Annotated in this window: 207 protein-coding genes, 5 tRNA genes, 1 pseudogene and 1 riboswitch; of the genes and pseudogenes, 90 read left to right on the top strand and 123 right to left on the bottom strand. The window is 60.6% G+C overall.

Features of this window, described 5'->3' with window-relative positions; translation table 11 throughout:
• The first annotated feature begins 278 nt into the window (after nt 1-278).
• The 3 genes from fdhD to ACOWVD_RS01055 are packed head-to-tail and all read left to right on the top strand — an operon-like array spanning nt 279 to nt 3,094.
• Nucleotides 279-1,121 (top strand): formate dehydrogenase accessory sulfurtransferase FdhD, encoded by an 843-nt coding sequence (fdhD, locus tag ACOWVD_RS01065; RefSeq protein ID WP_049240679.1) that lies wholly within the window; start codon nt 279-281, stop codon nt 1,119-1,121.
• A 58-nt stretch (nt 1,122-1,179) separates the two neighbouring features.
• The gene (locus tag ACOWVD_RS01060) at nt 1,180-2,097 is read left to right on the top strand and encodes a bestrophin family protein (protein WP_004935069.1); all 918 of its coding nucleotides are present in this window, start codon (nt 1,180-1,182) and stop codon (nt 2,095-2,097) included.
• Between the two features lie 34 nt (nt 2,098-2,131).
• Nucleotides 2,132-3,094, top strand: a complete 963-nt coding sequence (locus ACOWVD_RS01055) for a Dyp-type peroxidase (RefSeq protein WP_421105380.1) — start codon at nt 2,132-2,134, stop codon at nt 3,092-3,094.
• 10 nt (nt 3,095-3,104) lie between these two features.
• Here ACOWVD_RS01055 and ACOWVD_RS01050 read toward each other — a convergent pair whose 3' ends face one another.
• Entirely contained in the window at nt 3,105-3,938 is an 834-nt protein-coding gene (locus ACOWVD_RS01050) for an IclR family transcriptional regulator domain-containing protein (protein WP_033632708.1), read from the bottom strand.
• Between the two features lie 243 nt (nt 3,939-4,181).
• On the opposite strand from ACOWVD_RS01050, the gene ACOWVD_RS01045 reads away from it, so the two are divergent.
• The 11 genes from ACOWVD_RS01045 (at nt 4,182) to benD (ending at nt 13,741) form a co-directional block, all read left to right on the top strand.
• Nucleotides 4,182-4,868, top strand: coding sequence for a 3-oxoacid CoA-transferase subunit A (locus ACOWVD_RS01045; RefSeq protein ID WP_421105379.1), 687 nt, complete (start codon nt 4,182-4,184; stop codon nt 4,866-4,868).
• Between the two features lie 10 nt (nt 4,869-4,878).
• A complete protein-coding gene (locus tag ACOWVD_RS01040; protein WP_033632707.1) occupies nt 4,879-5,559 on the top strand; it encodes a 3-oxoacid CoA-transferase subunit B in 681 nt (226 codons plus the stop codon).
• On the top strand, nt 5,537-6,739 hold the full coding sequence (gene pcaF / locus ACOWVD_RS01035) for a 3-oxoadipyl-CoA thiolase (RefSeq protein ID WP_049240683.1): 1,203 nt from the start codon (nt 5,537-5,539) through the stop codon (nt 6,737-6,739). The genes ACOWVD_RS01040 and pcaF (ACOWVD_RS01035) overlap by 23 nt, the downstream gene beginning before the upstream one ends.
• Nucleotides 6,740-6,747: 8 nt before the next feature.
• Nucleotides 6,748-7,509 carry a 3-oxoadipate enol-lactonase gene (gene pcaD / locus ACOWVD_RS01030; protein ID WP_197799713.1) on the top strand — a complete coding sequence of 254 codons (762 nt, stop codon included), beginning with the start codon at nt 6,748-6,750 and terminating at the stop codon, nt 7,507-7,509.
• A gap of 3 nt (nt 7,510-7,512) precedes the next feature.
• Nucleotides 7,513-8,628, top strand: a complete 1,116-nt coding sequence (locus tag ACOWVD_RS01025; protein WP_420286538.1) for a muconate cycloisomerase family protein — start codon at nt 7,513-7,515, stop codon at nt 8,626-8,628.
• 17 nt (nt 8,629-8,645) lie between these two features.
• Nucleotides 8,646-8,936 carry a muconolactone Delta-isomerase gene (catC, locus tag ACOWVD_RS01020; protein WP_015378320.1) on the top strand — a complete coding sequence of 97 codons (291 nt, stop codon included), beginning with the start codon at nt 8,646-8,648 and terminating at the stop codon, nt 8,934-8,936.
• A gap of 83 nt (nt 8,937-9,019) precedes the next feature.
• Nucleotides 9,020-9,949, top strand: a complete 930-nt coding sequence (gene catA, locus ACOWVD_RS01015) for a catechol 1,2-dioxygenase (protein WP_021505768.1) — start codon at nt 9,020-9,022, stop codon at nt 9,947-9,949.
• Nucleotides 9,950-10,044: 95 nt separating this feature from the next.
• Nucleotides 10,045-11,421 carry a Rieske 2Fe-2S domain-containing protein gene (locus ACOWVD_RS01010; protein WP_033632704.1) on the top strand — a complete coding sequence of 459 codons (1,377 nt, stop codon included), beginning with the start codon at nt 10,045-10,047 and terminating at the stop codon, nt 11,419-11,421.
• Nucleotides 11,418-11,915 carry a benzoate 1,2-dioxygenase small subunit gene (benB, locus tag ACOWVD_RS01005; protein ID WP_021505770.1) on the top strand — a complete coding sequence of 166 codons (498 nt, stop codon included), beginning with the start codon at nt 11,418-11,420 and terminating at the stop codon, nt 11,913-11,915. The genes ACOWVD_RS01010 and benB overlap by 4 nt, the downstream gene beginning before the upstream one ends.
• A gap of 15 nt (nt 11,916-11,930) precedes the next feature.
• Nucleotides 11,931-12,956, top strand: a complete 1,026-nt coding sequence (gene benC, locus ACOWVD_RS01000) for a benzoate 1,2-dioxygenase electron transfer component BenC (protein ID WP_031300652.1) — start codon at nt 11,931-11,933, stop codon at nt 12,954-12,956.
• Between the two features lie 2 nt (nt 12,957-12,958).
• On the top strand, nt 12,959-13,741 hold the full coding sequence (benD, locus tag ACOWVD_RS00995) for a benzoate diol dehydrogenase BenD (protein WP_118891916.1): 783 nt from the start codon (nt 12,959-12,961) through the stop codon (nt 13,739-13,741).
• A 22-nt stretch (nt 13,742-13,763) separates the two neighbouring features.
• Here benD and arsC read toward each other — a convergent pair whose 3' ends face one another.
• The 3 genes from arsC to ACOWVD_RS00980 form a co-directional block, all read right to left on the bottom strand.
• Complete coding sequence (gene arsC, locus ACOWVD_RS00990; protein ID WP_421105378.1) at nt 13,764-14,195, bottom strand: glutaredoxin-dependent arsenate reductase; 432 nt, start codon at nt 14,193-14,195, stop codon at nt 13,764-13,766.
• 14 nt (nt 14,196-14,209) lie between these two features.
• Entirely contained in the window at nt 14,210-15,499 is a 1,290-nt protein-coding gene (locus ACOWVD_RS00985; RefSeq protein WP_015378327.1) for an arsenic transporter, read from the bottom strand.
• 69 nt (nt 15,500-15,568) lie between these two features.
• Entirely contained in the window at nt 15,569-15,895 is a 327-nt protein-coding gene (locus tag ACOWVD_RS00980) for a metalloregulator ArsR/SmtB family transcription factor (RefSeq protein WP_004935082.1), read from the bottom strand.
• Nucleotides 15,896-16,049: 154 nt separating this feature from the next.
• Here ACOWVD_RS00980 and ACOWVD_RS00975 point away from each other — a divergent pair, with 154 nt between their 5' ends.
• The 4 genes from ACOWVD_RS00975 (at nt 16,050) to ACOWVD_RS00960 (ending at nt 19,019) form a co-directional block, all read left to right on the top strand.
• Nucleotides 16,050-17,159, top strand: a complete 1,110-nt coding sequence (locus tag ACOWVD_RS00975) for a YbdK family carboxylate-amine ligase (protein ID WP_049240689.1) — start codon at nt 16,050-16,052, stop codon at nt 17,157-17,159.
• A gap of 95 nt (nt 17,160-17,254) precedes the next feature.
• Nucleotides 17,255-17,434: a hypothetical protein gene (locus ACOWVD_RS00970; RefSeq protein ID WP_004935085.1), complete on the top strand. Its 180-nt coding sequence runs from the start codon at nt 17,255-17,257 to the stop codon at nt 17,432-17,434.
• A gap of 212 nt (nt 17,435-17,646) precedes the next feature.
• Nucleotides 17,647-18,243 (top strand): hypothetical protein, encoded by a 597-nt coding sequence (locus ACOWVD_RS00965; protein WP_049240690.1) that lies wholly within the window; start codon nt 17,647-17,649, stop codon nt 18,241-18,243.
• Between the two features lie 2 nt (nt 18,244-18,245).
• Nucleotides 18,246-19,019, top strand: coding sequence for a DUF3307 domain-containing protein (locus tag ACOWVD_RS00960; protein ID WP_004935091.1), 774 nt, complete (start codon nt 18,246-18,248; stop codon nt 19,017-19,019).
• Nucleotides 19,020-19,067: 48 nt separating this feature from the next.
• On the opposite strand, the gene mgtA is transcribed toward ACOWVD_RS00960, so the two are convergent.
• The gene (gene mgtA, locus ACOWVD_RS00955; protein WP_049240691.1) at nt 19,068-21,767 is read right to left on the bottom strand and encodes a magnesium-translocating P-type ATPase; all 2,700 of its coding nucleotides are present in this window, start codon (nt 21,765-21,767) and stop codon (nt 19,068-19,070) included.
• A gap of 244 nt (nt 21,768-22,011) precedes the next feature.
• Nucleotides 22,012-22,710, bottom strand: a complete 699-nt coding sequence (locus tag ACOWVD_RS00950; protein WP_004935097.1) for an MgtC family protein — start codon at nt 22,708-22,710, stop codon at nt 22,012-22,014.
• 435 nt (nt 22,711-23,145) lie between these two features.
• Between ACOWVD_RS00950 and ACOWVD_RS00945 the strand changes: the two genes are divergently transcribed.
• On the top strand, nt 23,146-23,307 hold the full coding sequence (locus tag ACOWVD_RS00945; RefSeq protein WP_021505778.1) for a hypothetical protein: 162 nt from the start codon (nt 23,146-23,148) through the stop codon (nt 23,305-23,307).
• A 61-nt stretch (nt 23,308-23,368) separates the two neighbouring features.
• Nucleotides 23,369-24,754, top strand: coding sequence for a CoA transferase (locus tag ACOWVD_RS00940; protein WP_197763450.1), 1,386 nt, complete (start codon nt 23,369-23,371; stop codon nt 24,752-24,754).
• Here ACOWVD_RS00940 and ACOWVD_RS00935 read toward each other — a convergent pair.
• Nucleotides 24,751-25,626 carry a LysR substrate-binding domain-containing protein gene (locus ACOWVD_RS00935; protein ID WP_421105377.1) on the bottom strand — a complete coding sequence of 292 codons (876 nt, stop codon included), beginning with the start codon at nt 25,624-25,626 and terminating at the stop codon, nt 24,751-24,753. The genes ACOWVD_RS00940 and ACOWVD_RS00935 overlap by 4 nt on opposite strands.
• A gap of 101 nt (nt 25,627-25,727) precedes the next feature.
• Here ACOWVD_RS00935 and ACOWVD_RS00930 point away from each other — a divergent pair, with 101 nt between their 5' ends.
• Complete coding sequence (locus ACOWVD_RS00930; RefSeq protein WP_049240798.1) at nt 25,728-27,143, top strand: pyridoxal phosphate-dependent decarboxylase family protein; 1,416 nt, start codon at nt 25,728-25,730, stop codon at nt 27,141-27,143.
• 13 nt (nt 27,144-27,156) lie between these two features.
• Here the strand turns inward: ACOWVD_RS00930 and ACOWVD_RS00925 are convergent, their stop codons facing one another.
• Nucleotides 27,157-27,798 (bottom strand): GNAT family N-acetyltransferase, encoded by a 642-nt coding sequence (locus tag ACOWVD_RS00925; protein WP_080356230.1) that lies wholly within the window; start codon nt 27,796-27,798, stop codon nt 27,157-27,159.
• A gap of 797 nt (nt 27,799-28,595) precedes the next feature.
• On the opposite strand from ACOWVD_RS00925, the gene rcsA reads away from it, so the two are divergent.
• Nucleotides 28,596-29,225 carry a transcriptional regulator RcsA gene (rcsA, locus tag ACOWVD_RS00920; protein WP_049240697.1) on the top strand — a complete coding sequence of 210 codons (630 nt, stop codon included), beginning with the start codon at nt 28,596-28,598 and terminating at the stop codon, nt 29,223-29,225.
• 216 nt (nt 29,226-29,441) lie between these two features.
• On the opposite strand, the gene dsrB is transcribed toward rcsA, so the two are convergent.
• Together dsrB and cspE are read right to left on the bottom strand one after the other, a co-directional pair.
• Nucleotides 29,442-29,642 (bottom strand): protein DsrB, encoded by a 201-nt coding sequence (gene dsrB, locus ACOWVD_RS00915; protein ID WP_004935117.1) that lies wholly within the window; start codon nt 29,640-29,642, stop codon nt 29,442-29,444.
• Between the two features lie 321 nt (nt 29,643-29,963).
• Nucleotides 29,964-30,176, bottom strand: a complete 213-nt coding sequence (cspE, locus tag ACOWVD_RS00910) for a transcription antiterminator/RNA stability regulator CspE (protein WP_004935122.1) — start codon at nt 30,174-30,176, stop codon at nt 29,964-29,966.
• Nucleotides 30,177-30,553: 377 nt separating this feature from the next.
• Here cspE and ACOWVD_RS00905 point away from each other — a divergent pair, with 377 nt between their 5' ends.
• The 3 genes from ACOWVD_RS00905 (at nt 30,554) to ACOWVD_RS00895 (ending at nt 32,820) form a co-directional block, all read left to right on the top strand.
• Nucleotides 30,554-30,931 (top strand): hypothetical protein, encoded by a 378-nt coding sequence (locus ACOWVD_RS00905; RefSeq protein WP_004935125.1) that lies wholly within the window; start codon nt 30,554-30,556, stop codon nt 30,929-30,931.
• A 518-nt stretch (nt 30,932-31,449) separates the two neighbouring features.
• Nucleotides 31,450-31,659, top strand: coding sequence for a hypothetical protein (locus ACOWVD_RS00900; protein ID WP_004935132.1), 210 nt, complete (start codon nt 31,450-31,452; stop codon nt 31,657-31,659).
• A gap of 153 nt (nt 31,660-31,812) precedes the next feature.
• Nucleotides 31,813-32,820 carry an NAD(P)H-quinone oxidoreductase gene (locus tag ACOWVD_RS00895; protein WP_044030943.1) on the top strand — a complete coding sequence of 336 codons (1,008 nt, stop codon included), beginning with the start codon at nt 31,813-31,815 and terminating at the stop codon, nt 32,818-32,820.
• Between the two features lie 44 nt (nt 32,821-32,864).
• On the opposite strand, the pseudogene ACOWVD_RS00890 reads toward ACOWVD_RS00895, so the two are convergent.
• Nucleotides 32,865-33,916, bottom strand: a pseudogene (locus ACOWVD_RS00890) (SDR family oxidoreductase).
• A gap of 110 nt (nt 33,917-34,026) precedes the next feature.
• On the opposite strand from ACOWVD_RS00890, the gene ACOWVD_RS00885 reads away from it, so the two are divergent.
• Nucleotides 34,027-34,926, top strand: a complete 900-nt coding sequence (locus ACOWVD_RS00885; RefSeq protein ID WP_197842699.1) for a LysR family transcriptional regulator — start codon at nt 34,027-34,029, stop codon at nt 34,924-34,926.
• A 36-nt stretch (nt 34,927-34,962) separates the two neighbouring features.
• Here ACOWVD_RS00885 and ACOWVD_RS00880 read toward each other — a convergent pair whose 3' ends face one another.
• The 3 genes from ACOWVD_RS00880 to ACOWVD_RS00870 all read right to left on the bottom strand — a co-directional run bounded on the left by ACOWVD_RS00880 (nt 34,963) and on the right by ACOWVD_RS00870 (nt 35,911).
• A complete protein-coding gene (locus ACOWVD_RS00880; protein WP_004935144.1) occupies nt 34,963-35,355 on the bottom strand; it encodes a YidB family protein in 393 nt (130 codons plus the stop codon).
• 95 nt (nt 35,356-35,450) lie between these two features.
• Nucleotides 35,451-35,699, bottom strand: coding sequence for a GlsB/YeaQ/YmgE family stress response membrane protein (locus ACOWVD_RS00875; RefSeq protein ID WP_004935146.1), 249 nt, complete (start codon nt 35,697-35,699; stop codon nt 35,451-35,453).
• A 14-nt stretch (nt 35,700-35,713) separates the two neighbouring features.
• The gene (locus ACOWVD_RS00870; RefSeq protein WP_004935148.1) at nt 35,714-35,911 is read right to left on the bottom strand and encodes a glycine zipper domain-containing protein; all 198 of its coding nucleotides are present in this window, start codon (nt 35,909-35,911) and stop codon (nt 35,714-35,716) included.
• Between the two features lie 629 nt (nt 35,912-36,540).
• Between ACOWVD_RS00870 and ACOWVD_RS00865 the strand changes: the two genes are divergently transcribed.
• Together ACOWVD_RS00865 and yjdN are read left to right on the top strand one after the other, a co-directional pair.
• The gene (locus ACOWVD_RS00865) at nt 36,541-37,461 is read left to right on the top strand and encodes a Kdo(2)-lipid IV(A) acyltransferase (protein ID WP_049240704.1); all 921 of its coding nucleotides are present in this window, start codon (nt 36,541-36,543) and stop codon (nt 37,459-37,461) included.
• A gap of 176 nt (nt 37,462-37,637) precedes the next feature.
• Nucleotides 37,638-38,057 (top strand): VOC family metalloprotein YjdN, encoded by a 420-nt coding sequence (yjdN, locus tag ACOWVD_RS00860; RefSeq protein ID WP_021505787.1) that lies wholly within the window; start codon nt 37,638-37,640, stop codon nt 38,055-38,057.
• Nucleotides 38,058-38,072: 15 nt separating this feature from the next.
• On the opposite strand, the gene ACOWVD_RS00855 is transcribed toward yjdN, so the two are convergent.
• Nucleotides 38,073-38,267, bottom strand: coding sequence for a hypothetical protein (locus tag ACOWVD_RS00855; RefSeq protein ID WP_049240706.1), 195 nt, complete (start codon nt 38,265-38,267; stop codon nt 38,073-38,075).
• Between the two features lie 160 nt (nt 38,268-38,427).
• Between ACOWVD_RS00855 and ACOWVD_RS00850 the strand changes: the two genes are divergently transcribed.
• Both ACOWVD_RS00850 and ACOWVD_RS00845 read left to right on the top strand, forming a co-directional pair.
• The gene (locus ACOWVD_RS00850; RefSeq protein WP_049240708.1) at nt 38,428-39,981 is read left to right on the top strand and encodes a sensor domain-containing diguanylate cyclase; all 1,554 of its coding nucleotides are present in this window, start codon (nt 38,428-38,430) and stop codon (nt 39,979-39,981) included.
• 479 nt (nt 39,982-40,460) lie between these two features.
• Nucleotides 40,461-41,354, top strand: coding sequence for a Kdo hydroxylase family protein (locus ACOWVD_RS00845; protein ID WP_049240709.1), 894 nt, complete (start codon nt 40,461-40,463; stop codon nt 41,352-41,354).
• Between the two features lie 43 nt (nt 41,355-41,397).
• Here the strand turns inward: ACOWVD_RS00845 and paaZ are convergent, their stop codons facing one another.
• On the bottom strand, nt 41,398-43,464 hold the full coding sequence (paaZ, locus tag ACOWVD_RS00840; protein WP_197799118.1) for a phenylacetic acid degradation bifunctional protein PaaZ: 2,067 nt from the start codon (nt 43,462-43,464) through the stop codon (nt 41,398-41,400).
• 316 nt (nt 43,465-43,780) lie between these two features.
• Between paaZ and paaA the strand changes: the two genes are divergently transcribed.
• The 13 genes from paaA (at nt 43,781) to paaY (ending at nt 55,074) form a co-directional block, all read left to right on the top strand.
• Complete coding sequence (gene paaA, locus ACOWVD_RS00835; protein ID WP_164095710.1) at nt 43,781-44,719, top strand: 1,2-phenylacetyl-CoA epoxidase subunit PaaA; 939 nt, start codon at nt 43,781-43,783, stop codon at nt 44,717-44,719.
• Between the two features lie 21 nt (nt 44,720-44,740).
• Entirely contained in the window at nt 44,741-45,028 is a 288-nt protein-coding gene (gene paaB, locus ACOWVD_RS00830; RefSeq protein WP_004935173.1) for a 1,2-phenylacetyl-CoA epoxidase subunit PaaB, read from the top strand.
• An 8-nt stretch (nt 45,029-45,036) separates the two neighbouring features.
• Nucleotides 45,037-45,795 carry a 1,2-phenylacetyl-CoA epoxidase subunit PaaC gene (gene paaC, locus ACOWVD_RS00825; protein WP_164095709.1) on the top strand — a complete coding sequence of 253 codons (759 nt, stop codon included), beginning with the start codon at nt 45,037-45,039 and terminating at the stop codon, nt 45,793-45,795.
• 9 nt (nt 45,796-45,804) lie between these two features.
• The gene (gene paaD, locus ACOWVD_RS00820) at nt 45,805-46,302 is read left to right on the top strand and encodes a 1,2-phenylacetyl-CoA epoxidase subunit PaaD (protein WP_015378350.1); all 498 of its coding nucleotides are present in this window, start codon (nt 45,805-45,807) and stop codon (nt 46,300-46,302) included.
• A 13-nt stretch (nt 46,303-46,315) separates the two neighbouring features.
• Complete coding sequence (gene paaE / locus ACOWVD_RS00815) at nt 46,316-47,374, top strand: 1,2-phenylacetyl-CoA epoxidase subunit PaaE (protein ID WP_197763445.1); 1,059 nt, start codon at nt 46,316-46,318, stop codon at nt 47,372-47,374.
• Nucleotides 47,375-47,382: 8 nt separating this feature from the next.
• Complete coding sequence (gene paaF / locus ACOWVD_RS00810) at nt 47,383-48,156, top strand: 2,3-dehydroadipyl-CoA hydratase PaaF (protein WP_197763444.1); 774 nt, start codon at nt 47,383-47,385, stop codon at nt 48,154-48,156.
• Between the two features lie 3 nt (nt 48,157-48,159).
• Nucleotides 48,160-48,951, top strand: coding sequence for a 2-(1,2-epoxy-1,2-dihydrophenyl)acetyl-CoA isomerase PaaG (gene paaG, locus ACOWVD_RS00805; protein WP_171454301.1), 792 nt, complete (start codon nt 48,160-48,162; stop codon nt 48,949-48,951).
• 2 nt (nt 48,952-48,953) lie between these two features.
• Nucleotides 48,954-50,486 (top strand): 3-hydroxyacyl-CoA dehydrogenase, encoded by a 1,533-nt coding sequence (locus tag ACOWVD_RS00800; protein ID WP_421079965.1) that lies wholly within the window; start codon nt 48,954-48,956, stop codon nt 50,484-50,486.
• Complete coding sequence (paaI, locus tag ACOWVD_RS00795) at nt 50,483-50,923, top strand: hydroxyphenylacetyl-CoA thioesterase PaaI (protein WP_033639965.1); 441 nt, start codon at nt 50,483-50,485, stop codon at nt 50,921-50,923. The genes ACOWVD_RS00800 and paaI overlap by 4 nt, the downstream gene beginning before the upstream one ends.
• Entirely contained in the window at nt 50,920-52,125 is a 1,206-nt protein-coding gene (gene pcaF, locus ACOWVD_RS00790; RefSeq protein WP_164095705.1) for a 3-oxoadipyl-CoA thiolase, read from the top strand. The genes paaI and pcaF (ACOWVD_RS00790) overlap by 4 nt, the downstream gene beginning before the upstream one ends.
• A gap of 15 nt (nt 52,126-52,140) precedes the next feature.
• The gene (gene paaK / locus ACOWVD_RS00785; protein WP_004935199.1) at nt 52,141-53,448 is read left to right on the top strand and encodes a phenylacetate--CoA ligase PaaK; all 1,308 of its coding nucleotides are present in this window, start codon (nt 52,141-52,143) and stop codon (nt 53,446-53,448) included.
• Nucleotides 53,449-53,526: 78 nt separating this feature from the next.
• Complete coding sequence (gene paaX, locus ACOWVD_RS00780; RefSeq protein WP_049240727.1) at nt 53,527-54,465, top strand: phenylacetic acid degradation operon negative regulatory protein PaaX; 939 nt, start codon at nt 53,527-53,529, stop codon at nt 54,463-54,465.
• A 12-nt stretch (nt 54,466-54,477) separates the two neighbouring features.
• A complete protein-coding gene (gene paaY / locus ACOWVD_RS00775) occupies nt 54,478-55,074 on the top strand; it encodes a phenylacetic acid degradation protein PaaY (protein ID WP_004935205.1) in 597 nt (198 codons plus the stop codon).
• Nucleotides 55,075-55,111: 37 nt separating this feature from the next.
• Here paaY and ACOWVD_RS00770 read toward each other — a convergent pair whose 3' ends face one another.
• The 5 genes from ACOWVD_RS00770 to ACOWVD_RS00750 all read right to left on the bottom strand — a co-directional run bounded on the left by ACOWVD_RS00770 (nt 55,112) and on the right by ACOWVD_RS00750 (nt 60,005).
• A complete protein-coding gene (locus ACOWVD_RS00770) occupies nt 55,112-56,509 on the bottom strand; it encodes an amino acid permease (RefSeq protein WP_021505795.1) in 1,398 nt (465 codons plus the stop codon).
• A gap of 20 nt (nt 56,510-56,529) precedes the next feature.
• Nucleotides 56,530-57,717: an aromatic amino acid transaminase gene (locus tag ACOWVD_RS00765; RefSeq protein WP_049240728.1), complete on the bottom strand. Its 1,188-nt coding sequence runs from the start codon at nt 57,715-57,717 to the stop codon at nt 56,530-56,532.
• 58 nt (nt 57,718-57,775) lie between these two features.
• Nucleotides 57,776-58,147, bottom strand: coding sequence for a RidA family protein (locus tag ACOWVD_RS00760; protein ID WP_021505797.1), 372 nt, complete (start codon nt 58,145-58,147; stop codon nt 57,776-57,778).
• Nucleotide 58,148: 1 nt separating this feature from the next.
• Complete coding sequence (locus ACOWVD_RS00755; RefSeq protein ID WP_406887426.1) at nt 58,149-58,946, bottom strand: alpha/beta hydrolase; 798 nt, start codon at nt 58,944-58,946, stop codon at nt 58,149-58,151.
• Between the two features lie 147 nt (nt 58,947-59,093).
• On the bottom strand, nt 59,094-60,005 hold the full coding sequence (locus tag ACOWVD_RS00750) for a LysR family transcriptional regulator (RefSeq protein ID WP_049240732.1): 912 nt from the start codon (nt 60,003-60,005) through the stop codon (nt 59,094-59,096).
• A gap of 98 nt (nt 60,006-60,103) precedes the next feature.
• On the opposite strand from ACOWVD_RS00750, the gene ACOWVD_RS00745 reads away from it, so the two are divergent.
• Nucleotides 60,104-60,721, top strand: a complete 618-nt coding sequence (locus ACOWVD_RS00745) for a glutathione S-transferase family protein (RefSeq protein WP_049240733.1) — start codon at nt 60,104-60,106, stop codon at nt 60,719-60,721.
• A gap of 4 nt (nt 60,722-60,725) precedes the next feature.
• The gene (locus ACOWVD_RS00740) at nt 60,726-61,640 is read left to right on the top strand and encodes a pyridoxamine 5'-phosphate oxidase family protein (RefSeq protein WP_421105376.1); all 915 of its coding nucleotides are present in this window, start codon (nt 60,726-60,728) and stop codon (nt 61,638-61,640) included.
• 37 nt (nt 61,641-61,677) lie between these two features.
• Here the strand turns inward: ACOWVD_RS00740 and ACOWVD_RS00735 are convergent, their stop codons facing one another.
• Nucleotides 61,678-61,893: a glycogen synthase gene (locus tag ACOWVD_RS00735; protein ID WP_004935234.1), complete on the bottom strand. Its 216-nt coding sequence runs from the start codon at nt 61,891-61,893 to the stop codon at nt 61,678-61,680.
• 211 nt (nt 61,894-62,104) lie between these two features.
• On the opposite strand from ACOWVD_RS00735, the gene gabD reads away from it, so the two are divergent.
• The 3 genes from gabD to ACOWVD_RS00720 all read left to right on the top strand — a co-directional run bounded on the left by gabD (nt 62,105) and on the right by ACOWVD_RS00720 (nt 64,475).
• Nucleotides 62,105-63,580 (top strand): NADP-dependent succinate-semialdehyde dehydrogenase, encoded by a 1,476-nt coding sequence (gene gabD / locus ACOWVD_RS00730; RefSeq protein WP_015378365.1) that lies wholly within the window; start codon nt 62,105-62,107, stop codon nt 63,578-63,580.
• Nucleotides 63,581-63,670: 90 nt separating this feature from the next.
• Entirely contained in the window at nt 63,671-64,084 is a 414-nt protein-coding gene (locus ACOWVD_RS00725; protein WP_016927177.1) for a GyrI-like domain-containing protein, read from the top strand.
• A 22-nt stretch (nt 64,085-64,106) separates the two neighbouring features.
• Nucleotides 64,107-64,475, top strand: a complete 369-nt coding sequence (locus tag ACOWVD_RS00720) for a glyoxalase/bleomycin resistance/extradiol dioxygenase family protein (protein WP_025159860.1) — start codon at nt 64,107-64,109, stop codon at nt 64,473-64,475.
• Between the two features lie 6 nt (nt 64,476-64,481).
• Here ACOWVD_RS00720 and ACOWVD_RS00715 read toward each other — a convergent pair whose 3' ends face one another.
• Nucleotides 64,482-64,877, bottom strand: coding sequence for a (R)-mandelonitrile lyase (locus ACOWVD_RS00715; protein WP_016927176.1), 396 nt, complete (start codon nt 64,875-64,877; stop codon nt 64,482-64,484).
• Between the two features lie 173 nt (nt 64,878-65,050).
• Here ACOWVD_RS00715 and ACOWVD_RS00710 point away from each other — a divergent pair, with 173 nt between their 5' ends.
• A complete protein-coding gene (locus tag ACOWVD_RS00710; protein WP_016927175.1) occupies nt 65,051-65,944 on the top strand; it encodes a LysR family transcriptional regulator in 894 nt (297 codons plus the stop codon).
• On the opposite strand, the gene ACOWVD_RS00705 is transcribed toward ACOWVD_RS00710, so the two are convergent.
• Entirely contained in the window at nt 65,941-66,930 is a 990-nt protein-coding gene (locus tag ACOWVD_RS00705; protein WP_421105375.1) for an aldo/keto reductase, read from the bottom strand. The genes ACOWVD_RS00710 and ACOWVD_RS00705 overlap by 4 nt on opposite strands.
• 305 nt (nt 66,931-67,235) lie before the next feature.
• Between ACOWVD_RS00705 and pqqU the strand changes: the two genes are divergently transcribed.
• The 4 genes from pqqU to ACOWVD_RS00685 all read left to right on the top strand — a co-directional run bounded on the left by pqqU (nt 67,236) and on the right by ACOWVD_RS00685 (nt 72,481).
• A complete protein-coding gene (pqqU, locus tag ACOWVD_RS00700) occupies nt 67,236-69,374 on the top strand; it encodes a TonB-dependent receptor PqqU (protein WP_421079963.1) in 2,139 nt (712 codons plus the stop codon).
• 147 nt (nt 69,375-69,521) lie between these two features.
• Nucleotides 69,522-71,894 carry a glucose/quinate/shikimate family membrane-bound PQQ-dependent dehydrogenase gene (locus ACOWVD_RS00695; RefSeq protein ID WP_044030922.1) on the top strand — a complete coding sequence of 791 codons (2,373 nt, stop codon included), beginning with the start codon at nt 69,522-69,524 and terminating at the stop codon, nt 71,892-71,894.
• A gap of 225 nt (nt 71,895-72,119) precedes the next feature.
• Nucleotides 72,120-72,305, top strand: a complete 186-nt coding sequence (locus ACOWVD_RS00690) for a hypothetical protein (protein ID WP_049240746.1) — start codon at nt 72,120-72,122, stop codon at nt 72,303-72,305.
• Nucleotides 72,302-72,481, top strand: a complete 180-nt coding sequence (locus ACOWVD_RS00685) for a hypothetical protein (RefSeq protein WP_015378373.1) — start codon at nt 72,302-72,304, stop codon at nt 72,479-72,481. Before ACOWVD_RS00690 ends, ACOWVD_RS00685 begins: the two co-directional genes overlap by 4 nt.
• Nucleotides 72,482-72,511: 30 nt before the next feature.
• On the opposite strand, the gene ACOWVD_RS00680 is transcribed toward ACOWVD_RS00685, so the two are convergent.
• The 18 genes from ACOWVD_RS00680 to ACOWVD_RS00595 all read right to left on the bottom strand — a co-directional run bounded on the left by ACOWVD_RS00680 (nt 72,512) and on the right by ACOWVD_RS00595 (nt 95,986).
• Nucleotides 72,512-73,945 carry an EmmdR/YeeO family multidrug/toxin efflux MATE transporter gene (locus tag ACOWVD_RS00680; protein ID WP_004935263.1) on the bottom strand — a complete coding sequence of 478 codons (1,434 nt, stop codon included), beginning with the start codon at nt 73,943-73,945 and terminating at the stop codon, nt 72,512-72,514.
• A gap of 114 nt (nt 73,946-74,059) precedes the next feature.
• Nucleotides 74,060-74,458 carry a type II secretion system pilot lipoprotein GspS gene (gene gspS, locus ACOWVD_RS00675; RefSeq protein WP_049188282.1) on the bottom strand — a complete coding sequence of 133 codons (399 nt, stop codon included), beginning with the start codon at nt 74,456-74,458 and terminating at the stop codon, nt 74,060-74,062.
• Between the two features lie 76 nt (nt 74,459-74,534).
• Nucleotides 74,535-74,735: a hypothetical protein gene (locus ACOWVD_RS00670; protein WP_015378375.1), complete on the bottom strand. Its 201-nt coding sequence runs from the start codon at nt 74,733-74,735 to the stop codon at nt 74,535-74,537.
• Between the two features lie 116 nt (nt 74,736-74,851).
• Nucleotides 74,852-76,987: a peptidase domain-containing ABC transporter gene (locus ACOWVD_RS00665; protein WP_004935271.1), complete on the bottom strand. Its 2,136-nt coding sequence runs from the start codon at nt 76,985-76,987 to the stop codon at nt 74,852-74,854.
• The gene (locus tag ACOWVD_RS00660; protein WP_049240749.1) at nt 76,974-78,269 is read right to left on the bottom strand and encodes an HlyD family secretion protein; all 1,296 of its coding nucleotides are present in this window, start codon (nt 78,267-78,269) and stop codon (nt 76,974-76,976) included. Before ACOWVD_RS00660 ends, ACOWVD_RS00665 begins: the two co-directional genes overlap by 14 nt.
• Nucleotides 78,270-78,327: 58 nt before the next feature.
• The gene (locus tag ACOWVD_RS00655; RefSeq protein WP_049240751.1) at nt 78,328-78,687 is read right to left on the bottom strand and encodes a hypothetical protein; all 360 of its coding nucleotides are present in this window, start codon (nt 78,685-78,687) and stop codon (nt 78,328-78,330) included.
• 137 nt (nt 78,688-78,824) lie between these two features.
• Complete coding sequence (locus tag ACOWVD_RS00650; RefSeq protein ID WP_049240753.1) at nt 78,825-79,766, bottom strand: fimbrial protein; 942 nt, start codon at nt 79,764-79,766, stop codon at nt 78,825-78,827.
• A 42-nt stretch (nt 79,767-79,808) separates the two neighbouring features.
• Entirely contained in the window at nt 79,809-82,385 is a 2,577-nt protein-coding gene (locus ACOWVD_RS00645; protein WP_197842700.1) for a fimbria/pilus outer membrane usher protein, read from the bottom strand.
• Nucleotides 82,386-82,439: 54 nt separating this feature from the next.
• On the bottom strand, nt 82,440-83,123 hold the full coding sequence (locus ACOWVD_RS00640) for a fimbrial biogenesis chaperone (protein ID WP_049240755.1): 684 nt from the start codon (nt 83,121-83,123) through the stop codon (nt 82,440-82,442).
• 56 nt (nt 83,124-83,179) lie between these two features.
• Nucleotides 83,180-83,719: a fimbrial protein gene (locus ACOWVD_RS00635; protein WP_075201887.1), complete on the bottom strand. Its 540-nt coding sequence runs from the start codon at nt 83,717-83,719 to the stop codon at nt 83,180-83,182.
• A gap of 639 nt (nt 83,720-84,358) precedes the next feature.
• Complete coding sequence (locus ACOWVD_RS00630) at nt 84,359-85,867, bottom strand: PhoPQ-activated protein PqaA family protein (RefSeq protein ID WP_049240757.1); 1,509 nt, start codon at nt 85,865-85,867, stop codon at nt 84,359-84,361.
• Between the two features lie 70 nt (nt 85,868-85,937).
• Nucleotides 85,938-86,336: a hypothetical protein gene (locus ACOWVD_RS00625; RefSeq protein ID WP_004935300.1), complete on the bottom strand. Its 399-nt coding sequence runs from the start codon at nt 86,334-86,336 to the stop codon at nt 85,938-85,940.
• Nucleotides 86,337-86,420: 84 nt separating this feature from the next.
• A complete protein-coding gene (locus tag ACOWVD_RS00620) occupies nt 86,421-86,654 on the bottom strand; it encodes a hypothetical protein (protein WP_004935304.1) in 234 nt (77 codons plus the stop codon).
• 131 nt (nt 86,655-86,785) lie between these two features.
• Nucleotides 86,786-87,613, bottom strand: coding sequence for an HAD family hydrolase (locus ACOWVD_RS00615; protein WP_049240761.1), 828 nt, complete (start codon nt 87,611-87,613; stop codon nt 86,786-86,788).
• Nucleotide 87,614: 1 nt separating this feature from the next.
• Nucleotides 87,615-93,401 carry an amino acid adenylation domain-containing protein gene (locus tag ACOWVD_RS00610; RefSeq protein WP_421105373.1) on the bottom strand — a complete coding sequence of 1,929 codons (5,787 nt, stop codon included), beginning with the start codon at nt 93,399-93,401 and terminating at the stop codon, nt 87,615-87,617.
• 34 nt (nt 93,402-93,435) lie between these two features.
• Entirely contained in the window at nt 93,436-94,305 is an 870-nt protein-coding gene (locus ACOWVD_RS00605) for a hypothetical protein (protein WP_015378383.1), read from the bottom strand.
• Between the two features lie 108 nt (nt 94,306-94,413).
• Nucleotides 94,414-94,989, bottom strand: coding sequence for a helix-turn-helix transcriptional regulator (locus ACOWVD_RS00600; protein ID WP_004935315.1), 576 nt, complete (start codon nt 94,987-94,989; stop codon nt 94,414-94,416).
• A 706-nt stretch (nt 94,990-95,695) separates the two neighbouring features.
• On the bottom strand, nt 95,696-95,986 hold the full coding sequence (locus tag ACOWVD_RS00595; RefSeq protein WP_421105372.1) for a hypothetical protein: 291 nt from the start codon (nt 95,984-95,986) through the stop codon (nt 95,696-95,698).
• Between the two features lie 245 nt (nt 95,987-96,231).
• On the opposite strand from ACOWVD_RS00595, the gene ACOWVD_RS00590 reads away from it, so the two are divergent.
• Nucleotides 96,232-96,459, top strand: a complete 228-nt coding sequence (locus tag ACOWVD_RS00590) for a hypothetical protein (protein WP_004935320.1) — start codon at nt 96,232-96,234, stop codon at nt 96,457-96,459.
• Nucleotides 96,460-96,725: 266 nt separating this feature from the next.
• On the opposite strand, the gene ACOWVD_RS00585 is transcribed toward ACOWVD_RS00590, so the two are convergent.
• The 18 genes from ACOWVD_RS00585 to ACOWVD_RS00500 all read right to left on the bottom strand — a co-directional run bounded on the left by ACOWVD_RS00585 (nt 96,726) and on the right by ACOWVD_RS00500 (nt 120,521).
• Nucleotides 96,726-97,079, bottom strand: coding sequence for a DUF6277 family protein (locus tag ACOWVD_RS00585; RefSeq protein WP_004935323.1), 354 nt, complete (start codon nt 97,077-97,079; stop codon nt 96,726-96,728).
• A 25-nt stretch (nt 97,080-97,104) separates the two neighbouring features.
• Nucleotides 97,105-100,584: a type VI secretion system membrane subunit TssM gene (gene tssM, locus ACOWVD_RS00580; protein ID WP_031300672.1), complete on the bottom strand. Its 3,480-nt coding sequence runs from the start codon at nt 100,582-100,584 to the stop codon at nt 97,105-97,107.
• Nucleotides 100,585-100,619: 35 nt separating this feature from the next.
• Complete coding sequence (gene icmH / locus ACOWVD_RS00575; RefSeq protein ID WP_021505815.1) at nt 100,620-102,131, bottom strand: type IVB secretion system protein IcmH/DotU; 1,512 nt, start codon at nt 102,129-102,131, stop codon at nt 100,620-100,622.
• Nucleotides 102,128-103,486 (bottom strand): type VI secretion system baseplate subunit TssK, encoded by a 1,359-nt coding sequence (gene tssK, locus ACOWVD_RS00570; RefSeq protein WP_021505816.1) that lies wholly within the window; start codon nt 103,484-103,486, stop codon nt 102,128-102,130. The genes icmH and tssK overlap by 4 nt, the downstream gene beginning before the upstream one ends.
• Nucleotide 103,487: 1 nt before the next feature.
• On the bottom strand, nt 103,488-103,973 hold the full coding sequence (locus ACOWVD_RS00565) for a type VI secretion lipoprotein TssJ (RefSeq protein ID WP_232095014.1): 486 nt from the start codon (nt 103,971-103,973) through the stop codon (nt 103,488-103,490).
• 30 nt (nt 103,974-104,003) lie between these two features.
• Entirely contained in the window at nt 104,004-104,369 is a 366-nt protein-coding gene (locus tag ACOWVD_RS00560) for a PAAR-like domain-containing protein (protein WP_031300673.1), read from the bottom strand.
• Nucleotides 104,370-104,375: 6 nt separating this feature from the next.
• A complete protein-coding gene (locus ACOWVD_RS00555) occupies nt 104,376-104,990 on the bottom strand; it encodes a DUF3540 domain-containing protein (RefSeq protein WP_004935341.1) in 615 nt (204 codons plus the stop codon).
• Entirely contained in the window at nt 104,983-106,137 is a 1,155-nt protein-coding gene (locus ACOWVD_RS00550) for a pentapeptide repeat-containing protein (RefSeq protein ID WP_421105371.1), read from the bottom strand. The genes ACOWVD_RS00555 and ACOWVD_RS00550 overlap by 8 nt, the downstream gene beginning before the upstream one ends.
• Nucleotides 106,127-108,352 (bottom strand): DUF2169 domain-containing protein, encoded by a 2,226-nt coding sequence (locus ACOWVD_RS00545; RefSeq protein ID WP_421105370.1) that lies wholly within the window; start codon nt 108,350-108,352, stop codon nt 106,127-106,129. The genes ACOWVD_RS00550 and ACOWVD_RS00545 overlap by 11 nt, the downstream gene beginning before the upstream one ends.
• Nucleotides 108,353-108,364: 12 nt before the next feature.
• Nucleotides 108,365-110,626 (bottom strand): type VI secretion system tip protein VgrG, encoded by a 2,262-nt coding sequence (vgrG, locus tag ACOWVD_RS00540; protein WP_004935351.1) that lies wholly within the window; start codon nt 110,624-110,626, stop codon nt 108,365-108,367.
• 64 nt (nt 110,627-110,690) lie between these two features.
• Nucleotides 110,691-113,276: a type VI secretion system ATPase TssH gene (gene tssH, locus ACOWVD_RS00535; protein ID WP_421105369.1), complete on the bottom strand. Its 2,586-nt coding sequence runs from the start codon at nt 113,274-113,276 to the stop codon at nt 110,691-110,693.
• Nucleotides 113,277-113,292: 16 nt separating this feature from the next.
• Nucleotides 113,293-114,321, bottom strand: a complete 1,029-nt coding sequence (gene tssG, locus ACOWVD_RS00530; protein ID WP_004935359.1) for a type VI secretion system baseplate subunit TssG — start codon at nt 114,319-114,321, stop codon at nt 113,293-113,295.
• Entirely contained in the window at nt 114,314-116,155 is a 1,842-nt protein-coding gene (gene tssF / locus ACOWVD_RS00525; protein ID WP_421105368.1) for a type VI secretion system baseplate subunit TssF, read from the bottom strand. Before tssF ends, tssG begins: the two co-directional genes overlap by 8 nt.
• A gap of 11 nt (nt 116,156-116,166) precedes the next feature.
• Complete coding sequence (locus tag ACOWVD_RS00520) at nt 116,167-116,613, bottom strand: type VI secretion system baseplate subunit TssE (RefSeq protein ID WP_015378391.1); 447 nt, start codon at nt 116,611-116,613, stop codon at nt 116,167-116,169.
• A gap of 81 nt (nt 116,614-116,694) precedes the next feature.
• Nucleotides 116,695-117,219 (bottom strand): Hcp family type VI secretion system effector, encoded by a 525-nt coding sequence (locus ACOWVD_RS00515; RefSeq protein ID WP_004935369.1) that lies wholly within the window; start codon nt 117,217-117,219, stop codon nt 116,695-116,697.
• Between the two features lie 231 nt (nt 117,220-117,450).
• Nucleotides 117,451-118,977, bottom strand: coding sequence for a type VI secretion system contractile sheath large subunit (gene tssC, locus ACOWVD_RS00510; protein ID WP_004935371.1), 1,527 nt, complete (start codon nt 118,975-118,977; stop codon nt 117,451-117,453).
• Nucleotides 118,974-119,531, bottom strand: coding sequence for a type VI secretion system contractile sheath small subunit (tssB, locus tag ACOWVD_RS00505; protein ID WP_004935376.1), 558 nt, complete (start codon nt 119,529-119,531; stop codon nt 118,974-118,976). Before tssB ends, tssC begins: the two co-directional genes overlap by 4 nt.
• A 24-nt stretch (nt 119,532-119,555) precedes the next feature.
• Nucleotides 119,556-120,521 (bottom strand): ImpA family type VI secretion system protein, encoded by a 966-nt coding sequence (locus ACOWVD_RS00500; RefSeq protein WP_164095692.1) that lies wholly within the window; start codon nt 120,519-120,521, stop codon nt 119,556-119,558.
• A 1,610-nt stretch (nt 120,522-122,131) separates the two neighbouring features.
• Between ACOWVD_RS00500 and ACOWVD_RS00495 the strand changes: the two genes are divergently transcribed.
• Nucleotides 122,132-122,566, top strand: coding sequence for a DoxX family protein (locus ACOWVD_RS00495; RefSeq protein ID WP_015378393.1), 435 nt, complete (start codon nt 122,132-122,134; stop codon nt 122,564-122,566).
• A gap of 57 nt (nt 122,567-122,623) precedes the next feature.
• Here the strand turns inward: ACOWVD_RS00495 and ACOWVD_RS00490 are convergent, their stop codons facing one another.
• From ACOWVD_RS00490 to ACOWVD_RS00470, 5 genes are all read right to left on the bottom strand, one after another.
• Entirely contained in the window at nt 122,624-123,256 is a 633-nt protein-coding gene (locus ACOWVD_RS00490) for a helix-turn-helix domain-containing protein (RefSeq protein ID WP_049240774.1), read from the bottom strand.
• Between the two features lie 162 nt (nt 123,257-123,418).
• Nucleotides 123,419-125,035 (bottom strand): cyclic peptide export ABC transporter, encoded by a 1,617-nt coding sequence (locus ACOWVD_RS00485; protein WP_421105367.1) that lies wholly within the window; start codon nt 125,033-125,035, stop codon nt 123,419-123,421.
• Nucleotides 125,036-125,064: 29 nt separating this feature from the next.
• Nucleotides 125,065-127,050 carry a Fe(3+)-hydroxamate ABC transporter permease FhuB gene (gene fhuB, locus ACOWVD_RS00480; protein ID WP_049240778.1) on the bottom strand — a complete coding sequence of 662 codons (1,986 nt, stop codon included), beginning with the start codon at nt 127,048-127,050 and terminating at the stop codon, nt 125,065-125,067.
• A complete protein-coding gene (locus ACOWVD_RS00475) occupies nt 127,043-127,882 on the bottom strand; it encodes an iron-siderophore ABC transporter substrate-binding protein (protein ID WP_239504338.1) in 840 nt (279 codons plus the stop codon). The genes fhuB and ACOWVD_RS00475 overlap by 8 nt, the downstream gene beginning before the upstream one ends.
• Nucleotides 127,883-127,903: 21 nt before the next feature.
• Nucleotides 127,904-130,027: a TonB-dependent siderophore receptor gene (locus ACOWVD_RS00470; RefSeq protein WP_421105366.1), complete on the bottom strand. Its 2,124-nt coding sequence runs from the start codon at nt 130,025-130,027 to the stop codon at nt 127,904-127,906.
• A gap of 186 nt (nt 130,028-130,213) precedes the next feature.
• Here ACOWVD_RS00470 and ACOWVD_RS00465 point away from each other — a divergent pair, with 186 nt between their 5' ends.
• Nucleotides 130,214-130,963: an AraC family transcriptional regulator gene (locus tag ACOWVD_RS00465; RefSeq protein WP_049240784.1), complete on the top strand. Its 750-nt coding sequence runs from the start codon at nt 130,214-130,216 to the stop codon at nt 130,961-130,963.
• A 159-nt stretch (nt 130,964-131,122) separates the two neighbouring features.
• Here ACOWVD_RS00465 and ACOWVD_RS00460 read toward each other — a convergent pair.
• Nucleotides 131,123-131,212, bottom strand: a tRNA-Ser gene (locus tag ACOWVD_RS00460).
• Nucleotides 131,213-131,304: 92 nt separating this feature from the next.
• On the opposite strand from ACOWVD_RS00460, the gene mtfA reads away from it, so the two are divergent.
• Complete coding sequence (mtfA, locus tag ACOWVD_RS00455) at nt 131,305-132,105, top strand: DgsA anti-repressor MtfA (protein WP_004935401.1); 801 nt, start codon at nt 131,305-131,307, stop codon at nt 132,103-132,105.
• Nucleotides 132,106-132,204: 99 nt separating this feature from the next.
• A tRNA-Asn gene (locus ACOWVD_RS00450) sits at nt 132,205-132,280 on the top strand.
• A gap of 54 nt (nt 132,281-132,334) precedes the next feature.
• On the opposite strand, the gene gap is transcribed toward ACOWVD_RS00450, so the two are convergent.
• The 4 genes from gap to ACOWVD_RS00430 all read right to left on the bottom strand — a co-directional run bounded on the left by gap (nt 132,335) and on the right by ACOWVD_RS00430 (nt 136,295).
• Nucleotides 132,335-133,345, bottom strand: coding sequence for a type I glyceraldehyde-3-phosphate dehydrogenase (gene gap, locus ACOWVD_RS00445; RefSeq protein ID WP_015378397.1), 1,011 nt, complete (start codon nt 133,343-133,345; stop codon nt 132,335-132,337).
• A 78-nt stretch (nt 133,346-133,423) separates the two neighbouring features.
• Nucleotides 133,424-134,398, bottom strand: coding sequence for a GlxA family transcriptional regulator (locus ACOWVD_RS00440; RefSeq protein WP_049242561.1), 975 nt, complete (start codon nt 134,396-134,398; stop codon nt 133,424-133,426).
• A gap of 126 nt (nt 134,399-134,524) precedes the next feature.
• Nucleotides 134,525-135,259 carry an SDR family NAD(P)-dependent oxidoreductase gene (locus ACOWVD_RS00435; protein WP_197799097.1) on the bottom strand — a complete coding sequence of 245 codons (735 nt, stop codon included), beginning with the start codon at nt 135,257-135,259 and terminating at the stop codon, nt 134,525-134,527.
• Nucleotides 135,260-135,272: 13 nt separating this feature from the next.
• Nucleotides 135,273-136,295 (bottom strand): LLM class flavin-dependent oxidoreductase, encoded by a 1,023-nt coding sequence (locus tag ACOWVD_RS00430; RefSeq protein WP_015378399.1) that lies wholly within the window; start codon nt 136,293-136,295, stop codon nt 135,273-135,275.
• A gap of 150 nt (nt 136,296-136,445) precedes the next feature.
• Nucleotides 136,446-136,548, top strand: a riboswitch (TPP riboswitch).
• Between the two features lie 62 nt (nt 136,549-136,610).
• Between ACOWVD_RS00430 and tenA the strand changes: the two genes are divergently transcribed.
• The 7 genes from tenA to ACOWVD_RS00395 all read left to right on the top strand — a co-directional run bounded on the left by tenA (nt 136,611) and on the right by ACOWVD_RS00395 (nt 142,220).
• A complete protein-coding gene (tenA, locus tag ACOWVD_RS00425) occupies nt 136,611-137,294 on the top strand; it encodes a thiaminase II (RefSeq protein WP_197799742.1) in 684 nt (227 codons plus the stop codon).
• A complete protein-coding gene (locus ACOWVD_RS00420; protein WP_049242362.1) occupies nt 137,291-138,031 on the top strand; it encodes an ABC transporter ATP-binding protein in 741 nt (246 codons plus the stop codon). Before tenA ends, ACOWVD_RS00420 begins: the two co-directional genes overlap by 4 nt.
• Complete coding sequence (locus tag ACOWVD_RS00415) at nt 138,028-138,795, top strand: ABC transporter permease (RefSeq protein ID WP_015378402.1); 768 nt, start codon at nt 138,028-138,030, stop codon at nt 138,793-138,795. The genes ACOWVD_RS00420 and ACOWVD_RS00415 overlap by 4 nt, the downstream gene beginning before the upstream one ends.
• A 35-nt stretch (nt 138,796-138,830) precedes the next feature.
• Nucleotides 138,831-139,766, top strand: a complete 936-nt coding sequence (locus ACOWVD_RS00410; protein WP_164095689.1) for an ABC transporter substrate-binding protein — start codon at nt 138,831-138,833, stop codon at nt 139,764-139,766.
• Nucleotides 139,767-139,875: 109 nt separating this feature from the next.
• A complete protein-coding gene (locus ACOWVD_RS00405) occupies nt 139,876-140,787 on the top strand; it encodes a LysR family transcriptional regulator (RefSeq protein ID WP_049242366.1) in 912 nt (303 codons plus the stop codon).
• Nucleotides 140,788-140,991: 204 nt separating this feature from the next.
• On the top strand, nt 140,992-141,390 hold the full coding sequence (locus tag ACOWVD_RS00400; protein WP_049242564.1) for a cupin domain-containing protein: 399 nt from the start codon (nt 140,992-140,994) through the stop codon (nt 141,388-141,390).
• Nucleotides 141,391-141,395: 5 nt separating this feature from the next.
• Entirely contained in the window at nt 141,396-142,220 is an 825-nt protein-coding gene (locus ACOWVD_RS00395; protein WP_049242565.1) for an aldo/keto reductase, read from the top strand.
• Here the strand turns inward: ACOWVD_RS00395 and ACOWVD_RS00390 are convergent.
• On the bottom strand, nt 142,213-142,956 hold the full coding sequence (locus ACOWVD_RS00390; protein WP_197763426.1) for a transporter substrate-binding domain-containing protein: 744 nt from the start codon (nt 142,954-142,956) through the stop codon (nt 142,213-142,215). The genes ACOWVD_RS00395 and ACOWVD_RS00390 overlap by 8 nt on opposite strands.
• Before the next feature lie 286 nt (nt 142,957-143,242).
• Between ACOWVD_RS00390 and opgB the strand changes: the two genes are divergently transcribed.
• Complete coding sequence (opgB, locus tag ACOWVD_RS00385) at nt 143,243-145,546, top strand: phosphatidylglycerol--membrane-oligosaccharide glycerophosphotransferase (protein WP_421105365.1); 2,304 nt, start codon at nt 143,243-143,245, stop codon at nt 145,544-145,546.
• A gap of 137 nt (nt 145,547-145,683) precedes the next feature.
• Nucleotides 145,684-147,147 (top strand): AMP nucleosidase, encoded by a 1,464-nt coding sequence (locus ACOWVD_RS00380; RefSeq protein WP_049188250.1) that lies wholly within the window; start codon nt 145,684-145,686, stop codon nt 147,145-147,147.
• A 35-nt stretch (nt 147,148-147,182) separates the two neighbouring features.
• On the opposite strand, the gene nac is transcribed toward ACOWVD_RS00380, so the two are convergent.
• Nucleotides 147,183-148,106: a nitrogen assimilation transcriptional regulator NAC gene (nac, locus tag ACOWVD_RS00375; protein ID WP_049242371.1), complete on the bottom strand. Its 924-nt coding sequence runs from the start codon at nt 148,104-148,106 to the stop codon at nt 147,183-147,185.
• Nucleotides 148,107-148,444: 338 nt separating this feature from the next.
• On the opposite strand from nac, the gene ACOWVD_RS00370 reads away from it, so the two are divergent.
• Nucleotides 148,445-148,520, top strand: a tRNA-Asn gene (locus ACOWVD_RS00370).
• 57 nt (nt 148,521-148,577) lie between these two features.
• Here ACOWVD_RS00370 and ACOWVD_RS00365 read toward each other — a convergent pair.
• Together ACOWVD_RS00365 and ACOWVD_RS00360 are read right to left on the bottom strand one after the other, a co-directional pair.
• A complete protein-coding gene (locus ACOWVD_RS00365; RefSeq protein WP_015378408.1) occupies nt 148,578-149,018 on the bottom strand; it encodes a DMT family transporter in 441 nt (146 codons plus the stop codon).
• Between the two features lie 17 nt (nt 149,019-149,035).
• A complete protein-coding gene (locus ACOWVD_RS00360) occupies nt 149,036-149,554 on the bottom strand; it encodes a GNAT family N-acetyltransferase (RefSeq protein ID WP_164095686.1) in 519 nt (172 codons plus the stop codon).
• Between the two features lie 38 nt (nt 149,555-149,592).
• On the opposite strand from ACOWVD_RS00360, the gene ACOWVD_RS00355 reads away from it, so the two are divergent.
• The gene (locus ACOWVD_RS00355; protein ID WP_015378410.1) at nt 149,593-150,162 is read left to right on the top strand and encodes a helix-turn-helix domain-containing protein; all 570 of its coding nucleotides are present in this window, start codon (nt 149,593-149,595) and stop codon (nt 150,160-150,162) included.
• A 13-nt stretch (nt 150,163-150,175) separates the two neighbouring features.
• Here the strand turns inward: ACOWVD_RS00355 and ACOWVD_RS00350 are convergent, their stop codons facing one another.
• The 3 genes from ACOWVD_RS00350 to ACOWVD_RS00340 form a co-directional block, all read right to left on the bottom strand.
• Entirely contained in the window at nt 150,176-150,469 is a 294-nt protein-coding gene (locus tag ACOWVD_RS00350) for a DUF2623 family protein (RefSeq protein WP_421105364.1), read from the bottom strand.
• Nucleotides 150,470-150,599: 130 nt separating this feature from the next.
• Nucleotides 150,600-151,187, bottom strand: a complete 588-nt coding sequence (locus ACOWVD_RS00345; protein WP_015378412.1) for a nitroreductase family protein — start codon at nt 151,185-151,187, stop codon at nt 150,600-150,602.
• Between the two features lie 69 nt (nt 151,188-151,256).
• Nucleotides 151,257-152,153 carry a LysR substrate-binding domain-containing protein gene (locus ACOWVD_RS00340; protein WP_286093428.1) on the bottom strand — a complete coding sequence of 299 codons (897 nt, stop codon included), beginning with the start codon at nt 152,151-152,153 and terminating at the stop codon, nt 151,257-151,259.
• A 115-nt stretch (nt 152,154-152,268) separates the two neighbouring features.
• Here ACOWVD_RS00340 and ACOWVD_RS00335 point away from each other — a divergent pair, with 115 nt between their 5' ends.
• Nucleotides 152,269-152,904: a flavodoxin family protein gene (locus ACOWVD_RS00335; protein WP_075685225.1), complete on the top strand. Its 636-nt coding sequence runs from the start codon at nt 152,269-152,271 to the stop codon at nt 152,902-152,904.
• Nucleotides 152,905-152,912: 8 nt separating this feature from the next.
• Here ACOWVD_RS00335 and ACOWVD_RS00330 read toward each other — a convergent pair whose 3' ends face one another.
• From ACOWVD_RS00330 to ssuD, 8 genes are all read right to left on the bottom strand, one after another.
• On the bottom strand, nt 152,913-154,130 hold the full coding sequence (locus tag ACOWVD_RS00330) for an acyl-CoA dehydrogenase family protein (protein WP_015378415.1): 1,218 nt from the start codon (nt 154,128-154,130) through the stop codon (nt 152,913-152,915).
• A 17-nt stretch (nt 154,131-154,147) separates the two neighbouring features.
• A complete protein-coding gene (locus ACOWVD_RS00325; protein WP_021505838.1) occupies nt 154,148-155,578 on the bottom strand; it encodes an MFS transporter in 1,431 nt (476 codons plus the stop codon).
• 183 nt (nt 155,579-155,761) lie between these two features.
• Nucleotides 155,762-156,637, bottom strand: a complete 876-nt coding sequence (locus ACOWVD_RS00320; protein ID WP_015378417.1) for a MetQ/NlpA family ABC transporter substrate-binding protein — start codon at nt 156,635-156,637, stop codon at nt 155,762-155,764.
• 2 nt (nt 156,638-156,639) lie between these two features.
• The gene (locus tag ACOWVD_RS00315; protein ID WP_004940850.1) at nt 156,640-157,344 is read right to left on the bottom strand and encodes a methionine ABC transporter permease; all 705 of its coding nucleotides are present in this window, start codon (nt 157,342-157,344) and stop codon (nt 156,640-156,642) included.
• Nucleotides 157,341-158,360: a methionine ABC transporter ATP-binding protein gene (locus ACOWVD_RS00310; protein WP_021505840.1), complete on the bottom strand. Its 1,020-nt coding sequence runs from the start codon at nt 158,358-158,360 to the stop codon at nt 157,341-157,343. Before ACOWVD_RS00310 ends, ACOWVD_RS00315 begins: the two co-directional genes overlap by 4 nt.
• A 7-nt stretch (nt 158,361-158,367) precedes the next feature.
• Nucleotides 158,368-159,774: an LLM class flavin-dependent oxidoreductase gene (locus ACOWVD_RS00305; RefSeq protein ID WP_004940847.1), complete on the bottom strand. Its 1,407-nt coding sequence runs from the start codon at nt 159,772-159,774 to the stop codon at nt 158,368-158,370.
• Between the two features lie 84 nt (nt 159,775-159,858).
• Nucleotides 159,859-161,238 (bottom strand): FAD/NAD(P)-binding protein, encoded by a 1,380-nt coding sequence (locus ACOWVD_RS00300; protein ID WP_075685221.1) that lies wholly within the window; start codon nt 161,236-161,238, stop codon nt 159,859-159,861.
• Nucleotides 161,238-162,410, bottom strand: coding sequence for an FMNH2-dependent alkanesulfonate monooxygenase (gene ssuD / locus ACOWVD_RS00295; RefSeq protein WP_075685219.1), 1,173 nt, complete (start codon nt 162,408-162,410; stop codon nt 161,238-161,240). Before ssuD ends, ACOWVD_RS00300 begins: the two co-directional genes overlap by 1 nt.
• Nucleotides 162,411-162,689: 279 nt before the next feature.
• Between ssuD and ACOWVD_RS00290 the strand changes: the two genes are divergently transcribed.
• Entirely contained in the window at nt 162,690-164,603 is a 1,914-nt protein-coding gene (locus ACOWVD_RS00290; protein ID WP_049242386.1) for a sigma-54-dependent Fis family transcriptional regulator, read from the top strand.
• Between the two features lie 84 nt (nt 164,604-164,687).
• On the opposite strand, the gene ACOWVD_RS00285 is transcribed toward ACOWVD_RS00290, so the two are convergent.
• From ACOWVD_RS00285 to ACOWVD_RS00260, 6 genes are read right to left on the bottom strand one after another with little or no spacing between them, the layout of a single operon-like run.
• Nucleotides 164,688-165,800, bottom strand: coding sequence for an alkylhydroperoxidase domain protein (locus ACOWVD_RS00285; RefSeq protein WP_015378422.1), 1,113 nt, complete (start codon nt 165,798-165,800; stop codon nt 164,688-164,690).
• Nucleotides 165,797-166,840, bottom strand: coding sequence for a putative FMN-dependent luciferase-like monooxygenase (locus ACOWVD_RS00280; protein ID WP_075685215.1), 1,044 nt, complete (start codon nt 166,838-166,840; stop codon nt 165,797-165,799). The genes ACOWVD_RS00285 and ACOWVD_RS00280 overlap by 4 nt, the downstream gene beginning before the upstream one ends.
• Entirely contained in the window at nt 166,837-168,495 is a 1,659-nt protein-coding gene (locus tag ACOWVD_RS00275; protein WP_421105363.1) for a dipeptide ABC transporter ATP-binding protein, read from the bottom strand. The genes ACOWVD_RS00280 and ACOWVD_RS00275 overlap by 4 nt, the downstream gene beginning before the upstream one ends.
• The gene (locus ACOWVD_RS00270) at nt 168,492-169,382 is read right to left on the bottom strand and encodes an ABC transporter permease (RefSeq protein ID WP_049242395.1); all 891 of its coding nucleotides are present in this window, start codon (nt 169,380-169,382) and stop codon (nt 168,492-168,494) included. Before ACOWVD_RS00270 ends, ACOWVD_RS00275 begins: the two co-directional genes overlap by 4 nt.
• Nucleotides 169,379-170,323, bottom strand: coding sequence for an ABC transporter permease (locus ACOWVD_RS00265; RefSeq protein WP_049242396.1), 945 nt, complete (start codon nt 170,321-170,323; stop codon nt 169,379-169,381). The genes ACOWVD_RS00270 and ACOWVD_RS00265 overlap by 4 nt, the downstream gene beginning before the upstream one ends.
• Nucleotides 170,324-170,332: 9 nt before the next feature.
• Complete coding sequence (locus ACOWVD_RS00260) at nt 170,333-171,892, bottom strand: TIGR04028 family ABC transporter substrate-binding protein (RefSeq protein ID WP_228009830.1); 1,560 nt, start codon at nt 171,890-171,892, stop codon at nt 170,333-170,335.
• Nucleotides 171,893-172,133: 241 nt separating this feature from the next.
• On the opposite strand from ACOWVD_RS00260, the gene ACOWVD_RS00255 reads away from it, so the two are divergent.
• On the top strand, nt 172,134-172,376 hold the full coding sequence (locus ACOWVD_RS00255) for a hypothetical protein (RefSeq protein WP_004940831.1): 243 nt from the start codon (nt 172,134-172,136) through the stop codon (nt 172,374-172,376).
• 13 nt (nt 172,377-172,389) lie between these two features.
• Here the strand turns inward: ACOWVD_RS00255 and ACOWVD_RS00250 are convergent, their stop codons facing one another.
• Nucleotides 172,390-173,019, bottom strand: a complete 630-nt coding sequence (locus tag ACOWVD_RS00250) for a serine-tRNA(Ala) deacylase AlaX (protein ID WP_044032028.1) — start codon at nt 173,017-173,019, stop codon at nt 172,390-172,392.
• A gap of 86 nt (nt 173,020-173,105) precedes the next feature.
• Here ACOWVD_RS00250 and ACOWVD_RS00245 point away from each other — a divergent pair, with 86 nt between their 5' ends.
• Nucleotides 173,106-174,041, top strand: coding sequence for a LysR family transcriptional regulator (locus ACOWVD_RS00245; RefSeq protein WP_421105362.1), 936 nt, complete (start codon nt 173,106-173,108; stop codon nt 174,039-174,041).
• Here ACOWVD_RS00245 and alkB read toward each other — a convergent pair.
• Nucleotides 174,024-174,671, bottom strand: coding sequence for a DNA oxidative demethylase AlkB (gene alkB, locus ACOWVD_RS00240; protein ID WP_197763416.1), 648 nt, complete (start codon nt 174,669-174,671; stop codon nt 174,024-174,026). The two genes, ACOWVD_RS00245 and alkB, sit on opposite strands and share 18 nt — an antisense overlap.
• A gap of 139 nt (nt 174,672-174,810) precedes the next feature.
• Here alkB and rarD point away from each other — a divergent pair, with 139 nt between their 5' ends.
• Nucleotides 174,811-175,689: an EamA family transporter RarD gene (rarD, locus tag ACOWVD_RS00235; protein ID WP_197799986.1), complete on the top strand. Its 879-nt coding sequence runs from the start codon at nt 174,811-174,813 to the stop codon at nt 175,687-175,689.
• Between the two features lies 1 nt (nt 175,690).
• On the opposite strand, the gene dhbA is transcribed toward rarD, so the two are convergent.
• From dhbA to citC, 13 genes are all read right to left on the bottom strand, one after another.
• Nucleotides 175,691-176,449 (bottom strand): 2,3-dihydro-2,3-dihydroxybenzoate dehydrogenase, encoded by a 759-nt coding sequence (gene dhbA, locus ACOWVD_RS00230; protein ID WP_421105361.1) that lies wholly within the window; start codon nt 176,447-176,449, stop codon nt 175,691-175,693.
• Nucleotides 176,450-176,549: 100 nt separating this feature from the next.
• On the bottom strand, nt 176,550-177,740 hold the full coding sequence (locus ACOWVD_RS00225) for an isochorismate synthase (protein WP_164095679.1): 1,191 nt from the start codon (nt 177,738-177,740) through the stop codon (nt 176,550-176,552).
• 189 nt (nt 177,741-177,929) lie between these two features.
• Nucleotides 177,930-178,664, bottom strand: coding sequence for a 4'-phosphopantetheinyl transferase family protein (locus ACOWVD_RS00220; protein ID WP_197842715.1), 735 nt, complete (start codon nt 178,662-178,664; stop codon nt 177,930-177,932).
• Nucleotides 178,657-179,028, bottom strand: coding sequence for a DUF86 domain-containing protein (locus ACOWVD_RS00215; RefSeq protein WP_049242408.1), 372 nt, complete (start codon nt 179,026-179,028; stop codon nt 178,657-178,659). Before ACOWVD_RS00215 ends, ACOWVD_RS00220 begins: the two co-directional genes overlap by 8 nt.
• Nucleotides 179,025-179,315 (bottom strand): nucleotidyltransferase family protein, encoded by a 291-nt coding sequence (locus ACOWVD_RS00210; protein ID WP_049242409.1) that lies wholly within the window; start codon nt 179,313-179,315, stop codon nt 179,025-179,027. The genes ACOWVD_RS00215 and ACOWVD_RS00210 overlap by 4 nt, the downstream gene beginning before the upstream one ends.
• Nucleotides 179,316-179,434: 119 nt before the next feature.
• Entirely contained in the window at nt 179,435-180,664 is a 1,230-nt protein-coding gene (gene agp, locus ACOWVD_RS00205) for a bifunctional glucose-1-phosphatase/inositol phosphatase (RefSeq protein WP_176062935.1), read from the bottom strand.
• 146 nt (nt 180,665-180,810) lie between these two features.
• Nucleotides 180,811-182,274: an anion permease gene (locus tag ACOWVD_RS00200; protein WP_004940821.1), complete on the bottom strand. Its 1,464-nt coding sequence runs from the start codon at nt 182,272-182,274 to the stop codon at nt 180,811-180,813.
• Between the two features lie 25 nt (nt 182,275-182,299).
• Complete coding sequence (citG, locus tag ACOWVD_RS00195) at nt 182,300-183,184, bottom strand: triphosphoribosyl-dephospho-CoA synthase CitG (RefSeq protein WP_049242413.1); 885 nt, start codon at nt 183,182-183,184, stop codon at nt 182,300-182,302.
• Nucleotides 183,165-183,713: a citrate lyase holo-[acyl-carrier protein] synthase gene (citX, locus tag ACOWVD_RS00190; RefSeq protein WP_421105360.1), complete on the bottom strand. Its 549-nt coding sequence runs from the start codon at nt 183,711-183,713 to the stop codon at nt 183,165-183,167. Before citX ends, citG begins: the two co-directional genes overlap by 20 nt.
• 3 nt (nt 183,714-183,716) lie before the next feature.
• Entirely contained in the window at nt 183,717-185,222 is a 1,506-nt protein-coding gene (citF, locus tag ACOWVD_RS00185) for a citrate lyase subunit alpha (protein WP_076740670.1), read from the bottom strand.
• Nucleotides 185,222-186,142, bottom strand: coding sequence for a citrate (pro-3S)-lyase subunit beta (gene citE / locus ACOWVD_RS00180; RefSeq protein WP_049242419.1), 921 nt, complete (start codon nt 186,140-186,142; stop codon nt 185,222-185,224). The genes citF and citE overlap by 1 nt, the downstream gene beginning before the upstream one ends.
• Nucleotides 186,126-186,434: a citrate lyase acyl carrier protein gene (gene citD, locus ACOWVD_RS00175; RefSeq protein ID WP_004940811.1), complete on the bottom strand. Its 309-nt coding sequence runs from the start codon at nt 186,432-186,434 to the stop codon at nt 186,126-186,128. Before citD ends, citE begins: the two co-directional genes overlap by 17 nt.
• Entirely contained in the window at nt 186,434-187,504 is a 1,071-nt protein-coding gene (gene citC, locus ACOWVD_RS00170) for a [citrate (pro-3S)-lyase] ligase (protein WP_028127715.1), read from the bottom strand. Before citC ends, citD begins: the two co-directional genes overlap by 1 nt.
• Nucleotides 187,505-187,817: 313 nt before the next feature.
• Here citC and dpiA point away from each other — a divergent pair, with 313 nt between their 5' ends.
• From dpiA to ACOWVD_RS00155, 3 genes are all read left to right on the top strand, one after another.
• The gene (dpiA, locus tag ACOWVD_RS00165) at nt 187,818-188,504 is read left to right on the top strand and encodes a two-component response regulator DpiA (RefSeq protein ID WP_004940807.1); all 687 of its coding nucleotides are present in this window, start codon (nt 187,818-187,820) and stop codon (nt 188,502-188,504) included.
• A 102-nt stretch (nt 188,505-188,606) separates the two neighbouring features.
• The gene (locus ACOWVD_RS00160) at nt 188,607-191,696 is read left to right on the top strand and encodes a beta-galactosidase (protein WP_164095676.1); all 3,090 of its coding nucleotides are present in this window, start codon (nt 188,607-188,609) and stop codon (nt 191,694-191,696) included.
• A gap of 114 nt (nt 191,697-191,810) precedes the next feature.
• Nucleotides 191,811-191,886, top strand: a tRNA-Asn gene (locus ACOWVD_RS00155).
• Nucleotides 191,887-192,031: 145 nt separating this feature from the next.
• Here the strand turns inward: ACOWVD_RS00155 and ACOWVD_RS00150 are convergent.
• Complete coding sequence (locus tag ACOWVD_RS00150) at nt 192,032-192,922, bottom strand: oxidoreductase (RefSeq protein WP_273874372.1); 891 nt, start codon at nt 192,920-192,922, stop codon at nt 192,032-192,034.
• A 453-nt stretch (nt 192,923-193,375) separates the two neighbouring features.
• Between ACOWVD_RS00150 and ACOWVD_RS00145 the strand changes: the two genes are divergently transcribed.
• Nucleotides 193,376-195,082 carry a hemolysin gene (locus tag ACOWVD_RS00145; protein ID WP_421105359.1) on the top strand — a complete coding sequence of 569 codons (1,707 nt, stop codon included), beginning with the start codon at nt 193,376-193,378 and terminating at the stop codon, nt 195,080-195,082.
• Between the two features lie 50 nt (nt 195,083-195,132).
• Here ACOWVD_RS00145 and ACOWVD_RS00140 read toward each other — a convergent pair whose 3' ends face one another.
• Nucleotides 195,133-195,705: a hypothetical protein gene (locus tag ACOWVD_RS00140; protein WP_049242427.1), complete on the bottom strand. Its 573-nt coding sequence runs from the start codon at nt 195,703-195,705 to the stop codon at nt 195,133-195,135.
• A gap of 128 nt (nt 195,706-195,833) precedes the next feature.
• On the opposite strand from ACOWVD_RS00140, the gene ACOWVD_RS00135 reads away from it, so the two are divergent.
• Entirely contained in the window at nt 195,834-196,724 is an 891-nt protein-coding gene (locus ACOWVD_RS00135) for a LysR substrate-binding domain-containing protein (protein ID WP_049242430.1), read from the top strand.
• Here ACOWVD_RS00135 and ACOWVD_RS00130 read toward each other — a convergent pair.
• The 3 genes from ACOWVD_RS00130 to ACOWVD_RS00120 all read right to left on the bottom strand — a co-directional run bounded on the left by ACOWVD_RS00130 (nt 196,721) and on the right by ACOWVD_RS00120 (nt 199,271).
• The gene (locus ACOWVD_RS00130; RefSeq protein ID WP_049242433.1) at nt 196,721-197,449 is read right to left on the bottom strand and encodes a PA1136 family autoinducer-binding transcriptional regulator; all 729 of its coding nucleotides are present in this window, start codon (nt 197,447-197,449) and stop codon (nt 196,721-196,723) included. The genes ACOWVD_RS00135 and ACOWVD_RS00130 overlap by 4 nt on opposite strands.
• Entirely contained in the window at nt 197,446-198,321 is an 876-nt protein-coding gene (hchA, locus tag ACOWVD_RS00125) for a glyoxalase III HchA (protein WP_049242435.1), read from the bottom strand. The genes ACOWVD_RS00130 and hchA overlap by 4 nt, the downstream gene beginning before the upstream one ends.
• A 119-nt stretch (nt 198,322-198,440) precedes the next feature.
• Nucleotides 198,441-199,271 carry an alpha/beta fold hydrolase gene (locus tag ACOWVD_RS00120; RefSeq protein WP_049242437.1) on the bottom strand — a complete coding sequence of 277 codons (831 nt, stop codon included), beginning with the start codon at nt 199,269-199,271 and terminating at the stop codon, nt 198,441-198,443.
• Between the two features lie 199 nt (nt 199,272-199,470).
• Between ACOWVD_RS00120 and ACOWVD_RS00115 the strand changes: the two genes are divergently transcribed.
• The 8 genes from ACOWVD_RS00115 to ACOWVD_RS00080 all read left to right on the top strand — a co-directional run bounded on the left by ACOWVD_RS00115 (nt 199,471) and on the right by ACOWVD_RS00080 (nt 212,121).
• Nucleotides 199,471-200,895, top strand: coding sequence for a coniferyl aldehyde dehydrogenase (locus ACOWVD_RS00115; RefSeq protein WP_239504336.1), 1,425 nt, complete (start codon nt 199,471-199,473; stop codon nt 200,893-200,895).
• A gap of 259 nt (nt 200,896-201,154) precedes the next feature.
• Nucleotides 201,155-203,350 carry a catalase/peroxidase HPI gene (katG, locus tag ACOWVD_RS00110; RefSeq protein ID WP_049242443.1) on the top strand — a complete coding sequence of 732 codons (2,196 nt, stop codon included), beginning with the start codon at nt 201,155-201,157 and terminating at the stop codon, nt 203,348-203,350.
• Between the two features lie 524 nt (nt 203,351-203,874).
• On the top strand, nt 203,875-204,774 hold the full coding sequence (locus ACOWVD_RS00105) for a VOC family protein (protein ID WP_049242444.1): 900 nt from the start codon (nt 203,875-203,877) through the stop codon (nt 204,772-204,774).
• 41 nt (nt 204,775-204,815) lie between these two features.
• Nucleotides 204,816-206,105, top strand: a complete 1,290-nt coding sequence (locus ACOWVD_RS00100; RefSeq protein WP_049242447.1) for an alginate export family protein — start codon at nt 204,816-204,818, stop codon at nt 206,103-206,105.
• Between the two features lie 501 nt (nt 206,106-206,606).
• Nucleotides 206,607-207,989: a serralysin family metalloprotease gene (locus ACOWVD_RS00095; RefSeq protein WP_075685862.1), complete on the top strand. Its 1,383-nt coding sequence runs from the start codon at nt 206,607-206,609 to the stop codon at nt 207,987-207,989.
• A gap of 424 nt (nt 207,990-208,413) precedes the next feature.
• Nucleotides 208,414-209,556, top strand: coding sequence for a tail fiber domain-containing protein (locus ACOWVD_RS00090; protein WP_049242452.1), 1,143 nt, complete (start codon nt 208,414-208,416; stop codon nt 209,554-209,556).
• Between the two features lie 243 nt (nt 209,557-209,799).
• Nucleotides 209,800-211,830 carry an S-type pyocin domain-containing protein gene (locus ACOWVD_RS00085; RefSeq protein WP_239504334.1) on the top strand — a complete coding sequence of 677 codons (2,031 nt, stop codon included), beginning with the start codon at nt 209,800-209,802 and terminating at the stop codon, nt 211,828-211,830.
• Between the two features lie 15 nt (nt 211,831-211,845).
• Nucleotides 211,846-212,121 (top strand): hypothetical protein, encoded by a 276-nt coding sequence (locus ACOWVD_RS00080; protein ID WP_072265420.1) that lies wholly within the window; start codon nt 211,846-211,848, stop codon nt 212,119-212,121.
• 167 nt (nt 212,122-212,288) lie between these two features.
• On the opposite strand, the gene ACOWVD_RS00075 is transcribed toward ACOWVD_RS00080, so the two are convergent.
• The 6 genes from ACOWVD_RS00075 to ACOWVD_RS00050 form a co-directional block, all read right to left on the bottom strand.
• Nucleotides 212,289-213,341 carry an NAD(P)H-dependent flavin oxidoreductase gene (locus tag ACOWVD_RS00075; RefSeq protein ID WP_332069953.1) on the bottom strand — a complete coding sequence of 351 codons (1,053 nt, stop codon included), beginning with the start codon at nt 213,339-213,341 and terminating at the stop codon, nt 212,289-212,291.
• 96 nt (nt 213,342-213,437) lie between these two features.
• On the bottom strand, nt 213,438-215,048 hold the full coding sequence (locus ACOWVD_RS00070) for an MFS transporter (protein ID WP_197798983.1): 1,611 nt from the start codon (nt 215,046-215,048) through the stop codon (nt 213,438-213,440).
• The gene (locus ACOWVD_RS00065) at nt 215,041-215,466 is read right to left on the bottom strand and encodes a DoxX family protein (RefSeq protein WP_413713434.1); all 426 of its coding nucleotides are present in this window, start codon (nt 215,464-215,466) and stop codon (nt 215,041-215,043) included. Before ACOWVD_RS00065 ends, ACOWVD_RS00070 begins: the two co-directional genes overlap by 8 nt.
• Nucleotides 215,467-215,475: 9 nt before the next feature.
• Entirely contained in the window at nt 215,476-216,306 is an 831-nt protein-coding gene (locus tag ACOWVD_RS00060) for an alpha/beta fold hydrolase (protein WP_015378462.1), read from the bottom strand.
• 142 nt (nt 216,307-216,448) lie between these two features.
• Nucleotides 216,449-217,846: an MFS transporter gene (locus ACOWVD_RS00055; protein WP_004928618.1), complete on the bottom strand. Its 1,398-nt coding sequence runs from the start codon at nt 217,844-217,846 to the stop codon at nt 216,449-216,451.
• Nucleotides 217,847-218,017: 171 nt separating this feature from the next.
• Nucleotides 218,018-219,208 carry a sugar transporter gene (locus ACOWVD_RS00050; RefSeq protein ID WP_004928615.1) on the bottom strand — a complete coding sequence of 397 codons (1,191 nt, stop codon included), beginning with the start codon at nt 219,206-219,208 and terminating at the stop codon, nt 218,018-218,020.
• A gap of 260 nt (nt 219,209-219,468) precedes the next feature.
• Here ACOWVD_RS00050 and ACOWVD_RS00045 point away from each other — a divergent pair, with 260 nt between their 5' ends.
• A complete protein-coding gene (locus tag ACOWVD_RS00045) occupies nt 219,469-220,155 on the top strand; it encodes an aspartyl/asparaginyl beta-hydroxylase domain-containing protein (protein ID WP_049242571.1) in 687 nt (228 codons plus the stop codon).
• A gap of 17 nt (nt 220,156-220,172) precedes the next feature.
• On the opposite strand, the gene ACOWVD_RS00040 is transcribed toward ACOWVD_RS00045, so the two are convergent.
• A complete protein-coding gene (locus ACOWVD_RS00040) occupies nt 220,173-221,105 on the bottom strand; it encodes an aromatic alcohol reductase (RefSeq protein ID WP_075686305.1) in 933 nt (310 codons plus the stop codon).
• 86 nt (nt 221,106-221,191) lie between these two features.
• Between ACOWVD_RS00040 and ACOWVD_RS00035 the strand changes: the two genes are divergently transcribed.
• A complete protein-coding gene (locus tag ACOWVD_RS00035; RefSeq protein ID WP_049242462.1) occupies nt 221,192-221,614 on the top strand; it encodes a winged helix-turn-helix transcriptional regulator in 423 nt (140 codons plus the stop codon).
• Nucleotides 221,615-221,644: 30 nt separating this feature from the next.
• Here the strand turns inward: ACOWVD_RS00035 and ACOWVD_RS00030 are convergent, their stop codons facing one another.
• The 5 genes from ACOWVD_RS00030 to ACOWVD_RS00010 all read right to left on the bottom strand — a co-directional run bounded on the left by ACOWVD_RS00030 (nt 221,645) and on the right by ACOWVD_RS00010 (nt 226,684).
• Nucleotides 221,645-222,361: an ABC transporter ATP-binding protein gene (locus tag ACOWVD_RS00030; protein ID WP_004928599.1), complete on the bottom strand. Its 717-nt coding sequence runs from the start codon at nt 222,359-222,361 to the stop codon at nt 221,645-221,647.
• Entirely contained in the window at nt 222,358-223,233 is an 876-nt protein-coding gene (locus ACOWVD_RS00025) for an ABC transporter ATP-binding protein (RefSeq protein ID WP_004928596.1), read from the bottom strand. Before ACOWVD_RS00025 ends, ACOWVD_RS00030 begins: the two co-directional genes overlap by 4 nt.
• Nucleotides 223,230-224,516, bottom strand: coding sequence for a high-affinity branched-chain amino acid ABC transporter permease LivM (livM, locus tag ACOWVD_RS00020; RefSeq protein WP_049187882.1), 1,287 nt, complete (start codon nt 224,514-224,516; stop codon nt 223,230-223,232). The genes ACOWVD_RS00025 and livM overlap by 4 nt, the downstream gene beginning before the upstream one ends.
• A gap of 10 nt (nt 224,517-224,526) precedes the next feature.
• Nucleotides 224,527-225,441 carry an ABC transporter permease subunit gene (locus tag ACOWVD_RS00015; protein WP_004928592.1) on the bottom strand — a complete coding sequence of 305 codons (915 nt, stop codon included), beginning with the start codon at nt 225,439-225,441 and terminating at the stop codon, nt 224,527-224,529.
• Between the two features lie 124 nt (nt 225,442-225,565).
• Nucleotides 225,566-226,684 carry a branched-chain amino acid ABC transporter substrate-binding protein gene (locus tag ACOWVD_RS00010; RefSeq protein WP_033632602.1) on the bottom strand — a complete coding sequence of 373 codons (1,119 nt, stop codon included), beginning with the start codon at nt 226,682-226,684 and terminating at the stop codon, nt 225,566-225,568.
• 433 nt (nt 226,685-227,117) lie between these two features.
• On the opposite strand from ACOWVD_RS00010, the gene ACOWVD_RS00005 reads away from it, so the two are divergent.
• Nucleotides 227,118-227,193 (top strand) — tRNA-Asn (locus tag ACOWVD_RS00005).
• Nucleotides 227,194-227,542: the final 349 nt, after the last annotated feature.

Below are 227,542 nucleotides of genomic sequence, written 5' to 3'. Positions count from 1 at the left end.
TCACCTTTGGGGCAATACCAATCGGGTTAAGGATCGATTGAGCAATCCTTATTTAAGGCGCAATAACCGCGCCACGGCATAGAGCCATTTTCTTATTCCTCCCACCAATACTCCGTTTGGTTTCAGCGAGATCTACAGATTCCCCCCTCTGATCAGCCGCCTGATTAACGTCGCCCCGTTTCACCCTGTTCAAGCACGCCATCTATGATAAAATCGGCTATCACTCATCAGACTCTATCTGACGCCGGCGCTGTATCCGCCGGCGCCGCGAAACCATCATGAACAAGCATTTGATTCTCGACGAACCCGGCGATGCAGACTCGGCCTGCCTGTCTCGCCATGCGGTCTGGCAGCGCACCGATCTGGCTCAGGCGCAACAAGATTGGCTGGCGGAAGAAGTGCCGGTTGCCCTGGTGTACAACGGCATTTCCCACGTGGTGATGATGGCGACGCCGAAAGACCTGGCGGCCTTCGCCATCGGTTTTTCGCTGTCCGAAGGCATCATCGCCTCCCCCGACGATATCTACGACATCCGCCAGCAACCGGCCTGCAATGGCATTGAAGTGCATGTGGAACTCTCGAGCCGCCGCTTTATGCAGCTGAAAGAGAAGCGCCGCAGCCTGGCCGGCCGCACCGGCTGCGGCGTCTGCGGGGTCGAGCAACTGCAGGAGGTCGCTCAGCCCATCGCGCCGCTGCCTTTCACGCAGCGTTTCGATTTGGCGCTGCTCGATCGGGCGTTGGCGCAGCTGCAGGAAGTGCAAACGGTGGGGAAACTGACCGGCTGCACCCACGCGGCGGCCTGGATCCAGCCGGACGGCGCGCTCAGCGGCGGATGTGAAGACGTCGGCCGACATGTGGCGCTCGACAAACTGCTCGGTTATCGCAGCCAACAGGCGTGGTTGCAAGGGGCGGCGCTGGTGTCGAGCCGCGCCAGCTATGAAATGGTGCAAAAATCCGCCATGTGCGGCGTCGAGATCCTGTTCGCCGTTTCCGCCGCCACCCGCCTGGCGGTGGAGGTGGCCGAGCGCAGCAACCTTACGCTGGTGGGCTTCAGCAAGCCGGGGCGCGCCACCGTCTATACGCACCCGCAGCGGCTCTGGCAATCGACAACGGCGGCCTAACGCCGCCGGATAAGAATCGACTATTCTCAATAGCAGGACACCAGGAAGCGCCCACGTTATGATAATCCGCCCGCACCAGAACTGGTTTTTTCGCCTGTTCGCCTGGCACGGATCCGTGCTGTCAAAAATTACCTTTCGCCTGTCGCTGAACGTGCTGATGTCGATAGTGGCGGTGATCAGCTACCAATGGTACGAACAGCTCGGCGTGCATTTGACTATCGCGCCGTTCAGCCTGCTGGGCATCGCCATCGCGATTTTTCTCGGCTTTCGCAATAATGCCGGCTACAGCCGCTTTGTCGAGGCGCGCAACCTGTGGGGCTCGCTGCTGATTACCGAGCGATCCCTGCTGCGCCAGATCAAAAGCCTGCTGCCGGACGAACCGGCGGTGCAGCAAAAGGTCGCCAAGCTGCTGATCGCCTTCAGCTGGAGCCTGAAGCATCAGCTGCGCGCCACCGATCCCACCGCCGATCTGTACCACAATCTCAGCAGCAAAGAGCTGGCCGAAGTGATCGCCAGCCCGATGCCGACCAACCGCATCCTGCTGATGCTGGGCCAGGAGATCGGCAAGCTGCGCCGACGGGGGCTATTGAGCGACATCACTTTCGAGCTGCTCGACAACAAGCTGAGCGAGCTGTCCCACGCCCTCGGCGGCTGCGAACGGCTCGCCAGCACCCCGGTGCCGTTCGCCTATACCCTGATCCTGCAGCGCACCGTTTACCTGTTCTGCAGCCTGTTGCCCTTTGCCCTGGTGACCGATCTGCATTACATGACACCGTTTGTTTCGGTGTTCATTTCCTATACCTTCTTATCCTGGGACTCACTGGCCGAAGAGCTGGAGGATCCATTCGGCGTGTCGGCCAACCATCTGCCGTTAAACGCCATTTGCAACACCATTGAGCGCAACCTGCTGGAAATGAATGACCAAAGCCCGCTGCCACCGCCGATGAAACCCGACGAGCACTTTAATTTGATCTGAGCTATTTCACCCGAACACACTGGAGCCGAATGCAATGAATGCAAATACCCCCCTGCCGCAAGCCGTATTCACGCCGGTGACGCGCCATGCCATCTTTATCGTCGCCACCCTGTCGCCCGTTCCCGCCCATCTGGCGGCGGTGCGCGCCTGGTGCGGCGACATCGCCGCCGTGGTGCGTTCGGTCGGCAAACGCGCGCCGGCGGGTAACCTCACCTGCGTCTGCGGCTTCGGCTCCGAGGCCTGGGATACGCTGTTCGGCGCGCCGCGCCCTCGCCAGCTGCATCCATTCAGCCCGATCGGCAGCGGGGAACGCGTCGCCGTCGCCACGCCCGGCGATATCCTGCTGCATATCCGCGCCGATGAAATGGATCTGTGTTTTGAACTGGCCTCTCAGCTGATCGGCAAGCTCGGCGACGCCGTGACGGTGATCGAGGAGGTGCACGGCTTCCGTTACTTCGATCAGCGCGCCATGATCGGCTTCGTCGACGGTACGGAGAACCCGGAAGGACATGAAGCCTTCGATTACACGGTGATCGGCGACGAAGACGCGGCGTTCAGCGGCGGCAGCTATGTGCTGGTGCAGAAATACCTGCACGACATGCAGGGCTGGAATTCGCTCAGCGTGGAAACGCAGGAGAAAATCATCGGCCGCCATAAGCAGTCCAACATCGAGCTGGATGAAGCGGTCAAACCGTCGTCGTCGCACAGTTCGCTGACCACCATCACCGACGAGCAAGGCAACGAGGTGAAAATTCTGCGCGATAACATGCCGTTCGGCCGCCCCGGCCTGCGCGAGTTCGGCACCTACTTTATCGGCTATTCGCGCTCCCCGCAGCCGATCGAGCAGATGCTGGAAAACATGTTTATCGGCCGCCCGGCCGGCAACTACGATCGGCTGCTCGATTTTAGCCACGCGGTGACCGGCACCCTGTTCTTCGTGCCTTCCGCCCCGCTGCTGGAAGCGCTGGCCGATCGCAGCGGCGCCGAACTGCATTAATCCGTTCTCCCTACAGCAGCAGCGCCAGCTCCATCGCCGTGCGCTGCAGCTGCGGCAGCACTCGTTCGCGCAGCTCCGCCGCCGAGATCTGCGACGCATTGACGCCAACGTTCATTGCCGCCACAACCCCGCCTTTGCGTGAATGCATCGGCACCGCAATGGAACGCAGGCCGATCTCTAACTGTTGATCGTTGATGGCATACCCCTGTCTGCGAACTCTGGCTAACTGTTCCTGCAGCTGCTCCGCACAGGTGACGGTAAACTCGGTCAGCGGTTCGAAAGTGACCCGCGACAGATAATCCTCCAGCTCTCCCTCGTCCAGCGCGCTGAGCAACACCAGCCCCATCGATGTCGCATAGGCCGGCAGACGGCTGCCGCGCCCCAGATCGATAGTCATGATGCGTTTAACCGAGGCCCGGGCGATATACAAAATGTTATCGCCATCCAGCGTCGCCACCGAGCAGGATTCATTAAGCAATTTGCTGAGATAGTCCAGCGAGTTTTGCGCCGCCTTCGCCAGCTCGGAAGAGGAAAGATAAGCGTGACCGATAGTTAGCACACGCGGCAGCAAGCGATAGTGGCGCCCATCGGGACAATGCACGAATCCCAGCGCTCGTAGGGTATACAAACAACGGCGCACCGCTGCGCGCGGAATGCCGGTTTGTTGACTGATCTCTGACACCGACATCTGCGAATACTGTGGCTTGAAGGCCTGTAACACCTCCAGCCCTCTGGCCAACGAGGCCATAAAATTAGGATCGCCCTTGTACTGGTCGTTGCTTAAATCACCGATCTCCTGCAGCCGACGCAGTTCTTCGGTGCCAAATTCAGGAACTTCACTCATTCAGGCCTCCCATTAGTATCTGCTCTCAATTTACACGCTCAATACGGCAGCAAAGCCCTGCGTATCACATCCGATGCCAATTTAGCCGCCTGCATCACAAAATGCAGACCTAAAACCTCAATGCACCGATAATCGCACAATGTTCTGATATTCGCACTTGCTGATGCTTTTTTCATCCTCTAGGTTAATTTCAAACCCGCTGGTTGTTGGCGCAACGTCCTAACCGAGCCTTGAGGAGAACTGATGATCGATAAAAGCATGGCGTCCGCAGACGCCGCCGTCGCAGATATTCCGGATGGCGCCACCCTTATGGTTGGGGGATTCGGCCCGGCCGGGCAGCCCTACGCACTGCTGGATGCGCTGATCCGTCGCCGGCCACGCGCGCTTACGCTGATCAGCAACAATGCCGGTAACGGCGATTTTGGCCTGGCGGCTCTGCTGAAAGCCGGCTGTGTGCGCAAAGTGGTGTGTTCTTTTCCGCGGCAGGCAGATTCTTGGGTGTTTGACGACCTCTACCGCCGCGGCGAGTTGGAACTGGAGCTGGTTCCGCAAGGCAATCTGGCGGCGCGCATCCAGGCCACCGGCGCCGGGATCGGCGGTTTTTATACCCCGACCGGCTATGGCACCCAATTGGCGGAAGGAAAGGAAACCCGCGAGATCGACGGCCGCCGATACGTTTTCGAACTGCCGCTGAAGGCCGACTTCGCGCTGATCAAGGCTGAACAAGCCGACCGTTGGGGCAACCTCCGCTATGACAAAACCGGGCGCAACTTCGGGCCGATTATGGCGATGGCCGCCAACTGCACCATCGTCGAAGTCAACCATATGGTGCCGTTGGGCGAACTGGATCCGGAAAACATCATCACGCCCGGCATCTTCGTGCAGCGTCTGGTGCCCTCTTCTCCCCGTGCAGCCCAGCTTTCGGCTTAAGGAACGCATCATGAGCAAACTGACCCATCAACAGCTGGCTGAGCGCATCGCGCGCGATATTCCTGAAGGCGCCTACGTCAATCTCGGTATCGGCATTCCAACCCAGATCGCCAACTATCTGCCGGCCGATAAAGAGATCTTCCTGCACAGCGAAAACGGCATTCTCGGCATGGGCCCGGCGCCAACGCCGGGCGAAGAGGACCCGGAATTGATCAATGCCGGCAAACAACCGGTTACGCTGCTGAAAGGCGGCTGCTTTTTCCACCACGGCGACTCTTTCGCCATGATGCGCGGCGGCCACCTGGATATTTGCGTGCTGGGCGCCTATCAGGTCTCCGAACGCGGCGATTTGGCGAACTGGAGCACTGGCGCACCGGGGGCGATTCCGGCGGTCGGCGGCGCGATGGATCTGGCGATCGGCGCACGTCAGGTGTTTGTGATGACCGAACACCTGACCAAAACGGGTGAATGCAAAATCGTCCGCCAATGCAGCTATCCGTTGACCGGCGTCGGCTGCATTGACCGCATCTACAGCGATCTGGCGGTGATGGATGTCACCCCCCAGGGACTGGTGGTGCGCGAAATATTTGCCGGCCTGACCCCGCAACAACTGCAGGACGTCACCCCGGTCGAACTGACTTTCACCCTTCAACACGGGGAACCGCGCCATGAATCCAGCTTATCTGTGTGACGCCGTCCGTACGCCCTTCGGTCGCCTCAATGGGAGCCTGGCCGGCATACGCGCCGACGACTTGGCCGCCCTGCCGTTGAAAGCGCTGCAGGCACGCCATCCGACGCTCGACTGGAGCCAGGTGGACGACGTGTTGTTCGGCTGCGCCAATCAGGCGGGGGAAGACAACCGCAATGTCGCACGCATGGCGCTGCTGCTCGCCGGCCTGCCGGTGCAGGTGCCCGGCTGCACCATCAATCGCCTGTGCGGATCCAGCCTGGATGCGGTAGCAGCTGCGGCGCGCGCCATCAGAACCGGCGAGAGCGAGCTGATGATCGCCGGCGGCGTGGAAAGCATGTCGCGGGCGCCTTATGTGATGGGCAAGGCGGAAAGCGCCTTCAGCCGCACGATGAAGATTGAAGACACCACCATGGGCTGGCGTTTTATCAACCCACAGATGCAGGCGCTGTACGGCGTGGACACGATGCCGCAGACCGCCGAAAACGTGGCGTCGCAATTCGGTATCAGCCGTCGCGATCAGGACGCCTTCGCCCTGCGCAGCCAGCAACGCACCGCCGCCGCGCAGGAAAGCGGTTTTTACAGCGACCAACTGATCGAGATGCTTATCCCGCAGAAGAAAGGCGAGCCGCTGACCTTCAACCAGGACGAACATCCGCGCGCCACCACCTTAGCCGCACTGGAAAAACTCAGGCCGGTGGTCGCCCCGCAGGGCAGCATTACGGCCGGCAACGCATCCGGCCTGAACGACGGCGCCTGCGCGCTGCTGCTGGCCGGCGAGCGCAGCGTGGCTCGCCATGGCCTGCGGCCAATGGCACGCATCGTTGCCAGCGCCGTCACCGGCATCGAACCGGCGATCATGGGCTTTGCACCGGCGGCGGCGGTGCGCAAAGTGTTGCATATTGCCGGCCTGACCCTCGAACAGATGGACGTGATCGAACTGAACGAAGCCTTCGCCGCGCAAGCGCTGGCGGTGACCCGCGAGCTGGGACTGCGCGACGATGCGCCGCAGGTGAACCCGAACGGCGGCGCGATTGCGCTCGGCCATCCTCTGGGCGCCTCCGGTGGCCGGCTGGTGATGAACGCCGCCTGGCAACTGCGAAAAACGCGCGGGCGCTACGGGCTGTGCGCCATGTGCATCGGCGTCGGCCAGGGCATTGCACTGATTATCGAACGGGTATGAGGTCAATCATGGATATTGAATATCGTCTCGACGGCCCGGCCGACGCACCGCTGCTGGTGCTGTCCAACTCGTTGGGTACCACTTTCGAGATGTGGCAACCGCAATTGGCGACGCTGACCGAACGCTTTCGCCTATTGCGTTACAACCAGCGCGGCCACGGAGCCACCCCGTTGGCGAAAGCGCCACTGCAACTGCAGCAGTTGGCTGAAGACGTCATCACCTTGCTCGACCATTTGGATGCGCCGAACGCCCATTTTTGCGGCATTTCGATGGGCGGATTGACCGGGCTCTGGCTCAGTCGTTATCACCCCGAGCGCATCGGACGGCTGGTGGTCGCCAATACCGCCGCCCGCATCGGCGGCGCCGAAGGCTGGCGACAACGCGCGCAGCAGGTACGGGAACACGGGTTGGCGCCGATCGCCGCCGCCTCCCCCGCGCGCTGGTTCTGCGCGGCATTCGCGCAGCGCCACCCCGAGCAGGTGGCGGCGCTGGTGGCAGCGCTGGCGGCCGGTAATCCACAGGGATACGCCGCCTGCTGCGAGGCACTGGCGCGGGCCGACCTGCGCGCCGAGGTTGCCTCGATGACGCGGCCGATGCGGGTGGTTGCCGGTGAGCAAGATCCGGTCACGACGGTGGCGGACGCCGAGTTTTTAGTCGCCAATGCGCCACTCGCCGATCTGCGGCGGTTGCCGACATCGCATATTTCCAACATCGCCTGTCCGGATCTCTTCAACCGCTGCGTTGTCGAGTTTCTTACTGAAAAGGAATAAAGCATGGAACTTCGCATTGAACGCATCGACAGCTGGCTGGTGGATATTCCCACTATTCGGCCACACAAATTGTCGATGGCCACGATGGGCTGCCAAACGCTGACGCTGGTGCGCATGACCTGCGCCGACGGCCTGATCGGCTGGGGGGAAGCCACCACCATCGGCGGGCTGAGCTACGGCCCGCAAAGCCCGGAGGGGATCAAGTCGGCGATCGACGGCTACCTCGCGCCGCTGCTGAGCGGCAAAAGCTTCAGCGGTCTGGCGCCGTTGGTTGCGTTGATGAATGGCCAGATCCAGGGCAATACCTTTGCCAAGTCGGCGCTGGAAACCGCCTTTCTCGATGCCCAGGGCAAACGCCTCGGCCTGCCGGTCAGCACCCTGCTCGGCGGCGCGCTCAGCAACACCCTGCCGGTACTGTGGACGTTGGCCAGCGGCGATACGCAGCAAGACATCATCGAAGGGCAACGCCTGTTGGCGGAAGACCGTCATCGCGCCTTCAAGTTGAAGATCGGCGCCCGGCCACTGGAGGAAGATCTGCGCCACACCCAGGCTATCAAGCAAGCGCTGGGGCCGGAGATCAGCATTCGCGTCGATGTTAACCAGGCCTGGGATGCCGCCACCGCCGTACGCGGAATGGCGGCGCTGCAGCAGATCGGCATCGATCTGGTCGAACAGCCGGTGCCGCAATGGGATCGCACGGCGTTAATCCGGCTCAGTCAGCGCTTCACTCTGCCGATCCTGGCCGACGAAGCGGTGGCCGACGCTCACGACGGTTATGCATTGGCTGCGGGCGGCTTTACCGGCGCCTACGCGCTGAAGATAGCCAAGGCCGGCGGCCCGGCGCAGGCGCTGAAACTGGCGCAGGTCGCACAGGCCGCCGGAGTCGGCGTCTATGGCGGCACCATGCTGGAAGGCACGCTGGGCACCGTCGCCTCGCTGCACGCCTGGTCGACGCTGAAGCTGGACTGGGGCAGCGAGATGTTCGGCCCGCTGTTGCTGAAAGACGACGTGGTCACCACGCCGCTGCGTTTCGCCAACGGTCACGTCAGTCTGCCGTCAGGCCCGGGCCTGGGGGTCGATATCGATGAAGACAAACTGCGCTTTTATCGACGCAAATAACTACGAGGGACTACGCCATGCTATTCAAAGTTGAAATGGTCGTGAAATTACCGCTCGATATGCCTAAAGCGCTCGCCGACGAAATAAAAACGCGCGAAAAAGCATATTCGCAAACCCTGCAGGCGAGCGGAAAATGGCGACATCTTTGGCGCGTAGCCGGTAGCTACGCCAATGTCAGCATTTTCGATGTGGAAAGCAATGCCGAGCTGCACGAGCTGTTATTCGCCCTGCCGCTTTACCCTTATATGAAAATTCGCGTAACGGCGTTATGCCGACACCCGTCATCGATCCGCGACGATGACAAATAAAATACCGGGATAATAACCCGCAAGGTTAGCTGTTAATTCCTGTTCTCTGTATAACCTACATTATAAGCAATGAGGAATTCGCAATGTCTATATCCTTCAATCAACGTCAAGACATTATCAAATTGCTGGAAATCAGCAGCGGTTTTACTAATGATAACGGAGATCCGCGTTTCAAAAAAATCATGCATCATCTGCTGGGCGATATTTGTCAGCTCATCGATCGCTATGATATTTCCCCTGAAGAATTCTGGCAGGCGATCAACTATCTGCACGTCTTGGGCGAACGTCAAGAGGCGGCGCTCCTGGCCGCCGGCTTGGGGCTGGAACACTACCTCGATCTGCGCGACGACGAGCGCGAGCGCCAACAGGGGCTGAGCGGCGGTACGCCACGCACCATCGAGGGGCCGCTGTATGTGGCCAATGCGCCAGTGAGCGCCGGCTTCGCGCGGATGGATGACGGCGACGACGACGGCGAGGTGATGTGGCTGCACGGCCAGGTCAAAGGCGCCGACGGCAAGCCGCTGGCGGGGGCGGTGGTTGATATTTGGCACGCCAACACGTTGGGCAACTACTCTTTCTTCGATAAATCGCAGAGCGGCTTCAACCTGCGCCGGCGGATAACCACCGACGCCGATGGCCGCTACGCGGCGCGCAGCATCGTGCCGTCGGGCTACGGCTGTCCACCCGACGGGCCCACCCAGGCTTTGCTCAATCGACTGGGGCGCCACGGCAACCGTCCGGCGCATATTCATTTCTTCGTCTCCGCACCGGCGCATAAACACCTGACGACGCAAATCAATCTCAATGGCGACCGTTATCTGTGGGATGACTTCGCTTTCGCTACCCGCGATGAGCTGATCGCCAACCCGGTGAAAATCACCGATCCGGCGCTGGCGGCAAAACGCGATCTGCCCGGCCCGCATACCGAAGTGCAGTTTGATTTTACGCTTTATGCCGCGGCGGACCGCATCGAGCAGAACAGAATAAATCGCCCTCGCGCGCTGCAAGATTAATATTTTTCGCACAAAAGAATAGCGACGCTAATAACGGGCAATCGGTTATTGATTGCCCACTGCCCCGTCTATCCATTTTCTATGAGGCCATGAACATGCATTCATTATTGAATCCGACAATATCTAAGCTGAAAGAAAAAATAAATCACGCTTTAATTATTGATAAAGAAAATGGCATATATCAGTGCAATCGCGGTATTTTTACCGATGAGGCGCTGTTTGAACTCGAAATGAAAGCCATTTTCGAAGGTAATTGGATTTATCTGGCGCATGAAAGCCAAATCGCCAACTCAGGCGATTATTACACGCTCACCATTGGGCGTCAGCCGGTGATCATCACGCGCGACAAAGACATGCGGCTGCATGCCATGATCAACAGTTGCTCGCACCGTGGCGCGATGTTGGCCAGCCGCAAGGCCGGCAATAAAAGTACCTTCACCTGCCCCTTCCACGGCTGGACCTTCAATAACGCCGGCCACCTGCTGAAAGCCAAGGACGAGAAAACCGGCGCTTATCCTCCCTGTTTCAAGCAGGACGGCTCACATGATGTGAAGCAACTGCCGCGTTTTGAGTCTTATCGCGGATTTCTGTTCGGCAGCCTGAGTGATGAGGTGCAACCGCTGGAGGACTATTTGGGCGAAACGCGGCAGATCCTCGATCTCATCATCGATCAGGCTGAGAGCGGGCTGGAAGTTCTGCGCGGCTCATCCTCCTACACCTTCGACGGCAACTGGAAACTGCAGATGGAGAACGGTGCGGACGGTTACCACGTCAGCGTGGTGCACTGGAACTATGTCTCCACCATGGCGCATCGGGATGCCGCCAGCGGCACCCAAACCATGGACGCCAACTGCTGGTCGTCAAAAAACGACGGCGGAGCCTACGGCTTCAAGAATGGTCATCTGCTGTTGTGGACCCGGGTGCTGAACCCGGAATCGCGCCCCATTTATCGGCACTTCACCCGTTTGAACGATGCGTTCGGCGCACACCGTGCCGACCTGATGGTGAACCAAACCCGCAACCTGTGCCTTTACCCCAATCTGTACATCATGGACCAGCTTTCCAGCCAGTTGCGCGTAGTGCGCCCGATTGCCGTCAATAAAACCGAAGTGACCGTATTCTGCTTTGCGCCGAAGGGCGAAAACGCCGACGAGCGAGCCTTGCGCATTCGTCAGTATGAGGATTTCTTCAACGTCAGCGGCATGGGTACGCCGGACGACCTGGAGGAATTCCGCGCCTGCCAGCTGGGGTTCAACGCCGGCAACATGCCCTGGAGCGATCTGAGCCGCGGCGCTACCCGCTGGCTGGAGGGCCAGGCTGACGACAACGCCAAAGCGCTGGGGATCGTACCTGACATGACCGGCCCCCGCCCAGAAGATGAAGCCCTGTATCTCAGTCAGCATCATCATTGGCAAAACATTCTGCTGCGCCAGCTGGAGCGCCAGCAACGAAACGACGAGGTGGCGCAATGAGTACATGTAACCTGCAACAGCGGCTGGAACAATTTCTGTACCGCGAAGCACGCCTGCTGGATGACCGGCAGTGGGATGACTGGCTGGCCTGCTACCATCCGCAGGTCGAATATTGGATGCCGGCCTGGGCTGACGACGATCGCCAGACGACGGATCCCCACAGCGAGATTTCGCTGATTTATTACGCCAATCGCGAAGGCCTGGAAGATCGCGTTTATCGCATAAAAACCGAACGCTCAGCCGCCAGCAGCATGCCGGAGCCGCGTACGGTGCATCTTATCAGCAACGTGGAGCTGTTATCGTCCGGCGCGGAACAGGCCGAGGTGAACTACCACTGGGCCACCTTCTATCACCGCTACAACCACACGGACACTTATTTCGGCTCAACCCGTTTGTGGATAGATCTTACCGGGGATGCGCTGCAAATTAAGCGCAAAAAAATTCGTCTGGATAATGACTATATCAATCATGTTATTGATATTTATCATCTTTAATGCAGGAGGTGAGGTATGTCTTTTACCGTTGCCCTTAATTTTGAAGACGGTGTCAGCCGCTTTATTCAATGCAATCCGAATGAAAGAGTACTCGACGCCGCCTACCGACAAAAGATCAACCTGCCGATGGACTGCTCGGACGGCGTATGCGGCACCTGTAAATGCCACTGTGAGCAAGGAGAGTATCAGTTGGGCGATGACTACCTGGAAGAGGCGCTGTCAGAGCAGGAAGCCGCACAGCGGCGGGTATTGACCTGTCAGATGGTGCCGCTCTCGGACTGCGTCATTGAGGTGCCGATGCCCTCGACGATGTGTAAAACCGCCAGCGAAATGTTTACCGCCACCGTCACCTCCGCCACCGCCCTGTCGGACAGCGCCATCGAGTTCTGCCTGACGCTGGATGATGAGCGGGGCATCGCGTTCCTGCCGGGACAATATGTGAATATCGACGTTCCCGGTAGCGTGGTCAGCCGCGCCTATTCGTTCAGTTCGCCGCCCGGCAGCCGGCAACTCTCTTTTCTGCTGCGTAACGTGCCCGGCGGCATAATGAGCCGTTATCTGACTGAACAGGCGAGACCCGGCGACGCGATCCGTCTGCGCGGCCCGCAGGGCAGTTTCTATTTGCGCACGCCGGTGCGGCCAATGTTATTTCTGGCCGGCGGCACCGGGCTGGCGCCGTTCCTTTCCATGCTGGAACATCTGGCGCTCGGCGGCAGCAAACAGCCGGTGCATCTGATCTACGGCGTCACCCATGACCACGATCTGGTCAAGCTGGAACAGCTGGAGACATATCGCCGGCGCCTGCCGAATTTCAGCTATCTGAGCTGTGTAGCCAGTGAGGTGTCGCTGTCACCGCATAAAGGCTATGTCACCCAGCATCTCGACGAAAGCCTGCTCAATAAGGGTGACCTGGACGTGTACCTGTGCGGGCCGCCGCCGATGGTGGAAGCGGTGCTTGGCGATTTCCAGCGACGCGCCTTTATCCCGAATAGCTTCCATTATGAGAAGTTCGCCCCCAGCCAGGCCGATCAGAGGAGTTGACCATGGATAAGTCACGTTTCAGCGGCCAGGTAATGGCGATAACCGGTGCCGCTCAAGGCATCGGCAAAGCGGTGGCCGAACGCGCGGCTCGGGAAGGGGCGAGTTTGGCGCTGATCGACCGCTCCCCCTATCTGGAGGAGGTCGTAGCCGTTTTACGCGAGCGCGGCACCGATATCATCGCCCTGCAGGCCGATTTGGAGCACTGGGAGGAAGCACGCGAGGCGCTGGATCAGGTGCAACAGCACTTTGGGCGCGTGGATATTATGGTGAACAATGTGGGCGGCACCATCTGGGCGCGACCATTTGCCGACTATGCGCCGCAACAGATTGAGGCGGAGATTCGGCGTTCGCTGTTCCCGACGCTATGGGGTTGCCGCGCCGCGTTGCCGCATATGCTGGCGCAGGGGAGCGGAGTGATCGTCAACGTTTCTTCGGTCGCCACGCGCGGCGTCAATCGCGTTCCCTACTCCGCAGCCAAAGGCGGCGTCAATGCCCTGACCCAGTCACTGGCCTTTGAATACGCTGGAGCCGGCATTCGCATCAACGCGACGGCGCCGGGCGGCACCGAAGCACCGCCGCGGCTGACGCCACGCAACCGCGAATCCCCGACGCAGCAGGAAGAAAGTTGGTATCGACAGGTGGTTGAGCAGACTCTCGACAGCAGTCTGATGCACCGCTACGGCAGCGTCGATGAACAAGCCGCCGCTATTCTGTTCCTCGCCAGCGCCGAAGCCAGTTACATTAACGGAACGGTGCTGCCGGTCGCCGGCGGCGATTTGGGATAAAACAGGCGCAGGGCCGCAGCGATCAGCCTTTGGTTATCCTGCGGCCCTGCGCGTCGATCACCGGCTCGCCGTCCTCTTTGCTGAAGGCGCCGCGCTGCGGATCCGGCAGAATCTCCAACACCGCCTCCGACGGACGGCACAGGCGCGTGCCAAGCGGCGTCACCACGATGGGGCGATTGATCAGGATCGGCTGTTGCACCATGAAGTCGATCAGTTGATCGTCGCTCCAGGCGCAGTCGTCCAGCAGCAGCTCGGCGTAAGGCTCGACGTTTTTACGCAACAACGCGCGCGGCGTCATGTTCATGTCGGCCAGCAACGCAATCAACCGTTCGCGGCTGGGGGGCGTTTCCAGATACAGAATCACCTCCGGCTCAGCGCCGCTGTTGCGGATCAGCGCCAACGTATTGCGCGACGTGCCGCAGGCCGGGTTGTGATAAATTTTGATGTCGCTCATGTCAGTTGCTCCGGTTATGGCAAAACGGACAGCCGCAGCGCCAGCGCGGCCAGGGTGACGAACAGAATTGGCAGCGTCATCACCAGTCCCACGCGGAAATAATAGCCCCAGGTAATGACGATGTTTTTCCTTGCCAACACATGCAGCCACAGCAACGTGGCCAGGCTGCCGATCGGGGTGATTTTGGGGCCGAGATCGCTGCCGATGACGTTAGCGTAAATCATCGCCTGCCTGATGACGCCTTCCGCGCTGCTGCCGTCGATCGACAGCGCCCCTACCAACACCGTCGGCATGTTATTCATGACGGAAGAGAGAAACGCGCTCAGGAAGCCGGTGCCGAGCGTCGCCGCCCACAGCCCCTGCCGCGCCAGCGCATCCAGCACGCCGGACAGCAGATCGGTCAAGCCGGCATTGCGCAGCCCATAGACCACCAGATACATGCCCAGCGAGAAAATCACGATCTGCCAGGGCGCCCCGCGCAGCACTTTGCCGGTATCGATCGCCCGCCCGCGTTTCGCTACCGCCAGCAGCACCAGCGCGCCGCAGGCGGCGACCAAACTCACCGGCACGCCGAGCGGTTCCAGGGCGAAAAAGCCGATCAGCAACAGCGCCAATACCGCCCAACCGGCTCGAAACGTCGCGCGATCGCGGATCGCTTCCCGCGGTACCGGTAAACGCGTCAACGCGTAGCCCGGCGGAATATCCTTGCGGAAGAACAAATGCAACATCACCAGCGTCGCCGCCACGGCGACGAGGTTGACCGGCACCATCACCGCCGCATACTCCGTAAAGCCCAAGTGGAAGAAATCCGCCGAAACGATATTCACCAGGTTGGACACCACCAGCGGCAGGCTGGCGGTATCGGCGATAAAGCCCGCCGCCATGACGAAAGCCAGCACCGCCGCAGGACGAAAACCGAGCGCCGACAGCATGGCGATCACGATCGGTGTGAGGATTAACGCGGCGCCGTCATTGGCGAACAGCGCCGCCACCGCCGCGCCCAACAGGAGCATATAGGTAAACAGCCAGCGGCCCTTGCCGTTGCCCCAGCGCGCGACGTGCAAGGCGGCCCAGGCAAAAAAGCCGCTTTCATCCAGCAACAGGCTGATGATGATGACGGCGATAAAGGTCGCAGTCGCATTCCAGACTATCTGCCATACCACGGGGATGTCGCCGACGTGCACCACGCCGCTCAATAATGCCAATCCCGCCCCGATCGACGCACTCCAGCCAATACCCAGCCCCTTCGGTTGCCAGATGACCAAGATCAACGTCAGAATAAAGATCGCCCCTGCCACTATCATCGCTGTCCTTCCGCCCCTTTAAGTTTACATATTCGATTTTTCATATGTGTTTGCGTAAATTTTTTACCGTTACGGGCAACCTTTCGCCACGCGTTGCGCTAACTCCGTCATCTGTTCTGGCCGGCACTGATAAGCCTGCTCAATAATCGCCGCCGCCCAGGCCGGCATATGCGGCGACAGGCGATAATGTATCCATTTACCCTCGCGCCGATCGAGCAGCAGCCCGCTTTCACGCAGCATCGCCAGATGCCTTGAAATCTTGGGTTGCGGCAGCGCCAGTGCGCCCGACAGCTCGCACACGCACAGTTCACCGGCGTGGCGCAACAGCAGCACCAAGGTCAGACGCGTCTCGTCAGACAGGTTTTTAAACAGCTTCAGCGGCGTCAATGACGGCATGTCACACTCCCGTTAACCTTTCTCTTCACCACAACTCGCTCGTGAAGATACCAGCTTCACATGCGAAAAAACAAATATAAAATGCAAAACGTTGCCCTCCTCACCGAGACATATACTTATCTTTATGCCGTTCTTGCAGGAAGGAGGAGGTACCATGCCGCTCACATTCAAACGTTCGGAAAGGCTCTCCATCGGCACCGAAATAGAGTTACAGCTGGTCGATGCCGAGCACTACGATCTTACGGATCGAGCCGATCGGGTGGTCAGCGCGGTCGGCGACCGCCGGCGCGTCAAGCATGAGCTCACCAAATCGATGGTGGAGCTGAACAGCTCGGTGCACCGCGATCTCGATGAGCTGCACACCGAGCTGCGCGCCCTGACCCATACCGTCCGGCGCAGCGCGCAGCGCCTGGGCTGTGACGTCTGCGGCGGTGGCCGCCACTTGAGCAACGACTGGCGCAAGCAGGTCATCAGCGACAACGCGCGCTACAGGCAGCTGGCCAGCCGTTTTGGCTATCTCTCCAAGCTGGCCTGCGTGTTCGGCCAACACATTCACCTCGGCGTCAACGACGGGGACGAAGCGATGTACCTGTGCCATGCGCTGACGCCCTACTTTCCGCAGTTGATCGCGCTCAGCGCCTCGTCGCCGCTGTATCAGGGGGTCGACACGCGCTTTGCCAGTTCCCGCTTCAGCGCCCAGAACTCCTTCCCCAACTACGGATGCCTGGAACACATCTACAGCTGGCATGAATTCAACGCCTACTACGAACGGTTGAATGCCGCAGGCGTGATTGAAAGCGTCAAGGATATTTACTGGGATGCGCGGCCAAAACCGGAGCTGGGCACGGTAGAGATCCGCATCTGCGATACGCCGCTGCGCCTCACCCACGCCGTGCTGCTGGTCGGTTACTGCCGCCTGCTGGCCGATTTTCTGTTGCAGCACCGCTCACCGATCGCGCCGGAATACGATGCCTTCACCAATTACAACAAGATCAACGCCTATCGCAGCGGCTTTGCCGCCGAATACGTCGATCCCGCGACGCTGCGCCGCAGCAGCCTGACCGCCCACATCCTGCACACTCTCGAAGCGCTGAGCGGTTTTGCCGAGCGACGGGAGGATCGTGCCCTGCTGCAGGCCGTCGAGTGCCATGTCCGCCAGGGCATCAGCGATTCGGAGCATATCCGCCAGATGTTGCACAACGGCCTGCCGCAAGCTCAGGTGATCAAGCGCCTGTGCGATGAGCTGTTGCAGCCTGCAAGTTAAGTTTCGGCTATCGATTCCATACGCCAAAGCCGCTGTTCATTATGTGCTCTTTCGCTACAATCGTGAGCACTGACATTCACCGTATCGAGGACACCATGTACAACTTCTCCCGCTATCAGGCAAAAGAACTGGCGCTGGCTTACATGAGCGGCAAAAAACACGATCTGTCGCCGCAGGAATTTTTGCAGCAGCTGAAAAGCAGCGAGCGATCGTTTGAGCATCTGCTGAAACACGGCAGCGAAATGCCGCGTGACGTGCTGGTTAAAAGCTTCTGAACAGCCGGTTGCCGGCCATTTTCCCTCTACGCCGCCGGTGGCGAGCCTGGCAGGCCCGCGCATTCCCGGCCGTTCATCCCACGTTCCTCATCCTGCCCGTTTCGCCCTCACAGGCGAAAACCCCACAGATTCGCACCTAGAGGCGAATTATTGACATATTCGTATCCAGGTGCGAATTTATAATCATCCCTCCGCAAATAATGGAACACGCCATGCCGACGCCAATCAGCGTAATCAGCGGCGATCTGGTCGATTCCCGCCGATCAGACACCGTCAACTACCTCAATGGGCTGCATAACCTGCTCGATCGGCTGCGGCGTGACGGGCGGCTGCATCAGGTGGAAATCTTTCGCGGCGATGCCTTCCAGGCGCAGGCCGCCCCGGAGGAGGGGCTGTTGCTGGCGGTGTACATACGCCTCGCGCTGCGGGCGATGGGCGCCGCGCACTGGGATGCGCGCATCGCCGTCGGGCTGGGTAGCCAACGGCCCGACGCCGCCGGTTACGGCAGCGCCTTTATCAACTCCGGCAGCGCGCTGGACGCCATGGCAAAAAATTGCCGGCTGGCTCTGAAAACCGACAACGATCGGACAAACGCCATTGTCAGCGATCTGTTGCCGATGTTAGATCATGTGATTGGCCGCCTGTCACAGGCCGAAGCGCGCATCGTTCAGGCGAGAATGTTCGCCGACAGCGGCGCCGCCGTGGCGGACCAGCTGCAAAAAGCCGCCTCCACGGTCTCCGCCGCGCTGAAACGCGCGGCCTACGAGGAAATCATGCGGTTTATTCACGCCATTAACAGGATCGTCTGACCATGGATCTGACCTATGCGCCTTTGCTGGCCTGGCTGTTGCTCGTCCATCTGCTGGCGGATTTTCCGCTGCAGCCGCTGAGTTGGGTGGAAGATAAAATCCAACATCGCGCGCGTTCGCGTTTTCTGCTGTTGCACGCGTTGCTGCACGGGGTGCTGGCCGCTTGGGCGGTGGCCGGTTTCGGCCTGCTGCACGGCGGGCTTTCTTCACTGCAGGTGCTGGCCAGCCTGCTGGCCATCGCCGTCAGCCACTACCTGATCGATTTGCTGAAAGTCACTGCGATGAACCGCCTGAGCCCGGCCCGCAGCTTTCTGCTCGATCAGGGATTGCATCTGGCGGTGATCGCCTTGCTGTGGTTGGGGCTGACGCCGAATGCCGGTGAACTGCTCGCCGCGCTGGGGCGGCAGCTGGGACGTTGGCAAACCGGCCTGGTGCTGGTGGCCTACAGCCTGATTTATCTGCCGATGAGCCTGCTGATCGGGCAACTGCTGGCGCACTGGACGCCGCAAATGCCGCCTTCGGCCAAGGCCGACAACGACTCGCTGCTGCGCGCGGGCAAACAGATTGGCTACCTGGAAAGAACGCTGATCCTGACCTTCGTGCTGCTGGGGCAAATTCCGGCGATCGGTTTTTTACTGGCGGCCAAATCTATCTTCCGTTTCGGCGATCTGCGCCAGAGCGACGATAAGATGCGTACCGAGTATGTGCTGCTCGGCACGCTGTTTTCCTTCACGCTGACCATCATGCTCGGCCTGCTGGTCAACAAACTGCTGTAGCGGTGCGGGGGCGACGAATTTCGCCCCCGAAGTGAACGCCGAGGCGGCTTACAGCCACTCGCCGAAGCGGCGGATATAGAAACGCTTCATCAACTGCGCGACCACGCAGTAGCTGACCAGCGTTGCGGCCAACCACGGGAAGTATTCCCACGGCAGCGGCTGCAGGCCAACCAGGGCGCCGAGCGGCGAGAACGGAATGTAGATGCCGAGCGCCATCACCAACCCGGTGGTCAGCAACACCGGCAGCGCCGCGGTGCTCTGAATAAACGGGATCTTCTGGGTGCGCAGCATATGCACCACCAGCGTTTGCGACAGCAGCCCCTCAATGAACCAGCCGGACTGGAACAGCGCCTGGTGTTCTACGCTGTTGGCGGCGAACACGTACCACATCAGCGCATAGGTCGTAATATCGAAGATCGACGAGGTCGGCCCAATCCACAGCATAAAGCGCCCGATGTTTTTGGAATCCCACTTGCGCGGCTTGCGCAGGAACTCTTTGTCCATCTTGTCCCACGGCAGCGACAGCTGGGAAATGTCGTACATCAGATTTTGAATCAACAGGTGGATCGCCAGCATCGGCAGGAACGGGATGAAGGCGCTGGCCACCAGCACCGAAAACACGTTGCCGAAGTTGGAGCTGGCGGTCATGTTCAGGTACTTGATGATATTGCCGAAGGTCTCGCGCCCTTTGATCACCCCCTCTTCCAGCACCATCAGATTCTTTTCCAACAGGATGATGTCCGCCGACTCCTTGGCGATGTCGGTGCCGGTGTCGACCGAAATGCCGACGTCGGCATCGCGCAGCGCCGGCGCATCGTTGATGCCGTCGCCGAGGAAGCCGACGGTATGGCCGTTGGCCTGCAGCATTTTCAGCACCCGCGATTTTTGCAGCGGCGTCAGCTTGGTGAAGACCGTGCGTTGTTCCACTTCGCGCGCCAGCTCTTCGTCATCCATCTGTTCAATCTGCAGCCCGGAGAGCGGCTCACCCGGCTCCAGCCCGACGTCCCGGCAAATCTTGCAGGTGATCACCGGGTTGTCGCCGGTCAACACCTTCACCGTCACGCCGTTTTCCTGCAGTGCGGCGATCGCCTGCTGCGCGCTCTCCTTTGGCGGATCGAGGAAAGTCAGCAGCCCTTGCACCACCATGTCGCGCTCGTCGGCCACGCTCAACGGTTCGGTTGGGCGCTTCGCATCCAGCTCGCGCGTCGCCAGCACCAGCACGCGGAAACCGTCTTCGTTATACTCGCGGGCCAGCGCCTGCAGCGCCGCACGGCGCGCGTCGTCCAGTTCCAGCGTTTTGTCGCCTTCACGCACGTGGGTGGCGATCTCGAGCATCTCCTCTACCGCGCCCTTACAGATCAGCTGCTGCTTGCCATTTTCGTCCGCCACCACGATCGACAAACGGCGGCGCACGAAATCGAACGGCAGCTCATCCACCTTGCTGAAACGGCCCAGGGCTTCGATCCCCGGTTTGCCGCGCCCGAAACGGATCACCGCCTGGTCCATCAGGTTCTTCATGCCGCTCTGATGGAAGCTGTTCAGCCAGGCCAGGTGCAACACCTCGTTATCCCTGGCGCCAGTGACGTCGATGTGGTGCTCGAGAATGATGCGATCCTGGGTCAGGGTGCCGGTCTTGTCGGTGCAGAGCACGTCCATGGCGCCGAAGTTCTGAATGGCGTTCAGGCGCTTCACCACCACCTTGCGGCGTGACATGGCGATCGCCCCTTTCGCCAGGTTGGAGCTGACGATCATCGGCAGCATTTCCGGCGTCAGGCCGACCGCCACCGCCAGTGCGAACAGCGCCGCCTCGCTCCAGTCGCCTTTGGTGAAGCCGTTGATCAGCAACACCACCGGCACCATCACCAGCATGAAGCGAATCAGCAGCCAGCTGACGCTGTTCACCCCGCGATCGAACGCGGTTTGCGCCCGCGAACCGACGATCGACTTGGCCAGCGAGCCGAAGTAAGTGCGCCCGCCGGTTGCCACCACCACCGCCGTGGCGGTGCCGCTGGCGACGTTGGTGCCCATCAGGCAGATATTGGACAGCTCAAGCAGCGCGTTCTCGCTGGACACTTCCCCTTCGCTCGACTTCTGCGCCACGTTGCCCATGGCATCGTATTTCTCGATCGGGATCGCTTCGCCGGTCAAAATCGCCTGGCTGATGAACAGATCGCGCGAGGCGATAAGACGCACGTCGGCCGGCACCATGTCACCGGCGGAGAGCTGAATGATATCCCCCGGCACCAGTTCGCGGATCGGCACTTCCAGCGTCAGCGGATGCGCGCTGTAGCTGCTGCGGCGCAGCACAGTAGCGGTGGTGCGCACCATCGACTTCAACGCTTCCGCCGCTTTGTTGGTGCGGTATTCCTGCCAAAACCGCAGCAGCCCGCTCAACGTGACCATGGTCAGAATGATAATGACGCCGGTGAGTTCAGTTTCTTCACCGCTCTGGAGCGGCAGCCAATAATCGGTAAAGAAACTGATCGCAGCCAGCACCATCAGCACGAAGATAAACGGGTTGTTAAAGGCCTTGATCAACTGAATCAAGGCATGCGGTGCCTTGTCGTGGGCGACCTGGTTGGCGCCGAACTGCTCCAGCCGCTCATCGGCATCGTCCTGGGTCAAGCCGTTGCGGTTGCACTTCAGGTTCGCCAGCGTTTGGGCGATGCTGTTGGTCGCCTCTTGCGCAATGGCGTAGGTCACCGCGTCTTTATCACGGCGACGCATTCTTTCATTAATCTGAGTCATAACGCTATTCTCTTATTTTCGTTCTGCGCACAGGGAGATCCCGCCCGATAAACAGGTGACTCTGCGCAGAGTGGAATTTTTTAATTAGCGTGACTGAATAGCGTGATTACCCTGTCAGCCACGCAAGAATCATTTCCCTTCCGGGGTCATCGTCCATAACGCCTCCTTAATGCTCCGCGTTATTCAAGGCACTCATGAATAAAACCGAACATATAATCAAGTTAATCAATATTTATATTATTACTCAGACCGGTAATTCGGACGCGACGCGCCAACGCACGGCACTCACGCTTTTTTCCAGACTGACGCGGCAAACAATACCCTCAATTTCTTTTTGCGCGGCCGGCGTAGCGGTAATTTCCGCGCACACTTCCAATTGCCCCGGGCTGGCAATATCGGCGCTGCGCAAGGATTGCAGCCGCAAGGCGACGCCGTTCAGTGCCTGCAGAATCAGGGTGCGCACCAGAATTTCATCCTGCTCGCCGCAGGTCACCTGAATGCGATAGCACAGTTCCAGATCGGTCGCCTGCTGGTGCGGCTGCAGGTTGATGCGCTGCGCGGCCTCGCGCAGCAGGATATTGGCGCACAGGATCACCAGCGTGGCGACCACCGCATCCCAATGCTGGCCCAAGCCGCACAGGACGCCGATCCCCGCCGAACACCACAGCGTGGCGGCGGTGTTGAGGCCGCGAATGTTCAGCCCTTCACGCATGATTACGCCGGCGCCGAGGAAACCGATACCCGAGACGATCTGCGCGGCCACCCGGCCGGCGCTGGCCGGATCGGTGGACATGGAGCTGAGAATGAAGACCGCCGCACCGGTCGCCACCAGCGCATTGGTGCGCAGGCCGGCCATGCGTTGGCGCCACTGGCGCTCGGCGCCAATCACCGCGCCCAGGCACATCGCCAGCAATAAATTTAAAACGAAAGGAGTCATAGCCATGACTTTCCCCTTAATTAATCACAGGAGATAAAATCATGTGCTGTTTAGCACACGCGAAAACGCGCTGAAAATAAATCAGCGAATCAGCGTGTCATGCCTGGAGGGAAAAGGCTGTGGCTGCAGAATACCATAATAACGTCCAACTCAATTCGCCTGAAGCCACCTGGCATCAGGAAACGTTTTCTTATTCGGGTATGCACAGCTCAGAAATAACTGGAGAGGGGTGCTGCCCGCCGATAACGGCAAGCAACAAATCAGAAGAGAATTGGTCAGCTTGCCTTATTTATTTTATTACAACTACAACTGTCCAATTGGGTTTCTCCACCGAAATTTTGGCTGAGTATAGTGACGTCGGGTAATGAAGTAAAGGCTAATTTATTAAACGAAAAATAAACTGGAATACCCGCAATGATATTCCAATGTCACAAATAGAAGATGGCGACATTGGGCGCCGACGCCGCCTTCCGGCCGCTGCATCAGGCCCTGTGGGACAAAGCGCTGACCGCCAACTTCAGCGCGCAGCCATTCGCCGGCGTAGCGGCCCGCAGCCTGCGCGCCAAACTGGCCGATAGCCGCACGTTCGACGTTGCACCTTAGCAAGGTCGCCGGCGGTGGGCTACGCTAGGCTATATTTCCGACGACCCGCAAGGAGTGGCCGATGACGCCTCTGATCCACACTCTGCTCGACGAAATTTGGCAAAGCCTGGGGCAGCGCCCCGCCCCCGCCGACCGGTTAACCGTAAGCGGCACCGGCGCATTGCCTTCGGCTTTTCCCGTAACCGAATTGGCTACCGCCGCCTGGAGCGCCGCCGGTTTGGCCTGCGCCGAGTTGCTTCGCCGCGAGGCAGCCGACGCGCCGCAGGTCTGGATCGATCAACGCCTGGCCTCGCTCTGGTTCGGCTGGACGCTGCGTCCGCTGGGGTGGACGCTGCCTGCGGCCTGGGACGCGCTGGCCGGCGACTATGCGACGACGGATGGCTGGATACGCCTGCATACCAATGCGCCGCACCATCGGCGAGCGGTGGAGCAAGTGCTGGGTTCGGCATCGGATAAAGGCACGCTGGCGGAACGCGTGCTGGGCTGGAAAAAAAGCGAGCTGGAGGAAGCGGTGATCGAAGCCGGCGGCTGCGCGGCCCAAATGCGCTCGGCGGCCGCGTGGCGACAACATATTCAGGGCAAAAGCGTAGCGCTCGAACCGCTGATCCACGCCTCGCTGCAGCCGGAAGCGCCACCGCCGGGCTGGGCGCTTCCCGTCGCCCGGCCGCTGCACGGCGTACGGGTGCTGGATCTGACGCGCATTCTCGCCGGGCCGATCGCCACGCGTTTTCTTGCCGGTTTGGGTGCCGACGTGCTGCGCATCGATCCCTACGGTTGGGATGAGCCCGGCGTTGAACACGAAGTCATGCTGGGCAAGCGCAGCGCGCGCCTCAACCTGACCAATGCGCACGATCGCCATACGTTTGAACATCTGCTGAGAAACACCGACGTGATCGTGCACGGCTACCGTGCCGGTGCGCTGGAGAAGTTGGGTTATGGCGCGGAGGAAAGGCGCGCGCTGGCGCCGGGCCTGATAGACGTCTGCCTGAATGCCTACGGTTGGAGCGGGCCGTGGCGCACCCGGCGCGGTTTCGACAGCCTGGTACAGATGAGCTGCGGGTTGGCGGAGGCGGGCATGGTTTGGCGTAGCGCCAGTTTGCCGGTGCCGTTGCCGGTACAGGCTCTGGATCACGCCACCGGCTATTTGATGGCGGCGGCGGTGCTGACCGGTATGGCGCAGCGCCTGAGCCGCGGCACCGGCTACCACGCTCGGCTGTCGCTGGCGCGCACGGCGCAGCTGCTGCTGGGGCATCCCTGTTCGGCAGATTATCGGCCAGAACCGCTGGCGCCGGCCGGCCCCGCCGACGAGAACCCGGAAACGGAATTGACTTACTGGGGGGCCGCGCAACGCCTGCGCGCCCCGTTAAGCCTGCAGGGCACGGCGCTGCAATGGGCGCTGCCGGCGACTACGCTCGGCACCTCGCAACCGGAATGGCTACGCCGCTAAATCGCCGCCAACTGTTGCTGCAGCCACTGCAGCAAGCGGGTGACCGCCGGCGTCAACCCGGCGGTCTGCGGCCACACCAGATAAACGTCGTCATCGCTCAGGCGACGGGGCGCGGCCAACGCCACCAGTCTCCCGGCGTCGAGGGCATCCTGCACCAGCAGCTTTTTCGCCAACGCGATGCCAAACCCTTGCTCCGCCGCGCGAATCAACAATCCGGCATCGTTGAATAACGCCTGTTGCCGCCCGCATAACGGCCGCCCCTGCGCGTTGAACCAGTCGCGCCAGGGACTGACGTCGTGCTCGAGCAACGGAATATCGCCACCGTTCTCGAACGCCGCCCCCCATTCTCGCGCCATATCCGGCGAAGCGACCGGCAGCACGTCACCCGACGCGATGCGCTGCGCCTGCAGCCCCACCCACTGGCCGCTGCCGATGCGGATCGCCGCATCAAACCCACGCTGCGACAGATCCTGCAGCGTCAGCGACGCATCGATATCCAGCGCAATATCGGCGCAGGCTTCATGGAATGCCGACAGACGCGGCAACAGCCAATAGTGGGCAAAAGACGGCAACACGCTGATGCGCAGCGTCTGGCTTGTCGCCGCACGCCGGGCGTGGGCGACGCCCTGCTGCAGCGCCTGCAGCGCCGGCTCTACCGCCGCCAGCATCTCTTTCCCGGCCGCATTCAGGCGCACACCGCGCCCGCACCGTTCAAACAGCGGATAGCCGACCGCCTGCTCCAGCAACTGAATTTGCTGGCTGACCGCACCGTGCGTCAAATGCACCTGCTGCGCCGTGGCGCGCAAATTTTCCAACCTGGCGGCGATCGCAAAGGTCGGCAAGACATGCAGGGGAATGCGTTCATTCATCATTGGTTAACCAGGCTATCCAAAAAGGTTATTTTTCATCGATTTTGACCGGCAGGCAAATGTTCTATGTTTACCCCATCATCCCTGACGCTTTCGGAGCCGCCATGCACCCACGTTTACAACAAGACCTCGCACAGTTTCCGCAGATCCTCGACCACACTCGCCAGTTGGCGGAAGATTTTCTGACCGGGCTGCAGCAACGCTCGGTCTGCCCACCGCGCGATCAACAGCAGCTGCATCCGGGAGACGATCGGCTGGCGGAAAACGGCGAAGGCGCCCTGGCGGCGCTGGATAACTTTTGGCAACGCTATCAGGCCGGCATTTCCGCCAGCGCCGGCCCGCGTTATTTCGGCTTCGTCACCGGCGGCGGAACCCCGGCAGCGGTAGCGGCGGACTGGCTGGTTAGCGTGACAGACCAAAATAGCCTGCTCAGCCATGATACCATCGCAGCCACGATCGAGCTGGCGGCCGTGACACAGTTGAAATCCCTGTTGGGCCTGCCGGAAACGTTCAGCGGCAGCCTGGTCAGCGGCGCGACCATGGCCAATTTCACCGGGCTGGCCATTGGCCGGCAGTGGCTGGGACAACAGCACGGCGTGGATATCGCCCAACAGGGCCTGACGGCGCTGGGTTCCATCCGGGTATTGTCGGCCAATCCACATTCCAGCAGCGTGAAGGCGCTCAGCATGCTCGGTATCGGCCGCGAGGCGCTGACGACCGTCGCCAGCCTGCCGGACTCGGAAGCCATGGATATGGAAGCACTGGAACGGCAGCTCGCCGCCGGCGCCGGCCAGCCAACGTTGGTGCTGGCCAGCGCCGGTACGGTCAACACCGTCGCGTTCGACGACCTGCCGCGTCTGCTGACGTTGCGGGAGCGTTATCCGTTTTGGCTGCATGTCGATGCGGCATTTGGCGGCGTGGCGGCCTGCTCACCGCTATACGCTCCAAGGCTTGAGGGTTGGCAGCATGCCGATTCCATCACTGTCGACGCACACAAATGGCTGAACGTGCCTTATGACAGCGCGATCCAATTTACCCGCCATTTGGATCTGCAAATGCAGGTATTTCAGAACCATTCGGCCTACCTGGAAGCACCGACATTGCGGCCAGACAACTATCTGCATCTGACGCCGGAGAATTCGCGCCGCTTCCGCGCCCTGCCGCTCTGGCTGACGCTGAAAGCCTATGGCCGCAGCGGCATACGGGATATCGTCGAGCGCAACGTCCGATTGGCGCAGGCGCTGGGGGCGGCGCTGGCAGCCGATGAGGGTTTCCAGCTGCTGGCGCCGGTGAATTTGAACGTGGTCTGCTTCGCACTCAGCCATCCACAGGGCGACAGCGAGGCGGCGCGCGATCGTTTTCTCGAGCGCCTGAGCCGGCACGGCGTGGTGTGCTGCACCCCTACGCGTTATAACGGTCAGCCGGGGATCCGCGCCGCACTGGTCAACTGGATGACGGAGGAACAGGACATCCGGCTGGCGTTGGACTCGCTGCGCCATTGCCTGGCGGAAACGGCCTAACGCGCGCGGCGCATTACCCGAGTTGGAAGGCCTGCAAACGCCGTTCTTGCCGCCCGTCATCGCCGATATTATCCGGCGACAGCCAGGCGGCAAACGCCGCGCGCCGCGCCGGCCATTCCCCGTCGACGATCGACAGCCAGTCGGTGTCGCGCGTGCGTCCTTTGACGACGACGGCCTGGCGGAAGGTGCCTTCATAGCGGAAACCCAAGCGCTCGGCGGCCTGGCGTGAAGGAAGATTGAGGCTATCGCATTTCCATTCGCATCGCCGGTAGCCAAGATCGTCGAACAGATGCCGCAGCATCAGGAAAATCGCCTCGCTGCCCAGCGCGCTGCGCTTCATCAGCGGCGACCAGTTGATGGTGCCCAGTTCGGCCACGCCGTTGGCAGGATCGATGCGCAAAAAAGCGCAGCTTCCCACCGCACGCCCGTTTGACTGATCGATCACTACCATCGTGTTTCTGTCAGCGCTGGACGCCTGAGCCTGAAGATAACGCTGGAAATCTGCGTGCGACTGCGGCCGTTCCCAAAACAGATAAGTCCAGTCGCGATCGTCCTCGGCGGATTGATAAGCCTGATAAAGCGCCTCCCCCCAGCGCTCGAGGTTAAGCGGTTCGAGGCGGCAAAACCGCCCTTGCAGTGGCGAGTGTCCGGGCATGCCTGCCGGCTGCCAATGAGGGAGGGCTTCGCCTATCGGCTGCCCATACTGATTCCGTCTCACCGCGACATCCTGTTTTTGAAAGGTGGAGAGGCAAGTTAAAACCAACGCGGGCCAGAGACAACTCCGACCTGCCATTCCTCCCCTGCGGATCGGGCAGCAGGATGATAGTTTAGAAAAATCACTCAATCATCGTTCAACATTCACGAAAACTATTTCACGTGAAATAAATACCCATATAACTCATTGTAAAACGGTGATTTACAGCAACAATTAAGCTACACATTCCGGCCATAATGTTAACTTTTGTTTGTTGTTATGATAAAAAAAGAAGTGCTTATCATTAGCATGGAGAGCAAAAAAATAAATTAATCTTTTGATTTTTATATATAAAAAATCAACAACCTCAGACTGAACGCTTTTTGATCACTCAAAAAATGCGCTGAAAGACATCAAAAAAACGACACATGAATTTTTTTTAAGACTTTTCCTAGCAAACTAAAATTTTGTTTCGTGACAAGATGAGCAGATTCGCGGCAAGTAATGCAGACACGCACTGGCGCCAAGCGCAAATCAGGCTCAACATGCCTAAGCGGGACGAGCAGCAGATCGCCCTGACTTAAGCCAAACTTATAGATTCATGCAATTAATAAGTTTAGTATGAAAATATCATTGAGTGCCGTCGTGTTTATTGATAGAACACTGGCTACACTGAATTATTGTTCCATTTTGCCTTTCGGCTTTTTAGGCTTTTTCTCATATTACCGCAGTAAAACGGATTTAAGTGGGGGTGCGATATGCCAACGATTATCATGGATTCATGTAGCTATACCAGATTGGGGTTAACCGACTATCTGACTTCGCATGGCGTGAAGAGGCGCCATATTAATGCCATCGAGGACATTGACAGCCTGCATGAAAAATGCAGCAAGTTGAATCCGAGCCTGGTGTTTATTAACGAGGACTGCTTCATCCATGAAGCAAACGCCACCGAGCGAATAAAACGGGTGATTTCACTGCACCCGGATACGTTATTCTTCATCTTCATGGCCATTACCAACGTACATTTCGACGATTATTTATATGTTCGCAAGAACGTCATCATATCGTCAAAATCCATCAAACCAGAGACTATGAATCAGCTACTTAGTCACTATCTCGAGAGAACGTCCCTCCGTACGGAGAAATTTTCTCTGGATCAAACGCCGGTAACGCTGAGCCAGACTGAATCGAACATGTTACGCATGTGGATGTCCGGTCAAGGCACCATCCAGATATCAGACCAGATGCAAATAAAGGCCAAAACGGTCTCTTCCCACAAGGGAAACATCAAGCGGAAAATAAAAACGCACAACAAGCAGATCATTTATCACGTTGTTCGTTTGACCGATACATTGACCAGTGGAATATTCGTCAATAGCCGCTAAACCACAGAGAACGCCCCCGCTCTGTTTTACCAGCCGTTAAACACCCGGTGATAATGTCATCTGGATAACAACCGCTGGGACCACAAAAAATACCTGCTGCGTTATCCCCCGCTAGCGCAACGGGTATTTTTTTGCCGTCGATAAAAAAAATCTTACCGCAACGAAATAATCTCAAAATGGACAATTTCATTAGCAAATTAATGAGATTAGCCTAAGTTACTGCCCGTGTTCGCGACAGGGCTCCACAAACGTGCCGTCACGGCTGTCGATCTCATTAAAAAACCATACGCCCGCCGGGTAGTCGTCAAGAGAAACCAGATACATGGTGCCTTCGTTGAATACCTCTACGGCAAGAATGACACCTTCACGCCGCGGGCCGCCGTCTGTTTTTACCGTCACTCGATCGTTAACCTGCATACCGTTCCCCCTTATTTGCGATTGCCGTCAGTGTATTACAAAACCGGAGGCGATGGACACCGCTCCAGCCCTGCCGGCCTCTGCTATCAGCGTAGCAGCCGCCTGGTTTTTCACTTTCTTAACGGTTTGGCCGCAGAATCTTAAGCCGGCCTCGCGTAGTCTGTCTTCAGGCGTTTCCCCCCCAGAGAAGCGCTCGCAAATGAAGAAGTAACAAGGAACTTTTGCCCGCAGACTTGCGGGCCTTTTTTTTGCGCGCTGCCAAATTGCAGGCATAAAAAAACCCGCCGTAGCGGGTTCTTTTCAATCAGCGGTAAACGCCAATTAGATAGCGGTAACGTTAGCCGCAGATGGACCTTTCGCACCGTTCTCGATAGAGAACTGTACGTTCTGGCCTTCAGCCAGGGTCTTGAAGCCTTGATCCTGGATAGCAGAGAAGTGTACGAATACGTCTTTGCTGCCGTCTGCTGGGGTGATGAAACCAAAACCTTTAGCTTCGTTGAACCACTTCACTTGACCTTTGATCATGTTAGACATGTCTAATTTCCTTCAATAATAAATGTAAGCCGCCATGGGCGAGGTAGCCGGTCATCAGTTACTTATGGAGGCACTGGAAAGGAAATTCGTCAGAGAAGGGCTATCCGGGATAACGCTTTAAATTTGAACTACTTTACTCAAAATGTCGTGCATAAATAGGTCTGTACCACAGGCCGACATCATTAACTCATGAGCGAGCGGCAATAGCAACCTTTTTCGCCGCTATGGGACGCTAATCTCGGCTAAACGCACAGGATTTGACCCTGTCTGCCGATAGGGCCGCCGCCTGGCTCGCCCGTAACGCCCAAGGCAAATGATAGTAATTCTCGTTCTGCTGTTTTATAGTTGCCTGACGAAATCATTCAGGGAGATTCACCATGCCGAGATGGCTTACATTACCGGCTGTCAGTGCCGCCGCCCTGCTGGCCTTTGCCGCTTACAGCGCTCCGCAGAGTGCACTGGAGCTCAATTATCAAGCCCCCGACCCCAGCATGGTTCCCCCCCCCAAGCCGCCTGCCCCCTCAGGGCCGGCCCCCAAAACGGGAAAACCGCCGATTGCCTGGACAGAGGCGAGAGATAAAAGCGGTTTTCGCGTCGATATTGAGTGCGATCATCCTGGCTGCAGCAAACCGCGCGCCAAACCTTATCCCGCGTATGAAGGCCCGGTGAAGAAAACCGATCGCCGCCGCCAGTCTGATCCCTATTCCACCAATAAGGATCCCGATTACAACATTCAGTTGGGCTATGAGTGGTAGTGGCGCTTTCGGAGTAATACCTATATCAGCCTCCTTTGCCGCTGCATAGAATATGCCTCAGTTCACCACTCCTCCTGGTGTTGAACACAACAAGCTGTGTTGCAAATCTTTATGCGCCTCCCTATAGGCGCTTTTTTTTGCCTATCCCTCAAAGCGTCTCCCGATTACAGATTGCTCTCATTGCCCCACAAAGTGATGAATGTCACAAATACGCCTCCTTGCCATTCTTATTCGGAGGTAACGTTCATGGCCACAGGATCCCTTGCCCTCCTGGCCGTCTTGGCCGGCATTGCGGGCATTGCGGGCTTCGCCCTCTACAAGCATTTAAAATCTCAGAAAAAAAGCACACTCGTCCACCCGCACGATCGGTAACCGACAACGCGCTTTCACCGCGAAGGCCCGGCACATCGCACGCCGCGCCTTCGCGAGCTGTCATGCTTTCATCACAAAATTGTCACATTATGGCCATATGATGATTCGCGTTTATCCGCTCTGGCTTAACACCAAGGATTTCGCCCATGACCATAATTAAAGCTGCAAACCATCAGGAAGCAGAAAAACTCATCCGCGCCGGCACCGCCAAGAAAATCGAACTGGCTTACGATATCGGCAGCGACGACTTCTTCCAGCTTGCCAGCCTGTGGTGCGATAAAGGCGCCAAAATCTCCAAAGGAAAAGAACACTTCATCGTCTCGTTAAAAGGGTTCCGCATCCCGCCTAACGATTAATGCCCTGCCGCCCATCGCGGCGGCTTCGCCTCTTCCTCGCAAAACCGCTCTATTCAACCACGCGCGCCTCATTCGATTTCGCTAAGCTAACAGCAGACTTTATTGCGGACGTTTCGCCTGATAACCACGTCCGCCACGATGAGGAGAGTAACCATGTCAACAAATGCAGCGCTGCCCGGCACGATGAAAGCGATTGAAATCAGCCAACCGGGCGCTCCCGACGTTCTGGTCGTTACCGAACGCCCGGTGCCCGCTCCGCAAGCGGGCGAACTGCTGGTGAAAATCGCCGCCGCCGGCGTTAACCGCCCCGACGTGCTGCAGCGCCAGGGGAACTATGCGCCGCCGCCCGGCGCCTCGGATATCCCCGGACTGGAAATTGCCGGCGAAGTGGTGGCCATCGGTGAAGGCGTGACCCACTTCGCGCTCGGCGATCGGGTTTGCGCCCTTATCGCCGGCGGCGGCTATGCGGAATACTGCACCGTGCATGAAAGCAATGCGTTGCCGGTGCCGGCGGGGCTGAGCCTGACCGAGGCCGCCGCGCTGCCGGAAACCTTCTTTACCGTCTGGGTCAACGTGTTCCAGCGCGGTCATCTCAAAGCCGGCGAAACCGTGTTGATCCATGGCGGCACCTCCGGTATCGGCACGGTCGCCACCATGCTGGCGAAGGCCTTCTGCGCCCAGGTGATCACCACCGTCGGCTCCGAAGAGAAACGTCAGGCCAGCCTGGCGCTGGGCGCCGACGTGGCGATTAATTACCGCAGCGAAGACTTTGTCGCACGCACCAAAGACGCCACCAACGGTAAAGGCGCCGACGTCATCGTCGACCTGATCGCCGGCGATTATGTCGCCAAAAACTATCAGGCCGCAGCGATGGAAGGCCGCATCGTGCAAATCGGCACGCAAAACGGCGTGGTGAAAGAGCTCAATCTGATGCCGCTGCTGTTGAAACGCCTGACCCATACCGGGTCGACGCTACGCTCGCGCAGCGTGGCGGACAAAGCGCAGATTGCCGCCGATCTGCGCGAAAAGGTTTGGCCGCTGCTGGAGCGCGGCGTGCTGAAACCGCAAATTTTTAAAACCTTCCCGCTTGAGCAAGCCGCCGCCGCGCATACGCTGATGGAGTCCAGCGAGCACATCGGCAAGATCATGCTGACGTTCTGAGCCCATTCCCCGCGGCCGGTGCTGCGGAGAAACCAATGCCACGTTCAGGGAATGATGCCGCGGCGGCGGAACTCATCGAACAGTGAGAAAAACATGGCTTCGTTTCGACAAACTGGTGGAAACCGAAGCGCCGCGCCTTGCTGCCATCCGCGAACATGTCATAGTCCCAGGAAAAGACGAAATCGGCGAAACGCCAGCCGGCCACCGCGCGATAGTCCGGTTCGGCCAATTGGTGCCGCTGCGCCAGCTCCCGCCACAGCGACGCTTTGTCCGTCATCATGACCTCCAGCGACATCGGCAGCGGCGGCGCGCATTCCAGCCCAAAGTAAGCGGCGATTTTCGGCCACATCTCGCTCCAGCGAAACAGATCGCCGTTGTTGATATTAAACGCCTGATTGGCCGCCGCAGGTTCGGTCGCCGCCCACAGCGTGGCGCGCGCCAACAGCCCGGCGTCGGTCATTTCCAGCAGGCTGTGGTAAGCGCCCGGTTTACCCGGGAAGCGCAACGGCAGCCCGAGCGCTTTACTGATCGACGCGTAAACCGCGATGCTTAACGCCAGATTCATCGGGTTGCCGAGGGAGAAGCCCCCCACCACGCTTGGACGGATGGCGCTCCAACGCCAGCGCTTGCCGGCCTGCCGCTGCGCCAGATACTGCTGCTGCGCCACGTTAAACTCCGGCGGCATATGCCCGGCATCGCTTTCGCGCGCCGGCGTTTTAAACGGCCCCAAATGCGCGCCATACACCTTATAGCCCTGCATCAAACTGATGTGCTCCAACGCCGGCGCGATCGGCTCCAGCCCTTCGACAACGTGTTGCAACATCTGCAGGTTCGGCGCCACCAGCCCCGCCCAGTCCGGCGCATCCTGATAGGCGGCATAGAAAACGTGACTAATCGCGCTCAGCGGCCGCAGCGCGTCGCGCGTCGCCGCCGCATCCAGCAGATCAATCTGAAGGTGGCGCATCCCCGGCGCCGATTGTCCCCCCCGGCGCGAGACGCCCACCACTTGCCAGCCCTGGCCGGTCAGCTCCTCAATCAATCGGCGCCCAATCACGCCATTGGCGCCGATCACCAATGCCTGTCGCTTTGTATTCATCTTGCCACTCCTCAGGTTGTCGATACCCTGAGTGTCATTGATTAGTAATACTTGCGGTAGAAGAGACCTTACACTAACACTTATAAGAAAAATCTATAGGCAAGATCGACATGGATAAGCTGAACGCAATGAAAACCTTTATGCGGGTGGCGGAGCTGGGCAGCCTGTCGGCCGCCGCTCGCGATCTGCGTTTGACGCAGCCGGCGGTCAGTCAGCAAATCGCCGGTCTGGAGCAGCAACTGGGGGCACAACTGCTGTTTCGCAGCACCCGGGCGGTCACCCTGACCGATGCCGGCAGCAGTTATTATCAGCGCCTCAAACCGATTCTGGCGGCGGTCGACGAAGCGGAAGAAGCGCTGCACGGCCAGCACCACCAGCTACAGGGCAATCTGCGCATTCATGCCCCGACCGGGTTCGGGCAGTTGCACGTCACGCCGCTGGCCATCGCTTTCCAGCAACGTCATCCGAACCTCGCCATCGAGCTGCTGCTGGACGATCGTCGCGCCGACGTGATCGGCGAAGGCATCGACGTGGCGCTGCGTTTCGGTGAACTGCATGCGCCCGGCATGGTGGCTAAACGTTTGGGCGAGCTGCAACGCCTGCTGGTGGCGTCACCGGCCTACCTGGCCAAGTATGGCGCTCCACGTTCGCCGGCGGAGCTGGCTAAACATGCGCACATTCGTTACAGCGGTTTGAACGACGGCGATACGCTCACTCTGTTCGGGCCGCACGGCCCCGAGATGGTCGCTCTGCGGCCCACGTTCCGCGCCAACAATACGCTATCGCTGCTGGCCGCCATTGAGGCTGGAGCCGGTATCGGCGGCGCCCAACGGCCTTTAATCGCCGAGCAACTGGCGACGGGGGCGCTGGTGCCCGTTTTGCCGGAATACCGCTACCCGCCCATGGCGCTGCACGCGGTCTATCCCGCTTTACGTTTTATTCCGGAGAAAGTGCGCGCCTGGGTGGCGCATCTGCAGCAGGCGTTGACGGCGATCGAGGGAATTAGCTGAGTGAATGCTCCCGGCCAGACGCCGGGAGCCTAATCATTACTTGAACAGTTTACCGACCATATCGCCCAGCTCGTTGCTGTCTTGCTGCACTTCACCGTTTGGTGAGGCGGCATCCGCGACCGTTGGCAAGAACTGTGCAATGGTGCTGGACGCCTGTGCAGGATCGATGCCCAGCTTTTCAGCCAGTTGGTTGATGGCGTCGCTACCCAACGCCTGCTGCACATGGTCGCCGGTAATCGGCTGATTTTCGCCATTGCCGAGCCAGGAACCGACGATATCGCCGAACTGCCCCTGACGGAACTTGTCCAAAATGGCCTGCAGGCCGCCTTGTTGCTCGACCCACTGCATAATGGCGATGTAGTCGATACCTTTACCACCGTTGGCGCCGCCGCCCAGAATGTTACCCAATACGCTATCGAACAGACCCATGATATTCCCCTTTCAGCGGGTACGGCCCGCGCCGCACCGCCGGATTGATTTCACGAAAAAGGGCCGCCGCGGCGACCCTGTTGAGCAACGGCTGCTTAGCCTTTGATCTTCCTGTAGACAAAAAGCACCACCAGGGCACCGATGACCGCCACCACAAAGCTGCCCAGGTTAAAACCGTCAACGCGGCCCATACCGAAGAAGGTGCTGATATAGCCGCCGACGACGGCACCCACGATCCCCAATATAACGGTCACAATAAAGCCGCCGCCGTCTTTGCCCGGCATAATCCACTTGGCCAGGATACCGGCGATTAAACCAAAAATGATCCAGGAAATGATGCCCATATTTACTCTCCCTATTACCTTTTGCCTAACAGAAATCCTATTACCAGGCCCACGACGGCGCCGGCGCCTATCCCCGCCCAAGGGTTATCCTTGAGGCAGGCACATGATTGCTCGAGCGCTGCTTTTACACCGCTGCTCACTTCGCAGGCGGTGGTTTTCACGTAGTCGCTCGGTTGCTCAACACCGTTTAGATCGTCATTTTCATATGACATGTCAAATCCTTACAGACCAACCCTCTGAGAATTTCGTCACATGTTTCGCGCCAGGTGCCATCCGCTCCGCGATCTTGCTCTGGGCAATCTGCCCGCTGCCGCTCAATGCGGAGGCGTCCGGCGGCAAACGCACAACTTCACACTATGACTATAGTAAAAAATCAGCGGTTTACCTATTTCCGTCCGTCTGAATTTCACCATACAAAAAACGATCTGATTTCATCCCGCTGTCATCTTGCAAGGCTAAACTTTAAACATATCCTCCGGGAGGAAACGCCGATGTTCAATGCACCTTTTGTCCTGATCCTCGCGCTACTGTACGCACTGGCCGCCGCTTGGGACGGTTCCGTAGCGTTACTGTTTCATTAAGGTTACATAGCCGTTGTCACTTTTGCGATGCGCTTAATTGTGTCTTTATTTTTCAATTTCGCCAGCCGATTGAAATAGCGGAAAATATCCCCTCATCCCTCGGTAAAAATCCTATTTCGCTTCGTTTTTCGCCTGCGTTTAAATAAAGCGTAAAAAAAAGCATTAATGGAAAATCCTGTTTAGCACAAAATATTCTATCATCTTCCTCATGACAATTTGGGTTAAGGTCCCATTGGCAAAGAAAAGGAATAACAGGAAAAATGCTTTCTAACCAACGTTTTGAGCGCGAATTCTTGCGCCCTCGTTATTGGTTGTTGTGGATAGGACTGGGAATACTCTATCTCTTGGTATTACTGCCCTACCCGCTCATTTATCGGCTCGGACACGGCCTTGGCAGAATAGCCATGCGCCTAATGAAACGCCGGGTAAAAATAGCGCGCCGCAATTTAGAACTCTGTTTCCCCGCAATGCCCACCGCCGAGCGCGAGGCGCTGATCGTCAAAAATTTTGAGTCCGTCGGCATGGGCCTGTTCGAAGTCGGCATGGCCTGGTTCTGGCCCGACTGGCGCATCGCCCGCTGGTTCAAGGTGAGCGGCATGGAAAACATGCGGCTGGCGCGTCAGGACGGCAAAGGCGTTCTGCTGATCGGTCTGCATTTCCTGACGCTGGAACTGGGCGCGCGCATTTTCGGCATGCAAAACCCCGGCATCGGTGTGCATCGCCCGCACAACAACAAGCTGATGGAATGGGTACAGACCCGCGGCCGGCTGCGCTCGAATAAATTCATGATCGATCGTAAAGATATCAAAGGTATGATCCGCAACCTGAAACAGGGCGAAATCCTGTGGTATGCGCCGGATCACGATTATGGGGCGCAAAGTAGCGTATTCACACCGTTCTTCGCCGTGGAAAATGCCGCCACGACCACCGGCACCTTTATCCTGGCGCGCATGGGGCGGCCGTCGATCGTGCCTTTCGTGCCGCGCCGCCTGCCAAATGCTCAGGGCTATGAGCTGATCGTGCAGCCGCCGTTGACGGACTTCCCGCTGGATGATGAAACGCGCGCGGCGGCCAAGATGAACCGCGTGGTGGAAGAACAGGTGCTGCTGGCCCCCGACCAATACATGTGGCTGCACCGCCGCTTTAAAACCCGCCCACCCGGCGAACCGTCGCTGTATTGACCCCCACGTGCCTTTGCCCGTCACACCGCCGGCGAAGGCGCGCTCACCTCGCACAAGCATTCTGCGCCAGGGGAACTACACTAGTAAGTCACCGACGGCAATTATTGCCGCCAGCAATCATTTCGTCCGCCCGAGAGTCGGTCGTTGCCTGTCGGGCCATAATCGAGGTCAATGTCATGCTGGTACAACCCTATCTGTTTTTCAGCGGTAACTGTGAGCAAGCGATTAACTTCTACGTACAGCAGTTGAATGCCAAAGTTGAAATGGTCATGCGCTTTAAAGACATGCCCGAAGAAGCCCGGCAAGGCGGATCGCAGGACGTCAATCCGGAAGCGATCATGCATGCGCGCCTGCTGATCGGCGAAGGCGTGCTGATGGCCTCCGACGGCTGTCCGCAAGATGACAGCGGCGGTGCTTCTCACAAAGGTTTCTCGCTGTCGCTGAACCCCAGCGATGCGGAACAAGGACGCAAACTGTTCGACAATCTGGCGCAGGGCGGCCAGGTGACGATGCCTTACCAAGCCACCTTCTGGGCCAAAGGTTTTGGCATGCTGACCGACAAATTCGGCGTCAACTGGATGATCAACGTCGAATAACCCGTCATGGCGCCGCTAACTATAGCGGTGCCAGTCATACGCCGCCTTGGCGAACAACACGAACAGCAGCGCCAACAGCGCTAATCCCAACCGCCAATAGGGCGAGCGGCGGCGGCGCCAGGCGAAGTACATCATTACCGCCAGCGTTCCCAGCGTAAGGGGGTAATACACCGCCAGCGTCAGTAAAGCGATAATGATATAATCCGACATTGCTCTTTCACTCCGACGTATTCACACCGCCGCTGATGCGGGTTGCGATCGGCCTTTCGCCTTACCGCCTCGTTAAGGACTAGTGGTCTGCCGCATTTATGCATAAAATATAAGACTGCTCTTAACTCAAATCGAGCGATAATCGCACAACAAGGGTGACATGACTCAGCAGCAACCCATACAGGATGCCGTGCCGGCGCGCAGCGTTAAAAGCTCCCCATTATTATTTCAGGCCGGCGTGTTTGTCATCATCGTTGCCGCCACGCTGATCCTCTTTAACAGTTGGCAAATCTGGAACGCGCACCAGCGCGACCTGCGCAGCGCCGAACATGAATCCGCCAACCTCGCCCGTTCGTTGGCGCAGCATGCCGACGATACATTCATGCAGGTGGACGGCAATCTGCTCGATCTGACCGAACGTCTCCAGACCGACGGGCTGGGCTCATCGCAGCTGACGCGACTGCAGCGGGTGATGCAAACGCAGGTCAGCTATCTGCCGCAGCTGCATGGGCTGTTCATCTACGATGCGGATGGCCGCTGGCTGGCGACCTCCTCGGGCAAATTCATCAAGGACGCCAACAACGCCGATCGCGATTACTTCAAATACCATCAAAACCGCGATGGCGGCGGTCTGTACATCGGCAAGGTGATCCGCAGCCGCACCACCGGCGAGCTGATCATTCCCGTTTCGCGGCGTTTCAACAATCCGGACGGCAGCTTTGGCGGCGTGGTGCTGGCGACGCTGTACGTCGATTATTTCCGCCAGTTTTACGACAGCTTCGCCCTCAACACCGACGCCTCACTGAACCTGCTGCTGGCGGACGGCACCATCCTTTACCGCCGCCCATATTCGGCGGCGTCGATCGGTAAAAACATCGCCAAGGGTGTGCTGTTCAGCGAAATTTTGCCGCATTCGGAATTCGGTAACGCCACCATCACCTCGCTGTACGACAAAGTGGAACGCATCTACGGCTATTCGCGGGTCAATCGCTTTCCGTTGGTGATCGCCGCCGGGCTGTCGAAACGCGACGTGCTGGCGGACTGGCGCACCGACGCGGGTCTGTTCGCCGCCGGTGGCCTCTCTCTGTTGATGATCCTATTGGCGATGGGCATGGTGCTGCTGCGGCAAATCAAGCACAGCATGCAAACCGAAGCCGAGCTGATGCGCACCCGCGATCAGCTGACCAGCATCAACCAGATGCTCGAAGAACTGGCGCTGCTGGACGGCCTGACCGGGCTGGCCAACCGCCGCCAGTTTGATATCGCGCTGAAGAACGAGCTGGCGCGGGCTTCGCGCAACTATCGCAGCGTGGCGCTGCTGATGTTGGATATCGACTATTTCAAGCAGTATAACGACAGCTATGGCCACGTCGCCGGTGACCAGTGCCTGCAGCAGATCGGCCAGACGCTGAAAGGGTTGGCGTGCCGCAGCAACGATATTCTGGCGCGCTACGGCGGCGAAGAGATGGGGATTATCCTGCCGGATACCGACGTGCAGGGCGCGCTGATTTTCGCCGAACGCGTCATCCAGGCGGTGCGCGATCTGAAGATCCCGCATCTGGGCAACCCGCACGGCATCGTCACCATCAGCATCGGTATCTGCGCCAAAGTGCCGCATATGTATAACGATACGCCGATCAGCTTTATCAATGAGGCGGACAGTGCGTTGTATCAGGCCAAGAAAAAAGGCAAAAACTGCATTTACGGCGCTTAATCATTAATCGGGCCACCAAATTTTGGCGGCCCGATTTATTACCAACCAAAATGAAATAATTCCTCTCCGCAACATTATTTTCCCGGGTTACCCTGCGCTCTGAATAAAATAACGCCAATAATAAGCGTAATATTTATTTCCATTAAAATTCAACAAGATGAAAAACCGCCATTCCACAGACAATTCGTGCCATTTTTGATTATTCGTGCCTACGCACAGCCCCGTTTAGCCCTCGTTTACTTTTCATTGGTATTGCCGGTGATATCCTTATCAGGACTATTCTCTATATCAGGAAGCCATCGCACGCTTCGGCGCACTGCGCCCTGCTGATACATCCATAATAGAACCCACAAATTTCACGTTGCAATTGAGCGGCCTGCTGACGCCGCTCCAGCCAGCCACTGCGCAAGCCAGTGCAGCCAATCACGCGGCAACCTGAAAGACGGGAATAAAGCGATATAGATTTGCGAGGAGATCTCATGCCTACTGGCGATATTATGCGTGAACAGGCCGTCCTGACGCTGCCGTTGCGACAATGGGCGGCAGCGGAAGCATCCAGCGCGGTCAGCGAACTGGAACAGGGCAAGGTACTGTTTCTGCCCGAACTGGCCTTCACCCTGTCTGAGCAGGAAATGCCGCTGCTGGATCCGACGCTGGTCGATCCGAAGCGCAAAAACATCAGCTATCAACCGCTGTCCGGCAAGCTGACCGGCGTCGCCGTCGCGGAACGTCGGCAACAGGTTCAGCAACTGCTGGAGCGCTATTATCAATCTTGCCGCCAGCTGATCGCCGGGCTGTTGCCCGAGTATCAGGAGGCGCTGCGCCACCCGACCGGCAGCCTGCGTTTGCACCCGGTTTCCGCCTGGCGTGCGACCAGTTCCTGGCGCAAAGACGACAGCCGCCTGCACGTTGACGCTTTCCCGTCGCGCCCGAACTACGGCGAACGCATTCTGCGCATTTTCACCAACATCAACCCGCACGGCGAGCCTCGCCAATGGCGCGTCGGCGAGCCGTTCCCTGAGCTGGCGGCACGCTTTATGCCGCGCCTCGCACGCTACTCCGCCCTCAGCAGTTGGCTGCAGCATCAGGTGCGCATCACCAAGACCCGCCGCAGCCATTATGACCACCTGATGCTGCAGTTGCATGACGCCATGAAGGCCGACGGCGATTATCAGCAACGGGGTCCGCAGCTGGCGCTGGAATTCCCACCGGGCAGCAGCTGGATTTGCTTCTCGGATCAAACGCCGCACGCCGCAATGGGCGGCCAGTTTATGCTGGAACAGACCTTCCTGTTGCCGGTGAACAAGATGCAGGATCCGCAGCGTTCGCCGCTGAAAGTGCTGGAACAGCTGCGCGGGCAGTCGCTGATCTGAATGGCTCGCCGCCGCCGGGGCGCCGGCGGCGGCGAAACGCGCATTATGCCTCGAAGTCCCCTTGCTGGCGCGCCACCAGCGTCAGGATGCTGTACAGCGCCACCGGTTGCTGTTCCTGATTCAACACCTGAACATCCCACACCACCACGCCGTGCGGCCGATCTTCGGCGGTTTTCTGCGGCTTGCGGATTTTCTTTTTGCAGGTCAGCCGCACCTGAATGGTGTCGCCGATCTTCACCGGTTCAATAAAACGCAGATTCTCCATGCCATAGTTGGCGATCACCGGCCCGACGGCGGCGTCGACAAACAGCCCGGCCGCAGCGGACACCACAAAGTAACCGTGCGCCACCCGCTCGCCGAACAGCGAATCGGCAGCGCCGATCTTGTCCATGTGCGCGTAAAAGTGGTCGCCGCTCAGGCAGGCGAAGTTGACGATATCCGCCTCGGTCACGGTGCGGCGCGCGGTCAACAGGCTGTCGCCCAGTTGCAGCTGCTCGAAATATTTGCGGAACGGATGCACCGGATGCTCAGCGACCGGCGCGCCGCGCACCCATTCGCCGCCGATGGCCGCCAGCATCGCCGGGCTGCCCTGGATCGCCGTGCGCTGCATATAGTGCTTCACCGCGCGCAGTCCACCCAGCTCTTCACCGCCGCCAGCGCGCCCCGGGCCGCCGTGCACCAGCATCGGCAACGGCGAACCGTGGCCGGTGGATTCCGCCGCCGCCTGCTCATCCAAAATCAGCATACGTCCGTGAGCGCAGGCCGCCGCGCGGATAAAGCGCTTGGCCAGCGCCGGATCGGCGGTCACCAGCGATCCCGCCAGGCTGCCCTGCCCCAGCAACGCCAACGCGATCGCCTGCTCGGTATCCGCATACGGCATCAGCGTCGCCACCGGGCCGAAGGCCTCAGTGCCGTGCACCGCCTGATGGGTGAACGGATCGGCGCAATACAGCAGGGTCGGCGGATAAAACGCCCCGCCGCGCGCGCCGTCGCCCATGACTTCCAGCTTATCCAACGACGCGCCGCACAGCGGTTCGCAGCCGTTGCGCAGCAGGAACTCCACCTTGCTTTGCACATCATCACGCTGCTCGTGGCTGACCAGCGCCCCCATGCGCACCTGCTCCAACTGCGGGTCGCCCACCGTCACCCCCGCCAGACGCTGCAACAAGGCCTGACGCACCGCCGCCACCTGCGCCGCCGGCACGATGATGCGGCGGATCGCGGTGCACTTCTGCCCCGCCTTGGCGGTCATTTCACGGCATACTTCTTTGATAAACAGCGCAAATTCCGGCATCTCCGGCGTCACGTCTTCCGCCAGCACGCAGCAGTTGAGCGAATCCGCCTCCATGGTGAACGCGATCGATTTCTCCAACAGCCGCGGATGCGCCCGCAGCCGCTGGCCGGTCTGCGCCGAACCGGTGAACGTTACCGCATCCTGATAATCCAGGTGCGCAAACATGTCGCCGACGCCGCCGCATACCAACTGCAGCGCGCCTTCCGGCACCAGCCCACTGTCGACGATCAGCCTGACCATCGCCTGCGTCAGCTGCGCGGTGGCGGTGGCCGGCTTGATGATGGCCGGCATGCCCGCCAGCCAGGTCGGCGCCAGTTTTTCCAGCATGCCCCAGCAAGGGAAGTTGAAGGCGTTGATATGCAGCGCCACGCCGGGGCGCGAGGTCAATACGTGGCGGGCGGCGAACTGCGCCTGTTTCGACAGCGGGATCAGCTCATCTTCCGGCCACAGCGTATCGTCCGGCAGATCGCGGCCGGCCATGCCGGCATAGGCGAACAGCGTGGCGATGCCGCCTTCGATATCGACCCAGCCGTCGCTGCGCGTCGCCCCGGTTTGATAGGAAATCTGATACAGCGCCTCTTTATGCGCCAGCAAGTGTTTCGCCATCGCTTTCAGCATCTGGGCGCGCTGCTGGAACGTCATGTGCGCCAGCGCCGGGCCGCCGTGGCTGCGGGCATAGCTCAAGCTGGCCGCTAACGGCAGGCCGTCGGAGCAAACCTGGTACAGCGCTTCGCCGGTTACGGCGTGACGGATCTCGCGCGCCTCTCCCTGCCCGTACACCCAGGCGCCAGAAAGATAACTGTGTAACTGCTGCATGTGCCCTCCGGAATTCATAAATTTTCACAATACAGCTTAATTACGTATCACATAAATGCCAGTCGACGCCAAACTCAATTTTAACAAAAAGAGAACAAGAAGCGTTTTCAAGCCGTTTCCCCTGGCATTAACACGGAGTCACTGCTTATATTTATCAAATAAAATCAAAAAATTAACAAAAACACTTGTGAGTACGCTCGCAAAACCACATAAATCTCGTTTGATCTTTTTGTTATCAGTTTGTAGCCTTATGGTTAGTTAAAGTGATTCACATTTTATATTTAGTGTGAAAAACACGAATCACCAAGAGGCAAGCATGACAACTGACGCACAGTATCAGCAGCATTTCGACGACAAGATCGCGGCGGATATCGCCATTGAGGCTAAAGACTGGATGCCGGACGCCTATCGTCAGAACCTGATTCGGCAGATCGGCCAACACGCCCACTCGGAAGTCATCGGCATGCTGCCGGAAGCCAACTGGCTGACACGTGCCCCCACGCTGCGCCGCAAGGCGGTGCTGCTGGCCAAAGTGCAGGATGAGGCCGGCCACGGTCTGTACCTCTACAGCGCCGCCGAGACCCTCGGCTGTTCGCGCCAGGACATCTACCAAAAGATGCTCGACGGCAAGATGAAATACTCCTCTATCTTCAATTACCCCACGCTCAACTGGGCGGATATCGGCGTGATCGGCTGGCTGGTCGACGGCGCCGCCATCGTCAACCAGGTGGCGCTGTGCCGCGCGTCCTACGGCCCCTATGCGCGGGCGATGGTGAAGATCTGCAAAGAGGAGAGCTTCCACCAGCGCCAGGGCTACGAGGCGGTGATGGCGATGGCCAACGGCAGCGACACGCAGCGCGCCATGCTGCAGGACGCCATCGATCGCTTCTGGTGGCCGGTGCTGATGATGTTCGGCCCGAGCGACGCCGACTCCCCCCACAGCGCCCAGAGCATGGCGTGGAAAATCAAACGCCACAGCAACGATGAGCTGCGGCAGAAGTTCGTCGACAACACCGTACCGCAGCTGGAAGTGCTGGGCATGACGGCGCCGGATCCGGATCTGCACTGGGATGCCGCTGCCGGCCACTATCGCTTCGGCGAGATCGACTGGAGCGAGCTGCATGAGGTGATCAAAGGGCGTGGCCAATGCAACCACGAACGCCTGCAGGCCAAACGCCGCGCCTGGGAAGACGGCGCCTGGGTGCGTGACGGCGCCATGGCCCACGCCGCGAAAAACGCCGCTTCCGCCGCATAGCCAACATAAGGAACCGAGATCATGAGCCACGTTGAATGGCCGCTGTATGAAGTGTTTATCCGCAGCAAACAAGGGCTGGCGCATCGCCACGTTGGCAGCCTGCACGCCGCCGACGACCAAATGGCGCTGGAAAACGCCCGCGACGCCTACACGCGCCGTAATGAAGGCTGCTCGATTTGGGTGGTGCAATCCCGCCATCTGATCGCCTCGCAGCCGGAAGATCGCGGCGCCTTCTTCGATCCTTCTGAAGACAAGATCTACCGTCATCCGACGTTTTACACCATTCCCGACGGCATCAAGAACATGTAGAGGCGACCATGACGGTTAACGATCCGCGCATCAGCTATTTGCTTCGCCAGGGCGACACGCCTCTGATCCTCGCCCAGCGCCTGTGCGCCTGGTGCGGCCACGCGCCCGAGCTGGAGATCGATCTGGCGTTGGCCAACATCGGGCTCGATCTGCTCGGCCAGGCGCGCAACTTCCTGGGCTACGCCGCCGAACTGGCCGGGCCGCCCTGCAGCGAAGACAGCCTGGCCTTCGGGCGCGACGAACGCCAGTTTCATAACCTGCTGCTGGCGGAACAGCCGAACGGCGGTTTCAACGACACGTTGGTGCGCCAGTTCCTGCTCGACGTCTACCACGTGCAGCTGCACCAGGCGTTGAGCCGCAGCGGCGATGCGCAGATCGCCGCCATCGCTGCCAAGTCGTTGAAGGAGGCCGATTACCACCTGCGCTTCAGCCGCGGCTGGATGATCCGCCTCGGCGACGGCAACGACGTCAGCCACCGCAAGATCCAGCAGTCGCTGGATAACCTGTGGCGCTTCACCGCCGAGCTGTTCCACGCCGACGCGCTGGAGCTTGAGCTGGCGGAACAGGGCATCGCCGTCGATCCGCGCGAGCTGCAGACTCCCTGGCAAGCGCAGGTGGAAGAGACACTGCGCCAGGCGACATTGACGCTGCCCGCCGAGCAGGCGTTCCGGCACGGCGGCAAACAAGGCCGACACAGTGAACACCTCGGCCCGCTGCTGGCGGAGATGCAGTTCCTGCAACGCGCCTATCCAAACGGCCAATGGTAGGAGGCCGCGATGAACGTCACTCGTTTGCAACCCGCTGAAATCCCGCAGATTTGGCACTGTCTGCAACAGATCAGCGATCCCGAGCTGCCGGTGCTGTCGATCACCGATTTGGGCATGGTGCGCGACGTGGCGCGCGACGGCAACGGCTGGCGCGTGACCTTCACCCCCACCTACTCCGGCTGCCCGGCCACCGAATTTTTGCTCAACGCCATTGAGCAGCGGCTGACGGCCGCCGGCTTCAGCCCGGTGCAGGTGGACATTCGCCTCAGCCCGGCCTGGACCACCGACTGGATGAACGCCGACGCCCGCGAACGGCTGCGGCAATACGGCGTAGCGCCGCCGCAGGGCCACACCTGCGATCGGCCGCACGCCCACGGCCCGGTAGCCTGCCCGCGCTGCGGCAGCACCCACAGCGAGAAGATCAGCGAGTTCGGCTCCACCGCCTGTAAAGCGCTGTACCGCTGCTGCGACTGCCGGGAACCGTTCGATTATTTCAAATGCATATAGGAGCGCTGACACCATGACGGTCTTTCATCGCCTGAACGTCGCCGCCATCGAGCGCGAAACGCCGGACGCCGTAGCCATCACCCTGCGGGTGCCCGAAGAGCTGCAAAACCAATACCGCTACACCCCCGGCCAGCACCTGACGCTCAAGGCGCTAGTCAACGGCGAAGAGCTGCGGCGTTGCTATTCCATCTGCAGTTCGCCGCAGGAAGGCCTGCTGCAGATCGGCGTAAAAGCGATTGATCAGGGCCGTTTCTCCGGCTTCGTCAACCGCATGCTGAAAGTCGGCGATGCGCTGGAAGTGATGGTGCCGCAGGGGCGCTTCGGCTATCAGCCGCAGGCGGAGCGCCGCGGCAACTATCTGGCGATCGCCGCCGGCTCCGGCATCACGCCGATGCTGTCGATCATCAAGGCGACGCTGCAGCTTGAGCCGGGCAGCAGCTTCACCCTGATCTACGGCAACCGCAACAGCCGTTCAATGATGTTCAAAGAGGCGCTGTCGGATCTGAAAAACCGCTATCCGCAGCGTTTTCAGCCGCTGTACCTGTTCAGCCAGGAGAGCCTCGACAGCCCGCTGCTCAGCGGCCGCATCGACCGTGAGCGCCTGGCGGCGATCGGCGGCGCGCTGCTGGATTTCCGCGACTATGACCACGCCTTCATCTGCGGGCCGGAATCGATGATGGACGACGCGCAGACCGTGCTGGAACAGGCCGGCGTACCGGCCAACCACATCCACAGCGAACGTTTCAACACCAGCGGCCTGGTCGCCCGCCCGCGCCACAGCGGCGATCGCAATGCCACCCGAGTGGCGATCCTGCTCGACGGCCGCCGATTGGATATCGAGGTCGGCGAACAGGACGACAGCATTCTCGATGCCGCGCTGCGCCAGGGCGCCGATCTGCCCTACGCCTGCAAAGGCGGCGTGTGCGCCACCTGCAAATGCCGTCTGAAGGCCGGCCAGGTGGAGATGGGCGTCAACTACAGCCTTGAGCCGGATCAGCTGGCGGCGGACTACGTATTGAGCTGCCAGTCGTGGCCGAAAGGCGACGGCGTGGTGTTGGACTTCGACGTCTAGGAGCCGCGATGGATACCCCGTTTATTTTGCATCAGCAGCAACACCGCGTGGTCACGCTGACGCTGCATCGCCCGGAGGCGCGCAACGCCCTGAGCACGCCGTGCCTGGAACAGCTGGTTGCCCGGCTGGAGCAGGCCGACGCCGACAGCGGCGTGGGCGCCGTGGTGATCGCCGGCGCCGCGCGCTTCTTCGCCGCCGGCGCCGATCTGCGCGAACTGCAACAACAGGATCTGCCGGCCGCGCTGGCGGACAGCCGTCCGCAGCTGTGGCAACGTCTGGCGCAGTTCAGCAAGCCGCTGCTGGCGGCGGTGAACGGTTATGCCCTGGGCGCCGGCTGCGAGCTGGCGCTGGCCTGCGACATCGTTATCGGCGGCGAAAGCGCCCGCTTCGGCCTGCCGGAGATCACCCTCGGCCTGATGCCAGGCGCCGGCGGCACCCAGCGCCTGATCCGCTGCGTCGGCAAGGCGCGCGCCAGCCAGATGGTGCTGACCGGCGAAGCCATCGACGCCCGCATCGCGCTGCAGGCCGGCCTTATCAGCGAAGTATGCGTCGATGCCCTGACGCTGGAGCGCACGCAGCAGATTGCCGATCGCATCAGCCGCCAGGCGCCGCTGGCGCTGCGCGCCGCCAAACAGGCGCTGAAACAGGCCGAGGAAATCGGCCTTAGCCAGGGACTGGCGATGGAGCGTCAGCAATTTGTCACCCTGGCCGCCACCGACGATCGCCGCGAAGGCATCGCCGCCTTTTTCGAAAAACGTACGCCAAACTATCAGGGGCGCTGATTTATGGATAACGCATTGATTCTCAGCCATCTCGACGCCGGCGTGTTGACGCTGACCCTCAACCGGCCGGATCGGCTCAACAGCTTTAATGACGAGATGCATCGCCAGTTGAGTGAAGCGCTGACGCAGGCCGAGCGCGACGACAGCGTGCGCTGCCTGCTGATCGCCGGCGCCGGGCGCGGTTTCTGCGCCGGGCAGGATCTCAACGATCGCAACGTCAGCGCCGATCAACAGGCGCCGGATCTCGGCCTGTCGGTCGAACGTTTCTACAACCCCCTGATCCGCCGCCTGACCGCCCTGCCGAAACCGGTGGTATGCGCGGTCAACGGCGTGGCGGCCGGCGCCGGCGCCGCACTGGCCCTGGCGTGCGACATCGTCATCGCCGCCGACAACGCCAGCTTTATTCAGTCGTTCTGCCGTTTGGGGCTGGTGCCGGATTCCGGCGGCAGCTGGTTCCTGCCGCGGCTGGCCGGCCACGCCCGCGCCATGGGCATGGCCTTGCTGGGTGACAAAATCAGCGCCCAACAGGCGCTGGAGTGGGGCATGATCTGGCAGGTGGTATCGGCGGAGGAGTTGGCCGACCGCACGCAAACGCTGGCGCGCCATCTGGCCACCCAGCCGACTTACGGTCTGGGTCTTATCAAGAAAGCCATCTACAGCTCGGCCACCAACAGCCTCGATCAGCAGCTCGATCTGGAGCGCGATCTGCAGCGATTGGGCGGCCGCAGCGACGACTACCGCGAAGGCGTCAGCGCGTTCTTCGCCAAACGCACGCCAAACTTCAGCGGGAAATAGCCATGAACGCGCCCCTTCTTAACGGCCAGGTGGCAGTGATCGGCGCCGGCACCATGGGCATCGGCATCGCCCAGGTGGCCGCCGCCGCCGGCCACCCGGTACGGCTGTTCGACATCGCGCCCGCCGCCGCCCAGCGCGCGATCGACGAACTCGCTCGCCGCCTGCGGCAGCGGGTCGACGGCGGCAAGGCCGACGCCAACGCCACCGAGGCGCTGCTGGCGCGCCTCGAACGCGCCGACTCGCTCGAGCAACTGGCCGACTGCACGCTGGTGATTGAAGCGGTGGCGGAAAATCTGGCGATTAAGCAGAGCCTGTTCCGCGATCTGGAAGCGGTCTGCTCGCCCACGGCGCTGTTCGCCAGCAATACCTCTTCGCTGTCGATCACCGCCATCGCCGGCGCCTTGCAACACCCGGCGCGCATGGCCGGGCTGCACTTCTTCAACCCGGCGCCACTGATGAAGCTGGTGGAGATCGTCAGCGGTCTGGAGACCGGGGCCGAGACCCTCGCGGCGCTGCAGGCCCTGGCGCAGCGCTGGGGTAAGCAAAGCGTCGTGTGCCGTTCAACGCCGGGATTCATCGTCAACCGCGTGGCGCGGCCGTTCTACGCCGAAACCCTGCGCGCGCTGGAAGAACGGGTGGCCGACGCGGCCACCCTGGATGCAGTCATGCGCGACGCCGGCGGCTTCGCCATGGGCCCGCTGCAGTTGACCGATCTGATCGGCCAGGACGTCAATTACGCCGTGACCGACTCGGTGTATCAGGCCTTCTACCAGGATCCGCGCTTCACCCCCTCTCTGGTGCAGCAGGAGTTGGTGGCCGCCGGACATCTCGGCCGCAAATCCGGCCGCGGCTTCTACCGCTACGACGCGCAACGCCCCGCCGCAGAGATGATCGCCTTTGCGCCGCCGGCGCAGGCCGCGCCGCCGCAACGCGTCACGCTGCACGGCGACTGGTCTTCGCTGGCCGATTTCGCGGAACTGTTGATCGAAAATGCGGGGGCGATCAAACAACCTGGCCAGACCAGCCCGTACCTCACGATCGACGACGTTACACTGATGTTAACCAATGGTAAAACCGCCGGCCAACTGGCCGACGAACGTGGAACGCCTGTGGTGCTGTTCGATCTCTGTGCCGACTATGCGCATGCCTCCGCCATCACCATCAGCTGCGCGGCGCAAAACGGCGCGCAACACAATGCCAACGCGATTCGCCTACTGCAGTCCCTCGGCAAGCAGGTCATTCAACTGCCGGATTATCCCGGCCTGCTGACGATGCGCACCCTGGCCATGCTGGCCAACGAAGCGCTCGACGTGGTGAACAAAGGCGTCGCCGGCGCCGAAGATACCGATCTGGCGATGCTGCGCGGCGTCAACTATCCGCGCGGCCCGCTGGCCTGGGGCGCCGCACTCGGCTGGCGTCACATTCTGACGACGCTGGAAAACCTGCAACGCTATTACGGCGAAGCGCGCTATCGCCCGATGCCGCTGCTGCGCCGCTACGCTTCCCCCGCCTCTTTCTCAGGAGCCGAACGATGAACGCCAATACGCCGCGCGCGCTGGCTCAGCGCTGCGCCGAACAGATGTTCCAGCAAGATACCTGCGCTCAGGCGATGGGGATGCACATCGACGCCGTCGACGCCGGATACGCGCAGGTCAGCATGACCGTCGGCCCGCAGATGCTCAACGGCCACCAAACCTGCCACGGCGGCCAACTGTTCAGCCTGGCGGACACCGCCTTCGCCTACGCCTGCAACAGCCAGGGGTTGGCGGCGGTGGCCTCCGGCTGCAGCATCGACTTCGTCCGCCCGGCACTGGCCGGCGATCGCCTCACCGCCAGCGCGCAGATGCGCCATCAGGGCAAAGCCACCGGGCTGTATGACGTCGAAATCGTTAACCAACGGGGCAAAACCGTCGCCTGGTTTCGCGGCCGCGCGCACCGCCTTGGCCACAGCATTTTAGGAGATCAGGCATGAATCAGGCATTTATCTGCGACGGCGTGCGCACCCCGATCGGCCGCTACGGCGGCGCGCTGGCGCAGGTGCGCGCTGACGACCTCGCCGCCCTGCCGCTGCGCGTGCTGCTGGAGCGCCATCCGCAGGTGGATTGGGCACAGCTGGACGACGTGATCCTCGGCTGCGCCAACCAGGCCGGGGAAGACAACCGCAACCTGGCGCGCATGGCGCTGCTGCTGGCCGGGCTGCCGGTCGGCGTTTCCGGCACCACCGTGAACCGCCTGTGCGGTTCGGGCCTGGACGCGCTGGCGATGGCGGCGCGCAGCATCAAAGCCGGCGACGCCGGGCTGATGCTGGCCGGCGGCGCGGAATCGATGACCCGAGCGCCGCTGGTGATGGGCAAGGCCGACAGCGCCTTCAGCCGCCAGGCGCAGCTGTACGACACCACCCTCGGCTGGCGCTTCGTCAACCCGCGGATGCAGGCCGAATTCGGCACCGATTCGATGCCGGAGACCGCCGAAAACGTCGCGGCGCAGTTCAATATCAGCCGCGCCGATCAGGACGCCTTTGCGCTGCGCAGCCAGCAGCGCGCCGCCCGGGCGCAGGCGCTGGGCCACCTGGCGCAGGAGATAGCCCCGGTCAGCCTCACCGGTAAAAAAGGCGCGGTCACCCTGTTCAGCCAGGATGAACACCCGCGCGCCGACACCACCTTCGAGCAGCTGCAGGCGCTGAAAACCCCATTCCGTCAGCCCGGCAGCGTCACCGCCGGCAACGCCTCGGGCCTGAACGACGGCGCGGCGGCGCTGATCGTCGCCTCCGAAGCAATGGCGGTGCGCCAGGGGCTGACGCCGCGCGCGCGCATCGTTGCCACCGCCACCTGCGGCGTGGAGCCGCGGCTGATGGGCATCGGCCCGCTGCCGGCCACCCGCAAGGTGCTGGAGATCGCCGGGCTGAGCCTGGCGCAGATGGACGTCATCGAACTGAACGAAGCGTTCGCCGCCCAGGCGTTGGCGGTGATGCGCCAGCTTGGCCTGCCGGACGATGCCCCGCAGGTTAACCCCAACGGCGGCGCGATCGCTCTGGGGCACCCACTGGGCATGAGCGGCGCGCGCCTGGCGCTGGCCGCCCTGTTTGAACTGGAACGGCGAGCCGGCCGCTACGCGCTTTGCACCATGTGCATCGGCGTCGGCCAAGGCATCGCCATGATCATTGAGCGTGTCTGACCCCTGAGGCTAACCATGACAATAAATCCACAGCCCCTCGAAACGATCGAATTCGCCTCGCGCGATGAGATTGAAGCGTTGCAGTTGGCGCGTCTGAAGTGGACGCTGCACCACGCCTATGACAATGTGCCGATGTACAAGCGCAAGTTCGATCAGGCCGGCGTACACCCCGACGATCTTAAGCAGCTGAGCGATCTGGCGCGCTTCCCCTACACCACCAAGCAGGATCTGCGCGACAACTACCCGTTCGACACCTTCGCGGTGCCGATGGAACAGGTGGTGCGCATCCACGCCTCCTCGGGCACCACCGGCCGCCCGACGGTGGTGGGCTACACCCAGCGCGACATCGATAACTGGGCCGATATCGTCGCCCGCTGCCTGCGCGCCGGCGGCGCCACCGCCAAAGACAAGGTGCACGTCGCCTACGGCTACGGCCTGTTCACCGGCGGCCTGGGCGCGCACTACGGCGCGGAGCGGCTCGGCGCGACGGTGATCCCGATGTCCGGCGGGCAGACGGAACGCCAGGCGCAGCTGATCCTCGACTTCAAACCCGACATCATCATGGTGACGCCGTCCTATTGCCTGACGCTAATCGACGAACTGGAGCGCAAGATGGGCGGCGACGCGCGCGGCTGTTCGCTGCGGCTCGGCGTGTTCGGCGCCGAACCCTGGACCGAAGCCCTGCGCCACGAAATCGAATCCCGCATGGGCATCAAGGCGCTGGATATCTATGGCCTGTCGGAGGTGATGGGGCCGGGCGTGGCGATGGAGTGTCTGGAAAGCGGCGGCGGCCCCACCATCTGGGAAGACCACTTCCTGCCGGAGATCATCTGCCCGGAGACCGGCGTCGCCCTGCCGGACGGCGAGCACGGCGAACTGGTGTTCACCACTCTGACCAAAGAGGCGCTGCCGGTGATCCGCTATCGCACCCGCGATCTCACCCGGCTGCTGCCGGGCGACGCGCGCCAAATGCGCCGCATGGGCAAGATCACCGGCCGCTCCGACGACATGCTGATCATCCGCGGCGTCAACGTCTTCCCGTCGCAGGTGGAAGAACAGATCATGCAGTTCGAGCAGCTGTCGCCGCACTATCAACTGCAGGTCAGCCGCAGCGGGCACCTGGACACGCTGGCGGTGCGCGTCGAGCTGAAAGAATCGGCGCTCAGCCTCAGCCACCAACAGCGTTGCGACATCTGCCACCAGCTGCGCCACCACATCAAATCGATCGTGGGCGTCAGCACCGACGTCAGCATCGCCAACTGCGGCGATATCCCGCGCTCGGAAGGCAAGGCGCAGCGCGTGGTCGATCTGCGGCCGCGCTGAGGCGCACGGCGTCACGGATGACGCCGCCCCAAATTATGTTAATGTTGTGGCTCATCGAAGGCTAACCCATGGAAAAATATGGAACATAAACTGGATGAGTTCATTCGCCACGCCGTCGACGCGCAGCCGATCAGCGGCACCTCGCTGATCATTTCGCTGTACGGCGACGCGCTCAGCCACCGCGGCGGCGAAGTGTGGCTCGGCAGCCTGAGCGCGCTGCTGGAGGCCTTCGGCTTCGGCGATCGTTTCGTGCGCACCTCGGTGTTCCGCCTGCAGAAAGAGGGGTGGCTGGCGGTGGAGAGAATCGGCCGCCGCAGCTTCTACCGCGTGACCGAGCAGGGGATGCGCCAGTTCCGCCACGCCGAATCGAAGATCTATCTGCGCGAGCAGCCCGCCTGGGACGGCAAGTGGGAGCTGCTGCTGCTGGAATGCGCCGAAAAAAGCGCGCGCGCGCGGCTGAAAAAAGAGCTGGGCTGGCTCGGGTTCGGGCAGATCGCCAACAACCTGATGGCCGCCCCCACCCATGCGCAAACCGACGTGACGGCGCTGCTCGGCGAATTGAACGCCAGCGAGCAGGTGATCTACTTCCGCGCCGATTACCCCTACAACCGCTCCGAGCAAACGCTGCAGAAACTGGTGGCCGACTGCTGGTCATTGAGCGAGGTGGCGGCCGGTTATCATGAGTTTATCGTCTCTTTCCGGCCGCTGATGGCGCTGCTGCGCGAAGTCGACCCGGCGGCGCTGACGCCGCTGCGCTGTTTCCAGATTAAGCTATTATTGATTCACTTCTTCCGTCGCGTGGTGTTGAAAGATCCGCTGCTGCCGGACGCGCTGCTGCCCGCGCAGTGGGAGGGCCAAATCGCCCGCAACCTGTGCATCAATCTCTACCAGCAGGTCGATCGCGCCGCGACGGAGTACGTCAGCGCGCTGGCGGAGACCACCATCGGCGCCCTGCCCGCGCCGGCCGCCGGTTACTATCGGCGCTTCGGCGGCCTGCCGCGCGACCCTACATATTAAGGAACTCACGCTATGCCTGTGTATCAGATTGACGGCCTGACGCCGGTCGTTGACCCCAGCAGTTACGTGCACCCGACGGCGGTGCTGATCGGTGACGTGATCGTCGGCAAACACGTGTATATCGGCCCGAACGCCAGCCTGCGCGGCGATTTTGGCCGCCTGGTGATCTGCGACGGCGCCAACATTCAGGACAACTGCGTAATGCACGGCTTCCCGCAGCAGGACACGGTGGTGGAAGAAGACGGCCATATCGGCCACGGTGCCATCCTGCACGGCTGCCGCATTCGCCGCAACGCGATGGTGGGCATGAACGCGGTGGTGATGGACGGCGCGGAGATCGGCGAGAACACCATCGTCGGCGCGATGGCGTTCGTCAAAGCCGCGGCGACGATCGAAGCCAACAAGCTGGTGGTAGGCAGCCCGGCGCGCGTGCTGCGCGATCTGACCGAACAGGAGCTGGCCTGGAAGATTGCCGGCACCCGCGAGTATCAGGATCTGGTGCAGCGCTGCAAATCCTCGCTGCACGAAGTGGCGCCGCTGACCGAGATCGAACCGGGCCGCCAGCGCCTGAGCTTCGGCGATCACCTGATCCCGAAAAGCCAGCTTTAATCCCCAGGGCTGAGGTGCGCCTCAGCCCCTTCCCGCATTACTCCACTTCCGGCGCCTTGAGCGGCGACGGCGCAGCCGCGCGGCGGCTCTGGAAGTGATAAGCCACCACCAGCAGCAGAGTGAACGGAATACCGAACCACAGCGTCATGCGGAAGAATTCGGTAAACGCCGTCGAGATCATTAGCGCCGTCATCAGCCCGGCGCCCAGCAAGGTGGTATAGGGGAACCCCCACATGCGGAACTTCAGGTGAGTCTGCCGATGCCGGCGGCGGAAAAACAGGTGGGTGACAAAAATCATCAGCCAGGTAAAACAGGCGCCATACACCGAAATAGACATCATGGCGGCGAACGAGGTTTCCGGCGCCACCAGGCTCAGGACGATGGACACCACGATGCCGATGCACGACATCGCCAGCGCATTGACCGGAATGCCGCGCCGGCTGACGCGCCCCAGCGCCGCCGGCGCTTGCCCGGCGCGCGACAGCGAGAACATCATGCGGGTGGTGATGTACAGCTGGCTGTTCATCGCCGACAGCGCCGCCACCAGCACGATAAAGTTGAAAATACCGGCGGCGGCGGGCAAATGGATCACGTTCATCGCCATCAGGAACGGGCTTTCGCCGGTGCCGGACTGCCGCCAGGGCACGATGGCCAACATTAGGGCAATCGACAGCATGTAGAAGATGAACAGCCGCACGATGGTGCCCTTGAACGCCGCCTTCACCGCAATCACCGGATTTTTCGCCTCGCCGGCGGCCACCGCGATCATCTCAATGCTCAGGTAGCTGAAGATGGACACGATCACCGCAAACCACATGCCCTTGACGCCAAACGGCATAAAGCCGCCGGCGGTCAGGTTGCGCAGGCCATAGGCCGGGTTGCCCGAGAACGCCAGAATGCCGATGCCGATCAGAATAAACGCCACGATCGCCGTTACTTTGACGGTGGACAGCGCGTATTCCACCTGGCCGAACGACTTCACGCCGATCACGTTAACGACGATCACCGCCGCCGAGAACAGCAGCACCCACGGCCAGGTCGGCGTCGCCGGGAACCAGAACTGCATGTACATGCCGATGGCGGTGACTTCGGTGCCCACCGCCAGCACCACGCAGGACCAATAAGAATAACGCACCAGAAAACCGAACAGCGGGCCGAGATAGAATTCGGCGTAGTCGCCGAACGAGCCGGGCGTCGGGTGTTCGGAGGTCATTTCCGCCAGGCTGCCCATCAGCAGCAGCGCAATGACGCCGCCGATCAGGTAGCTCAGCAATACCGACGGCCCCGCCATCTGAATGGCGTAGGCGCTGCCGAGAAACAGCCCGGTGCCGATGGCGCCGCCAATCGCCAGCATCGACATCTGCCCGGCGGTAAGATGCTTGTTCAACCCACCCTGACGGCGGGCGATATGCTCAAAATCATTCATCTGTGGCATGGCTGGGTTCCCGAGCGGAGTTAGGCGGTGCGAGTGACGTCGAGGATCGCGGCGGTCACATAGTCGATGTTGCCGGGGTTAAGCCCCGGCAGACACATGCGGCCGGGCGAGACCAGATAGATGGCGTAGCGCTGCCGCAGGGTCTGCAGTTGCGCTTCGTTCAGGCCGGTATAGCTGAACATGCCGCGCTGATCGCGTATGCGCCGGTGATCCAGCGAAGAGCCGCCCTGCGCCAGCCCGGCGGCCAGCTGTTCACGCATTTGCTTGATGCGCGAGCGCATTTCCGCCAGCTCATTGCGCCAAAGCTCGCCGAGTTCGGCGTCGCCGAGCAGGGTTTCCACAATCTGGCTGCCGTGCGTCGGCGGGCAGGAGTAGCTGCGGCGGATCAGCGTTTTTAACGCCCCTTTGACGTTGGCGGCATTTTCCGCGTCGGCGCAGCGCACCGACAGCGCGCCCAGACGCTGGCCGTACAGCGCGACGTTTTTGGAAAACGAGTTGCAGACCAAAAACGGCAGATCGGTTTTCAGCGCTTCGCGCAATGCAAAGCAGTCCTCCTCCAGCCCATCGCCGAAGCCCTGATAGGCGATGTCGAACAGCGGCAGCAGGTTACGCCGCTGCAGCACGGCGAGCGTGGCGCGCCACTGCTCCGCCGTCAGATCGGTGCCGGTCGGGTTATGGCAGCAAGGATGCAGCAGGACTACGCTGCCGGGCGGCAGGCTGTCCAATGCGTCGAGCATGGCGGCGAAACGCAGGCCGCCCGCCGCTTCATCAAAGTAGGGATAGGTATTCACCCGCAGCCCGGCGCCTTCGAAAATCGCCCAGTGATTGGCCCAGGTGGGATCGGACACCCAAATTTCACCGCGCGCCAGAAAGTGGCGCAAAAAATCCGCCGCCAGCTTCAATGCGCCGGAACCGCCGACGGTCTGCACCGTGGCGATCTCGGCCGCCTGTTGCTCACCGAACAGCAGCGACTGCACCTGGCGAGCGAACTGCGGCGAACCTTCGATCGGCGGATAACCGTGCGGGCAACGCAGCGCCAGCAGCCGCTGCTCGGCGGCCTCAACCGCCTGCATCAGCGGAATATTCCCCTGTCGGTCGTAATACAGCCCAATGCCTAAATTCACTTTTTTCGGATTGGGATCCTGCAAATAGGCTTCCATCAGCGACATAATAGGATCGGCGGCGGAAGGTGCAATCTGTTTAAACATGACGCATCCTTAACTCGTTATTGAATTAATATGAAGGTTGACTTAAGAAGAAATTAAATCAGGCGATGGCGCTGACGGTAATTTCTATTTTCATTCCCGGCACCACCAATTTTTCGACGATGACCGTGGAGCGATTGGGATAAGGATAATTAAAGTATTTCCGGTAAATATCATCGAGACATTTAACGTCGTTGACGTCGGTGAGATACACGATCACCTGCAGCACCTTATCGCTGTGGCTGCCCGCCGCCTTCAGCGTCTGCGCCAGATTATCGAAGGTCAGCGTAATCTGTCGCTCCGGCGCGCCGGTGTCGATGCTGCCGTCCGCCCGCACCGGGCCGTGAGCGGTAAACAGCATGCCGCCGCCCCGGGTGGCCCAGGAAAAAGGCTGGCCGATCTCCGGCAGCCCGGTCTCTACGATCTCGCGCATGTCAGTGGTTCCCGTGGTGGTTAAGTTGGTGAAGCAGCGCGCCGTCGGCGGCGAACAACGCATCCAGAATGGTAAAATGATTGGCGCCGGGCACCGCGACCAGATCGGCCGGCAGCCCGCGTTGGCGCAGCGCCGCATGATAGTGTTGCGACTGGCCTCTCAGTTCCGGCAGTTCCAATGCGCCGTAATACAGCGTAAGCGGTTTGCCGCGCGTCGGCAGGCGGCGTGCCGGGCTGAGCGTTTCAATTTGCCGCGCGCTCAGCTGCAGCGCCCGATTAACATAGCTTTGTTGCAACGGCGCCAGCTCGAACAGGCCGCTGATGGGAAAGACGGCATCCACCAACGCATGCTGCTGCCAGAACGCCGCCAGCTGCCCGCCGGCGGAATGGCCGCACAGATAAACCGGATGGGCATAGTGCGGCGGCAGGCGGCGCTGAATGGCATCCAGCGCCACCCCGATCTGTCGGCATATTTCGTCGAGATCCACCGCCGGCGCCAGCGCATATTCCACCAACACCACGTCAAAACCCAACGCCAGCGGCCCGGCGGCGATAAAGGCGAAATCCGCCTTATCGCAGAATTGCCAATAGCCGCCGTGAATAAAAATTAACGTCCCCTGATGCCGCTTTGCAGAATAGAGCCAATCAAATGTTTCGCGTTCGCCGTTGCCATAAGCAATATTATTTTCATGGCGCGTCTGTTTATAAATAGCCGCGCTGCGAGTTTGAAATGAAGTCAAAATAGCCGCTTCATTATCCACCGTGGCGCCGTTATCATAACTCCCCGCAAGTGGTTTCATATATTAAACTTCGTTTATTATTTAAAATGTAAATTAACTATTAGCACCGGCAAGATTATTGTCAAGACGGGCGCGTCAGCAATGCGCGCCCGGTAAAATAAAACCTGATGAATAATGAAAAAGTTTAACCCATGAAACTTTTTGCGCTTATTTCCCCCGCCCGTCCGGCTGAATTTGCGGCAAGGCGCTGAGCCGTTCAAATGCATAATCCCAAAAGGCGCGCACCTTCAGCGGCATGTGCTGCGCCTGCTGCGCCACCAGCTGTACCGGCATCGGCAACGGCTCATGATCCGTCAACAGCCGCACCAGCGTACCGGCGGCCAAATCGTCCGCCACCTGATACGAGAGCAACCGGGCGACGCCCTTGCCGGCGCGCACCGCCAGCAGTTGCGCTTCCACGTCGTTGAGCAACAGCCGGGGAGTCAATCGCACGCGCTCGCCGTTTTCCTGCGGGCCGAAGCGCCATTCGCGCAGCGACGGCCGCTGGGTGCCGACGATGGTGGCATGCTCCGCCAGCTGCGCCGGCGATCGCGGTTCACCGCAGCGCGCCAGGTAATCCGGGCTGGCGACCGTCACCCGGCTGACCTGCCCCAGCCGCCGCGCCACGCGGGAAGAATCCTGCAGATGACCGATGCGCACCGCGATATCCAACCCTTCGTCAATCAGGTCGAGATTGCGATCGTTCAACACCATTTCGATCTGCATCTGCGGGTAGTCATCGAGAAACGCCATCACCACCGGCGCCACGTAGCGGCGGCCGAACTGCACCGGCGAAGTAACGCGCAGCAAGCCGCTCAGCTGTGCTTCGGCGGTATCCTGCACCACCGCCTGATAATCCTGCAGCAGCTGTTGCGCACGCTCCAATAGCCGCGCGCCCGCTTCGGTAGGCGCCAGCCGCCGGGTCGTGCGCTCCACCAATCGGGTGCCGAAACGCTGTTCCAATGCGGCGATCGCCCGGGTGACCGCCGGCGCCGAACGCCGCAGCTTGCGCCCGGCCGCCGCCAGGCTGCCCTGCTGCACCACCGCCACGAAGATGGCCAACTCGTCTAGCCGATCCATAGATTCTTCCGAAAAGTGAAATTATCAATTTCCACATTGCCGGATTTCGCTCGTTCAACGCAAGAGTATGCTGACAAAAAGCACTGAGGAGAAACGCCATGTCCACCATCACACTCTACGGCACCCCGCTTTCCGGCCACGTTCATCGCGTGGCGTTGCTGCTGCGCATGCTGGCGCTGCCCTATGCATGGGTCGAAGCCTCAACGGACGTACGGCAGAGCGCAGCCTTTCGCCGGCTGAACCCGTTAGGCCAGATCCCGGTCTTGCAGGATGGCGATCTGACGCTGGCCGACAGCAACGCCATTCTGGTCTATCTGGTGAAGCGCTATGCGCCGGACAGCCACTGGCTGCCGGAACAGCCGGCGGCGGCGGCGCGAGTGCAGGCCTGGCTTTCCAAAGCCGCCGGTGAAGTCCGCTACGGCCCGGCGGCCTGCCGACTGATCGCCCAATTCGCCGTGCCGGAGGATTATCAGACGGCGCGGGCGGTCAGCGATCGTTTCCTGCCGCAGATGGAACAGCACCTGAGCGAACGCGACTACCTGGCCAGCGAACACCCGACCATCGCCGATCTGGCCTGCCACAGCTACGTGGCGGTCGCGGCCGAAGGCGGCATTTCGCTGTCGCCTTACCCTGCGATACGTCGCTGGGCGGCGCGCATCGCTGCACTGCCCGGCTTCTTTGCCATGCCGGCCCTGCCGGAACCGGCGGGGAGCTGACGCCATGATCCCGCAACTGTTCCATCCCGATGAGCTGCGCGCGCAGACGCTGGCCGGGTTTGGCGGCGTAGGCGGTGGCATCTACCCTGCGATGCCGGATCAGCACCGCGCGTTTTTCGCCGCGCTGCCCTACCTGTTCGTCGCCACGCTGGATGAACAAGGCTGGCCGATCGCCACCCTGTTCACCGGCCCGCCCGGATTTTTACGCACGCCGGACGACACGCACCTGCGTATCAGCGCACCGCGTCGCAGCGACGATCCCGCCCAGGCGCTGTTGCTGCCCGGCAAACCGGTCGGCGCGCTCGGGCTGGATTTCAGCAACCGGCGGCGCAACCGCGCCAACGGCACCGTCGGCCGCACCGACAAAAACCGGGTGGAGATCGTCGTTCAGCAAAGCTTCGGTAACTGCCCGCAGTACATTCAGCGCCGCGAACTCTACCCGGTGGACAGCCGGCCACAGCCGGTTGAGCATTTAGCCTCGCTGGATGCGGCGGCGCAGGCGCTGATCCGCACCGCGGATACCAGCTTCGTTGCCAGCTGCGCGCACCTGGCACTGGCGCAGGGCGGCGTCGATATTTCCCATCGCGGCGGCCGCCCCGGCTTTATCCACCTGGAAGGTGACACGCTGTGGATGCCGGACTTTCGCGGTAACCGCTATATGAACACGCTGGGCAATCTGCTGGCCGAACCGCGGGCGGCGCTGCTGCTCATCGATTTTGAACGCGGTGACGTGCTGCATCTGCAGGGGGAAACGCAGATCCTCTGGCAAGCGGAGGGGCATCTCGGCGTTGAAGGCGCAGAACGCTATTGGCGGTTTGACGTGCGCCGCGCCTGGCGTTTTACGGCGGCGTTGCCGTGGCGGGGGCGTAATCTGGAGTATTCGCCGGCGACGCTCGCGACCGGGGTGTGGCAGCGCTGAAATGAAAAGCCCCGCTGCGGCGGGGCTGGTTCGGAAATTACAGGCTGTGTTCGGCCGCCGATGCGGCCTGATAAAGCTGACGAAAATAATTCAACCGCGCAAAGAACAGGCGGCTTTGCTGCTCCGACATATTGCCGGCCACCTGCCCGGCGTCAATCTGCCGCCCTTGCCATTCCATCAGAGCGATGCTCGACGCCAAAAAATCCATTTCGCTGCCGTAGGCCGCGAGATGTCTGTCCACTGATTTCATCATTCGCACACTCCTTTTAATTACATCGAAAAGGGTCATATGCCTGCTCTTTTAGTATCGGCCCGGCAAAGGATATTTTTTGTACAGAAGGTGCGCATAAAGAAAACCACCATCTTGTTGCCGCGTGGGCAAACGGCGGCGGCAAAATTTGCTAGGGTAAAGGGTAGCCGTATGGGATAGACCACTCTGTTGAACTCAGCAAAGGAAGAGACTCATGAGCACCAGTATCTGCGCTACCCTCAAGGATCCCACGCTGTTCCGCGAGGCCAACTACATCGACGGGCAATGGTTGCCGGCCCAGGAAGGCCGTTCGATCGCCATTCATAATCCCGCCAACGGCGAACGGATCGGCCACGTACCGGCCTTCGGCGCCGAAGAAACCGCACGCGCCATCGCCGCCGCCAAAAAAGCGCTGCCCGCCTGGCGCGCGTTGACCGCCAAAGAGCGCGCCGGCAAGCTGCGCCGGCTGTTTGAATTGATGATGGAAAATCAGGAAGATCTGGCGCGCATCATGACGGCGGAACAGGGCAAACCGCTGGCCGAAAGCCGCGGTGAAATCGCCTATGCCGCCTCCTTTATCGAATGGTTCGCCGAGGAAGGCAAACGGGTGTATGGCGACACCATTCCACAGCCCCAGGCCGGTCGCCGCATCATCGTGCAAAAAGAGCCGATCGGCGTGTTCGCCGCCATCACCCCGTGGAACTTCCCGGCGGCGATGATCACCCGCAAAGCCGGCCCCGGCTGGGCCGCAGGCTGCACCGGGGTGATCCGCCCCGCCAGCCAGACCCCGTTCTCGGCGCTGGCGATCGCCGTGCTGGCGGAGCGCGCCGGGCTGCCCGCCGGGGTATGCAACGTGATAACAGGCCCCAGCAAAGGCATCGGCGGCGAACTCACCGCCAACCCGGACGTGCGTAAACTCTCCTTCACCGGCAGCACCGAAGTCGGTGCGCAGCTGCTGGCCCAGTGTGCGCCCACCATCAAGAAAACCAGCATGGAGCTGGGCGGCAACGCGCCGTTTATCGTGTTTGACGACGCCGATCTGGACGCCGCCGTGGCCGGCGCGGTCGCCTCGAAATACCGCAACGCCGGCCAGACCTGCGTCTGCACCAACCGTTTTCTGGTGCAGGACGGCGTATACGATGCTTTCGCCGCCAAACTGAAAGCCGCCGTCGCCAAGCTGAAAGTCGGCAACGGCCTGGATGACGGCGTCACCATCGGCCCGTTGATTAACCCGGACGCGGTGGAAAAAGTGCGCGAGCATATCGCCGACGCCGTCGAGCACGGCGCCTCGGTGCTGCTGGGGGGCAAGCCTGACGCGCTGGGCGGCAATTTCTTCACCCCGACCATCCTGACCGATGTGCCGCGCACGGCGAAAATCTTCCGCGAGGAGACGTTCGGCCCGGTGGCGCCCCTGATCCGCTTCAGCCAGGAGGCCGACGCCGTCGAACTGGCCAACGACACGCCGTTCGGCCTGGCCGCTTACTTCTACAGCCGCGACATCGGCCGAGTGATGCGCGTGGCCGAAGCGCTGGAGTACGGCATTGTCGGCATCAACGAAGGGTTGATTTCCACCGAGGTGGCGCCGTTCGGCGGCATGAAACACTCCGGTTTGGGCCGCGAAGGATCGAAGTACGGCATCGAGGACTATCTCGAAATCAAATACCTATGCCTTGGCGGCGTGGATGCCTGATGCGTTCGGCCCCCGCACCTGCGGGGGTTCTGTCTGGCGTTTGCTATCTTTAGGTTAGGCATCTTTGTGCGGTTAAAAGGGATTGTCTCTATGCGGCCCATCTCGGTACATCTGCCCGGCTTTTACGTCGCCGGCCAAACAGTCAGAACCACCAACCAGAACGAAACCCAAGCCGAAACGGCAAAGATTCCCGCGCTGTGGTCGGATTTTTTCGCTACCTCACCCGCCCTGCCGGTATACGGGGTCTATTCCAATTACGCTTCCGACGCCAGCGGGCCGTTTGACGTCACCGCCGGCAGTGAGGCACAGAGCGGTTTACACATCCAACCCGGCCGCTATCTGGTCTTCCCCGCCCGTGGCGCGATGCCGGCGGCGGTCATCGCAAGCTGGCAGCGCATCTGGGCCTACTTCGAACAACACCCTGAGATCGAACGCCGCTTCCTGACCGACTTCGAAGCCTATACCGGCCCCGACGCGGTCGATATCCACATCGGCTGCCGCTAACGCGACAATGAGGTCAACGATGATCGCCTTCTCGCCCGCCATTCCGATCCTGCGTATCTTTTCGGTCGACAAGGCCAAAGAGTTTTACCTGGATTTTCTCGGTTTCACGCTGGAATGGGAGCACCGTTTCAGCGAAGACCTGCCGCTGTACATGCAGATTGCCCGCGCCGGGCTGACGCTGCACCTGAGCGAACACTACGGCGACAGCACGCCCGGCGCCGCCATTTTCATTCCGATGCAGGACATCGATGCGCTGCACCGGGAGCTCACGGCCAAAAACTACCGCTATGCACGGCCGGGCCTGGAGATTGTCGATTGGGGCAAGGAACTGAACCTCACCGATCCGTTCGGCAACCGCCTGCGGTTCTGCGAACAGAACCGCAGGTCCTGAGCGCCGTTATTGCCGGTACTCCGCCTCGCTGACCGGCTCCAGCCAGGTCACCGGAGTGCCGTCCAGCGCTTCGGCGATGGCGATATGAGTCATGGCGGTGTCCGGCGTCGCACCGTGCCAGTGTTTGACGCCAGCCGGGATCCAGACGATATCGCCGGGGTGCATTTCCTGCGTGGCCTCGCCCCACATCTGGATCCAACCGCGCCCCTGAGTGACGATCAGCGTCTGGCCGAGCGGATGCGTATGCCAGGCCGTGCGGGCGCCGGGCTCAAAGGTGACGGTTGCGCCGCCCACTCTGGCCGGCGCTTCGCCGGCGAACGGCGCGTCGATGCGCACCTGCCCGGTAAAATAATCCGCCGAACCGCGCTGTGATGGGATCGAACCGCTGCGTTGTATTTTCATCTGTTTTATCCTCCGCGCCGGCTCTCACAACCGGCGCTGATAGTCATAAGTGAGTGATGCCAAGATAGCGCCATGCTTTTCCGCCGACTAGCGGGTAAAATGCGCAAGGAGCTATGAGCTAAATTCATAAATCTACGCGCGGCCGCGCCCTAACCTTGCTCTTCGGTGCCGATATGTTGAAAGAAAACGTTAACGACCTGATCGCTTTCCTGATGGTGGCCAGAGAACGCAGCTTCACCAAAGCGGCGGCGCAGCTTGGCGTTTCCCAATCGGCGCTCAGCCACGCTATACGCGGGCTGGAAGAGCGCCTGGCGCTGCGCTTGCTCACGCGCACCACCCGCAGTGTCGCCCCTACCGAGGCCGGTGAGCGGCTGCTCAACAGCATCGGTCCGCGCTTTGCGGAGATAGAAAACGCGCTGAACGCGCTGGGTGAAATGCGCGATCGCCCGGCCGGCAACATCCGCATTACCGCCGGCGAACATGCGGTGGATGCGGTGCTGTGGCCGGTGCTGCGCACTTTCCTCATCGATTACCCGGACATCAACGTGGAAATCACCGTCGACAATAGTCTGGCCGACATCGTCGTCGGGCGTTTCGACGCCGGCATCCGGCTGGGGGAACAGGTGGCGAAGGACATGATCGCGGTGCGCATCGGGCCGGACATGCGCATGGTGGCCGTCGCCTCACCCGCCTATTTCGCCCGTCACGGCCTCCCCGCCACGCCGCAGGCATTGCAAAACCACCGTTGCATCAACATGCGTTTGCCCACCCTCGGCGGGCTGTACGCCTGGGAATTTGCCCGCGATGGCCGGGAGATCAAAGTACGTGTGGAGGGGCAACTGACCTTCAACAGCCTGCGCCAGCGGATCGACGCTGCGCAGCTCGGCCTCGGTATCGCCTTTGTGCCGGAAGACAGCGTCGCCGAGCCGTTGGCCGACGGGCGGTTGCAGATGGCGCTGGACGACTGGTGCCCGCCGTTTCCCGGTTATTACCTCTATTATCCAAGCCGCAGGCAACACACCACCGCCTTTGCGCTGCTGATTGAGGCGTTGCGGCGCGGGGCTTAACGCCCGACGTTTTTCTGCAGATGCGCCGGGTAACGATCGCCGATCACGTCGATAGCGGAGAGCGCGCGCTCAATCTCGCCCAGTTCGTCCGCCGCCAACACCACCGACGCCGCCGCGAGGTTCTCTTGCAGCCGATGACGCTTGGTGGTTCCCGGGATTGGCACGATCCACGGCTGTTGCGCCAACAGCCAGGCCAAGGCGATCTGCGCCGACGTCACGCCCTTGCGCTGCGCTATCTGCCCCAGCACGCTCACCAGCGCCTGATTGGCCCGGCGCGCTTCGGCGCTGAAGCGCGGCACCAGGTTGCGAAAATCGCCGCTGTCAAAGGCGATGTCTTCGGTGATGGCGCCGGTGAGAAAGCCCTTGCCGAGCGGGCTGAACGGCACCAGACCGATGCCCAGTTCCGCCAGCGTCGGCAAGATTTCACGCTCCGGCTCGCGCCACCATAGCGAATATTCGCTTTGCAGCGCCGTAATCGGCTGCACCGCATGGGCTCGCCGGATGGTTTGCGCTCCGGCTTCCGACAAGCCGAAGTACTTCACTTTCCCTTCGCGAATCAGTTGCTGCACCGTACCGGCCACCTCCTCGATAGGCACTTCGGGATCGACGCGATGTTGATACAGCAAATCGATCGTCTCTACCCGCAGGCGCTTCAACGAACCTTCCACCGCCCGGCGAATATGCTCCGGACGGCTGTTCAACACCTGTTGCCCCGCCGGCTGCGGCAAGTCGAAACCGAACTTGGTGGCGATGACGACCCGATCGCGCACCGGCGCCAGCGCTTCGCCCAACAATTCCTCGTTCGTGAACGGACCGTAAATCTCCGCGGTATCGAAGAACGTCACGCCTTCGTCGACCGCGGCGCGGATCAGATCGATCGCCTGCCGTTTATCGGTGGCCGGGCCGTAGCCAAAGCTCAGTCCCATACAGCCCAACCCCAACGCCGAGACTTCCAGCCCTTCGCGCCCCAATTTGCGTGTTTGCATCTTCACTCCCCCACTGATTGATACCGGCCCCGCCTGACGCGGCGCCGTTCCGGTGTGATGACTGTAAAACGCGACTGCCGCCATGACTATGGGGCGAAATACGCTTGAGCTTATGAACCAGGCTCATGAATCCGTTAACCGTTGCTGGGACCAGCGTTTTTGCGGGAACGTTCCTGCCCGAGATACTCTATACTGATGTCAGGATGCCTTACCCTTTTCGTTTAGCGTCATGTAGATGGAGCGACAGATGGCTAACTCTGAATCGACCTGCGATTCCCTTTCAATACCAGTGGCAGATTTATTCCATGACCAATAAGAAAAGCGCCGTGCTTACCCCGGCTGCAATGCTATTGCTACAACCCATGTTTGCCAGCCAGGCGCTGGCGGCAGAAAATAATGAAGAGAAAAGCGACACCCTGGTGGTGATGGCGCAACCCATCGGATTGACCGAGCTGGGATCGCCGGTGTCCGTCAGCGTGATCGACGGGCAAGACCTGCGCAACGCCGCCCCGCAGATTAACCTGTCGGAAAACCTCGGCAGCGTGCCGGGCCTGCAGCTTCAAAACCGGCAAAACTATGCGCAGGATCTGCAGCTGTCGATACGCGGGTTCGGCAGCCGCTCGATGTTCGGCGTGCGCGGGGTGCGCATGTACGTCGACGGCATTCCCGCCACCATGCCCGACGGCCAGGGGCAAACCTCCAATATCGACATCAATTCCGTCGAGCGCATCGAGGTGCTGCGCGGCCCCTATTCCGCTCTATATGGCAACGCCTCGGGCGGGGTGATCAATGTTGATACGATTACCGGCACCCAGCCGCCGACGCTGGAGGCCGGCGGCTATTTCGGCAGCGACAACACCTGGCGCTACGGGGTGAAAGCGACCGGCGCCACCGGCGACGGCACCCAGGCCGGCGACGTCAACTATGCTATATCGGGAACCCGCTTCACTACTCAGGGCTATCGCGATCACAGCGCCGCGCGCAAAAACCTCGGCAACGGCAAGCTCGGCGTGCGGCTGGACGACGTCAGCACCCTGACGCTGATGTTCAACAGCGTCTCGATTGACGCCGGCGATCCGGGCGGCCTGACCGAAGCGGAATGGAAGGAAAACCCGCGCCAGGCGCCGCGCGCGGATCAATACAACACCCGCAAGTCGCTCGATCAGACCCAGGCCGGCCTGCGCTATCAGCGCCAGATGAGCGAGCGCGACGAACTGACGCTGACCGCCTACCACGGCGAGCGCCACACCACGCAGTACCAATCCATTCCACGCGGGCCGCAGCTCAACCCTACCCACGCCGGCGGGGTGATCGTGCTGGAAAGAAAATATCAGGGCATTGACACTCGCTGGAAGCATGAGGATACTCTCGCCTCGTTACCGGTAACACTGATCGGCGGTCTGGATTATGAAACCATGACCGAACGCCGGCAGGGGTTTGAAAACTTTATTCTGCGAGACGGCACAGTGGACTACGGCGAGAAAGGCGACCAGCGGCGCAACGAGAAAAACCGCATCTGGAACCTGGATCCTTACCTGCAAACCTCCTGGCAACTGACGCCGCACTGGACGCTGGACGCCGGCCTGCGCTACAGCACGGTCAGCTTCGACTCGACCGACTACTACATCACGCCGCGCAACGGCGACGACAGCGGCAGCAAACGCTACCACCAGTGGCTGCCGATGGGTTCGCTCAACTATAAAATCAATCCGGCGTGGAACGTTTATCTCTCCGCCGGCCGCGGCTTTGAAACCCCGACCATCAACGAACTCTCCTACCGCCCCGACGGCCAGGCCGGCCTGAACATCGGCCTGCAGCCGTCCACCAGCGACACCGTCGAACTGGGCAGCAAACTGCGCCTCGGCAACGGCCTGGTGAGCGCCGCCCTGTTCCAGACCGATACCGACAACGAGCTGGTGGTGGCGGAAAGCAGCGGTGGGCGCACCAGTTACGCCAACGCCGGCAAAACCCGGCGGCGCGGCCTGGAGCTGGCGCTGGATCAGGAGTTTGCGCTGGACTGGCGTCTGCATATGACCTGGACGCTGCTGGACGCCACCTACCGCAGCGATATGTGCGGCAAAGCCGTTTGTACCCCCGCCGGCAATCGCCTGCCGGGCATCGCCCGCAACATGGGCTACGCCTCGCTGGCCTATGCCCCGCCGGAAGGCTGGCACGCCGGCGCGGAGCTGCGCTACATGAGCGACATTCAGGCCAATGACGCCAACAGCGCGCAGGCTCCCGCTTACACCGTGGCCGGCGTAAACGCCGGTTATCGCTTTACCTGGAACCGCTGGGCGCTGGACGTGTTCAGCCGGGTGGACAATGTTTTCGATCGCCGATACGTCGGTTCGGTGATCGTCAACGAAGGCAACGGCCGCTACTTCGAGCCGGCGCCGGGGCGCAACTGGGGTGGCGGCGCCACCTTGTCTTATCGCTTTGAATAAGGCAAAGCACCTTAAGGTTAAAAAAAGGGATGGGTTTTACGTCACCCTAGCGGCTTCTCGCTGAAATAATAGGGAGAAACCGCGTGTTTTTTCCGATTTGGCTTAATCTCTAAATCGGGGACTTTCATTTTTGGTAAGGGTATTGCTATGCAAAATAAAGCGTCACTATCGCCGCTTATCGTCATAACGGCGCTGTTTGCCGCGCTGAGCGGGCTTTATCTGCTCGGCGGCGGCATCTGGCTGGCCAAGTTGGGCGGTTCGCTGTATTACATCATCGCCGGGCTGGTGCTGCTGGCGACCTCCTGGCTGCTGTTCCGCCGCCGCGCCACCGCGCTGCTGCTGTACGCGGTATTCCTGCTGGGCACCACCATTTGGGCCCTGTGGGAAGTGGGCCCGGACTTCTGGGCGCTGACGCCGCGCCTGGACGTCACCTTCTTCTTCGGCCTGTGGCTGGTGTTGCCGTTTATCTACCGCAAGCTGGTGGCCAACGGCAAATTCGCCTACGGCGCGCTGAGCGCGGCGCTGGCGATCACCGTCATCGCGTTGGCCTATGCCGTGTTCAACGATCCGCAAGAGATCAACGGCACGCTCGACGCCGCGCAGGTACAGCCGAAAGACGCCACCGGTGCCGACTGGCCGGCCTATGGCCGCACCCAGGAAGGCACCCGTTACTCGCCGCTGAGCCAGATCAACGACAAAAACGTTGGCCAGCTGCAAGAAGCCTGGCGTTTCCAGACCGGCGATCTGAAGACCGCCAACGATCCGGGTGAGATCACCAACGAAGTCACGCCGATCAAAATCCGCGATACCCTTTACATGTGTACGCCGCACCAGAAGCTGTTTGCGCTGGATGCCGCCACCGGTAAAGAAAAGTGGAAGTTTGATCCGCAGCTGAAATACAACCCAACTTTCCAGCACATCACCTGCCGCGGCGTGTCTTACCACGAAACCGCCGCAGCCGCAGGCGCTGCCGGCGATGCCGCACCGGCGATGTGCGCACGCCGCATCATTCTGCCGGTCAACGACGGCCGTCTGTTCGCGCTGGACGCCGAAACCGGCAAACCATGCCCGGACTTCGCCAACAACGGTGAGCTGAACCTGCAGAGCAATATGCCGTATGCGACGCCGGGCCACTACGAGCCGACCTCGCCGCCGGTGATCACCGATAAAGTGATCGTCATCGCCGGCGCCGTGACCGACAACTACTCCAACCGCGAGCCTTCCGGCGTGATCCGCGGCTTCGACATCAACAGCGGCAAGCTGCTGTGGGCCTTCGATCCGGGCGCGAAGGATCCGAACGCCATCCCGGCGGACGAGCACCACTTCGTGCCTAACTCGCCGAACTCCTGGGCGCCTGCCGCCTATGACGCCAAGCTGGATATCGTTTACCTGCCGATGGGCGTTTCCACTCCGGACATCTGGGGCGGCGATCGCACCCCGGAAATGGAACGCTACGCCAGCGGCCTGCTGGCGCTGAACGCCTCCACCGGCAAACTGGCCTGGTTCTATCAGACGGTCCACCATGACCTGTGGGATATGGACGTGCCGGCGCAGCCGACCCTGGCGGACATTACCGACAAGAGCGGTAAAAAAGTGCCGGTGATCTATGTGCCGACCAAAACCGGCAACATCTTCGTGCTGAACCGCACCAACGGCGAACTGGTGGTGCCGGCGCCGGAGAAACCGGTACCGCAGGGCCCGGCCAAAGGCGATCGCCTGTCGCCGACCCAGCCGTTCTCCGAGTTGACCTTCCGTCCTGAGAAGAAACTGACCGGCGCCGACATGTGGGGCGCGACCATCTATGATCAGCTGGTCTGCCGCGTGATGTTCCACAGCCTGCGTTATGAAGGCACCTTCACCCCGCCTTCCGAGCAGGGCACGCTGGTGTTCCCGGGTAACCTGGGCATGTTCGAATGGGGCGGCCTGGCCGTCGATACCGATCGCGAAATCGCCATCGCCAACCCGATCGCGCTGCCGTTCGTCTCCAAACTGATCCCGCGCGGCCCAGGCAACCCGATTGAGCCGCCGGAAGGCGACAAAGGCGGCAGCGGCACCGAGTCCGGCGTACAGCCGCAGTATGGCGTGCCGTTCGGCGTTACCCTGAACCCGTTCCTGTCGCCGTTCGGCCTGCCGTGCAAACAGCCGGCCTGGGGTTACATTTCCGCCGTGGATCTGAAAACCAACGACATCGTGTGGAAAAAACGCATCGGCACCGTGCGCGACAGCTCACCGCTGCCGTTGCCGTTCAAAATGGGCATGCCAATGCTGGGCGGCCCGGTGACCACCGCCGGTAACGTGTTCTTCATCGGCGCCACCGCAGACAACTACCTGCGCGCCTTCAGCGTGACCAACGGTGAAAAACTGTGGGAAGCGCGCTTGCCGGCCGGCGGCCAGGCGACGCCGATGACCTATGAGGTCAACGGCAAGCAGTACGTGCTGATCTACGCCGGCGGCCACGGTTCCTTCGGCACCAAGCTGGGCGACTACGTGGTCGCTTACGCTCTGCCCGATCAGAAGTAACCACCGCCGTTAGTACCCCGCAAAGCACGCCGCAAGACGTGCTTTTTCTTTTCCCGCCCGCCGGCTGTCCCCTCGCAATACCCTTAATTTTTTTACTCGCATTATTGATAATGGTTATCATTCGCAATATTATACCTCTGCGGCCCCGTCAGCGGCTGCGATCCTCTCCAGCTTAATGGGCAATACAACGATCGGCCGCCTTCGGGCGGCCCTATTCGGAGGCGCATGGTCGACCATACTCGGAAGCATCGAAAGAAGATCCTGCAAGCGGCGGTGAAGACACGGCGTGCCGGTCTGCCGTTCACGGCGGACTCCCCAGCCACCCCGCCCTTTATTGGTTTGCCGCATCAGCCGAAGGCGGTGCTGGTGCATCTGGTCGGCCATGATAGCGCACAGGAGGAACATGAATGAATCTGCAGCCCTTTACCGCCATGTTGATGTTCGCCTATGTGCTGCTGATGGTGCCGCTGCTCTACGTCATCGACAGCCGCCTGAGCGCCAGCAAGCTGGTGCGCAAAGCCACGCAAAACCTCATCATCATCGCGTTGACGCTGCTGTTCTTCAGCGCGATGACGCTTTTATACTGAGGCCATCTCGCCGGTGCCCCGCGGCCGACGTTACCCGGCCTCCCGGCGTTTGGCCCGCGGATATTTCCACAGCCAGCGCCCGCTGACCATGCGCCAGTAGAACAAGGCGCCGCGCACCGCCCAATCGAGGAACATCCCCAACCAGACACCCACCACGCCCATGCCCAGTTCGATACCCAGCGCGTAGCCCGCCACCACGCGGCAGCCCCACATGCCAAGCATCGTCACCCACATGGCGAAGCGGGCGTCGCGCGCGCCTTTCAGCCCGGCGGGCAACACCCAGGAAGCGGCCCAGATCGGCATAAAGGCGGCATTGAGCCAAATCAGGGTTTTCACCACCGTTTTCACGTCATCCTGCGAGGTATAAAACGCGGCGAATACCCCAGCCAACGGCGCCGTGCCCCAGGCGATAGCGGTCAACCCGAGGGTAGACAGCCAGAAAATATGGCGCAGCTGCCGTTCCGCCTGACCGATCTCGCCTTTGCCTAGCCGCCGGCCAACGATGATAGTCGAAGCCGAGCCCAGCGCGTTGCCCGGCAAATTGATCAACGAAGCGATGGAGAAGGCGATAAAGTTACCGGCGATCACGTTGGTGCCCATGCCGGCGACGAACATCTGCGTCAACAGTTTGCCGCCGTTGAACAGCACCGACTCGACGCTGGCGGGAATGCCGATCCCCAGCACTTCCCACAGGATGCTCATCTTCAGCGGCGTGAAATAGCTTTTCAGCGTGATGTGCAGCGCCGGATTAAAACCGATCGCCAGTACATAGAGGATGGCGATGGCGCCGATATAGCGGGAAATCGTCAGCCCCAGCCCGGCGCCGACGAACCCCAACCCGTGCCAGCCAAGCATGCCGTAAATCAGGATGCTGCTGATGATGATATTGAGGATATTCATGCCGCCATTGATAAGCAGCGGGATCTTGGTGTTGCCTGCGCCGCGCAGGGCACCGCTGCCGATCAGCGCAATCGCCGCCGCCGGGTAGCTCCACACCGTGGTTTGCAGGTAAGAGAGCGCCAGCGCTTTCACCTCAGGCGAGGCCGCGCCGGCGATCACATCAATGATCGGTTCGCCCGCCAGGTGAATGCCCGCCGCCAACAGCAGCGCCACGCCGGTCATCAGCACCAGCGACTGACGCGCCGCCGCCCGCGCCCGCCGGCGATCGCGCTTGCCGAGGCTGAAGGCCACCACCACGGTGGTGCCGAGATCCACCGCGGCAAAAAAGGCGATAATCACCATGTTGAAGCTGTCCGCCAGCCCCACCCCGGCCATCGCCTCTTTGCCGAGCCAACTCACCAGAAAGGTGCTCAGCACCCCCATCAACAGAACGCAGGCGTTCTCCAGAAAAATCGGCACCGCCAGCGGCGTGATTTCGCGCCAGAACAGCACGCGGTAGCTTTTCCGTTTGGCGTACCAGGGCGTATTTTCCACGCGCTGACGCAGTGCGGCATACAGGTTCAAGGTGGGCTCGATGGATAAAAGTGAAACATCATTTCAAATGATGAGCGATAAATCGTTATCCTGCAAAGAATTTTTGGGCGCCCGTGGCGAGCGCCCGACAGGCACACCGTAGCGCTACTCCATGTAGTCTTCCTGATCGGCCTGCGCCGCCGCGATAAAGCGCGCGGTGCTGCGGCTGAGCGTGGCGCATTTGTCCGTCAGCAGTTGACTATCCTGTTGCAGAGTCAGGTAACGCGCCTGGGTGAGCGCCGGCAACTGCCGATACCCTGCCGCCTGCGTATCCCAGCCGCGGTGCTGCGCTGCACGCATCGCGGTACGTTGTAATTTCACGTCGTCCGGCACGTCACTGCGCCCGCAGTCCACGCGCAGGAAATGCCCGCCGGCCAACATCAAAGCGATGTGATCCAATTGCGCCTGCAGCGGCGGCGCCGGTTGGTGCGCCGTCTGCTGACAACCCGCAAGCAGCAACAACGCCGCTACGCCGCAAAGAGACGTGCGAAACAGAGTAGACATGGACGCTCCCGGAAACCTGTGGGTGATGCAATGATCTTAGGTGAGCGGATGCCGGGCGGCAAGGCGGGCAGTACGCTTAGCGCCGGCCGCTGCTGACCTTGGTGGCGCGGGCGGGGTTGCCGGCGACGAATTCCAGCGTGGGGGAATAGTAAAACGGCAACCAGGCGTTATAGCCGCTCTCCCACTCCCATTTGACCGGGCAAGGCCACAGCATGTCTTCATGCAGGATGTAATAGATCCACCGCCCGGGCGGGCGGCGCGGTTTGCGCGTTTTCATAGCGGGTTCGACGGCCTGATGGAATGCGATAGGGTCAACTGCTGCATTTTACCGCGATTTTCGCCGTGGGGACAGCCTGCGTTGCCGGTTTCGCCCCCGGCGCCGGCAAGCGCCCTTTATTCACCGCCGCCTGCCGGCGCGCCGCTCTCGGCCCCCAGCACCACCACCCTGTCGGCCGAGTCGATGGTCGACTTTCTGTGGGCGACGATCACGCGCGTAATATTCAGCGAAGATATCGCCCGGTTGATCGCCGACTCATTCTCAACGTCCAGATGGCTGGTCGCTTCATCCATAAACAGCACGCTCGGGCGGCGATAGAGGGCGCGCGCGATAAACAAACGTTGCTTTTGCCCGCCGGAGATGCCGTTGCCCAACTCGCCGATCAGGGTTTCGTAGCCCATCGGCATCTGCATGATTTCATCGTGGATATTACTGTGTATCGCGCAGGCCATGATCAGCTCTTTATTGGCATTGACCTCAAACCCGCTGATGTTTTCCGCAATGGACCCGGAGAACAGCCGGTCGTCCTGCAGCACGCAGGCGATCGCGTTACGGTAGTTATTCACCCCGACTTTATGGATATCCATCGCGTCGGCCAAAACCTGGCCGGAAGTGGGGCTGAGCAAACCGCACATCACCTTCAGCAAGGTGGTCTTGCCCGCGCCGGAGGCGCCCACGACGGCCACGCTTTCGCCGGCCGCAATGCGCATGTTCAGGTCTTTGAAGATCGGCCGCGACAGCGCGTCATATTGATACGTAAGATTTTTTACCTCAATGGCAATCCCCGTGCCCGAGGGGAAAACCTGTCGCGGCGCGGACTCCGTCTCCGCATCGGTAAAGACGATGTCGGATATCCTCTCATTGTGCAGCGACAGCATGCGCAAGCCGATCGCCAGGTCGATCAGGCTCGAGGCCCGCTGAGAGAACTGGCCGCGATAGGCATTGAACGCCATGAACATGCCGAGCGTCATGGAATTGTCGATGACCATCATGGCGCCAAGCCACAGGATCGCCACCTGATCGAGCGTCGTGATAAAGGTATTGATCCCGCCGAACATCATATTGAATCGGGTGATTTTGATATTGGTATTGGCGGCGTCGACGTTCAGATTGAGCCAATAGCTGGAGCGCGTTTCCTTGATGCCCAGCGCCTTGACGGTAGAGATGCCGTACAGCGTCTCCATGAAATGCGAGTTGGCCTTGGCCGCCTTGACGATCTGCTCCTCCGAGAATTGACGGTAGGTTCTGTAAGTCATCATCCTGATGAGGATGTAGATCAGAGTGAAGCCCGCCACGACCCAGACCAGCCAGCCGCCGTAGACCATCATCATCGCGAACAGCCCGACCGTCATGATGCCGTCGATGATCCCGCTGACGATATTATTGGTAAAGGTGGTTCTGATCGCATCCAGCGAGGAAAAGCGCGATTGAATGTCCCCCAGGTGCCGTTTTTCGAAAAAATCCAGCGGCAGCTTCATCAGGTGTTCAAACAGCGTCGTCTTCCACTGAATATCGGTCAGCGTCCCGAGCACGATGGAGATCCAGGCCCTGGCGATGCTGACCACCGCGCGGAACAAGGTGAAGAAGATCAGCCCCAAACAGATGACCGTCAGCAGGCTGTAGTCATGCGCCTGAATGACATGGTCGGTCACCAGTTGCGTTCCCACCGGCAGCAGCAGGTTGACCGATTCGATGACTATCGATAACGCAAAGATCTTGAGCAGCGTCCCCGGCAGGCCCTCGATGTTTTTCATCAAATCCAGCAGGCGCAAACGGGTCTTGAGGGTCTCTTTTTGAAAGGCCCTGTCGGGCCACAGCTCCAACGCGATGCCGGTAAAATGATTCGACATCTCCTGCAGCCCGATCACTCGGCGCCCGAAGGCCGGATCGTGAATGACAAAACCGGCGCGCTGCACCTTAACCAACACCACAAAGTGATTCATATTCCAGTGCAGTATGCAGGGCGTTTTCAGCTGATTGATTTCGTCGATGTCCAAGGACAAGGCGCGCGTCTTCAGCTGGATTTGCGACGCGATTTGAGAGATCGTCCCCAGGGTCGCGCCCTGGGTGGAAATGCCGAATCGCTGCCGCAGGCTCAGCATATCCACATTAAACCCGTAATAGGAGGCGATCATGGCAAGGCACGCCAGGCCGCATTCCGATGATTCCGACTGCAAGATGCTCGGCACCCGCTTGCGCAGTGAGAAGGTTAACTTCTCGTTGATCCGTTCAAAGAGATTATTGTCCTTCATCGACTCGCCCCACAACGCTGTTTTTTATGTCATACAAAGGCGCGACCGCCCACTGATAAAGCGGTTTCTTATCCAGGAAGACGATGACCCTGGCCTGCAGCCCGCTGCTGATTTCGAGATATTTGCCTTTATCGCTGAATTGCGTGTCGCTGATGGACGCCAGCACTTTGTAGTAGGCGTTCCTTTCCCTTTTATTTCCGCTGCTGTATTCCGACATTTCCTGCGGGGAGGCGGGGACCGACGAGATGGATTCTATTTTTCCCGGAAACTGACCGAATTTATCCGACGGGAAGGCTTCATAGCGAATGTTGATGCCATCGCCGATTTTCACGTAGGGCAAACTGTTATTCGGCAGCCATAAAACCAGATAATATTTGATGTTATCAATCGGCTTGATTTGCGCCAGACTGCTGCCGCTCTCGACCACCTGCCCGGCGGTCACGCTCAGCGACTCGATTTTCCCCTTGAGCGGCGCTTTGATAATGACCTGGCCGCCGGCATTGGACTCCGCCAGCTGGCGTTGTAAATCACTGCGTTGCGATTCGCTTTGCGATATCTGATTGTCGTAATCGGCGGCGCGAATCAGCAAATCGCTGCGCAACTGCGACAGCTGAATATTTTGCTGGATCTTTTGGTTGTAGAGCGCCTGATACGAGCTTTGCTGTTGTTGAAAAAGCGAACGCTGATAATTTAACTGATCTTTGGTGATCAGGCCTTTCGTCAAATAGTGTTCGTAATTTTTCAGGCTATCGCGCATTTTATCCATCCCCTCTTTGGCGCTGAGGTTCAGTTTCTCGGTTTCTTTATAGGCGTTTTCATAGCTATTGATCTGTTTGCGCAAATTATCCAGCATGGCGGTTTTATTTTTATTCAGCTTGCTGATTATCGAATCCAGATTGCTAATCTGTTTGCTTATTTCGCTGGCCGCGATATGGCTGATATTGCCGGACGTGGTGCTTCTCGAGACATCAATCGCATACAGCGGCTCGTCCTTTTCCACGACGTCACCGGCTTTATGAAATGCCTGGCTCACGTAGCCATATTGGGAGGAAAACACATTGGTGGAATGCGGGATGCTGATCACCTCGCCTTCAACATCGACCCGGCGCGTGTACTCGCAAAAATAGAGTGCGCCCGCCAGGATCAGAATAAAAGTGAAACAGGTGGCGGCAATCACATGGCTCGATGCGCCGGAAATTAACAGCGCCCTGCCGGTCCATCTTTGACGTTGATAATTGACCGCCTCCTGGCGGAAAATATTCCTGCTCTTATTCTCACTCATATAACAAGCCTAAATGAACGAGAGCCGCAGCGAAACGCTGCGGCCTCTTTTAGATATTTTAAATCAAAGTGCCATTGATGACGCCTTCGGCAGCTTTTTTAGAGTACTCCAGGGTCGTTTCCCAGCCAGCCAGAGCACCGCCAATGCCTCCGACAATACCACCGTGGATAGCGCCGTAGATCATGCCGACCCCTTGGCCAATAGAACCGACGCCCAGCAGGCCGCCACCGTCGCCGCCGTGACGACCGCCAATAATTGCACCAGCGGCACTGGCAGCAGCCGCACCTAAAACCAGCGACGAAGCCGCTTCCGCGGCATTCGTGACAGCGCTGCCAACGAGGCCGACAATTCCATTATTCAAATTCCAGGAATAGGCACCTGACACTTCATTCATTTCGATAACAGACAGTTCTTTCATTGGTTAATCTCCATATTTAAACGGACAAACACGGCCATACATGCGTGTTGTCATTGCATTGGCATCAAACTGCAGCGCCTGATGCCACCAATAATGTCGCGCGAACAGACGACATTATATTTTTAATGGGGGTCTCTTTAATTCTGCGTAATGGTGAATGTCATCACCGCGTCGGCCTGCCCGGGGCTAATGGCTCCCGTTTGCTTATAGCGCGCCATCAAGGGGATCCTGATCTCTTTTTCAGCCGCGGTGTGGTAATTGATCGGTCTGGAAAACGTTAATGGATTACGGTTCTCATCCAACACTTCCACGGCGACGCCCTTCGCCGCATCGGCGCCGTCGGCGATATCAATCATTCCCACGCCTGGCGAATTTCCGGCCGCCTCGAACGTGATCTGAATCGGAATATTGTCCTCCTGACATTGCAGAACCACGGAAAAATTGCGTTCGGAAGACGCCGCCGTGCTGCCGACGCCATTAAACTCGCTGCGTTTAGGGCTACCCAGATTCACCGTTTGATTTTTATAGTTCAAATCAACCAGGCAACTTTTCTGAATGACCTTCATGCCGGAAATACTGAGATCCAAAATTGAGGTCGAATCCAGATAATATCTGGCGATAATCTTCCCGCCCATATCGCCGCCGGTTTTGATCGGGCCGGTTTTAATAAACGTCAGCCGAACATCGTTTCGATTGATCCACGGCGTCAGCAAGTTGGGCGAAATCGCCGTGTTGACGGGCACGTTCTTATTGCTCTGCCATAAGTCTGAAATCTTCACCCCCACGCCCTCGATGCCGGTTTCAAATACGCCGGGCAACGCGCTCGGCGTCAGCGGCGACATGGAGCGATAGGCGACCGAGCCGGAACAAAGAAAAGAAAACGTCGTGCCGTTAATGCTGTTCTCGGTTCGAACGGCCAGCTGCTCGCCGACTTCGATGCGCGGATCCACGGCCAGCGTCAGCAACCCCATGCGGGCGGTTTTCGCGTTGGTGGTACAGGTGCCGGCATAAACCGCCGTCGTGAGCGTCGCCAGCCACACCAGGGCGCCGTAACCCAATATCCTGAGAAAAACGTTCATTTTCACTCTCACTTAAAAGTCATGATGGAGATAGAGCGAGATCTATTGGCAAACGCCATTTAGGGTTTGGAGACCCGCTGACGGCGGCTCCGCCGGCAACTGATAACGGATGCGGCATTGGTTCTCGCCATTCCTGCCCCACTGCGCGATGAGCAGGCCCTTTTCCGCCATGCCGCTCAGATAGACCACGCCGTCGCCGCCGACCAGGAACGGCTGAGTCGCCCCCTCGGCAAGACGCAGGCTGGCGCCCAGCGGCAGGGGGGCCCCCTGCGAGTCAGTCACCTTCATCAAAATCCGTCTGCCGACGTTGGCTTTGAAATTCGCCCGGCTCACCGCGCCGCGAGTCGGCGTGACCGACTGGTTCGTCAACTCGAGATCGACATCATCCGGCAAGCTGTCGACATCGAGGCGAATCGAATTGTTGCGATAAGGCGTGGCGTAAGGAACGATCGCGTAGCCGCGCCAGTCGGTTTTCACCCCGACCTGATTGCCGACCGCCACATCGCTCGCGCCGGCCGCCTGCACCAGGGCGACGGTTTCGCCGAACGGTTGACCGAAGGTCACGCCGTCTTCATGGGCGATCACCCCGCCCTTCACCCCGTAGTTGACGCGCTGTTGACTGCGATCGTAGGCGTAACCCGCCGTGAGTTCGCCGTACGTCGCGCGCCAGTCGGCGTTGGCGTTGCCGCTGTTGCCCTGGCCCTGGCTGCCATACCCTTCCTGTACGCTCCAACTGAGGTTGCCGCCGGCCAGCGCCGTGCCGTTGAGGCCCGCCGTATGGCTGGTATTGCCTTTTTTGCTGGTGTTGAGACTGTAGGTGGCGTAGGTGTTGCTCAGCCATTTCTCTAATGGCACGCTGATGTTGAAAGCGAAGATCTGATCGCGATCGTAAATGCGCCCGCGGTTCGAATCACCGTAAATAGCCTGTGAATTCCGGCTGTAGCTGTAGTTAAAACCGTAGCTGATGCCATTCCAGCTATTGTTGTAACCCGCGCTCAGCGATTGCATATTGCGCTCGGAGCCCCAATAGTCTTCGGAGACCGCGCTGAGTGAAAGCGACCCCGCCCCTTCCCATAAATTCTGGTTCAGCGTGATTTCGCCGCGATTTTTGCGGCGGTCTATCGGGGCGTAACGGTTGCCGCTGCGATAGGTGTCCAGCACTTCCTGCAGCCCATAGTAGCCGCTGGTCGAATAGCGGTAGCCGGCGATGGCGAAGTTCGTCCCCGTCTCGACGATATTTTTGCTGTAGCGCACGCGCCACGACTGACCATCACTTTTCGGCTGATGCTCCTGCTTTGCCCATGCCTGGGTGACGTCGGCCGACAGGGCACCGAACTCGCCCAGGTTCTTGCCCAGACCCAATGCCAGCGATTGATACGGCCCGGCGAATTGGCCGCCGCCATACAGGGTGAAACCGGCGGGCAAGCCATAAATCAGGCTGGCCTGCGAGAAGATCTTTTTATCCACGCTGTGATCGTAAGTGCGGTATTGACCCGAGGTCAGCGCATATTTCAGCCGCCCTTCGCGTTGCAGCACCGGCAGGCTGGCGAAGGGAACGGTCAGGTGCTGTTCGCTGCCGTCCGCCTCCTTGATAGTCACCTCCAAATCGCCGCTGCCGCCGGTCGGGTACATGTCCGAAATTTCAAACGCGCCCGGCGCAACGTAACTCTGGTAGATGACATAGCCGTTTTGGCGAATGACCACTTGCGCATTGCTGCGCGCGATGCCGCGCACCACCGGCGCATAACCACGCAGGCTTTCCGGCAACATGTCGTCATCGGAAGCCAGCTGCGCGCCGCGAAACGACACGCTGTCAAACACATCGGACGGGCTGCTGCTTTCGCCGAGCGTCAGCAAGCTTTTCAGGCGGATGATATTGCGCTGGGCGTAGGTATAGACGGAGTCCCAACGATCCTCCGACGCTCGCCCGCCGCCGGCGCTGTTGTAGCTCCAGGTGGTGTAGTTCCGCACTCGCCAGGCGCCCAGGTTGAAGCCCGGCCGCAGGTTGAGGTAATAACTGCTTGCGCTCTGGGTGAATCGATCGCGCCCCTTGCTGTTGCTGCCGGTGAAGCCGTAGTTCAGCAGCATCGCCGGCAGGCCTTCATCCCATTGTTCCGGCGGAACGTATCCGCGCACCTTATTTTCCAACGCCGCCTGGGGGATACTCAGCATCAGGCGTTGGCGGTTAAATTGAAATTGCGCCGAGGCCTGTGGGATCGCGGCCAAATTCGCGCAGCGATCGGCGCCGGCCAAACCGGGAAACAGCTCAACTTTCACCCCAAGCCGTTTCAGATCTTCCCGCGTCAGACAAGGCTGCAGCTCGGCCTTCTCGTCGCTGCCGGCCCGCAGAGCGAACGACACCTCGTGCGTTTCCAGCAGCATGTCGTTCACCCAAATATCGACCCGATACGTGCCGGGAACCTGCTGGCCATTTTCAAAAATCGACAGATCGACGTGCTGCTGGCCTGAGCGCCCGGTTTCCAGCAACGCCGGATTAAAATAGTCACGAGAGAAGGCGGGATTAGCCATATTGCCGCATACCGCCGTTGTTACCGTGAATAAGGCTATGCGTTTCAGCCAAGCATCCCGCTTCGCTAATATACGCTTTTGAGTTATCATTCATTAGCTCCATTATTGAAATGTTTTATCCTTTTTTCTGCCTTCCCTTACAGATTAAATACCTGACTGATGTTCTTTACCTGTGCCGCCATAATCATTAATTAATTTCCAGCTTACCGACGTTGCGCCCGCCACGGGCAATGCAAACATTTCGCTGCTCATCGGCGCGATATATGCCACCTCTTTCATTTCCCGCCCCCCGATACGGACATAATGGAAGTTCATATAATAAGGCGTTGGGTTGGTGAGTTTTAATTCTGAACCGACACGCTGCCATTTCAGCTGCTGCGTCACCTCTTCGGGTACCTGGCGGAGCAGCGGCGCCGGCCGATAAATCAATTTAATGCGGGTCTTGACCGCTATTTGCAGCGTATTCGATTTACCCGTCTGGGTTGTTGAAGGAATGGATTTAATATTCATCCAATACAAGCTTTCTTTATCTTTCGGTAAGTCATCGCCCACTTTCACGATGCGCAGCATATTTTCCTGGTTGCCGTCCAGCCGAAATAAAGGCGGCGTAACGATAAACGCGATTTTATCCACCCCGCTTTGTTGATTCTCCAGCCAGGACTGAATCAAATACGGTTCTTTATCCGGATTCTCCACGCTGATTGACGCTTCTTTTTTTTCGCCGTTGAATATCACCCGCGTCCCGCCAATCACCACGCCGGCGTGAACCGTAGACGCAAACAATAAAATAATGAGAGCCGCTAAGGCGCCGTAGCGATTAAAACGCATAATATTATCTCCGAGGCAATACGGCCCGCTGTGAACCAGCGGGCAAGAAAATATTATCAGTTATAATTCAGCGTAAAGGTGGCGACGCTATTGGCTTTACCGGCGGTCACATCTGCCTGCGTGGAAATATAGCGGGCGGTAAAATCGAGGTTATTTTTCACGCCGCTGCCGGAAGCCAACGGATAAGCCGTCGACGCCGTGTAAAGCGGCAGAACACTGTTAGAAATATCAGACAGTTGGATACCGACGCCGGTAGCGACATCCGTTTCCTGAGTCAGCTGCAATACGTTGCTGTCGCCGTTATCGGCCGCGCCGTCAAACTTAACGGTGGCGCTGTTTACCGTATCCGGACAATCGGTGACTTCCAGCGTGAATTTTGTCGCGCTGGACGTTGATCCCTTGCCACCCGCAAATGCCGTTCGGGCCACATCACCCAAAACAACATTTAATGGATTACTCAAGTCATTCGTGACCTTGCACGCAGCATCGACAATATTCCCGGTAAAATTAACCTGACCATCTGCTGCCAGAGCAGGTAAAGCGCTTGAACACGCTGCCGCGACAAATGCCAACATAATCACTTTTTTTTCCATCATGGGTACTTCTCCTTTTGATTAGACAGACTTCAAAATATCCCCGCCACGAAGAACCCTGACAGGGAGAATAGGAGCCCTGCTCCTTTCACAGTTAATTATGCTTAGCTTTCCCCCTTTAGCAATACATAAAATCAATGTAAAGATGAGAAAAGATAATCACCCCAAATAGAATTAGCATCATTCTTAATTTTATTTTGAAAAAACCGCCAAATCGGCGTTTCTTGATTCATTCATCTGGCCGCAAGGGAATTTATTATCGCGCTATTCGAAGGCGTTTTCGCCAGATCCTCCTCATTTCCCCCTCAGGCGAAAAATCAGGTGACATCGCCGTAAAATGAAAACCTGGCGAAAAAAATCGCACTGAAATAAATGACATTTATATTACGAAAGACATCACGACGCGGCGGCAGCGAGAGGGGCGGCAGAATAGCAAAAGCATGGCGATAACGGTTTATCGAACGGGAGGGAGAATAAGGCATTCGCCGTTCAAGAAACCGGCGTAGTGATATGACAACGAGAAAATGGCGTTACGCAGAAATATTCTGTCTGGCGCCGTTCACTATTTCGAAAAAAAGCCGGCAATGCGCTCTGTCGCGCAGAATAACGCATTGCCGCCTTATTGTTTTTCGGCGCCGCTAATTAATCGTCATGGCGATAATCTTCACCCAACCCTCTGCCGGGTAGGGTTTCACACGCCAGGCCATCGCCCGCGGGAACGGCGGACGGATAGTTATCGTCCGGCGTGATAAAGACCGGCGTGGTCGCGATAAACCCATCGTTGAACACCGCCTCGATAAAGGTGGCCTCCCAGCCTTGCGCCGGGGCGGCCAGACGAAACTCGCCGCGATCGGCCTCCGCTGCGGCCAACGGCTCCGGGGTAAAGCGTACGCCGCACGAATAACGAAAATCTCGGGCCGTGCGGTTGTGCGCGCTCCAGCGCCGCACGGTGGCCGGCGGTTCGGAAAAACGCAGCGTGCGCACCGCAGCATCCGCGGCGCTGCCTTGCACCTCGATCGTCGGCAACGCGATATCGCGCTGGCGGCGCTTGATCATCGCCAGTATGGCGCGTTCGGCGGCCGGCCGGCTTGCCGCGCGATCCCCGTCGGCAATCGCGCGCAGCGAAGCCTCTCCCGGTGAGGCGCTGAAATAGAATCGCGTGCTGTCCGGCGGATAACGTTCGTCGCCGCTGGCGATGATGACATATTTCGCCGCCGCTGGCCGCGCTCCCGCCGTCGGCGGCGGATAAGCGGTGGGATCCGCTATTTGCATCAGTTTGTCGAACGCCGGCGTCTCTATGCGCCGATCGATGCCGAGTTGGTAATAAGGATGAAACGCCAACGGCCAACGGCCGCCATACGTACGATAGGTATGCTTCAAGACCTGCCGCGCCGCGACCCCATCCGGGAACATGGCGACGACGGCATCGATGCGCTCATCCGACAATGACGCCAGCCACGCCGCGGTTGCGCCGCTCGCCGCGCCCGCCACGATGAATTTATCTATCCCCCATCGGCTCAATTCGCGCTGCGCCAGCGTCATGGTTTGCGACAAGGCCGCCGTCATGGGGATCGCCAGCGGCATCATCAAGTATTCATCCGCATCGTCCAGGAACAATCGCCAGCCTCGGGCCTGGCTGTCCTCCCCCGCACGACGCCGCCCCTCATTTTGATATTCCAGGTACGGATAAGGCAGCCGGTTGACGACAATCACGACGGTGTGACTTTCCGCCGCCAATGCCGCCGGCATAGCGACGGAAAACGTCGCATTTTGCTTGCCTGCCCCGCTCGCCCCTGCGGCGGCGCAAGCGCAGTCATCGCTCATCAGCACCAACGCTTTACGGGCAAGCGCCCCGTTGGGGATATAAATATCCACATCGTGCCACCATTGCGTCGGCCGGATGGCGTCTTGCGGCGACCAGGATTGCGACATCAACCGATAATGGCGTATCGACACGTCATGGCCGTTATCCACGCCCTTTAACGAATATGACAGAGGCAATATCGCCAACTGGTTGTTATAACAAGGAATAACGGTGTGCAAGGCGGGATGTTCGTCCGCAAAGCAGCGATCTTCCTCTGCCGCCATGGCCTGCCGGCCGCCGATTAAGGCCAGGCAAATCAGCGCGATGTATCCGATGCGTTTTAGCATTTTTTCCTCCCCCCTTTGTCCGTGACAAATCCCTTGTACGCCGCCTGGCGGCAGGAAACCTTCCGCGCGCCTAGAGCACCTGATGAAAGCGTATCGGATAGCCAAAGCTGTCCTTTTCGAACGCCACGTCCCTGTCGTTCTCGCCCAGCAATAGGCTGTAAACGCCGTTTTCCTCATAACGGCTCATGGCGATATACAGCACGACCTCCCGATGGTCAGCGATCGTAAACTGTTTGCGCCTGGCGTTGATTTCCAACGTAAACGCCACCACCGGATTGTTGTTCAGAAATACCGAGGTCTGCTGCATGGAGACGATCCTGCCCTGCGCTTTCTCGGTCACCTGAAAGGGCGTGGCGTCATTGGGGGCGCGTATATCCACCTTCTTTTGGATATAGATAAAGTTAAACACCGCCAACGCCACCGCCACGAACAGATTGATGGCCATGATCAAGATGATTTTATTCGCCATGAACTCTCCCTTTGCCGTTCTTCCGGCTCCCGACATGTGCGAGGTAAAAGTGCCCTTGCGGGCACTTTTCATTAAGGGCCGGGCTTATGACGATTTACGGCCAAACAGCTGCGAGAAGGCGCTAATCCCGGCATCGATGACGGCGCCAATGCCCTCACCGAGTTTGGCGCCGGCGCCCGCCGCATCCGCGTGGATCCCGAATAGACCGGTACCGGCATCTACGATGGCGCCAATGCCATTGCCCAGGATTTTGCCGGCATCGGAAGCGATGCCTGCGCCGGAAACCGCCATGACTTCTGCTTCAGTCAGTTCTTTCATACTGTCTCCTTTGTATTTATCGACATGTTTAGTAATGAAAAAATGAAACCCTCACTGTTTGTTCACCTCCTTGCTATCTGCTCACGAAAGACCCTGTTGCCAATGCGTTCACCCGCGCGGCGGTGACAATGTCAGAACAGGCCGAACTCACGGCAGAGATAATCGGCAACGCCATTGCGGCTGTTGGGCAACGCAATCGGGTTAAACGGCAGCGCGCGCTTCAATTCGCCCATCGCATTGCCCATCACCACCCCCGTTCCGGCCCAGCGCAGCATGTCCAAATCGTTCATCGCATCGCCGAAAGAGAGGCAATCGCGCATCGCTATCTGTTTGGCGCTCAGATAGTCGGCCACGCTTCTGGCCTTGGAAATATGCTTATCCATGATGTCTATCGTTTCCGCAGAGGACTTACAGATGGACAGCGTTTTTCCGAAAGCCTGACTGACCTCGTCGTAAAACCGCTCGATCAGCGCCGCTTCACCCTGCAGCAGCACTTTCAGGATCGGTTGCCGTTTCATCGCCTCCGGCTCGACATAGCGGCAAGCGACGCCCGAGGCTTTGATATAGTCGGCAAAATGCGGATTCTCTTCGGCCATCATCCATCCTTCCTGGGTGAACAACGTCACGTGGAGCGGACAGGCGAAGAGGTAATCCATCAACATCATTTGGCTGTCGCGAGGCAGGAAATAGCTTTTATCCGCCACCGGCCTCCCCTCGATATTGACCATCGCGCCATTGCAGGAGACGATCGCCGGCGAGAACCCCAAGCCATCCACAATCCCGCGCGCATCCGCATCGCAACGGCCTGTCGCGATGACGATTTCCAGTCCGCGGGCATGCAGGATATTGAGCGTTTCCACCGTCAGATCAGACAGATTTCCGGCAGGATCCAGCAAGGTTCCGTCAAGATCGCTCACGATCGCCCGGTATTTTATTTTGCCGTCGATAGCAAGCCACATATCACGCCTCCTCCGCCTGGATAATCCCGTCTTCGGCGCGGATTTCGCTGTCGGGCGGAAGGTGGGCGATCGCGAGCGCAATGGCCTGAAAACGGCGTCCTACCGCAACGATGGTCTCCTGAGCTATCTCGTGAGAATCATAAAACAGTGAAATGGCGAGCCGTTCCGCTTCGGGGAACAAGCACAGCACCGTCTGGTGGTTGCTGCCGCTGACGATATCCGTCACCTGGAACGTAAACGGCAAGCGCGGATCCTTCTGCGGTTGCGGCATGTTTTCAAACACAAACAGGCTGCCGAACGGCGAAGTGGGCACCCATTGTTCGTCGTAGCGGTTCAGTTCGGAAAAGGCGTACTTCTGCCTCAGCGTCTGGGAATCCGCGATATCGGCCAGCAACGCATAAATGGGCCGGCGGCGAATCGCCTGCAGGCGCAGCACCGGGCTGGCGACACACAGGCCAAACAGCGTCTGCACCTGCTCAATGTCCGCCGGGCGCTCGCTCATGGTCGTGCCGATCGCGATATCGTCACAGGCCAGCGCTTCGGCCAGCGCCAGCATCCAGGCCAGCTGCGTCAGTTGATTGACCGTGATCCCCTGGCGCCGGCAAAACGCAGTGAGGCTTGCCACCTGTTCCGCGCTGAATTCCGCGCCATATTGCCGCATGCGTCGCCCCTGTGGCGCGGCATCCGGCGAAGCGCTCAACGGCAAACGTTGGTTGACCGGCGCCCCGCGCAAATAGTCCGCCCAGAACGCCTGCGCCTCGGGATCGTCGCCGTGCGCGCGCACATAAGCGGCGAAAGGCTCAAATCGGTTAATTTCCAGCGCCGGCGCGCCCCCTTCCAGCAAGGTGAGGTAGTCGTTGAACCAGTGTTCGAACAGAACGCCGAGGGACCAACCGTCGAACAAGATATGGTTAAAGGTCTGCACCAGATAGTGCTCATCGGCGTTCAACTTGATCAGGCGCCAGCGGATCAACGGCGGTGCCTCCAGCTCAAACGAGGTTTCTCGTTCCCGGGCCAACAGCGCTTCCATCCTTTCTTCCAGCGAGGACGGCGGCGCATCGGTCCAATCCTCGATCGCGATCGGCGCCTGCAGCGTCTCGCAGATGAAGACGTTGGGCCGCCCACGGCGGGTTTGATCGCCAAACCCGGCGCGCAGCATTTCAAATCGCTGCAGCGCCAGCGACCAGGCCTGGTTCAACACCTCCGGCTGCAGCGGGCCGGCCACCTCATAAACGGCCTGATCGATCTGATACTCGCGGTTAAGCCGGTTGAAATACATCAATTCCCGCTGCGTGACCGTAGCCTCGAAAACGGCGGCGATGCGATGACGTTGCTGCCAGCGGTCCAACTCGGCGAGGCTGACGTTGGCATGGGGGAAGTCCCCCGGGCTGGCGAGGCGAACGCCCTGGCTCGCCTCGTGGCAACAGTGTGCGACCAGCGCCGACACGCTCTCCCGATAGTGCGAACCGATCCGGGCCAGCGTCGCCTGCGGCAATAAGCCCGACATCACGATGCTCAGCCGGTCGCCGTGCACGTAGAGCACCAGATCCAGCACATTGTCGCTCGCCGGCAGCGCGCCGTTTTCCAGATCCGCCGTTTGGTCGATCAAGGCCCACAAGGCGTCGTCAGTCTGTTCGTTAAAGACCCCGAGATAGTTGAATGAAATGGCCGGCAAGCGGTGGCGCCGCAGACAGGCTATCGCTTCGTCGTCCGACGCTGAACCGTATTTCAGCGCCGAATAGCCGATGCCGTGATCCGGCATCTTTCTTAATGCGTCCTTGATGGCGCGCAGCGTGTGTTTTGGGCTCTGATGGGCGGTGATGCGCAAAGGCAGTAAGGCGGTGAACCAGCCGACGGTGTCGTCGAGCTGGATCTTATCGTCATTGATATCGCGGCCATGGTGTTCGAGCGTCAGGTAACTGTCCGCACGGCCATGCCAGGCCTGCAGCACCGGCGCCAGCGCCGCCAGCAACACATCGCGGATCGAGGTGCGGTAGGCCTGATGACAGCTGTCCATCAACAGCGTCGTCAACGCCGCGTCGCACTCGAAGCGGCAAAACGCCGGACTCTGCGCCCCCTCGCTGAGCGTGGCGTAATCGGGTTGCCCGGCGATCATCGCCAACCAGTAAGCGCATTGGTCATGCCGGCTCGCCGCGTAGTGCCTTAACGTCTCGCCCCACTGCCGATAGCTGGTGCCTTTCGCCGACAGCGATTCCCCCTGATGCAACCGTCGCATGTCTCTGACGATGATGCGCCAGGACACCACGTCGATGATCAGATGATGGAATGCGCAGAACATCAGCGCGTAGCCGGGCGCGCTGCTGTCGAAAATGTAGACGAAGCGGCACAGCGGCCCTTCTACCGGATCAAACCCCGATTGCCATTGATGCAGAAGTTCGGCGCGGCTTTGGCGACAAAGCGCCAGGTCATAGTATCCCCATGAAGGGCCGCCGTCGGCCACCGACAGATAGCGCTGCGCGACCAGCGCGCCGGCGTCGTCGGCGCTAAAGCGCGCGCGCAGCATGTCATGGCGCGACGCCAGCCCGTTCACCAGATCGGCCACGCGCTCGGCGGACATCGGCGGCACCCGCACCAAAAAAGTCTGGTTGAAGAAGGCGCGATGTTGCGGCGGCTGCTCGTTGTACCAGCGCTGAATCGGCAGCAATTCGAATTCGCCCTGCAGCTCGCCCTGTTCATTGAGCGGCGCAATCGCCTCCCGTTGCTGCAAAATGCGCTTGGCCAGCGCCCGCGCATTCCGGGTTTCGAACACCGCACGCGAGTTGCTGTGATAGCCCGACTTGCTCAATTCGCTGGTGAACACGATGCTTTGGATCGAATCACCGCCCAGACGAAAGAAGTCGTCATCCACCCCTACCCGTTCAACGCCGAGGATCTCCGCCCACAGGGCGCAAATCAACGCCTCCAGCGTATTCTGCGGCGCGGCATATCGCTCGCTTTGCGCGAATTGCGGCGCGGGCAGCGCCGTGCGATCCAGCTTGCCGTTCACCGTCAGCGGTATCTCGTCGAGCGCGACATAGCTGGACGGCACCATGTAATCCGGCAGGATCCGCTCCAGCCGGGCGCGCAAATCGGCAGGATCCAGCGGCTCGCCCCGCGCCATCAGCACATAAGCGGCAAGGCGCTTGCTATCGCGATGGACGACATCCACCACGACGCATTTCTCGACGCCCTCCAGCGCATTGATCGTATTTTCTATTTCGCTGAGTTCAATTCTGAAACCGCGGATTTTTACCTGGCAATCGTTTCTGCCGAGATACTCCAGATTGCCGTCGCGCAACTCTCGCACCCGATCGCCGCTTTTATACAAGCGTCGCCCGTTCAGCGTAATGAAACGCTCTTGCGTCTGCTGCGGCTGGTTGAGATAGCCGCGCGCCAGCGCGTCTCCGCCGATATACAGCTCGCCGGCCAGCCCTGGCGGCAACGGCTGCAGCCAGCGATCCAGCACATGAAGTTCGCGTCCCGGTATGGCTCGCCCAATCGGGATGCTGCTGCGGGTTTCGTCGGCCGCGATGGCGTACATCGTGGTGAACGTGGTGCATTCCGTCGGGCCATAGCCATTGATGACCTGCTGCGGGCGGTTGGCTTGCCGCACCAGGCGCTGCATCAGCGTGGCGGTCAGCGCCTCCCCGCCCACCAGCAGACAGCGCAGCCCGGCGAACAGGTCGGGGTGACTGAGGTAAAGATGATCGAACAGGCTGCGCGTCGCCCACAGAATCGATACCTGCTGCCGACGCAGCAAGGCTTCCAACTGCGGCACATCGCCGGCGATATCCTCCGTGTCGCGCACGACGACCAATTTGGCGCCGTTGAGCAATGCGCCCCACACCTCGAACGTCGCCGCATCGAACGCCGGGCTCGAGAGGAAGAGCAACGCGTCATCGGGCGTGACAGCGATGCCGGACGCGGTCGCCAACCCGCACATCGCGTGTTGCTCGAGCATCACGCCTTTCGGGATCCCCGTAGATCCCGAGGTATAGATCACCGCGCCGAGCCGGTCGGCGCCGGTGACGGCTGGCAGATTCTGCCGCTCGTGCGGCAGGCGGTTCAGATCGCCCAGCGTGAGGACGGACACGGCGTGCGGCATCATCGCCGCCAGCGCCTCGGCGGCCGATTGCAGGCTTTCCCCGGCGATGAGCACCGGCGCGCGCGTTTCTTCGAGAATATGCCGAATGCGCGCCTGAGGATAATTGCAGGAGAGCGGCACATAGGCCGCACCGGTTTTCAGCACCGCCAGCAGCGCCACCACCATTTCCAGGCTTTTCTCGCTGTACAGCGCAATCAGCGTGTCCGTCTGGGGGGCGCCCCCGGTCAGCGCTTGGTAGCGGAGCGTAATTTCGCGCGCCAGGCTATTCGCCATGCCGTTCAGCTCACGGTAGCTGACATACAGCCCCTCAAACTCCAGCGCAATCTTATCCGGATAACGCAGCGCGATCGCCTCAAACCGGGCGCTGAGGGTTTCTCTCGGCAACGCGGGGGCCGCGTTGTCATCTGGCGGCATGTCGGCGGCGGGATAAAAGGCGAGGTGGCGTAAAGGCGCGTCAGGCGCGCGCATCGCCGCTTGCATCAAGCGCATGAAATGTTCCGCGCAGTCGCGCATATCTTCTTCGTCAAACATGTCCTGACGAAAACGCAGCCGGAACTGCAAGGCATCGCTGTCGGCCCGATCCTCATATTCCAGGGAAAGCGACGCACTGGCCATATCGTGGTTGGCTTCAAACAGCGGCGAAGTGGCGCAATCGGCCAGCGCCAAGGCCGCATCGCGCAGGTTGGTCTGGGCAAAGGAAATCGGCATCGCGCGGATCCCCAGCGCCTGCACCACCTGTTGCGTGGGCAGTTGGTTAAACCGTTGGCGCGAGTGCGGCGCCGCGGCGGTAATAAACGCCAGCGCGCGTTGATAAACGGCGGCGAAACCTTCGCCGTCACGCAGCGAGAGGGGCATCACGCTGGTGTTTACATGCCCGCCAAGCGCAAATCTTTGCCCCTTTTTTATCGACACCGGATAGCTGATATAGACCGTTTCCTGATTGCCGCTACGCGCCATCAAGATGCCCCACAGCACCAGCAACGCCAGAAAGTCATTCATTCGCCGTATTCCCGCGCCCTGCTTCAGCGCTTTCCATTGCGCTTTGGGCACCTGGAAACGCAGCTCGGCCGCCTCATCGTTTCGCACGGCGCCGCTTTTCTCAAAGGGCACGTCTATCGCGCCCAAATTTGCCGCTTCGGCCCGCCAGTGCGCCAGCGCTCCGTCGGCGGCCAGTTGTTCCACCTCGCGCTGCAGCTGCCGGTTGATGGCGGCAATCTCGGCCGCCTCGAGGCGTGTCGATAACCGCTGTTGACCATAGTACTGGCTCACCAATGAGAAAAACTCGTCGGAAGACGCGCCGTCGATCACCAGATGATGGCCCACCAGCGCCAGGGTATAGCGCCCCGCCCCCTCGGCGAAAAGCGCCCAACGATAAAGCGGCCCGCGGTAAATGTCGAAGGGCTGGCGAATCACTTGGGTCAGCAGCGTGCGGTCCGTGTAATGCTGCAAAGGATGGATTGCGTCATTGCGACGCCAATACAGCTCGCCATTCTGTTCATGAATATGGCTGTTCAGCAGGACATGATCTTGCACCAGCGCATTCAGCGCAGCTTGTAATCTGATGGGATCCAGCGCGCCCTCAATACGCTGCAGCACCAATACGTTGTAATTACAGCCTTCTGGATGGCGGTCATATTCATCGATAAAAACTTTTGAATAGGGTGATACAGGAATCTCTTCCATGACAAACACTCCATTTAGAATACACGTGCCCTGCTTAACGGCGATCCATGCGGCATACCCAAACCTCTTTCGGCATCAGCTCGCTTATCTTTTCTGAGTAATAACCGATCAGCATGTTGATGCGCTTTTCTGCAATGACCTCCGCCGCCTGAGCGCAAATCGACTTGTAAAAACCAATAGGGATCATCACTTTGCAACGGCTATGCAGGTGCCGACAAACGCCGATGGCCCAGGAAAAACACTCCCTGGAAGGATTGGAAATATCCAAAAGTTCGGCACACTCACTGGAACAGCCAATCACAGCGTAGAGATTGCCTTTATTGATATAATGAATTTTATGATACAGAGGATGTTTTTCAATATATTCAAATGCGCGATGATCTTTTTCTCGCCCCAGATTATTGATAAAACTGGCCTGCCGCGCTTGGCCGCCCTCGGTAAAACGAAAGGCCATAAACTTATCAGGCTTTAAGGTTAATTCGACGAAGGGATAGATTTGCGTATTGGTGGTTAAATACTTTCTGAAAATCTTTTCATAAACCCTGATCTTCCTGTCATCGGAAAAGCAGATATCCGCCGCCACATCCGAACGCTTAGCCTGCAGGAAAAAATCTTTCAAGACGGTGGAAGATTTGACCTGACGGTGGATCCCAAGATCGCCAAGCATATTGACATTAAAAGACAATTTATTGATTTTAAAAGGATAAAAACTGGATACAAACATCCCGAGATAACGTTCTTGATCCTTGTAAAATATGCCCGTTTTTTCCATCGGCGCCCCACAATGCGGATCGAGCAAATGCTTCCAGTGCAGGAAACGCTCCCCGCCCAAATCTCTGCCATAAAGCTCCTGCAATAATTTGAAATGATTATGAGAAACCGCTTCCCTCACAAAGACAGCCATGTTTTATCTCCCTATAAAACCGATTCCATGCCGGGCGGAAATCAATAAAAGATGACCGCTCAGCGCCGTTGATAATACGGCGCCGGACCGTTCGCTTCCTTTCCCTGATTAACAAGAGTCGCTGTGCATTTTTAACCAGCGCAAGAATTCAATATTATTATCGATGTTCAGTTTTCTCATGGCCGAACGTTTATGAATACTCACCGTTTTCGGGCTGATGCCGAGCAACATCGCCGTTTGGTTTTGTGAATAGCCCAAATGAATCAAACGGCACACTTTCCCCTCGCTAAAGGTCAACTGGGTACGGCAACGCGGGCAATAGCTTGAAACCAAACTATTTTTCTTGCGATAGCAGAACATGACCTTGTCCACGATCGCCGCCACGCTGTCTTTGCGCGTAATACTTCCGGCTTCCAAATTGCAATGAATTTTAGGGAATGTCTTTTTATGCTCCAATATTGAAAAATAGAGCGGAATAGAAGAAAAGTTGCCCTGCAAAAGCTGGGTATGGCAAAAATTTATGGACACCCGCTTGTCCGGCGCCCTGAATATGATGTTGGCACGTTCTTCTCCCGTGATCTTGGCCTTAATACCATTCGTGAGAAAACCTTCTTGCAAGGCAAGACTCAACCCCAGCTTGAAGAATTGATTTTTATCCACAATAGCGATATTGACGCGCTCCATTAACAAACCTCCCTTTTGACTACGCTTGCTCACTCTCCTTACTGCAATATCATTGCTGTGATTATTTTTTGTTTTAACGTGCTTTTTAATAAAAAAGCGTTATAGGCGAAGCAAAAAAGACCTTGCCTCGCAAAGGTGCATTTTATATATAGGGTTATATAAATCATCTGCCCTGGAGAGCATACAAAAGCAAGACGCGGTAAGCTGCCGCGCTTCGCAAGGGAAATTGCTATCGTAAGATATATTTATAAGGCATCATTGCCATCAGCATCACGGTGCTAAGATTTTTCTCTGATACGTTAATTTTACTCCAAGAGCGCAATATATCCAGATAAATATCGAAAAAACACATAATATAGAACATAACATTGCGCGGCATTGATTGTTAAGAGAATCCGTTTATGCATTAGGAATTTACTTATGATAAAGGCAGGATAATGCTTTTTTCGCCCGTGGCGGCGGGATCATCGCAGACCCTATTAAACAGAGTATAACCATATTCATTTTATTGTAAAAAAATTGCATAAAAAAAAGCTACACTTTATGGCAGTAAGTGATTCCCGCCCTTTCATGTAGACGGCAACAAAAAAGAAGAAGGCGAACCCATCGGCCGCCCACGCAAGAAACGCCAGGTAGGATTAAAGATTTTTCAGGAGTGATGCGCAGCACAGAGAGATAACGCGGCATCGTTGACGAGCGGGGTGAATTATATTTTTTTGATCCTCATCAGCTTTTTTGCCTCCAGGCAGGAAACCAATCCGAGGTGATCTTTTTTTAGCTGCTTGTCGCTCCCAAGAGGAAGAATGACTTTGAACGTTTGCAACTTACCGTGATTATTATAGATATCAAAGACTATCACCGGCGGGCCATAACCCAGGATCATGCAGTCTAAAAACCGCAAAACGGCGCACCCCAAGCGGCTCCTGGCCTCGCGGATAATTTTATCCGCAAGCTCACCATACCGGAAAGGTCTTTCCGGCGTCGTCAATACCTTCATAAGGTCTCCCTTCTGGTATATATCATTCCGATTTAAAATAATAACCTCATAAAACCGCCGCCGTTCAAGGCGAGTGAGACATAATAATCCAGACTTCATCAATATATAATCTAACGATGCAAAATCAATCTAACAAAAAACACAATAGTATAAAAAAACAGCGCGAGTTTTATTGAAAAAATGACCTAATTTGCAATAATTAAATGGCCTGAAGTAAAGGGCTAACTGAAAAAGGAGTTTCAATCATGAAAGAACTATCCGCAGTAGAAATTGAACAAGTTAACGGTGCTGGTTTTTTTGGTGACGTAGGCACACTGATTGGCAGTGCGGTAGGTACAGGTATTGATACCATTTCCGCGATTGCCGGTGTTAACCCGGATGCCAAAACCGTTGTCGGCACCATCGGTAAAGGTATTGGTCTGGCTGTCGATGCGCTGATTTCCAGCGGATTGCAGATCATCTCTAAACTGTAATAACAACTCATAATCATCCCTTCCTATTTTTTAATTCGCTTCATTTTAAGCACCTTCGCGGGTGCTTTTTTTTTACTTCAAAGAATCAAAAAATAGATAAGGTCAGATAAACCAATATCCAAAAAAACAGGCTGGGTATCACCATGATAAAAAAACCCATGCGTTTATTGGCGTTTTTGAGCATCCAGTCATAGATCATCGCACCACTCCTTGTGAATGCCGGGAGGCATTTCCGCCTCCCGGTATTTTATCCATCAAGTTTTTGATTACAGTTTCGGTACTTTGGAAAAGAAGTCCGCCATTTCGTGCGGGAACCCTTTCGCAATCGCCGGACGAAGATCGTCCATGGAAACATTAAAATCTTTCGGCTGCTCGCCCGTTTGCATTTTTTGGTGTGCGTTCACATTCGATTGCAGACCATTAAAAATGCCCTTCATATTGCCGAACATATCATCGCAAGATTTTGTCACGTTACTCATGACCGACTTGGCCGCATCCGGCCCCGACATTTGAATATTGCTGACGCCTTGCATAAACGGTTGACTCAGTGACGATTGGGAGTTGGTGCCCAAATTGCCGCCGGCCTTCATGGTTTCTAAAATTTTGGCTGGATCTAACATGTTTATCACCTCTTTACGGTTGTGTTTACATCGCTTTCGGGCACGAGAATCCTCGCAACGCCCGTGACCAAAGTGGGAAATCTTTCATCGTCGAGCGCAATTCCAGTTTGAGCACGCCCACCACCGACGACATCGACATCGTCAGCTCTCGTCTGTCGCTGGCGAGCGGCACGGGATTGCTGGCGTCGAACATCCGGAACAAGGCCCAGGGCCCGTCGAAACTGGCGACCTGGATCTGGCCGGTGCCGGTGCGGAAGGTCAGTCGAACATAGCTGCCGCCTTTCGGGCCCGGCCAATCGATACGGGTAGGCTGGCTGAAACCATGGCTGTAGTTAATCACCTGCCCATCGATATCCAGGGTCGCTTCCGTAATGGTCGGGGTCAGAGACAGCGGCCTGATGAACATGGAGAAGGACAGCTTGTCGCCGGCGGTGAAGAAGGTATCGCGGATCAGCCGGGCATTTTCAAACGCGCCCAGCGTGCTGGCATTGACGATCCCCTCTGAACCCGGTTTGGCATTCCATTTCTGCGCGTTGACGTCCACATAAGGGGCCAGGTTCTCATCGAAGAACTGCTGCATCGCGCCGCTTTGGCCAAACATGCGCGAGAAGTCCTCGATGCCGACCTCCGCTCTGGCGTTGCGCGAGAACGGATAACGCCCGCTGATGCTGCTCTTGCACAAGCCGGAGGCCAGCGACGAAGCGCCTTTGCTCAGGTTCTTCTGGCTTTGCTGAATCGTCTGGCTGTCCCCGACCTGCAACAGATCCATCATCACGCTGCGCACCGGTTCCGGCTGGCGCGCCGCATCCAGCTGCAGGCGCTTCAGCGTGCCCCCGGCGGGCACCACCTGGCCGCCGCGCAGCGAGGTGGACAAGGTGGTCAACTGGCTGTACAGCGCTTCGAAACTGCGGCTCAGCGGATCGTTGCTGGCGTTGGTGGTCTGCAACAGCTGATAGCCCAGACGGCGCAGCAGCTCGAAGCGATCTTCCACCGCGCGCTCCGGCGTGAGACGAAAACGCGCGCGCTCGCCGGAAATCTCGCCCAGGATGTCGCGCCGCTGCTGCTCGATGCGGTTGCGCTGGCGATCGAACCAGCTTGCCGCATCGCCCTGGTTGGTGCCGGTCATGCTGGTTTCGCGCGCGGCGAAACGCACCAGATTGGCCAGCGGAGAAGAAGGATCGGACAGTTGACGCGCCAGGATCGCCGCATCCTCAAGCCCGTTGACCGGCCGGGCGCGCACGTCGCGCATGAACGCATCCCATTTGTCGGCATACTCGATGAGGTAAAGCTTCCTCGCCTCGTCGGCCAGCTTCTGCGCCGAGGCCAGCGAGTTCACCGCGTTTTTCCCTTCCCCACTGTCGCGCAGCACCCAGGACTCTTCTTCGATCATGTCCTTGGCGGCGTCATCGAGCTGCGCCAGGAAAACGTCGCGATAGCTGGCGCGGGTATAGAACCCCGGCACGGCGGTATCGGTGACCGTCGCCTGGCTCTTGCGGCGCAGCATCAAGGAGACGTTCGGTCCGGCGGCGTCGGCCAACGAAATATCGTTGATCGCCGCCGGCAGCGGTTTCTCTTCGATGCGGCGCACCACCCGCACCTGCATCGGAATGTTCATCGCTTTCACCCGCGCCAGGCGCAGCAGATCGCCGTTCATCTTCATGACCGGCGCGTCCGGCAAAGAGAACATCTCCCGCAGATGGTAAGCGAAGATGCCTTTGTTCATGTCGGTGTAACCCTGCGGCATAAAGGTTTCCCAGCGCGCCATGAACCAGTCGACCAAGGCTTCGGCGGAGCGATGCGAAGGTTCGCCCATCATCAGGTACACTTTCAGGGTGCCGTAGACGTCCTTGTTGGACGCCGAGACGTCATTCTTGAGTTCGTCCGCGATATAGTTTTCCACCGCCGGCCAGAAGATCTGCAGCAAATGGCGTTGGTAGGTTTTTTGCGCCGCGCTGTTGATCAGCTTGTGCTCGAAATAGGGATTCGGCACCGGCGACACTTCGCCGCCCAATTGCGCGTTCATGTAGCCCAGCTGCTCATAGGCGGAAATGACATCGTCGCTGACGCGGTTAGTCACCGGAATTTCCCGCACGATGCGTTTTGTCTCATCGAAGCGCGCCGCAATGTAGGAGATGTAATCGCTCTCCCACAGGTAACGCATCGCCAGCAGATTAAACGAGACCGCCAACAGAATGAGCACCAGCACATAGCGGCCCAGGGAGCTCATGCGGCTGCCGAGCGGCCTGGCGTGCGAAGACTGCTGCATCACCCCGCGTTCTTGCCGGGCGTAATCCAGCTCCGGGTGATAAATGCGCCCGGTCGGGCGAGCTTCATAGATATCCGCCGCTTCCGCGTTGTAGATCGCCCCCTGCGGCGACAAGGCGATGGTGCTGCCCAGCCACACCTGCTGCAGATGGCAGGCGTAGCCCACCGGCGTTTGCGGGAAGATCTGCTCTAACAGGGAATACAGCGGGTTGCCCAGCGACCCCAGCGACTCGGTGAAGAACAGCAGCTGCTGGCGGTTTTGGCCGTCCGGCGCATCGTGCAACAGTTCGAGCACGTGATGGCTGACGCGCGCCACCATCTCCCGGTAGAGGGTTTCATACTGTTCGAAGGGGGTTTCTCCCTGTTCGGCGCGGTTCAGGCTGAACCCCATGCCTTTTTGCAACAGATCGTCGCCCAGCATCGACAGGAAGGTCTCGCCGCCGACCAGTTGATCGAGGTGGCTGATGGTAAGATAGACCGGCAGCTCGCTGCGGAACCACGAGGCCATCTCCAGCAGGCGCACGCGCAGCGCGTCGGCGACCGACTTTCTCTCCGTCAGCGAGGCGTGCAGCAACCAACGCGCATCAAGACACAGCATGATGCCGTCGATGCCCGGATGGCGGCGATGGCGGCGGATCAGTTTGAACAGGGTGTCGCGCGCCCTGGCACCCTCTTCCCCCAGACCGTTCAACTGCAGCCATTCGCCGGAAGTGTCGACATACACCGAATTCTCCGCCAGCCACCAGTTGCAATCCTGGGTCGGCCCGACGTCCACCGTCTGCTGCAGGCCATAGTGCTCGGCCAGCAAGAAGCGTTCGCCGCTTTCGCCGATCAGCGAGGTTTTGCCGCTGCCCGGCGGCCCGATGACCAGAAACCACGGCTTTTCGCTGACGTAACGGCGCGTCAGGCGGTATTTGAAGCGCTGCCAGGGGGTGCGCTGCTTCGCCGTGCCGACGTACTGCAAGGTGCGCAAAGCGTCGTAAAAGCGCGAGGTCACGCGATCTCGCTGGGCGGTCTTGCGTTTGGCCGGGGCCGGCGCTCGCGCGTGGCGGAACACCCAGGATAAGAACGTCGCCACGAACGGCCACAGCGCCCAGCACAGGATCAGCGCGATGATGATGCCCCTGACCCAGACCGACAGCAGCGGCCGATAGGTGCCGATGGCGATCAACGGCCCAATCCACCACACCACCGCACACAGCAGCAAGGCAATCACCAATATGAATGATCTACGTATCATATAATTTCCTTATTATCTCTACGCCGGCGGATGTCTTAGTTATCCTCGGGGACCTCGGCGGCTACCCCTGCCTGATTTAACGTTGCAGACGGTGAAGCCATCTCCCTCTCGCCGATTTTCCAAAGGATGTCCACGCGGCGGTTGCGGCGGCGCCCTTCTTCCGTCGCGTTGTCGTCCAGCGGCTCCTGATCGCCCTTGCCGACCGAGGTCACGGTGCGGTTGTATTTACTGTTGGCCAAGGATTCGCGCAGCTTGTCGGCGACCGTCTGCGCGCGCGCCTCGGACAGTTTCAGGTTGGAGTTGTTGGAGGTGTTGCGATACGGTTTGTTGTCGGTATGCCCGATGACCTCCAGATCGCCCGGCCACGGCGCCAGCGCTTCCCCCAAACGCTCGATGTTGCGTTTCTTTTTAAACTCTTCCGACAGCTTCGACTGCCCGGTGGCGAATGCGCCGTCGGAGGTGAAGATCAACAGCCAGCCGCGCGGATCGGCGCGCACCTCCAGCCACCCTTCGCTGAGGATTTGCGGCAGCGGCTGCGGCAGCGTCTCCATGATGTTGATTTTGCGCGGCTGCGGCGGTGTCCAGGCCAAAATGGCGTTGCGCAGCGCGCGGGACTGATCGTGCAGATACCAGGCGGCCGAGGCATACGCCAGCAGCGCGATGGCCAGACCGTAGCACAGCAGCTTCAGCGGCGTGATGCGGGTCGCCTTGCGCACCACTTTGCTCGGCTCGGCATCGGCCAGCGTCTGCGTCGGGTTCTGGCTGTACAGATAGCCGTCAAGACGGTTGCGCACGTCGGCCAACAACACCGCGCCGCGTTCCATCACGTGGTATTGCCCTTCGAAGCCCAGCGACAGGATCAGATCGTAAAACGCCAGGATCGCCTTGTTGCGCGGCGAGGCGGCCAGATAGGCCTGCAGATGCTCGAAGCACTTTTCCCCGCCCCAGGCGTCGCGATAAAACTCCACCAGCAGGCTGAGATTCAGTTCGCCGGATTCGAGCGTGCTCATGCAGCACTCATCCACGTAGGAGCACAGCAGATAGGCCAGCTTGTCCACATCGCTCGGCGCGATGTGATCCGCCAGCAGCGTCTGCTGAAATTGTTGGATCTCACGCACGATCTGCGCGCGCACCGCGCCCGGATTCAGCTGTTTCTGATCGCGCACCCGCTCCACCTGCAGCAGGACCGGGATAGCGGCGGCGATCAGCGGGTTGTCCCAATGGCCCATCATCACGCCGGGCTTGCTCAGCGCGGCGCGGCCAAACAGCCCGCTCGAGGTCGGCGCCGCCTCGGCCGGGCGCTCGCCCGGCGCGGGCTCGCTGCTTTCCGGCGCAACGCTTTCCGCTTCATAAGGCTTGGGTTCGGGGGGCGTCGCCACCCCGGCGCTTCCCGGCCGCAGCTTGGCGGCCAGCGCCCGCGCGCCGAAGGACAGCGCGGCGATCTCCGCCGTCGTTTTGCCCACCGAGCCGGACGCGGGCAGGCGCGGCGTCGCGTTGTTGCGCGTTACCGCCATCGCCTCGCGTATTTTTCTCTCGAATTCGTTCATCCCACCCTCCCTTGCCTTAATCCCCAGACGTCAAAACGCAGGTCGGGGAAATCACCCACGATGCTGAGCGCCATCGCCGAGCCGGCCATCATTTCCTTATAAATCGGGTCGGCATGATCAACCTCGAAATAGATGCTGTTCGGGTAATACGGTATGTGCCGCGGCGGCGAGGCCATCGGCAGCAAGCGAGCGCCCGGCAATTGCAGATCGATCAGCTGAATGATTTTCTCGACCGGCCCCAGTTTGACCTGTGCGGGGAAATACGAGCGCAGATGCTCGATGGACAAACCGCAGCTGACGGCGAACACCAGTTTTTCCAGACGCAGCTGCGAATCGTTCGGGCACAGATAAATGCTGTCGCCGCGATCGATAAACGGCAACGCCACCGCCGGCGCTTCGATCACCAGCGACAGCGCGCGGCGAATCGAGGCGAAGAGCTGGAAGTAGCAGTTGTGCGGCTCATCGTGCAGATACACCAAATCGGCCCGATCCCAGAGGCGTTCGCCGCCGGGAATGATGCTGAGCCGCCCCAGCAGGCTCAGCAACGTGTCGAACAGGGTTTCAGGATGTACCTGCGGGCTGGCCAGCAGTTGGCTGATGCGCAAATTGAACTCGCTCAAGGTTTGCAGCAACAGCAACTCCAGCAGCTCGGAAAGCCCGCCGATCGTCATATGCACGTCCGGGCGGAAAACCGACTCCAGACGCTGGCTGATCAGCCCAAGCAATTCGGTGGTGAAAGCGGGCAGCCAGCCGATGGCGCGGAAATCCAGCATCGGCGGCAAGGCGCGCTCATCCAGCAGCACCCGACGATCGCTGGTCAGCTCGCGCACGAAACCGACCGGCAGCACGCTTTCCGCGCTGCTGACCGCGTCCTCCAGGCTTAGCCGCGTCACCAGGCTGCCCAGTTGCATCGTGCACACGCGCGGGGTCCCTTCCAGGCTGACGCCGTGGTTGCGATCCGGCACCTCGGCGTCCATGGTGCGAAAACGGCTGCTTTTTCGCGCATCCTGGATAAGATCGATCTGGGCGTTGCCGGCGATGTCCATCAGCACGGACAGGCACACCACTTTCCCCTGGCAGCCTTCTCCCAGCACCAGCGGCGGCGGCAGCGGAATATCCTCAGGCATGCTGAACGCCGTGCCGTCGGGGAAAACGCCCTTGGCTTTCTTCAGCGCAAACTTGCCCTGTTCCAATAGCCCGTTGTCGATCTCCAGCGTCAGGAACCCCCAGGTGAAGGTTTCGACGCTGCGCAAGCGCGCTTCAATCAAGTGCTCGAAAAAACGTTCCTGCTGCTGGAAATGCTGCGGTTCCATCAACATGCCTTCTACCCAGGCGACGCGTTGTTTAGGTAACATGTCATTCATCCATTTTGTCGTTAGTCACTATGCTGAGTGACGTCATCCCCACCATCACCTTCATTTGCGAATCAGCCTGCGCAGGGGACTTTTGCTCGGCGAGCGGCAACACGCCGCTGATTTGCTGAAACTCCGCCCCGACGACGACCCATCGCTCTTGCCCCGCCGGCACCTCGAAGCGATAACGCAACGTCTCCCTCGGTTGCAAAATGCTCTGGTGCCGGCTCAGCGCCCCTTCCGACGGCGCCGTCTCGCGGCAAGGAGCGCCGTCGCCAATCCCCTCGGGCATCCACCCCGAGCGATTGGTTTCTATCACGCACACCTTGACCGGCTGCGCCTCCCCGGCGGCATTCGGGTTCACGTTGTCGTTGGCGGTCACCTCGACGTCGATAAACCGCAACCGGCGCCCCGCATCCGCAGCCTCATCATGAGAAAACCAGCTGCATCCGCCGAGCATCCCCACCGCCAACAGTCCCCCTGTCGCCATCCCCCGGAGCGTTTTCACCATGCTGAACTCCTATGCATTAACGAAACATTTGGTCTGACTCGGCGCGACCTGAGTGGCGACCATGTTGTTATTGTTCGTCGTGCTGGAATCGCCTAGCCGCGTGACCGGCATGCCGCCGGTGAAATACTTGCCCGATCCCTGCACCGGCTGCATCTGGGCCGAATGCGTCCCGGAGGCGGCGCCGATCACCCCGCCCGAATCGACGGTGGCCGCGCGAATGCTGCCGAGGTTCTGTTCATTGCCGCCGCAAAGGAAACAGTTAGGCACGTTCGGTATGCCGGTGTTGTTGGGCGCGGTGTTCGGGCCCGGCGCCGGTATCATCGGGTCACAGCCGGCAAAGCTGATCCCGGCCATGTTGTTATTGGCTGCAGTCATGGTGGTTTACCCCATATGTATCTGGCCGCCGTCGATCTTCAGCACCGCCGAAGACTTCAGAGAACCAATTTCACTGTTGATGACGAGGGATTGCCGCGCATCCTGAATGATGTGCTTCGCCAGCACCTCGTCGGTTTCCTCCACCCGCCGGCTCGCGTGCTTGCTGCGCACAAACAGGCGTTGAGAGATTTGGTGCAGCGTTTCGGCCACCCAACGGCTGCTGCGCGTCAGCAGCGTGAAGTGCGGGCTGCGCAGCGTCAGCCGCTTGCCGCCCTGCAGCTCGATCTCCGGCGCCACGATGCGCAAGTTGGCGCAGCGGCTGTCCAGCGTCATGACGGCGTTCGCCTGTTGCCGCGACAAGATCTCGGTGATGACCAACTTATCGCCGTCGGCGATGACGCAAACGCGATCGCCCGCCAGCGGCTGAACCAGACAGCTGGTGGCGACCGCCAGACAATGGGCTCGCATGCCGTCGACATACAGACTGCCGTTGGCGTCGGCCGCCAGCGTCACCACCTTGCGCCCCCCTTGTTCGGGAAGCGGAGCGCTGCGCACCAACTGCAAAGGCGTCACCCTGGCGTTGGCATAGACCTTCTGATGCTCTCTTCTGGATTTATACATATCTGCTTACTCCTGTTGGCCGTTGATACGACGGTTGCCGCGGCCCCGGTTGTTGATGCACATACCAGGCGTCGATCGCACTCAAGAACGGATCGGCGGTAAGCGGCACGTTTTCGGCGCGATGACGCTGCGCGCCATGCAGGCGAGCGCTCTGTTGCTGAGCGGCGGTCAACGGCTGTTCGATCAGGTTCGCTTCCCGCAGTTCGGCCTGCTCAAGATTGGCTAACGCCAGATCGCACGCCCTGAATTCCGCTTGCGGCAAGATGGCGCGCCCCCAGTTGGCGCCATTCATCGCGCATTCGCTGAACCGGGCCTTCTGCCCCTGCGCCAGGGTCAGCGTCGCGCGTTCGAAATCGCAGCGCAGCGCCTGAGCTTCAGCGAAGATCGCCGAGGTCAGATCGCTGTCGGCGAACGAACACCCCTCCAATTCGCTGCGGTGAAAACTGGCGCCCTGCAGCTGTAGCTGCGCCAAAGTGCAGCCCGACAGGCGGCAGGTGAACCAGATTCGCGCCTGCCCCGCGATCGTCTGCCAGCTGCACGTCTCCAGCCGGCAGCTCCCCATGATGTGGCGCTCGAGGGTCGACGCCTGCCACAGGCACTGCGTGAGTTGGCAGGCGTACCAGTTGGCGTCCTGTATCACGTCCTGATGAAACATCAGGTTGGTCAGGGTGCTGGACTGCACCGCCAGATGCCCCAGGCTGCTGCGTTCAATTTCCGCGCCGTTGACCTCGCACCGGATCAAACCGCAGTCATCCAGCAGACAATCGCCGACGTAACACCCCTGCAGCGTGGTGTCGTTGCACGCCAAATTGCACAGCAGCCCCTGTTGCAGCGTCAGGTTGTCAAACCGGCATTCGTTGAACGACAGGCGCATCAGGCTGCCGCCGATCACGTTGACCTGCTGCAGGGTGCAGCCCTCAAAGCGCACCGCCCGCAAATCACAACCTTCAAACGTGACGCGTTCGAAATGACAGTCGATGAAAAAGCAGTCGCTCAGCGTCAACCCTTTCAGCTCGCGATCGTGGAACCGGCGTTTCTTGAAGATCCGCGGCATGGGCGGCGTCTGCGCCACCGCCTGGGCGACCTCCAGTTCGATCGCCTCTCGGTCAGGCAGCGCCTGTTGAATCACGCGGCTTTCAGTTTTCATGCGCATAGTCCCCATGAATGATTCTGCGCGGCACCCAACACGCACGCTCCAGCAGACAACCGCTGAACCGCGTGCCGGCGTCCTGCCAGGTCATCGCCAGATGCGCCGCCGCCAGATTGCACTGGTCAAATGCCGCATCGCGCAGATCGGCGTTATAAAACAGGCCTTGCTGAGCGCTGCTGTTTTGCCAACGTGAGTGCGTCAACAGGCTGTCTTTAAACCGCACGCCGGCCAGATCGCAGCCGGCGATCGCGCAGGCCGTCAGATCGGCCTCGTCAAAGTTGCATTCAGTGAAAACGCTGTACTGCAGTTGGCACCTCTCCATACGCGCCGCTTTCAATCCCACTTTGGTGAAACAGCTATCGCTGAACACGGCGTGGGAAAAGTTCACCTGCATGCCCGCCGTCAGGCTCTCGACACGGCAGCGTTCGAACCGCACGCCGCGCCAGTTGCCGCCAAGGAACGAGTTTTTGGTGAGCGTCATCTCCAGCGCAACCGCCTCTTCGGCGAGGCAGCGGTTAAACACGCACGCGTCCAGCTCGCCTTGCAGAAACTGCGCGCGGATCAGCGTCGCGCCATTAAACATGCCGTTGCCGATCGCCGCGTGTTCAAAGCGGCTCGCGGTGAAATCGCCCCGCTCGAAAACGCAGTTATCCAGCTTCACGTGGTCGGCGCGCAGGCCTTGCCCCTGAGGCTCCGCCAGCGTCACCCGTTCGAAGACCGCCTCTTGCCACACGCTTTCCGCCAGCAACGGCTTTTGCAGCGTGCACGAGATCATGCGGATCTGGCGCAGCGCCGCCTGCGTCAGGTTGACCCCATCAAAAACGCAGTTTTCGAAGGTGCAGTTCTCAAAAGAAGCCTGCGAGAAATCGCAGCGCTCAAAGCGGCACTGCAGAAAATGCCGGCCCGACAGCGCCTCGCAGCGCAAACCGCTGAAGGTCTTTCCTTCCACGGTCGCGCTATCGGGGAAAAACGCGTCATTGCCGTCTTCGGCGGGAAGATCCGGCAAATCGGGCAGCGTCACGGAAGCCGGCTCCACCGACGTTTGTTGCTGGTGCAAGGCGATCGCCTCGCGGATGCGTCGATAGAACACGGCGGAATCGCCCAGAGAGGTGGGCGACGGATCGTAACGCAAGTCGCTGGGGTGATCCGACACCGCCTGGATGACGTTCAACCCCATCTCCGCCGGCATCAGATCCGGATCGAACAGAAACTCAAAGGGCGAGGCGTCATCGTCGCTGCGCTTGCGGAATACCTGTTGGAAATAGTCGAACGAGCGCGGCGCATCGCAGCGATCCAACGCCAGCATGACGGACTCGATGGACTCGTCCAGCAGGTGCGTCAACGGCGTATTGCCGGTGAAGATAAGCAAAGCGATGTCGCTGTCGGGCAGGAACCACAGCGTTTTGCGCTGCAGCTCGATTTCCTCGAGGCTGTCGCTATCGTGACGGCGGATGAACGCCCGTCCGCGCACCGCCGGCAGCTCGCCGCGAATCGCCTCGCTTTGCGCGCCGACGCCCTGCAGCTCGAAGGGCACCCGATCCGGCCACGCCGCTTCCGGCAACCATTGCGCCGGCGGCGCCATCTGGAAATAACGCCGATCGATATTGGCCGGCAGCCCGGGGAATACCGTCTCGAGATAGGCTTTGCCGGCGATCTGGCCCGCCACCTTATCGATGTGCGCCTTGCGCAGCGCAAACTCGTGCGGCACCGGCGCCGGCGCCGCCAGCGGAGAGCGCTCCTGCGCTGTCCCCTCGGGAGACAGCGTCATCAGCAGCGGCCGCAGCCCGTCATTGCAGCCGCGGCCAAACGGGTTCTCCTTGTTGTCTTTGCCGCCCCAGGCGGAGGTGTGATCCAGCGGCACGCTGAGGAAGGGTTCCACCTCCATCGCGCCGCGCCGTCCCTCGCCCTCGACCCGCCAACGGCGCTTCAGCCCGCCGATGTCGGCGCTGACATTCAGCGTTTTCACCGGCTGACCGATACCGGCATGGCCGGCGATCAGGTATTCGGCGAACGGCTTCGGCTCGGCAACATCCAATATCGGCAGGCTGAGCGGCACACGCTTCCACGCCTCCCAGATTTCGGCTTCGTTCACGAAGTGTTCAGGCCGGGACAGGTAGCATCCGGCCACGACGCTGATGCCGAGCCGGCTGTCTGTCCCGATCTGGTAACTTCCTTTAATCGCCACCAATTGCTGTGGCCGTATGATTCTCATTGCCGCGCCTCGTTAGTTTTTGCTTTGCATCCCGACTTTTTTCAAATCGACGCCGGTCTCGGACAGTGACGCGCCGGTATAGCTGATCGACACCCCTGTCGTGCTGGTGCTGCTGCCGGTATTGCTGACGCTGCTGCCGGTATTGCTGACGCTGCTGCCGGTGCTGCTGACGCTGCTGCCGGTGGTGCCGACGCTGCTGCCGGTGGTGCTCACGCTGCTGCCGGTGGTGCTGATGCTGCAGCCGGTGGTGCTGGTCGACGATCCGGTGGTGCTGATGCTGCAGCCGGTGGTGCTGGTCGACGATCCGGTGGTGCTGACGCTGACGCCGGTAAAGCTGGTGCTGCTGCCGGTCTGGCTGGTGCTGACCGTGGTGTAGCTGTTGCTTTCGCCGGTCATGCTGTTGCTGATGCTGGTGAAGGAGTTGCTTTCGCCGGTCATCGAGTTTGATACGCCGGTGCAGCTGGTGCTCTGCCCGGTGAACGAGGTGCTCAGCCCAGTGAACGAAGTGCTGACGCCGGTAAATGACGTGCTCACGCCGGTGAACGAGGTGCTGACGCCGGTGAACGAGGTGCTCACGCCGGTGGCGGTGAGGCTGACGCCGGTCATCGACGCGCTGACGCCTTTAATCGAGGCGTCAAACCCGGTAATGCTGAAGACGTAATCCTTGTAAGAGACGTGGTTGGTGAACCAGTCGGTAAAGGTGCGGCGGATGATGTCGAACTTGTCCATTCCCACCTCGGTGGCCTGGTTGCGCTCCACCGTGGTTTGCAGATCGCGTTCGGCATGCAGCATGACGCGTTCGTTGTTGCGGTTGTCATCGAAGGTCAACTGGCTGGCATGCTGCGGCTTGCCGAAGCGCAGCGAACGCGACACCATGCCCGAGTAGTTGATGTATTCAGGCAACTGATAAGGCGGCGGGTTGTCGCCGTTATACACAATCCCGGTCACCATCGGACGATCGAGATCGCCGTCGACATAGGTCACCAGCACTTCCTGGCCGACGCGCGGCATGGCGATCACGCCCCAGCCTTTCCCCGCCCAGGCCTGCACCACACGGATCCAGCAAGAGCTGTCTTCCTCGGTGGTTTTGTAGCGATCCCAGTGGAAATGCACGCGGATGCGCGCAAATTTGTCGGTATGCACTTCGGAGTTGGGCGCGCCGACCACGGTGGCGCTCTGGATGCCCGGCATCTGCGGTTTTGGCGTTTCGCGCAGCGGGCGGAACGGCACGTCGTCGTTCAACGCATTGAAACGGCAGGTGACGTTGCGGCCGTCGCTGCTGCTGTCCGGGCCGTCTTGCACGAACACATAGTCGCAACGGGTCAGTTTGAAGCGGCGGTTGCGGTTGGCGTCCGGGTGCAAAATCAAGGAGAAATCCTTGCCGGCCATCAGCCCGACGGCGTTGCTCTCGCCAAACAGCAGATGGCCGTCGCTTTGCATTTCTTCAAGGCGCAGCCGCGCCAGGTTTTCACCGCGTTCGGTATCCACATAACCCGCCGCGTAGTCGTACCACTCCAGCGGGGTGTTCTGCAGGCCGAGGCGGCTTTCTTCCACCTTGGTTTGCAGGTTCTTGCGCGGGTTCTGGAAGTCAAAGTCGCGCAGCACGATTTCATTCGGGCGCACTTTGCGGGAGCGCTGGATGCGCTGGATCCCTTCACGGATGGCGCGGTTTTCTTCGCTGTCCGGCATGAACGGCAACACGGCGTAACCGAAATCCAGATCGTCGAAATTCTGCCGGTCGGTGATCACCAGCGTGTGCTTATCCTCGGCGTGATCGAAGTAATACCAGATGCCTTCGTCTTCCAGCAGGCGGCTGATAAACGCGAAATCCGTTTCGGAAAACTGCACGCAATATTCACGCGTCGGATAAGTGCCTTGAATATCCAGACGGTAGTCGGCAAAACCGTAGCGCGAGAAGATTTGCTCGATGATGTCGAGCACGTTCAAATCCTGGAAAATGCGGCTGTTGCGGTTCTGCATCAAAAACCACAGCCAGGTGCTCAGCTCCAGCTTATAAACGAACTTATCCTGATGCTGCCCCGAATCGGAGGCGCCGATCACGTAAGCGTAAAACGGCCGCGCGCCGAAATCCGGCCTTTCTATTTGAATGCTGATCCCTTGACCCAGCAGAGATTCATAATCAACGTCCGCCTGTTCACATTCGAATTCGAGCGTATATTGCGAGTTGCTCGACAACCCTTCTTTGGTGGTGAAGCTGAGTGGAAACGCATTTAATTCGGCTAACACCGGGTTATCAATTTCGATTAAAGGCATAACAACCTCTCTGATCCGATATCGAACCCCGCCCCGCGTTTACGGGCCGGCGGCAAATTAAAAATCAGTCGAAATAAACACTTAAACTATCGTTCTCGACCATGAGTTGGATATTCTGCAGTTCCTGTCCCGTCCGTTTGCGCTTCAGCACTTCATTGCTGATGGGCGGCAAAATCGCCTGCTGCAACAGCGACTCGACCGCTCTGCCGCGCGAAGGATGGGCGCTGATGCGTTTGGCTATCCAGCCTGGAATGTCGCCTTCCAGCACCAGCGACACGCCCACTTCTTTGTGCAAACGCTGTTGTAAACGCGAAATCTGTTTGGTGGCGATATGGGTTATCGCTTCGGTAGAAAGCGGCACGTAGGGAATGACGTTCATGCGCGCCAACAGCGCCGCCGGGAAGAAGCGCGCCAGCACGTCGTGCAACATCGGCCGCAGCGCTTCGGTTTTCAGATCCGGCGTTTCCGCCAGCGTCGCTTCTATTTCGCCGGCGCCGATATTGCTCGTCATTAAAATGAAACACTGGCGGAAGCTGATCATGCGGCCCTCACCGTCTTCCATCACGCCCTTGTCGAAGACTTGATAAAACGCCTCGTGGATATCGGGATGCGCCTTGTCGAATTCGTCGAGCAAGACGATGGAATAAGGTTTGCGGCGCACCGCCTCCGTCAACTTGCCGCCCTTGCCGTAGCCGACATAGCCCGGCGGCGCCCCTTTCAGGGTGGAAACGGTATGCGATTCCTGAAACTCGCTCATATTGAAGACGATCAGGTTATGCGCGCCGCCGTACATCGCCTCCGCCAGCGCAAACGCGGTCTCCGTTTTGCCGACGCCGCTCGGGCCGGACAGCATGAAAACGCCCAATGGCCGATCGTGCGCCTGAATGCCGGCGCGGGAGATGCGCACCGCCTGCGCGATTTCATCGATCGCCGTCTGCTGGCCGAATATCTGGCGGCTCAGCAGTTGATTGAGATTGAGCGCATTGTCCAGATCGCTTTGCAGCATGCGGCCGGTGGGGATGCCGGTCCAATCCGACAACACTTCCGCCACGACGCGGTCATCCACCCACGGATACACCAACGGCAGACCGCCGTCTTGCAAGGCTCCCAGCTCGGAGGCCAACTGCGGCAAGCGCTCCGGCGACTGCCGCTCCGCGTCGAGCAAGGTGGTGACCGCCTGTTGCTCCTGCGCCTGCCGCTGACGCAGCACAGCCAGTTCGCCTTCCATATCGCTGAGGGTCTGCTGCAATTCAGTGATGCGGCTGAGCGCCAGATCGTCGAATTTGCTTTCCTCCTGCAGGCCGTTCATTTCGGTGCGCTTCACCGCCAACCCGGCCTCGAGCGACTCGATTTTTTCAGGCAGCGCATGCTGGCTCAGCGCCACCCGCGCGCAGGCGGTATCCAGCAGGCTGATGGCTTTGTCCGGCAGTTGCCGCGACGGCAGATGGCGCAGCGACAAATGCACCGCCGCCTGCAGCGCCGACTCGCGGATCTTGACGCTGTGGTGCTGCGCAAAATGCGGGGCGATGGCGCGCATCATGTTCACCGCATTCTCTTCGTCGGGTTCAGAAACCAACACGTACTGGAAACGGCGCGTCAGCGCGGCGTCCGGCTCGATAAACTGTTTGTATTCCGACCAGGTGGTCGCCGCCACCATGCGCAGCGCCCCCCTGGCCAGCATCGGTTTCAACAGGTTGACGGCGTCGCCGGTGCCGGCCTGCCCGCCGGCGCCCACCAGCGTATGCGCCTCGTCGCAAAACAGGATCACCGGCACCGCCGAATGCGCGATGGCGTCGATCAGCGCTTTCAGGCGCGATTCGAATTCGCCCCTCATGCTCGCCCCGGCCTGCATGCGCCCCAGATCCAAAGACAGCAGCCGGGCGCCCTGCAGCAGCGGCGGCACCTGCCCCTGGGCTATCTTGCAGGCCAGCGCTTCCGCCACCGCCGTTTTGCCGACCCCGGCTTCGCCCACCAAAATCGGGTTGTTCTGCCGGCGACGCAGCAAGATGTCGATCACCTGGCGCAGCTCCGCTTCGCGGCCAATCACCGGATCGATTTCACCGTCGCGCGCCTGGCGGGTCAGATCGGCGCACCATTTATCGAGAATATCGACCATCTCGGACGCCTCCGGCGCATCGCCGTGGGCGCTGTAGACCTCTTCTTCCTCTTCCTCATGCTCGACGGACTCCGCCAGAATCGCCGGATAATCGTCGAACAGCTGCGGGATCGGCAGTTTTTTGAACTCGTCGCTCAGCCGGTACAGGCTGCGCTGCAACGTGGGATCCTGCAGAATGCCGACCAGGATATGAATGGTGCGCACCCCGCCGGACGGCGTTTCGGCGAGCTGGCTCATCAGCAGCCCTCTTTCCACCACCGTTTCCAGTTGCGTCGACAGATCCACCACCGCATTCGTGCGGTTAGGCAAGGTATGAAGAATGCGATCCAACGCATCGCTGATGCGCTGACTGTTGATGGCGTAGTGCGCCAGGATCAGCGGCAAGTCGCCGCGTTCCTTGTCCACCAGGACTTTCAGCCAGTGTTCCAGCTCCACGTATTCGTGCCTGAAGGTTCGGCACAGCTTGGTCGCTTCGACGAACGACTGATAGGCAAAGTGGCCCAATCGCGAAAAAAGACGTTCTCGTTGATACACCTTAAATTTCCTTATATTAAGTTGTTGATTGATAAACCAGCTGCCTAAACGTCCCTGTCTTAGGTTTCAGCCAGCTGTCTTTACTCAGCGACTTGCCGCCCAGCTGCGCCGCCATGCCCGGCTCCGTGGCGATCAGCAGGCTGACATCCAGCATCAGCTGATGGCTCGTAAAGTCATGACAGATACTCACCAGCGCCTGCAGCCGCCGGCTGCCGCGCTGATACTGCTGATACTGCGGGGCCCCCAGCGGGCCGATCTGAATATGCGCGCCGTACTGGGCATCGAAAAAGCGGCTGCCGATGCGCGTGCTGCCCAACTTGCCCAGCTTTTGGCTGCCGCTTTGCTTGCCGTCGTCGATCCACTTGGCGTAGCGCGGCGTAATCGTGATGGGAACGGCGAAATAGGCCGCCAACATCTTGTTGAGCTGCCGCAGCGAGCGGCGACCGGGCAAATAAGTGCCGGGGTACGCCTCGCGCAGGCGCTGGATATGCGGGTTCACCGTCAGCGCCGTATCGACGCCCACCGTCTGGCGCAAATGGCGCAAGAACGGGTTTTTGTCATCGTCATGCTCATGGCCGATCATCGCCTTCAGCTGCGCCCAGGCCCGGTAGTGCAATACGGCGAAGCGCTGGCTGACGATGCCGACGAACTGCTGAAACGCCTGGTTGCGTCTGGCGATGACTTCGGTGCGCGCGTGCTCGGTCACATGGATCGGCAGCGGGCCGTAGGGGGCGAACATGCCGAAATGCCGCGCCTGGATCAGCACTTGCTTAGGGCGCTGCACGATAGAGGCGATTTCACGCGAAGCGAACGCCATATCCGCCGGCTGGGTAATGCAGAGCCTTTCGCGGCTGCGATCGTTGGAGACGCCGAGCCGCGGCGCATCCGGCTGCGCGCGTTCGATACGCCGCAGCAGCTCGAAAAAATCCTGTCGATTGGACAGCCCGCGGATTTCGGCCTGGCCCGCGCTTTCGCTTTGCGCCCCCGGCGTCGGCGCCTGTTCCAACGAGAGCGCCGTTTCACGCATCAACGACATATCAGCCATAGTAGAGCGCCCCCCAGTCGGCGTGGGTTTCCCCATCCAGCAACAGCTTCATGCTTAACGTTTGGTTCAGGTCGCCGTATTGGCTCAACGCGTGGTGCAATATTTTGCCGAACAGATAGGCGCCGTGGTCGGCATGATGGTTGGCGCTTAAGTTGACGGCGATCTCGGCTCCGCGGATCCAGGCCAGCGGCCCCGGCCCCTGATTGCGTTCGAAGTGGTGCTCCACCCAGGCATTTTTGATGCTGGCGATGCGCTTGCGCTGGCTGGAGTCATCCTGATGGCAGAACAACGACAGCCAGTCGCGCAACAGCGCTGAACAATCCTGAACGTCGGGGCGCGCATGGCGCAGAGGATTGGAGGCCAGCATCTGAATCGCCTGCCACGCCTGGCTTATGTTCGGTACCGCGACCGGGTTGCTCGGGTAGCGGACGATCTCCACCTGGTGGATCGGCATCGCCGTTTCCAGCTGGAAATGCGGCTGCTGAAGGTGCGCCGGCACCAGATGCCGTTCGCAGACCAGCGCCTCGACGCTGAGCGACGTGATGTCGTCGATGTCGATGCCGCTTTTTCCCGGCGAGATGGCGATGAAGGTATCTTCGTTGGGCAGGTGCGGATTGTTGTACTTGGAGGGCGACGGCTCCCGGCGACGGTGCAGCGTATAACCGGCCGGTTCCCGCTCGCAGTCGTACTGCACGTCGGCCTGCAGCGAAGAGAAAATCACCGGGTTGCCGTCGGGCAGCATGCCTTTCACCTGTTTTACGCTGTGTATCTCATACAGCGAGGTGTTCAAACGATCGACCACCAGCTGGTGCTCCGTGCGCTCATCCGTCAGCAGCACCGGCGAGCAATGGCGGCGATACAGGTTGATGACCGGGGTCGCGAAAAGATGAAAATCCCTGGCGTTGACGCGACCGATCAGAGTGAGTGGGCGTTGCTCCAGCGCGAACAAGATCTCGAACTCGTGAACGCGTTCACATTGGCGCAGAAAATCCTGCACGCCATGCAACTCCAGGCTGAAGAAGCGGCTTGGCGCGGCGAAGTATTCGCGCATCAGCCGGTTGCCGGGCAATTCCCCCACCACGGTGGGCAACAAGGCTTCTTCATCGCTGACGCCGCCCAGGCGCAAGCTGCCCGGCGGCAGGACTTTGACGATTGGCCGGTCGTCGCTTTTTGCCCATAGCACGATGCGCAAGGTGCGATTAAGCAACGCGACCAGCAGTTGATTGGCCCGCACCGTATCTTCCGCCAGCGTCAGGTGCAGCGGCTCGAGATCCAGCTCCGAGACGGGAAGCACGCCGTGCGTCGTCAGGCATATCCTGACGTAGGCCGAGCAATCCTGCATGTGTCTGGCGGCGCCGTCAGGCAAATGGTGCGGCGGCAAAATCTCGCATTCCGCCAGTGAAATCTCAACGGGCTGCACTTTAATATGCCGCGCCGTGGTGAACGTGGCGGGTTTGTTGTTCAGCGAGATATCGTTGAGGGTCATGCGGCTCCCGCGCGGCAGGTCAACCTGGCTGTGCCACTGGGGAAAAGAGAGATCGGGCTTAATCGCGACGGTGGCGATTGCGGGAACCGGCGTATACCACAGCGGCGCCAGGCGTGAGAGCATTTGCAGGGCAAATTCCGGCTGCTCATTGTTCAGCTTTTCCTGGATGCGGGTGCAAAGGAACGCGGAGCCCTCCAACAGACGCTCAACGAAAGGATCCAGCACGCCGTCGATATGCATGCCTAAATGCTGGGCGACCTGGGGATGAGAAGAGGCGAACTGACGACCGGCCTCGCGAAAATAACGCAGCTCATCATTATATAATTGGAGAAAGCGCTCACTGAACATAGTCACCCCTATTAATCAAATACGTGTACGGCGCCACAGGAATAATCAAGAGCGATGCGCAAATTAACCAGCATTTCGTCACCCGGTAATGAGCAGGTGCCATAAATATCGAATAAAATCGCCAGCACATACGATTGGCGTTCATTCACTACAGGCACCACACGAATCGTTTTCGGATCCAGACGCGGCTCAAACGAAGTAATGATTCTTTGTATATGTCTCGCCAGCGTTAACGGATCGGTATTAATCGGTATGCGTTGGCTCAGCGACGGCAGGCCATAATTCAATACCGAACTTTCGCTGTGCGCATAATCATGAAGTTTCAAATCAGCGCTGCGCGATGCGTCATTCAGTAAAAATTCGATATCACGCACCAAAACACGCCTCCAATTATCGGCGCTGGCGCTTTGATGTCTCACGCTGAGCTTATCGAATAGCATGGGCAATGACGCTTTCATTTAACACCTCGCGATAAGGCTTATGTCTGCCCGCAATCGCTGCGGGCAGACAGCCTGCAATTAGTGTTGTGACATCAATGATCAGATACGGGCATTAAGCTTGAGGTCATACCCCGTCTTAATTACCGCACCCATGGAGCCATCATTGTTTTGCTCTTTGTACTCAACTTCGATACGTGCGAAATTCAGCTTGATAACGTCGGTTGGCAGCACGGTATCGATTTCAGTACCGATGGTGGAATTCAGCGGCATATTACCCACGGTCTTGAATGAGGAAACCAGGCAGTTGCTGAAGGTCACGGCAATGAAGTCTTGCTGACCCTGGCCTGATTTACGGCAAACAAGTTTTGCCTGAGGAATATGCTCGCCGGTGGCGCACATCAGGAACAGTTTCGGCGAAGCCTTGTTGCTCACCATGCGAAACTCAAAGTCTTTCATCTCGACTTTGCCTGAACCGCCGCCGCTCCCGAACCCCCAACGGCCGGCGTTTTCTTCCGCCCATTGCCAGGCTTGCAGCTGAATCCAGCCAGGGTAGGTTTGGTCGGGTGATTCACCATCAACACCCTCAATTTTCAAAAAATAGTCTACTAAAGCTTTCGTGCTCATTTTTTGTCTCCTTGACTGATAGGTCTACTTCGTTAATTGAAAAGTCTATTCAGATAAGTCGTTATATTGCCTACGCGATCATTGAAATAGCGACAATGAGAACCCATTAGCCATTAATAAATAGCAATAGCGTAAAAAACAGCGCCACTAAATTTCAATGAAATATCAATTCCCACCAACGCCATTTAATAATTAACGTCGGCAATATCCAAACCAATGACCAGCCGTAACTTATCTGCTCCCATCTTTTTTGGCTGACGGAAGTTTTGATACAAGTCGCAAGGACACGGTCATGCCTTCCAACTGGTAATGCGGGCGCAAATAGAAATGCGCGCGGTAATAACCCGGATCGTCTTCCACATCTTCAACGCGCACCTCGGCGGCGGCTAATGGACGACGCGCCTTGGTCGCCTCGGTCGATACGGAAGGATCGCCATCGACATAGTTCATCAGCCAGTCATTCAGCCACAGCTGCATATCGTCCCTGGACCGAAAAGAACCAATTTTGTCGCGCACGATGCATTTCAAATAGTGCGCGAATCGGCACGTGGCGAAAATATAAGGCAAGCGCGAAGACAGCTTGGCGTTGGCCGTCGCGTCGGGATCCTCGTATTTCGCCGGCGCGTGCATGGTGCAAGAACCGATAAAAGCGGCGAAATCGGAATGCTTGCGATAGACCAGGGGCAAGAACCCGGCGTCGGAAAGCTCTTGCTCGCGCCGATCGGAAATGGCCACTTCCGTCGGGCACGTCAGTTCATATCCGCCCTCATCGGAAGGAAACGCGTAGGCGGGCAGTTCTTCCACCGAGCCGCCGGATTCGATGCCGCGAATCTTCGAACACCAGCCGTACTCATGGAACGCGCGGTTGATGTTGACGCCCATCGCATACGCCGAGTTGGCCCAGGAAAAATCATCATCCACATCCGGCCTGACGGACTCCTCGAAAGCGAACTCTTCGATCGGGTTGGTTTTCGCCCCATAAGGCAAACGCGACAGGAAACGCGGCATCGTCAACACCAGGTAACGCGAGTCGTTGCTTTCGCGCAGGCGGCGCCAGGACGCATATTCAGGCGTGGTGAAAATCTTGCCGATATCCCGCGGGTTGCCCAGTTCGTTCCACTTGCTCATCTGCAGCAGCGACGGCGACGCGGCGGAAATGAACGGACAGTGCGACGCCGCGGAAATTTTCGCCAACTCGGTCAGCAGCGTGACGCTCATCGGGCTGTGATCGAATTCAAAATCACCGATGATGCAACCGAACGGCTCGCCGCCGAACTGACCATATTCCTGTTCGTAAATCTGTTTGAACACCGGGCTTTGATCCCAGGCGGAGCCCCGATAGCGCCGCAAATTGCGCGTCAGCTCATCCTGACTGATGTTCAACACCCGGATCTTGAGCGTTTCGCTGACGTTGGTGTTATCGACCAGATAACTCAGACCTTGCCAGGCGGACTCCAGCTTCTGGAACTCCTTGTGGTGCAAGATATTGTTCATCTGTTGCGAAAGCTGTTCGTCGATCTGGGCAATCAACGATTCAATGGTCAATACGACATCCTGACTGACCTTGACCTTGCCTTTGTTGGCATATTCGGACAGCGTGCCGATAGCCCGACGAACCGCTTCCGAAGCCTCGTTCGTTCTGGGCCGGAATGAACGCTTGAGCAAACCGTCAAGCTCATTTTCCGTGTCCTGCGTTTCAACTTCAGCGACTGCCGTAGCCTGCTGCTTAGCCGAATAGCGTCGTTGCCTCGCTCTCATTCCTCATCTCCTTTATTGCCGGGATCCTGCACATCCTGTTCCGCATCCGCGACCGTTTTACGCGCATCCGTCACCAAACGATGCAGAAAATCGGGTTTCTCCAGCAGATTCTTCACCACCTCTTCCGCGCTGGATTTACCATCCATATAGGTGATCAGCTCCGTGAGATGCTCCCGGGCTTCAAGCAGGCGTTGCATCTGCGGAACCCGTTTGGCGATGGCGCCAGGCGTGAAGTCATCCATCGATTCAAACTCCAATTCCACGTCCAGCAACGCATCGTCTTCGCTCAGGGTGTTCTCTACGTAAAATTGCAGACGAGGCTTGATGGCGCGCATGCGATCGTTGAAGTTGTCCTGATCGAAGGTCAGGAATTTCCGCTCTTCGATCGGCAGCAAAGGCTTTTTCCGATGCCCAGAGAGATCGGACATGACCCCCGTAACAAAGGGCAACTCCACTTTCTTTTGTGAACCGTAAAGCTCTACGTCATATTCAATTTGCACGCGCGGCGCGTTATTTTTACCGATAAATTTCTGAGAGCTTGAGTCCTTAGCCATTGGAAAACTCCTTTGTGATAAAAATTACTTCCCGGACAATTGATTTAACGAGGCCAGAGATTCCGGCAAAAGCTCCTCAACAATCGTCGCGAAGTCCATACCGATCATTTTTTGTGAACGTCGAATAAGAATGGGGGCCGGATGGCTGGGCTCATAGTTTTGGAAATAGTCCAAAACCTGATCCAACAGCAAGATGACATCCTGCCGGGAACGGATATATTTGCCGGGCATGACGACAGGCGCGTCAGCATCCGGCGAGTCAATCTCCGCGTCATCCCGTTCAGCCGGCAATTCCTGCTGTTCCAGTGAAGCCAGCTGGCGGCTGAACTGTTTCAAATAGTCGCGTACCTGCCGGCAGTCCAAACGATAATCTTCAGCCTGCAGATTGGCGTAATTCTCGACGCGCTCCAGCGCATCGATTTCCAGCGCCAATTGCTCTTTCAGCGAAGGCAGATTTCTGCCGGCAAAATAACTGTCGGCTTGCCCCAGCACCTTTACCACCTCCGAAAAATGCAGGCTTTTGCCTTCCTGCTCGTCAAGCCGCATATTCAGCAGCTCGTCGGTGGTTAACGGCGTGTCGGGAAAAATCTTGCTGTTCTTGATTTCGTGCAGACAGGACGATGTGGCGAGCCACCCTAATGCGGCCGCATGAAAGCTGTCCGATGAGGGTTCCATGTCCGCCTGAGGGAAAATGGTGGCGCCCTCCTCGGCATATTTGGCGTCAATATCCTTAATGCCCTGGTAGAAGGCCGAAAAACCGTCGATATGAAGATTGGCGCGCATAAACCACAGCACGACATGTAAATCGAAGCACTGTTCCAGCAACGCGGCAGACTGCTCGCGAATGGCGTGCCAATTGATATCACGCGCATTGTCTACGGCATTAAGCGGATCGGTTTGGCTGTCATATTCCGAAAGCGTGAATTCAATTTCACTGTATCGTGGATCAAATTCGACGCCATTCACTTCCGTTGAGATGACTTCATTCATGGCCTGATATCCTTTTCAATCAGCACTAGAAACATAAAGCCTAATAAAGCGGGCTTTTACGTTCGCCAGTCTTTCCCAGAGTCCTTTTAGCGTAAGTTAGTCGTCACCAAGCTCGCAAATTGTTTAGATGTATTAATATTAACAAAAATAATAGGCTGAACCTATTAATAGAATCACAGTGATCGGTTTAAACTATTTTACATTTGCATATTTATTTTTTCCTTTTAAAATCAATAAATTAAAAACAATAATTATGCAAGCTAAGAATAGGAAAAAAATCAAAAACTGCCCTAAAAACAACGTTTCATCCTTGGTAGGATAATTCCAGTAATACCACTGGATACAAATAATTTAATTAGCAAATGATAACTACAGTAAATAGTGAAATTTTTTCATAAAACCATGACAGCCAGTCGTTTCTTGCAAGCGGGTAGCACGCAATGATCAATAGAAGACGATGGCAGTGTGACTTTCATTTCCAGCACTCAGTACTTACACATGCGAAACCTGGTGTGAAAATAAACAATTTGGCGAGAGTTTTGATTATTAATTTTAAAGCTAAAGCACAGATTAACATTCCGCCGTGGTGCACCGAATACCTATTGGTACACAAACAGCCTGGTGGATAAAGCATCATTCTTTTATAGTTAACTCAGGGTAATGATCAGGATAATTTAAGATTCAATTCCCCTTCGTGTGTGTTCTCATACGGCTTACCGCGGCAAAAGCACCACTGCGGTAAAGAGTCTCGCAGACTAAAGTGGCATTAGAGATATCATTTACTATAACGGCAAAATAACCACGTAAGCGCAGCAACGACAGGAACCGTGTTAAGACCAGCGATCTGTTCCATTTACAAGAAATGTTTCCCTAACTGATAAGACCACTAATTTGATACTAGCAAAGGCAAACCCAATATCAAGAAAAAATATTATTTTTTTAATAAAAAAATAACAAATCAATATACATAAAACAAACAATTCAATAACTTAAAACAGCACTGAATCGATTACTTTTACGCCAGGAAAAATAGCTCATGGGAATTTACCCCCCCCTCACAACCCCCTCAGTCAATCTCCCTCATTCTCTTCGGCATTGAATTGCCATCAAAAAATAAGAAAATCTATAAAAATAAAACCCGCCACTGGCCGTACGCCCCACAGGATCAACTTTCGCAAGGCAAAATAAGCAAGATAATTCCCAATAAAAAGGCCGAAAAAAAGCGTTAATGATTTAGCGGTTCAAAATAAAAATAAAGGTAACTCTATTGGGTTATTAAAGCGAAAACGCGCACCTTTTCATTGCTGCAAAAAAACCTTATGAATCTTTACGTTGCCTGTCCTTTGACAATCCTTGATGAAAACGCAAATCGGGTAGCCAACACATACAGAAAAGAGATGGGCTACGCGGCGGGCCACCTCTGCCGATGACTTTTCTCATCCCCGGTTCGGCCGGTGCGCACAGGTCATTCCACCTAAAAATCAGGCCGCACCGCCGGCCTCGCCCGGCGATTTAACGCCAAGCCCGCCGTTTTCCTGATCCAGAACAGCTTTCGCATTCATCCGGCTGATATATTGATTGAAAATCATTCCTATTCAGGAGAAAAAGCCATGGTTAAGTCACTCAATGCGGCATTCACTCGCTTTTTTGACCACCCGGACGCCGGCAAATTGGCGCTCAGGCTAACCTTCGGCGGGCTAATGCTGTTTCACGGCGTGGCGAAGATTCAGCACGGCGTCGGCTGGATCGCCGGGGCGTTGCAGGAACAGGGGCTACCCGCCTTCATCGCCTATGGCGTGTATGTGGGGGAGATCCTGGCGCCGATCCTGATCATTTTGGGGCTGTTCACCCGCCCCGCCGCGCTGGTTTACGCCTTTACGCTGGTGGTGGCGTTTTTGATGGTGGGCACCGGCAAGGTCTTCACCGTCACCGACGTCGGCGCCTGGGGCATTGAAAACGAGCTGGTGTTCTTTATGGGCGGACTCGCCATCCTGCTGCTGGGCAGCGGGAAGTATGCCATCGCGCGGAATGAAGCCTATCGGTAAGCGGTAGCATTAATAAGGAGGTTCTTGGTTTGAACCTCCGCTGTGCGGAAGCGGCGTTTAACGATCGGCCAACCGGTATACCGGAACCTGGCGCGTCGTGCCGGTCAGGGTGTCGAAAATCTCCGTTTCCGCCGTCACGATCGTCATGCCGGTTTTTCTTAGCCTGCGCACTTCTGCGGCGATGCGCTGTATGCCGAACCAGAACAGTCCGTCCAGCGCCGTGACGCGTAGCCCCTGCTCCAGCGCCAGCTTAAGCCGCTCACGCGGCGCCTTGAGCGCTTTGGCGATTTCCCGGTAAGGCAGCGCGTCTACGCCCGACGCCGAAGTTCGGTGAATACGGGTCGACAGGCCATATTGGAAGGCCTCAGGCACGTCGCTTAAATCGCTTTTCAGGCTGTAAACGCAGCCAAAGCGCTTGCCGTTGAACACCACATTTTTTTGACTGATCGACAGCTCATCGCGCAGGCCGGCAATCAGCTGCGGCGCCCGCACCAGCAATAAGCGAAACGGCAATTCGAAACTGGTCACATAGTCCACGTTGAGCAGCGCAATGCGCAGACGCTGTTCCGCCCCGGCCTGCGTCTGGCGACACTCGTTCAACACCTCGCTCCACTGGCGCGCAAGCCGCGGGGTTTCATCCAGCGGCGCGAAGTGGTATTTCTCGATGTGGTAGTCGATCCTTTCATTCATGTCCGTTGGCCCCTGCGTCAGTCGTCATTGCCATCAGCAAATTACCTTACCCGCGGGCAACAGTACACTATCACCGCATTCACTTTCCTGAGGAAAGCCGGGGCGAATCATCAAGCATGAGGGAATAAAGCCAAATATCTTGCTGAGTGAAAACGATGAGCATCATGACGGCGCGCCACTCATCGATGGGACCACCTGCCCCGATTCCAGCTTGATGATGCGATCCGCCAGGTAGAAATAGCGATCGTCGTGAGTAATCGCGATGACCGTTTTGCTCTCGGCCTTCAGCATCGGCAAGAGTTCAAGGTAAAACACCGCCTTAAACTCAGGATCCTGATCGGCGGCCCACTCATCAAACAGATAAACCGGGCGCTCTTCCAACCACGCCTGCAGTAAAGCCAGCCGTTTTCTTTGCCCCTGAGAGAGCGCGATTGTTGAAAAACGGCCGTGGGCAAAACTGACTTTATGACTTAACTTCAGCAGGCGCAGCAAATGTTCGACCTGCTTTTGCGTGCGCTCAGTGACGAACGCCACATCATCAAAAAGAAAGAAGTCGTTAAACACCACCGAAAAATGCCGACGGTACATCTCCAAAAGATCGTCGTTGATCGGCTCGCCGTTAAGCAAAATCGCGCCGTTATCAGGAGGATAAATGCCCACCAGCAGATTTGCCAACGTCGTCTTGCCGCTGCCGTTGCCACCGACGATAAAAATGAGTTCACCGGGCGCAATGTGCATATTCAGCGGGCCAAGGGTGAAATGCTCCCCTTCTTCGTTCTGATATTGGTAACGGACATTATCCAACGCCAACGAAGCAAAAGGGGGGGGCGTAAAATGGCGCTGTGGAACTTCGGGCCTGAGTTGCGCGCGCAGCGACTGAACCCGCTGCATGGCTACCCGCGCGCCAGCCAGGGTAGGCAGCGCGGATAACAGCCCTTCGACCGGCACAATCATATACAGAAACACCATGATATAGCCGGTAAGCGCCCGTTCGTCCAAAGCCAGCCCGTCACGCAAGCTGAATAACACCAGGCCGATGAAAGCGAAAAACAGCGCGCTTCCCCAACTGCTCGCCAAACCATACAACACGTAACCGCGGGTTCTCTCCCGGCGAACCGCGTCAATATTTTGCGCCAGTTCACCGCTGACAAATTGACGGCGGCGCACCGCGTTAAGCCGAAATTCCCTCGCACCATCAAACAATTTTTTGCATTGCTGAATCAACGTATCTTCCCGCTGACGCGATCGGCGCAACAAACGCATCGCAGGGCCGTGCGCGGCGCGGTAGCCCAGGCTGCCGCAGACAATCACCGCCAATGCCAGCGCCAGTATGCTCAATGACAGGCTGCCAAGGTAAATCAGGCAGCCAACGATAACGGCGCCGAAAATCAGCAGATTGGGCAGGTTGACGAAAAACACTACCAGCGTATCGAGATCCTGTGTCAGCACCGACAGCGTTCTTGCCATCCCCGCTTTCTCCAACAGCAGCCAGCGCGTTTCACTGACGTCTTGCACCAGTTCGCTGCGCAAGCGCGCCTTCACCTTTTGTCCCAGCGCCATAAACGTGGTTTGAGAAACCACGCGCGTCGCCAGCATCAACAGCGTCAGTAACGCAAAATCGCCTCCCGGACTCAGCCATGACGCCTCATTGGATTGCGTCAGACCATGATTGATCATCGCCAGCAAAGAGGCATTGCACAGCCCGCTGACGACACCGGCGACCACGGCGAGCAGTAGCCAACCGCGCACCATACGAAACAACATCATCAATACCGACATGCCGAATTCCTTGCTCATATTCACACTTTTTATGGTTTTGACTGGAATGTCTTATTGCGAATTAACGGCCATACCAGCAGGGGGACACCGATCAGCGACGCAACCAACCCGACCGGCAGCTGGCGCGGATAGAGGGCATTGCGCCCCAGCCAGTCGGCAACGGTCATGATGGCGGATGACAACAGCGCAGCGGTGTAAAGCTGCATCAGCGGCCCTTTCGCGCCCATCTTGCGCGCCAAATGCGGCCCCAGCAGGCCGATGAAAGACACCGGGCCGACCAGCAACGTCGCCAGCCCGGTCATGACTGCCGCCATAGCCAACACGCTGAAACGTGCGCGCGGCAATGGCACCCCGAGCGCGCCGGCGACGTTGCCCATCGGTAACAGCACCAGCCAGCGGCGAAACAGCGGCATCAACGCCAGGAGAACCAGCGTGATGACAAACACGCCTTGGGCCAACGACGCGCCGACGTAATAGGTACTGCCCGTCATCAGCGGCAACAACACCGCACTTGCGGCAAGATTGTTGAGCATAACGATGCTGACCGCTGCCTGGCATAGTGCATTCAGCGCCAAACCATTGAGCAATACCCGCTGCGGATTAAAGTCGCTTCGACGGCTGTTCCACAACGTCAGCAACAGGCTTATCAGCGCGCCCCCCAGGCTACTCGCCAACAGCCAGCCACTGCCGCCAGCGGGAAGCAAAAACACGAAGGCCGTAACCCCCATGGCCGCGCCACCGCCGATACCCAGCACTTCCGGGCTGGCGAGCGGGTTCCCGCTCACCCGCTGCATCAACACGCCGGCCCCCGCCAGCAGCGCACCGGCGCTCACCGCCGCCAGCAGTCGTGGCAATCGCAATGGCAGCAGGTTCGCCAGCTCCCCTCTTTCCGCCCAGTGCCAATGCTGCAATCCATGGCCGAAACATAAAGAGACCACGATCCCCGCAGCCAGAATGCCGGCCGACAACCAGATGAACCGTCGTTGATGCGAGGTCTGCGACACCGGCAACGGCGGTGCAAGATCGATGCTTTGCTGCCGTGCAAAACGCGCCAGCAGCATCAGCAACGGGCCGCCGGTCAGAGCGGTCAGCATGCCGACGGGCAGCAGTTGGCCGCTCTCCAGCGACACGCGAGAGACGCAAAGATCGGTCAGCCACAGCAGGCCCGCACCGATGAGCGCCGTATGCAGCACCATTTGCCGGGATGTTCGCGCACCGCCAAAGCGCGCCAAGTGGGGCGCTGCGAGCCCCAAAAACCCGATGACGCCGACGGCGTTAATGATGAAGGCGCTCATGGTCAGCGCCAGCAACACCGCGGCGGCGCGGATGCGCACCGGCGATGCACCGAGGCTGCTGACCACGGTTTCCGGCAGTTGCAGCAGTTCAAGCGGGCGCAGCAAGAACAACAGGCCCACTACGCAGACGGCGAGCCACGGCAACATCCGCAGCAGAATTTGCCCGTTTTCCACCGCCAGCGAACCGCCTCCCCACATCAGCACCTGAAGTAAAAAGCGATCGTTGATAATGGCGATCAGCAAAGTCAGTGCCCCGCACCACAAATTGATCATGATGCCCGCCTGCACCATCGCCAGCGGCGACATGCGCTGACGCCAGCTGAGCGCCAGCACGCACGCGAGCGCCGCTATCTCACCGGCAATCACCACGGCGGTGCGCGCGCCGACCAGCAGCGACGGCAGCCACAACGATGCCAGCCCCATCGCCAACGTCGCCCCGGCGGTCATGCCGAGCGTCATCGGCTCCGCCAACGGATTGCGCAGCGCACGCTGCATTAACCAACCGCACAGCCCCAGCGTAGCGCCCCCCACCATCGCCATACCCTGACGCGGCAACCACATGCTATGCAGGATAATGGCCGCCGGATCGAGATTATGCTCGGAGAACAACGCGACAATGCCGCCCTGCCGATGAATATCGGCCAGCGCCAACGGCAACGACGTCAGCCACAACGCGGCGATTACCCCCCAGGAAAGACGGCGGGAAAAAGATTCATGCATCACGCCACCTCATCATCATCCCGGTAAAAATATCGGCAAAGCGCCCGGCGGTTATCAGGGCGCCGGCATCGCTGATGTTTTCTTCTATCAGGTTCAGGTTGTGCGCTGAGGTCAGCGGCAGACGTTGCCACAGCGGGCTTTGGCGCCATTGAGACACCGACTCCCGCTGATCGTCAGGCGTCAACAGCATCAGCCACGCATTCAGGTCGGCAATGCGGGTCAGCTCCACCAGCACGCTGCCTTCCGCTCCCGCGCCGCCATGCCATCCATTGCGCAGCCCGCAGGCGGCCAATACGTCGCCGGGAAGACTGCCTGCGGTGTAGACCCGCAGGTGCAGCGCATCTACCGGGGCGGCGAGCAGCGCCGGACGTTCAACCTGCTGCGCCAGCAGCGAGGCGCGGCTCAGCTTGCCGTTCAGGCTGGCCAATATCTGCGCGGCCTGAGGCTGCCGCTGAAGCCGTTCGCCCAATTGCCGGGCGGCGCTGACGAGTTCCGTCAGCCCATGAGCCGGCAGCGCGATCGTCGGCGCGATGCGTTCAAGCGCCGGCTTCAGCAACGCATGCTGCGGCGTGATGACAATCGCGTCCGGCCGCAGCGCGTACAGCGTTTCCAGATTGGGCTGGAACAGCAGGCCAAGATCCAACGCCGACGCAGGCAGCGCAGGCGTCGGGATCAGCTTGCGATACCAATCCGGCGCCGAGACGCCCGCCGGAGTCACCCCCAGCGCCAACAGAATTTCCGTCAGCCCCCAATCCAACACGGCCAGCTTTTGCGGCGGCCGGCCGGCGTCGGCCCGCGCGTAAAGCGGGGCTAACAGGAGAGCGGTCAACAACCTGCGTCGCGACAGCATCGGTCACCACTTATAGCTGAGGGTCGCGATGTACTGGCGTTTCAGCGCGTACTCGCAGCCATTGTTGGAGCAGGAAGCCAGGTAGGTTTTGTTGCCGAGATTGGCGGCATTCAGCGCCAGCTGCCATTGGCGCCACTGATAGCCGACGCGCGCATCGTAGACCGTGGCCGCCGGCACCTTCAGGCCGTTGTCCGTGGTGGCGTAGCTTGTGCCGACATAGCGCACGCCGCCGCCCAGCGTCACACCGTCAAGCGCACCGTCGAAAGCATACTGGCTCCAGAGCTTGGCGGTATTGCGCGCAATGCCCACCGGACGCTTGCCCTGCGTATCGTCGTTGGCACTCAGCACTTTCGGATCGGTCAGATTGTACGACGCCAGCACCGACCACGCCGGCGTGATATTGATGCGGCCATCAAGCTCAACTCCGCGCGAGCGCACTTCGCCGGTCTGCACACTGAAGTTCGGGTGATCGGGATCGGCGGTCGCCACGTTGGTTTCTCGCAGGTCGTACAACGCCAGGGTAAACAAGGCATCCAGCCCGACTGGATCGTATTTCAACCCCACTTCCGTCTGCTTGCCTTCGGTCGGTTTAAAGGCGTGGCCGTAAAAGTCATTGCTGCTGCTCGGCACAAACGACGTGGAATAGCTGATGTAAGGCGCCAATCCGTTATCGAAGTGGTACAGCAGCCCGGCGCGCCCGGTCGTTGCATAGTCATTACGTTCGGTACGAGCGTCGTTCAGCAGATCGATACTTTTGGTTTTCGCCGCGTCGTAACGGCCGGCCAGGTTCAGGATCCAGCTCCCCAGTTCGAGTTGGTCCTGGATATAGAGCCCGGTTTGATCGAGCGTATTGTGCGTACTGCTGTCGAGCGGCGGTATGGCCACCGGCACGCTATAGTCCGGATTGAGAAAGTTAATCGGGCTGGCGTCGCCGTAGCCCGACTGGCTGCGCACCGAGGTATGCATCCGGTCGATCCCGGTCAGCAGCGTATGTTTCACCCGACCGGTATCAAAGTGGAATTCAGCCTGGTTATCCACCGCGAAGTTGGTCATGCTCTCCTTCAGGTTCATCGAATAGCGATCGATGAGCGGCGCATCCGCATGCACACCCCATGGATAGACCATCAGATAGTCGCCGGTGCTGCTGAGGTAACGCAGATTCTGGCGGAAAGTCACCGTATCGTTGAAATCGTGCCGGAACTGGTAACCGATGCTGCCCTGCTGGCGTTCGTACTTGTCGAAGCCCGGCTGGCCGCCGTAAAAACGGGTCGAGATGTGGCCGTACGGGTTGGGCGTCAAGGTGCCGGAAAGCGGCATCTGGTTGTAGAATCCGCTGTCCGGATCTTTGCGCAGCTGCGAAATAATCGTCAGGCTGGTGTGCGCATCCGGCTGCCACGTCAGCGACGGCGCGATGTCGTAATGCTGATAGCGGGTGTGATCGACCTGGGTTTTGGTATCAAAAAAGGTCCCCGCCACGCGCCCCAACAGCGTGCCGTTATCGTTCAGCGGCCCGGTGGCGTCGACGCCGGCGCCAAACTGGTTTTCGTTGCCCGCGCTGACATAAACCTCACCGGACGGGGTCGCCTGCGGCGTTTTGCTGACCAGGTTGACGATCCCGCCGGGATTCGCCTGGCCATACAGTACCGAGGAAGGGCCTTTGACCACTTCGATACGCGACAGCAGGAACGGATCCCACGCCGGACGGCTCCACCACGCTTCGCGCGGCAGCCGCAGGCCATCAAGGTATTCGTCGGCTTCAAAACCGCGCACGATGATGGTGTCGAAACGAGTATCCGGCCCGGCGCTCTCCGAGTTGACGCCGGAAACATAGCGCAGCGCTTGCGGGACGTTTTTCGCCGCTTGCGCGTCAATCTCCGCTTGCGTCACCACCGAGATGCTCTGTGAAGTGCGGCTAATCGGCTGGTTTGACTTCGTCGCGGAGGCGGCGCCGTGCGCCACCAGCGTGCTCTCGTCATCCTGATCCTGAGACGCCGCCGCGCTCACCACCAGGGTCTCTTCTTTTGCGGTATTCTGCCCGCCATCCGCGGTAAAGGCTTGCCCGCTATAGCCTGCGATTATCGTATATACCAGCACTTTCAACGGTTTTTCCCTGAAAAATTTGCCCATCTGTCTCATCGCCTTTCCGACTGTTAGTAGAATTTTATGGAAATGATAATTATTCAACTTTAAAAGAGAAGCCCGTTCATGGCAGAATGGCGCTACTGACAGTCAGGATGTCGCCAGACGGACAAACGTTGTCCGTTATCGCAGCAATAGGCACAAATGGTGAGAACCGGACAGAGGCAGGTAAAAATGACATCCCATCACGGTATTGAAGGCCTGCGTCAGCTGCGCTACAGCCCCGGTAGCCAAGAGCCCGTCCATCAGCATGAGCAGGGGCAGCTGATTTTGCCGCTGCGCGGCGTGGCGAAAATCGCCACCGCGCAGCATATCTGGCTGCTCTCGCCGGGCCGTGCCATTTGGCTCCCCAGCGGCACACCGCACGGTTTGGAAGCCATCAATGACGTCGTGACGCACAACATCTACTTTACACCGCCCTTTTCTCGCCGCTATGGCGCACGCCCTCAGGGGCTGAGCGCCACTCCCCTGTTGCATCCCCTGATTGCCGCCGGGCTTGAAAACGCCATTTCCGCCGAACGGCTTACGCTCATTCAAAATCTGCTGAGCGATGAGTTTCAACGCATGCAAACAGGCCAACTGTGTCACGTGACCCTGCCAAGCGACCGGCGCCTGCGCCAGGTATGCGATGCTTTGTGCCGTGAATTGGGCCATGGCGAAACGCTCGCCTGGTGGGGAAAAAAGGTCGGCGCCAGCGAACGCACCCTGGCCCGGCTGTTCCGCGAAGAGACCGCGCTGAGCTTTTCCGAATGGCGCCAGCAAATTCGCCTGCTGGAGGCAGTATGCAATCTGGCGCGCGGCGTGGCCGTGGGTCAACTGGCCCACGAACTGGGTTACGCCAGCCCTAGCGCGTTCATCGCCATGTTTCGCAAAAAACTGGGCGTGTCGCCGCAACGCTATATTCACAGCGCGCTGGAAGCGTGAAAGTCGGGCAAGCTTCAGATGACGAAATGCCAATATGGCGCACGAATACACGCTGAAAATCAACGGCAGGCAGTGGATTGTCGTTCAATGATTTGGCGCCAAGTCAGCGCTATCTGTGATGGGGATCGTTGAAAGATTTATTCGTAAGTGATTGAATAATGGCGGAGAGAGGGGGATTTGAACCCCCGGTAGAGTTGCCCCTACTCCAGTTTTCGAGACTGGTCCGTTCAGCCGCTCCGGCATCTCTCCTGACAACGCTTGCTATCATGCCCGCTTTTGCGGCATTTTTACAGCATTAGCATACCGCTGAACGTTCAAGTGATGAGTTTACGAGCAACCTGATGATTAAATGGCCGTGGAAAGCGACTCAACCCTCTCAATCCCAGGCAGACATCGAGGCCCAGTGGCAGGACGCGCTGGCGATCCCGCTGCTCTCGCCGCTGAATGAGCAGGAGCGGCAGCGGCTGGTGGCCGTCGCCGGGCAAATATTGCAGCAAAAGCGCATCGTGCCGCTGCAGGGGCTGCAGCTCACCTCGCAAATGCAGGCGCGCATCGCCCTGCTGTTCGCCTTGCCGGTGCTGGAGCTGGGCGCGGAATGCCTCGACGGCTTCAACGAAATTCTGCTCTACCCCACCCCGTTCGTGGTGGAAGACGAATGGCAGGACGAGATCGGTCTGGTGCACTCGGGGCCGGTGGTGCAGTCGGGCCAAAGCTGGGAACAGGGGCCGATCGTGCTCAACTGGCAAGACGTGCAGGACTCTTTTGACCTCTCCGGTTTCAATCTGGTGATCCACGAAGCGGTGCACAAACTGGATATGCGCAACGGCGGCGTCGCCACCGGCGTGCCGCCGATCCCGCTGCGCGAGGTGGCCGCCTGGGAACATGATCTGCACGCCGCGATGGAAAGCCTGCAGGACGAGATCGACATGGTCGGCGAAGAGGCCGCCAGCATGGATGCCTACGCCGCCACCGATGCGGCCGAGTGCTTCGCCGTGCTGTCGGAGTATTTCTTCAGCGCTCCCGAACTGCTGGCCGAACGCTTCCCGGCGCTGTATCAGCACTTTTGCCGCTTCTACCGCCAGGATCCGCTGGCGCGCCTGCTGCGAGACCAGGCGGAAAACGACGCGCAATGGGCTGATTGACGGGCACATTGCTCAGATACCGAGCAGTCGCACCGCCTGGGGCAATTTAGCGTTGACACACCCGGAGCCGCTGGATATGATGCGCCCCGTTCACACGATTCCTCTGTAGTTCAGTCGGTAGAACGGCGGACTGTTAATCCGTATGTCACTGGTTCGAGTCCAGTCAGAGGAGCCATATTTAGAGAAGCCCGCTTAAGGAAACTTAAGCGGGCTTTTTGCTGTTGGGCGTTTACAGCCCGCGTTGTTCCATCAGCAGCGCCAGATCGACCAAGCGGTTGGAGAAGCCCCATTCGTTGTCATACCAAGCGAGCACTTTCACCAGGTTGCCGCCGATCACCAGCGTGGACAGGCCGTCGATGATCGACGAACGCGCATCGCCGCGATAGTCGCTCGACACCAGCGGTTCATCGCTGTACCCCAGGATCCCTTTCAGCGGGCCGGACGCCGCCGCCGCGCGGAAAGCGGCGTTGATCTCCTCCACCGTCGCCGGGCGTTTCAGCGTCACCGTCAGATCGACGATGGAAACCACCGGCACCGGCACCCGCAGCGAATAACCGGTCAGGCGGCCGTCCAGTTCGGGGATCACCTTGCCGAGCGCCTTGGCCGCGCCGCTGGAGTAAGGCACGATCGATTCCGCCGCCGCCCGCGCGCCGCGCAGATCTTTTTCCGGCTGATCGTGCAGCGCCTGGCTGTTGGTATAGGCATGCGTGGTATTCATCAAGCCGTATTCGATGCCAAACGCCTGATGCAATACCTGCGCGGCGGGCGCCAGCCCGTTGGTGGTGCAGCTGCCGTTGCTGACCACCTTATGCAGCGCCGGATCGTAGAGCTGGTCGTTAACCCCCATGACGATGGTGATGTCGTCGTTCTTGGCCGGCGCCGAGATAATCACCCGCTTGGCGCCGCCGTGCGTGATGTGCACTTCCGCCTTGGCTTTATCGGTAAAGAAGCCCGTCGCTTCGATCACCACGTCCACGCCCACGCTGCTCCAGGGGATCTCGGCGGGATCGCGCTGTGAAAACACCTGAATCGGCCGGCCGTCCAGCAGCAGCTGGTTGTCGCCGGCTTCCACCCTGGCCGCCAGCGTGCCGGAAAGCGTGTCGTATTTCAGCAGGTGCGCCAGCGTCTTGCTGTCGGTCAGATCGTTGATCGCCACCACTTCAAAATCGCTGCGCCCCAGCGCCGCGCGCAGCACGTTGCGCCCGATCCTGCCGAAGCCGTTAATGCCTACTCTCACCATGATGCACTCCTCATTTGTGGACTTTGCCTAAAATCTAGCGCCGACCAGAAGCGGCGTAAATGACGTTTACCAATCAATTTACGCCAAATTGCGCGCATGAAAGCGTTCGCGGTATTCGCTCGGGGTCAGCTGCAGTTTGCGCTCAAACACCCGCCGCAGGTTAAGGCCGTTGCCGAAGCCGGTGGCTAAGGCAATCTGCTCGATACCTTCCGCGCTCTGTTCGAGGCGCTGCCTGGCGGTATGCAACCGCCCCTCTTCAACGAATTTGGCGGGAGAAATGCCCGTCTCGCGGGTGAACACCCGGGTAAAGTTGCGCGGGCTCATCGCCACGCGCTCGGCCAACCGATCGACGCAGAGATCGTCAGCGAGGTTTTCCAGGATCCAGGATTGCAGGTCACGGATCGGCCCCGGCGATTTGGCCTGGTTGAGCGGGTAGCGGCTGAACTGCGCCTGCCCGCCGGGGCGACGCAGAAACATCACCAGATCCTGCGCCACTTCGCGCGCCTGCACGAAGCCGTAATCATCCTCCACCAGCGCCAGCGTCAGATCGAAGCCGGAGCTGACGCCGCCGGAGGTCCAGATCGGCCCGTCCTGCACGTAGATTGGGCCGTTTTCGACCTGCACCCGCGGGAAGCGCGCCTGCAGCGTTTCCGCCAACCGCCAGTGGGTGGTCGCCCGCCGCCCGTCCAGCAACCCGGCTTCGGCCAGCAGCAGTGCGCCACCGCAAACGGAAGCGATACGGCGCGCCTGCGGCGCCGCGCGGCGCAGCCAATCGGCGACCAGGGTCCCCTCTTCTTCGGTCGCCCCCTTGCCGGCGACGATCACGGTATCGCGCGGCAGGGCCGGATCGAGATCCGCCAGGCGATGATCGGCCAACAGGCTCAGCCCGGACAGGCCGTGCACCACCCGGTGAGATTGCGTGGTGGCGACCGCGATCTGATACAGCGGCGTCTCGGCAGGGCTCAGGCGATTGGCCTGCATCAGGATATCGGCGATGCCCGCCGCTTCGAACAGCATGCCCCCTTCAGGGACAATAATCAGGAATGAGTGCATGGCGATAATATAAATAACAATCAAAACAGGCCAGGCAACCACTGTATAAGAAAAGCCCCGTCGGTTCACCCTGCGGGTATAAAAAAGCCCGCCGATAATCACCGACGGGCCAGGAAGGAACGGCCATCAAGTCTGCGGCAGGTTCACCCCGCCGGCGCGCGCCAATTGCGCCAGCAGCGCCGTTTGAAACGCCTCATCGTGCACCGCCGCGTGAGGTTCAAACCGCTGCTGGTGGTGCCAATAGCCGCCGGACGCCAGTGCCTGCGGTTCATCGCTGCTCACCAGCCACGCCTGCGTCACGTGTCCCAGCGCCAGATCGTCGGGCGCATCCGCGCCGCCCATTTTGGTCGGCACCCAGCCGGGATCGACCGCGCTGCTGATGACGCCGGGCCACAGGCGCGCCACGGCGGCGGCCAGCGCGGTGACGAACAGCTTGCTGTCCGAATAGGAGCCGGCTGCGCCGCCAAGCCAGTCCACGCCGTTCAGTTCCGCTACGCCGTCAAAGTGCATGCTGCTGCTCAGGTAGACGATGCGATCGGGGCGTTCGATCAGGGCCGTCAGCAGATAGGGCGCCATCACGTTCACCGGCATCACCTGCGGCCCGGTGAACATGCCGGCGTTGTGGATCACCGCATTCGGGCGGCCAAGACGATTCACCTGCTCGGCGACCTGCCGGATCTGCTGCACCTCGGACAGATCGCCAATCACCGCCTGCGCGCCCTGATCCAGCAGATCGCGCACCGCCTCCAGACGGCCGGGGGCGCGCGCATGCAGGATCACCTGATGCCCTTCCGCCAACAGCGTTTGCGCGGCGGCGCGGCCCAGCCCATCGACCGAACCGGTAATGAAAATGCGTGACATGCCACTCCTCCGTTTAGCGCCAGCCGAGCGCCGGCGCGACATGGGTTAAAATCGATTCGATAACGTGGGCGTTATAATCCACGCCCAGCTGGTTAGGCACGGTCAGCAGCAGCGTATCCGCTTCGGCGATGGCCTCGTCCTGCGCCAGCTGCTCGATCAGCGCGTCCGGCTCAGCGGCATAGCTGCGGCCGAAGATCGCCCGGGTCTGCGCGTCGATATACCCCAGCTGATCGCCCTCTTTGCCGCTGCCGCCGAAGTAATTGCGATCCCGCTGATCCACCAGCGCAAAGATGCTGCGGCTCACGGAAACCCGCGGCTCGCGCGCATGGCCGGCCTCTTGCCAGGCGGCGCGATAGGCGCGGATCTGCTTGGCCTGCTGGATATGGAAGGGTTCGCCGGTCTCGTCATTCTTGAGCGTCGAGCTTTGCAGGTTCATGCCCAGCTTCGCCGCCCAGACGGCGGTGGCGTTCGAACCGGCGCCCCACCAGATGCGGTCGCGCAGCCCGGCGGAAAACGGCTCCGGCCGCAGCAGCCCGGGCGGATTGGGGAACATCGGCTGCGGATTGGGTTCAGCGAACCCTTCACCGCGCAGCGCTTCCAGAAAGACTTCGGTATGGCGACGGGCCATGTCAGCGTCGGTTTCGCCCTCGGCCGGGGCGTAACCGAAATAGCGCCAGCCGTCGATCACCTGCTCCGGCGAGCCGCGGCTGATGCCGAGCTGCAGCCGCCCGCCGGCGATCAGATCCGCCGCGCCGGCGTCCTCCACCATGTACAGCGGATTTTCATAGCGCATGTCGATCACGCCAGTGCCGATCTCGATACGTTGGGTTTTGGCGCCGATGGCGGCCAGCAGCGGGAACGGCGATCCCAGCTGACGCGCGAAGTGGTGCACGCGAAAATAGGCGCCGTCCGCCCCCAGATCTTCGGCGGCAACCGCCAGATCGATGGACTGCAGCAGCGCATCCGCTGCGGAACGGGTGCCGGACTGGGCGGAAGGCGTCCAGTGGCCAAACGAGAGAAAACCAATCTTTTTCATCGGGCATCGTCCTCAAAGGCAAAATCATCGGCCTACAGTGACAAAAACCGCGCGCCTTGCGCCAGCAAAATCGCCCCCGATCGCACTAAACGAACCGATTGCCGCCGCGCCGCCCGGCGATTGTAATCAAAAAACAAATGTCGTATAACAGGCAGCTCCGAGGGGTGTCCTGTTACGGGCTGAGATGGCGCAAGCCGAACCCTTTGAACCTGATCTGGGTCATGCCAGCGAAGGGACGGTTAGGCAACAACGCGATCACCCGTTGCCTGTTCATACCTCAGCGTGCCCGGATCTCCACTGACTCAAGGAGGTCCCATGTCCATCACCACCCTGTTCGAAAGCGGTCTTTACGGCCGGTTGCGCCACCATGTCGGCAGCCACTGGCAGGACTACGTCGATCACCCGTTTCTGCAGCAGCTGGCCGCCGGCACCTTGCCTGAACGCGCTTTTCGCCGCTACCTGACCCAGGACTATCTGTTCCTGCTGCACTTCGCCCGCGCCTACGCGCTGCTGGTCAGTAAGCTGCGCACCCTGCCGGAGATGCGCGCCGCCACCGCCTCGCTCAACGGCATCGTCGCCGAGCTGCCGTTGCACGTGGCCTACTGCGCCGAATGGGGGTTGAGCGAAGCGCAGATCGCCGCCCAGCCGGAGGCGGCGGAAACCATGAACTATACCCGCTACGTGCTGGACATCGGCCATGCCGGCGACGCCCTCGATCTGTTGGCCGGTCTGCTGCCCTGCGTGGCCGGCTATGCCGAAATCGGCCTGCGGCTGCTGCACGATCCCGCCACCCAGATGGAGGGCAATCCTTACGCCTCCTGGATCCGCAACTACGGCGACGAGGGCTATCTGGCCGGCGTGCGCGCCGCCATCGAACTGCTGGAAACCGTCGGCCGCCAGCGCGGCGCACAGGATCGCTTCACCGAGCTGGCGCAGATTTTCACCACCGCCACCCAACTGGAGTCGGCATTTTGGCAGATGGGGCTGAACGCCTCATGACCTCCCCGCTTCTCACGCCCGGTATCCAGGTGCGGGATCTCAGCCTGCGTTTCGGTCAGCACATCGTCTTCGACCGGCTGAGCTTCGACATCGCCGGCGGCAGCTTCGTCGCCCTGCTCGGCGCCAGCGGCGCCGGCAAAACCAGCCTGCTGAAGATCATCGCCGGCCTGGCGCAGGCCAGCTCTGGTTCGGTGACCGGCAGCGACGGCCTGCCGATCGCCGGGCGCATCGCCTACATGGGGCAAAAAGATCTGCTTTACCCGTGGCTGACCATCGAGGAGAACGTCGCCCTCGGTTCGCGGCTGCGCGGCGAAACGCCGGATCGGGCGTGGGCGGCGCACCTGCTGGAGCGCGTGGGCCTGGCCGCGCATGGCCGCAGCCTGCCAGCCTCGCTGTCCGGCGGCATGCGCCAGCGCGCCGCCATCGCCCGCACGCTCTACGAACGCCAGCCGATCGTGCTGATGGACGAACCCTTTTCCGCGCTGGACGCCATTACCCGCGCCGAGATCCAGAGCCTGGCCGCCGAGCTGCTGGCGCAAAATACCGTGCTGTTGATCACCCACGATCCGATGGAAGCCTGCCGCCTGAGCCACCGGCTGCTGGTGCTGTCGCCCTGGCCGCTGGGCCTCGACGATACTCATCGCATCAGCGGGCTACCGCCGCGCGCGCCGGATGACGCCGACCTGCTGAAAAGCCAGGCCGAGCTGCTGCAGCAGCTGGTGAGGGCAGCACAATGAATAGTGCCCAAGAGCGTGGACTCACCCGCCTGCGGCGCGGGCTGACGGTATTCGTCGGCCTGCTGCTGCTGTGGTGGCTGGCGGCGCAAAGCGGCATCCCGGCCTTTCTGCTGCCCACGCCGGGCGCAGTGGCGCAGGCGCTGTGGGACGGGCGCGGCTATCTCGCCTGGCACACGCTGGTCACCGCTTCGGAAATCGTCAGCGGGCTGGTTCTGGGCGTGTTGCTCGGCGCGGCGCTGGCGCTGTGCATGATTTTCTCGCCGCGCCTGCAGCGCTGGCTGATGCCGCTGGTGCTCACCAGCCAGGCGATACCGGTGTTCGCCCTGGCCCCGCTGCTGGTGCTGTGGTTCGGCTTCGGCATGAGCGCCAAGGTGGCGATGGCGGTGCTGGTGATCTTCTTCCCGGTGGTGTCGGCCTTTTTCGACGGGCTGCGCCGGGTCAACAACGACTACCTCGATCTGGCGCGCACGATGCGCGCTTCGCGCTGGGCGCAGCTGCGGCACGTGCGGCTGATGGCGGCGCTGCCGGCCTTCGGCTCCGGCCTGCGCATGGCCGCCGCCGTCGCGCCCATCGGCGCCATCATCGGCGAATGGGTCGGCTCGGCCGAAGGGCTGGGCTATGTGATGCTGAACGCCAATGCGCGCATGCAGACCGACGTCTGCTTCGCCGCACTGTTTATTTTGGTGCTGATGACCGTGCTGCTGTGGGCCGCGGTGGATGCGCTGCTGCGGCGCCTGATCGCCTGGGCGCCGGAAAACGACTGATGATTGCAACCATAACCAGGGATAAAGGAACGACCATGATCAAACAAACCGTCTGCGGGCTGTTGCTCGGCGCCGCCATCACCGGCCAGGCCGGCGCGGCCGACAAGCTGACGCTGGTGCTCGACTGGTACATCAACCCCGATCACGCGCCGATTATGGTGGCCGAGCAGATCGGCGCCTTCAAGGCCGCAGGGCTGGACGTCAAGATCGTGCCGCCGTCCGATCCGGCGCTGCCGCCGCGGCTGGTGGCCGCCAAACAGGCCGACCTCGCCATCACCTATCAGCCGCAGCTGCATTTCTTCGCCGATCAGGGCCTGCCGCTGATGCGCGTCGGCACGCTGATCAACACGCCGCTGAATACGGTGATCGCGCTGGATAAAAACATCACCTCGCCGGCGGATCTCAAAGGCAAAACGGTGGGTTACTCGGTCAGCGGCATCGAACAGGCGACGCTGGCCACCATGGTCGAACACGAGCATCTCAAACCGCAGGATATCAAGCTCATCAACGTCAACTTCCAGCTGACCAGCGCCCTGCTGGCGGGCCAGGTCGATGCGGTGATCGGCGGCTACCGCAACATCGAAGCGCTGGAGCTCAAGCTGCAGGGTAAAGAACCGGTGGTGTTCAACGTCGAAGATTACGGCGTGCCGGCCTACGACGAGCTAATCATCGTCGCCAACCGAGATGCGGTGAACGAGCCGAAAATCCGCAAATTCCTCGCCGCGCTGAAGCAAGGCAGCGACTACCTGCACGCGCACCCGCAGGACACCTGGTTGGCGTTCGCCAAGGCGCACCCGGAGCTGAATACCGAGCTGAACAAGCAGGCCTGGCAAGCCAGCCTGCCGCTGTTCGCCCGCGATCCGGCCAAGTTGGATCGCGCGCGCTACCAGGCATACGAACAATTTCTGTTCGACAATAAGCTGATCAAGAAAATCACCCCGGTAGACCAGTACGCGGTGGAGCTGGACTAACGAGCAGCAACAGCCGCTGCAGGCATGCTGCGGCTGTTCGCTTCGGTTGCGATACCCTGTACGCCGGGCTTATCATCAAACCCTTTCGAACAGAAACAGTGGGACGAAAATGGCCACGTTCACCCGGGCAGAACTCGCCGAACTCAATGTGTTCTCTACCATTTGCCGAAAGAAAAGTTTCCGGCTGGCGGCGGCGGAACTCGGCGTCAGCACTTCGGCGCTCAGCCACACCATGCGTTCGCTTGAAGAGCGCCTCGGCGTAAAGCTGTTGAACAGAACCAACCGCTCGGTCGTTCCTACCCCGGCAGGCATGGCACTGGTAACCGAACTCGATCGGGGATTCGACTACATCAAATCCGCCCTATCGACGCTGGAACAGTATCGCGATGAACCCATTGGCCACCTTCGCTTGAATATTCCGCATGATGCGCTCGATTTGCTCATCGCCCCTGTCATGGAAAGCTACGCCCAAACACATCCTAAAATAGCGCTGGAAGTGGCCGTCAATAACCATCAGGTAGACATCATCAAAGAAGGTTTCGACGCCGGCATCAGGTATGGCGAGATCATCCCCAAGGACATGATTGCCGTTCCTTTGACCGGCAGTCTGAAATGGGTTGTCGCCGCAGCGCCGGCCTATCTGGCAAAGCATGGCGCGCCAGGTTCGCCGTCGGAGTTGAAAGATCACAGTTGCATCAATATGCGATTGGGAGACGGTGCGGTTTATCAATGGGAATTGGGCAACGATGAAACGTATTGCCGGTTGTCGGTGAACGGGCAATATACTTTCAGTGAAACCTCAATGATCATCAAAGCGGCGCTCGCCGGGCTGGGGTTGGCCTACTGTCTGGAAATGCAAATCGATGAACACTTGCGCACTGGTGAATTGCAATGCGTCATGCCCCATTGGTCGCATCTCAGCGCCCCCTTTATGATGTACTACCCCAGCCGTCGCCAGTTGCAACCTGGATTGCGGCCTTTGATTGCGCTGATAAAAGCGCAGCATCGCTCCCTTGGTTGATATCGGCTCAACGCTCCGTCAAAAAACATTCAACGCTTTGTATAGTATTCTGTCAGTGATATGCGGGAACGTCGGAATAATGGTGTTCGTCCGCATGCAATATTATCCTGCCTGGGATAAAACATAGCCACACCACCGCTTGAGCCATGAATGTTTTATTTCAGTGACCGGTTAATCACGCCCATCATTTACAGTGAGTGCCGTATGAACGCATTATATTTTGATCTGGAAGAAAGGAAAAAACACTTTCCTGACACCGCCGACTCTCTGATCGTCGATATGTACCTTGAAGATTCGCCACAGGGCAGCGTCCGCCTGTTCCGCGTCTATGCCGAGGTTCCCGCACACTACCACAAACAATGTGATGAAATCTTGATCATCGTGGAAGGTGCGCTGGAGTTTCAGGCCGGCAACGATGCAAAAAGAGTTTTAGCCGAAAACCAAATGGTGATATTTAAGCGAAACACCGTTCACAGCATCAAACCTTTTAACGGCAAGCCCGTTTATTTTTTATCTATCGATACACCTCGTCGGGAAGCCTCTGACGTGCACTTTATTAATCCTGCTCATGAACATTTAAAATTCATCAGCCATATTGGGTAATGAATATGCGTAATTCACAACACCTGTTCACCAATGACGGCAACGCGATACCTGCCATCGGATTCGGCGTCTGGCAGTCGCGAGGAGATGAATTGATCTGCGCCGTTCAATGCGCGCTTGATGCGGGCTACCGCCTCGTCGATACGGCCGCAATCTATGGCAACGAATCTGAAGTGGGCACCGCAATAAAAGCTGCAGACGTGCGCCGGGAGGATATCTTCGTCACCACCAAGTTATGGAACGATCGGCATGATGACGTTGAGAACGCTTTCAACGAAAGCTTGACCAAGCTCGGTTGCGACTATGTCGATCTGTATTTGATTCACTGGCCGGTATCCGGGCAAAACCTGTTCGTTTCTGCCTGGAATGCCATGATAAAACTCCGTGACAGCGGGCGAGTCAAAAATATCGGGGTAAGCAACTTTTCCATCGAGCAGATATGCCGCCTGGAAACTGAAACCGGTGTTCTGCCTGCCGTCAATCAACTGCAAATTCACCCGTTTAATCAGCAACGAGAATGCGTTGATTGGTTACACGCCCACGGGATTGTTACTCAAGCCTGGAGCCCGCTCGGCCACGGCAACCAGAATATATTGACCCACCCCGTCATCTTGAAAATTGCCGAACAGCAGCATAAAACGCCGGCCCAGATCGTATTACGCTGGCTGTATGAAAACCAAATCATTGCGCTGCCGAAGTCCAGCACGCCGCAAAGAATACGGGAAAATATTGATATCTTCGACTTTAACCTATCGACATCCGAACTTTCGGCAATAAACGAACTGGATCGCGGCCTCAATGTCGGCAACGATCCCGACGCGTTCAGGTAGTCGAGGCGGCCGGCGGCGCCACCGTCACCTCGCCCTGGCCGCTGCGCTGCAGGGCCGCCTTCACCAGCCCATTGGCCTTGCAGCGTTCGATAAACGCGTTCACGTAGGCGGCGCCCTGCGTGTTTTGCCGCGGCACCGCCATCGCCTGGCGAATGGCGGTGAAATGCCCCTCCAGCACTCGGTAGCCGGGATGGGCGGCCGCTGCGGCCAACAGCGGTTGACGCACGCCGGCCGCCGCCTCCAGCCCCCGTTCGAAAAACAGCGCGATCGCCTCGGCGGAGGTTGCCGCCCGCACCAGCTGCGCCTGCTGCAGCGTGCGCGATAAAAACAGGTCATACGCCGCCCCCTGGCCGACCGCAATGCGCACTTCCGGCCTGTCGAGCTGCGCCACCTCAAAGTAAGGCGCGTCGTTCGCCACCAGGTAAGTCCCCTCGATGATCACGTAGGGTTCGCTGAACGCAATCTGCGCCGCGCGCACCGGCTCGATGGCCATAAACGCCAGGTTCCAGGCGCCGCTCTCCAGATCGGCGAACACCTTGCCGGCCGCGTCATAGGTCACCAGCTCCAGCGCCACGCCCAGTTCGCGAGCCAGCGCGGCGGCCAGCTCCACCGAAGCGCCTTGCGGTTTGCCATCAGCCCCGGCCTGCGCCAGCACCGGATTGCCGTAGTTGATCGCCGCGCGCAACACGCCTTGCGGGGCCAGATCGTCGAGTACCGCTGCGGGGATTGTCTGCATACTTCCTCCTGAATGGCTGATGGATGCACCGTCGTGGCGCTCATTAAGCGTAGAGCGAAACCTCCGACCAGCAAGCTTTCGCCGCCGCGGCCGCCGTCGGCGTGATTAACGTCACACTATTGTCATAAAAATGTACAATAGCCGCCGCTCGTCGGCCGTAGCGGGAGATCGCGCGTTGTTCCGCCGCCGGCAATAGGCTATACCCTTCACTTTTCGCGCCGCGGCACGCTCGGCGGCGCAAACCAGGGCAGCAACGGTTTTATTTCAATCAGACAAGGTTTGGCGGATGGTTTTAGCAGTCGTTTCGTTTGTTCTCTTTTTGGCGTCGATTTTGATTTATCGCACCCGGGCCGCCGCCAACCGCTGGTGGTTCGCCATTCTGCTGACGCTGCTCGGCAGCTATCTGGTGCTGAACGTCATCCTGATCGCCAGCAACTACTTCACCGGCGACGGCATCACCGATGCGGTGATCTACACCGTCACCAGCAGCCTCAAAGGCGCGGGCATCAGCAAATACGTGCTGCCGTTTATCGGCCTGCTGGCGGCGCTGGGGGTGATTTTCGCGGTGCTGGCCCGCAGCCTGCTGCACCGCAAGGCCAAAGGCAGCAGCGTGGCCTACAGCGTCGTCGCCGTGCTGCTGGCGCTGTTTTCTGTCGGCACCACCCCGGCGTTTCAAGACATCTCGCTGCTGGTCAAGAGCCAGATCGTCGGCGATACCGCCGATTTCACCACCTACTACAAGGCGCCGAAAAAGACCGTGCAGGGCAAACGGCCAAACCTGGTGTACATCTATGCCGAGAGTCTGGAGCGCACCTACTTCGATACCGAGCTGTTTCCCGGCCTGGCCGACGAGCTGAACGCCCTGCGCACGGACAGCATCGATTTCAGCAATACCCAGCAATTGCCGGGCACCGGCTACACCATCGCCGGCATGGTCGCCTCGCAGTGCGGCATTCCGCTGTTCGCGCCCTTCGACGGCAACGCCTCCAGCGCGGTCTCCACCTTCTACCCGGAGAATGTCTGCCTGGGCGATGTGCTGAAGGCCGCCGGCTACAGCAACTATTTCTATCAGGGCGCCGAGCTGGCGTTCGCCGGTAAAGACACCTTCCTGAAATCCCACGGTTTCGACCATGTATACGGCTTCAAAGAGCTGCGCGATCGGGTCGCCGATCCGAGCTACAAAAATGACTGGGGCTGGTACGACGACAGCGTGCTGGACGTGGTGTACGGCAAGTTCGTCGAGCTGTCCAAACAGCGCCAGCCGTTCTCGCTGTTCACCCTGACCGTCGATACCCATCACCCGGACGGCTTTATCTCCGCCGGCTGCAGCAAGAAAAGCTACGCCTGGCAGAACAAGGAAAACCGCTCGCTGAGCGCGGTGGCCTGCAGCCAGCAACACATCGCCGCGCTGATCGACAAGATCAAACGCTCGCCCTATTTCAGCAATACCGTGATCGTGGTGTCCTCCGATCATCTGGCGATGAACAACACCGCCTACGACATCCTGACCAAACAGAAGCGCCGCAACCTGTTCTTCATCATCGACGGCACCCGGCCGCTGGCGGAACAGCGCAACGAGAAGCGCAGCACGCTGGACAACGGCGCCACGGTGCTGGACGTGATGGGCGGCGACAACTACATCGGCCTTGGCCGCAGCAGCCTGTCGGCGCCGTCGCTGTCCACGGTGTTCCTGAACATCGAAGAGAAGATCAACGGCTGGAAACCGGCGGTGATCAATCAGTGGGGCCTGCCGAACCGCATCAGCGACTACAGCGTGGATACGCGTCAACGCAGCTTCAGCTTCTCCGGCGTCACCTACAAGGTGCCGTTCATCCTGCGGGTGGGCGACAACCGCATCGAACCGATGTTCAACGTCTACCTCTCCACCCCGCTGCGCAAGCAGCTGGCCGGGCTGGGGGCGGGGGAGAAATTCGTCTGGGTCGATAAATGCTACGAGATCGGCCGGGTCTGGGCGCCGCAGTTGGCGCTGAGCACCGATATCTGCGTGGCCTCCGGCACCCTGGCCTCGCCGCCGCAGATCGCGCAGGCCAGCGGCGAACGCTTCAACGGCAAGGTGAACTTCACCGGCCCGGCGGCGGACAGCGTCGCCGATTACCAAAACGCCGTCGCCCGCCTGCAGGTGGACGACGCGGCGGTGAAATACCGGGCGGACGCCATCGAATTCATGCTGCCCGGCATGCCGGAGCAGGTGAAGGCCATCACCGGCGTCTCCGCCGTCGAGGAATGGGGCCGCTGGTCCGACGCCAATCTGGCGCCGGCGGTGAACATCGATTACGTCGATCCGCTACCTAAAACCTTCGATCTGGTGCTGCGCGCCCGCGCCTACGGCAACAACGTCGGCGAACCGATTTCGGTGCGCGTCGGCGACGAAGAGCGCTTCGTGTCGCTCGGTGAACAGGACAGCACCGTCACCCTGCGCTTCGACAACCCGCGCGGCGCGCAGAAGATCAGCATTACCCCGCCGGTGCCGACCGAGCCAAAAGAGAGCGCCAGCGGCGGCTTCACGCCGAAGAAGCTGGGCATCGGCCTGGTGTCGCTGAAGGTCGAAGCGGCCGCTCCCGCCTCCTGATCCCCCGCCTTCACGGGCGCGGTATTTTCTTTGCCGCGCCCGTCATTTCGACCAAGCTTTTACGCCCTTCTTCGGCTAACCTGTGACGGTAAAACGCCGCAACCCCGCCACAGAGCCGGGACATCCAAGGAGAAAGTATGAGCTATGCCCCACCTCGCAGCGGCCTCAGCGCCGATCAGGCACTCGATCAACTGGAAGCCCTGTATGACGCCGCGGTAGACGCGCTGCGGCAGGCGGTCAGTGACTTTATCAGCCACGGCACGCTGCCGGACCCGCAGGCGCGCGCCGCCGGGCTGTTCGTGTATCCCGAACTGCGCGTCAGTTGGGACGGGCAGCAATCCGGCCCGAGCAAAACCCGCGCCTTCGGCCGCTTTACCCATCCCGGCAGCTACAGCACCACCGTGACCCGGCCGCAGCTGTTCCGCCACTATCTGGCCGAACAGCTGGCGATGCTGGAACACGATTACGCCGCCCATATCGAAGTGGCGCCGTCGCAGCAGGAGATCCCGTTCCCTTATGTCATCGACGGTTCCAGCCTGGCGCTCGATCGCTCAATGAGCGCCGGCATCGCGCAGCATTTCCCCACCACCGAGCTGGCGCAGATCGGTGACGAGACCGCCGACGGCCTGTACCACGCCACCGACAATCATTTCCCGCTGTCGCATTTCGATGCGCTGCGCGCGGATTTCTCGCTGGCGCGTCTGCGGCACTACACCGGCACGCCGGTGGAGCATTTCCAGCCGTTCGTGCTGTTCACCAACTACACCCGCTATGTGGACGAGTTCGTGCGCTGGGCCTGCGCGCAGATCGCCGATCCGGCCAGCCCGTACATCGCGCTCTCCAGCGCCGGCGGTACCTACATCACGCCGGAAACCAGCGCGCCCGAACAGGCGGTGTCCGATCTGGCGTGGAAAAACCACCAGATGCCGGCCTATCACCTGATCTCGCGCACCGGCCAAGGGATCACGCTGATCAACATCGGCGTCGGCCCATCCAACGCCAAAACCATCTGCGATCACCTGGCGGTGCTGCGCCCGAGCGCCTGGCTGATGATCGGCCACTGCGGCGGCCTGCGCGAAAGCCAGAAGATCGGCGATTACGTGCTGGCCCACGCCTATCTGCGCGACGATCACGTGCTGGATGCGGTGCTGCCGCCGGATATCCCGATCCCGAGCATCGCCGAGGTGCAGCGCGCCCTGTACGACGCCACCAAGATGGTCAGCGGCATGCCCGGTGAAGAGGTCAAACAGCGTTTGCGCACCGGCACGGTGGTCACCACCGACGATCGCAACTGGGAGCTGCGCTACTCCGCTTCGGCGCGCCGCTTCAACCTCAGCCGCGCGGTGGCGGTCGACATGGAGAGCGCCACCATCGCCGCTCAGGGTTATCGCTTCCGGGTGCCGTACGGCACGCTGCTGTGCGTCTCCGACAAACCGCTGCACGGCGAGATCAAACTGCCGGGCCAGGCCAACCGCTTCTACGAAGGGGCGATCTCCGAGCACCTGCAGATCGGCATCTGCGCCATCGATTTGTTGCGCGCCGAGGGCGATCGCCTGCACTCGCGCAAGCTGCGCACCTTCAACGAACCGCCGTTCCGCTAACGGTGCCAGGCCCGCTGCGGCGGGCCGTTTTTTCCTCAACGCACCAGCGCCAGCGCGCGCTTCTCCTGGCTGCGGCCGCCGGCGAGCGACAGCAACAGGTCTTTCACCAGCAGCGCCGGGGCGGACAGCCCCTGTTGGCTGGACATGCACAGTGACAGCGGCACCGACATCGTCGGCGCATTGATGCGCGCCATCCAGGCCTTGGCCGGGCCGATCATCGCGCGCGCCACCGATTCCGGCAGCACGGTCGCCCCCAACCCGCTGGCGATCGCGGCGCTCAGCGCGCCCGAGGATTCGATCTCCCCCACCACGTTGGCAGCCAGCTTGCGCAGCGCCATCGCCTCCTCCAGCTGGTTGCGCACCGCATCGCCCTCGCGCGGCAGGAACAGGTTCAGCCGCGCCACGTCCAGCAGCTCGACGCTGTTGCCGGGATGCGGCACCGCGCGCGTCGCCACCAGATAAAGATCTTCCCGCATCAATGCGATGGCGTGCAGACCGGCGGGCATTTTGGCGCCGTAGACCATCGCCATGTCCAGCGTCTGGTTAGCCACCTGCCCGGCCAACGCCGCGCCGCCGTTTTCATGCAGGCTGAGCAGGATGCCCGGCTGCTGATCGCGCAGGGTCTGCAACAGCGGCAGCGCCAACTGCGCCGCAGTGCTGCCCGACGCCAGCCCGAGAGACACCTGGCCGCTCATCGCCTGCCCGGCGCTGTTGACCGCGCTCTGCGCCTGTTCGCACTGGCGCAGAATGGTCTGCGCGTGGGCATACAGAATGTTGCCGGCCTCGGTCGGCTGCACCCCGCGCTTGGTGCGGATCAGCAGCTGCTGCTTCAGCTCCCCTTCCAGCGTCGCCAACTGCTGGCTGAGCGCCGGCTGGGCGATGTGCAACACCTCCGCCGCCTGGGTCAGGCTGCCGATATCGACGATTTTCACGAAGTACTTCAGACGTCTGAAATTCATAGTGCCTCCAGCGAGCCGCTAAATTGAGAATGCCGAAATCCGGTCATGCAATCACAGCAAGATCCAGGCCAGAGTCGGTAAACGGCCGTGGAAGCGGGGTACAAGGCGGTAAATGGCCGTTCGCCGGGCGGCGCGCGCCACCGCGCAGGGCAACCGTTGCACCATCGGCAGGCAACGGCGCCGATCAACGGGCAATTCGACTGCGCTGCGCGCGGGATAAGCGACAAAAGCGAGAAAAAGCAGCAGGTTGGGCAATCTTGCAGCAAACGAACGCATCGGGCGTTTTCACGCTTTACAAGCCGCAACCGCCCCGCTATTATTCGCCCCGTTCCAACGATTCCTCTGTAGTTCAGTCGGTAGAACGGCGGACTGTTAATCCGTATGTCACTGGTTCGAGTCCAGTCAGAGGAGCCAAATTTAGAGAAGCCCGCTCAGGGAAACCCGAGCGGGCTTTTTGCCTTTCAGCCGCCGTCAAAAGCTGCGTTTCGCCACCAGATAGGCGCCCGCCACCAGCAATAAGGCGCCGACCAGCGCCGGCAGATTCTCACGCAGCGCCGCCGGACCGGCGCGATAGGCATCGGCCAACAGCCCCATGCACAGCTGGCTGGCGACCAGGATCGAGATGGTGGCCGCCGCCCCCAGCTTCTGGTAACCCAAAATGCCGGCGAACACGAACAGCGATCCCAACAGCCCCGGCAACAGCATCCACCACCTGGCGGCGCCGGTCACTTCCGCCACCGCGCCGAGACCGTTTTTGGCCAGCAGCAACCCCACCAGCAACAACAAACCGACGCTGGAGTTGATCACCAGCGTAATGAGGATGGTTGAAACGCTTTCGGTAATGCGCACCATCAGCAGATTCTGCACCACCAGTCCCATTCCCGCCGCGATCAGCAGTAACAGCATATTCATCGCCCTGTCTCCCGGGATCAGCGCGCGGGCGGCGTCGCCCGCTCGTCGAGCCTCAGCTGCAGGAACGTCAGATCCAGCCATTGGCCGAATTTGGCGCCCACTTGTTCCATGCGCCCCACGTCGCGAAACCCCAGCGCCAGATGCAGCTTAATCGAGGCCTGATTGCCGGATTCGATGCCTGCCACCATCACGTGCTTGCCGATTTCCCGCGCCCGTGCGATCAGCGCCAGCAGCAACGCCTTGCCAATTCCTGCGCCACGATGCGCCTGATGGACATACACCGAATGTTCCACGGTATGGCGATAACCATCCCAGGCGCGCCAGTCGCCGAACGACGCGTAGCCGATCGCCTCGTCCGCGCCGTTCACCGCCACCAGCACCGGGTAGCCCGCCGCCTGCCGCTCGCCGATCCACGCCGCGCGGTTGGCCGCATCCACGGTTTGTTCATTCCAGATGGCGGTGCTGTTCAACACCGCGTCGTTATAGATAGCGGCAATCGCCGCGCTATCGTTGAGCGTCGCATTTCGTATAATCATGGTTTACCCCGGCCAATTGTCCACTATAATACTACGATATGAATATTAAATTAGACAATCTAAATCAGCTGATCGGTGCGCGCATTCGCATTGAACGCGAGGCGCGCCACTGGTCGCTGTCCGATTTGGCCGAACGGGCGGGCGTATCGCGGGCGATGGTGCATAAGATCGAACGCGGCGAGAGCAGCCCGACGGCGATGCTGTTGGGCAGACTGGCGGGGGCGTTCGGCCTCAGCATGTCCAAGCTGATCGCCCGCGCGGAAACGCAGGAAGGCCGGCTGCTGCGCCGGGAAGATCAACCGGTCTGGGTCGATCCGGAGAGCGGCTACGTGCGGCGCCACGTGTCGCCGCGCACCGATCTGCCGCTCGATCTGGTGCGCATCGAACTGCCGGCCGGCGCAGCGATCCCGATGCCGGCTTCGGTGTATGCCTTCAAGCGTCAGCTGATCTGGGTTTTATCCGGCGAACTGGTCTTTCTTGAGGGCGACGCGCGCCATGAAATGGCCGAAGGAGACTGCCTGGAGCTAGGCCCACCGGCGGACTGCCGCTTTGAAAACCAAAGCGATGAGGCATGCGTGTATATGGTGGCGGTGCTGAGCGCCGCCTGACGGTTCACCGGCGCTACCCCTGCGTCGGCTGGTTATAGCCGGCGTGGAAAAACTTCTCCGCCAACCGGCTGTCGCCGCCGGAGAAGAACTCGCTCATCGGCTCGCGGCCGAGGCCATAGGCGCGGCTGAGTTGCCCGGCCTCGAACGCCGCCCGGTTCTCGTCGCCGCAGCGCTGCGCCAAATGGTGCGCATAACCGAGCACGAAACCGCGCTTGTAGTCGGAGCAAAAGCGCGACAGCTCCGCCTCCGGCTTCAGGTTCTCCACCTTTAACCCCGCCAACAACCCTTTGCCAAAATGATCTTCCACGGGTTCCTCCTCACCGCACAATCGCTATATAACAAAATATACAGCGAATGAGCAAACGAGAACATACTCCCTAAGTTTTACTCGCCGCATAAAAAAGGCCCGCGAAGCGGGCCTGCGAGAAAGCGGGCAATCACAGCGTGAAATTCAGCCCTTCGCTGACGGTCTTGCCGAGCGGCAGACGGCCCGACGGCGCTTCTTTCTCCTGCAGGAAATCCGGCAGGCGGGCTTTGTCGCCCGGCTTGCCGATCGCCACCATGGCGTGCACCGCATAGTCGTCCGGCAGCTGCAACGCCGCTTTGATCTTATCGTGGTGAATGCCGCTCATGCAGTGGGTCAGCCAGCCTTTCAGATGCGCCTGATGCGCCAGGTTGGCCCAGGCCGCGCCGGTGTCGAATGCATGGGTCGGGTTGTCCACCAGACGCTCGCCGTTCAGGCTGGTGGTTTTGGAGACGATCACCACCAGCGCCGAGGCGTGTTGCGCCCAGCCGCGGTTGAAGTCGATCAGGAACTCCAGGTAGTTCTCCCAGCTGTCGGAGCCGTGCTTGCTGTAGGCAAAGCGCCACGGCTGAATGTTGTAGGCCGAAGGCGACCAGCGCGCCGCTTCAAAGAAGCTCAGCAGCGTTTGATCGTCGATGGCGTCGTTGGTCATCGCGCGCGGCGACCAGCGCTCGATAAATTGCGCGTCAATCGGGTAATCGGAGATTCTTGGCTGGCTCATGATAGGTTCTCGCAGTGAAGTAAAAACAAAAGTTCGCTGATATTCCCACAGCTTAGGACGGTAAAACTTTTATTTCGTGCCATTGTCCTGCGGCAATTCCTGCTGCAACCAGGCCAGAAACGCCCTGACCGGCGGATGCCGCTCGCGCCCCGGGGCGCACAGCACGCTGTATGCGGCGCCCGGTACGCGCACCTCCGGCCGGTACGCCACCAGCAGACCGTTGTCCACCATCTCGGACACCATCACCGAGCTGGCGAGCACCCATCCCTGCCCGGCCACCGCCGCCTGCAGGGCGTAATGCTCCTCGTGATAGCTGCGCATCGCCGCATGGCGCTGCCACCAGTCCACGCCGGCGGCTCGGCACCAGTCATGCCAGCCGCTGTCGTACAGCGCCGAATCCCCCCATTTGACGGTGATCAGCACCGGGTTGTCCGGCGGAGCGGCGGCCAGCCCCGGCGCGGCGTAGACGCCAAAGCTTTCCTCCAGCCGCGCCGCCTGATGCAGCGCGGGATAGTGCGCGCGGCTGTAGCGCACCGCCACATCCACGCTGGCGTCCTGCTGCAGGTCGATCACCTCGGCGCAGGCCTCCAGGCGCACCAGATAGTGCGGATGCGCCTGGTAGAAACGCCCCAGGCGCGGCACCAGCCACAGCGCCGCGAACGAGTGCGTCACCGAGACGCACAGCGAGCCGCTGCTGGGCTGCGGCCGCAGGCCCTCAAGCGTGGCGGCGACGTCCAGCAGCGCGCCGTGCACGCCGGCAAACAGCGTTTCGCCCTTCGCCGTCAGCCGCACGCCGCGCGGCACCCGCTCGAACAGCGCAAAACCCAGCTGCTGTTCCAGCGCCTTGATCTGGTGCGAAATCGCCGTCGGCGTCACCGCCAGCTCGCCCGCCGCCAGCTTGAAGCTGCGCAGGCGAGCGGCGGATTCAAAGGTGCGTAACGCGTTGACGGGCAGCGTAGCGAACATGGCGAAGCCTCTTGGGATGAGTTGAGTTCATCCTGGCAGAAAAACCGTCATTTGTCGCCTGCAGACGTTCGCTTCTAGATTAAGGCTGAGTTCACTTCACACCAAGGAGCATGACATGAATACAGCTCATCAATCCAAGCGCCTGGTGGTGCTGGTCGGCAGCCCGCGCCGCGACGGCAACAGCGCCACGCTGGCGCAGGCGATCATGGCGGGCGCCGCCGAAGCCGGCACCGTCGCCAGCCTGCATTTTCTCGACGATTACCTGAGCGGTTTTCTCAGCGATGAGCGCCACGCGCCGCCGCCGGCCGATCGCTACGCCGAGCTGTTCCTGGAGCACTTCCTGCCGGCCGACGGCGCGGTATTTTGCACGCCGATTTACTGGTACGGCATGTCGGCGCAAACCAAGGCCTTTTTCGATCGCTCGTTCAGCTTCTATTCCAACGCCTACCCTCAGGCGGAACAGGTGCACCAACGCATGAGCGGCAAACGCATCGGGTTGGCGGTGGCGTCGGAAGAAACTTATCCCGGCGCGGCGCTGGGCATCGTGCATCAGATCCAGGAGTTCAGCCGCTACACCCATTCCGCCTTCGTCGGACTGGTGCACGGCGCCGGCAACCAGCGCGGCGAGATCGCCCGCGATCCGCGCAACCCGCTGCGGGCCGCCCGCGAGTTGGGGCGCGAGTTCTTCACCCGCCCCTACTCGGATTATCAGATGGACAGCCCGCGCAGCACGCAGGTTTGGACGGAATAGCCACGGCCTCAACCGCCACTGCCGATTTGCCAGATAAAGGTCGGCGTATGGCGGTTAATTTCCCAGTCACCGATATTGCGCGCCTTGTAGATCACCGGATTATGTGAAGAGAGCGTGCGCGCATTGCGCCAGTGGCGATCCAACGCCTTGCCGGTACGGGTATCTGAAGCGCCGAGCGCATTGAACAATTCACCGGCGGCGCGCTGCACCCACTCCCCGGCGATGACCTGCGCCCTGGCCGCGTCCAGCTCCGCCGTCACGTTAAGCGCCTGCAGCAGCGCTTCATCGCCGGATCGATGCGCCTCGTAAGCCTGCTGCAGCGAGGAAGTCGCTTTTAGCACCGTCGCCTCGACCGCATAGGCCCAGGCGCTGATTTGCCCCACCACCTGCTGGATCTGCACGTCGTCCTTCACCCAACCGGCGTTGCCGTGGCTATAGATCCTTTTACGTTGCCTCACGCCCTCGCCGACGTCTCGCAGCACCGCGCGGCCGATCCCCGCCAGCGTCGCCAGCAACACATGCTGATAGAACGCAGTTTGGTAGCGGAAGCGCTCGGCAAAGTCATAGACGTGCGCCTGCTCGACCTGCGCATCAATAAAACGCGTGGTGCCGCTGCCGGTAGTGCGTTGGCCAAATCCGTCCCAGTCGTCGTCGCGCTCTACGCCCGGCTGGGCGACGTTAACCAAAGCGATCACCGGGCCGCCGCTGTCGCTGCGCTCGGCATACACGTCGATCCAATCGGCAAACAGACTGCCGGTGCTGTAAAATTTCTCGCCGTTGAGCGACCAGCCGTCGGCCTGCGGCGTTACCCGGGTATTGACCTGCCCCAGCTTCACGCCGCCGATCTCGGTCCAACCGCTGCCGACCAGCTCGCCGTCGAGAAAGCGTTCGAACCAGCGATCGCGCTCCGGGCCGTCCGGCGCGTTCAGCCGATCTTCCACGAAGGCGAAATGCGCCCGCAGCGCCTGCGGCAGGTTAGAGTCCGCCTCCGCCAGTTCGGCCAGCAGTTCGAACAGCTGCGGCAACGAAGCGCCGTCGCCGCCCTTTTCACGCGGGATGCGCACCCTGCCGAACCCCGCCTCTTTCAGCCAACGGATCGGTTCATGCGGCAGCGTGCGCGACAGCTCGCGCTCCACCGCCCCAGCGGCGATTTCGGCGAAGATCGGCCGAAAACGCGCGGCCAGCTGTGCGTAGTCTGCTCCGGTGGATAACAGGTGTTGCGTCATGTCAGTGTCCTCTGTGGTTAAGCGCGATCGGCCAGATCGTCGATATCGCGCGCCGTCGGTTCGAAGCGAATGATCAGCAGGAAGACGATGGGGATCGCCGCCGCCAGTGAAACAATCCAAAACATGTCGGTGCCGAAGCGCGCCTGCAAAATCGGCAGAATAAACAGCGCCAGCGCGCTGCCGATACCGGACAGCGAACGGCCGAAACCGACGCCGGTGGCGCGGATCGCCGTCGGGTAAGAGAGCGCCGGGTAAATCATCATCTGCGCGCCGGGGCCGAAGCCTTCGGCGAACAGCCATAGGCCCAACATCAGGATCGCCAGCCCAACGCCGAACGCCGCCTGCGGATGCCCGATCAACGCCAGGGCAATCAGCGCGATAAACTGCAGCGCAAATCCGGCGATCGCCACGTGGCGCGACGGATACTTCCATGCCAGACGCATGCCGAGCAGGCCACCGGTAAAGGCGAACAGCACGTTCAGCCCGAGCGAGGCGGAGAGGGTTTCAAACACCCCGGCGCCGAGAAACTGCGCCAGAATCGACGGCAGAAAGAAGGCGATGGCGGTGTATTCAAAGGAAATGCAAACGTTCATCACGCAGGAGACCAGAGTGCGTTCGCGGTACGGCTTGCGGAACAGCACGCGGAAGCTGACCTTCGCCGCCGCCGGTTGGGCGGCGTCAGGTTCCGCCTCATGGGCGGCGATGCCGTATGACTCGCGCAGGATGCGCGCCGCCTCTTTCAAATCGCCCTGGTTAGCGGCCCACAGCGGCGACTCGTTCATAAACTTGCTGCGCACCATGATGATCAGCAGCGCCGGCACCGCGCCGAAAATCAACGAGGCGCGCCACAGCCAGTTCGCATGTTCGGCCGGCAACAGAAAATAGAGCGCAAAGATGATCAGAAAACACATCGACGAAGCGGCGTACCACATCGGGCACCAGGCCGCCAGGCGCGACGCCTTGTTGGCCTTGCCGGAGAATTTGGAGAATTCGGCCAGATAGGCCATCGCCACCGGCAAATCGATGCCGACGCCGATACCCATCAAAAAGCGCGCGCCGATCAGCACCCAGACGTTGGGCGCCAGCCCGGCGGCGATGGCGGAAACCACAAAAAACAGCATATCGGCCATAAACACCTGATAGCGGCCGTACTTGTCGGTCAACCAGCCGCCGACCAGGTTGCCGAGAATGGTCCCGACCATGATCGAAGAAGTTACCACTCCGGTCAGCAGCGGGCTGAGGCTGAATTCACGCACCACGTCATCGATGCCGTAAGACAATGTGGTCAGGTCATAGGCATCGAGAAAAACACCGCCCAGCGCCAACAGCACGATCATGCGCGCATGGGTATTTTTCTCGCTGCGTTGGTTAATCAAACGCGCCACATCGCTGGCCGAGCCGATGGGCGCAGATAACGGCGGCGCGGTATCGATATTTAAGGTACTCATAGCTTCCTCGTTGTAATTGGCAGGTGACACCTCGTTTATAGGGTGAAAAAATTACGCCGACAAACAACAAATATTTCTATAAATATCATTAATATCAATAAATTAAATATAGTTACAGCGTAACAGAAACGCCGGATTAACACGCGTTAATCCGGTCTTTATCACGGCCATTTCGGGCGGGGATTATTCTGCCGATACCGGCACCAGCACGCCTTTCACCAGCGGGTCGTCGGTGTTTTTCAGCCACGCCTGCAACCTGGGATCGGCAAACGCCCGCTGCAGCTTGCGAATATTTTCGTCCTGCAGATAGGGCGTGCCAATCACCAGCTGCGAGGCGAAGGTCTTCGGCGCCGGTGGGAACAAGATGCCCTTCTCACGCGGCACTTTGCCGGCGTCGAACTGCGACACATAGCCAATGGCCGCATCTACCGAATTCAGCGCGCGCGGCATGGTCAGCAAATCCAGCTCCTTGAAGTTAAAATGGCGTTTGTTCTCGCGAATGTCTTTCAGCCTGGCGGTGCGCGCCTCGATCGCCGGATCCAGCCCGATCAGTCCAATGCGCTGCAGCAGCCACAACGCCTGCCCCTGATTGGCGCCGTCGTTGGGCACCACGATCTCCGCGCCGTCCGGCAACTCGGCGATCGACGTATAGCGGTCGGAATAGATGCCGAACGCCCACTGAAACACCGGCAGAGTCGGGGTCAGCTTAAAACCGTTGGCCTCCACCACCTGCTTTAGCCACCACTGGTGCTGGTAGATCGTGGCGGCGTACTGCCCCTGCGCCACCGCACGATCGGCCTGCACCGGATCCTGCAGGCCAACCGCCTCCAGCCTGAGGCCGTAATCCGGCGCGATATGCTCGCCGACGTACTCGATCACCCGCTGCTCTCCGGCCATCGCCGGCTCAAAGTGCACTTTCAGCGTGCTGCCGAACTGCACCGTCTGCTGCTGGCGAGCGCTGAAGTGCCAAACCGCGGCGGCGATAATCGCCACCGCCGCGATACCCACCGGCCACGGCCAGCGTTTCTTCTTCACTATCTCAAAATCGTGATTAGGCATGATTAAAGGGTTTCCTGATGATGACGCAACGCGGCGACCAGGCGGTCACCAATAAACTGAATCAGTTGGATCGTGGCGATCAGCACCACAATGGTGGCGATCATGATGTGATTGTCGAAACGCTGGTAGCCGTACACCACCGCCAGATAGCCGATGCCGCCCGCGCCAATGGTGCCGGCGATGGCCGAATACTCGATCATCGAGATGACGTTCAGCGTGATGGCGGCGACAATCGCCGGCAGCGCCTCGCTGAGCTGCGCGCGGGTGACTATCTGCCAGATCGAACCGCCGGACACCAGCCCCACCGCCGTCACCTCCGGCGGCAGTTCGCGCAGCGCGTTCTCCACCAGCCGGCCGAAGAATGGAATGCCGGCGACGATCATCGGGATCACCGCCGCCGGAATGCCGATGGTGGTGCCGGTCAACCAGAAGGTGAACGGAATAATCGCCGCCATCAGCACCAGAAACGGCAGCGAACGGCCCATGTTCACCAACCAGCTCAGCGCGCGATTCAGCGCCGGGCGCGGAAACAAGCCGCGCGATGAGGTGTTGAACAGCACCACGCCGACGGCGCCGCCAATCGCCACCACAAACAGCATCACGATGCCGACCATCAGCCAGGTTTCGCCGTAGGCCGGCAGCATCAACCGATGGATCTCGCGCCAGGGTGTGTCCTGGCTCATCACGCTGTCTGACAGATTTTTCATACCGCCTCCTTCAACGCCGCCGGCTGTTCCAGCACCTCGGCGAGAATGCCCAACCGCCGCAGCTCGTCCTGCAGTTCAGCCACCGAACGCGAACCGCCGCCAAAACGCACCGCAATCTCCAACCGCCCGGCCAGGCTGCCGCCCACCACTTCAACGTGGCCGCCCAACAGATCGATCTGCAGGTCGAGTTGGCGGCTGATGCGGCTGATCCAGTCGGTGGCCGCCGGCTGACGGGCGCAGTAGGTTACCTGCAGCCGCAACGCGGCGTCGGACGCCAGCGTCTTCAGCGGGAACAGCCGGCGGCCCAGCGAGGAATCGGGTGCTGCCAACAGCTCGCGCACCGGCCCTTGCTGCACAATCACGCCGTCGCGGATCTCGGCCACCGCGTCGGCGGCGTCGCGCACCGCATCCATCTCGTGGGTGATCAGGATGATCGACAGGCCATACCGATCGCGCAGCTGTTTAAGCAGGCTGAGAATGGCCCCGGTGGCGTCCGGATCCAGCCCGGAGGTGGCCTCATCCGCCAGCAGCACCGACGGATTCAGCGCCAGCGCGCGGGCGATGCCGACCCTTTGGCGCTGGCCGCCGGACAGCTGCGCCGGGTAAAACGCCGCCTTGTCCGCCAGCCCCACCGCCGCCAGCAGGCTCTTTACCCGCTTGTCGATATCGCGCGGCACCACGCCCAGATAGGTCAACGGCAGCGCCACATTCTGCCAGGCGGTTTTGCGCTGCAGCAACGCGGAAGACTGGAACACCGTGCCTATCGCCCGCCGCTCCCTGCGCAGCGCCTCGCCCGCAAGCCGCGACAAGTCCTGGCCGTTCACCCGGATACTGCCGCTGCTCGGCCGCTCCAGCAGGCTGATGCATTTCGCCAGCGTCGATTTGCCCGCCCCGCTGGGGCCGACCACGGCGGTAATCGATCCGGCCGGCACCCGCAGCGAAACGCCCTTCAGCACCTCAATCCGGCGCCCGTCCGGCGCGCGGTAAGCCTTGTGCAACTCCTCAATCTCTATCATCGCATCCTCACTTGACGCTCAGTGCATCGGCCAAGGACGCACCGGCCGGCCAGCGGTAGCCCACCGCCGGGTGCGGCTCCGCCAGGCGCGGCCCCTGGTTGAACAATTTTTCTCGCAGAGTGCCCGCCGTGTAGTCGCGCTTGTACGCTCCGCGTTTTTGCAGCTCGGGGATCAGCAGTTCCACCACGTCGGTGAAGGTTTCATGGGTAACGGCGTAGGCCAGATTGAAACCGTCAACATCCGTTTCCTCCACCCACGCCTGCAATTCGTCGGCCACGGTTTGCGGGCCGCCCACCAACAGCGGGCCGAAACCGCCGATGCCGACCCATTCGGCGATGCCCTGTACTGTCCATTCACGGCTGGGATCGGCGCTGGAGAAAGTTTCCACCGCCGACTGAATGGCATTGGTGTGCAAATGCTTCAGCACCTGATCCGGCTGATACTGGCCGAAATCGATGCCGGTCCAGCCGGACACCAGCGCCAGCGCGCCTTCGTAGCTGGTATAGGATTTGTATTCCCGCCATTTTTCCTGCGCCTGTCGGTCAGTTTCACCGACGATCACCGTCTGCAGGTTGAAGATCAGGATGCTGCGCGGATCGCGCCCGGCCTCGGCGGCGCGGCGGCGGATATCGGCCACGGTTTTTTTCAGCAATGTTTTCGAAGGAGAAGCGACAAACACGCATTCGGCGTGTTCCGCGGCAAACTGCTTGCCGCGGCTGGAAGCGCCGGCCTGATACAGCACCGGCGTGCGCTGCGGCGAAGGCTCACTCAGGTGAATGCCCGGTACCTGGAAAAACTCGCCCTTGTGGTTGATCGGATGAATTTTCGCCGGATCGCTGAAGATGCGCCGCTGACGATCGCGCAAAATCGCGCCGTCTTCCCAACTGCCCTCCAGCAGCTTGTAAACCACCTGCAGGTATTCATCGGCGTAGTCGTAGCGCGCATCGTGATCGGTCTGCGCCCGGTGGCCAATATTGCGCGCGCCGCTCTCCAGGTAAGAGGTAACGATATTCCAACCGATGCGCCCCTTGGTCAGGTGATCAAGCGTCGACAATCTGCGGGCGAAAGGATAAGGGTGCTCGAATGACAGCGAGGCGGTCAGCCCGAAGCCGAGATGTTCGGTAACCAGCGCCATCGGCGTCACCAGCGCCAGCGGATCGTTAACCGGCACCTGCGTCGCCTGGCGGATCGCCGCGTCGCCGCTGCCGTTAAGCACGTCGTAAATCCCCAGCACGTCGGCGATAAACAATCCATCGAACTTGCCGCGTTCCAGCAGGCGCGCCAGATCGGTCCAATATTCGAGATCCTTATACTGCCAGGAACGGTCGCGCGGGTGCGCCCACAGCCCCGGCGACTGATGGCCGACGCAGTTCATATCAAAAGCGTTAAGACGAATTTCACGTTGCGATGACATAGCGAGCTCCACAATTATCTGCCGGCCACGGGCGGAGCCGGGCCGGATGGGGGGTCTTAGGGTGTTAAAAACGGGAATGGACGATCAGTTTGCAGCCGGACATCGCGCCAGCAGGTATTGCGCGACGCTTTGGGCGTGTTCCGCCACCTGCGGCAGCCCCATCAGTTCGCCGAAGCGGCCGCGCGCCGCCGGGCCGGCCACCAGCAGGCGCGGGTTGGCAAGGCCGTCGCCGCCGATCGCCTGGCTGTCGGCATTGACCCACAGCCCCAATCCCAGCGGATCGGCGCGCAGCGCCCCCTGCTCCGCCAGCGAACTGAGCAACGGGCTGGCGGCGATCAGGCCGGCATGAGCCGGCCCCGTAGCGATCAGCAACCGCTGCGCCTGCAGCGCCCGCTCTGCGCCCTGGCGCGGCAGAATCGTCAAGCGCACGCCCTGCGGCATGGGTTCCGCCCGCCGCAGACGAGCGGCCAATACCTGCAGCGTGCCCGCCGCCTGTTGCTCCGTCAGCAGCGTGCTCACCTGCGGCGCAATGCGATAGCGGTGCACGTCCCAATAGGCGCGCAGATGCCGCAGAAAGCGCTGCTGTTCGGTCGGCGTCAACGCTTGCCACAGGCGCTGGCCCTGGGCGCGCACCGCGTCCAACACCGCCTGCCACGGCACCCGTTGCCGAGCGGCGCGCGCCACCTCAAGGCGCACCTGCCGCACCCCGTCACGCAGTCCGGATGGCGGGGTAAACGACCACGTCGGGTACTCCCCTTCAGCATTGGCACGCGGCAGCAAGCCGTGACGAGAGAACGCGGTAATCGGCCCGCGATGCCCGCGGCGGTGCAACGCCGCCACCGCATCGGCCATCGTCAGCCCGCTGCCGACGATCGCCAACGATTCATCGGGTTCAATCTCATCCAGCGCCCCCTCCGCCCAGGGATTGGCGATCAAACGCGCGTCGCGCGCCAGTTCCGGGGCGATCTGCCGCGGCAGCGCGGGCGGTGGATGGCTGGTCGCCAACACCACATAGTCGCCCCACAGCCGTTCGCCGCCGGCGGTGATGACGGACGCGCCCTGCGCCTGCGGCTGCAGGTGCTGCGCCCGATCGCGCAGGTGCCACAAGCGGGCCTGGCCCGACTGCGCCGCCTGATGAAAACGTTCCTCGACATAGCGGCCGAAGGCGCCGCGCTGCGGATAGGCTTTACCGTCGCGCCACAACGCCTGCGGATCGGCCGCCAGCCCGCCGCCCTCGCGGAACCAGCGGTCAAAATCCCCCGCCGGTTCATCCGCCAGCTGCATCCTTTCGGCCGGGACGTTGATGCGGTGAGTCGGCTCGGTGGTCGAATACGCCACGCCATAGCCCGGCGCGGCGCGCGGTTCGATCACCGTGACATCCACCGCTCCGCGCGCCAGCTGGATCGCCAGCGCCGCGCCGGTGAAACCGCCGCCGATAACGATAATATGGGCACGCTTCGCCATCAGCCCTCCCGCTGCGCCGGGCCGGGACGACGATCGCCGCCGATGGTTTCGCCAAACGGGCCGGTATTGATCGTGCGAGCCGTCTGATGAGCCGACTGCGCCAGCGGCAGCAGCGGCATCACCAGCTCGGCGAAGCGGTGAGCCTCTTCCAGATGCGGATAGCCGGAAAGGATGAAATTGTCGATGCCCAGCGCCTGATACTCGCGTATGCACGCCGCCACCTGCTGCGGATTGCCCACCAATGCGGTGCCGGCGCCGCCGCGCACCAGGCCGACGCCGGCCCACAGGTTGGGGCCGATGCGCAGACTCTCGCGCGAGCCGCCGTGCAGTTCGCTCATGCGGCGCTGGCCGGTAGAGTCCATGCGCGCAAAGATCTGCTGCGCCGCCGCGATGGTGTCGTCATCCAGATGCGCGATCAGTCGCTCGGCCGCCGCCCAGGCTTCGTCTTCAGTTTCGCGCACAATAACGTGCAGGCGAATGCCATAGCTGAGTTTACGCCCCTGCCGCTCGGCGCGCTGGCGCACCGCCGCCAGCTTTTCCGCCACCTGAGCCAGCGGCTCGCCCCAGGTCAGGTAGGTGTCGATCTGCCCGGCGGCGATGTCGATCGCTTCCGACGATGAGCCGCCGAAATAGAGCGGCGGGCCGTTTTCCTGCACCGGCGGGAACAGCAATTCGGCGCCTTCGACGCGAATATGCTTACCGCTGAAATCCACCTTCTCCCCTTGCAACAGCCGTTGATACACCGTGAGAAATTCCTGTGTCACCTCATAGCGTTCGGCATGGCTGAGGAAGATGCCATCCCCTTTGTTTTCCACCGGATCGCCGCCGGTCACCACGTTGATCAGCAGGCGCCCGTCCGACAGCCGATCCAGCGTCGCGGCCATGCGCGCCGCCAGGCTCGGCGGCTGCAGGCCGGGGCGCACCGCCACCAGGTAGCGCAACCGGCGGGTGATCGGCGCCAGCGCCGCCGCCACCAGCCAGGAATCTTCGCAGCTTTTACCGGTTGGGATCAGCACGCCGTAATAGCCGAGGTTGTCGGCGGCCAGCGCCACCTGCTGCAAATAAGGCAGGTCCACCGGGCGCCCGCCCTGCGCCGTGCCCAGATAGCGACCGTCGCCGTGGGTCGGCAGAAACCAGAAAACGTTGATGCGATCTTTCACTGACTCAGTCATTTATGCCTTTCCTATATAACTATTTTCATTATTTATCGATAGAAAAACTTTGCTTGGTTATAAAAAGAAAAGCAGGATGCGTGCCACATTGCAGATTTAAAAAAACCAATGCATATCAATATATTGATGAGATATCGACGTCAAAACGCTGCTGCATTGGCAGCAGGCGGCGGCGGAAAGCTGTTGCCAATGCAGCACCGTGCGCCTTTTATCCTCTCGCGGCGGCTCATTGGCTGGGATAAGATTTTTTTCCCCATCGTCGTCAGACAGGAGACGCCCATGTACGATCCCCAACCGTTCGCCGCCGACAAACCGGTGCTGATCGATCCGGCGTCGCTCGCTCTGCAAAGCGTGCTCGATCGGCTGGCTCCCACCGACGCCACCGTGCTGATCGTCGGTGAAACCGGCACCGGCAAAGAAGTGGTGGCGCGCTATCTGCACCACCACAGCGCGCGCCGCCATCAACCTTTCCTGGCGGTCAACTGCGGCGCGCTGACGGAAAGCCTGGCGGAAGCCGAACTGTTCGGCCATGAGAAAGGCGCCTTCACCGGCGCCGTCGGCACTCATCAGGGCTGGTTCGAAGCGGCGGAAGGCGGCACCCTGCTGCTGGACGAGATCGGCGAGCTGAACCTGTCGCTGCAGGTCAAGCTGCTGCGCGTGCTGCAGGAACGGGAGATCACCCGCGTCGGTTCGCGCAAACCGCTGAAGATCGATGTGCGGGTCATCGCCGCCACCCACGTCGATCTGGCCGGCGCGATTCGCCAACGGCGGTTCCGTGAAGATCTCTATTACCGCCTGAACGTGGCGGCGGTGACTTTACCGCCCTTGCGCCAGCGGCCGGACGATATTCCGGTGCTGGCCAGACATTTTCTTGCGCTGTACGCCCGCCGTCTGGAACGGCCACTGCCGCGGTTGACGGCGGAAGCGCAGCAGGTGCTGCTGGACTACCCCTGGCCCGGCAACGTGCGCGAGCTGGAGAACACGCTGCATAATGCGGTCTTGCTGAGCCAGGAGGGGGCGATCGCCCCGCAGCAACTGCAGCTCACCCATCGCCTGACGGATAACGGCGGCGGCGGCGACGACGCCATCGATCGCTTTGTGCAGCAGCAGTTGCAAGGCGACAGCGCGCAGCTTTACCAACGGGTGCTGGATGCGCTGGTGCGCAACGCCTTCGAACGCAGCGGCGGCAACCAGCTGCAAGCGGCGTCGTTGCTCGGCGTCAGCCGCAATACCCTGCGCACCCATTTGGCGCATCTTGGTCTGATCAAACCGCGCCGCCGCAGCGTCGGCGCCCCCTCACATTCACCGGCCATCAGCGCAGCGCCGCTGCCCGAACGCGAACTGCGCATCGGCTATCAAAAGTTCGGCAACCTCGGGGTGCTCAAGGCGCGGCAAAGCCTGGAACAGCTCTTCGCCACACAGCGCATCAGCGTGCTGTGGAGCGAGTTTCCCGCCGGGCCGCAGCTGCTGCACGCGCTCGACGGCGATGAGATAGACTTCGGCACCACCGGCGAAGTGCCGCCGATTTTCGCCCAGGCACAGGGCAATGCGCTGGTGTACGTCGGTTTTGAGCCGCCGGCGCCGCAGAGCGTGGCGATGGTGGTGCCGCAAGACAGCCCGATACGCAGCGCCGCCGATCTGCGCGGCAAACGCATCGCGCTCAACAAAGGCTCCAACGTGCACTATTTATTGCTGCAGATGCTGGACGAACAGGGATTGACGTTGAACGACGTGCGTATCGTCTACGCGCCGCCGAAGTATCCGCTGTCGGCGACCGATCTGCAGGCGGTGGACGCCTGGATGATGTGGGATCCGCTGCTCAGCGACGCGCAACGCAACGGGGAACTGCGCGTGATCGCCGACGGCACCCAGCGGGTGCTCAATCAGCAATTCTACCTGGCGCGCCGCGACTTCGCCGAGCGTTCGGGCGATCTGTTGCAGCCATTGATGCAGGCGCTGCAGCACACCGGCCGCTACATCACCGCGCAGCCGAGAGAAGCCGCTCGTCACCTTTCCAACGAACTGGGGCTGGCGAGCGCCTCGCTGGAACTCGCGCTGTCGCGCCGCAGCCACGAGATCCGCGCCATGGATTTGCAGGTGATCCGCCAGCAGCAAAGCATCGCCGACCGCTTCTACGCCCTCGGGCTGCTGCCCAGAGCGATCGCCGTGCGCGAGGCGGTCTGGCCGTTGTGATCCCCTGCCAAAAGCGCCGACGCCAGATGCCCGGCGGATCCCGGGCGGCAGCCGACAATGCCGCCGCCTGAAAGAGGGCAGAGATCAGAGATAAGGTTCGCCCAGCGTCAACATCAACCGGTTGGCCCAGGCGAAAAACGCCGTCGCCTGCACCAAATCCAACAGCGCCAGCTCATCCAGGCCCTGAGCGCGCAACGCCGCCAGTTGCCCGGCGTCAGCCTGCGGCGGCGTGGCGGATAGCGCGGCGGCAAAGGTTATCTGCGCTTGCCAGGCGTCATCCTGCCCCTGGCTCAACGCGCCGCCCGGCGCCACCGCCAGCAACCGATCTATCTCGGCTTCGCGCTTCGACAGCTGCGCCGCCTTGCGCGCATGCACCGAGGCGCAGTAGATGCAGCCGTTCACCTTGCTGGCGACCGTCGCCGCCAACTCGCGATCCTGCCGCGACAGCCCGCCGGAGGTATAAAAAATCGCCCGGTCCGCCAGCGTGCGTTGTTCCAGCACCGGATGGTTGCGCGCCAACAGGCGGAAGTAATCGGAATCGGCGTGGCCAAACCGCTCTAACAACGCCCGGCCGGCGTCATCGAATTCCGCCAACGGCTTGGCGGCGATCCACGGCTCCCACCCCAGTTCTTGCCGGGTAAACGCCGGCGGCGCGTGACGGCCGCCTCGCGTCGCGCTCTCCGTTCGCCAGCGGCCGGCCGTTACCGGCTGATGCGCCGCAGCGTCGTCCGTCTTGCCGCCCAACAACCGGTAGCCCCGCAGCAAGCGGCTTTGGAAACTGACAAAGGCGATTAACTGCGACAATGTGACGATGGCGTCCAGCGACCAGCCGGCCTGCCGCAGCGCCTGCAAGTGCTGGGCGTTGGCGTTGGCCGGTTGAAACGCCAAACGTTCTGCATGCGCCAACGCCGCCGGCAGCCGCTCGTCTTCCGGCGCGTCGCCCTGACGTTCCAGCAGAGCAGCGTAATGCGCGGCCAAGCGCGGCTCGCCATGCCATTCACTGATGCGCTGAGCCAACCGCAGCCGCTGCGCCAGCGGGAAATCGCCGGCGTCCGCAGGCGCAAACAGCGCCAGATAGCTGGACTGAACGGCATCGGTCGCCGCCTGCCGGGTGGCTCTGGCCTGCGCCAGCGTGGAATCCGGCGCAATCTCGGCCAGTTCGGCCAGCAGATCGACCTGGTGCGGTAATGTCGTCATAGCTTTTCCTCAACGTGATATTCATAAGCAACGGCGGGCATGCCGCGCCGCCAGCCCAGTTCAGGGGCCACGTGGCGGGCGATAAGATCGATAGAACGCAGAATATGGGCGTGCGGCGGGTCGATGGAGTGCACCTGAAACGCCAGATCGGTGACGCGCGCCAGCGCCCTGTCCCGTTGCAGCGAGGCTATTACCTGATCTGGCGTGCCCAAGTGCACGTCGAAAGCGCGGATCAGGCCGTCGAGCGACGTATCGGCCAACCGGTGGCCGCTGGCGCGCATCCGCTCCAGCCCACGGCTCAACCCGGCCGTGGCGAAGTCGCGTGCCTGCTGGCCGTTCTCGCTGACAAACGCAGTGCGCGACCCCATGATGCGCGGCGCCACCCCTGGCGGCAGCGCCGCCAGATAAGCGTCAATGATCGGATTCTGCAGTTCGTCCAGCGGCAGGTCAGGCGCGTCCGCCGGGCGCGGCTGCGTGCGCGACAGCATCAGACCGTCACCGGCGCGGCCGGCCCGTTCGCCCCCTTCCACCGAGAACGTGGCCTGCCAGACGCGCTGCGCCAGCTGCGGCGCCGCCGGGTACAGCCGGTTGTCTTCGCCGCCCAACGCCTCTCCGCGCCAGGCGCTCAGCAACGTGCGCAAATTCTCGGCGAATGCCGTGTTGCGCTGCCCGGCGTCGAGACCGAAAGCGGCGAAAGAAGACGGCGTGCCGCCGCCGGCCACGCCCACCTCCAGTCTGCCGTCGGACAACAGATCCAGTACCGCAGTGTCTTCCGCCACCCGCAGCGCCGACTCCATCGGCAACGTGATCACCCCGGTGCCCAGCCGGATACGGCGGGTGCGTGCCGCCGCCTGCGCCAAAAACACCAGCGGTGATGGCAGACCGCCCTCATCGGCATGAAAGTGGTGCTGCGCCACCCAGGCGGTGTCGAACCCGGCTCGTTCGGCGTGCACGATCTGTTCGGTCGCCAGCCGGTAGCGCTCCTGCGCGCTGCCCTGATCCAGCAATCGGGTGAAGAAACCGAGTCTTTTTCCGCTCATATCGCCTCCTCGAATTTTGGCTGTCCGGCATGCGATGCGCGGCCGGGAATGGCGGCGATCAATTGGCGGGTGTAATCGCTCCCCGGCATGGCGAACAACTCGGCGGTGGCGCCGCCGTCTACCCGTTCACCGCGGTGCAATACCGAAACGCTGTGCGAAATCCGCCGCACCGTCGCCAGATCGTGAGAAATAAACAGGTAGGTCAGGTCCCGCTCCTGCTGCAACTCTTGCAACAAATGCAGGATCTGCGACTGCACCGTGACGTCGAGCGCCGACGTGGCCTCATCCAATACCAATATTTGCGGTTGCAGCACCAGCGCGCGGGCAATCGCCACCCGCTGACGCTGGCCGCCGGACAGTTCGTGCGGCCTGCGGTTCAGCAAATCGGGCGGCAGCGCGACCCGTTCGAACAGCTCACGCACCCGCCGATCTCGCTCCGGTTTGCCGATCGGCGCGAAATTCAGCAGCGGTTCTTCAATCACCCGATAAAGAGTCTGTTTGGGATCGAGCGAGCCGAACGGATTCTGATAAACCAGCTGAATGCGCTGCCGAAACTGACGCAGCGCTTCGCCCCTGAGACCGATAACATTGACGCCGTCGATCAGGACCTGCCCGGCATCCGGCCGCTCGAAGCCCAGCAGGCAACGCGCCAGCGTGCTTTTGCCCGACCCGGACTCTCCCACCAACGCATGGGTGGTGCCGCGCGGCACGCTGAATGACACGCGATCCAGCGCGCGGAACCCCTGGCCGCCGGACAGCCGAAAATCCTTAACCAGCGCCTGAACCACGATCGCCGGCGGCTGCCCGCTGCGTTTCGGCGGCGGCGCAACGGCGCCGCTCAATGAAGGCGCATCGGCTAACAGTTTACGGGTGTATGCGCTGGCAGGCGCGCGCAGCACCTCGGCGGTAGCCCCCTGTTCCTGCACCCGGCCGTGGCGGAACACCAGCAACTGATCGGCGCGTTCCGCCGCCACGCCCAAATCGTGCGTCACCAGCAGCACTGCAGTGCCGAATTCGCGCCGCAGCTCGTCGATCAGATCGAGAATGCGTTTTTGCACCGTCACGTCCAGCGCGCTGCTCGGTTCGTCGGCAATGATCAACGCCGGCTGCAGCGCAATGGCGATGGCGATCAATACCCGCTGCTTCATGCCGCCGGAAAGTTGATGCGGAAACTGGCGCGCCCGCAGTTCCGGGTGCGTCAGCCCTACGCGGGTCAGCAGTTCCGTCACCCGCTGTTGTACCTGCCCGCGCGGCAACCGGCGGTGAATATTGACGATCTCCGCCACCTGCTCGCCGATGGTTTTTACCGGGTTGAGCGAGCTGGCGGGATCTTGCGGGATCAGGCTGATTTGCGCCCCTCTCACCGCATCCAGCCGCCGCGATGACCAGCCGGCGATATCGGTGCCGTGCAGCCGGATGGCGCCCTGTTCAAGGTGGCCGTTGTCGGCCAGCAAGCCGATGATCGCCTGCGCCGTGGTGGTTTTGCCGGAACCGGATTCGCCAACCAGCGCCACCACTTCCCCCGGCTCAATCGTGAACGACACCTCATGCACCACCCTTCGCCTGCCATCGTTGCCCTGATAGGCGATGGAAACCTTGTCCAGTGCCAGTACCGGCGGCCGCGCCGCCCGTTGCCATGCCGCTTGCATGCTCATCGCGCTTTTCCTCCCAGCGAACGGCTGATGCGGTTAGCCGCCAACACCACCGCCACCACCACCATGCCCGGGAAGGTGGTCAGCCACCAGGCGGTGGAAATGTAGTTGCGCCCTTCGGCGATCAGCAGCCCCCATTCCGGGGTTGGCGGCGGAGTGCCGTAACCGAGGAAGCTCAGGGTGGCGATCGCCAGGATCGCACTGCCGAACTGCAGCGCCGAGAAGGCGATCACCGAAGTCAGCGAGTTCGGCAGGATATGCCGCCACAGCACCGCCCAAAAGCTGCCGCCGCTGCCGTAAGCCGCTTCAACGTAATCGCTGTGCCGCACTCGCACCACTTCCGCCCGTGCCAGACGGGCAAAGTTGGCAACCGAAGTGACGCCCACGGCGATGGCGGCGTTGACCGTACCGAAACCAAGCAGGATGATAATGCTCAGCGACAGCAGCAGGCCGGGGATCGACAGCAGCACATCGACGACGCGCATCACCGCGTCGTCCGCCACGCCGCCCAACGCGCCGGCGATCAGGCCGAGCGCGGTGCCGAACACCAACCCCAGCGCCACCGCCACTACCGCGCCGGCCAGGGTTTGCGACGCGCCGTACACCATGCGCGCATACAGGTCGCGTCCCAGTTGATCGGTGCCAAGCCAATGCTCACCGCCGGGCGTCAGTCGCTGCGCGCCGGCAATGCCTTCGGTGCCGCTGTAGGCGGTAAACAGCTGCGGCGCCAACGCCCACAGCACCACCAGCGCAATGACCGCCCAGGCCAGCAAAAGCGTCAGGGGGACACGGCGGCGGCTCGAACGACTGGCGGGCAGCGCGCCTTCACTTTCAGCGCCGGACAGATCGCGCTCCGGAACCGTGGCTTTTTCAAAGGAGATACTGCTCATAGGGATGCTCCTGCCTGGGTTTTCAGCCGCGGATCCAGCAGCGGGAACAGCAGATCCACCAGCAAGTTGATGATGACGAAAGCGGCGGCCGAGATCAGCACTATCGCCTGCAGCACCGCCACGTCCTGATTGACCACCGCTTGCTGGGTCAATTGCCCCAGGCCGCTGCGGCCAAACACGGTTTCGGTGATCAGCGCCCCGGCGATCAGTTCGCCGAACAGCATGCCGGCGATGGTCAGCGCCGGCAGCATGGCGTTGCGCGCCACATGCCGCCACAGCACCCCGCTGCGGCTGGCGCCCTTGGCCCGCGCCACCGCGACGAACGGCTGGGTTTGCACCGCATCGATGCTGCGGATCAGAATTTGCGCCAGCGGCGCGGAGATCGGCAGCGCCAGCGTCGCGATCGGCAAAATCACCCCCTGCCACTCGCCGGGGTTAATGATCGGGATCAGCTTCAGGCGGAACGAAAAGAGCTGAATCAGCACAATGCCCAGCCAGAAGGTGGGCACTGAAACGAACAGCGACGGCAGCATCTGCAGCGCCGAACGCAGCCAGCCGAAGCCGGTCAGGTTGGAAACAAAAGCGATAATCAGCGCCAGCAGCAACGCCACCGCAAAGCCCAGCACCGCCAACTGCAGCGTGGCGGGCAGATTAGCCGCCAGCAGCGCGGTAACCGGCACCCCGGCCTGCATTGAGAAGCCCAGATCGCCATGCAGCACGCTGCCCAGGGTATGCAGATACTGCCGCCACAGGGGGGCATCCGCGCCATAGGCCGCGCGCATGTCGGCGATCTGCGCCGGACTCAGCCCCATGTCCGGGTTCTGGAATTTGATCAGGATCGCATCGCCCGGCAGCACCTGCAGCAGGATGAACGACAGGGTAAAGGCCGCCCACAGCACCAATGCCGCCTGCCCGATGCGCCCCGCCAGATATCGCTTCATTGCGCCCCCTTAATGTTTCTCTAACCAGGCGCCGTAGAAGCTCGGGCGACCGACCGCTTCGAAACTCACCCCCTTCAAATAAGGCGCACCAGCGAACACCTGCGGCTCCTCAAAAAACGGGATCACGTAGGCCTGGTCAATCAGGTAGTTTTGCGCCTCGCCGGCGATCTGCAGGCGTTGTTGCGCATCAACCTCGGAGGCAATGCCGAGCAGCAGGGCATTCAGCTTGTCATCGCTAAAGTTGCTGTTGCTGCTGGTGCCGCCCTTCTGCAGCAGCCCGTCGCGGTTGGTTGGGTAAAACTGACTTTTAATCACGTCCGGATCGGCGCGCCCCACCTCCACCACCGTCGCCGGGGTTTTCTGTGGGTCGAGATTATCCGCCACCCGGCTGCCGGCGTCGCCCGCCAGAATGTTCAGCCGCGCGCCGACTTTCCCCCACTGCTGAGAAACCAGCTGCAACACCGCCTTGTTCTGCGGCTGCGGCAACGATTCATACACCGTCAGCACCAGCTTCTTGCCGTCCTTTTCCCGCAGCCCGTCGCCGCCCTTTTTCCAACCCGCTTCATCCAACAGCCGGTTGGCCTGCTGCGGGTCAAATTTCAGCTTGTCGGACAGATCGACAAAGCCGGCGGCCGAGGAGGCGATCACCGATTTGGCCTGCGGGTAGTTGGCGGAGAACAGCGTATCGACGATCTGCTTGCTGTCGGTGGCATGCAGCAGCGCTTGACGCACGCGCAGATCGGCCACCAACGGGTTATTCGGCCGGAAAGCGATGCTGTCGTTGACGCCGCGCGTCGGTGCGGCATAAATGATAAAGCCCTGATCCTGCGTTTGCTTCTCGTCATAGGCCTGGATCTGGCGGATAAAATCCGCCTGCCCGGCCTGCAGCGCACCGATGCGCACGCTGTCCTCGCCGGTGACGATCACTTTGATGCCGTCCAGATTGGCTCGCCCTTGTTGGGGCGATTTGACCGGCCCCCAGTCATAATCCTTACGGGCGCTAAGCTCGACCTCACGCCCCAGCGTTTCGCCGCTGACCACAAACGGACCGGAACCGATGATATGGCGCGCATCGCCCAGTTCGTCGTAGCTGCGGTTCAGCGTGCTGAGCGATACCAACCCGGAGCCGATAGTGGCGGTGCCCTGCAGGAAACCCGGCGACGATCGCGTGAAATGGAATTTAACCGTCAGCGGATCCACCACTTCACTGCGCTGGTAGTTATTGATCACCTCGGAAACCGGCAGGCGTTTCTCCTTGTTGCCCAGCCCGTAGGTGTCGAAGTTCTTCGCCACCGCGTTGGCGTCCAGTGGCGTGCCGTCGGAGAAAGTCACGCCGGGGCGCAGCTTGAAAGTGTATTCGGTTTTGTCGGCGTTGCTGCTCCAGGACTCGGCGATCCAGGGTTCAATCTCCAGCGTCTTGGGGTTCTGGTAAGTCAGCTTGTCGGTGATCTGATTGAGAATACCGCCGTTGGGGTAAAACCCGCCGGAAGGCGGATAAAGATTGGTGTGCGCCTGTTGTTCGAGGTAGATCAGCGTGCCGCCCTGCACCGCCGCCAACGCCGGGCTCATCGCCGCCGCCCCTCCTAACGCCACCGCTATTCCACCGGTTAATACCTTGAAAGAAAACTTAAACATTAGTGCCGCACCCATATTATTTCTGAAAGTTATGGGTTAGATAACAAACCAAATCGGCGGGGAATTGAACGAACTAATTTCGCTAACCAATGGTGTAAATCGCACAAGACGCGTCGCTTGGCGGCGAATGCAATCTGTTATAAAGTATCAAAACCTCAGCCAAAGGAAGACGACGATGAAAATCCAGCTGTCGCTGTTATTTCTCAGCCTGCTGGCCGGCAAGGCCGCAGCGTTTCAGTCGAAAGTGCCCGAACCGCGCCCGGAGCAGGCGCGGGTGGCGGAACAAAACATCGAAAATCTGTTTTACGGCTTTCACGCCATGGACGCCCAGCCGGTGAGCATCGGCAGCTGCGCGGCGGTGCCGGTGGCGGGGTGCCAATGCGCATTCTGCACCCAGCTGCGGCAGGCCGGGCGCTGAGCCGCCCCCTTATTCAACCCAGCTCATATTGCACGTTCAATTGCCCTTTCTTCATCTTTAGGCCGGTAATCGCGATCGCGCCCACCTCGCCCAGCGCGGCGACATGGGTGCCGCCACAGCCGTAGGCGGGCAGCTCGCCGAAGCCGACCTGGCGCAGGCCGTCCACCGCCTGCTGGCGGCGCGGCAGATCGGCGGCGATCAAACGCATCAGCTCCTCCTGCAAAAAGTCCGCTTCTATCGTCTGTGCATCCGGTCCCGGCGCGAAAGTGATGCGCCCTTCCCCCGGCCAATGATGCGCCTTGACCGGCCGCCAGCCCCGGGTTTCGCCCAACCAGCCGATCAGATGCCCAGCGGAGTGCCAGCGGGCGTGCAGCCGACGCTGCGCTTCATCGATTTGCATCGTAACCGGCCCGTTCGGCAGCGGCGCGGCGGTAAAGTGCACCACGGTATCCCCCTGCTGCTGCACCCGCAGCACGGTAACGCCGCCTAACGCCCCCACATCGGAAGGTTGGCCGCCGCCCTGCGGGTGGAACAGCGTGGCGTCCAGTTCCACGGCGTAAGCGCCCGCCTCGGCCGGCGCACAGCTCAACACCCGCGCCTGGCCCTGTAAATCGTCGCTGTAGTAATAACGTCGCTCGGTCATCATTTTTTCTCCTCGGTTCGGAGAGCCATTATATTCATGCCATAATCGGAGGATAATCCGCCGCCATCACAATGGACTTTTGCGTCATGAGCACAAATCTTTCTTACGCGCTGTTGGCCGAAATGGCCGTTTTCGTTCAGGTGGTAGAGAGCGGCAGCTTTTCCGCCGCCGCCCGCAAGCTGGGCGCTTCGCCTTCCGCCGTCAGCCGCAGCGTGGCGAAGCTCGAACAGGCGCTGACGCTGCAGCTGCTGCACCGCACCACCCGCAAACTGCGGCTGAGCGAAAGCGGCGAAGAGGTGTTTGCGCACTGCCGCACCCTGCTGGCGGCGGCCGACGCGGTCATGGCGATCGGCGGGCGCGGCGCCGCGGAGCCCGAAGGGCTGGTCAGCGTCAGCGTACCCAAAGCGGTGGGCCGCTTCGTGCTGCATCCGCACATGCCGGAGTTCCTGCGCCGCTACCCGAAGGTGGACGTGAGACTGCGGCTGGAAGATCGCTACATGGATTTGATAGACGATCGGGTCGATCTGGCGCTGCGCATTACCGATCGCCCCTCGCCCGGGTTGATCGGCCGCCAGTTGATGAGAATAGACCATCTGCTGTGCGCCACGCCGCACTACCTGGCGCAGCACGGCGCACCGCAGCATCCGCACGATCTGGCGGCGCACAGCTGCATCTATCTGGGGGAAACGCCGAGCGACGCGCAATGGAAATTCCGCCGCAGCGGCAAAACGGTGACGGTCAACGTGCGCGGCCGCTACGCCGCCAACCACACCGGCGTGCGGCTGGAGGCGGTGAAACAGCATATCGGCATCGGCAGCCTGCCGTACTTTACCGCCCGCCAGGCGCTCGACGACGGCGAGATCGTGCAGGTGTTGCCGGAATGGGATTTTCTCAGCAGCTATCACGGCGGCCTGTGGTTGCTCTACGCGCCCAACCAGTATCTGCCGCCCAAACTGCGGGTGTTTATCGACTATCTCGTCGCCTGCCTGGCGCAGGAGCCGCAGCTAAAGCGCCTTGCGTAGCGTGATGTTGATGCGGTGCGGCCCCACCAGCGAGTGGTAGCCTTCCTTGACCGGCAGGATGCCGTGAAAACAGAGCCGAGATGGGCCGCCCCACACCACCACATCGCCGTGCGCCAGCGGAATGCGCCGCGCCCGGTCGCTGCGCTGCAGGCCACCGAACTGAAACACCGCCGGCAGCCCGAGCGACACCGAGACGATCGGCGCGCCGAAGTCGTGCTCGTCTTTATCCTGATGCAGCGACAGCTTGCTGCCCGGATCGTAACGGTTCATCAGGCAGGAATCCGGCACGAAGGGGCCGAAGCCCGCCTGCTGCGCAGCTTCGTCCGCCAGCGCCATCAGGATCGGCGGAATGGCCGGCCAGCGTTTGCCGCTGCGCGCGTCGCGTTCCGAATAGCGGTAGCCCCGGCTGTCGCTGGTCCAGCCGTTGCCGCACCAGCTCATCGCCACCGACATCACGTGCCCGCCGGGGGTGGTCAGATGCCGCCACGGCACCTGCGCCACCACGCCCTGCACCGCCGCCAGCAGTGCCGGCCCGTGATCGCGCACGAAGCCGTGCATCACCACCGCGCCGGGGGCGATCTCTTCGCGCCACGGCGGCGGCAGCACGTCTTCAAAAAGATCGATTGTCATCGCCAAAACCTGTATGAATACACAGTATCCATTGTAACCCGCCGCCGCCGATTGTCCAGCGCCCGGCGGCGCCATTGTTGTTGGCGGCAAATTTCTCTACAGTAGCCGCCATAAAATCAATCACTCACCAGGAATGCGTGTGATTAAGGGCATCACTCTTTCAGTCGTCGCCTCCATCTTGTTCGGCGCGATGTATTACTTCACCTCTACCCTCACCCCGCTGAACGGCGAGCAGGTCTACGGCTGGCGCACGCTGCTGACGCTGCCGTTCCTGACGCTGTTCATGGCGCTGTCCGGCGATTGGCGCAAGGTGGGCGACACGCTGGCCTGGATCGGCCAACGGCCGCCGCGTCTGCTGGGCCTGCTGCTCACCTCGGCGCTGCTGGGGGTGCAGCTGTGGCTGTTCCTGTGGGCGCCGCTGCACGGCAAGGCGCTCGACGTATCGCTCGGTTATTTTCTGCTGCCGCTGACGATGGTGCTGGTGGGCCGTTTGATTTACCGAGATCGGCTGTCGCTGCTGCAAAAACTGGCGGTGGCATGCGCCATGGTGGGGGTGGGCAATGAGCTGTATCAGGCGGGTGGCGTGTCGTGGCCGACGCTGGTGGTGGCGCTGGGTTATCCGCTCTACTTTATTTTGCGGCGGCGTTTCGGCACCGACAATCTCGGCGGGCTGTGGTGCGAGCTGGCGTTGATGCTGCCGGCTGCGGCCTGGTTCGCCTTCGGCGACGGTGGCGCCGCGGCGTTGCAGATCAATACCGAGCTGTATTGGCGCATTCCGCTGCTCGGCGTCATCAGCGCCGTGGCATTGGTGTGCTACATCCTCGCCAGCCGCCTGCTGCCGTTCAGCCTGTTCGGCCTGCTGAGCTATGTGGAACCGGTGCTGCTGGTGATCGTCGCGCTGCTGCTCGGCGAGAGCATCAGCCAAAGCGAATGGCCAACCTATCTGGCGATCTGGCTGGCGGTGCTGCTGCTGACGGCGGAAGGCGCGCAGCACCTGCTGCGCCGCCAGCGGGTCTGACTCAGGCGGCCAGCGTGGCGCCGCCGTCGATCACGATATCCTGCATGGTGATGTGGCTGGCCAAGTCGGAGGCCAGGAACAACACCGCGTTGGCGATCTCGTCCGGGCGGGCGATTTTACCCAGCGGGATCCCCAGTTTGAACAGCTCGGGGAAGCCGTCGATGGTGCGCTGCTGTGCATCGTCGGTCTGCCACATGCCGCGCTGCATCGGCGTGTCGGTCGAGCCCGGCGACACCAGATTGCAGCGCACGCCGAACGGCGCCATCTCCAGCCCCACGCAGTGGTTCAGGCTGGTCAGCGCCGCCTTGGAGGCGCAGTAGGCCGCCATCTGCGCGCGCGGCACGTGCGCGGCGTTGGAGCCGATGCTGACGATCGCCCCGCTGCGTTGCGCCTTGAAGTGCGGCAGCACGGCGCGGAACAGGTAAAACGCCCCCGAGGCGTTGACGTTGATGCACTGGTGCCAGTCATCCACGCTCAGATCTTCGGTATTGCCCATGCGCAAAATGCCGGCGGCGTTGACCAACACGTCCAGTCGCGGGTTTTCCGCCAGCTGTTGGCGGCACACCGCCTCCACCTGCTCCGGCCGGCTGATGTCCAGCGTCACGCAAGGGTAAGGCAGAGCCGGGTTGGCGAACTCGCGGTCAAACCCCACCACCTCGGCGCCCTGCGTCAAAAAATGCCGGGCGATCTGCTCGCCGATGCCGCGCGCCGCGCCGGTCACCCACACGCGTTTGCCGGTGAAATCCATCTGAATGCTCATGCGCGCACCGCCATCCGGGCGCACAGCCGGGTCATGTTGTTGTTCATCGTTGTCTCCTGCGAAAAGCATATGATGCGGCGTGCTGCGCCGCAAAGTGGCCCTACAGCGCGCCGCTGTTCAGGCCGAAAGCGTTGAGCATGGTGCCCAGTTTGGCGGCGGTTTCCATCCACTCGGACTGCGGCGTCGAGGCGGCGACGATCCCCGCGCCGGCGAACAGCCGCACCCGATTGCCGCGCAGCAGGCCGCTGCGGATGACGATCGCCCACTCGCCGTCGCCGTTGGCGTCGCACCAGCCGACGATGCCGCTGAACAGGCCGCGATCGTGCGGCTCCAGATCGGCGATCAGCTGGCGGGCGCTCTCGGTCGGGAAGCCGCACAGCGCCGGCGTCGGATGCAGCAGGCAGGCCAGCTGCATCACGTTGAGCGCCGGATTCAGCAACTCGCCGCGAATGCGGGTGGACAGGTGCCACATGGTGCCGGTGCTGAGCAGCGACGGGCCGCTCGGTACGCTCAGGCTGGCGCACAGCGGCGCCAGGCGCCGACGAATGTCGTCGATCACCAGTTTGTGTTCGTATTTGTCTTTGGTCGAGCGCATCAGGCGCTCGCTGCCGAGGCGATCCTGCCGCGCATCGTCCTGACGGCGCGCCGACCCCGCCAGCGGATTGGTGTGGATTTCGCCGCCCTGCTTGCGGATCAGCAGCTCCGGGCTGGCGCCGAGCAGCACGCCGCCATCGGCCAGCGGCAGGGAGAAGTGGTATCCGGTCGGGTTCTGCACCATCAGGTTATTGAGGATGTGGTGGCCCGCCACCGGCTGCTCCAGCTCGATCTCAAGGATGCGCGACAGCACCGCCTTGTCCAGCTTGCCTTGTTTGAAGCGGCTGACCGCTTCCGCCACCGCGTGCTTGAAGCGCGGCTCGTCCGGAATGCTGGTGCAGGCGACCAGGCGATGCGGCTGTTGCAGCATCGGGCGCGCGGCGCGGGTAAAGCTGTCGTTGGCGACAAACTGGCAGTTTTCAGGCACGTACAGGCTGGAAGGCCGGCGCGTATCGAACGGAATGGCGCCCACCACCACCGGCGCCGCCTGACCGGCGGCTTTGGCGCGCGCCAACGCCTGGCGGATATGCTGCGCCAGCGCGCTGTCTTCCTGCTCGCCGCCGAACGCCGGCGTCTCAATGCGCTCGAACACGCCGCTGGCGGAGAGGGAACGGAATTCTGACCGGTACAAAAAGGTCGATTGTTCGGCGTACGCAAACCCGGGGAAGGTTTGGTTTTCTGTCGTCAGTGTCGCCACAAGACCACTCCTTTGTTGCGCCTCACCAATGATAATGTTTATGCGAATAGTTATCATTAGCTGTAAAGGGATGGTAAATTACACCGGTTCCCCACCGTGGGTCAATCTCCGATGAATGAATCTTTCCGCCCGCTGCGTCAAATCCGCGTTACGGCACAAAAAGAAATAACACATTGTTATTATTGTGTTTTAGCAAAAAATAAAGGTCGTGACGTCGTCACCTTCACGCCAAAAATGCCCGCTGAACCGGCGCCCGGCGGCGCAATGCGGCGTCAATGTCTTAAGCAGCTCTAATACGAACGTCTGCCGCTGCACATCCACGGCCGTCATGCGCGCATCAAGAAAATCGAAGTAACAACGCACCTGCGGATACAGCGCCTTAAACAGGCTCTCTTTGGCGGAAAACGTCAGCGTCAGCAGCGCGTTGAACGGCAGCGTTTCGCCCAGCAACGCCTCGCGCTCCGCCGGTGAAACGATCGCGCTCCACAGCTCCTCCGCCCGCTCGTCAGACAGCAGCGTCTCCACGTCCAGCCCAACGCCGCCCAGCCCGCTCTCGCGGTGCACGGCGCACAGCGCGGTATGCGAATTATGGCTCAACGCCCCGGCAATGCCCGGCGGCCACTGCGGCGCGCGGTCTTCGCCGCGCGCCAGGGTGAAGTCGGCGAAACCGAGCGGCGCCAACAGCTGGCGCGCCAGAACACGCCCGGCCAGATACTCCGCACGGCGTTTCGGCACCGCGCGCGCCAGATGGTTCGGCAGCGCAAAGCCCGCCTCAGAAAAACTGTCGTCGCGGTAATCCGCCAGCGCAAACTGGCAGCGCGCCACCTGGCCCGGATAGCCGTTCGGCGTGAAAAAGTCGATATTGCGGATAAAAGTGGGTAGCCGGCAGGAACCAGAGTCACTGCCCAAAGAAAGCTTAATCACCGTCGTTTAACTTCTCAGCATCCTGGCGTACCGCCACCAGCTGTATAAGCAGTTCCGGCAACGCCGTTTGCACCGTCGCCCAGACCACTTCAAGGTTGATATCAAAATAACCGTGCGCAATGCGATTACGCATGCCGCGCATGTTTCGCCAGGGGATTTCAGGATGGCGTTGCGTAAACGCGGGGCTGCCATCCATGATTTTCGTCACGGCTTCACCGATGATAATCAGGCTCATAATGACCGCCTGCTGAGTGCGTTTATCTTCGATAAAATCTGCCGCCGTCAAGCCATCAACGAAATCGCAGGCATCCTGCGCCGCCTGTTGCATGTGACTCAGATAATCGACCAACCGCGCATCTTTCATACCGGCTGGGCCTCCGCCAAAACCTGCTGGCGAAAGGCCGGCGGTAAATCGAGCGGCGTCAGCAGATCCACCTGTATGCCCAGCAGCGCTTCCAGTTCCGACTGCAGCCCTCCCAGATCAAACAACGTGGCGCCCGGCAACGCATCGACCAACAGATCCAAATCACTGCCCTCACGATCGGTGCCATGCAGCACCGAGCCGAAAATACGCGGATTAGCCGCAGGGAACAGCCCAACCGTTTCTCGGATCGCCTGGCGATGCTCTGCAAGAACAATGGATGGCCGCATGGTTTTCTCTCCCCGTTACACCTAACGAAATGCTAGGTGATCGGTTGAGGGGATTCAAGCACAATCCCCCGGCAGCCGCACCTGCGCCTCTCCCCCGCGGTCGGAAGAGAGGCTCAGTATTACAAGATGCCCTTCATGGTCTTTTCGAAATCGCTCCAGGCACAGAAACCGTCTTTATCGATCGGGCAGCCTTTCAGCGCCAGCGTCACGCGCTGCGGCGGGGTTTGCAGCGTCAGCGGCGTCGCCTTGCGCAGCTGTTCGGTGGACTGATAGACGTACTCGATCTTCAGCAATTCACGGCTGTTCTGCGCGTCGCGCCAGCGCTGGAACACCAGTTTGCCGCCGATCGGCGTTTTCTCGTACTGCTGCGGCAGCTGATACGGCTGGAACTGCATGGCCGACAGCAACGAGGCGATATTGGAATCGTGGCCGACCAGCACCGTCAGCTTCGGCGCGTCCGGTTTACGCTCGCCGAGCAACGCGTTGTTGATGTAGGTCAGCAGCGGCTTGGCGACGTTTTGCGCCACCACCGGCGAGGTGAACAGCGAATCCTGATAGCCGTCTTTCAACTGCGCCAGCTGCTTCCACTGCTGCGGAGTGACGATTTTGCCCCAGGCCACCTCTTTCATCGGGAAACCTTCGTAGTACTGCAGCATAAAGGCATCCACCAGCGAGTTGCCCACCCGCAGCGGGCCGGAGACGCCCGGCTCTTTGCCCGGCACCGCGCTCATCACGCTGGCTTCTTTGGTCAGATCGCAGTGTTTGTCGGTCTTGCAGGCGGCGGAATCCTTGTAGTCGATGAGCTTCGCCAGCTGTTGGTAAGAGGCGTCCAGCTTCAGCGATCCCAGCGCGGCGTTCATCGCCGCCAGCGCCTGCTGGTTGAAGGCTTCGCTGGTGTCGGTGATGATCGGGTTGAAAGTCGGATCCATCTCGCCCATCTTGTCCTGATGGTGCACGCTGACGTCGCAGCCCGGGAACGCGCCGTTGCTGAAGAACTGCGCGGTGGCCACCGTGCGCTGCAGGCTGTTGGCGTAGACGTACACGCTGCCGGCTGTCGGGCAGCCCTCTTGCGGCAACAGGCCGGTCTGCTTCAGCCAGGCGTTGAAGTAGTGCCCCATGTACACTTCCAGCACCCCGCCCTTGGTGGTCAGCTGGCCGCCCGGCGTTTCCCAGGCCGGCCAGGCCTTCGGCGTGGACTGCGCCAGCACGCTGCCGTTGTTGGCCAGCGGCGCGCGCAGGTTATGGCGGCTCATCACCAGCACCTGTTCCAGTTGATAACCGCCGGCGTCCGCCAGCGCGTTCCCGGTGAATAACAAGGGCAGGCACAGCAATAACGTTTTTTTTCTCATCCGCAGAGGCTCCCGGAAAATGATTATTTTTAAGGTGTTAGCGTTTGCCTGAGTATGATGGCGGGGTTAGTGTGACAAGTGTGTGACAGGGTTCACGGGAAAAGATCGTACCAGCGGCCACCGGGCGGCGGCCGCTGTGCGTCAACTCAGTACCACAGGCTCATGATCGGCCAGCCGATCAGCAGCAGCGCGGCGATGTACACCACGCCGAGAATGCCGCCCAGGCGCCAGTAGTCTTTCGATTTCACGTAGCCGCAGCCATAGATGATCACCCCCGGCCCGGTGGCGTACGGCGTCAGCACGCCCATGATGCCGATCGACAGCACCAGCAGCATCGACAGCTGCTCCATCGGCACGCCCGGCAACCCTTTGCCGACCGCCAGGATCACCGGCAGCATGGTGGCGGTGTGCGCCGACAGGCTGGCGAACAGATAGTGGGCAAAGTAGAACACCAGCACCAGCGCCACCACCGTCATGTTCGGCGAGAAGCCGTCCAGATGGGTGCTCATGGTCTGGGCGAACCAGTCGATAAAGCCGGAGCGCGTCAGGCCGTTGGCCATCACCACCAGCGTCGCCAGGTTAACCAGCGTATTCCAGGCGCTGGAATATTTGGTGATTTCTTTCCACGACACCACGTGCAGCGCCAGCATCAGCGACACCGCCAACAGGCACACCGCGGTGGCGTCCAGCATTTTGCCGCCGAACACCCACAGGCACAGGCTGAGCAGCACCAGGCCGATAAGCGTGTATTCCTTGCGCGTCAGCTTGCCCATTTCCCCCAGCGCGGTATCCGCCCAGGCGGCCACTTCGCTGCTGTGGGTCACGCCCGGCTTGTACAGATAGTAGGAGATCAGCGGCGCGATGATCAGCAGCAGCAGGCCGACCGGCAGGAACGCCAGGAACCACTGCATCCAGCTGATGTGCACCCCGGCGATCTTGCCGACGAACTCGATGCCCAGCACGTTCGGCGCGGCGCCGGTGACGAACATCGAGGAGCTGATGCTGGTGCCGACCACCATCATCCACATCAGGTAACCGCCGATGCGGCGCGAGGAGGGATCGTTAGGGAAAGAGTCGAACAGCGGCGGCAGGTTTTTCACCACCGGGAACACCGTGCCGCCGGTGCGCGCGGTGTTGGACGGCGTGAACGGCGCCAGCAGGATATCGATGATCACCACCGCATAGCCCAGCGTCAGCGTGCGCTTGCCCATGAACTTCACCAGGAACAGCGCGATGCGCCGCCCCAGCCCGGTGGCCTCGTAGCCCAGCGCGAAGATAAAGGCGCCGAACACCAGCCAGACGGTGGTGCTGGAGAAGCCCGCCAGCCCCCATTTCAGCGCCTCTTTACCGGCCTTGAAGCCCGGCTCCGCCAGTTCCTGCGCGCCGAACAGCACCCAGTTGGCGCTGAGCACGCTGACGGTCACCGCGATAAAGCTGATGGCGGTGGCCGGGATCGGCTCCAGAATCATGCCGACGATCATCGCCACGAAGATGGCGAAGTAGTGCCAGGCCTGCGGCGGCATGCCGTCGGGCACCGGTATCAATAACAGGATCGCGAGCACCGCCAGCGGCGCTATCGCTTTCCAGATCTTTTCCTGGGTTTGGGACATAGGGACTCTCCTGAAGGCTTGGTTATTATTCTTGGGCACCCAGCTGCGCCAGCAGCCAGGTCACTATCAACAGGTCGGCGCTGCCGCCGGGGCTGAGGTTGCGGGCGATGCAGTCGGCATCGAAGCGCCGCAGGCGTGCCAGGCCCGCCTCCCCGGCCGAACCGCCCTGCGCCAGCAGCAACGCCGCCCGGCGCCGTAGCCAACGCAGTCCGTGCATGCCGCCGCGCGAGGCGACGTTGGTGTCACCGTTGTGGGCCATCAGCCACAGCAGACTGTCCAGCAGCGCCCGCTGTTCGTCGCCGTCGGCGGCCAACCGTTGCCGATACAGCGGCAGCGCGCCGTCCAGCACCAGCCGAAAACCGGCCTCCGCCTCGCCGCGCGCGCCGCTGAGGCCGTAGGCAGCGAACAGCCGCTGACCGGCGGTCTGCCCGGCGTTGTTGCGCCGCAGCTCGCGGTCCACCAGCCCCCGACACATCGCCGCCGTTTCGGCGCACAGCGCCGCTGCGCCGATGGCGCGCCCCTGCTGCTGCAGGCGGCCAAAGGCGGCGCACAGCAACCCGAGCGAGAACACGCTGCCCTTGTGGGTGTTAATGCCGCCGGTGGCGCGAAACATCTGGTTTTCGCAGGCCAGGCCGAGCGGCCGCAGCCGCGCCAGCTGCTGCACTGCCGGCAGAGCCGCGTCTTCGCGCCCGCGCTGGATAAAGCGCGGCAGCCACACGCCGATAGCGCGGGCGCTGCGGTAGAAATGCCCGAGATCCATATCGCGGTGGGCGCCGGTGTTATGGCGATCCACCAGCCCCGGCTTGGGCGTGAGGTTGACTTCCACCAGCAGCGCGCGAAAGGCAGCGCGGGCGAAGTCGCAGGCCGGTTCGGCACGGGGGGCGGGCAGATTAATCGGCAGAGAGCGCATCGTTGAACATCCTTTCCATTTCATGCAGCAGCTGCTCGCTGCTATGCCGCCGCTGGCGGGCGCAGATCTTGGCCGGTTGGCCACACAGCAGGCAGCGCCGTTCCGACATGCCGATATCGCGGCGCGACAAAATGCGCCCCTGCGTATCCAGCACGTCGATGTCCCACAGCCGGCCGATCGGGCGGCTCACCTCCAGCTGCATGGCGCAATCTTTCACCCGCTGGGCGTCGGCGCGCAGCGCCACAAACCCTTCGCAGCCGGTGGCGAGCGCCAGCGCTTCGGCCTGCGGGCTGGGCCAGCCCTGTTCGGCGCACAGCCGCAGCAGCGCCGCCCAGCCGAGGTTGAAGATGCCGCGCGTCAGCGCGCTGTCCTTCACCGGGCCGGGGACGACCAGCGTCAGCACCAGCAGCGTGCACTGGTGATGCGCCAGCCACGCCTGCTGGCGCGCCTGGCGGCATTCACGGCTGGTGAGCAGCTCCGGCAGGCTGACCGCGCGTTCGGCGGCCAGTTGAGGATCGACGGCGGCCATCGGTTACTCCGCCACCTGATGCACCACGTCGATCACCGAACCGTCGCGGTAGCGCACCACCGCCACCACCTTGTCGGTAAAGGCGATCGGCTGCGGTTCGCCGGTCAGCTGCAGCGCGCGGGCGCGCAGCCAGTCGATGCTCACCACCTCGAGCCCGGCCTCCCGCAGGCGCTGCGCCAGCTCCGGCCGCGCCGGGTTGACGGCGATGCCGTGGTCGGTCACCAGAATGTCGATGCTGGAGCCCGGCGTGACGCAGGTGGTAACCTGCTCCACCAGCGTCGGGATGCGCCCGCGCACCAGCGGCGCGACGATGATCGCCAGCCGCGCGGCGGCGGCGGTGTCGCAGTGGCCGCCGGACGCGCCGCGCAGCACGCCGTCGGAGCCGGTCAGCACGTTAACGTTGAAGCCGGTGTCGATTTCCAGCGCGCTCAGCACCACCACGTCGAGCCGATCGACCGAGGCGCCCTTGGAGCTGAAGTTGGCGTACTGGTTGGCGCTGATTTCGATATGGCGCGGGTTGCGCGCCAGCGAGGTCGCCGCCGCCCGATCGAAGCTCTGCACGTCCAGCAGCTTGCCGATCAGCCCTTTCTCATGCAGATCCACCATGGTCGAGGTGATGCCGCCGAGGGCGAACGCGGCGCGAATGCCGCGGGCGCGCATCTTGTCCTCCAGGAACCGGGTCACCGCCAGCGAGGCGCCGCCTGTGCCGGTTTGCAGCGAAAACCCTTCGGTGAAGTAGCCGGAACCGGCGATCACCTCGGCGGCGCGGCGGGCGATCAGCAGCTCGCGCGGGTTCGAGGTCATGCGCGTGGCGTCAGCGCCGATCTTGTCGGCATCGCCCACCCGCTCCAGCTGCACGATCAGATCCACCCGATCCTGCGCCAGGCTGGCGGGATGATGCGGATACGGCACCAGCTGCTCGGTCAGCAGCACCACGGTGCCCGCCGCCTCGGCGTCCACCCGCGCATAGCCGAGCGAGCCGCAGCAGGCTTCACCGCTGTAGCCGTTGGCGTTGCCGAACTCATCGCAGGCCGGCACGCCGAGGAAGGCCACGTCTATCTGCAGCTCGCCGGATTCGATCAGGTTGACCCGGCCGCCGTGCGAGTGAATTTGCACCGGCTCCGCCAGCAGCCCGCGCGATACGGCGTCCGCCAGCGGGCCGCGCAGCCCGGAGGTGTAAATGCGGCTCACCACGCCGTGGCGGATATGCTCAACCAACGGCGCATGGCAGTCGGTCAGCGAGCTGGAGGCCAGCGTCAGGTTGCGGAACCCCATCGCCGCCAGCGTCTCCATCACCTGATTGAGCGTCAAATCACCACCGCGAAACGCATGGTGGAAGGAGATGGTCATGCCGTCCTGCAGTCCGCTGCGGCGCACCGCTTCCTGCAAGGAGTCGCACAGCTTGAGATCGCGCGGTTTGCGCGCCTGCAGGTTGGCTTTGGACACGTCCTGATAGCCCGGCAGATCCGCCGGGTTGGCGAAGGTCATCAATCGTTGTTGGCGGTTCATCATGCTTCCTCCCCGTGCTGCGCCGGTTCTTCCCGTAAGCCGGACAGCGCGGCGCGCTCCAGCACCAGCCGGGCGCGTTCAATCACCGGGCTGTCGACCATTTTTCCGTTCAGCGACACCACGCCGCGCCCCTCCCGCTCCGCCGCTTCGGCGGCGTCCACCACCCGCTGCGCGTGCGCCACCTCTTTGGCGGTCGGCGCGTACAGGTTGTGCAGCAGCTCAATTTGGCGCGGGTTGATCAGCGATTTGCCGTCGAAGCCGAGCTGTTTGATCAGCGCCGCCTCCTGCAGGAAACCGGCCTCGTTGTTGGCGTCGGAGTAGACGGTGTCGAACGCCTGAATGCCGGCGGCGCGCGCCGCCTGCAGCAGCGAGCAGCGGGCGAACAGCAGCTCGATGCCTTCCGGCGAGCGTTCGGTGCGCAGATTGCGTACATAGTCTTCCGCCCCCAGCGCGATGCCGATAAGACGCGGCGAAGCGTGCGCGATCGCCACCGCGTTGGTGATGCCCTGCGCCGATTCGATCGCCGCCAGCAGCCCGGTACTGCCGACCGGCCGGCCGCAGGCCGCTTCGATGGCGGCAATCTCGCGCTCCATGTCGATAACGTCCTGCGCGCTGTCGGTCTTCGGCAGGCGCACGATGTCCGCGCCGCCGCGCACCACCGCCTGCAGGTCCGCCAGGCCGTAGACGGAGTCGAGCGCATTGACGCGCACGATGGTTTCCACCTCCTGGTACAGCGGGTGCTGCAGCGCGTGGTACACCAGCCGGCGCGCCGCGTCTTTTTCACGCAGGATCACCGAGTCTTCCAGATCGAACATCAGCGCATCGGCCTGATAGATAAAGGCGTTGCTGACCATCGCCGCGTTGGCGCCGGGGACGAACAACATGCTGCGGCGCAGCCGGGTTTTATTCAGCGTTTTCATCTTTCGCCTCCCACGGCAGTTGGCCACCCTCGCAGGCGCGCATCAGCGCGGTTTCCAGCCGGGCGCGCAGCACGCAGTCCAGCGCCCCTTTGTCGTCGACGATCACCTGCACCGGTTCCACCTCATAACGCTGCAGCACTTCCAGCAGGGTGCGACGGATCGCCGCGCCGAACTGTTTTTCCACGCTGCTGGCGATCAGCAGATCGTGCTGCGGCCCCTCGGCGGGCGCGATGCGCACCATGACATCGCTGGATTCCAGCGTGCCGGCCATTGCTTCTCGGATAATTTTCATCATTCACCTGATTGTGCGGACTCAAAAGGATGCGGGGCCGCCTTGGCCCGGCGCTGCGTTTGCAGATCCTGCAGGTAGTACAGGGTGTCCGGCGGCACCAGCGGCGCGGCAGCGTGGAAGTCCCCCGCCGCCAGCAGCTTGCGCACCCAGGAGGCGGAGATCGCCGTGCCCTGATATTGCAAACGCTCGATTTCCACCAGCGCGATCGGCGGGCTGGGCAGCGCCGGCGTTTCCAGCCAGTAGCGCATGTCGCGGTTGTATTTCGCGGTCACCGCGCAGAACGGCTCGTTGCCGACGAAGCGGTGGGTAATGCCCAGCGCGGGCGCCAGATACTGGCGGAAGATCTTCAGATCGATTTCGGTGTAACAGTCGTCGGCCACGCCCTGGTCCTTGATGAAGTAACAGGGGAAGGTGGCGCGCGAGATCACGTACTGCGAGCCTTCGTGTACCGTGAGGTTGGGGATATCGGCGGTGCCGGCCAGCACCAGCCGGCGCCGGTCTTCATAGCTGAAGCGCGAGGTGTTTTCCTTCACCAGAAACAGGTGCAGCCAGTCGCAGCGTTTGGCCGCCTGACGCACCAGATACTGATGCCCGCGAGTGAAGGGGTTGGCGTTCATCACGATGCTGCCGATGGTCTCGCCCGGCCGGCGCTGGCTCGCCAGCTGGGCGGCGTAGCGCTTCAGGCGGCACGGGCTGTTTTCCATCAGCACCACGATGCCCGGCACGGTGGCGATCGGGTAGAAACCGCACTGGCGGAACAGCGGCTCGTTCTGCACCTTTGTGTAGATAAACAGCTGGGTGTGATGGCGCTCATAGGCCAGGTTCACCAGCTCGGTCGCCAGCGCCAGCGCCAAGCCTTCGCCGCGCATCAGCGGGCTGATGGCGACGCATTTGATAATATTGTCGGCGATGCCGCCGCAGGCGACCAATTTGTCGTGCTGGGTAACGGTAATAAATATTTCAACCGTGGTATCGATATTCAGATCGTTACTGCGCAAGAAGGCGCTTATTTCTGAAATCGCTTTATGATCCGATCGCTTTACCCGATTAAATACGGCATCGCCTAACATAACACGCTCTCTGGGTTAACTGGCAAACAACAAATGAAATACAAAAAGGCATTTTAATTAACATCAGAAATGGCAATTAAAACCTTAAAAACCATAAAGATAAAATCACCCTCTCGTTCAATAAGCCCATGGTAAGCAGAAAAAAAACGCCGATTATTGACCTATTTCACAAACCGATCCCGGTTAATAAGTTATTTAATGTTCTTTATTTACTTAATTAATCTTATGGTGTTTATTATTGAGATAATCTTTATTTGGCGCCGCAATTCACTTACATTCACTTAGCATTTTTATTGCAATTACGGGTCGCACTATGGAATGGCTGAACATCCTGATCGTTGAAGACGAAACGCCGCTGGCGGAGATGCACGCGGAGTTTATCCGCCAGAACGGCGGCTGCCGCCAGATTTGGCTGGCCGGCACGCTGGCGCAGGCGCGCGCCATGACCGAACGCTTCAAGCCGGACCTGATCCTGCTGGACAACTTTCTGCCCGACGGCCAGGGCATCACCCTGCTGCGCGAACTGACGCTGAGCGGCTATCGTGGCGGCATCGTGTTCATCACTGCCGCCAGCGACATGGCCACCGTGGCCGAGGCGTTGCGCTACGGCGTGTTCGACTACCTGATCAAACCGCTGGCCTATGACCGGCTGAGCCAGACCCTGCAGCGCTTCAGCCAACGCCGCGAAGCGCTGAAAGACAAAGCGCGCCTCAACCAGCGCCGCATTGACGAGATGTTCAACACCTACGCCCGCGGCGAACAGCAGGCGGCGTTGCCCGCCGGCATCGACGAGCTGACGCTCGGCAAGATCCGCGCGCTGTTCGCCGAGCCCGCCGCGCGCCACACCGCTGAAAGCGTTGCGCAAAAAATGGGGCTCAGCCGCACCACCGCGCGCCGTTATCTGGAGTTTTGCACCGCCGCGCAGCAGCTGCGCGCCGAGATCATTTACGGCAAGGTGGGCCGCCCACAGCGGATCTACCGCGCCGGCGAGCCGCATTAGCGGTTATTTGATCGCCCTTGCAAGGTTGCGTGTAACCGCTTTACTTTTTATGCGCCGGTCAGCATCTTGGTGAGCATCACCTAGCCGACTGGACGATCGCCGATGCCCGCTGAACCCCTAGCTTCCCTGTCCGAGATCCTCGCCCGCCGTGACTGGCAAAACCCCGCCTGCACCCACTACCGCCGGCTGGACGCCCACCCGCCGTTCGCCAGCTGGCGCACGGTGGAAGACGCGCGCGACGATGCCCCCAGCGCCAGCCGCCGGTCACTGAACGGCGAGTGGCGTTTCAGCTACTTCCCGCGCCCAGAGGCGGCGCCGGAAGGCTGGCTGCAGCAAGATCTGCCGGACGCCGCCCCGCTGGCGGTGCCGGGCAACTGGCAGCTCGCCGGCTACGACGCGCCAATCTACACCAACGTGCGCTACCCGTTCCCGGTCGATCCGCCGCGCGTGCCGGAAGACAACCCGACCGGCTGCTACTCGCGCGCCTTCAGCGTCGATCCGGCCTGGCTGGCCGCCGGCCAGACGCGCGTCATCTTCGACGGCGTCAACTCGGCGTTCTATTTATGGTGCAACGGCTACTGGGTGGGCTATTCGCAGGACAGCCGCCTGCCGGCGGAGTTCGATCTCAGCCCGTGGCTGCAGCCGGGTGAAAACCGGCTGGCGGTGATGGTGCTGCGCTGGTGCGACGGCAGTTATCTGGAAGATCAGGACATGTGGCGCATGAGCGGCATCTTCCGCGACGTCAGCCTGCTGCACAAACCCGCCGCGCACCTGAGCGATGTGCGCATCACCACCCCGCTGCATGACGGCTTTACCCGCGGCGAACTGGTGGTGACGGCGCGCGCCAGCCGGCCCGGCCCGCTGCAGGTGCAGGTGCAGCTGTGGCGCGATGGTGCGCGGGTGGCCGAGCGCACCCAGCCGCTCGGCGGCGAGATCGTGGACGAACGCGGCGCCTATGACGATCGCGTCACGCTGCGCCTGCCGGTGGAACGCCCGGCGCTGTGGAGCGCCGAAACGCCCGCGCTGTATCGCGCCACCGTCGCCCTGCTCTCGCCCACAGGAGAAATTATCGAGGTGGAGGCCTCTGACGTTGGCTTCCGCCAGGTGGAAATCAGCGGCGGGCTGTTGAAGCTCAACGGGCAGCCGCTGCTGATCCGCGGCGTTAACCGCCACGAGCATCACCCGCGCCACGGCCAGGTGATGGACGAGGCGACGATGCGCCACGACATCCTGCTGATGAAGCAACACAACTTCAACGCGGTGCGCTGCTCGCATTATCCCAACCACCCGCTGTGGTATCGGTTGTGCGACCGCTACGGGCTGTACGTGGTGGACGAAGCCAATATCGAGACCCACGGCATGCAGCCGATGAACCGCCTGGCTGACGATCCGCTGTGGCTGCCGGCGATGAGCGAGCGCGTCACCCGCATGGTGCAACGCGATCGCAACCACCCTTGCATCATTATCTGGTCGCTGGGCAACGAGTCCGGCCACGGCGTGAACCACGACGCGCTGTACCGCTGGGTGAAAAGCCAGGATCCGACCCGCCCGGTACAATATGAAGGCGGCGGCGCCGACACCGCCGCCACCGACATCATCTGCCCGATGTACGCGCGAGTGGATCAGGATCAGCCGTTCCCGGCGGTGCCCAAATGGGCGATCGGCAAGTGGATCGGCCTGCCGGAGGAACAGCGGCCGCTGATCCTGTGCGAATACGCCCATGCGATGGGCAACAGCTTCGGCGGCTTTGAGCGCTACTGGCGCGCGTTCCACGCACATCCGCGCCTGCAGGGCGGCTTTGTCTGGGACTGGGTCGATCAGGCGCTGATCAAGCGCGACGAGCGCGGCGAGGAATTTTGGGCCTACGGCGGCGACTTCGGCGATACCCCCAACGATCGCCAGTTCTGCCTGAACGGGCTGGTGTTCGCGGATCGCACCCCGCACCCGGCGCTGTTCGAAGCGCAGCGGGCGCAGCAGCTGTTCCGCTTCGCCTTCGACGCCGCCTCGCTGACGCTGACCGTCACCAGCGATTACCTGTTCCGCCACACCGACAACGAACAGCTCAACTGGCGGCTGGAGCTGGACGGCGTGGAGCGCGCCAGCGGCAGCTTCGATCTGGCGCTGGCGCCGCAGGGCAGCGCTAGCTTCATCTTGCTCGATCGGCTGCCTATGCTGCATCAGCCCGGCGAGCTGTGGCTGAACGTGGAGGTGGTGCAACCGCAGGCCACCGACTGGTCCGAAGCGCACCACCGCTGCGCCTGGGATCAGTGGCGGGTGCCGCGCGCGCTGCATCCCGCGCCGCCGTCCGCACAGGGCGTGCCGCCCACGCTGATTGAAGACGATCAGGGGCTGACGCTCACCCACGGCGACCAGCGTTGGCGCTTCGAGCGCAGCAGCGGCCACCTGACGCAGTGGTGGCAGAATGAGCAGCCGCAGCTGCTGACGCCGCTGCGCGACGGCTTTGCGCGCGCGCCGATCGATAACGACATCGGCGTCAGCGAGGCGGACCATATCGATCCCAACGCCTGGGTCGAACGCTGGAAGCTGGCGGGCCTGTACCGGCTGGAGGAGCACTGCGTGCGGCTGCAGGCGGATGCGCTGCAAAACGGCGTGCGGGTGGTGAGCGAACACCAGTTCGGCGTGGACGGGCAGATTCTGCTGATTAGCCGCAAGCAGTGGCTGTTCGACGCGCTGGGCGCGGTGAGCGTGAATGTGGAGGTCGAGGTGGCCGACGCCCTGCCGCCGCCGGCGCGCATCGGCCTGAACTGCCAACTGGCGACGGTGCAGCCGCAGGCGGAATGGCTGGGTCTGGGCCCGCACGAGAACTACCCTGATCGCCGCCTGGCCGCGCAGCATGGGCGCTGGCGCCTGCCGCTGGCGGATCTGCACACGCCGTATATTTTCCCCGGCGAGAACGGCCTGCGCTGCGACACCCGCAGCCTGCGCTACGGCGGCTGGCGCATCGACGGCCGCTTCCACTTCTCGCTCAGCCGCTACGGCCTGCAACAGCTGATGGCCTGCAGCCACCAGCATCTGCTGCAGCCGGAAGCGGGCACCTGGCTGCACCTGGACGGTTTCCATATGGGGGTAGGCGGCGACGACTCCTGGAGCCCGAGCGTGCACCGGGATTACCTGCTCACCGCCGGCGTTTACCGCTATCAGCTGCGCCTGCAGCGGGCGCCAGAGGGCTAAATCTGCCAAAAAACTCAACGGGTTGCGCATTCTGTAAGCAAACAGTCACAGAATGTGTAATCCTCCTTTGACATGCCGACGGCGCCTCGCTATTATTCGCCCCGTTCCAACGATTCCTCTGTAGTTCAGTCGGTAGAACGGCGGACTGTTAATCCGTATGTCACTGGTTCGAGTCCAGTCAGAGGAGCCATGTTTAGAGAAGCCCGCTCAGGGAAACCTGAGCGGGCTTTTTGCTGTTGGCGGGTTTGGGCTGCGGCAGGCAACCGGCTGTCTGAATGCCAACCGCATTGACAGCGAAAATACCCTTGCCCGACGAACGCCTGCGCCGCCGGCTATCACCCTGGCCCTTCACTGCCCGCCGCCAGCAGCGGCACCAGGATATCGCTAATCGGCGTAGGCATGCCCTGCAAGCGCCCATAACGCTGCACGACACCGTTGCGTATGTCCCACTCCAGTGGCCGGTTGGCCTGCCGGTCGGCAAGAATAGAGGTGCCCAAATCCGCGGGCGCACGCTGAAAGCCGTCCACGATCGCCTCCGGCACGTTATCGTGAAGCACCGCACCCTGAGCGCGCGCGACGGCCAGGCATTCACGCAGATAAGCCAGGGCCAGTTGCGTTATGTCGGCGCGCGAAAACATGCCTGCGCGGCGATTGGCCAGCACCATCAGCCCCGCAGCCGCATTCTGCAACAGCTTACGCCAGGCAATCGAGAGAAAATCCGATGACAGCTCAACCGCACAGCGTGAACCGCAGAGCGCGTCGGCGATCGCTTGCGCCTGTGGCGCATCCGGCAGCGTCAGGCGCGGCGTGGCGCGCAGCCTGACGGACGCATCTTGCTCGCGCTGCGCCGGAAACCACACCACGGAGGGCAGCACCGTCGCCCCATTGACGTAAGGCGCCAGCAGAGATTGCTGCTCGACGCCGTTTTGCAGCGCACACACGACGGTGTTTTTATTGCACAACGCCGCCAGCCAGCCCGCGCTGTCGGCCACCTGAGTGGTTTTTACGGCGACAAAAACCAGATCGTAGGGATGGGCGACGGTACGCGGATCGCTTAAAACCGGCCCCGGCACCACCACTTCTCCCTCATCGTGGCGCAGAATTAATTGCGGATGGGCCGTACGCCCGCAAAGCAGCGGCGTGCGGCCCACTTCATGAAGCGCCGCGGCGATGGCGGTGCCGATGGCGCCGGGGCCGATAAGCGCAATGGTAGGGCGATCGGACATAGCGAGTCCTCCAGGTTGGATTAACCGTTCATCAGCCCGCTGTTTCTGTTACGCGCTAATGCTGATGCAGGATAAGCGGGCGCCAGGGTAAATGATACGGCGGCAAGGAGATAAACGCAGCTGTAGGAAACTATCCGGCCCCTCCCCCTAGCGAAACCCACTCTTTTATCTAAGAAGATTCCTAACCCAGCTGACGGAAATCCCTCCCTGGCACCAATACGCGGGTTAACCCGCCGATTTACAGCAATAATCCTGTAAAAACAATCGATAAGCGAATTGTTCGCGCTCGGTAAGTTACGTCTATCCTTTCGCTATGGGTGCCTGCTGCCCATCGTTCGCTGCAGATCGCGGCATGCGCGTTTCTGGCTGTTCGGGTTTCGGTTTATTCCATCGCGCGCTTCCATTCATCATTTTGAATTTCAAAGCAATCTCTCAGCAACAAGGAGTGTTTATATGGCTTACGTCATTACCGACCGAGAAAAACTGCAAGCGATTTGGGAGGCCGCCAAAGCCGGCGACTGGCCGGCCGTGTATGCCGCATCCGTCGATGCGCTCACCGATCCCAACCATGCCAACCAACCCATTGAGGGCGTGGATATCGCGGTGTATACCTGGATCAAAGGCGCCTATGGCGTGAACTCGAATCAGGGGGCGTTTGCCCATTACATTCGCGACCAAACCAAGCTGCAGTATGAGCTGCGCACCGGGCAAGTGCCCGATGACTGGGAGGCGCGCATTCAGAATGCCTCCGACAACATCGCCAAAAACTTCGCCAAAACGCTGTTTGGCGTCGATCTGAGCAGCGATCCCAATGCGCCGCTGCCGGATGCCCCGCCCACCAGCGCCAAAGTGCCGGATATTCACGAGGTTGGCCTGATCGACGCCGGTGCGGCGGCGTCCGAAGTGTTCACCGACGCCTCCTCGACCGGTGCCCCCAACTATTCCCCCTGGGCCGGCACCACGCTGTTCTCTTATTTAGGCGACACCTCGTTCTTTACCGAATGGGTGGCGACCAACGACACCTCGGCCTTTAAGGTGGAAGGCGGGACTTACGATCTGATTGCCGCAGCGCAGGTCTCCATGCAGATGAAAAACCTCAGTTACGTGGTTGAAACGCTGCTGGCGGGCGAAGTGCCCACCTATTTGACCACCCTCGGCATTGGCCACGAGACCATCCGCCTGGCCGCCGAGGCGGCGCGTGATTTCTACACTGAGTCCTACGGCAGCAGCGTGACCGGCGGCGGCAGCATTATCCCCGGCAAGCTGGATATCGGCTCGGCGATTTTCAACGACATTGCCGACGTGCTGTCCACGCCTAATCTGTACCGCGTCGGTACGCTGCATGACGACGATTTCACGCTGGCGTTCGGCAATATCGCCGTTAACACCGGCAGCGGCGACGACACCATCAGCGTGCCGCGCGGCTGGCAAAACAACGCCGGCAACTACGGCTGGACGGTGATCGACGGCGGCAGCGGCCACGATACGGTCGATTATTCCAGCCTGTCGCACGGGGTAAACCTGAAGTTTGACGCCCAGGGCAGCTATGGCGGGCGCGGGGTAATCGAGAAAAACGGCATCGGGCTGTATGGCTTCAAGGACGGGCTGTACAACATTGAGGCGGTGAAGCTGACGGACTTTAAGGATAACGTCACCTTTAACGATCGGGTGCTAACGCCGGCCAACGGCCTGGAGGTCAACCTGGGCAAAGGCTCCAGCGAGATTCGCTTCGAGCACGGCTATACCACCGCGCCGGGTGGGAGTGCACCGCAGGATTATCTCGGCGTAAACCTGAGCATGCTGTCCAACGATGTGCCCTTCCCCAACAGCCTGCTGAACATTCCCGTGAAGCAGACCCACAATATCTACATCGACGACAGCTTCGAGCTGGGCTTTTTACAGGCCTCCTCCCTGTCTATCGATAACCACCTGCTGGCCTTCGGCGCCGAAGGATCAAACAGCAGCTTCTCACTGAATTACAACGCGCAAACCCATACGCAGGATCTGTCGATATTCATGCAGGGCGAAAGCGCGCTCAATCAGCACGTCGTCAATATCTACAATTGGGATCAAGGATACTTTGGCATCAATCTGGAGCAGCCGGCCATTCAGCTTGTCGGTTTGCAAACCATTGCCCCGCAAGAGCTGGCAGCCGCCTAAGCGAAGCCCGCCGGGTTTACCGGCGGGCTGTTTACCTGCGGCGCGGCGGCTCACTCCCTGTCACGCTCCGCAATCCGCGCCATCAACGCCCCCAGCAACGCCAGATCGACCAGCAGCGCCAGCGCGAAACAGGCTCCCTTTATCCCCGGCGCGGCATAGGTTTGCACCAGCGAAGCGGCAACCACTACGGCCACGAGAGTCACCACCGTCGTCAAACGGTACGCCACGGCGAGTGCGCCTTTCTCCCCCACTGCCGTGCGGTAGGCGACGCCCTGGCCCAGGCCGCCGAGGGCGAGGCCCGGCAGCAGGGCCGGCCAGCCGTGGCCGCCGAACAGCATCAGCAGCATCAATAGCCATCCCGCCGCCGCCAGTAAAAAGCCGTGGCGGAGAATAGCCAGCGCAGGCCGGTTCCGCAGCGTCCGCCAGCGGGCCAGCGCGGCGCCGCCGAGAAACGCCAGCGCCAATGCCGTCAGCAGCATCAGGGTAGCGCCGATGCCCAGCAGATTTTCGGTCCTCAGCAGCAAGGCGCCCGCTGCGACCGGCACGCTGAGCGCCAGGGTGCTCGCCGCCGTTCCCGTGTGTTCCATGGCGCCCAGGGCGCCGTTGTTGATATAGGGGCTCATCGTTCACTCCGACATGATGGAAATGATGAAATAAATTCATTTCCCTGTTCACATGTCAGTAGCCTATCTCTTGTATAATCGGTAAGACAAACTCATAGTTTTCAGCCTTGGATGAGAATAATTCAGCCATGAGAAAAACCCGTTTGCCGCCGCTGGGCGCGCTGCGCGCTTTCCACGCCGTGGCCGTCTGCCGCAGCTTCAAACTGGCCGCCGAGGAGCTGGGCGTCAGCGCAACGGCGATCAGCCATCAGATCAAGCTGCTGGAGTCGGTGCTGGCATGCCGGGTGTGCGAGCGCAGCGCGCAGGGCGTCAGCCTGACCGAAACCGGCGAAATCCTGTATGCCGGCACCCAGCGCGCCTTCGCCGCGCTGGAGCAGTCCGTCGCCCAAATCACCCGCGCCCGGCAGCCGCCGGCGCTGACCGTCACCACCACCTCCAACTTTCTCACCCACTGGCTGGTGCCGCGCCTGGCGGATTTCAAGGCGGAGTTTCCCGCCATCGATCTGCGCCTGCACACCAGCGTCGAGCGGGTGGATCTCAGCCAGCGCACCGTGGACGTCGCCATCCGCTACCGTGAAACGCCGGAAAGCGATCTGCACTGCACCCTGCTGCATGAGGATCGCTTTATCGTGGTGGCCAGCCCGGCGCTGGCGCTGGAGCGCATCGAAGATTTGCTGCGGGTGACGCTGTTTCACGTGGAGCATCGGCAGGTGCCCGCCGACTCACCGACCTGGGAGAACTGGCGGCGGCGCTACGGGCCGGAAGGATTGAACGTAGAAGCCGGGCTGACCTTCAGCGACGAGACCCATGCGCTGCAGGCGGCGGTGGCGGGCCAGGGGGTGGTGATCGCCAGCCGGCTGCTGGCGCGCGATTTGTTGCAGCGCGGCGTGTTGGCGGCGCCGTTCGAGATGTCATTGCCCGGCGCCAACTACTATCTGGTGGCCACCGAAGAGACCGCGCAGCGCCCCGATATCATGGCGCTGCGCGCGTGGCTGCTGCGGCAAATGGCGGCGGGCTAACGGCTCTCGGGGGCGATTTCCCCCAGGCGGATCGCCACGCTGATCGCCTGCGCGGTGGTGGCGGCGCCGAGACGTTGGCGAATGCGCCGCAGGTGGTTTTCCACCGTGCGTTCAGACAGGCCGAGCATCGCGGCGATATCCGCCTGCCGCCGGCCAATGGCGGTCCAGCTCAGCACCTCGCGCTCGCGCGCCGACAGCCGGCCCTCCCGTTCACCAGCAGCAGGTTCGAACAGCCGCCGCGCCGCCAGAAAAGCCGCCGCGCCCACCAGCGACAGCGCCAGCCGCACCGGCGGCGAGGCGTCGATGCACTCGCCCCCCAGGCTGACCGCCCCCTCCAACCCGGCGGGGCCGAATACCGGGATCTGCACGCCGTGCAGACCGGCGCCGCGCGGCGTGCGCACAATCCGGTAGCGCTCGCCCTGCTGCGCCCGGTTTTTGGTCCAGAAGAACGGTTCGGCGGCCCGCAGCATGTGCCGGGTCACCGGGCAGTGCCGCACGTAGGTCAGCGCATCGACCGCCTCCCCCTCGCCGAACCAGTCGCCCTCGACCCAATAAATATGCTCGATCCCCGCCTCCGCCGCCGCGGAGGCGGAAAACAGCACAAAGCGGTTGAAACCGAACGGCGCGGCGAAGGCGCGAACCCGCCCCTGAATGGCGGACAAGGTGCGCTCGTGGTCCATCGCCAACGCCGTCTGGAAAGCGCGCTGCGCGATCTCGTCGCTCATCGCGCGGCGACGTCGGCCAGCAGCGTTTCTGCCGCCAGTTTGCCGAGGTTGTTGGAAGCCAGCGGGCTGTCGCCGGTCAGCAGGCGCCGATCTTTATGCACCTTGCCGGTGATGTCGGCGTTGACGATCTTAACGCCCAACTCGCGCAGGCGTTCGCCCACCAGCCAGGGCATCGGGCCGGGGATGTAGCCGATATCGATGTTGGCGCCGGTATCGAGCGAATCCGGGAACACGCACATCTCATAGCCGCGATAGAGGAAATCGTCTTTGCTCTCGCCGATGCCCGCCGCCAGCAAACCGGCCGGCCCGTGGCACAGCGAGATCACGTAGCGATCGTGGTCATGCGCCCAGTGCAGCGTCTTTTTCACCTCTTCGCTGAACGGGATATCGTTGAGCACGCCGTGGCCGCCGGGAATGAAAACGCCGAGGTAGTTGCCGCCATCCAGATCCTTCACCACTTCCGTCAGCTTTTTCGGCTGCTTGAGTTGGCTGCGGTACTTCTCGTAGGTGGCCTTGACCGCTTCATCTTCATGCGGGAACGCCCACATCTCCAGCTTCACCGGATCGCCGGACGGCGTGGTGACGTCGATCTCGAAACCGGCCAGATCCAGGTGATACATCGGCAGCAGCATCTCGACCGGGTGATTGCCGGTGGAGAAGAACTTGCCGTTTTGCATCAGCAGGTAGCGCTCCTGCGAGGCGATCATCAGCACCTTCCACTTGCCGCCGCGATAGGCGTTCGGGTAGCTGGCGCCCGTGAAGTCGGTTTTGGACGAGGTGTACTGGCTGAGGGAGTAAGGGGATGGGAAGAACGCGTTGTCTTCCGCCACATCCGGGGTGGGATTACGATCGTTGGACACTGAATCAGTCATGATTATCTCCATATTCACCGTTGCATTGCCCATTCAGCTTAAATAACCGCCGGCAGGGCCGCAATGAGGGATATCCCTCAAGCAGCGCCCAGGCGGCGGAGTCCCCCTGGGCGCTGTTCTTAGCTGTTCACAAACGCCAGCAGATCGGCGTTGACCTGATCGGCGTGGGTAGTCGGGATGCCGTGCGGCGCGCCCTTGTAGGTATGCAGCGTGCCGTTTTGCACCAGCTTGGCCGAGAGCACACCGGAATCCTGATAAGGCACCACCTGATCGTCGTCGCCGTGGATCACCAGCACCGGAATGGAGATCTTCTTGAGATCTTCGGTGAAATCGGTCTGCGAGAAGGCGACGATGCCGTCATAGTGCGCCTTGGCGCCGCCCATCATGCCCTGGCGCCACCAGTTCCAGATAATGGCCTCCGACGGTTTGGCGCCCGGACGGTTATAGCCGTAGAACGGACCGGCGGGCACGTCGTAATAGAATTGCGCCCGGTTGGCGGCCAGCTGCGCCTGGAAATCATCGAACACCGCTTTGGGGGTGCCCTGCGGATTAGCGTCGGTTTTCACCATCAGCGGCGGCACCGCGCTGATCAACACCGCTTTGGACACCTTGTCCTCGCCGTGGCGCACGATATAGCGCACTACCTCGCCGCCGCCCGTCGAGTGGCCCACGTGCATCGCGCCTTGTACGCCCAGGTGTTTCACCACCGCGGCGACATCATCGGCGTAGTGATCCATGTCGTGCCCTTCCGACACCTGGCTGGAGCGGCCGTGGCCGCGGCGATCGTGCGCAACCACGCGGAACCCTTGGTTCACGAAGAACAGCATCTGGGCATCCCAGTCATCGCTGGACAGCGGCCAGCCGTGGTGGAAATAGATAACCTTGCCGTTTTTGGGGCCCCAATCCTTGTAGAAAATCTCGACGCCATCGCTGGTCGTTACATAACCCATGTCGTTTCTCCCATTTACACTATGGTTAAAAAAGAAGGTTTATACTGCGCGCGGCGCCGGGATCTCTGGCTCCCTCATCCCGGCTGGCCGACGATCTTGCGTTGATCGTTTAACGAGTATAGGTTTAAAGCTCACTTTAAGGTCAAACCCAATTCGGCAAACCGCATTCCCGCTTTCGATCGGCATCAGGAGTATTCAAGTGCAAGGAGATGACACCGCCACGACGATGGAGCAACGGCTTGCCGCCCAGCGCCACGCCTTCCTGCGCGACGGCGCGCCGACGATGGATCAGCGCAAGGCCGTCCTGCGCCGCTTGCGGAGCGCCATTCTGGCCCAGCGCGGCGCGCTGGCGGCGGCCGTCAGCGCGGACTTCGGCCACCGCTCGCCTTACGAGACCGACATTTTGGAGATTCTGGTCACCGTGCAGGCGATCGATTACCTGCTGCGCAACCTGAAACGCTTCATGAAACCGGAGCGCCGCCACGTCGCCCTGCCGTACCAGGCTGCGCGCGCCTATGTGCAATATCAGCCCAAGGGCGTGATCGGCGTCATGGCGCCGTGGAACTACCCTTTATCGTTGACCTTCATCCCGCTGGCCACCGCCCTGGCCGCCGGCAACCGCGTGATGCTGAAACCTTCGGAGCTCACGCCGCATACCAGCCAGCTCATCGAGACGATGCTGGCGGCGCAGTTTCCCGCCGACGAGATCGCCGTGGTGACCGGCGGGCCGGAGATCGGAGCCAGATTCAGCGAGCTGGCGTTCGACCATCTGGTGTTCACCGGCAGTACGGCGATCGGCCGTCAGGTCATGCAGGCGGCCGCTAAAAATCTGGTGCCGCTGACGCTCGAGTTGGGCGGCAAAAGCCCTGCCGTCGTGGCGCCCGGCGCGCTCACCGCCAGAATCGTTAACAGCCTGGCGTTCGGCAAGCTGTCGAACGCGGGCCAAACCTGCATCGCGCCCGATTACCTGCTGATCCATCAGAACGATGTGGAGAGCTTCATTGCGCTCTACGACGCGGCGGTCAAAACCTTTTATCCCGACGGGCCAACCGGCAACGACTACGGCGCCATCATCAGCGACAGGCACTATCAGCGTTTGCAAGACCTGCTGGCCGATGCCCTGGCGCGGGGCGCGCAAATCATTCCGGTCGGCCATCGCCCGGACTCGGCGTCTGAACGGCCGAAAACCCTGGCTCCCACGCTGATCGTCGGCGCCCTCGACGACAGCCGGATCATGCAAGAAGAGATCTTCGGGCCGCTGCTGCCGGTGCGCACCTACGCCGCCTTTGATGAAACGATCGACGTTATCAACGCCGGGCCGCGCCCGCTGGCGCTGTATTACTTTGGCCCGGCAGGCGCGCAGCAGGATCGGCTGCTGACGCACACCACCTCAGGCAACGTCAGCGTCAACGCCACCCTGCTGCATTTCGCCCAGGACGATCTGCCGTTCGGCGGCATCGGCCCCAGCGGCATGGGGGTCTGTCACGGCATCGAAGGATTTCGGGCGCTGAGCCACGCCAAGGGCGTTTTCATCCAGAGCCGCTGGCACTTTACCGGCCTGCTGCGCGCGCCGTTCGGCAAACTGGCGGACGCGGTGCTCACGTTCATGTTGCGGCGCCGATAAAGTGGTGTGCTGACAATCAATAGCACAGCCATGAATCGCCGCAAGCTATCACAATATTCACTCATTCCTATTTTATCTCTCCGCCGCCGCTGACTAAGCTTAGCCATGAGTCACCCTTTGTCCGTTGGCGACGGGGGTGACGTAAATCGATTGAGTTCAGTTATTTAGCGCAACACCCGACGCAAGCCTTACCCGCATGCCTTGTTAACCGCTCCACGCCCGGCGGCTGGAGCATCTTTACGGAAGCAGAGAGCGCATTATGACAACTGAAAGCAAATGCCCGTTTTCGGGCGGCAAGCAGCCCGCACCGCAGAACGGCCCCACCAATCAGGATTGGTGGCCTAATCAGCTCAGCCTGAAACCGCTGCATCAGCACTCCCCCCTGTCCGATCCGATGGATAAAGACTTCAACTACGCCGATGCCTTCAACAGCCTCGATCTGGCGGCGGTCAAACAGGATCTGCACGCCCTGATGACCGATTCGCAGGAATGGTGGCCGGCGGACTTCGGCCACTACGGCGGCCTGTTCATCCGCATGGCCTGGCACAGCGCCGGCACCTACCGCATCGGCGACGGCCGCGGCGGCGCGGGCGAAGGCCAACAGCGCTTCGCCCCGCTCAACAGCTGGCCGGACAACGTCAGTCTCGACAAGGCGCGCCGCCTGCTGTGGCCAATCAAGCAGAAATACGGCCGCAACATCTCCTGGGCCGATCTGATTATCCTGACCGGCAACGTGGCGCTGGAATCGATGGGCTTCAAAACCTTCGGCTACGCCGGCGGCCGCGCCGACACCTGGGAGCCGGACGACGTCTACTGGGGGTCTGAGAAGATCTGGCTGGAACTGAGCGGCGGGCCGAACAGCCGCTACTCGGGCGACCGCGATCTGGAAAACCCGCTGGCGGCGGTGCAGATGGGCCTGATCTACGTCAACCCGGAAGGCCCGGACGGCAACCCTGATCCGGTGGCCGCCGCGCGCGACATCCGTGAAACCTTCGCCCGCATGGCGATGAACGACGAAGAAACCGTGGCGCTGATCGCCGGCGGCCACACCTTCGGCAAGACCCACGGCGCCGGCCCGGCGTCTCACGTCGGCGCCGATCCGGAAGCGGCCGGACTGGAGTCGCAGGGCCTCGGCTGGCACAGCACCTTCGGCACCGGCGTCGGCAAAGACGCCATCACCAGCGGCCTGGAAGTGACCTGGACCACCACCCCGACTCAGTGGAACCACGACTTCTTCCGCCACCTGTTCGAATACGAATGGGAGCTGAGCCAAAGCCCGGCCGGCGCGCACCAGTGGGTGGCGAAAGACATCGGCGAAACCATTCCCGACGCCTTCGACCCGAACAAGAAGCGCCGCCCGACCATGCTGACCACCGACCTGTCGCTGCGCTTCGATCCGGCCTACGAGAAGATTTCGCGCCGCTTCTATGAGCACCCGGAAGAGCTGGCCGACGCCTTCGCCCGCGCCTGGTTCAAGCTGACCCACCGCGACATGGGGCCGCGCGCGCGCTACCTCGGCCCGGAAGTGCCGCAGGAAGAGCTGATTTGGCAGGATCCGATCCCGGCGGTCGATCATCCGCTGATCGACGAGCAGGACATCGCCGCGCTGAAAAGCAAGGTGCTGGCCTCCGGCCTGCCGGTGTCCGCGCTGGTCTCCACCGCCTGGGCTTCCGCATCGAGCTTCCGCGGTTCCGATAAACGCGGCGGCGCCAACGGCGCGCGCATTCGCCTGGCGCCGCAGAAGGACTGGGCGGTCAACCAACCTGCGCAGCTCGCCGCGACGCTGGCCACGCTGGAAGGCATCCAGCGCGCCTTCAACGATGCGCAAACCGGTGGCAAGCGCGTCTCGCTGGCGGATCTGATCGTGCTGGCCGGCGCGGCGGGCGTGGAACAGGCGGCGAAGAACGCCGGCTTGACCCTGACGGTGCCGTTCGTCCCGGGCCGCATGGACGCCTCGCAGGAACAGACCGACGTGGACTCCTTCGAGGCGATGGAGCCGCTCGCCGACGGATTCCGCAACTTCCTGAAGGGCAAATACCGCGTGCCGGCCGAAACGCTGCTGGTCGACAAGGCACAGCTGTTGACCCTGACCGCGCCGGAAATGACGGTGCTGGTCGGCGGGCTGCGGGTGCTCGGCGCCAACGTTGGCGGCACGCAGCACGGCGTGTTCACCCATCGCCCGCAGGCGCTGACCAACGACTTCTTCGTCAACCTGCTCGACATGGGCACCACCTGGCACCCGGTGGGTGAGGACGGCCTGTTCGAAGGCCGCGATCGCCGCAGCGGCGCGGTCAAATGGACCGGCACCCGCGTCGATCTGGTGTTCGGTTCGCACGCGCAGCTGCGCGCACTGGCCGAAGTCTACGGCAGCGCCGACGGGCAAGAGAAGTTCGCCCATGACTTCGTCGCCGCCTGGAACAAAGTGATGAACCTCGATCGCTTCGATCTGGCGTAAACCCCCCGCAACGGTCTGCTTCGGCAGGCCGTTTTTCCTCCCGAGAGCAACACTGCCTCCGCTCAGCGCCAGCCGTAGCGCACGTCGTTATATTTCTTTTCCCGCTTATTCGTATTTACTCAACAAGTCATATAAAAATTTGATGGGCGGCAATTCTTTTAATGCTGTATTTATATTTAGAGGGCAATGAAGAGCGTAAACTCAGCGCGCTAATACGATATATCCCATCAAGGAGAACACCGTTATGGATTATCCTCAATTCACTTCAACACGCGGCGAGGCGGGCCGTATTATCAGCGCCGTCCCTTAGCGATAGCGGGCCTGCTGGCCCGGCGCCTCACCGTTTACGCCAATAAGAATAAATGTTCTGCGCCTGCGCCATATTCGCCGGGGCGTCAGAACCTCGCCCCTATTTAGCGTTTCATCACGCGCGTTGCGTTTTTAGCTTTTATTTTTCAGCCGACGGGAAAGCTCATAGGAAATAACGTTTCACTCAGGAAAATAACCGCTACCTGGAGGTCATCATGCAACACATTATCGGTATTTCTTCTCGTCGGCTGAGGATATCGGCCCTTGCGCTGCTGCTCCCTGCCGTATCATGGGCGGCCGATACGGCATCTCTCGCCGTGGGGCCGCAATATGACACCACCCATGTCTACGTCGAACGCGGCAAGATGGATGCCTTTGTCGACAGCATCCTGAAAACCTTCGGCGGCACCCGCACCGAACGCGTGCTGGTCAACGTCACGCCCACGCCGAGCGAAACCTATTCCCAGCTGATACTGACGCCGGCCGGCAGCTTCTCGGTGTTCGATTTCAAAACGCCGATCCCGCACCCGTTCGGCGCCGAGCGCAACGGTTTTCTGGTCAGGGATATGGATGCCGCCATTCAACAAGCCAAGGCCGCCGGCGCCGATGTGCTGGTCGCCCCCTTCGACGATCCGATTGGGCGCGACGCGGTGATCCAATGGCCCGGCGGCGTCAACATGCAACTCTATTGGCACACCAAAGCGCCTAACTATAAGCCGCTGCTGAGCGTGCCGGAAAACCGCCTGTATCTCTCCGCTTACCGCGTCGATGACTTCCTGAAAAGCTATCAGACGTTCTCGCACGGCAAAGTCGTGCGCGACGAGCAGGTCAGCGATGCGGCGATCGGCCGCAACGATAACGGCAAGATCCGCCAGATCGAACTGGACTCGCGTTTTGGCAAAACGCGCATTTTCGTCACCGATGGGCATCTGCCTTATCCGTTCGGCCATGAGCGCACCGGCTATGGCGTCGAGGATCTGCAGGCCACGCTGGCCAAAGCGACGGCCAGCGGCGCGCAGGTGCTGTGGCGTTCGACGGCGGCGGAACACCGCGCCTCGGCGCTGGTGCGTTTCCCCGGCGGCTACATCGCCGAAATTCACCAGACAGCCAAATAAACCCAAGGCGCGCTGCGGCGCGCTTTTTTCTTCGGATATTCATGATGAAACGCACGCTACCCGCACTGTTGCTGTTCTCCACGCTCCCCGCACTGGCGGCGGAGCCCGCCGCTTCCCCCTGGAAAAACATCCCGTTGGGCGATGCGGCCACCTTATCTTTCGACGGTTCACTGCGCGAGCGCTATGAATGGACGGATCAACGGGATCTGAGCGGCGGACGCGACGACACTTTCATGCAGCGCTTGCTGGTTGGCGCGCGCCTCGACTACGGCGACTATTTCGGCGCCTATGTGCAAGTGGGATCGTCGCTGGCCACGCCGCGCGATCGCGGGCGCAAGCCGACCGACGAAGATCATGCCTACCTCGGGCAGGGCTATGTGGATATGAAACTGCCCACTGCCTACGGCCTCGGCACCCTGCGGGTCGGCCGCCAGGAGATTGCGCTGGGCTCGCTGCACTTGCTGGGCACCCGCGACGGCCCCAACGTGCGCCGTTCCTTCGATGCTATCCGCGCCAGCTGGGTCAAGGATAAAAACCGCCTCGACGCCTTTATCGGCCATCCCGTCACCCTTAAAACCGGCAGTTTCGACGACGATACCGACAACAGCCAAAAGGTGTGGGGACTGTACGGCACCACGCCGCTGACGCCGCTGGCTTCTTCGCTCGATCTCTACACCTTTGGCTTTGAGGATAACGACGCCCACTACGCGCAGCTTAGCGGGCAAGAGCGGCGCTATACCGTCGGCGCACGCATCTTCGGCGCAGCGCGGGGGTTCGACTGGGATAATGAAGCTGCCTGGCAGTTCGGCAGCGCAGAACAGCGCGATATCCGCGCCTGGTCGGCGTCGGCGCACGCCGGCTATACGGTGAGCGACTGGCGCTGGCGGCCGCGCTTTGGCGGCAAGATTGGCATCGCCAGCGGCGACAAAAACGGTCACGATGGGCAGCTCAACACCTTCAACGCCATGTACCCCAAGCTGCCCTACCTGACCGAAAACGGGCTGGTGGCGCCGGCTAACCTGATCGCCATCCATCCTTCGGTCACCATTACGCCGTGGCAAACCCTGGCCATCGATTTCAGCTGGGACGCCTTATGGCGGCAACGCCGTGAGGACGCCTTCTATCTCGGACCAATGCGCCCGGTGAAAGGCAGCGAACAGGGATCGCGCTTTATCGGCAACCAGTACCAGGTCGAAACCACCTGGACGCCGAGAAGCGATCTCCAGTTCAAGGTGGCCTATGTCTACTTCGACGTCGGCCACAGCCTGCAGCACCATGCCGGGCTGAAAGATATGAACTTCGTGCTGGCGCAGGGCACCTACAGTTTTTAAGCATCAGGCAAGTTAATCGGTGTACGCGGGCACCCTCAATAATCCCGTATCCGATTAATGACGACAGCCGGCGTGCGGCCGCCTCTATGCGTTACGGCAATGGCGGCTACTCACCGCATTTCACAGATAAAAAGCTGGAAAAACAGAAAGATAAATCAGCAACGCAAATGCCGCGCGCCGATTACAGAGAAATATTAAATAAAGATTTAATTCCAACGAGTTATTTAAACAAGTCTTTTACTCATATCTTATGTAAAAGATTCATATAAGAATAACTAATTAATAAAATAATTGTGTTTATACTGCTTTAACTCAATCGCAGTGCACAATTAATTCCTCACCGTGATTAATGATAAGGATATATTCCGCTTGAACGCAATATTCAAGCCAGACCAAGGAGGCAAGCCAATGATATCACATTAATTATCCCTGATTTTCAAACCTGTGTACGAGCATATAGAGCGTTAGGTGCAATATTGTCAACGTCCAAAGGAGTTTGATATGTCATTAGCTACCGATAAGATTTCCGATTATTTAACCAGTTATGAAAGAGGCGATCACGCGGAGAGCAGTAAACCGTCATATACCACGCAAGAGGTTTCAGATCTGCTGCTGAGAAGCCATTATTCCGCCAATGGCAAAGGCGTGACAGACCATGCGGCTACCTTGACCTACTCTTTCCCCGTCTATACCGGCAGCGACAAGACGGGCGCCGCGCAGCTTACCGCCGCTCAGCAAGCCCAAACCAAGCTTTCATTGCAATCCTGGTCGGATGTGGCCAACATCACGTTCACCGAGGTTAAAGGCAACGACGCGAAAAATGCAGATATAAAGTTTGGTTTTTATAAGGCGGCCAGCGGGGGCAATTACACCTCGTATGAAAGTACGCAGAGCGATCTCAAAAGCACCATTTGGATCAGCGGTAATAACGGCTACGACGCCTCCAATCCGCAAACCAATAACTACGCCAGGGATACGCTTACCCATGAAATAGGGCATGCGTTGGGGCTTTCTCATCCCGGCAATTATGATGCGTCAAATGCCACCTACCCCACCTACGCCAACTCGGCGAAGTATTATGAAGACGACCATCAATATTCTTTGATGAGCTATTTTAACGAACAATACACCAGCGCTGACTATAAAGGCGTTTGGCCATCAGGACCGCAGCTGGATGATATTACCGCCATACAGAAGCTTTACGGCGCGAATACCACCACGCGCACCGGCGATACCACCTATGGTTTCAACTCGAATACGGACAGAGACTTTCTGAGCGTTAAAGCGTCCACGGACAAAATCGTGGCGGCTATCTGGGATGCCGGCGGCAATGACACGCTGGATTTTTCAGGCTACAGCCAGGATCAGCGCATCAACATTAACGAAGGCGCATTCTCTGATGTAGGCGGCTTGAAGGCGAATATAGCCATCGCCTACGGCGCGCAGATTGAAAATATCATCGGCGGCAGCGGTGCCGACATTCTTGTGGGCAACGCGCTGAACAATACGCTAAAAGGCGGTGCAGGCAACGACATCATTTACGGTGCCGGCGGCGCCGATCAGCTTTGGGGCGATGCAGGCGCGGACACCTTCGTCTTCCGCGAAGCCGGCGACAGCCAAGCCGCCGCGCCGGATTGGATCCGCGATTTCCAGACGGCGGTGGATAAAATCGATCTGTCGTGGCTCAACCAGACGGCTAAGGCCGAAGGGAGCGAGTTGCACTTCGTGGATAGTTTAAGCGGCTCGTTGTATGAAGCGGCGCTGAATTATGACGCGCAGCAGAATGTCACCGATCTGGCCATCAATCTCTCCGGCAATCAACTGCCTGATTTACTTGTAAAAATCGTTGGGCATGTCGACGCTTCCGCCGATATTCTCGTCTAGCCAAGGCAAACCCGCAGTCCGGCCTTCACGCCGGACTGTTTATTTCTTTTCAGGCCTGCCGCTGGCGTTTTTTACGCGGTTCCCACATCCATCGCCAAAGCAGTAAATGGATGTGGGGAGCAACGGAACAACAAACGCACTTAAGCAGTCAATTTAAATGACTATTCATCTATAAATTAGTAAGTTATCACGTCATCGCCAGAAATCATCCGTTCTACTTTCTTGTCTCATCCACCACACAACAAACGATTATCATTATCATTTGATATTTATTCTTGATGCTCACAAACTACTGTTCATACACACAGCCTTCGTGCTTTTTTAACCATCTTCGCCTTAAATGCGCAGCGTCGTTAACTGTCTTTAAGGCGTTACCATGCGCCATTTCCATGGCAGGAACTTATTAATAAACTGAGGAATTATCATGGCTGAACAAAAGAAAAATGCCCAGGTACAGAGTGGCGTCAACGACGACATCACCGAACTTAAATCACTCACCACCCTTCGCAAACGGGTCATCAGCGACGATGAAATCGTCTCCAAATCGGCCAACGGTTTTCGGCTGGCAAATGGCAATACCGGAGTGATGCTGCGTAACGACGGCGAGGCTTTCTACTTACTGACAACTCAGGCTGGGCAAGCTCAAAACGGACAATGGAACACCTCGCGTCCTTTCGCTTTCAGCCTGGCTTCCGGCAGGGTTGCACTCGGCAACGGCGTTGATATTTCCGGTGGTGCGATGGTATCGCATAATGCCGGCATCTCCACCGCGACCACCGGTCCAGCACCACTTATTAATGGGCAAATCTATGATGCGGCTGCCGTACATACCAATTTCACCAGCGGTAACGTCACTACGGCCATGTTGATGGGGTCACGCGTGATCGCCGGCAAAGAGGATTATGGCCTGCTCTCTTACCGCGACTGGCAGGGAAACTGGAACGAACTCCAGGTCAGGCCGAATGCCGAATTGTCAGTAGGACAACTGATTAAGCGTAATGCTAATGGATGGATTTGGGCGGCCGGTAACCAGAATGTAAACAATAATGCAGACCGCATTACCAACGGTATGCATATACAGGGTGCAGGCGACCTGTCAGCCGATTTGTACCACTACGAGCGCATCGGCAAACACCACATGCTCGCGTTGCACGTGGCCAATGGCGGCGCTGATGGTTGGTATGAATTCCGCAATGATGGCCATGCCTACACCAATGGCGCCTGGAACAGCAGCTCAGATGTCCGCATGAAAACCGATATCACAACAATTGACGGCGCATTGGACAAGCTGGCCAATATCGGTGGTTACACTTACCTCAAACAGGGCGTGCCGGAAGCCGGGGTGATTGCACAGGAAGTGGAAGAAATTCTCCCCCAATCTGTGACCCAGACCGAGCTGAAACTCAATGACGGCAGCGTGCTGAAAGACGCCCGCAGCATCAATATCAATGGCGTAGTGGCGTTGCTGGTTGAAGCGCTTAAGGAAGAACGCTCACTGCGCGAAACAGAGCGAGAGGCTTTTGAAAGACGACTGGTTGCTTTGGAAAAAGGCATTGAACGCGCCTGATTAACAATATTGCAGTGGTTTGCACTGAATACCTCTCAGCGCCTTTACAGGCGAGTACCGCGCTTACAATACGATGACGAAAAGGAACTCAATGATGAATGGATTTAATTACGGTGATGGTAAAGGAAGGAAACGTCAAGGCGGTGTAAATGCAGAAGCTGCTTCCCGGTTCAGTAATGTCTGCGTTATTCGCAGCTCGGTAGCGCATCGATTACATCGTTCTATTTGAAGAGGGATCGGATTATGACACGATATGAAGATACAACGCAGTATGAACGCGATGTAATGACTTCAATGGGATACAACTGGAATGGACATGGGTGGCAACGAGGGTTTGACTTATCAGATAACAATATGGTTGTAGAAGCATGGGTTGGCGAGGGTTTACCTGATAGACAGAAGGAATTAAGTAGTATTACCCATATCTGGGATCAAAAAATTTCCGATATTAATAAACCGATAAGTGCTTTTGATCCTGAAGATGATGATATCACGCCATTCAGTAATGAAGCAAAAGAGAGTTACCGTGAGGATTCAGATGCAGCCATTCAGTTTGCAGCTAATAAAGCAAATGAAATTGACAACCAAATTAAAGAAATTCAAAAGGATATTGACGCATTAAGCAAGAAAGCTGAAAGTAGTCAACTGACTGAGTTCGAGAAAGCAAACCTAAAAGTAATTATTAGCAAGTTAAAGGTAAGTAAAGAGCGCCTTACCATACTTCGAAATGAAGCTAATAAACGAAAAGTACATCAGGAATATTTAAAGCTGAATAATGAAGACTGGTTCTTCTCTAGAGAAAAGCCCACCTCCTGGGTTAGGGAGCAGCAATCATTAAACAGAAAGGAAATGGGTAAAAAACTGGAAGAAGAGAAGAGAATACAATCAGAAATTGACGCAGCCAAACAAAATATTGAACATTTAGAAAGTGAACAGCGTGAGAAGGAAGAGGAGGTCCGCAAAGCTGAGGAAGCCCGTAAGGCAGAGGAAGCCCGCAAAGCCGAAGAGGCCCGCAAAGCTGAGGCTGTACGGAAAGCGCTGTTCGCCAAAGCCGGCGTACTGGACGCCCCGGTCTATACACCCGGCATGATAAAAGCGGCCAATGCCGCGATGGCCACGGCCGGGGTCATGGTGCTCAACCGCGCGGGCGGTATGGTACAATTATCGACATGGATCAACAGCGTGATGACCAGCGCCAGTGAGCTGGCCGGCTGGGTATCCGGTGGAGTGTGGCGCGGCGCCGTCGAAGTTTCCCGGGTTGCCACGCTCAGTGCGGTAGCTCCGGCAGTCGGCGCCTTCGTTGTCGGATTCTGGCCGGGGAAAGCCGGTGAAAGTCAGAGCGATATTGATAAATTGTTGGGTCGTGATTTGACACAGATGTTTACCGTTCCGGCCAGCCTGGTTGCCGCAGGGAAAACACAGATTCAGCCGGAAATGACCACGGTCGATTTGCCGGTGCGCGGGTTTATTCGCCGGGGGAATAACGGTCAGCAAGAGGTAATACTGGTCAAAACAGGAACGGGCGGCGTCTCCGCTACCGTGCCGGTGTATCGGCCGGTTCGCGATGAAAAAACCGGTCTGGACCGGATCACCTTGCCGGCGGTGGCCGGTGCGCCGGGGCGAACCATTTTGATAAACCCGGGCGCTGCCCCGTCGGGGCCGTGGCATACCGGCAATCCTGCGCCTGCAGCGCCGGTAACGCCGGTGCATACCGGTACGGAGATAAAGCAGGCCGACAGTATCGTCACGACGACGTTCCCTGCAGATGACATGCCACTGCAGGATTTTATCTACTGGCAGCCTGATGCAACGGGGACCGGCGTTGAGCCTGTCTATGTCATGCTCAGTGGTATCTATGGTGAAACCAACGCTAAAGGGCAATACAGTGGTCGCGACTACAACACGGACAAGGCCGGTGGCCCAATTCAGAATCTGGACTGGAAAACCGCCACCATTGACCGTGCCGGCGTGGACAAGGTGAAGCTGCATACCGGGCGGTTTGGCGAATCTCCCGATAACAAGGTGATGATTGACCGCCTGGAAAAAATCCTGAAGGGAGAAGTACAGCCCACCGATACCGACAAGCGTTTTTACACCCACGAAATCAGGGAATTGGAGCGTTATAGAGCAGTTGGTGTTCCTGATGGAATATCACCTGATGACGATGGTGCTACGTGGAATAACACTCATACGGCGACGTTGGAAGATTACAAATTAAGTAGCGATCGCTCTCTGTTATATACACCAGAAGCATTAAAAGCTGGTGATGAATAAATCTAGAGGTTATATATGATTGATTTTAAACCTATGTTTGAAAATGAACAAATCCGAGACATAGTTTTATTCTTGTCGGGACGAAAAGAAAACGGGATATCTCATCCTCAATTAGATGGGTATTGCACTATGTATGGTAATAAACGCATATCAAACATTGAACTGATTTCATTAGTGAAAAGTATGCGAGAAAAAGGGGATGTATCATCTAATGGAAAAGGTGGCTATAAAAAAGGTCCAAACTGGAAAGAACCCGCATTCGTAACCGAGAAAAAATACGGTATTGAGTAATTACCAGTGCCTTCCATAAGTGCGTTTTAAGCAGCGTCCAACAAACGAGAGTTTGTTGGACGTTTTCGTTGATGGCTAATTCCACGCCAGATTGGTTTTCAGTCCAGCCCAAGGTCAGAAAACAACGGTTTTGGCTCCGTTGCTCCCCCCAAATCGCGCAGACGAGCTCACACCGCTGCCAGCTCCGCCGCCAGGGTGGCGACCAGCTGCGCCGCCGGCATCGGCCGCGCCAGGCCGACACCCTGCCCGGCCCACAGCGACATAAACTCCCCGCGCCCGGCCTTGGCCGCCGCCTGGCGGATATCGCCGGTGAGCGCGTTCTGCACCGGATAAGGCAGGATCTGCGCCTCTTCCGCGCGCATCTGCCGCATGAAATCATTGACGATGCCGCGCGCCGGGCGGCCGCTGAAGGCGCGCGTCAGGCGCGTGCTGTCATCGCCGGCGTTGCTCAGCGCCGCCCGCCAGGCTTCGGCGATGCCCGACTCCGGGCTGCACAGAAACGCGGTGCCGAGCTGCGCCGCCTGCGCGCCCAGCAATTGCGCCGCCGCGATGCCACGCCCGTTCATGATGCCGCCTGCAGCGATCACCGGGATTTTCACCGCCGCCGCCACCTGCGGCAGCAGGGCCATCAGCCCGACGCAGGATTGTTCGATATCGCCGAGGAAGGTCGGGCGGTGGCCGCCCGCCTCCGAGCCTGAGACGCAAACGAAGTCGGCGCCCGCCTCTTCCCAGGCGCGGGCTTCCGCCACCGTGGTGGCGGTGCCGATCACCCGTGAACCGGCCTTCTTGAACTGCGTGACCGTGGCGCGCGGCAGCACACCGAAGGTGAAGCTGACCACCGGCGGCGCAGCCTCCAGCAAGGCTGCGATCTGGTCGCGGTTGTTTTCGGCGAATTGAGTGGGGAGCGGCGGCTCGCTCAGCCCCAGCGCTTCGCGGAACGGCCGCAACAGGTGCTGGGCGCGCTTCAGTTCGGCGAGATCCGGGTGCTGCTCATTGAGCAGAAACAGATTGATGTTGAACGGCGCGGCGGTCTGCGCGCGGATCTGCTGCACACGTTCGAGGATCAGCGCCGGTGAAAACAGCGCCGCCGCGCACGATCCCAGCGCCCCGGCGTTGCTCACCGCCACCGCCAACGCCGGCGGTGACGCGCCGTTCATCGGCCCCTGAACGATCGGATAGCGCAGCCCAAGCTCGCGGGCAAAAGCAGAAGGTGCCGTCATCAATGTGTCTCCCTGTACTGACTACATTCGTCTTACGGCGGCCGCGCCGCCGAACCGACCAAAAGCATAGCACCTTCTCACCGCCTGGCCGTGCAGTTAATGCTTCACCTTCCGCCTGTCCAACGACAGGAAGTGATGCACCACCGGTTTCTCCGGGCCGATATGGAAGCGCAGCGCCTCCTGCTGCAGATCGGCGTCGGCGTGCGACACCCGCTGGTGCTGCCGCAGATGCTCCGCCCAGGACTCCACCAGGAACCACTCCATGATGCATTCCGGATCGCCGGTATGCTCGGTGATGCCCCAGGCGTAAGCGCCATCGCGGCGGCGCGCCCGCTCCAGCATCAGCAGCGTGCGCAAGAACTGCGGGCGATCCTGTTCGCGGATGCGGTACTCCACCTGAATCATGACCGGGCCGCGATCGTTTTCGACCGGCGTGTTGACCAACGGTTCCGGCCAATGGTTCGACGGCTGCAGATCGGCCTCACCGGTCGGCAGACGCAGGCGGTGGAACAGCAGCCCCGCCGCCAACAGGCCGACGCCGCCGACCAGCAGCGTGGCGGCCACGCCCAGCTCCTGCGCCACCAGCCCCCACAGCAGGCTGCCCGCCGCCATCGCGCCGTTGAACACCATCAGGTAGATGGCCAGGCCGCGGCCGCGCACCCAGTTGGGCAGCACGCCCTGCGCCGCACCGTTGAGCGTGGTCAGCGCGATAATCCAGCCTGCGCCCAGCACCAACAGCAGCACCACCGCCAGCCACTGCGGCGGCGCCAGCGACAGGGCCGCCATCACCGCCGCCGTCAACACCGCCGCCAGCAACACCAGCCCGTCGGCATTCAGCCGCTGGCGCAGGCGCGGCAGCACAATAGCCCCGAGGATCGCCCCGGCGCCCACCGCCCCCAGCAAAACGCCGTAAAAGCCGGCGCTGCCGCCCAGCATGCGGCGCGCCACCAGCGGCAACAGCGCCCAGACCGAGCTGGAGAAGGCGAAAAATACCGCCGCCCGCAGCAGCACCACGTGCAGCTCGCGGCTGGAGCGGGCATAGCGCAGGCCGGCGCGGAAGGCGCCGAAAAAGTGCTCCGACAGGCCGCTGTCTTCGACCTTGGGTCGCTTCCACCACAGCAGCGCCGCGATCACCAGCACATAGCTCATCACGTCCGCGCCGTAGGCCGCGCCGGCGCCGAAGCTGGCCAGCAGCAGCCCCCCGGCCGCCGGGCCGATGGAGCGAGCGATGTTGATGCCCAGCGAGTTCAGCGCCACGGCGTTTTTCAGCTCGGCGCGCGGCACCAGCTCCGGCACGATCGCTTGCCAGGTCGGCCCCATCAGCGCCGCGCCGATACCGCCGACGAACGTCAGCGCCAGCAAATACTCCACCGTCAGCGAGCCGGTCTGCGACAGCACCAGCAGGCTGCCGCTCACGCAGGCCAGCAAGATTTGCACGAAGATCAGAAAGCGCCGCCGATCGAGAATGTCCGACAGCACCCCGGCCGGGATCGCCAGCAGGAACACCGGCAGCGTAGCGGCGGTTTGCATCAGCGCCACCGCCGAAGGGTTGCTCGACAGGTCAGTGATCAACCACGAGCTGGCGACGTCGCGCATAAAGCTGCCGACGTTGCCGAGCACCGTCGCGCCCCACAGCACCGCAAATAATGGGATTTTCAGCGGCGCGAAGCCGCCCGCCGCCGCCTTGTTTTCCGTCTGCTCAGCCATCTGTTCGCTCCTTCAAATCGTTAAATGCCACCAGCAACAGCGCGCCGGCCAGCCCAAGGTGTTCAAAAAATCCGTTCATCATCTGGCCGCGCTCCGCCCCGTCGAACTGCCAGAACGGATTGGCCATCAGCGTCGCCATCAGGGTAAAACCGGCCAGCGCCAGCGCGCCGAGCCAGCGATAAAAGCCGCTCAGGATCAGCGCCGACGCCGCCAGTTCGAACAGCGTCACCAGCACGGCGAACAGCGCCGCCGGCTGCAGGCCGAAGTGGCTCATCTCGGCGACCGCGCCTTCGACGTTCAGCGCTTTGACCAACCCGCCCTGAATATAGGCGGCGCAAATGGCGAGCAGCAGCAGCCAGCGCACCACAGGCGCATGCAGCCGCTGTGCGCTGCGGGCGGCGATAGCAGTCAGGTTCATCGCGCCCCCTTAAAACGGCGAATTTTGGATGAAGGCCAGCAGATCGGCGTTGAAGCGATCGGGATCGATCTGCGCCAAACCGTGCGAACCGCCGGCGTAAACATTCAGCTCCGCCTGTTGCATAAGCTTAGCGGCTTTCAGCGCCGAGGCGCCGATCGGCACGATCTGATCGGCGTCGCCGTGCACCAGCAGCGTCGGCTTGTCGATCGCCAGCAGGTCGGCGGTGTAATCCACTTCGGAGAACGCGCGCACACACTCGTACTGCCCTTTCACGCCGCCCTGCATGCCCATCAGCCAGAAGTGGTCGATCAGCCCCGCATTGCTCTCCACCTCGTCGCAGTGGAGGCCATAGAACGGCACCGCTAAATCTTTGAAGAACTGCGAGCGGTTGCCCGCCACGCCGCTGCGAATGCCGTCGAAGGCCGCCATCGGCGTACCCTCAGGGTTGACCGGCGTTTGCAGCATCAGCGGCGGTACGGCGCCGACCAGCACCACCTTCGCCACCCGATCGCTGCCGTGACGGCCGATGTAGCGCGCCACTTCGCCGCCGCCGGTGGAATGGCCGACCAGGATCAGATCGCGCAGATCCAGCGTTTCGATCAGCAGGGCCAGATCGTCAGCGTATTGGTTGATGTCGTTGCCGTGCCAGGTTTGCTCCGAACGGCCGTGGCCGCGGCGATCGTGGGCGATCACGCGGAATCCGCTCTGGCCGAAAAACAGCATCTGGTTGTCCCAGGCGTCGGCGGACAGCGGCCAACCGTGGGAGAACAGGATCGGCTGGCCGCGGCCCCAATCCTTATAGAAAATGCGTGCGCCATCGGGCGCGGTAAGGGTGCTCATGACGTGTTCCCCGCTCGGTATCGAATTGGATTTTGTACGGGTTAACAGTACGGCAGGCGTAAAGGCAGTGATAACGGAATAATTTTCGCATGATCGCGAGTTTTTTTGCTGAAGAAGCCGGCGTCGCCGCCGGCGCAAAACGTCAGATGTTTTCCAGATCGATACCGCGCGTTTTTGGGCCGAACAGCCCGATCACCAGCATCACGATCAGCATGCTGGCGACGATAAACGCGATCACCCCCAGCGAACCGCCGTACTGCAAGATAATGCCGATGATGATGCTGCTGAACACCGTCGACAGCCGACTGAAGGAGTAGCAGAAACCGACGGCGCGGGCGCGGATATGGGTCGGGAAGATCTCGGATTGATACGAGTGGTAGCTGTAGGTCAGCCAGGCGTTGGACCAGGTGATGAAGAAACCGCACAGGATCAGCCACAGCGGGTTGTTCTGCAGTGCGAACAGCGAGCCGAAGATCACCGTCACCAGGCAGGACAACACGATCTGCCACTTGTTCTCCATCTTGTCGGCGTAGAAGCTGCACAGCAGCGAGCCCAGCGGGTAGGCCAGCGTGATAAAGAAAGCGTACAGCAGGCTGTGGGTGACCGAAGCGCCCTTGCCCGACAGCAGCGCCGGCAGCCAGTTGCCGAAGCCGAAGAAGCCGATGGCCTGAAAGAAATTCATCACTACCAGCATCAGCGTGCGATCGCGATATTGCGGCGCCCAGATGTCGCGAAAGCGGCCGCGTAGCGGCGCTCCCTCGGCATCGTCCACCGGGCGCGACGGGAAGTCCGCGGCCGCCACGCCGCAGCGCCGCTCCATGTCCCGCATCACCTGCCGGGCCTGCGCATAGCGCCGCTGTTGCACCAGCCAGCGCGGCGACTCCGGCAGCCCCTTGCGCACCAGCCAAATCACCAGCGAAGCCAGCGCGCCGGCGATCACCACATAGCGCCAGCCGCTCAGCCCCCAAATCGTCTGCGGCACCAGCCACCAGGACATCAGCGCCACCGCCGGCACCGACAGAAACTGCACGAAGAACGCGAAGGCGAAAGCCCGGGTGCGTAAGTGCGCGGGCACCCACTCCGTCAGGTAGGTATCGATGGTCACCAACTCGATGCCGAGCCCGACGCCCACCAGAAAACGCAGAAAGATCACCCATTCCGCCTGCTGTTGAAACGCCAACAGCAGCGAGAAGGCGCCATACCAGATCAGGGCGAACATAAAGGTGGCGCGCCGGCCGAAGCGATCGGCGTACGGGCTCAGCAGGCTGGCGCCGACGAACAGGCCGAGAAAGGTGGCGGAGGCAAAGGCCGCCTGATCCGACACGCCGAAAACGCCCTGCGCGCCGGTGTGGAAAATGCCGTCGGCGATAAGGCCAGTGCTGATATAGCCGGTCTGGAACAGATCGTAGAGTTCGAAAAAGCCGCCCAGCGACAGCAGAATGATAAAGCGCCACAGGCCGGCCGACGCGGGCAAGGCGTCGATTCTGGCCGCCAAATCCCGCGCATGGATCGGCGACGCCGCTACAGATTCACTCACCATTAACCTCGCATTAACATTTTTGATGACTTTCTATGCTAGCGAAGCGGCGTCGGAGTTAAATTTTTAATTAGCAGACTATGAAAAAAAGTTAAGCATAAAACGCTGCAGCAGCCTGTTTTATAGCAGGAAAATGTAGCGCGGGATGCCGCAGCGGCATCCCGAATCGGCAGGTTAACGGCTGTGGTGCTGCTGCAGCCGTTCGCTGCGGTAGACGCTCAACAGGCACCAGCCGAGGGCGATCAGCGCCAGCGGCGCGGCGACGAAGCCGATGTTGCCCATGCCCAGATGCAGGCTCACCTGGTTGCCCAGCAGCGCGCCGCTGCCGATGCCGAAGTTGTACAGGCCGGAGAAAATCGCCATCGCCACGTCGGTAGCGTCCGGCGCTAGGCTCAGCACTTTGGCCTGCATCGACAGGCCGATCGCCATGATCGCCATCCCCCAGAAGATGCACAGCACCGTCAGGTGGCTTTCACTGCCGGCCGCCGGCAACAGCAGCAGCAGGCTCAAGGCCAGCAGCGTGATGGCACCGATGAAGAAGCCGGAAGGAAACCGCTCGCTGTAGCGGCTGAACAGCAGGCTGCCGACGATGCCGGCGGCGCCGAACAGCAGCAGCATCAGCGTGGTGAAGTTCTCCGACAGCCCGGCCACGGTCTGGATAAACGGCTCAATGTAGCTGTAGGCGGTGAAGTGCGCCGTCACCACAATGATGGTCAGCATGTAAAGCGCCACCAGCGCCGGGCGCTTGAACAGCAGCGGCACGCTGGCCAGCGAACCGGAATGCTCGCTTTTCAGCACCGGCAGCAGGCGCCACAGCAGCACCAGCGCCAGGGTGGCGCACACCGCGATGCCGATAAAGGTCATGCGCCAGCCGAGCAGCTGCCCGACCACCCGACCGAGCGGCAGCCCGAGCACCATCGCCAGCGCGGTGCCGCCCGCCAGCAGGCTCAGCGCCTGGGCTTTCTTGCCCGGCGGCGCCACCCGGATCGCCAGCGAGGCGGTGATAGACCAGAACACCGAGTGCGCCAGCGCCACGCCGGCGCGCGAAATGACCAGCGTGGTGAAGTTCCAGGCCACGGCGGTCAGCACGTGGCTGGCGATAAACAGCACGAACACGCCGATCAGCAACTTGCGGCGCTCAATCTTGCTGGTCAGCAGCATGCACGCCAACGAGGCGGCGGCGACGATCCAGGCGTAAATGGTAATGATCAAGCCGACCTGTTCGGTTTGCATCGAGAAGCTGGCGGCGATATCGCTCAGCAGACCGACCGGAATAAACTCGGTGGTGTTGAAGATAAAGGCCGAGACGGCGAGGATAACCACGCGCAACCAGGCGGTTGAGCGCGAAACGGGAGCGTGTTCCATGGTAAACAAAATCCGGACAGGTGCGGGCAAGTCGCGATATTTTAACCAACCGGCCCGCTAAATGCGATATACGTCACACTTTAATTGTGTGGTTTTTTTCACCGCCCATCGACACGCTCACCGACGCACGGTTGCCAAAATGCTGTGCTAATCTATTGAAGCGTACCAATTTTTCCTGCCGTTCTTCCCAGGCCGTCCACGCGCCGCGCCGAAGAAGCGCGCAGTGTCCCTTTGGCGTTTCCTGAGGCGAGGTCATTATGATGTCCGCGATTTATGATTGGTCCGTGCTCGCATTGCGCAATGTTTACGATCGCCGCATCCAGGGCCAGCCGGTGCTCGACAGCGCCGCGCTGTTCCCCGACGCCGAACGCTTCACCGCCCAATGGCGGCAGATCCGCGAAGAGGCGCTGACCGTCGCCCACGATCTGCACAATATTCCCCGTTTTCACGAGATCATGAGCCAGCAGGCGTCGATCTCCGCCAACGACGCGCGCGACTGGCGCATGTTCATCATGAAGGCCTACGGCCAGCCCATCCCCCGCAACCTGGCGCGCTGCCCGACGCTGGCGGCGCTGATCGCTTCGTCGCCTGACGTGCTGTCCGCCTCGCTCTCCTTCCTGGCACCCGGCAAACAGGTGCCGCCCCATCGCGGGCCGTTTCGCGGCATTCTGCGCGGCTATCTGGTGCTGGACATGCCCAAACGCGCCGACGGCGCGCCGGCGGCGGTGCTGAAAGTGGACGGCCGCGAATACCGGCTGCACGAGGGGGAGTTCATGCTGTGGGACGATACCTTCGAACACGAGGTGTGGAACGACAGCCCGCAGGTGCGCACCGTGCTGCTGCTGGACATCCGCCGCCGCGACATGCCCGCCGGGCTGCGGCTGCTCTCCGGCGCCATCATCGCGCTGGTGCGGCTGAACGTGCGCTGGATGCAGCGCCAGTTCTGACTGCGGCGCTCAGGCGATTAACCGCCCTGAGAAGCCAGCCACTGCTCGGCGGTGGCGGTGGCTATGCCCTGGCGCGCATTGAAGGTTTTCGCCTTATCCCAGGCCACGCCGTCGGGCCGGGCGAAAGCCAGCCGGTATTTGGCGCCGACGTCATGCGGATGATTGCGCACCTCCGCCTGCAGCCGCTCTTTGTCCAACAGGATCCTGTTGACCTCCACGCCCCAGTACGCCTGCATAAGATCGGCAAGCTCGCGGTAGGTCAGCGTGTCGCCGGCGATATAAACCGCCTGGTTGCGAAACGCGGGCCGATGGAAAAAAATCGCGGCCGTCAGCCGGCCAATGTCCTCGGGGGTGGTCAGCGTCACCGCGTAGCGCCAGTCGCCCAGCGCGCGCACCGTTTTGCTTGCCGCGTCCACCACGCCAAAGCCGGGGTCAAACAGGTAGCTGGTGAAAATGCCCGTGGAAACAATCACCCACTCCGTCGCCTTCTGCGCACGCAGCAGGTGGCGCACCTCAAGCTGTTCATCCCACACCTGTTGCCCGCTGCTTTTACCCACGACATCGTAGTCCACGCCGAACTGCCACGGGAAGTAGCGCGCCACGCCCGCCAGCAAGACGGCCTGGGTGATCTTTATCTGCGTGCCCGCCCCGCCGACAAAGCCGCTGCAGTTGATCACCGCGTCGAAGGAACGGAATAGCGCGCTCAGCGCCTCCACGCCGTTTTGCTGCAGATCGCCTTCCACCACGGCGATGCCGAGCCGCGCCAGCGCATCCCGCCGCGCCCGGAGCGGGCCGCTGACGGCGCGTGCAGCCTCCGGCCGGAGCAGCACGCTGATTTTTAAAGATGGAGATAACCGAGCCTGCCGGCTCATCGCTCGCAGTACCGGCAACCCCAGTTCACCGGCGCCGAGTATGAGCACGGTATTGATAGATGGATTTGTGGATTTCATGCTTGCCTCCTGTCTTGACACTGCGTCATCCTGACAGCTGACAAAAACGGGTTCAATTAGGTACACGCGTGATACCGGAGAGGAATATGACGAGCGATCGGGAAGCGCTGCTGCAATTTTCGCAGGCGTTCTGTGAAGAACTGAGCAACGACGATGAAGGATTGAAGCGTGAGATCCTCGCGCATGCGGGCAACCGTTGGTCGCTGGGGGTATTGCATATCCTGGGCACTCACGGGCCGCTGCGCCACGGCGAGATAAGCCGCCAACTGGCGGGCGTGACGCAGAGAATGCTGACGCGGACGCTGCGCCATCTCGAGCGGGACGGGCTGATATCGCGCTGCGATTATCAGGAGAAACTGCCCCGCGTGGTTTACACCATCACCGACGCGGGGGAAGAGATGCTGCTCAACATGCTGCCGCTCTGGTCGTGGATTATCGCCTCCGCCGACGCCTTCAGAGCGGCCCGTTCACACTACGATGGCCAAGAGCGCAACGACGCTGAAAAATGAACGCGGGCATCCCTGCCCGTGGGGCGGCGCTCAGCCGCCGCCCAGATAGGCCTTTCTCACCTCCGGATCGTTCAACAGCTCCTGGCCGCTGCCGGTGAGGCGGATCTGGCCATTGACCATCACATAGCCGCGATCGGACAGTTTCAGCGCGTGGTTGGCGTTCTGCTCCACCAGAAACAGCGTCATGCCGCTGCGGGTCAGCTCGCGCAGTACGCCGAAGATCTGCCGCACCACGATCGGCGCCAGCCCCAGGCTCGGCTCGTCCAACAGCAACAGCTTCGGCCGGCTCATCAGCGCGCGGGCGATCGCCAGCATCTGCTGCTCGCCGCCGGACATGGTCATCGCCCGCTGATTGCGCCGCTCCTTGAGGCGCGGAAACAGCTCGAACATGCGCGGCAAATCCTCCTCCAGGTAGCGATTGCCGACGGTGATGGTGCCCATCAGCAGGTTCTCCTCCACGCTCATGTCCGGAAAGATGCGCCGCCCCTCCGGCGCCTGCGCGATGCCGCTGCTGGCAACAAAGTGCGTGGAGCGACGGCTGATGTCCTCGCCGCCAAACAGGATCTGCCCGCCGGCGATGCGCGGCTGGCCGAAGATCGACATCAACAGCGTGGACTTGCCCGCGCCGTTGGCGCCGATCAGCGCCACCGTCTCCCCGGCGTTCACCTGCAGCGACACCTGGCGCAGCGCCTGGATCGGCCCGTAAAACACATCCACTTCGCGAAATTCCAACATCGCTTCGCTCATCCCGCCAGCTCCTCTTCGTCCGCACCCAGGTAGGCGGCGATCACCGCCTCGTTGTGCTGGATCTCCTGCGGCGTGCCGCGGGCGATCACATCGCCGTGATCGAGCACGATCACCCGATCGGAGATCTCCATTACCATGCCCATGTCATGCTCGATCAACAGCACCGTGATGCCGTGATGCTGCCGCAGGAAGCGAATGATGCGGCTCAGCGTGGCCGTTTCCACCGGGTTCAGCCCGGCGGCCGGCTCATCGAGGCAGATCATCTCCGGCGCGGTGCACATGGCGCGCGCGATCTCCAGCCGCCGCTGCTGGCCGTAAGACATCTCTCCCGCCAGCCGGTTGGCGCAGCTCACCAGGTCCACCACCTCCAGCCAGTAGAAGGCATGATCGAGCGCGGCGCTCTCCGCCCGGCGGTAGCCCGGCGTATTCAGCACCCCGGCGATCAGGTTACGGTTGCTCTGCATGTGCTGCGCCACCAGCAGGTTCTCCACCACCGACATTTCGCGGAACAGACGGATATTTTGGAAGGTGCGCGCCAGCCCGGCGCGGTTCACCAGGTGGGTGCCGCCGAACATCTTGTAGTAGAGGCGCGAACCAAGCCGCTTTGGGCGTATCCAGTCGCCGGCGCGGAACTTCTGCCCCAGCACCTGGATCACGTCGGTCGGCCGCTTGTGGGTATTGAGCAGGATCGCGCCGCCGCTGGCGCGGTAAAAGCCGGTCAGGCAGTTGAATACCGTGGTCTTGCCGGCGCCGTTGGGGCCAATCAGCGCGGTGATGGAACCGCGTTCCACCTCCAGATTGACGTCGTTCAGCGCTTTGATGCCGCCAAAGTGCATCATCAGGTGTTCCACCCGCAAAATGGCGTCGCTCATGGCGCCACCCCCTTGCGTTCGGCGAAGCTGGATCGGCTGATGCGCACCAGCCCGCGCGGCCGCCAGATCATCATCGCCACCATCAGCACGCCGAACAGCAGCACCCGGTATTCGGCGAAGCTGCGCAGCAGCTCCGGCGCCACCGTCAGCACGAAGGCCGCCAGCACCACGCCGAGGGTGGAGCCCATGCCGCCCAGCACCACGATCGCCAGGATCAGCGCCGACTCGAAGAAGGTGAACGAAGTCGGGTTGACGAAGCCCTGGTAGGTGGCGAAAAACACCCCCGCCAGCCCGGCGGTGGAAGCGCCGAGCATAAACGCCGACAGCTTCACCAGCACGTGATTGAGCCCGAGAGAACGACAGGCGATCTCATCCTCGCGCAGTGCCTCCCAGGCGCGGCCGATCGGCATGCGCGTCAGCCGGTGCTTGATATACAGCACCAGCAGCACCACCAAAAACAGCACCGCGTAGATGAAAATGAACTTGAGATTCGGGTTGTAATCGATGCCGAAAAACTCGTGGATCGGCACCCCGCCGTCTTTGGCGCGCCGGCCGAACTCCAGGCCGAACACCGTCGGCGCCGGCACCGAGACGCCGTTCGGCCCGCCGGTGAGCGACATCCAGTTGTTCAGCACCAGCCGAATGATCTCGCCGAACCCCAGCGTAACGATCGCCAGGTAGTCGCCGTGCATGCGCAGCACCGGGAAGCCCAGCAATGCGCCGGCCAGCGCCGCCATCAGCGCGCCCAGCGGCAGCATCGCCCAGAACCCCAGCCCGAGATACTGGTAGCCCAGCGCCAGCCCGTAGGCGCCGATGGCGTAAAACGCCACGTACCCCAGATCGAGCAGCCCCGCCAGCCCGACCACAATGTTCAGCCCCAGGCCGAGCAGCACGTAGATCAGGCCGAGGATCGCCACCGTCAGCAGGTATTTGGTGGCGACAAACGGGAACAGCAGCGCGATCGCCGCCATCAGCGGCAGGATCCAGCGCAGGTTGGATTTATAGCCCAGCGGCCGCACGTAAACGCCGTCGTTGCCGCCGTCGAAGCGCGCCAACACCCTGCGCCCCGGCGCGGTTTGCAGGAACAGGCTCAGCAGCAGCCGCCCGGCCATCACCGCGACGATGATCCACACCAGCCGGTGCGGCTCGAAGTTGAAGCTGTAGCCGTTCAGCACGATGCCGACGATCGGCCCGAACACGATCAGGGCGATCAGCCCGGCCAAGACAGCGTCCAGCAGGCTGCGTTTAACGTCCAGCCCGCCGTTGATCACGGATTGCGACATGGCGTTCTCCTTAAACCTTGGCGATCAGGGGCCGGCCGAGCAGGCCCTGCGGACGGAAGATCAGGATCGCCACCAGCAACCCGAAGGAGAACACGTCCTTGTAATCCGAATTCACCATGCCGGCAAACTGCGCCTCCGCCACGCCGAGCAGCAGCCCGCCCAGCATCGCGCCCGGCAGCGATCCGATGCCGCCCAGCACCGCGGCGGTGAAGGCCTTGATGCCGATGATAAAGCCGACGTAAAAATCGAAGGTGCCGTAGTTCATGGTGATCAGCACCCCGGCCAACCCGGCCATGGCGGCGCCGATCACGAACACCAGCGAGATCACCCGATCGGTATTGATGCCGAGAATCGAGGCCATTTTGCGATCCTGCTGGGTGGCGCGGCAGATGCGCCCCAGCCGGGTGCGCTGAATGATGTAGGTGAGGATCGCCATGCCGAGCAGCGACGCCACCAGAATGAACACTTTGGTGTAGGTGATCTGCACCACGCCGCCGTCGAACTCCAGGCGGAACACGCCGCTCAGCAGCGTCGGGATGCCCTGCTGGCGCGGCCCCTGGCTTATCTGCGCGTAGTTTTGCAGGATTAACGACATGCCGATGGCGGAGATCAGCGGCGCCAGACGGGTGGAGTTGCGCAGCGGCTTGTAGGCGATGCGCTCGATTACCCAGCCGTACACCCCGGTGATGACGATGGTGAACACCAGCGTGCCGAGGATCAGCAGCGGAAACGAGTGCAGCCCGAAGAACGACAGCAGCGCCAAACCGATGGCGCACAGGTAGGCGGAGATCATATATACCTCGCCGTGGGCGAAGTTAATCATGCCGATGATGCCGTAAACCATGGTGTAGCCGATGGCGATCAGGCCATACACCGCGCCGAGGGTCAGGCCGTTGATCAGCTGTTGCAGAAAGAATACATCCATAATGAGCAGTCTCGCCTGGTAAGGCCGCCAACGCAGTCCGACGCGGCCCAAAGGTCATCGCGGAACGGGCGCGCCAAGGCGGCGGCCCGTCGGTCATAGGGTCATAACTTCACGGTTAGGCCGTTTACAGTTGGTGATATTTGCCCTTGTCATCCCATTGATAGACCACGTAGTCCGAGACCTTCAGGTCGCCCTTCTGGTCCCAGGCTTTCTTGCCCATCACAGTGTCCACGTCGTGTGACTTCAGCCATTCGGCGGCCTTGGCGCTGTCTTTGCCGCCGGTGGCGTTGAAGGCGGCGGCGATCGCTTGGATCGAGGCGTAGGAATAGAGGGTGTAGCCTTCCGGCTCAAAGCCGCTGGCGCGGAACTTGGCGATCACCGCCTTGCCCTCCGGGATCAGGCGCGGATCGTTGCCGAAGGTCATCAGCACGCCGTTGGTATACTGCGGCCCGCCGGCGGCGGTCACCAGCTCTTCGGTCACCACGCAGTCGCCGGAGAAGAACTTGGCGGTCACGCCCTGCTCGCGCATCTGGCGCACCAGCGGCCCGGCTTCCGGATGGCAGCCGCCGAAGTAGACTACGTCAGGCTTGACCGAGGCGATCTTGGTCACCAGCGCGTTGAAGTCTTTCTCACCGCGCGACAGCCCCTCATACAGCACTTCCTTGACCCCGCGCTTGTTCATCGCCGCCTTCGCTGCGTCCGCCAGCCCCTGGCCGTAGGTGTCTTTATCGTGGATCACCGCGATGCGCTTGGCCTTCAGCGTATCCAACATGTAGTTGGTGGCGATCACGCCCTGCTGATCGTCGCGCCCGCACATGCGGAACATGCTCTTCATGCCGCGCTCGGTGATCTGCGGATTGGTGGAGCCGGGGGTAATGGCGATAATGCCGGCCTCGTCATACACCTCGGAGGCGGGCATGGTGGATGAGGAACAGAAGTGGCCGACCACCGCCGACACCTTGTCCTGATCCACCAGCCGGTTGGCGACCGCGACCGCCTGTTTCGGTTCGCAGGCGTCATCCCCCTGCACCAGTTTGATTTTTTCCCCTTTGATCCCGCCGGCGGCGTTGATGTCCGCCGCCGCCTGCGAAGCCCCGCGCCAATACTGATCGCCATAGGTGGCGTTCGGCCCGGAGAACGGCCCGGCGACGCCGATGACGATATCGGCCTGCGCGGAAAAAGCCGTACCTAAACAACCGATGAGCAAAGCAGCGAGCGGACTTTTTATCAATTTCGATGACATTGTTATCTTCCTCAGCACTGTTGTAGCGAAACGCCCTGGGGCGCGGATCAGTCACTTTATGTGTAGACGGGGAAAATAATTTTCTTGAGAGCGCAGTCGCATTCCCCAAAAATGGGTAAGCAAAAATCCAGCCATTGTGACGACGAATACATATTGTTTGCTTATTCATCCTACATATCAGTTGCAGCGCGGCGTGTGGCGGGGATAACCGAGAGTCTGGGCAGTGCGGCTAGCGTGAGAGGGAGAACGGCCTTGCACCATCGCCGTGCAAAGGCTTGTGCAATCGTTGTGGGCCGCAAAATCACCGCACAGCGATGGAAAATGCCGAAAAACAGCGCAAGGTGCTCATTCCGCCAGCAAACGCGCTTTTTTTGCAGTTTAGCGCTTTGACAAACCCCAGGCACCCCGCTATTATTCGCCCCGTTCACACGATTCCTCTGTAGTTCAGTCGGTAGAACGGCGGACTGTTAATCCGTATGTCACTGGTTCGAGTCCAGTCAGAGGAGCCATATTTAGAAAAGCCCGCTTAAGGCAACTTAAGCGGGCTTTTTGCTTTTCGGGTTATAACTCGCTGCAAGAGAGGGTTCATTCACCCAGGAATGACGACCGGTTACCTGGATCGCTAACCGGTGTTTCAATAGGGTTTACGGTGCATGTCAGCACATCATCACCGCCCCAGGGACAACATGACAATGGCGGTCTTCAGCTCGGGAACCAGCCTGGGGTATTTTGAATCGCTTGCCACAGTTTATGTGGGATCTGTAATTCATCCGGATCTTGCGACAAATTGAGTTTGACGTTCATGCTTCCTTCATGACCTGATTGTACTCTCTCCACCCATTGGGGATTCATAACCAT

Source organism: Serratia sp. SA088, from assembly GCF_049065515.1.
Taxonomy (GTDB): Bacteria; Pseudomonadota; Gammaproteobacteria; order Enterobacterales; family Enterobacteriaceae; genus Serratia; species Serratia nematodiphila.
This window is presented reverse-complemented; position numbering and strand designations above follow the sequence as displayed.

What these genes read in the sequence shown, in the direction of transcription:
- fdhD (WP_049240679.1), top strand. Translation starts at nt 279, where the DNA reads ATGAACAAGCATTTGATTCTCGACGAACCCGGCGATGCAGACTCGGCC.
- ACOWVD_RS01060 (WP_004935069.1), top strand. Translation starts at nt 1,180, where the DNA reads ATGATAATCCGCCCGCACCAGAACTGGTTTTTTCGCCTGTTCGCCTGG.
- ACOWVD_RS01055 (WP_421105380.1), top strand. Translation starts at nt 2,132, where the DNA reads ATGAATGCAAATACCCCCCTGCCGCAAGCCGTATTCACGCCGGTGACG.
- ACOWVD_RS01050 (WP_033632708.1), bottom strand. Translation starts at nt 3,938, where the DNA reads ATGAGTGAAGTTCCTGAATTTGGCACCGAAGAACTGCGTCGGCTGCAG.
- ACOWVD_RS01045 (WP_421105379.1), top strand. Translation starts at nt 4,182, where the DNA reads ATGATCGATAAAAGCATGGCGTCCGCAGACGCCGCCGTCGCAGATATT.
- ACOWVD_RS01040 (WP_033632707.1), top strand. Translation starts at nt 4,879, where the DNA reads ATGAGCAAACTGACCCATCAACAGCTGGCTGAGCGCATCGCGCGCGAT.
- pcaF (WP_049240683.1), top strand. Translation starts at nt 5,537, where the DNA reads ATGAATCCAGCTTATCTGTGTGACGCCGTCCGTACGCCCTTCGGTCGC.
- pcaD (WP_197799713.1), top strand. Translation starts at nt 6,748, where the DNA reads ATGGATATTGAATATCGTCTCGACGGCCCGGCCGACGCACCGCTGCTG.
- ACOWVD_RS01025 (WP_420286538.1), top strand. Translation starts at nt 7,513, where the DNA reads ATGGAACTTCGCATTGAACGCATCGACAGCTGGCTGGTGGATATTCCC.
- catC (WP_015378320.1), top strand. Translation starts at nt 8,646, where the DNA reads ATGCTATTCAAAGTTGAAATGGTCGTGAAATTACCGCTCGATATGCCT.
- catA (WP_021505768.1), top strand. Translation starts at nt 9,020, where the DNA reads ATGTCTATATCCTTCAATCAACGTCAAGACATTATCAAATTGCTGGAA.
- ACOWVD_RS01010 (WP_033632704.1), top strand. Translation starts at nt 10,045, where the DNA reads ATGCATTCATTATTGAATCCGACAATATCTAAGCTGAAAGAAAAAATA.
- benB (WP_021505770.1), top strand. Translation starts at nt 11,418, where the DNA reads ATGAGTACATGTAACCTGCAACAGCGGCTGGAACAATTTCTGTACCGC.
- benC (WP_031300652.1), top strand. Translation starts at nt 11,931, where the DNA reads ATGTCTTTTACCGTTGCCCTTAATTTTGAAGACGGTGTCAGCCGCTTT.
- benD (WP_118891916.1), top strand. Translation starts at nt 12,959, where the DNA reads ATGGATAAGTCACGTTTCAGCGGCCAGGTAATGGCGATAACCGGTGCC.
- arsC (WP_421105378.1), bottom strand. Translation starts at nt 14,195, where the DNA reads ATGAGCGACATCAAAATTTATCACAACCCGGCCTGCGGCACGTCGCGC.
- ACOWVD_RS00985 (WP_015378327.1), bottom strand. Translation starts at nt 15,499, where the DNA reads ATGATAGTGGCAGGGGCGATCTTTATTCTGACGTTGATCTTGGTCATC.
- ACOWVD_RS00980 (WP_004935082.1), bottom strand. Translation starts at nt 15,895, where the DNA reads ATGCCGTCATTGACGCCGCTGAAGCTGTTTAAAAACCTGTCTGACGAG.
- ACOWVD_RS00975 (WP_049240689.1), top strand. Translation starts at nt 16,050, where the DNA reads ATGCCGCTCACATTCAAACGTTCGGAAAGGCTCTCCATCGGCACCGAA.
- ACOWVD_RS00970 (WP_004935085.1), top strand. Translation starts at nt 17,255, where the DNA reads ATGTACAACTTCTCCCGCTATCAGGCAAAAGAACTGGCGCTGGCTTAC.
- ACOWVD_RS00965 (WP_049240690.1), top strand. Translation starts at nt 17,647, where the DNA reads ATGCCGACGCCAATCAGCGTAATCAGCGGCGATCTGGTCGATTCCCGC.
- ACOWVD_RS00960 (WP_004935091.1), top strand. Translation starts at nt 18,246, where the DNA reads ATGGATCTGACCTATGCGCCTTTGCTGGCCTGGCTGTTGCTCGTCCAT.
- mgtA (WP_049240691.1), bottom strand. Translation starts at nt 21,767, where the DNA reads ATGACTCAGATTAATGAAAGAATGCGTCGCCGTGATAAAGACGCGGTG.
- ACOWVD_RS00950 (WP_004935097.1), bottom strand. Translation starts at nt 22,710, where the DNA reads ATGGCTATGACTCCTTTCGTTTTAAATTTATTGCTGGCGATGTGCCTG.
- ACOWVD_RS00945 (WP_021505778.1), top strand. Translation starts at nt 23,146, where the DNA reads ATGGCGACATTGGGCGCCGACGCCGCCTTCCGGCCGCTGCATCAGGCC.
- ACOWVD_RS00940 (WP_197763450.1), top strand. Translation starts at nt 23,369, where the DNA reads ATGACGCCTCTGATCCACACTCTGCTCGACGAAATTTGGCAAAGCCTG.
- ACOWVD_RS00935 (WP_421105377.1), bottom strand. Translation starts at nt 25,626, where the DNA reads ATGATGAATGAACGCATTCCCCTGCATGTCTTGCCGACCTTTGCGATC.
- ACOWVD_RS00930 (WP_049240798.1), top strand. Translation starts at nt 25,728, where the DNA reads ATGCACCCACGTTTACAACAAGACCTCGCACAGTTTCCGCAGATCCTC.
- ACOWVD_RS00925 (WP_080356230.1), bottom strand. Translation starts at nt 27,798, where the DNA reads ATGCCCGGACACTCGCCACTGCAAGGGCGGTTTTGCCGCCTCGAACCG.
- rcsA (WP_049240697.1), top strand. Translation starts at nt 28,596, where the DNA reads ATGCCAACGATTATCATGGATTCATGTAGCTATACCAGATTGGGGTTA.
- dsrB (WP_004935117.1), bottom strand. Translation starts at nt 29,642, where the DNA reads ATGCAGGTTAACGATCGAGTGACGGTAAAAACAGACGGCGGCCCGCGG.
- cspE (WP_004935122.1), bottom strand. Translation starts at nt 30,176, where the DNA reads ATGTCTAACATGATCAAAGGTCAAGTGAAGTGGTTCAACGAAGCTAAA.
- ACOWVD_RS00905 (WP_004935125.1), top strand. Translation starts at nt 30,554, where the DNA reads ATGCCGAGATGGCTTACATTACCGGCTGTCAGTGCCGCCGCCCTGCTG.
- ACOWVD_RS00900 (WP_004935132.1), top strand. Translation starts at nt 31,450, where the DNA reads ATGACCATAATTAAAGCTGCAAACCATCAGGAAGCAGAAAAACTCATC.
- ACOWVD_RS00895 (WP_044030943.1), top strand. Translation starts at nt 31,813, where the DNA reads ATGTCAACAAATGCAGCGCTGCCCGGCACGATGAAAGCGATTGAAATC.
- ACOWVD_RS00885 (WP_197842699.1), top strand. Translation starts at nt 34,027, where the DNA reads ATGGATAAGCTGAACGCAATGAAAACCTTTATGCGGGTGGCGGAGCTG.
- ACOWVD_RS00880 (WP_004935144.1), bottom strand. Translation starts at nt 35,355, where the DNA reads ATGGGTCTGTTCGATAGCGTATTGGGTAACATTCTGGGCGGCGGCGCC.
- ACOWVD_RS00875 (WP_004935146.1), bottom strand. Translation starts at nt 35,699, where the DNA reads ATGGGCATCATTTCCTGGATCATTTTTGGTTTAATCGCCGGTATCCTG.
- ACOWVD_RS00870 (WP_004935148.1), bottom strand. Translation starts at nt 35,911, where the DNA reads ATGTCATATGAAAATGACGATCTAAACGGTGTTGAGCAACCGAGCGAC.
- ACOWVD_RS00865 (WP_049240704.1), top strand. Translation starts at nt 36,541, where the DNA reads ATGCTTTCTAACCAACGTTTTGAGCGCGAATTCTTGCGCCCTCGTTAT.
- yjdN (WP_021505787.1), top strand. Translation starts at nt 37,638, where the DNA reads ATGCTGGTACAACCCTATCTGTTTTTCAGCGGTAACTGTGAGCAAGCG.
- ACOWVD_RS00855 (WP_049240706.1), bottom strand. Translation starts at nt 38,267, where the DNA reads ATGTCGGATTATATCATTATCGCTTTACTGACGCTGGCGGTGTATTAC.
- ACOWVD_RS00850 (WP_049240708.1), top strand. Translation starts at nt 38,428, where the DNA reads ATGACTCAGCAGCAACCCATACAGGATGCCGTGCCGGCGCGCAGCGTT.
- ACOWVD_RS00845 (WP_049240709.1), top strand. Translation starts at nt 40,461, where the DNA reads ATGCCTACTGGCGATATTATGCGTGAACAGGCCGTCCTGACGCTGCCG.
- paaZ (WP_197799118.1), bottom strand. Translation starts at nt 43,464, where the DNA reads ATGCAGCAGTTACACAGTTATCTTTCTGGCGCCTGGGTGTACGGGCAG.
- paaA (WP_164095710.1), top strand. Translation starts at nt 43,781, where the DNA reads ATGACAACTGACGCACAGTATCAGCAGCATTTCGACGACAAGATCGCG.
- paaB (WP_004935173.1), top strand. Translation starts at nt 44,741, where the DNA reads ATGAGCCACGTTGAATGGCCGCTGTATGAAGTGTTTATCCGCAGCAAA.
- paaC (WP_164095709.1), top strand. Translation starts at nt 45,037, where the DNA reads ATGACGGTTAACGATCCGCGCATCAGCTATTTGCTTCGCCAGGGCGAC.
- paaD (WP_015378350.1), top strand. Translation starts at nt 45,805, where the DNA reads ATGAACGTCACTCGTTTGCAACCCGCTGAAATCCCGCAGATTTGGCAC.
- paaE (WP_197763445.1), top strand. Translation starts at nt 46,316, where the DNA reads ATGACGGTCTTTCATCGCCTGAACGTCGCCGCCATCGAGCGCGAAACG.
- paaF (WP_197763444.1), top strand. Translation starts at nt 47,383, where the DNA reads ATGGATACCCCGTTTATTTTGCATCAGCAGCAACACCGCGTGGTCACG.
- paaG (WP_171454301.1), top strand. Translation starts at nt 48,160, where the DNA reads ATGGATAACGCATTGATTCTCAGCCATCTCGACGCCGGCGTGTTGACG.
- ACOWVD_RS00800 (WP_421079965.1), top strand. Translation starts at nt 48,954, where the DNA reads ATGAACGCGCCCCTTCTTAACGGCCAGGTGGCAGTGATCGGCGCCGGC.
- paaI (WP_033639965.1), top strand. Translation starts at nt 50,483, where the DNA reads ATGAACGCCAATACGCCGCGCGCGCTGGCTCAGCGCTGCGCCGAACAG.
- pcaF (WP_164095705.1), top strand. Translation starts at nt 50,920, where the DNA reads ATGAATCAGGCATTTATCTGCGACGGCGTGCGCACCCCGATCGGCCGC.
- paaK (WP_004935199.1), top strand. Translation starts at nt 52,141, where the DNA reads ATGACAATAAATCCACAGCCCCTCGAAACGATCGAATTCGCCTCGCGC.
- paaX (WP_049240727.1), top strand. Translation starts at nt 53,527, where the DNA reads ATGGAACATAAACTGGATGAGTTCATTCGCCACGCCGTCGACGCGCAG.
- paaY (WP_004935205.1), top strand. Translation starts at nt 54,478, where the DNA reads ATGCCTGTGTATCAGATTGACGGCCTGACGCCGGTCGTTGACCCCAGC.
- ACOWVD_RS00770 (WP_021505795.1), bottom strand. Translation starts at nt 56,509, where the DNA reads ATGCCACAGATGAATGATTTTGAGCATATCGCCCGCCGTCAGGGTGGG.
- ACOWVD_RS00765 (WP_049240728.1), bottom strand. Translation starts at nt 57,717, where the DNA reads ATGTTTAAACAGATTGCACCTTCCGCCGCCGATCCTATTATGTCGCTG.
- ACOWVD_RS00760 (WP_021505797.1), bottom strand. Translation starts at nt 58,147, where the DNA reads ATGCGCGAGATCGTAGAGACCGGGCTGCCGGAGATCGGCCAGCCTTTT.
- ACOWVD_RS00755 (WP_406887426.1), bottom strand. Translation starts at nt 58,946, where the DNA reads ATGAAACCACTTGCGGGGAGTTATGATAACGGCGCCACGGTGGATAAT.
- ACOWVD_RS00750 (WP_049240732.1), bottom strand. Translation starts at nt 60,005, where the DNA reads ATGGATCGGCTAGACGAGTTGGCCATCTTCGTGGCGGTGGTGCAGCAG.
- ACOWVD_RS00745 (WP_049240733.1), top strand. Translation starts at nt 60,104, where the DNA reads ATGTCCACCATCACACTCTACGGCACCCCGCTTTCCGGCCACGTTCAT.
- ACOWVD_RS00740 (WP_421105376.1), top strand. Translation starts at nt 60,726, where the DNA reads ATGATCCCGCAACTGTTCCATCCCGATGAGCTGCGCGCGCAGACGCTG.
- ACOWVD_RS00735 (WP_004935234.1), bottom strand. Translation starts at nt 61,893, where the DNA reads ATGATGAAATCAGTGGACAGACATCTCGCGGCCTACGGCAGCGAAATG.
- gabD (WP_015378365.1), top strand. Translation starts at nt 62,105, where the DNA reads ATGAGCACCAGTATCTGCGCTACCCTCAAGGATCCCACGCTGTTCCGC.
- ACOWVD_RS00725 (WP_016927177.1), top strand. Translation starts at nt 63,671, where the DNA reads ATGCGGCCCATCTCGGTACATCTGCCCGGCTTTTACGTCGCCGGCCAA.
- ACOWVD_RS00715 (WP_016927176.1), bottom strand. Translation starts at nt 64,877, where the DNA reads ATGAAAATACAACGCAGCGGTTCGATCCCATCACAGCGCGGTTCGGCG.
- ACOWVD_RS00710 (WP_016927175.1), top strand. Translation starts at nt 65,051, where the DNA reads ATGTTGAAAGAAAACGTTAACGACCTGATCGCTTTCCTGATGGTGGCC.
- ACOWVD_RS00705 (WP_421105375.1), bottom strand. Translation starts at nt 66,930, where the DNA reads ATGCAAACACGCAAATTGGGGCGCGAAGGGCTGGAAGTCTCGGCGTTG.
- pqqU (WP_421079963.1), top strand. Translation starts at nt 67,236, where the DNA reads ATGACCAATAAGAAAAGCGCCGTGCTTACCCCGGCTGCAATGCTATTG.
- ACOWVD_RS00695 (WP_044030922.1), top strand. Translation starts at nt 69,522, where the DNA reads ATGCAAAATAAAGCGTCACTATCGCCGCTTATCGTCATAACGGCGCTG.
- ACOWVD_RS00690 (WP_049240746.1), top strand. Translation starts at nt 72,120, where the DNA reads ATGGTCGACCATACTCGGAAGCATCGAAAGAAGATCCTGCAAGCGGCG.
- ACOWVD_RS00685 (WP_015378373.1), top strand. Translation starts at nt 72,302, where the DNA reads ATGAATCTGCAGCCCTTTACCGCCATGTTGATGTTCGCCTATGTGCTG.
- gspS (WP_049188282.1), bottom strand. Translation starts at nt 74,458, where the DNA reads ATGTCTACTCTGTTTCGCACGTCTCTTTGCGGCGTAGCGGCGTTGTTG.
- ACOWVD_RS00670 (WP_015378375.1), bottom strand. Translation starts at nt 74,735, where the DNA reads ATGAAAACGCGCAAACCGCGCCGCCCGCCCGGGCGGTGGATCTATTAC.
- ACOWVD_RS00665 (WP_004935271.1), bottom strand. Translation starts at nt 76,987, where the DNA reads ATGAAGGACAATAATCTCTTTGAACGGATCAACGAGAAGTTAACCTTC.
- ACOWVD_RS00660 (WP_049240749.1), bottom strand. Translation starts at nt 78,269, where the DNA reads ATGAGTGAGAATAAGAGCAGGAATATTTTCCGCCAGGAGGCGGTCAAT.
- ACOWVD_RS00655 (WP_049240751.1), bottom strand. Translation starts at nt 78,687, where the DNA reads ATGAAAGAACTGTCTGTTATCGAAATGAATGAAGTGTCAGGTGCCTAT.
- ACOWVD_RS00650 (WP_049240753.1), bottom strand. Translation starts at nt 79,766, where the DNA reads ATGAACGTTTTTCTCAGGATATTGGGTTACGGCGCCCTGGTGTGGCTG.
- ACOWVD_RS00645 (WP_197842700.1), bottom strand. Translation starts at nt 82,385, where the DNA reads ATGATAACTCAAAAGCGTATATTAGCGAAGCGGGATGCTTGGCTGAAA.
- ACOWVD_RS00640 (WP_049240755.1), bottom strand. Translation starts at nt 83,123, where the DNA reads ATGCGTTTTAATCGCTACGGCGCCTTAGCGGCTCTCATTATTTTATTG.
- ACOWVD_RS00635 (WP_075201887.1), bottom strand. Translation starts at nt 83,719, where the DNA reads ATGATGGAAAAAAAAGTGATTATGTTGGCATTTGTCGCGGCAGCGTGT.
- ACOWVD_RS00630 (WP_049240757.1), bottom strand. Translation starts at nt 85,867, where the DNA reads ATGCTAAAACGCATCGGATACATCGCGCTGATTTGCCTGGCCTTAATC.
- ACOWVD_RS00625 (WP_004935300.1), bottom strand. Translation starts at nt 86,336, where the DNA reads ATGGCGAATAAAATCATCTTGATCATGGCCATCAATCTGTTCGTGGCG.
- ACOWVD_RS00620 (WP_004935304.1), bottom strand. Translation starts at nt 86,654, where the DNA reads ATGAAAGAACTGACTGAAGCAGAAGTCATGGCGGTTTCCGGCGCAGGC.
- ACOWVD_RS00615 (WP_049240761.1), bottom strand. Translation starts at nt 87,613, where the DNA reads ATGTGGCTTGCTATCGACGGCAAAATAAAATACCGGGCGATCGTGAGC.
- ACOWVD_RS00610 (WP_421105373.1), bottom strand. Translation starts at nt 93,401, where the DNA reads ATGGAAGAGATTCCTGTATCACCCTATTCAAAAGTTTTTATCGATGAA.
- ACOWVD_RS00605 (WP_015378383.1), bottom strand. Translation starts at nt 94,305, where the DNA reads ATGGCTGTCTTTGTGAGGGAAGCGGTTTCTCATAATCATTTCAAATTA.
- ACOWVD_RS00600 (WP_004935315.1), bottom strand. Translation starts at nt 94,989, where the DNA reads ATGGAGCGCGTCAATATCGCTATTGTGGATAAAAATCAATTCTTCAAG.
- ACOWVD_RS00595 (WP_421105372.1), bottom strand. Translation starts at nt 95,986, where the DNA reads ATGAAGGTATTGACGACGCCGGAAAGACCTTTCCGGTATGGTGAGCTT.
- ACOWVD_RS00590 (WP_004935320.1), top strand. Translation starts at nt 96,232, where the DNA reads ATGAAAGAACTATCCGCAGTAGAAATTGAACAAGTTAACGGTGCTGGT.
- ACOWVD_RS00585 (WP_004935323.1), bottom strand. Translation starts at nt 97,079, where the DNA reads ATGTTAGATCCAGCCAAAATTTTAGAAACCATGAAGGCCGGCGGCAAT.
- tssM (WP_031300672.1), bottom strand. Translation starts at nt 100,584, where the DNA reads ATGATACGTAGATCATTCATATTGGTGATTGCCTTGCTGCTGTGTGCG.
- icmH (WP_021505815.1), bottom strand. Translation starts at nt 102,131, where the DNA reads ATGAACGAATTCGAGAGAAAAATACGCGAGGCGATGGCGGTAACGCGC.
- tssK (WP_021505816.1), bottom strand. Translation starts at nt 103,486, where the DNA reads ATGTTACCTAAACAACGCGTCGCCTGGGTAGAAGGCATGTTGATGGAA.
- ACOWVD_RS00565 (WP_232095014.1), bottom strand. Translation starts at nt 103,973, where the DNA reads ATGGCGACAGGGGGACTGTTGGCGGTGGGGATGCTCGGCGGATGCAGC.
- ACOWVD_RS00560 (WP_031300673.1), bottom strand. Translation starts at nt 104,369, where the DNA reads ATGACTGCAGCCAATAACAACATGGCCGGGATCAGCTTTGCCGGCTGT.
- ACOWVD_RS00555 (WP_004935341.1), bottom strand. Translation starts at nt 104,990, where the DNA reads ATGTATAAATCCAGAAGAGAGCATCAGAAGGTCTATGCCAACGCCAGG.
- ACOWVD_RS00550 (WP_421105371.1), bottom strand. Translation starts at nt 106,137, where the DNA reads ATGAAAACTGAAAGCCGCGTGATTCAACAGGCGCTGCCTGACCGAGAG.
- ACOWVD_RS00545 (WP_421105370.1), bottom strand. Translation starts at nt 108,352, where the DNA reads ATGAGAATCATACGGCCACAGCAATTGGTGGCGATTAAAGGAAGTTAC.
- vgrG (WP_004935351.1), bottom strand. Translation starts at nt 110,626, where the DNA reads ATGCCTTTAATCGAAATTGATAACCCGGTGTTAGCCGAATTAAATGCG.
- tssG (WP_004935359.1), bottom strand. Translation starts at nt 114,321, where the DNA reads ATGGCTGATATGTCGTTGATGCGTGAAACGGCGCTCTCGTTGGAACAG.
- tssF (WP_421105368.1), bottom strand. Translation starts at nt 116,155, where the DNA reads ATGTTCAGTGAGCGCTTTCTCCAATTATATAATGATGAGCTGCGTTAT.
- ACOWVD_RS00520 (WP_015378391.1), bottom strand. Translation starts at nt 116,613, where the DNA reads ATGAAAGCGTCATTGCCCATGCTATTCGATAAGCTCAGCGTGAGACAT.
- ACOWVD_RS00515 (WP_004935369.1), bottom strand. Translation starts at nt 117,219, where the DNA reads ATGAGCACGAAAGCTTTAGTAGACTATTTTTTGAAAATTGAGGGTGTT.
- tssC (WP_004935371.1), bottom strand. Translation starts at nt 118,977, where the DNA reads ATGAGAGCGAGGCAACGACGCTATTCGGCTAAGCAGCAGGCTACGGCA.
- tssB (WP_004935376.1), bottom strand. Translation starts at nt 119,531, where the DNA reads ATGGCTAAGGACTCAAGCTCTCAGAAATTTATCGGTAAAAATAACGCG.
- ACOWVD_RS00500 (WP_164095692.1), bottom strand. Translation starts at nt 120,521, where the DNA reads ATGAATGAAGTCATCTCAACGGAAGTGAATGGCGTCGAATTTGATCCA.
- ACOWVD_RS00495 (WP_015378393.1), top strand. Translation starts at nt 122,132, where the DNA reads ATGGTTAAGTCACTCAATGCGGCATTCACTCGCTTTTTTGACCACCCG.
- ACOWVD_RS00490 (WP_049240774.1), bottom strand. Translation starts at nt 123,256, where the DNA reads ATGAATGAAAGGATCGACTACCACATCGAGAAATACCACTTCGCGCCG.
- ACOWVD_RS00485 (WP_421105367.1), bottom strand. Translation starts at nt 125,035, where the DNA reads ATGTCGGTATTGATGATGTTGTTTCGTATGGTGCGCGGTTGGCTACTG.
- fhuB (WP_049240778.1), bottom strand. Translation starts at nt 127,050, where the DNA reads ATGCATGAATCTTTTTCCCGCCGTCTTTCCTGGGGGGTAATCGCCGCG.
- ACOWVD_RS00470 (WP_421105366.1), bottom strand. Translation starts at nt 130,027, where the DNA reads ATGGGCAAATTTTTCAGGGAAAAACCGTTGAAAGTGCTGGTATATACG.
- ACOWVD_RS00465 (WP_049240784.1), top strand. Translation starts at nt 130,214, where the DNA reads ATGACATCCCATCACGGTATTGAAGGCCTGCGTCAGCTGCGCTACAGC.
- mtfA (WP_004935401.1), top strand. Translation starts at nt 131,305, where the DNA reads ATGATTAAATGGCCGTGGAAAGCGACTCAACCCTCTCAATCCCAGGCA.
- gap (WP_015378397.1), bottom strand. Translation starts at nt 133,345, where the DNA reads ATGGTGAGAGTAGGCATTAACGGCTTCGGCAGGATCGGGCGCAACGTG.
- ACOWVD_RS00440 (WP_049242561.1), bottom strand. Translation starts at nt 134,398, where the DNA reads ATGCACTCATTCCTGATTATTGTCCCTGAAGGGGGCATGCTGTTCGAA.
- ACOWVD_RS00435 (WP_197799097.1), bottom strand. Translation starts at nt 135,259, where the DNA reads ATGTCACGCATTTTCATTACCGGTTCGGTCGATGGGCTGGGCCGCGCC.
- ACOWVD_RS00430 (WP_015378399.1), bottom strand. Translation starts at nt 136,295, where the DNA reads ATGAAAAAGATTGGTTTTCTCTCGTTTGGCCACTGGACGCCTTCCGCC.
- tenA (WP_197799742.1), top strand. Translation starts at nt 136,611, where the DNA reads ATGTCCATCACCACCCTGTTCGAAAGCGGTCTTTACGGCCGGTTGCGC.
- ACOWVD_RS00420 (WP_049242362.1), top strand. Translation starts at nt 137,291, where the DNA reads ATGACCTCCCCGCTTCTCACGCCCGGTATCCAGGTGCGGGATCTCAGC.
- ACOWVD_RS00415 (WP_015378402.1), top strand. Translation starts at nt 138,028, where the DNA reads ATGAATAGTGCCCAAGAGCGTGGACTCACCCGCCTGCGGCGCGGGCTG.
- ACOWVD_RS00410 (WP_164095689.1), top strand. Translation starts at nt 138,831, where the DNA reads ATGATCAAACAAACCGTCTGCGGGCTGTTGCTCGGCGCCGCCATCACC.
- ACOWVD_RS00405 (WP_049242366.1), top strand. Translation starts at nt 139,876, where the DNA reads ATGGCCACGTTCACCCGGGCAGAACTCGCCGAACTCAATGTGTTCTCT.
- ACOWVD_RS00400 (WP_049242564.1), top strand. Translation starts at nt 140,992, where the DNA reads ATGAACGCATTATATTTTGATCTGGAAGAAAGGAAAAAACACTTTCCT.
- ACOWVD_RS00395 (WP_049242565.1), top strand. Translation starts at nt 141,396, where the DNA reads ATGCGTAATTCACAACACCTGTTCACCAATGACGGCAACGCGATACCT.
- ACOWVD_RS00390 (WP_197763426.1), bottom strand. Translation starts at nt 142,956, where the DNA reads ATGCAGACAATCCCCGCAGCGGTACTCGACGATCTGGCCCCGCAAGGC.
- opgB (WP_421105365.1), top strand. Translation starts at nt 143,243, where the DNA reads ATGGTTTTAGCAGTCGTTTCGTTTGTTCTCTTTTTGGCGTCGATTTTG.
- ACOWVD_RS00380 (WP_049188250.1), top strand. Translation starts at nt 145,684, where the DNA reads ATGAGCTATGCCCCACCTCGCAGCGGCCTCAGCGCCGATCAGGCACTC.
- nac (WP_049242371.1), bottom strand. Translation starts at nt 148,106, where the DNA reads ATGAATTTCAGACGTCTGAAGTACTTCGTGAAAATCGTCGATATCGGC.
- ACOWVD_RS00365 (WP_015378408.1), bottom strand. Translation starts at nt 149,018, where the DNA reads ATGAATATGCTGTTACTGCTGATCGCGGCGGGAATGGGACTGGTGGTG.
- ACOWVD_RS00360 (WP_164095686.1), bottom strand. Translation starts at nt 149,554, where the DNA reads ATGATTATACGAAATGCGACGCTCAACGATAGCGCGGCGATTGCCGCT.
- ACOWVD_RS00355 (WP_015378410.1), top strand. Translation starts at nt 149,593, where the DNA reads ATGAATATTAAATTAGACAATCTAAATCAGCTGATCGGTGCGCGCATT.
- ACOWVD_RS00345 (WP_015378412.1), bottom strand. Translation starts at nt 151,187, where the DNA reads ATGAGCCAGCCAAGAATCTCCGATTACCCGATTGACGCGCAATTTATC.
- ACOWVD_RS00340 (WP_286093428.1), bottom strand. Translation starts at nt 152,153, where the DNA reads ATGTTCGCTACGCTGCCCGTCAACGCGTTACGCACCTTTGAATCCGCC.
- ACOWVD_RS00335 (WP_075685225.1), top strand. Translation starts at nt 152,269, where the DNA reads ATGAATACAGCTCATCAATCCAAGCGCCTGGTGGTGCTGGTCGGCAGC.
- ACOWVD_RS00330 (WP_015378415.1), bottom strand. Translation starts at nt 154,130, where the DNA reads ATGACGCAACACCTGTTATCCACCGGAGCAGACTACGCACAGCTGGCC.
- ACOWVD_RS00325 (WP_021505838.1), bottom strand. Translation starts at nt 155,578, where the DNA reads ATGAGTACCTTAAATATCGATACCGCGCCGCCGTTATCTGCGCCCATC.
- ACOWVD_RS00320 (WP_015378417.1), bottom strand. Translation starts at nt 156,637, where the DNA reads ATGCCTAATCACGATTTTGAGATAGTGAAGAAGAAACGCTGGCCGTGG.
- ACOWVD_RS00315 (WP_004940850.1), bottom strand. Translation starts at nt 157,344, where the DNA reads ATGAAAAATCTGTCAGACAGCGTGATGAGCCAGGACACACCCTGGCGC.
- ACOWVD_RS00310 (WP_021505840.1), bottom strand. Translation starts at nt 158,360, where the DNA reads ATGATAGAGATTGAGGAGTTGCACAAGGCTTACCGCGCGCCGGACGGG.
- ACOWVD_RS00305 (WP_004940847.1), bottom strand. Translation starts at nt 159,774, where the DNA reads ATGTCATCGCAACGTGAAATTCGTCTTAACGCTTTTGATATGAACTGC.
- ACOWVD_RS00300 (WP_075685221.1), bottom strand. Translation starts at nt 161,238, where the DNA reads ATGGCGAAGCGTGCCCATATTATCGTTATCGGCGGCGGTTTCACCGGC.
- ssuD (WP_075685219.1), bottom strand. Translation starts at nt 162,410, where the DNA reads ATGACTGAGTCAGTGAAAGATCGCATCAACGTTTTCTGGTTTCTGCCG.
- ACOWVD_RS00290 (WP_049242386.1), top strand. Translation starts at nt 162,690, where the DNA reads ATGTACGATCCCCAACCGTTCGCCGCCGACAAACCGGTGCTGATCGAT.
- ACOWVD_RS00285 (WP_015378422.1), bottom strand. Translation starts at nt 165,800, where the DNA reads ATGACGACATTACCGCACCAGGTCGATCTGCTGGCCGAACTGGCCGAG.
- ACOWVD_RS00280 (WP_075685215.1), bottom strand. Translation starts at nt 166,840, where the DNA reads ATGAGCGGAAAAAGACTCGGTTTCTTCACCCGATTGCTGGATCAGGGC.
- ACOWVD_RS00275 (WP_421105363.1), bottom strand. Translation starts at nt 168,495, where the DNA reads ATGAGCATGCAAGCGGCATGGCAACGGGCGGCGCGGCCGCCGGTACTG.
- ACOWVD_RS00270 (WP_049242395.1), bottom strand. Translation starts at nt 169,382, where the DNA reads ATGAGCAGTATCTCCTTTGAAAAAGCCACGGTTCCGGAGCGCGATCTG.
- ACOWVD_RS00265 (WP_049242396.1), bottom strand. Translation starts at nt 170,323, where the DNA reads ATGAAGCGATATCTGGCGGGGCGCATCGGGCAGGCGGCATTGGTGCTG.
- ACOWVD_RS00260 (WP_228009830.1), bottom strand. Translation starts at nt 171,892, where the DNA reads ATGAGCCCGGCGTTGGCGGCGGTGCAGGGCGGCACGCTGATCTACCTC.
- ACOWVD_RS00255 (WP_004940831.1), top strand. Translation starts at nt 172,134, where the DNA reads ATGAAAATCCAGCTGTCGCTGTTATTTCTCAGCCTGCTGGCCGGCAAG.
- ACOWVD_RS00250 (WP_044032028.1), bottom strand. Translation starts at nt 173,019, where the DNA reads ATGACCGAGCGACGTTATTACTACAGCGACGATTTACAGGGCCAGGCG.
- ACOWVD_RS00245 (WP_421105362.1), top strand. Translation starts at nt 173,106, where the DNA reads ATGAGCACAAATCTTTCTTACGCGCTGTTGGCCGAAATGGCCGTTTTC.
- alkB (WP_197763416.1), bottom strand. Translation starts at nt 174,671, where the DNA reads ATGACAATCGATCTTTTTGAAGACGTGCTGCCGCCGCCGTGGCGCGAA.
- dhbA (WP_421105361.1), bottom strand. Translation starts at nt 176,449, where the DNA reads ATGAGCATTCAGATGGATTTCACCGGCAAACGCGTGTGGGTGACCGGC.
- ACOWVD_RS00215 (WP_049242408.1), bottom strand. Translation starts at nt 179,028, where the DNA reads ATGAAAGATGCGCGGTTGGTCGATTATCTGAGTCACATGCAACAGGCG.
- ACOWVD_RS00210 (WP_049242409.1), bottom strand. Translation starts at nt 179,315, where the DNA reads ATGCGGCCATCCATTGTTCTTGCAGAGCATCGCCAGGCGATCCGAGAA.
- agp (WP_176062935.1), bottom strand. Translation starts at nt 180,664, where the DNA reads ATGAGAAAAAAAACGTTATTGCTGTGCCTGCCCTTGTTATTCACCGGG.
- ACOWVD_RS00200 (WP_004940821.1), bottom strand. Translation starts at nt 182,274, where the DNA reads ATGTCCCAAACCCAGGAAAAGATCTGGAAAGCGATAGCGCCGCTGGCG.
- citG (WP_049242413.1), bottom strand. Translation starts at nt 183,184, where the DNA reads ATGCGCTCTCTGCCGATTAATCTGCCCGCCCCCCGTGCCGAACCGGCC.
- citX (WP_421105360.1), bottom strand. Translation starts at nt 183,713, where the DNA reads ATGGCCGCCGTCGATCCTCAACTGGCCGCCGAACGCGCGGTCAGCCTG.
- citF (WP_076740670.1), bottom strand. Translation starts at nt 185,222, where the DNA reads ATGAACCGCCAACAACGATTGATGACCTTCGCCAACCCGGCGGATCTG.
- citE (WP_049242419.1), bottom strand. Translation starts at nt 186,142, where the DNA reads ATGAAAACGCTGAATAAAACCCGGCTGCGCCGCAGCATGTTGTTCGTC.
- citD (WP_004940811.1), bottom strand. Translation starts at nt 186,434, where the DNA reads ATGAAAATTATCCGAGAAGCAATGGCCGGCACGCTGGAATCCAGCGAT.
- citC (WP_028127715.1), bottom strand. Translation starts at nt 187,504, where the DNA reads ATGTTAGGCGATGCCGTATTTAATCGGGTAAAGCGATCGGATCATAAA.
- dpiA (WP_004940807.1), top strand. Translation starts at nt 187,818, where the DNA reads ATGGAATGGCTGAACATCCTGATCGTTGAAGACGAAACGCCGCTGGCG.
- ACOWVD_RS00160 (WP_164095676.1), top strand. Translation starts at nt 188,607, where the DNA reads ATGCCCGCTGAACCCCTAGCTTCCCTGTCCGAGATCCTCGCCCGCCGT.
- ACOWVD_RS00150 (WP_273874372.1), bottom strand. Translation starts at nt 192,922, where the DNA reads ATGTCCGATCGCCCTACCATTGCGCTTATCGGCCCCGGCGCCATCGGC.
- ACOWVD_RS00145 (WP_421105359.1), top strand. Translation starts at nt 193,376, where the DNA reads ATGGCTTACGTCATTACCGACCGAGAAAAACTGCAAGCGATTTGGGAG.
- ACOWVD_RS00140 (WP_049242427.1), bottom strand. Translation starts at nt 195,705, where the DNA reads ATGAGCCCCTATATCAACAACGGCGCCCTGGGCGCCATGGAACACACG.
- ACOWVD_RS00135 (WP_049242430.1), top strand. Translation starts at nt 195,834, where the DNA reads ATGAGAAAAACCCGTTTGCCGCCGCTGGGCGCGCTGCGCGCTTTCCAC.
- ACOWVD_RS00130 (WP_049242433.1), bottom strand. Translation starts at nt 197,449, where the DNA reads ATGAGCGACGAGATCGCGCAGCGCGCTTTCCAGACGGCGTTGGCGATG.
- hchA (WP_049242435.1), bottom strand. Translation starts at nt 198,321, where the DNA reads ATGACTGATTCAGTGTCCAACGATCGTAATCCCACCCCGGATGTGGCG.
- ACOWVD_RS00120 (WP_049242437.1), bottom strand. Translation starts at nt 199,271, where the DNA reads ATGGGTTATGTAACGACCAGCGATGGCGTCGAGATTTTCTACAAGGAT.
- katG (WP_049242443.1), top strand. Translation starts at nt 201,155, where the DNA reads ATGACAACTGAAAGCAAATGCCCGTTTTCGGGCGGCAAGCAGCCCGCA.
- ACOWVD_RS00105 (WP_049242444.1), top strand. Translation starts at nt 203,875, where the DNA reads ATGCAACACATTATCGGTATTTCTTCTCGTCGGCTGAGGATATCGGCC.
- ACOWVD_RS00100 (WP_049242447.1), top strand. Translation starts at nt 204,816, where the DNA reads ATGATGAAACGCACGCTACCCGCACTGTTGCTGTTCTCCACGCTCCCC.
- ACOWVD_RS00095 (WP_075685862.1), top strand. Translation starts at nt 206,607, where the DNA reads ATGTCATTAGCTACCGATAAGATTTCCGATTATTTAACCAGTTATGAA.
- ACOWVD_RS00090 (WP_049242452.1), top strand. Translation starts at nt 208,414, where the DNA reads ATGGCTGAACAAAAGAAAAATGCCCAGGTACAGAGTGGCGTCAACGAC.
- ACOWVD_RS00085 (WP_239504334.1), top strand. Translation starts at nt 209,800, where the DNA reads ATGACACGATATGAAGATACAACGCAGTATGAACGCGATGTAATGACT.
- ACOWVD_RS00080 (WP_072265420.1), top strand. Translation starts at nt 211,846, where the DNA reads ATGATTGATTTTAAACCTATGTTTGAAAATGAACAAATCCGAGACATA.
- ACOWVD_RS00075 (WP_332069953.1), bottom strand. Translation starts at nt 213,341, where the DNA reads ATGACGGCACCTTCTGCTTTTGCCCGCGAGCTTGGGCTGCGCTATCCG.
- ACOWVD_RS00070 (WP_197798983.1), bottom strand. Translation starts at nt 215,048, where the DNA reads ATGGCTGAGCAGACGGAAAACAAGGCGGCGGCGGGCGGCTTCGCGCCG.
- ACOWVD_RS00065 (WP_413713434.1), bottom strand. Translation starts at nt 215,466, where the DNA reads ATGAACCTGACTGCTATCGCCGCCCGCAGCGCACAGCGGCTGCATGCG.
- ACOWVD_RS00060 (WP_015378462.1), bottom strand. Translation starts at nt 216,306, where the DNA reads ATGAGCACCCTTACCGCGCCCGATGGCGCACGCATTTTCTATAAGGAT.
- ACOWVD_RS00055 (WP_004928618.1), bottom strand. Translation starts at nt 217,846, where the DNA reads ATGGTGAGTGAATCTGTAGCGGCGTCGCCGATCCATGCGCGGGATTTG.
- ACOWVD_RS00050 (WP_004928615.1), bottom strand. Translation starts at nt 219,208, where the DNA reads ATGGAACACGCTCCCGTTTCGCGCTCAACCGCCTGGTTGCGCGTGGTT.
- ACOWVD_RS00045 (WP_049242571.1), top strand. Translation starts at nt 219,469, where the DNA reads ATGTCCGCGATTTATGATTGGTCCGTGCTCGCATTGCGCAATGTTTAC.
- ACOWVD_RS00040 (WP_075686305.1), bottom strand. Translation starts at nt 221,105, where the DNA reads ATGAAATCCACAAATCCATCTATCAATACCGTGCTCATACTCGGCGCC.
- ACOWVD_RS00035 (WP_049242462.1), top strand. Translation starts at nt 221,192, where the DNA reads ATGACGAGCGATCGGGAAGCGCTGCTGCAATTTTCGCAGGCGTTCTGT.
- ACOWVD_RS00030 (WP_004928599.1), bottom strand. Translation starts at nt 222,361, where the DNA reads ATGAGCGAAGCGATGTTGGAATTTCGCGAAGTGGATGTGTTTTACGGG.
- ACOWVD_RS00025 (WP_004928596.1), bottom strand. Translation starts at nt 223,233, where the DNA reads ATGAGCGACGCCATTTTGCGGGTGGAACACCTGATGATGCACTTTGGC.
- livM (WP_049187882.1), bottom strand. Translation starts at nt 224,516, where the DNA reads ATGTCGCAATCCGTGATCAACGGCGGGCTGGACGTTAAACGCAGCCTG.
- ACOWVD_RS00015 (WP_004928592.1), bottom strand. Translation starts at nt 225,441, where the DNA reads ATGGATGTATTCTTTCTGCAACAGCTGATCAACGGCCTGACCCTCGGC.
- ACOWVD_RS00010 (WP_033632602.1), bottom strand. Translation starts at nt 226,684, where the DNA reads ATGTCATCGAAATTGATAAAAAGTCCGCTCGCTGCTTTGCTCATCGGT.